The organism is Pseudomonas sp. SAR267, assembly GCF_052077595.1.
Classification (GTDB): Bacteria; Pseudomonadota; Gammaproteobacteria; order Pseudomonadales; family Pseudomonadaceae; genus Aquipseudomonas; species Aquipseudomonas vlassakiae.
This window is the reverse complement of sequence record NZ_JBQIHU010000001.1, coordinates 1,945,523-2,173,232: the sequence shown is the minus strand read 5'-3', so window position 1 is coordinate 2,173,232 and position 227,710 is coordinate 1,945,523. Positions and strand designations below refer to the sequence as shown.

The window sequence follows — 227,710 nt, the reverse complement described above, 5'->3', positions numbered from 1 at the left end:
ATCGCATTCAGCGGCAGTCAGCATTTCTTCCACCCCACGGTTTTGCCGAGCTTCTGTTTAAAGGTTTTGACCTCAAGAGTTCTCCAGCAACCCAGCTAAATCAAATTGACGAGTATGCCGCTCAGGTAGCTGCTTACGGCCTGGATGAGCAACTCTGCTGGATGGTGCCCTGGTTGCGCGGGTGTTGGCGCTGATGGAAAATTGACCCACCCTGCCGATTGAAATTTGACCCAGGGCGGATTGCTGATTTTGTTACCAGCAACTGTGGATAAGTCTACCAGCGCAGCTGCTTTTGAACCCACTCCCTCGCTGTCCCAGTTCAGCTGTTGAAGACCTGCCACACGCAGCCATGTAGCAGGCCGTCGTCGCCATGAAATCAGAACGGCTCATCGTCCTCCGGTTCTTGGCCGCCCTTACGCTTTCGCTCCCGTGATTTGATCTTGGCCTGGGCCGCCAAGCTACTGTGTTGCAGGCGATAGGACTCGTTACCGGTTTCGACGATGTGGCAGTGGTGGGTCAGCCGATCCAGCAGGGCGGTGGTCATCTTGGCGTCGCCGAACACGCTCGACCATTCGGCGAAGCTCAGGTTGGTGGTGATCACCACGCTGGTGTGTTCGTACAGCTTGGACAGCAGGTGAAACAGCAACGCACCGCCAGCCTGGCTGAACGGCAGATAACCCAGTTCGTCGAGGATGACCAGATCCATGCGCAGCAGTGCCTGGGCGATCCGCCCGGCTTTGCCGTCGTGTTTTTCGCGCTCCAGCAGATTGACCAGATCGACCGTGGAGTAGAAGCGCACGCGCTTGCCATGCCGGGTGATGCCGGACACGGCCAGCGCGGTGGCTAGGTGGGTTTTACCGGTGCCTGGCCCACCGATCAGCACCACGTTCTGCGCGGTGTCGGTAAAGGCCAGGCTGGCCAGCTCGCTGATCAGGCGTGCGTCGGCGCTAGAGGTGTTGAAATCGAAGCTGGCCAGATCGCGGTGCATCGGCAGCTTGGCCATGTTCATCTGGTGGCTCACCGAGCGCATGGCGCGATCTGTGTGCTCTTGTTCCAGCAGGTGTTCGAGCAGCCACTTGGACGAGGCTGTGTTCGACTCACCCTGTGCAGTTAACTCCGCCCAGGCCGTGGCCATGCCGTGCAGGCGCAGCTCCTTGAGTTCCGCCATCAAATCACGCATGACCGACCTCCTCGGCCTGGCCACGCAGGCGGTCGTAGCGCGCCGTGTTAGCGACGGGGGCTTCCTTGAGCGACAAGTGGGTTTCGACGCTGGGTGGTGGTTCGGTCGCGGCCAGCCGTGCCACGACATTGAGGATGTGTTCGGCGCTCAGGCTGCCGCTCTCCAGTACCAGCTCAACGGCTACCAGCACGGCATCGAGTCCGGCGACCGGTACGGCAGCCAGGACTTGCGCCATGATCCGGTCACCGCCGGCATGACGCCCCAGACCGTGCTTAAGCTGACGCAGCGGCGCTGGCAGATCAGCAAAGGGCGCTCCGTTGCGCAGCGCACCGGGCTTGCGTTCGATCAGCGGGAGGTAGTGCTGCCAGTCATAGCTGACCTGGTCGCGATCCAGCAAGCGGACATGGCTGGCAATCAGCGCATCATCGGCCACCACCTCGATTCGCGTCGGATACAAACGGCTGCTGACCCACTTACCCGCGTACTCACATGGCACCGAGTAGCGGTTGCGCCCGACGCTGACCAGGCAGGTGCTGGAGACCCGCGCAGGCCGCTCGACGTAACCGTCGAATGGCGCTGGCACAGGCATCAGTTCAGCGCGCTCCAACTCCAGCACTTCGGCTACACTCAGCCCGCTGTATTGAGGGTGCGTCAGCTCGTTCCAAAGCGCGCGGCAGCGCTGGCCCAGCCAGGCATTGAGTTCCTCGAAGGAGTGAAAATGACAGTCCTGGGCGTCTAGCCAGATGCGCCTACGGCTGTCTTGCACGTTCTTTTCAACGATGCCCTTTTCCCAACCAGCGGCGACGTTGCAGAAGTCCGGATCGAACAGGTAATGCGCGCACATCACCGCAAAGCGCGCATTCACCGCCCGGCCTTTGCCCTTATTGACCTTGTCGACGGCGGTCTTCATGTTGTCGTAGATGCCCCGGCGCGGCACGCCGCCCAAGGCGCCGAACGAGCGTGTATGGGCGTCAAATAACATCTCATGGCCCTGGCTCGGATACGCCACAAGCCAGAACGCACGGCTGGCACACAGCTTCAGATGTGCCACCTGCATACGCCGGTAAATGCCGCCGACCAGCAAGCCTTCCTCGCTCCAGTCAAACTGAAACGCCTCGCCAAGAGCAAAGGTCAGCGGCACAAAGGCCTGCGACGCCTTGCCCTGTCCCCCTCGCCAGGCACGGATAAACGCGGTGAGCTGGCTGTAGCCACCGTCATAGCCTTCGGCTTTGATTTGCGCCAACAGCGCCTTGGCACTGCGCCGCTGTTGCTTGGGCCGCAGCGAATCGGCTTTTAGCGCCTGCTCCAGCGTGGCGTGAAAAGGGCTGAGTTTGTTGAAGATCGCGCGGCGTTGGTACACCGGCTGCTTGGCCTCAGGTGCTCTGACCCACTTGCGAATCGTGTTGCGCGCCAACCCGGTGCGCTTGGCTATCTCATGCAGCGACAGCTTGTCGCGGAAATACATCCGGCGGATTTTGCCCATCATTTCCATACTGATCACCCTGTGTTCTCCTGCTCAAAAATTGAGCAGGAGCAGTTGAACACCTGGGTCAGTTTTCAGTCGGCAGAACAGCCTCTACTGGGTCAGTTTTCGGTCAGCGGCAACAGCGCGGGGTCTATCACTATCGTCGAGAGGAGTTCGAGGCTGCCATGCCACACTTCCAGGCGGCCTTTGAAAATGCCAAGTACCGGGCAGGCAAAAACCAATACAAGCTGGTTAATCAGTACGTCGAGGTTGCGGCAAAAAATGATGACCGCCGTGGCTTCAAGAAGGGCATTGAGTGGGCGCAGTACCTAGACATTAAGGTGCGCTGGCTGCGTGATGATGAGCCGACCGAAGAGAAGCTGGACTACGTCTGTTACATGCTGAAAATCGCCCGGTACGACCACCAAATGTAGCGAGGTGATGAGCTGATCATCCCTATCGTCGCGGGTACTACAAGTACTGGCCGATGTGGGTGAAAAGCCGCATTTCCGGGCTCCTGCTGCTCCGGTGGCGGGTGCGGCAATTGTATCGGTCGGTCGGCTTGGATCTTTTTCACATGCCAATGCTCGTTCCTTTATCATCCATGCACTTTGCATGGATGGTGGGCCTAAAGGCCCCCTTTGCCGCCTTGGCAGCAGTGATCGGAACAGCCCTATATGAACGCCGTAGAAATCGAACAAGCCATCACCGACCTGGCCAGCCAGCCGTTTGACCGGGTCGAGTTCCCTTATGCCTTCCTGCAGGCCTTCGGTAATAAGGAAACCACTCTCAAGCGCCTGCGTTCGGGCTCAACCAACAAGTCCGATCTGGGCGGCGTGCTACAGACCAGCAATATCCACCTGGCTGTGTGTGAGCCAGGCAAGGTCACCGAGACCCTGGCGGCACTCAAGGCCAGCCCTGCCACGGCGCGCGCCAAGGCCAAGTATGTGCTCGCCACCGATGGCCAGATGCTGGAGGCAGAAGAGCTGGAAAGCGGCGAAGTCATCGCCTGCAGCTACTCGCAGTTTCCTGACCACTTTGGCTTTTTCCTGCCGTTGGCGGGTATCTCCACGGTCAAGCAGATTCGCGAGAACTCCTTTGATATCCGCGCGACCAGCCGACTGAACCGGCTTTATGTGGAGCTGCTCAAGGACAACCCGACCTGGGGCACCGCCGAACGCCGCCATGAGATGAACCATTTCATGGCGCGGCTGATCTTCTGCTTCTTCGCTGAAGATACCGACATTTTCAACGGCACCGGCCTGTTTACCGACACCCTCGCGCAGATGAGCGACCGCGATGCAAGCAATCTGCATGAGGTGATGGGCGAGATCTTCCGCGCCATGAACACGCCGATTGCTCAGCGAGCTTCGGCAAATCTGCCGCGCTGGGCGGATGCTTTTCCCTATGTCAACGGTGGGCTGTTCTCCGGCGAGCCGGATGTGCCGCGTTTTTCTCGCATTGCACGGAGCTATCTGCTGCATATCGGCGCGCTGGACTGGAAGCAGATCAACCCCGATATCTTCGGCTCCATGATTCAGGCCGTGGCCGACGACGAAGAGCGCGGCGCTCTGGGCATGCACTACACCAGCGTGCCCAATATCCTCAAGGTGTTGAACCCGCTGTTTCTCGATGAGCTGCGTGCCAAGCTGGATGAGGCTGGTGATAACCCGCGCATCTTGCTCAACCTGCGCAAACGCCTGGCACGTATTCGGGTATTCGACCCGGCCTGCGGCTCGGGCAACTTCCTGGTTATCGCCTACAAGCAGCTGCGTGAGATTGAAAACACGCTCAATGAGCGTCGTGGTGAGCCTGGGCGCAAGAGCGATATCCCACTGACCAATTTCCGAGGTATCGAACTGCGGGATTTTTCTGCAGAAATCGCTCGCCTGGCCCTTATCATCGCGGAGTATCAATGCGATGTTCTTTACCGAGGGCAAAAGGAGGCGCTGCTAGAGTTTCTTCCGCTGAGCAATCAGAACTGGATTACTTGTGGTAATGCTCTGATTCTGGATTGGCTCGATGTTTGTCCCCCTACTGGCACAGGAGTGAGCCTCAGAACTAATGATCTTTTTCAACTCCCGCTAGATCAAGTAACGATCGACTTCGAAAACGAAGGGGGTGAGACCTATATCTGTGGCAATCCGCCCTACTTGGGCTCCAAATGGCTTTCGGGCGAGCAGAAAGCCGAGTTAGGGGCGATTTTTGAGGGGCGTGTAAAAAGCTGGAAATCTTTAGACTATGTAAGCGGCTGGTTTATGAAAGCTGCGGACTACTGCGCGCACACCACAGGCGCAGCGGCCTTTGTATCCACCAACTCAATTTGTCAGGGCCAACAGGTACCTATTCTCTGGCCTGCGATTTTTAAGTCGGGCTGCCAAATTATTTTTGCTCACACTTCATTCAGGTGGGCCAACCTCGCTAGCCACAACGCTGGTGTCACTGTTGTTATCGTAGGTGTTTCCCGTAATCCAAGCATCCCTCGACATCTGTTCTCTATCAATGATGATGGCGAGACCGTGCTGCGCGAGACCGACAATATTAATGCCTACTTAGTTGCCGCACCCAATATCGAGGTTCACGCCCAATCGATGCCCCTGTCGGGATTAGCCACCATGCAGTTCGGTAACCATCCTTATTATGGTGGGGCGTTGATTTTTCCAATGAGCGAAGCGCGCGAACTGACTGTCGAAATGCCCGAGATTGCTCGTTATGTTCGCCCCTTATATGGAGCACAGGAGTTCATCAACGCAGCACCGCGTGCTTGCCTGTGGATTGAGGAGCAAGACGCAGAAAAAGCTATGCAGTTTGCCTCCATTGCTGCGAAGGCTGCCGAGGTGGAGCTCTCCCGAAAAGCTGCAAAGCAGGACAAGGCAGCGCAGAAGCTGGCAGAAACTCCTTACCGATTCCGAGATCAGGTCACGGCAGTTAACCACTTGCTTGTCATGCCACGTGTCAGCTCGGAAACACGTCCCTATTTGCCTGTTGGGTTATTGGGAGCGAAATCCATCGTTCAAGACCAAGCCCTAGCACTTTACGACGCACCACTGTGGAATTTGGCCCTGATCGCCTCACGCCTGCACTTGGTCTGGATAGCGAATGTCTGCGGCAAGATGAAAACTGATTTCCGCTATTCCAATACATTGGGCTGGAACACCTTCCCAGTCCCGGCCCTGACCGAAAAAAACAAGGCTGACCTTACCCGCTGCGCCGAGGATATCCTGTTGGCCCGTGAAGCCCACTTCCCTGCCGCAATTGCAGAGCTATACGCACCGGAAAAAATGCCGGCCAACCTGCGTGCCGCCCATGAGCGCAATGACGAAGTGCTGGAGCGCATCTATATCGGGCGCCGTTTCAAAAACGACACCGAGCGCCTGGAGAAGCTGTTCGAGCTTTACACCGAGATGACGGCCAAGCAGAAACCAGGGAAGGCGAAGCGATGACTGATTTGATTCTGTACAGCTCGGAGGATGGCCAGACGCGGCTGCATCTGCGCGTCGAGGGCCAAAGCGTGTGGCTGAGCCAGTTGGAAATTGCCGAGCTGTTCCAGACCACCAAGCAGAACGTGTCCCTGCATGCCAAGAACATTTTCGAGGACGGCGAGCTGAGCACCGAGGCAACTGTCAAGGAATCCTTGACAGTTCAAGTCGAGGGCCAGCGCCAGGTCAAGCGCAAGCTGACTCATTACAACCTCGACCTGATCCTGGCCATCGGCTACCGGGTGCGTTCGCCGCGAGGCGTGCAGTTCCGCCAGTGGGCCAGCAGCCACCTCAAGGAGTTTCTGCTCAAGGGCTTCGTGCTGGATGACCAGCGCCTGAAGAACCCCGGTGGCTGGGATCACTTCGACGAGTTACTGGCGCGCATCCGCGAGATTCGTGCCTCGGAGAAGCGCTTCTACCAAAAGGTACGCGAGCTGTTTGCCCTGAGCTCTGATTACCGCATTCGTGAGCAGGAAACCGCGCTGTTCTTCGCCGAGGTACAGAATAAGCTGCTTTACGCCACCACCGGCCATACAGCTGCCGAACTAGTGGTCAAGCGTGCCGATCCCAACCAGCCCAATATGGCTCTGAACACCTGGAGCGGCTCACGGGTGCGTAAGCAGGACGTGATCGTCGCCAAGAACTATCTGACGGCTGACGAGATCGACACACTCAACCGCTTGGTGGTGATATTCCTGGAGCAGGCTGAGCTGCGCGTCAAACAGCAGAAGGCGCTGACCCTGGACTTCTGGCGTAGCAACGTAGACAAGATGCTGGCCTTTAACGACCAGCCCATCCTGCAGGGCGCTGGCTCCGTCAGCCGCGATAGGATGGAGCAGCTTGCCCATGAGCGTTACGAAGCATTCGATCAGAAGCGCCGCGAGGCTGAGCGAATCCAGGCCGATGCGGATGACCTCAAGGAAATCGAGCAGCTCGAACACACCCTTAAAGACACGGGCAAGAAGCCCTGAATGGATGCATAGCCATGACCCAAACCGTTCCTTCCGTTTCCGTCTCCTATGCCCAGAACGGACGCTCCACCAAGGCCAACGAGCTTGGCATGCGCCCGATGCAGGAGCGCGTCTTCGAGCGACGTGGTGAGCAGTACCTGCTGATCAAGTCACCGCCTGCTTCAGGTAAAAGTCGGGCCTTGATGTTCATCGCTCTGGACAAGCTGGCGCACCAGGGCATCAAGCAGGCCATCATTGTGGTGCCGGAAAAATCCATTGGTTCGAGCTTTCACGATGAGCCGCTTAGCCGACACGGTTTCTGGGCCGACTGGCATGTGGAGCCGCGTTGGAACCTGTGCGATGCCCCCGGCACCGACGATGGCGGTAAGGTCAATGCAGTGGGAACGTTCCTGGAAAGCAGCGACCAGGTGCTGGTTTGTACCCATGCCACCTTCCGTTTTGCGGTGGAAAAATTCGGGGTGGCGGCGTTCGATGATCGCTTGATCGCCGTGGACGAGTTCCACCACGTTTCCGCTAACCCCGAAAACAGGCTGGGCACGTACCTGGGCCAGCTGATCGCCCGTGACAAGGTGCACATCGTGGCGATGACCGGCTCCTACTTCCGTGGAGATGCCGAGGCTGTGCTTTCACCCGCTGACGAAGCCCGCTTCGATACCGTGACCTACACCTACTACGAGCAGCTCAACGGTTACGAGCACCTGAAGAAGCTGGATATTGGTTACTACTTCTACTCAGGGGCTTACTCCGACGACATCCTCAAGGTCCTCGATCCGAACGAAAAGACCATCCTCCACATCCCCAACGTGAACTCCCGCGAGAGCACCAAGGACAAGATTCGCGAGGTGGAGCACATCATTGAAGAGCTAGGCGAGTGGCAGGGCACCGACCCGGTTACGGGCTTCCAGCTGGTGAAGACCGCCGATGGGCGTGTACTGCGTATTGCTGACCTGGTGGATGACGACCCGGCCAAGCGCGATAAGGTTTCGGCCGCCTTGAAAGACCCGGCCCAGAAGAACAACCGCGATCATGTGGACATCATCATTGCCCTGGGCATGGCCAAAGAGGGCTTCGACTGGATTTGGTGCGAGCATGCCCTTACGGTCGGTTACCGTTCCAGCCTGACCGAGATCGTGCAGATCATTGGGCGTGCGACACGCGATGCCCCTGGCAAAGCACGGGCACGCTTCACCAACCTCATCGCCGAGCCAGATGCCAGCGAGAAGGTGGTGACCGAGGCGGTGAACGATACGCTCAAGGCAATTGCTGCCAGCCTACTGATGGAGCAGGTTTTGGCCCCGCGTTTTGAGTTCAAGCCGAAGACTCCTACCTCTGGGCCGCAGGAAGGCTTTGACTATGGCGATGCGGGCTATCAGCCCGACAAGTGCAACGTGGGTTTCAACCATGAAACCGGGCAGCTGCAGATCGAGATCAAAGGTCTGGCCGAACCCAAGAGCCCTGAGGCCAGCCGTATCTGTCAGGAAGACCTGAACGAGGTGATTGCCAGCTTCGTTCAGGACAAGACCAACATTGAGCGCGGTCTGTTCGATGAGGAACTGGTTCCCGAAGAGCTGACCCAGCTGCGCATGGGTAAGATCATCCGCGACAAGTACCCCGAACTAGATGCCGAGGATCAGGAGGCCGTTCGCCAGCACGCCATTGCGGCACTGAACTTGACTCAGCAAGCCAAGCAACTGGTGCTGGGTGATGACCTGCAAGGCACCGTCACTGGGGCAAACAGCGCTCCGAGCACTGCCCTGATTGATGGCGTGCGCAAGTTCGCGATGGATGTGCGTGAGCTGGATATCGACCTGATCGACCGGATCAACCCGTTCAGCGAGGCCTACGCCATCCTCGCAAAGACCATGAGTGAGGAAAGTCTCAAGCAGGTTGCGGCAGTGATTGGTGCCAAACGCACTCGCCTGACGCCTGAAGAGGCCAAAGACCTCGCCGTGCGGGCGGTAAAATTCAAGAAGGATCATGGCCGGGTGCCTTCCCTGACTGCTCAAGACCCATGGGAGCGGAGCATGGCGGAAGGCGCTGCGGCCTTTATGCGTTTCAAGAAAGAGGGTCGTTATGGCTAACGAATTTGATCTGGATGAGCTGGAAGCGGAGCTTTCCGATTTCGCCACTTCAGACAAGAAGACCGGCCGCACTCCTCGCGAGGAGCGCATCATTGCCGGCTTCGAAGACATTCAGCGCTTTGTTGAGGAGCACGGCCATGCACCGCGCCACGGCGATGATAAAGACATCTTCGAGCGCCTGTATGCCGTGCGCCTTGATCGCCTGCGCGATCAGGAAGAATGTCGCACCCTGCTCATGCCTCTCGATCATCAGGGCCTACTGAATGCGTTTGAGGTGCGGGAGCCACAAGGCGACTACACCATGACGGACGACGAACTGTTGGCGGAACTGGCCGGCGACGACGAGGGTTCGGATATTCAGAACCTCCGTCACGTTCGCAGCAATGCCGAAAAGCGTGAGGCCGAGGAGATTGCGCAGCGCGAGCGTTGCGAGGACTTTGAGCGGTTCCAGCCGCTGTTTGAGCAAGTGCAGCGCGAGCTGCAGTCGGGCGTTCGAGTTACCCGCACTTTCATCCGTGATGCGAGCATCGAGGAGGGCCAGTTCTTCATTCTCGGTGGGCAGACGGTATATGTCGCTGATGTTGGCGAGACCTTCAAAGCTCCGAATGGTGAAAGCGATGCCCGGCTGAGGGTGATTTACTCCAACGGCACCGAGAGCAATCTACTGCGAAGATCCTTGCAGCGTGCGCTCTACAAGGACGATGCCGGCCGTCGTATTACCGATGCGGATGCCGGCCCGTTGTTTGGCGAAACACTGGAGCCCGACGACATCGAGAGTGGCACCATTTACGTCCTGCGCAGCCACTCAACGCATCCCTTCGTGGCCGAGCATCGCGAGCTGATCCACAAGATCGGCGTCACTGGCGGCAAGGTTGAAACACGTATCGCCGGGGCTGACAAGGACGCCACCTACCTGCTGGCGGATGTTGAGGTGGTCGCCACCTACAAGCTGCACAACATCAATCGCACGCGAATGGAAAACGTGTTCCACCGCCTGTTCAGCCCTGCCCAGATTGAGCTGACGATCCCTGATCGCTTCGGTAATCCGGTCAAACCCAGGGAGTGGTTTCTGGTACCGCTGCACGTTATCAACGAGGCTGTGGAGCGTATTCGCGACGGCTCGATCGCTGGAGTCATTTACGATCCAAAGTCGGCATCGTTGCGAAGTGCTGGTTGAGACGAACATTTGTCCCGTGAACATTTGTTCCCTGCAAGCATGCTGGATGCAACGCCGGGAGCCTCACTCGCATCGGCTGCTAATTGACCGGTCCTTGGGGAAGATTTGGTAGAGTCACTTCTTCAACTGAAGGAGTGCTTTACATGGGATTTTATATCGAGTGCTACCGTGGGGCTGAGATTGAGCATGCTGGGAAGACCAGCACGATCAGCCCCGGAGAGATTCAGCAGGTCGTTGAGGATACGACTCAGGTGTCAGCGCCTGTGTCAAAAGGTGCTGACGAAGTGCGTCGAGCTACGTTCGCTGCGACTACAGCCCAAGGGAAATTCACTTGGCACGTATTCTTCAGTACCGGTGACGCCGATGACTGCGTGGATGACGTTGCGCTTGTCAGTGCGCCGTCGGATGTAGTTGTCCAGGTGAACCCTGAGTTTAAGATCAGGGACGCGGATAGCTGAGTCCCTCTGGGATTTGGCTGATTAGCAAGCGCGCTTCGGGCCTTATCAGCGAGACACAAAAAATAAAGGATGTCCCACCCTCAGCGGAGCGGGACATCCGTTACTGCTGACGTCAGTCACTTGCTTGATGGCGCTGCCTGCAGTCGACAGAGAATCCAGCACGCCAGTACCACCGCTATCAGCAGTGGTGGAAAGCGCACCATCACAATCACCAGCAGCAACATTGCCAGACAGCCAGCTAGGATGCCGGCAAAGACAAATACAGCTGCGAAGGTGCGTAGTAGTAGCGTATCCGCTCCATGAAGCCCACATTCCAAGCGACTACCTGAAGCCCGATGCTGCGCTCCCGATTTCTTTCTGGAGCCAGTCCGCCATGATGCGTCCCGACAGCAAAGTCGAAAAGGTGTACCTCTATCCCAAGCCTGTGGATTTTCGAAAATCCATCGACGGCCTCACCGCCCTGGTCGAGCTGGACATCAAAGTCGCCGTGTTCGACCCCGTACTTTTCGTCTTCCTCAATAAAGCCCGTAACCGCATCAAGGTGTTGTACTGGGAGCGCAACGGCTTCTGCCTTTGGCTCAAGCGCCTCGAAGCCGAACGTTTCAAAACTTCCCCCGACGCCACCGACGAAGCCATCGTCCTGACCGTCCAGGAACTTAACTGGTTACTCGACGGCTTAGACCTCTGGCGCAACCGTCCGCATCAGGTTCTGACGCCCCGTTTCGTCGCCTGACCCGGTATAATCCGGGCCATGATTTCAGTGCCCGACAACCTCCCGGATGACCCTGTTCTGCTTAAGCAAATGCTGCTTGAGAGTTACGCTGCTCGTGCGTGTGAGCAATCGGCTGCCCGTGTGCGCGAGCAGGAGGTCAAGGAGGCTTATACGACACACATCGACGACCTGAAAGAGCAGATCAAGTTATGGCGTGACCGTTTCTTTGGCCGTAAGTCCGAGCAAACTGTCGATCCCAACACGCCGCAACTGGCGATGTTCAACGAACCCGAAAGCGACCCGCTACTGGCGGTGGTTGACGATGCCGACGAAGAAGTCGTTGCGCCTGCCAAACGTCGCGGCAAACGCAAACCACTGTCGGCCGATCTGCCTCGGGTCGAAGTCATCCACGACCTGCCCGAGCACGAACTGACCTGCGCCTGTGGTTGCCGCAAGCATGTCATTGGCGAGGAAACCAGCGAGCAGCTCGACATCGTGCCGATGCAGATCCGCGTACTCAAACACGTGCGCAAGATTTACGGGTGCCGGGGCTGCGAAACCGCGCCGGTTACCGCTGACAAGCCAGCCCAATTGATCGAAAAGAGCATGGCCAGCCCCAGCGTGCTGGCCATGCTGCTGACGACCAAGTACGTCGATGGCTTGCCGCTGCACCGTTTTGAAAGCGTACTGTCCCGACACGGCATCCACATTCCACGACAAACTCTGGCGCGTTGGGTGATCCAGTGCAGCGAACACTTCCAGCCACTGTTAAACCTGATGCGTGACCGGCTGCTGGAAAGTCCGGTGATTCACTGCGACGAAACGCGCGTACAGGTCTTGAAAGAGCCAGACCGCGACCCGACCAGCCAATCTTGGATGTGGGTGCAGGCCAGCGGCCCGCCTGATCGACAAGTTGTGCTATTTGACTACACCACCAGCCGTGCGCAGGAAGTACCGTTACGCCTGCTGGAAGGGTATCGCGGCTATGTGATGACCGATGATTACGCCGGTTACAACGCGTTGGCGTTGCAGCCCGATATCGAGCGGCTGGCGTGCATGGTTCATGCTCGACGCAAGTTCGTCGATGCGCAGAAAGTGCAGCCCAAGGGTAAGACGGGCCGCGCCGATGTAGCGCTGGCGATGATCAACAAGCTGTACGGCATCGAGCGCGACCTCAAGGAAGTCAGCGACGAACAGCGGTTCATCGGTCGCCAAGAAAGAAGCCTACCGATCCTCGGCCAATTGAAAAGCTGGCTGGACAAGACGTACTCCCAGGTCACACCGCAAAGTGTGCTGGGCAAGGCCGTGCACTATCTGGCCAACAACTGGAGTCGGTTGGAACGCTATGTCGAGGCCGGCCATTTGCCGATCGACAACAACCTTGCGGAGCGTGCGATCAAGCCATTTGTCATCGGGCGCAAGGCTTGGCTGTTCAGCGACACCGTGAACGGCGCCAGTGCCAGCGCAAAGATCTACAGCTTGGTTGAGACCGCCAAGGTCAACGGCCAGGAGCCCTATACGTGGCTGCGCCACGTACTTGAGCGCCTGCCGTATGCATCCTCGGTGGCCGACTACGAAGCTCTTCTGCCGTGGAACTGCTCGCCAGAGATGCCACGGTAACCTGCTGCCCCATCATGTGATAGGTGGGGTTCATGGATCGCACTCGTAGTAGCTTCATCGTGTCTCCTTACAGACAGCCCTGCTCAGCCAGTGATGTACAACCTTCATGCCCTACCACGATGTGGTCGAGCGTTCTGACCCCGACCAGGCTCAGTGCGTCCTTCAGCTTGCTGGTCAAGATACGGTCGGCCTGGCTGGGCTCGGGATCACCTGAGGGGTGGTTGTGCACCAGGATCATTGCGGCGGCGTTGTGCTCCAGTGCGATCTTCACGATCTCCCTGGGGTAGACACTGGCTGCGTCCAGGGTGCCGCGAAACACTTCCTCAAACGCAATCACTCGGTGTTGGCTATCGAGCATGAGCAGGGCGAACACCTCATGCTCGTATCCGGCCAACAATGCCTGCAGGTGGCTGAACACTTCCTTTGGTGAGGTCAGTGCTCGCCCCCGGCGCAGCCGCAGATTCGCCAACTGCCGTGCCATCAGCATGATGTCGTTTTCCGTAACCGGTGACTCGACCAGATAGGTGCCGGTCGTGTCACTGGCTTTCAGCTTGTGCAGGCGCATGACGGCCTCCTTGGTCTTGATCAGTTGGCGAGTTTTGACGCGCAGCTTGTGCCTCAAGCTTTTCAGCCAGGCTGGGTTTGGTGGGATTGGGTGGAGAGGTCGTTGCTGCAGCCGGTGCTTCACCCTCGGTGTAGAACTCTTCCACGATGGCGCTGGCATCCTCCTCGCTGTCTTCGAAGGCTCCGTTGCAAAAGCCACGTCGTGCTGCCTCATCCAACGCTGCCTGATTGAAGCCGGCTGCCTGACGCCGTGAATCGAGTTCATTGGCGGTCACCAGTGCTTCAGCCATGTCCATGCCGCCGCGTACCGTCAGATCGGCGTAGAAGATCGGCGTGCCATGGCTCTGGCGTGTCGACTTGCCACGTAGACGCAGTTCCAGTGGCAGGCAGGCCAGGCGGTTGCCCGAAATGGCCTGGAAGTAGTGCAAGCGAGCCGCCAAGGTGCGGATGCTGTTGAAGCCGGTGGTGCGGAAGACGAAGCTGCCTAGTGGATCCTCATCGCCAATGACCACGTTCAGTCGGCCGTAGGGCTTGCAGGAACCGCCTTTTGCCAGGGGACAAGCATCAGGTGACGGACAAGGCAACGACTGCATGCCGTCCTGAGTGACCCGCTTGCAGGTTTCACCATTGCCCACGCAGATTGGGCGTCCGGACTGTCGGTCGAACAGCGTGTAGTCAGCTCGGAAATTCAGCTCCGGTTCGTTGAACAGAAGCCGTACCGGAATGCTGCGCAGCTTGTCGTCCTTGCCCTGGCGCAGCTCGTCATTGAGCGGGTGCAGCAGCCAGCCGTCCTTACCCTGCACCTGGGAGGTGATGGTGAACTGGTCATCCTTCTCCGGCAGTCGCTTGCCGTTCTTCTCGATGACCTTGCCGATGGAAATCCGCCCGAGCACCGGCGGGGTGATAGCCAGACCTTTGAGCATGGTGATTCTCCTGGAAATGAAAAAAGGCCAGCCACGCAGCGCTAACTGCATGGGCTGACCAAGGGGGGAGATGGAGTTAGTTGGGTTTCAGCCCACCAGGAAGCGCCGTGCACCCGGTTTCAGCAGCGGGTACTTGGCCTGCAGGTAGGGCTTGTCCTTGAGCAGTTGAGCGACATCGAGTCCGATGCTGTCCTTGGCTTTGCGCCAACTGACGTAGCCATTGGCAAACTCCGCCCGACTGGCATCGCCCATGGCTTGCTGCAGCATCTGTTTGAGCTCGGCCTCACGCTTTTCCTGGTCGGCAATCGACTGGCGAACGGCCTTCAGTTCAATGAAGGCTGCGGCCAGTCCGGCATGTCCGCTGAAGTCGACGACCTGGCCGTTATCCTCCGGGTAGAGGCAGCGCAGCGCCAACTCAGCGGAAGCGGTGCCATCAGCTGGTGGTGGCGTGTCGGTTTCCACGTAGTGCCAGAACTGGCGCTCCAGCTCGATCAGACGGGCGATCATCTGCTCATCCCGCTCGATGCGGTGGATCTCCAGCGTCTGACCACCCAGCAGCACCGCCACATCCGCCGCCTTCTTGCCGGTGACGGCGAGCTGGTGCATCACCTGCAGCTGCACATACTCGGGAACGCCCTCTTTCCAGAGGCGTGCCCCGTTTATGCCGGCTGTTTTGCATTCGAGGATCTGCACATCGTCGGCCCCGATCACCTCTCGGTCGATGTTGGCCAGCATCCACGACAGCTCCGGGTCCGGATGCTGCAGTACGGCGTTGATGCGCCGTACCTTGTTCTTCGTGCGCTTGCTGTAATGCCAGGCCACGATCGGCTCTAGCACGTTGCCCCAATACATCGGGCTTTCCTCATCCTGAGGATCAGCCTTGGGGAGGCCGACATCGCGGCCGGTCTTCTCCATCCACAGCTCCAGCTGCGATTTGTACGGATTGAGTCCTACCGCAGCAGCGGCATCCGAACTGCCGATGCCCTGCTTGCGGATCTGCAGCCAGTCCTCGCGTGGCAGCGCCTTGGTGCTGACCAGGCGCAGAGCCGGACGGGTTTTGCTGGTGCTGCGATTCAATGAAGTGGCTTTCATAGCGTTCACCTTGCAGAAATAGAAACGCCCGACCTGCAGCGAAGCGGGTCGGGCGTTATGGGCGGAGTGGATAAAAGGTCAGGCGACCAATTGCAGGGCTGTATCCAAGGCGCGTTGCTTGATCTGGGCACCCTGGCCGAACCAGGCTGAGTCGAGGCGATACTCCGTGCTGCGTGCCCGTCGCTCGTGATCGACGTACTCGGTCACGGCATTGAGCAAGCCCCAGGCTGTACCGCGTGCCGAGTCCAGTTGGCTGCCACGGCCACGACCTTCGTACAGCTCCTGCACTTTGCGCAGAGCGCGCTCGTTAGGCAGTTGCTCCGGTAGTGCGCCGGTTGGGCTGGTGTCGCACATCACGTTCATAAAGAAACCCAGCGCCTCATGCCACTGCACCTTGCGTTCAGCCAGGTGGCGCATGCGGTACATGAAGTCGTCCCATTGCGAGACGGCGATGCCGAGCTGCTTCTTCACCAGATCGCCATCGAAGCGGGTGCTGTGCGGCACTTTGATCGCACGGCTGGTGCCGTCCAGGGCGATGGTCAGCGTGTTGTTGCAGACCACACGGATAGTCGTGGGTGTTGCGGTAGTGGCCAGAGTGCCGTCACAGGAAGTGGCCAACAGCAGGTAGCCATTCACCTGGTCGTTGCCCTTGAGCGCAGCGTTCTGCCCGGTACGTGCCAGCGCCCAGAACTTGCGGCCGCCCTTGAGCACGCCAGCGGTTTCCAGCTCGTAGCCGGAGACCTCGGTCAGATCGCGGTAGAACTCCAGCACCTCACGAGGCTGGACGGTGTGGTAGCGCTGCGAGACCACCGACAGCGGTGCCTTGGTGTCCGAGCGATAGAGCACCTTCTGTTCAGGGAACGAATGAATCGCGCCCAGGTGGCCTATGGCGTCCGACTTGAAGTGCACTGGGCTTTCCAGGATCTGCCAATCCATGCCGGCTTCGCGTTGCCAGACCTCGATGGGCTGTTTCTGCGGCAGGTTGTTGCCCAAGCCGTGCCACGGAGTAGCGCCAACGTAGGCCATTTGTTCGATTTGATGAGCCATGACGAATTTCCTTTGGGTGCAGGCCGGCATAAAAGCGCCGCGCATGGCGCAGCACCGGCAATCAGAGATGGGTAAGGAAGAAGAGAGCTGTGGCCGGATCAGGCCGGCAGGTTGAAGCGATGACCGCAGAGCAGGCAGAGGTTGTGAGCCAGGACGTGACGGTCGAGCGACTCGCCGAGCTGCGCACCAAGTGCACAGCCACCCACCCCGCCGGCCAGGCCGCCGAGGATGGCGCCAGACACGGAGCCGAGGGTGATACCGACTGGGCCGGCGATTACGCCGAGCGCTGCGCCGGCCTTGCCGCCTGCCAGAGCAGCGCTGACGCCGCGTGCGAGGCCACCGACCGTGCCGATAGCAGCGCCGGCTTTCATGGCGTGATGGAAAGAAGCGACTTTGGGGGAGTGGCAGCGAGGGCACTGCAATGACATGGTGAGATCCTCCTTGGGGGCTATGTCATGGCAGTTATGTGTGGTTGAGATTCTTTTGAATCGAAATGGTGGGTTTGGTCGATGAGTAACATTTTCTATCGACCGATCAGATCAACTTGGCGCCGCACAGTATTTCAGCCCAAGGCCGTGATGGCTTTCAGTGCGGTAAGATCATGGCTCGCGCGGAGCGCCAACTCGAGTTCTAGGGGGAGTGAATGTCAGAGTTCATCAAAAAACGGGTCATTCGGGATTTGATCGATGAGCTCGCTGATATCGATCCCATCTCACTTGAGATTATCGGCCACAAAGTCATCGAAACCCTTGAGTCCAAGAAGCTGGTACACCATGGCATCAACAAGGACTATAAGCCGGTGGGTTACACGGTCGATACGTTTTCCCAGGACTTTATGGTCGTTGGCGAGTACAGCACCGAGGAGAAGTACTTCGAGGACTCCTCTGGCGGGAAGGGGGAGAATCGATTCGACAAGATTGCTAAGGACATTAAGGAATCTCCGAACAAGCCTTCAGTTATGCGAGAATCCCCGCAACACCTGATCCGAGCCGCCCATGAGCCAGATGAGCTTTTCCGACTTTGAGTACGCCGGCAAGCGCAAGCAAACCCGCCGAGAGCGCTTCCTCGCCGAAATGGATCAGGTGGTGCCCTGGGCAGGCCTGCTGGAGCTGATCGAACCGTTCTACCCCAAGGCCGGCGGCGGTAGAAAACCCTATCCTCTGGAAACCATGCTGCGCATCCATCTGTTGCAGAACTGGTTCTCCCTGAGCGACCCGGCCATGGAAGAAGCGCTCTACGAAATCACGCCCATGCGCCAGTTCGCACGCCTGACGCTGAGCGCGCCAATCCCCGAAGACACCACGATCATGAACTTCCGGCACTTGCTGGAGAAGCATCAGCTCGCACCGGCAATCCTTGCGGTCATCAATGGTTATCTGCAGGAAAAAGGCCTGTCGCTGCGCCAAGGCACCATCGTCGATGCCACCATTATTCATGCCCCCAGCTCGACCAAAAATAAAGAAGGCAAGCGTGATCCCGAGATGCACCAGACCAAGAAAGGCGGTCAGTATTTCTTCGGGATGAAGGCGCACATCGGTGCCGATGTCGAGTCCGGCCTGGTGCATCACGTCCATGGCACCGCTGCCAATGTGGCCGATGTCACGCAGGTGGCTGAACTGCTGCATGGCGAAGAAAACGCCGTGTATGCAGATGCCGGTTACACCGGTGTCGAAAGGCGCGAAGAGCATGAAAATCGGGGGGTGATCTGGCAGATTGCAGCGCGTCGCAGCACCTATTCCAAGCTGAACCAGCGCAGCGTACTGTACAAAGCCAAGCGCAAGATCGAGTTCTGCAAGGCTCAGACACGGGCCAAGGTCGAGCATCCGTTTCGCGTGATCAAGCGGCAGTTTGGTTACGTGAAAGTACGTTTTCGTGGGCTGATGAAAAACACGGCTCAGTTGACCACGCTGTTCGCCCTGGCAAACCTGTGGAGGGTTCGAAAACAGCTCATGGGTATGGGTGAGGTTCGCGTTTAACACGGAGAACCGGTCGAAAAAGCTCTCCGTACATGATTTTTCGGTCACTTTTCGTCCAATGACGCTGTAGGTGCCTGGAAAATTGCAACTTGCCGCGGCTGCACGACAAGTTGATCGGAGCATCCTTAAGCATGCCTTGGTGAAGAGCGGAGACACGCCACCAGCGAGGATCTATTTGGTTTCGCGCGATGAAGAGCCGCCATCATTCAGGGGGAAATTCAACAAAACTGACCTCGCTAGAGAGCACGGAAATCGAGTGCATTTCCTAGATGCACGCGAGCTGGCGAAAATCATTTTTCAGTCGTCACAGGACAGTTCGCAAGCCGCTGACTTCTATCGCGATTACCTACCCGATTTTGCTCAGAACCTAGACAATTACGAGTACTACGGACGGATTCCGCCGGCCTGTGTGAACCATCAGTCCGAACCGCTGTTTCTAGACGCTATCCGGTATCACTTTGGTAGAGGCGCTGAGATTTGCGTACTACATGGACTTAGCGGATCCGGCAAGACGCAGGCAGCTATCGAATACGCACGCGCTACGCTCCCCGAGTTCGGAAACTACCTTTGGATCTCTGGCGAGGATTGGAAGGATGGGGTACCGCTCACTGCGATCAAGCGGTCGCGTGGTGGTGTTGCGATCAACGTGGCCGGGGTATTCAACTCCACAAAAACACTCCTAGTTGTAGATGACCTGTCGCGACCTCTAACGGTCGAGGCCTTCGCCGAGCTGGCGCCAGGGTTCGCGCTTGGTGGGCGGGTGCTAGTTACTTCCCAGCTGGGCGAACTAAACAGCGCTATTCACCTAGAGGTGCCGCGCCTGTCACTCGCAACCGCCTACCGGATCTTGGGGGAGGACGAGGCCAAGGCAAGTGACATTATTCGGCAATTCGTCGAAGCCTGCCGGTTCTGCCCGCTGATCCTCGCCGTAACGCGAGAGCTAGCCAAGCTGGACGACATCGATAAGGACGATCTTTTTCGTGAAGTGCTCATGGTTCCAAATGTTGCGCATGGGAGTGATGGCTCCCCCATCATGGCGCGGATCCTTGGTCGACTGAGCGATCTAAATCGGCAGGCTCTGGTCAAAATCGCCAACAGCGGATGCACTACCTACGACTCTCGTTTTCTGACGACCTACATCGGGGCCAATGCTCGTGCTTCGTTGCAGCGGCTGGCGATACTCAATCGCACTGCCACATCATCAACGTTGTCGGTGCATGACTTAATTTGCAGCGCCGTGCGCACGAATGCGCAAGTTGGATATGAGCTAGCTGATGCGGTCGAGCGGTATGTCGAGCGTCATGGGGGCGAGATGGTGCCCAGCGTTCTCAGGCAGATCCATTTGTCCGCAGATCAGTTGCTTGCCGCACACAAGGCACGTGGTAATCGTCGCCCCGACTGGCTGACGTATTCGCTGCTCCAGATGGATCGCGGCGCTAGGGAGGGACTGATCGAGCAGGTGCATGAAGAGCCGCTTCGTGCAGACATGCCGATAGCCGAATTGCTATGTATCGTCGACAGTAAAGAGGCGCATTCCTACTCTCTGTCCAAAAGCGAGCGCTCTGCTTACTACCTAGCTTGCGCAGACGAGTATGGGAGGATTGCAGAGGAGACCGAGGATCCCGATATTCGGGCCGAGATGTTGCATCATCGTGGTAAGTCCCTTCGTCGTTGTGGCCAGCTCGAAGTCGCCCAGGAGTGTTTTCAGCTTCTGCTGACAGAGAGGCCTGGTTGGCATGCGACCTATGGGCAGATTGCGCATATGGGAACCCAGTCGGACGCTACTGACGAGGTAAAGTCGGAAGGCGAAAAGGCGATGCGCTATCTTCTTGATGACATCCAAAAAGACCTTTACGCCGTGCCGCTTCGTGTGTCTTTGGCGGCTCTGAGTCGTCTTCGCTCCTATCCTGACGTAAGCGGCGAGATCGTCTCAGATCCGGCAACTGTCAAGCAGCTGGCTGAGGTTGTTGCACTGTCTGCGTTGGAGGGCTTCGATCAATTCTACGAGGCGTTCCTTGCCCTTACGTCCCTGTTTGGTTACCGCCATGGGAAGGTATGTCTGGTGGTGGCTGAAGTCTTCCCTGACATGCTGGCCATTTTTCCCAACGCTGTGGAGGAGCGCCAATGGGTCAATGCGTGTGAGGCATTAACCAATGTCGCTACCGTCGCATTGGAACAAGGAAAATACGACCTTGCGGGCAAGTTGAATAGTACCGCGAGCGCATTTGCCCAAGAGCTTGGTCGTACGTCGGGCAACAAGTCATATGTCGCCCGTGTGGTCGCCAAAACGTTCTTGTCGGCCGGGAATGCCAAGGAGGCGTTGGCAGCGGTAAGCCGAATCCCCGAGCAGTCCAAAGACCATTGGCTGCTTTATCAGCAAGCAAAGGCGGAATTGGCGCTAAAGCACCATGATGACGCACTGGCGACTGCGGAGCGGGCTCTTGACTTGTCGTCGAGGGATTCCAAGGCCCAGAGTCGGCTGTCCATCTATCACGATCAGGTGAGTCGGTGCCTAGAGGCTATGGGCAGGATGCCAGAAGCGATCACGAGCGCAACCACAGCTCTTAGTTTGGTGCGTGATGAAAAGTACGGTGAGCGTCTGAGAGCACGACTCGAAGAGTTGATGCGACAACAGGGCTGAACCTGACGCACTTGCCATCGTTGTGAATCCTCTCTGAGGTATCACTTAGCTTCAAGGGGGCGAAAGCTTTTGGCTGCCAGTAACACTCGCTCAGCGTATCGAAACGACCTTTCTGTCCCGGTTTTCCTTGATAGCTGATATCGAAAGGTTGCCGGTAGCTGCTTCCTGAATGTGCTCGCTCCACCAAGCCATCATCGGGCGTCTGCGCTCGATGTAGTCCGCCCGGTTGTAAGCGCTGCGAACCTCGTCCTTGTCGACGTGGGCAAGCGCTACTTCGATCAACTCAGGATCCCAGCCTTGTTCGTTGAGGATGGTGCTGGCCATTGAGCGCATGCCATGGCTTACCAGGCGCCCTTCAAAACCCATGCGCTTCAGCGCCATGTTGGCGGTCTGGCTGTTGCAATGGGTGCGAGGGTTCCGGTCTGCGGGGAAAACGTATTCACGGTGGCCGCTGTAGGGCTTGATTGCTTCCAGTAACGCGAGAGCCTGCTCTGTTAGCGGAATGATGTGCGTGCGGCGTTTCTTCATCCGCTCAGCTGGGATCGTCCAGATTTTCTTTTCGAAGTCGATGTCTGCCCAGCGAGTGGTTGCTGCCTCCGCTGGCCGTGTCATGGTGTGGAGTTGCCATTCGATAAGGCAGCGGGTCGTCCTTTTGATACTGGCATTGGCGATCGCCACCATGAGCTCCTTCAGCTCATCGGGGGGCAGTGCAGCCATGTTTTTCTTTTTTGGTTTCTTGAAGACAGAGCGGATGCCGCTGAGCGGGTTGGCATGGATCAGTCCCGAGTTGACCCCGTAGGTCATGATCTCGTTGAGCCGTTGCGTCAGCCGTTTAACGGTCTCAAGGCTGCCCTTGGTTTCGAGTGGCCGAAGCAGGTTGATGACCTGTGGTGCATTGATGGCTGAGATCGGGGTTGTGCCTAAGTCCGGAAAAACGTGCAGCGTCAGTGAGCGCCAGATGTCCTCGGCGTAGGCCTGTGTCACGGAGTCTTTTTTCAGCTCATACCAGGCGATAGCTACGTTCTGAAACGTGTGTTCGGTTGCGGCCCTCTTGGCTTGCTTAAGATTGTCCCGCTCTTCTTTGGGGTCGATGCCGGTGGCAAGAAGCTCCCTTGCTTCAACGGTCATTTTCCTTGCTTGGGCAAGTGACAATTCAGGGTATGCACCAAGCCCCATGTTGATGCGCTTCTTGGTTACTGGATGGTAATAGTTGAAATTCCATAGCCTAGAGCCATTGCTTCTCACTCGCATTTGCAATCCATCACCATCGACCAAGATGTAATCCTTTTCCTTGGGCTTGGCAGCTTTGAGCTTGAGTTCAGAAAGGCGAGAGGCTTGAGCGCACATTGGTATTCCATGAGAGGTTTTGGTATTCCAAAAATTACCACCTGAATGCTTGGAATACCATTTGGAATACCGGGTTTCGCGGATTCAGTCGGACGCTATCGGATCGTGATAACGCTGAAAGCCCCGTATTTACTGGATTTCAGGCACAAAAAAAGACGTCCGTGGACGTCTTTAGATGTTGTAATGGTGGAGCCGGGGGGATTTGAACCCCCGTCCGCCAGTACTCCGCTGTCGGTACTACATGCTTAGCCGTGTCTACTGATTTAATCCGCAGCCGCCCGACGGGCAGGGTGCTTTGGATGAGTTGGGTAAGTTTTAGTCGCTTTGCCCCCAACGTGCTACACGACGATCCTGTTCTGTATGACAATCATTTCGGGTTTACAGGCATCCCCTGATGATTGCTGGAGCCGAAGCTACCAGGAGAGCGGGCTCAGCTGCTTACGCAGCGAGAGCGTAGCCCTCGTAGTTTTCGTCATTGGCAACTATAGAAAGTTGCAACAGTGGATTTACGAGTTCTGTTACCAACTCGGCATGCACCTAGAGTTTCGCTACCGGCGTCGAATCCTGATCGGCCCCACACTAGCTCTTGGCTAACGCACCTTACGGCACGTAAGGCGGAGTATACGTCATTGCGCGGGCGACGTCGACAGCCGGTCCTGTCGCCCACGCTGCGACGGCTCAAGCACCGCCGCTACCGCCGGCCGAACCGCTGCCTTTCTCGGTTTTTTCCAGGCGCTCAAGCACTTTGCTGGTGATGGCGATGCAGCCTTTGGTGTCACCGGAAGCCTGGGCGGCCTTGGCTTTGTCGACCTGCTCGGTCACGGCTTTGTCCAGGCCATCGGAGGTAGCACCGGCGGTGGCCATGCTGTCGTCGATCTTCTGCAGGTTGGCGGTGCACAGGTCCTCGGCGGCGAAGGCCGGGGATGCCAGGAGGGTAGCGGCCGCGAAGAGGGCCGAAAGCGCGGTACCTTTCATGGGTGTCTCCTTTTATGGCCGCGGGAGGTGGGCCTGTAAGGGTGGACTGTCGGGATTTGGCGGGGGTTCAATCGGGGTGATGGCTTGGCGGCAGGGTGGTTTGTGGCGGGATGTTGCAGTCGACCGGGCAATGCGGTTCGGTGTGGGAGCGGCCTTGTGTCGCGAAAGGGCCGCGGAGCGGCCCCGGCGATTAAAGCGGCGAAGCTGAAATCGTGGGGCTGCTACGCAGCCCTTTCGCGACACAAGGCCGCTCCCACAGGGAATTGCGGCGGTTTTGAGGTCTGTGCAAGCGCTTGGATATCTCAGATTGCGCGTGGGCGGGTGACGCGGTCTACCAGGTAGACCAGGCCGTGATAGTCGATGCCGCTGTGGCTGGACAGGCCGATTTCGCAGGTGCGGCTGGTGGAGATGCCTTCGCTGCAATACTGCACCGCATCTTTCAGGCTGCGCAGCGAGTGGGCATTTAGTTCGGGGGTAGTGAAGCCTTTGTCGCCGGCGAAGCCGCAGCAGTGGATGCCTTCCGGGATTACCACCTGCTTGCTGCATCGGCGTGCCAGGTCGATCAGCGCCTGGCTTTCGCCCAGGTGCTGGGTGCTGCAGGTCACGTGCACGGCTACTGGCTCGTCCTGGGGGGTGAACTCCAGTTTGTCGACCAGGTGGGTGCGGATGAAGCGCACCGGGTCATACAGGTCCAGCCGGGTTTCGCCCAGGTCCTGCACCAGGCGCAGGGTGCACGGGCTGGTGTCGCAGTAGATCGGGTCGAGGCCGCCGCGGCTGGCGTGGAGCAGGGCGTTGAGCAGTTCCTGGCGCTTGTGTTCGGCTTGCTCGGGGTAGCCCTTGGAGGCGAACGGCTGGCCGCAGCAGAGGCTGTCGGCGTTGTCCGGGAACACCACTTGGTACCCGGCCTTTTCCAGCAGGGCGCGGGTCTTTTCGAGCAGCGAGCTTTGCTCGCGGTCGGCATAGGCGGGGCCCATCACGCGTGAAACACAGGCGGCAAGGTAGACCACGCGGGGCCGGGCGTCGTTGCTCGCCGGGCCGAAGTCCAGTGTGCGCAGCGGTTGGGGCAGGGCCGGGGTCCACTGTGGCAGGCGGCCTTTGCTGGCCTTGCTCAGGGCTGCACTGAGGCGCCCGAGGCGTGGTGCGCCGAGCAGCTTGCGGGCGCTGTTGGCGGCGGTGAGGGTGAAGCGGGCGCCGCCCAGCGCTGTGTGGAAATGTTCGGCCAACCAGTCTGCGGTCTTGGCATGGTCGGCGGCCTGGCTGCGCAGTTTCTTTATCAGCTCGCCGGTGTTGATGCCGACCGGGCAGCGCTGGGCGCACAGGCCGGTGGCGGCGCAGGTGTCGATGCCTTGGTACTGGTAGCTTTGCAGCAGCTCGCGGGTGTCGATGCCGGCGCGTTTCTTCGCCTGGATGTCGCGCCACATGACGATGCGCTGGCGCGGACTGAGGGTCAGGCCCTTGGAGGGGCAGACCGGTTCGCAGAAGCCGCACTCGATGCACTTGTCGACGATCTCGTCAGCGGCGGGCAGCGGTTTGAGATTTTTGAGGTGTATGTCCGGATCTTCGCTCAGCACCACATCGGGGTTGAGGATGCCGTTGGGGTCGAGCAGGCGCTTGAGTTTCCACATCAGCTGGTAGGCATCAGCGCCCCATTCCAGCGCCACGAACGGCGCCATGTTGCGTCCGGTGCCGTGCTCGGCCTTGAGCGAGCCGCCGAACTCGACGGCCACCAGCTGCGCCACGTCGTCCATGAAGGCCTGGTAACGTGCGACTTCCTCGGCGCTGTTGAAGCCCTGGGTGAAGACGAAGTGCAGGTTACCCTCCAGCGCGTGGCCGAAGATGATCGCCTCGTCATACTGGTGCTTGTCGAACAGCTGGATCAGCCGGTTGACGCCTTCGGCCAGTTGCTCGACGGGGAAGGTGACGTCCTCGATGATCACCGTGGTGCCGGTCTGGCGCACGGCACCGACGGCGGGGAAGGTGTCTTTGCGGATTTTCCACAGCTGGTTGTACACGGCCGGGTCTTCGCTGAAGTCGACCTTTTGCTCCAGCGGGTAGTCGGCGATCGAGGCCATCACCCGCTGCAGTTGTTCGTGCAGCAGGCTCTGGCTGGCGGCGCGGGACTCGATCAGCAGGGCGCAGGCGTTGGCTGACAGGGCTTTGACCCACAGCGGCATGCCCGGCATGTTCTGCACCGAACGCAGGCTGCGGCGGTCGAGCAGTTCGACGGCGGACACCGGCTGGCGCTTGAGCACGGTGACGGCGCGGCAGCAGCTTTCCACGCTGGGGAACACCAGCAGGGCGCTGGCCTTGTGCGGATGGTCGGGCACGGTGTTGTAGGTAACGGCGCTGATGAAGCCCAGGGTGCCTTCGGAACCGACCAGCAGGTGCTGCAGGATATCCAGCGGTTGGTCGTAGTCCACCAGTGCGTTGAGTGACAGGCCGGTAGTATTCTTCAGCCGGTATTTGTGCCGGATGCGGTCGGCCAGTTCGGTATTGGCGCGGGTTTCGCGGCCCAGGCGCGCCAGCGCTTCGAGCAGTTCGGCGTGGCTGCTTTCGAAGGCGGCGACACTGGCGGGGTCTTCGCTGTCCAGGCGGGTGCCATCAGCCAGCACCAGGCGCAGGCCGGCGAGGGTGTGGTAGGTGTTCTGCGCGGTACCGCAGCACATGCCGCTGGCGTTGTTGGCGACAATGCCGCCGATCTTGCAGGCGTTGATCGAAGCCGGGTCGGGGCCGATCTTGCGCCCGTAGGGGGCCAGCCAGGCGTTGGCCTGGGCGCCGATGACGCCGGTTGCAGGCGGATCTGCTCGCCCTGGCCGCGGATCTCCTTGCCTCCCCAGTTGTCGCCCAGCACGATCAGTACCGAGTCGCTGATGGCCTGGCCGGACAAGCTGGTGCCCGCCGCGCGGAAGGTCACCGGCACGCGATCACGCTGAGCCAGTTGAATCAGCCCGACCACTTCGTCCTCGGACTCGACGCGCACCACCAGCTTGGGGATCAGCCGATAGAAGCTGGCGTCGGTGCCGAAGGCCAGGGTAGAGGTCGGGTCGTCGAACCGGCGTTCGGCCGGGATAAGGCGCTCGGCATCGCGCAGGAACGCAGCGGGCAGGCTCATGCAATCTCCTCGCGGGGCCGCAGCGTCTGCTGCGCAGCGTGCCCCGGTCATTCAGGCGGTACGGTTTGCAGGCGCTCAGGCGCCCAGTTCGCGGACCAGCGAGTCGCGGGTGATCTCGCTGATCGACTTGGCGCCAGTCAGCACCATGGCCACGCGCATTTCCTTCTCGAACAGTTCGAGCAGGTTCTTCACCCCGGCCTGGCCGTGCACGGCCAGGGCCCACAGGAAGGCGCGGCCAATCAGCACGGTGTCGGCGCCAAGGGCGATCATGCGCACCACATCGAGGCCGCTGCGGATGCCGGAGTCGGCGAGGATCTTCAGGTCGCCTTTGACTGCATCGGCAATTGCCGGCAGGGCGCGGGCGCTCGACAGCACGCCGTCGAGCTGGCGGCCGCCGTGGTTGGAGACAACGATGCCGTCGGCGCCGAACTTGACCGCGTCACGGGCGTCATCGGCGTCGAGGATGCCCTTGATGATCATCGGGCCATCCCAGAATTCGCGGATCCACTCCAGGTCCTTCCACGAGATCGACGGATCGAAGTTGTTGCCGAGCCAGCCGATGTAGTCGGCCAGGCCCGTGGGGTTGCCACGGTACTTGGAGATGTTGCCCAGGTCGTGCGGGCGGCCCATCACGCCAACGTCCCACGCCCATTCGGGGTGGGTCATGGCCTGCAGCACGCGGCGCATCGGGCCGTTCGCACCGCTCATGCCGGAGTGGGCATCGCGGTAGCGGGCACCGGGCACGGGCATGTCGACGGTGAACACCAGGGTCTTCACGCCAGCGGCCTTGGCCCGTTCCAGGGCGTTGCGCATGAAGCCGCGGTCTTTGAGCACATACAGCTGGAACCACATCGGCCGGTCAATGGCGGGCGCCACTTCTTCGATCGGGCACACCGACACCGTCGACATGGTAAACGGAATGCCGTGGGCCGCTGCTGCACGCGCCGCCTGCACTTCACCACGGCGGGCGTACATGCCGGTGAGGCCGACCGGGGCCAAGGCCACGGGCATGCTCAGGGTCTCGTCGAACAGCTTGGTTTCCAGGCTCAGCTCGGACATGTTCTTCAGCACGCGCTGGCGCAGGGCGATGCTGGCCAGGTCCGAGACGTTGTGGCGCAGGGTGTGCTCGGCGTAGGCCCCGCCGTCGGCATAGTGGAAGAGGAAAGGAGGCAGCTTGCGTTGGGCCGCGGCGCGATAGTCGGTGGAGGCGGAAATGATCATGGATTCTCGCAGCGTGGGTTGAAGGAGATGCCGGGCGCGCAACGGCGCCCGGCCCCTTTCACTTTAGTGATGAACCAGCATGCCGGTCAGCCAGTAGGCCTGGATCAGGGTGATCAGGCCGACGATGGTGGCAAAGAACAGGCTGTGCTTGACGGTGAAGCGGAACAGGTCGGATTCCTTGCCGACCAGCCCGGTGGCAGCGCAGGCCACGGCGATCGACTGTGGCGAGATCATCTTGCCGGTCACGCCGCCGCTGGTATTGGCCGCCACCAGCAGGGTGTCGTTGACCCCGATCTGGTGGGCGGTGGTGGCCTGCAGCGAGCTGAACAGGGCGTTGGACGAGGTGTCGGAACCGGTCAGGAACACGCCCAGCCAGCCGAGGAACGGCGAGAAGAACGGGAACGCAGCACCGGTGCCGGCCAGGACCAGGGCCATGGTCGAGGACATGCCCGAATAGTTGGTGACGAAGGCGAAGGCCAGCACCATGCCGATCGACAGGATCGGCCAGCGCAGTTCCCAGAGGGTCTCTTTGAAAGTGGTCAGACCAGTTTTGAAGTTGATCTTCAACACCCACATGGACACCAGTGCGGAGAGGAAGATCGCGGTGCCGGTGGCGGAAATCGGATCGAGCTTGAACACCGCTGGCATGGCGGTTGGCGCGGTGACGATTGGCGCAGTCTTGATCACCAGCTGGTCAAGGTGCGGGATGGCGAAGTTGAACACGAAGTTGTACATCGCGCCGCCGGGGGCGAAGGCCGCTTTGAATGGCTTCAGGGTCCAGAGGGTGACCAGCACGGTGAGAATCAGGAACGGCGACCAGGCCTTGAAGATCTCGCCGAAGCTGTACGGGGTCGGCTGGCTACCGCTTGGCTGCACCACGGCGGCGCCGACGCTGCCTTTGGCTTCGGCGAACGAGCGCTTGGGCTGCCAGACTTTCAGGAACAGGGTCAGGCAAATCAGGCTGGCCAGGGCCGAGGTGATGTCCGGCAGCTCCGGGCCAATGAAGTTCGAGGTGAAGTACTGGGTCACGGCGAAGCTCAGGCCGGCGACCAGGGCGGCAGGCCAGGTTTCCTTCACGCCGCGCAGGCCGTCCATCATGAATACCAGCCAGAACGGTACGAACAGCGACAGCAGTGGCAGCTGGCGCCCCGTCATGGCGCCGATGTGGAAGGCATCGATACCGGTGACCTGGCCGGCCACGATGATCGGGATGCCCAGGGCACCGAAGGCTACCGGTGCGGTGTTGGCAATCAGGCACAGGCCGGCGGCGTACAGCGGATTGAAGCCCAGGCCCACCAGCAATGCGGCGGTAATGGCTACCGGTGCGCCGAAGCCGGCCGCGCCTTCGAGGAAGGCACCGAAGCAGAAGCCGATCAGCAGCACTTGCAGGCGCTGGTCATCGGTAATCGACAGCACCGAGCTGCGGATCACTTCGAACTGGCCGCTCTTGACCGTGAGTTTGTACAGGAACACCGCGGCAACGATGATCCAGGCAATCGGCCAGAGGCCGTAGAGGAAGCCATACCCTGCGGCAGCGAGGGCCATGTCGACAGGCATCTGGAAGGCAAAGATCGCCACCAGGAGCGACAGGGCCAGGGTGATGCTGCCGGCCACGTGGCCTTTGAGGCGGAACACGGCCAGGGCCAGGAAGAAGAACACGATGGGGATGACCGCCGCCAGTGCGGACAGGCCGAGACTACCAAGCGGGGTATAGAGTTGTTGCCAGGTTTGCATATGGGGTGGCCCCTAATTGTTGTTGGTCAGGCACTGGCATTGGATAATTGGTAAGACCAATTTACAATGACTGGTCGCTAGGTTAAAAGCGCTGTCGTGGGTGTGTCAATTTGTCCTGTGCAAAACTTTGGTCGCGGGTCGATGAACGGGCAGCTGCTCACTGGCGAAAACCGTCGCCTGATGCGTGCTGGCGCAGCGCGGATCGGCGAGAATAGGCGCTCGGCGATAATTGGCCGGGGTTTGTGGAGAGCATGTGATGGTTTTTGATCAGGTCCGCCAACGGCGCCTGTCCGACGACATCGTCGATCGGCTGGAAGGGATGATTCTGGAAGGCACGCTGACCTCTGGGCAGCGGCTGCCAGCCGAGCGCGTCCTGGCCGAGCAGTTCGGTGTGTCGCGCCCGTCACTGCGTGAGGCGATCCAGAAGCTGGTGGCCAAGGGTCTGCTGGTGAGCCGCCAGGGTGGCGGCAATTACGTAGCCGAATCGCTCGGCTCGACCTTCAGCGACCCACTGCTGCAGTTGCTCGAGCATAGCGCCGAAGCGCAGCGCGACCTGCTTGAGTTTCGCCATACGCTGGAGGCGTCATGCGCTTACTACGCAGCCCTGCGTGCCACCGAACCTGATCGTGCGCGGTTGAAAGCGGCGTTCGATGCTCTGCAGGACTGCTATGCGCGGGCTGACGAGGTGACGCGGGCGGAGGAGGGCGCGGCTGATGCGCGCTTCCACCTTGCGATTGCCGAGGCCAGCCATAACGCGGTGTTGCTGCATACGATCCGTGGCTTGTTCGACCTGCTCAAGCGCAATGTGGTGACCAACATTGGTGGCATGTACCAGCAGCGCACGGAAACACGCGACATGCTGATCAGTCAGCACCGCGAGTTGTACCTGGCGATTGTCGAAGGCCGGGCGGAGGAGGCGCGGGAGGTGTCGAGCCGGCACATCCTGTATGTGCAGGAGGTGCTGGAAGAGGCGCAGGACGAGGCCCAGCGGGTAGCGCGGGCAGAGCGGCGCAACGGGCGTTGAGATCGGTGCTGGATTCTTCGCGGGTAAACCCGCTCCCACAGGTACAGCGCAGGTTTCAAACCCTGTGCAACCCCTGTGAGAGCCCAGGTACTGCACAGGTTTCAAGCCCTGTGCAGCACCTGTGAGAGCCCAGATACTGCGCAGGTTTCAGGCCCTTTGCAGTCCCTGTGGGAGCGGGTTTACCCGCGAAGAGGCCGGAACAGGCTAAAGGAGATTTACTCTTCCTTGCCCTTGTTCCGCACCGCACGCTGCAGCTCGCGGTTGGAGTCGCGTTCGCGCATGGTGTCGCGCTTGTCGAACTCCTTCTTGCCCTTGCCAAGCGCGATCTCGCACTTGATCAGGTGCTTGCTCCAGTACAGCGCCAAGGCCACACAGGTGTAGCCTTTTTGTGCCACGGCGGCTTCCACGCGCTCGAGCTCGCGCTTGTTCAGCAGCAGCTTGCGGGTGCGCGTGGGGTCGGCGATGACGTGGGTGCTGGCGGTGGTCAGCGGGGTGATGTGGCTGCCGAACAGCCAGGCTTCGCCATCCTTGAGCAGCACGTAGCTGTCGGTCAGGTGCGCCTTGCCGGCCCGCAGGCTCTTTACTTCCCAGCCGGACAGGACCAGCCCGGCCTCGAACTTGTGTTCGATGAAGTAATCGTGTCGCGCCTTTTTGTTCTGCGCGATGGTCCCGGTCGGATGTTTCTTTTGTTTAGCCATAGGGGCGGCATTATAGGCAAGACATCACGTGGTCGGCTATGGGATTTCGGTGTGCTTGAGCCACCGCAATGAATACCGGACAATACAAGGCCTGTTCTCTGCACAGAACCTGTTTTCGGCACGCTGCGAAGCGCCGCCAACCAGCCTTGGAAGTGACGCCTGGATGACTACCCATATTCAACGCTCCGCCCTGCTGCCGTACCCTGCCCAGGCGCTCTACGATCTGGTCAACGACGTGGCCAGCTACCCTGAATTCCTGCCCTGGTGCTCGGCCTCGACGGTGATCGAGGCCAGCGACACGCACATGCGGGCGAAGCTGGAAGTGGCCAAGGGCGGCATGAGCCAGCAGTTCGTCACCCGCAATATTCTGGTGCCGGGGCAGTCCATCGAAATGAACCTGGAAGAGGGGCCATTCACGCAGCTGCATGGCCTGTGGGTGTTCAAGCCACTCGGCGAAAAGGCCTGCAAGATCAGCCTCGACCTGACCTTCGACTACGCCGGCGCGATCGTGCGCGCCACGCTCGGGCCGCTGTTCAACCAGGCGGCCAATACTCTGGTGGATGCGTTCTGCCAACGTGCCAAGCAGCTCAATGGTTAAGCTCGAAGTGGCCTACGCCACGGCCGAGCGCCAGTGGTTGTTGGCCTTTGAAGTGCCAGACGGGGTGAGTGTGCGTGAAGCGTTGCGCCTGTCCGGGATCGCCGGGCAAGTGATTGGGCTGGATATCGCGCACTGTCCGGTGGGCATTTTCGGCAAGGTGGTGGCAGATGCGCACGCGCATGTAGTCGAGGAGGGGGACCGCCTGGAAATCTACCGGCCTCTGCTGCTCGACCCTGTCGAGGCGCGCAAGCAGCGCGCTGCGAAGGCCAAGGCCAAGCGCTAGCTGAGCTGGCAGTAATAAAAAGCCCGGGCCATGGTCCGGGCTTTTTCATCTGGCCGGCATTTACTGCGGCGAGGTTTCCAGCGGTGCCGGTGTCGGCACTGGGGTGGTCTCGATGGTGTCGATCTCACGCTGGATGGACTCTTCCGTCGAGCCTGGCTTGGCCGGTTTCTCTTCCGGCTGCGGCTTGGCCTGCTCTGGCTGGGTGGCCGGGCTGACCGTGGTGGTGTTGCTGCCGCCGAGGATTTCCTGGTCGCGGCTCACGCCTGGCATGAAGTCGCCGGACAGGCTGACCAGCTGGTCGCTGTCGTTGAAGAAGATGCTCATGCGCTCCTGCTGACGTGTGCCGCCACCAGGTTGCAGGCTGTACAGATAGTCCCAACGATTGGTGTTGAAAGTGTCCTGCAGCAGCGGGTTGCCCATGATAAACCTTACTTGCCGACGGGTCATTCCGGGGCGTAATTGGTCTATCATGTCTTGCGTGACGACATTGCCCTGCTGGATGTCGATTTTGTAAACCCCGGGAAACGAGCAACCGGCGAGTGCGAGCAGTCCCGCGAGGGCGAGGCTGTTTAGCAAGAGCTTGGTGTTTTGCATCGGTGGGCGACTTCCACTATCTTGGCTGGACAACGTAAACCCCGATCATACCCGTATTAAGAGAAGCTGCGAAGCAGCATCGGCGAGAAAGCTGACCATGGTTGAAAATAGCGAATTGCGCAAAGCCGGTCTCAAGGTGACACTGCCTCGAGTCAAGATCCTTCAGATGCTCGACTCGACCGAGCAACGTCACATGAGCGCCGAGGATGTCTACAAGGCGCTGATGGAGGCTGGCGAGGACGTCGGTCTGGCAACCGTCTATCGCGTACTGACCCAGTTCGAAGCGGCGGGTCTGGTGGTGCGCCACAACTTCGACGGTGGCCACGCGGTGTTCGAGCTGGCTGACGGCGGTCACCACGACCATATGGTCAACGTGGATACCAGTGAAGTTATCGAGTTCATGGATGCCGAGATCGAACGCCGCCAGAAAGAGATCGTGGCCGAGCATGGCTACGAGCTCGTGGACCACAACCTGGTCCTTTATGTGCGTAAGAAAAAGTAACGATTTAGCTCGTTATGAATGACAAAGGCGACCTTCGGGTCGCCTTTGTGCTTTGTAGGGTGCTGAATGCGTGTTGGCCTTGCTGGCCCTTTCGCGGTGGTTCGACGCTTCGATAAACCCGCTTCCACAGGGTCTGCACAGACCTTGAGCCTTGCGAAATCCTGTGGGAGGGGTTTACCCGCGAAGAGGCTGAAGGTGCCCTCAAGCCTTGCCGGAAACCACCATCTTGCGCGCATGGGCCAGGGATTCCTTGGTCAGGTCGATGCCGCCCAGCATCCGCGCCACTTCTTCGACCCGCTCGCGTTTGCCCAGGCTGGCGACTGCGGTGTGGGTGGTATCGCTGTTGCGCACTTTGTGCACGAACAGATGATGGTGCCCTTGCGCGGCCACTTGCGGCAGGTGAGTCACGGTCAGTACCTGGCCACGCTCGCCCAGGCGGCGCAGCAACTGGCCGACGATTTCGGCCGTAGGGCCACCGATGCCGACGTCCACTTCGTCGAATACCAGGGTCGGAATGCGCGAGGTCTGAGCTGTGATCACCTGGATCGCCAGGCTGATACGGGAGAGCTCGCCCCCGGACGCCACCTTGGCCAGGCCCTTGAGTGGCTGCCCGGGGTTGGCGCTGACCAGCAATTCGATCTGTTCCAGGCCGTGGGGTGACAGGTCATTGCCTTCGTTGGGGGTAAGTTCGATGCAGAACCGCCCACCCGGCATACCCAGGCGCTGGATTTCCTGCTCCACGGCGACGGCCAGCTGTTTGGCTGCCTGCTGGCGCAGTGCGCTGAGCTCCTGTGCCTTCTGTTTATAGTGCTGGGCATAGGCGCCAAGTTCCTCGGCCAGGCGTTCGATCGACTCGTCGCTGGCGTTCAGGCCTTCGAGTTCATCCATCAGCTGTTGCTGCAAGTGTGGCAGCTCAGTGGGGTGCACGCGGTGCTTGCGCGCCAGGGTGTAAATCGTGTCGAGGCGCTCTTCCAGGGCTTGCAGGCGCATGGGGTCGGCGTCGAAGTTGTCGAGGAAGCGATTGAGTTCGCCCACCGCTTCTTCAACCTGAATCTGTGCGCTGGCGATCATGTTGGCGGCTTCGCCCAGCGCGCGCGGGGCGTTCGTTGCAGCGCCGAGGCGGTTGAGGCTGGCGGTGAGCGCGCTGAGCACATTGCCAGAATCGCTTTCGCTGCACTGGTCGATGACCTGGCGGCAGATGCCGAACAGGGCCTCTGCGTTGGTCAGGTTCTTGTGTTCCTGCTCCAGTTGTTCCAGTTCGTTTTCGCCCAGGCCGAGATTGTCCAGCTCTTCCAGCTGGTAGCTGAGCAGTTGGTGGCGGGCGCGTTGCTCGTCGCCGGAATTGCTCAGCCGCTCGAGTTCCAGGCGGGTCTGGTTCCAGCGTTTGGCGGCAAGCTGCACCTGGCGGGAGAGGTCGATGGCGCCGGCGTATTCGTCCACCAAACGGCGGTGGGTGTCGGTCTTCAGCAGTGACTGGTGTTCATGCTGGCTGTGGATGTCGATCAGCAGCTCGCCCAGCGCCTTGAGGTCGCCGAGCGGGCAGGGGGTGCCGTTGATGTAGCCGCGGCTGCGCCCTTCGGCGGTGATGACGCGGCGCAGAATGCACAACCCGTCGTTGTCCAGATCGCGCTCGGCCAGCCAGGCATGGGCTTCGGGGATGTCCACCAGGTCGAACGTGGCAAGGATGTCTGCCTTGTCGGTGCCGGGACGCACCACGCCGCTGTCGGCACGGTCGCCCAGGGCCAGGCCGAGGGCGTCGAGCATGATCGATTTGCCCGCACCGGTCTCGCCGGTGATCACCGACATGCCACGGGCGATTTCAAGGTCGAGGTGCTCGACGATGGCGTAGTTGTGAATGGACAGGTGCACCAGCATGGGGGCGGCTCCCGAAGTTCAGGTCTGGTTATTTATACAGTACTTTTTTCTGCCCTGCCAATGCCCTCTGGCGGATTCTGTTGCGACCGGCAAAACCCACGTGCCCCTTGAAGCTGGTTTTTCCGGCCCCATATAGCCGGCAGACACGGCGAGCTTTGCTCGTACAACCGAAATTGCGGAGGAGAGACCCATGGCTGACGAACAGCTGAATGAACAAGACCTTAATGCTGAAGAGGCAGGTGCAGTGGATAACGGCGCCCGCGTTCAGGAGCTCGAGGAGCAGCTGGCCGCCGCCAAGGATCAGTCCCTGCGTGCCGCTGCCGAAGCGCAGAACAGCATTCGTCGCGCCGAGCAGGAAGTCGACAAGGCCCGCAAGTTCGCGCTCGAGAAGTTTGCTGGCGACCTGCTGCCGGTGATCGACAGCCTGGAAATGGCCCTGGCGCACCTCAAGCCCGACGACGAACAGGTCAAGAGCACGCGTGAAGGCGTCGAGCTGACCCTGAAGATGTTCCAGGACACCCTCAAGCGCTACAACCTCGAAGCCATCGACCCGCACGGGCAGCCGTTCAACCCTGAGCACCATCAGGCCATGGCCATGCAGGAAAACGCCGAGGTCGAGCCTAACAGCGTGCTCAACGTGTTCCAGAAGGGCTACCTGCTCAACGGTCGCCTGCTGCGCCCTGCCATGGTGGTGGTCAGCAAGGCGCCAGCGGCACCGCAACCTTCTATCGATGAGAAGGCTTGAAATCCTCCGGGGCATCCCCATCTAGGTGTCAAGCGTTCAAGTATTACCGCAGTTGGCCACGACCGTAGCCGCTGCCGCCAAATTCAAGTTTCGGGAGAGTAAACATGGGCAAAATCATCGGTATCGACCTGGGGACCACCAACTCGTGCGTCTCCATTCTGGAAAACGGTAACGTCAAGGTCATCGAAAACGCCGAAGGCGCGCGCACTACCCCTTCGATCGTGGCCTACGCCAACGACGGTGAAATCCTGGTTGGCCAGTCGGCCAAGCGCCAGGCCGTCACCAACCCGCACAACACCCTGTTCGCAGTGAAGCGCCTGATCGGTCGTCGCTTCGAAGAAGATGTCGTGCAAAAAGACATCAAGCTGGTGCCCTACAAGATCGTCAAGGCCAATAACGGCGACGCCTGGGTCGAAGCCAGCGGCAAGGAAATGGCGCCTCCGCAGATCAGCGCCGAAGTACTGAAGAAAATGAAGAAGACCGCCGAAGACTACCTCGGCGAGTCCGTGACCGAAGCGGTAATCACCGTTCCGGCGTACTTCAACGACAGTCAGCGTCAGGCCACCAAGGATGCCGGCCGCATCGCTGGCCTGGACGTAAAACGTATCATCAACGAGCCGACCGCCGCTGCACTGGCTTACGGCATGGACAAGGCCAAGGGCGACCACACCGTCATCGTTTATGACCTGGGTGGTGGTACCTTCGACGTTTCGGTCATCGAAATCGCCGAAGTCGACGGTGAGCACCAGTTCGAAGTACTGGCCACCAACGGCGACACCTTCCTGGGTGGCGAAGACTTCGACATGCGCCTGATCGACTACCTCGTCGACGAGTTCAAGAAAGAGTCCGGCATGGACCTGAAGAACGATCCGCTGGCCCTGCAGCGTCTGAAAGAAGCTGCTGAAAAGGCCAAGATCGAGCTGTCCTCGGCGCAGTCGACCGATGTCAACCTGCCGTACATCACTGCAGACGCCACCGGTCCTAAGCACCTGAACGTGAAGATTTCCCGCGCCAAGCTGGAGTCGCTGGTCGAAGACCTGGTCAAGCGCACCATCGAGCCTTGCCGCATCGCCCTGAAAGACGCGGGCATCGACGCCAGCAAGATCGACGACGTGATCCTGGTCGGCGGCCAGACCCGTATGCCGATGGTGCAGAAGGCGGTTGCCGACTTCTTCGGTAAAGAAGCGCGCAAGGACGTCAACCCGGACGAAGCCGTGGCCATGGGTGCTGCCATTCAGGGCGCCGTGCTGGCCGGTGACGTGAAGGACGTGCTGCTGCTGGACGTCAGCCCGCTGACCCTGGGTATCGAAACCATGGGCGGCGTGATGACCGCGCTGATCGAGAAGAACACCACCATTCCGACCAAGAAGTCGCAGGTGTTCTCGACCGCCGACGACAACCAGAGCGCCGTGACCATTCACGTGCTGCAAGGCGAGCGCAAGCAGGCGGCGCAGAACAAGTCGCTGGGCAAGTTCGACCTGGCCGAGATTCCGCCAGCGCCTCGCGGCGTACCGCAAATCGAAGTGACCTTCGACATCGACGCCAACGGCATCCTGCATGTGGGCGCCAAGGACAAGGCCACCGGCAAGACCCAGTCGATCGTGATCAAGGCCAACTCCGGCCTGTCTGACGAAGAAATCGAGCGCATGGTGCGTGACGCCGAGGCCAACGCCGAGGAAGACCGCAAGTTCGAAGAGCTGGCCACTGCCCGTAACCAGGGTGATGCGCTGGTGCACTCGACCCGCAAGATGGTTGCGGACGCCGGTGACAAGGTTACTGCTGAAGAGAAGGCCGCGATCGAAGCTGCCGTGGTTGCCCTGGAAGCCGCTGTCAAAGGCGACGACAAGGCCGCCATCGACGCCAAGGTCGAAGAACTGTCCAAGGTATCGGCTCCGGTTGCTCAGAAGATGTACGCCGAGCAGCAGGCCGAACAGCCTCAGGGTGGCGCACAGCAAGCCGAGCCGGAAGCCAAGCACGATGACGTGGTTGACGCCGAGTTCGAAGAAGTGAAAGGCGACGACAAGAAGTAATCGTTGCCTGCTGTCGACCCGTTCACTGGTTGCTGCCGGTGAGCTGGTAGGATGTCGCCGCGCGGGGGCTTGCTCCCGCGTTGGCGTATCTGGAATTCGAGATTTTTTACAGCATTTGTCGGGGCCATTCGTGGTGTGCAGGCAGGTGCTGATGGCGCGGCGCAGATGCCTGACGCCCAACAAGGTGCAAATGACCTATGTCCAAGCGTGATTATTATGAGGTCCTGGGTGTCGAGCGCGGCGCCAGCGAAGCTGACCTCAAGAAGGCTTACCGCCGACTGGCGATGAAGTACCACCCGGACCGCAATCCGGGCGATAAAGAGTCGGAAGACAAGTTCAAGGAGGCCAACGAGGCCTACGAAGTACTGTCAGATGCGAACAAGCGTGCGGCGTTCGACCAGTACGGTCATGCCGGCGTCGACCCGAGCATGGGTGGCGGTGGTGCCGGCTTCGGCGGCGCCAACTTCTCCGACATTTTTGGCGACGTTTTCAGTGACTTCTTCGGCGGCGGTCGCGGTGGTGGACGTGGCGGTGCCCAGCGCGGCAGCGACCTGCGCTACACCCTGGAGCTGAACCTGGAAGAAGCGGTGCGCGGCACCACGGTCAGTATCCGCGTGCCGACTCTGGTCAACTGCAAACCGTGCGACGGCTCCGGCGCCAAGAAGGGGTCGACCCCGTCGACTTGCCCGACCTGCGGTGGCATCGGCCAGGTGCGCATGCAGCAAGGCTTCTTCTCGGTGCAGCAGACCTGCCCACGCTGCCACGGCCAGGGCAAGATCATCACCGACCCATGCACCTCGTGCCATGGCGAGGGCCGTGTCGAGGAATACAAGACCCTGTCGGTCAAAGTGCCGGCGGGCGTCGATACCGGCGACCGCATCCGTCTGTCCGGCGAGGGCGAGGCGGGCACCCATGGTGGTCCGACTGGCGATCTGTATGTGGTGATCAATGTGCGCGAGCACGAGATCTTCCAGCGTGACGGCAAGCACCTCTATTGCGAAGTGCCGATCAGCTACACCGATGCCGCACTCGGTGGCGAGCTGGAAGTGCCGACCCTCGATGGTCGCGTGAAGCTCAAGATTCCGGAAGGTACCCAGACCGGCAAGCAGTTCCGCTTGCGTGGCAAGGGTGTCGCCCCGGTTCGCGGTGGTGGTGCCGGTGACCTGCTGTGCCGCGTAGCGGTTGAGACACCGGTCAACCTGACCCGTCGCCAGCGCGAATTGCTCGAAGAGCTGCGCAGCTCGCTGGAAGGTGACAACTCGCCCAAGGCCAGCGGCTGGTTCGATGGCGTTAAGCGCTTCTTCGGCGATCTCTGACAAGGAAAATGGCTATGCGACGTATTGCAGTGATGGGCGCGGCGGGGCGGATGGGCAAGACCCTCATCGAAGCCGTTCAGCAAACCCCGGGCGCGGGGCTGACGGCGGCGATCGATCGTCCGGACAGCTCGCTGGTCGGGGCGGATGCCGGCGAGCTGGCAGCGCTCGGTCGTATCGGCGTACTGCTGTCGGACGACCTGGCCAAGGTTGTCGACGAATTCGACGTGCTGATCGACTTCACTCACCCGTCGGTGACGCTGAAGAACCTGGCGTTCTGCCGCAAGCACGGCAAGGCGATGATCATCGGTACCACCGGTTTTACCGCCGAGGAGAAGCAACTGCTTGCCGAGGCGGGCAAAGACATCCCGATCGTGTTTGCCGCCAACTTCAGCGTTGGTGTCAATCTCAGCCTCAAGCTGTTGGACATGGCTGCGCGGGTATTGGGTGACGATGTCGACATCGAGATCATCGAGGCGCACCACCGGCACAAGGTCGATGCCCCGTCGGGGACCGCGCTGCGCATGGGTGAAGTGGTTGCCAATGCGCTGGGGCGCGATCTGCAGGAAGTGGCGGTGTATGGCCGTGAAGGCCAGACCGGCGCGCGTGATCGCCAGACCATCGGCTTTGCCACCGTGCGTGCCGGCGATGTGGTCGGTGATCACACCGTGCTGTTTGCTGCTGAGGGCGAGCGCCTGGAAATCACCCACAAGGCCTCCAGCCGTATGACCTTCGCCAAGGGCGCGGTGCGAGCGGCGCTGTGGCTCGATGGGCGCAAGCCGGGCCTGTACGACATGCAGGATGTGCTCGACCTGCGCTAAGCCGTTCGAGCGGTGCTGGCGTCTTCGCGGGGCGCGCCCGCTCCCACAGGATTTGTGCAAGGCTCAGGCTCTGTGCGGTCGTTGTGGGAGCGGGCATGCCCGCGAAGCAGGCGCCGCAAATGTCAGTCTGTCGCAATCATGTGTTTTAGAGGCACATATGCGGTAGACCGAAAACGCACTTTTCTGTAAGCTACAGCTTTAGTGTGTCCACTAAAAGCGCGCAGCGAATTGAATTCAGCACATGAAAGCGGGGTGACGTGTCCATACGTCACTCCGCTTTTTTGCAACCTGCGATCGCCCTTTCATGCTTGACTTACGGGAGGTCTTCTTGACAAAGCCAGCCATACTCGCCCTTGCCGACGGCAGTATTTTCCGCGGTGAAGCCATCGGTGCCGACGGTCAGACCGTTGGTGAGGTGGTATTCAACACCGCTATGACCGGCTACCAGGAAATCCTTACAGACCCTTCCTACGCGCAGCAAATCGTCACCCTGACCTACCCGCACATCGGCAACACCGGTACTACGCCGGAAGATGCCGAGTCGAACCGTGTCTGGTCCGCTGGCCTGGTTATCCGCGACCTGCCGCTGCTGGCCAGCAACTGGCGTAATACCCAGTCGCTGCCTGAGTACCTCAAGGCCAACAACGTCGTCGCCATCGCCGGTATCGACACCCGTCGCCTGACCCGTATCCTGCGCGAAAAAGGCGCTCAGAACGGCTGCATCCTGGCGGGTGACGACATCAGCGAAGAAGCCGCCATCGCAGCCGCCCGTGGCTTCCCTGGCCTGAAGGGCATGGACCTGGCCAAGGTCGTTTCCACCAAGGAACGCTACGAGTGGCGCTCCAGCGTTTGGGAGCTGAAGACCGATAGCCACCCGACCATCGACGCTGCCGACCTGCCGTACCACGTGGTCGCCTTCGACTACGGCGTCAAGCTGAACATCCTGCGCATGCTGGTCGCCCGCGGCTGCCGCGTGACCGTGGTGCCTGCCCAGACCCCGGCCAGCGAAGTGCTGGCACTGAATCCGGATGGTGTGTTCCTGTCCAACGGCCCTGGTGATCCGGAGCCATGCGACTATGCGATCCAGGCGATCAAGGAAATCCTCGAAACCGAGATTCCGGTATTCGGCATCTGCCTCGGCCACCAGCTGCTGGCCCTGGCCTCCGGCGCCAAGACCGTGAAGATGGGCCATGGCCACCACGGTGCCAACCACCCGGTCCAGGACCTGGACACCGGCGTGGTCATGATCACCAGCCAGAACCACGGTTTCGCCGTTGACGAAGCCACCCTGCCGGGCAATGTCCGCGCCATCCACAAGTCGCTGTTCGACGGCACCCTGCAGGGTATCGAGCGCACCGACAAGAGCGCGTTCAGCTTCCAGGGCCACCCTGAAGCGAGCCCAGGCCCGACCGACGTCGCGCCACTGTTCGATCGTTTCACCGATGCCATGGCCAAGCGCCGCTGAGCATCCTGCATCAAGGCCCCGGGCCGGCTCACGCCGCGCCCGGAAGCGCCTGACCCAGATTGTTCAAGACGGCTTGCCGACTGACCCGCGGATTTGAGTGACAACCATGCCAAAACGTACAGACATCAAAAGCATCCTGATTCTCGGCGCTGGCCCGATCGTGATCGGCCAGGCCTGCGAATTCGACTATTCCGGCGCCCAGGCCTGTAAAGCCCTGCGCGAGGAAGGTTTCCGCGTCATCCTGGTGAACTCCAACCCGGCCACCATCATGACCGACCCGGCCATGGCCGACGCCACCTACATCGAGCCGATCAAGTGGCAATCGGTGGCCAAGATCATCGAAAAAGAGCGCCCGGACGCGGTACTGCCGACCATGGGTGGTCAGACTGCATTGAACTGCGCCCTGGACCTGGAGCGCCACGGCGTGCTGGAAAAGTTCGGCGTAGAGATGATCGGCGCCAACGCCGATACCATCGACAAGGCCGAAGACCGTTCGCGCTTCGACAAGGCCATGAAGGACATCGGCCTGGAGTGCCCGCGCTCCGGTATCGCCCACAGCATGGAAGAGGCCAATGCAGTGCTCGAGAAGCTCGGCTTCCCGTGCATCATCCGCCCATCGTTCACCATGGGCGGCACTGGCGGCGGTATCGCCTACAACCGCGAAGAATTCGAAGAAATCTGCACCCGTGGCCTGGACCTGTCGCCGACCAAAGAGCTGCTGATCGACGAATCGCTGATCGGCTGGAAGGAATACGAGATGGAGGTGGTCCGCGACAAGAAGGACAACTGCATCATCGTTTGTTCCATCGAGAACTTCGACCCGATGGGCGTGCACACCGGTGACTCGATCACCGTGGCGCCGGCGCAGACCCTGACCGACAAGGAATACCAGATCATGCGCAACGCCTCGCTGGCGGTGCTGCGTGAAATTGGTGTGGAAACCGGCGGCTCCAACGTGCAGTTCGGTATCTGCCCGAACACTGGCCGCATGGTCGTGATCGAGATGAACCCGCGTGTTTCGCGTTCGTCCGCCCTGGCTTCCAAGGCCACCGGCTTCCCGATCGCCAAGATCGCCGCCAAGCTGGCCATTGGTTACACCCTCGACGAGCTGCAGAACGACATCACCGGTGGCCGCACCCCGGCGTCCTTCGAGCCGTCGATCGACTACGTCGTGACCAAGCTGCCACGCTTCGCCTTCGAGAAATTCCCGAAAGCCGACGCCCGCCTGACCACCCAGATGAAATCGGTGGGTGAAGTCATGGCCATCGGCCGCACCTTCCAGGAGTCCCTGCAGAAAGCCCTGCGCGGTCTGGAAGTCGGCGCCTGCGGCCTCGACCCTAAAGTCGACCTGGCCAGCCCGGAAGCCGCCGGCATCCTCAAGCGCGAACTGACCGTGCCGGGCGCCGAGCGCATCTGGTACGTGGCTGACGCCATGCGTTCGGGGATGACCTGTGAAGAGATCTTCGCACTGACCGGCATCGACATGTGGTTCCTGGTGCAGATGGAAGACCTGATCAAGGAAGAAGAGAAGGTCAAGACCCTGGCGCTGTCGTCGATCGACAAAGACTACATGCTGCGCCTCAAGCGCAAGGGCTTCTCGGACCAGCGTCTGGCCAAGCTGCTCGGCATCACCGACAAGAACCTGCGTCGTCACCGCCACAAGCTGGAAGTGTTCCCGGTGTACAAGCGCGTCGACACCTGCGCCGCCGAGTTTGCCACCGATACCGCCTACCTGTACTCGACCTATGAGGAAGAGTGCGAGGCCAACCCGTCGACCCGCGACAAGATCATGATCCTGGGTGGCGGCCCGAACCGTATCGGCCAAGGTATCGAGTTCGACTACTGCTGCGTACACGCTGCACTGGCGCTGCGTGAAGACGGTTACGAGACCATCATGGTCAACTGCAACCCGGAGACCGTCTCCACCGACTACGACACCTCCGACCGCCTGTACTTCGAGCCGCTGACCCTGGAAGACGTGCTGGAAGTCTGCCGCGTCGAGAAGCCGAAGGGCGTCATCGTTCACTACGGCGGCCAGACCCCGCTGAAACTGGCTCGCGCCCTGGAAGAAGCCGGCGTGCCGATCATCGGTACCAGCCCTGACGCCATTGACCGTGCCGAAGACCGTGAGCGCTTCCAGCAGATGGTTCAGCGCCTGAGCCTGCTGCAGCCGCCAAACGCCACCGTGCGCAGTGAAGAGGAAGCCATTAGCGCTGCGGGTGGCATCGGTTACCCACTGGTCGTGCGCCCATCCTATGTACTGGGCGGTCGCGCCATGGAGATCGTCTACGAGCTGGACGAGCTCAAGCGCTACCTGCGTGAAGCCGTACAGGTTTCCAACGACAGTCCAGTGCTGCTCGATCACTTCCTCAACTGCGCCATCGAGATGGACGTGGATGCGGTCTGCGACGGCACCGACGTGGTGATCGGCGCGATCATGCAGCACATCGAGCAGGCCGGCGTTCACTCCGGTGACTCGGCGTGCTCGCTGCCACCTTACTCGCTGAGCAAGGAAGTGCAGGACGAAGTCCGCGTACAGGTCAAGAAAATGGCCCTGGAACTGGGTGTTGTCGGCCTGATGAACGTGCAGCTGGCCCTGCAGGGCGACAAGATCTACGTGATCGAAGTCAACCCGCGTGCGTCGCGTACCGTACCGTTCGTGTCCAAGTGCATCGGCACCTCCCTGGCCATGATCGCTGCCCGCGTGATGGCTGGCAAAACCCTGAAAGAGCTGGGCTTCACCCAGGAAATCATCCCGAACTTCTACAGCGTCAAGGAAGCCGTCTTCCCGTTCGCCAAGTTCCCAGGGGTTGACCCGATCCTCGGCCCTGAGATGAAATCGACCGGTGAAGTCATGGGCGTCGGCGACAGCTTCGGTGAAGCGTTCGCCAAGGCTCAGATGGGTGCCAGTGAAGTGCTGCCGACCGGCGGTACCGCGTTCATCAGCGTGCGTGACGACGACAAGCCGCAAGTGGCTGGCGTTGCCCGCGATCTGATCGCCCTGGGCTTCGAAGTGGTTGCAACTGCAGGCACCGCCAAGGTCATCGAAGCGGCAGGCCTGAAAGTGCGCCGTGTGAACAAGGTGACCGAAGGTCGTCCGCACGTGGTCGACATGATCAAGAACGATGAAGTGTCGTTGATCATCAACACCACCGAAGGTCGCCAGTCGATCGCCGATTCCTACTCGATTCGTCGCAATGCGCTGCAGCACAAGATCTACTGCACCACTACCATTGCGGCTGGTGAAGCCATCTGCGAGGCGCTGAAATTCGGTCCCGAGAAGACTGTTCGTCGCCTGCAGGATCTGCATGCAGGACTCAAAGCATGAGCATTACCAAGTACCCGATGACCGTCCAGGGCGCCCGCGCCCTGGAAGAGGAGCTGGCCTTCCTGAGCAAGACCGAGCGCCCACGCCTGAGCCAGGCCATTGGCGAAGCGCGTGAGCTGGGCGACCTCAAGGAAAACGCTGAATACCATGCTGCCCGTGAAGAGCAGGGCATGGTCGAAGCGCGCATCCGCGATATCGAAGGCCGTCTGCAGAACTCGGTGGTGATCGATGTCACCACCATCGCCCACACCGGCAAAGTGATTTTCGGCACCACCGTGGTGCTGGCCAACACCGAGACCGATGACGAAGTGACCTACCAGATCGTTGGCGAAGATGAAGCTGACGTGAAAATAGGCAAGCTTTCGAGCAGTGCACCGATTGCCCGTGCCATCATTGGCAAGGAAGAAGGTGACACCGTGGTGGTGAAGACGCCAAGCGGTACGGTCGAGTACGAGATTGTCGAAGTCAAACACATCTGACCGGCGCCTGCGGGCGCCATCCCTAGAGGGGATTCTCTGGCAACTGGCCCAGGTTTTCTGGGTCGGTGGCTTATGGGTGTTCCATGTAGGGCTGGTGCCGGCGCTGAAAGTCAGTGGCCTGGCACCTTTGCTGGTGCAGGACGTCGCCGGGCAGATCGACCGCTGGTTGATCGGTGTGGCGTTGCTTGGCTTGTTGACCCAGCTGGCGGTGCTGGCGAGGGTGGACGGCCTGGTGGCCTGGTGGCGGCAGTTTCGCGGTCAGATGCTGCTGTTGGGCTTCGCAGCCTGTGTAGGGTATTACACCTTGCGCTACGGCATCTCGGTCGGCGAGCGCTGGCAGATGTTCTGTTTTCTCGTGTTGGGCTTCTCCGGCATCGTGCTGGTGGCCCAACCGGTCCCGGTCAGGGCGCGCCGCTAGCCAGTACGGAGCCTTGTGGGAGCGGCCTTGTGTCGCGAAAGGGGCGCAAAGCGACCCCAGGATGTCAGCTTTATCGCAAATACCGCTGGGGCTGCTTTGCAGCCCTTTCGCGACGCAAGGCCGCTCCCACACCCGTCACTTGTAACGGTGGATGTTGGACAGCTGCTTGTTCGGCTGCGGATTCTTGCGATAGATCAGTGCCTTCTTGCCGATGGTCTGTACCAGTTCGGCGCGGCCGGCCTTGCACAGTTCGGCAATGACGACGGCGCGCTCTTCGCGATCTTCCGAGCGGATTTCGACCTTGATCAGTTCGTGATCGACCAGCGCGCGCTCCAGTTCGGCGATAACGCCTTCGTTCAAGCCGTTGCCAGCGACGATCAGGACCGGCTTCAGGTCATGACCAATGGACTTGTATTGCTTCTTCTGCTCGTTATTGAGCGGCATAATCTGACCCTTTCCGTCTGATTCTGTAAAATTGACCGGCATTTTACCCGAGGGCCACCGGCTCCGCCCAGTCAATCACGACGCATATCATCGAGGTGCCCCGTGGTACAACGTTCCAAAAGCAGCGCAAACTGGCTGCGAGAGCATTTCAACGATCCTTTTGTGAAGCAAGCGCAGAAGGATGGCTACCGTTCGCGTGCGAGCTACAAACTGCTGGAGATTCAGGAGAAAGACCGCCTGATCCGGCCTGGCATGAGTGTGATCGACCTCGGCGCGGCCCCCGGAGGCTGGTCGCAGGTGACCAGTCGTCTGATTGGTGGTCAGGGTCGCTTGATCGCCTCCGATATCCTGGAGATGGACTCGATCCCCGACGTGACCTTCATTCAGGGCGACTTCACGCAGGATGAAGTGCTGCAGCAGATCCTGCAGGCGGTCGGTGATTCGCACGTAGACCTTGTGATTTCCGACATGGCCCCCAATATGAGTGGTACGCCTGCGGTGGATATGCCGCGAGCCATGTTTCTCTGCGAGCTGGCCCTGGACCTGGCGACCCGCGTGCTCAAGCCGGGCGGGGACTTCCTGATCAAGATCTTCCAGGGTGAAGGTTTCGACATGTACCTCAAGGACGTGCGCAGCAAATTCGACAAGGTGCAGATGCGCAAGCCGTCGTCTTCGCGGGACCGCTCCCGCGAACAGTACCTGCTGGGCAGGGGTTTCAAGGGAGCATGAGGCGTATTGCGGGGTGGCTGATAGTTAATTCCAATCGGCTGCCCCGTCTGGATTGTCCGAACTTCGTGTAGTCTAGGTTTCACAAAGGGTTACAGACGGTGCCTGCGGATGCGTAGGTAATGTAGTAAGTTAGGGCGATGAATATCATGCGAGGCACGGCTGCGTCGTGCGCCGGCCTCAGAGGGTAGCGAATTGAACGACATGGCAAAGAATCTGATCCTGTGGTTGATCATCGCAGCTGTCCTGGTGACGGTGATGAACAACTTCTCCAGCCCTAACGAGCCGCAGACCCTCAACTATTCCGACTTCATCCAGCAGGTCAAGGATGGCAAGGTCGAGCGTGTGACCGTCGATGGCTACATCATTACCGGCAAGCGCGCCGACGGTGACAACTTCAAGACCGTGCGCCCGGCCATTACCGACAATGGCCTGATCGGCGACCTGGTCGACAACCATGTAGTCATCGAAGGCAAGCAGCCGGAACAGCAGAGCATCTGGACTCAGCTGTTGGTGGCAAGCTTCCCGATCCTCGTGATCATCGCCGTGTTCATGTTCTTCATGCGCCAGATGCAAGGTGGTGCGGGGGGCAAGGGCGGGCCGATGAGCTTCGGCAAGAGCAAGGCGCGCCTGCTTTCCGAAGACCAGGTCAAGACCACCCTGGCTGACGTCGCCGGTTGCGACGAGGCCAAGGAAGAGGTCGGCGAACTGGTCGAATTCCTGCGCGACCCGGGCAAGTTCCAGCGCCTGGGTGGTCGTATCCCGCGCGGCGTGCTGATGGTCGGCCCGCCTGGTACCGGTAAGACCCTGCTGGCCAAAGCCATTGCCGGTGAAGCCAAGGTCCCATTCTTCACCATCTCCGGTTCCGACTTCGTCGAGATGTTCGTCGGTGTAGGTGCAAGCCGGGTGCGTGACATGTTCGAGCAGGCCAAGAAGCATGCTCCGTGCATCATCTTCATTGATGAGATCGACGCTGTTGGTCGCCACCGTGGCGCCGGCATGGGCGGTGGTCACGACGAGCGCGAGCAGACCCTCAACCAGTTGCTGGTTGAAATGGACGGCTTCGAAATGAACGATGGGATCATCGTCATTGCTGCCACCAACCGCCCGGACGTGCTCGACCCTGCGCTGCTGCGCCCTGGTCGCTTCGACCGTCAGGTCGTCGTCGGTCTGCCGGATATTCGTGGCCGTGAGCAAATTCTCAAGGTGCACATGCGCAAGGTGCCGATCGGCGAAAACGTCAATCCGGCCGTCATTGCCCGTGGTACCCCAGGCTTCTCCGGTGCCGACCTGGCCAACCTGGTCAACGAGGCTTCGCTGTTTGCCGCTCGCGCCAACAAGCGCCTTGTCGAAATGAAAGAGTTCGAACTGGCCAAGGACAAGATCATGATGGGTGCCGAGCGCAAGACCATGGTCATGTCCGAGAAGGAGAAGAAGAACACCGCCTATCACGAGGCCGGTCACGCCATTGTCGGTCGCCTGGTGCCTGAGCACGATCCGGTCTACAAGGTTTCGATCATCCCCCGTGGTCGTGCCTTGGGTGTCACCATGTTCCTGCCGGAAGAAGACCGCTACAGCCTGTCCAAGCGTGCGCTGATCAGCCAGATCTGCTCGCTGTACGGCGGTCGGATCGCCGAGGAGATGACCTTGGGCTTCGATGGCGTTACCACGGGTGCGTCCAACGACATCATGCGAGCCAGCCAGATCGCTCGCAACATGGTTACCAAGTGGGGTCTGTCGGAAAAACTCGGTCCGCTGATGTACGCCGAAGAGGAGGGCGAGGTATTCCTCGGTCGCAGTGCCGCCAGCCAGCACGCCAGCGTTTCTGGCGAGACGGCCAAGCTGATCGACTCTGAAGTGCGTAGCATCATCGACCAGTGCTATGCCACGGCCAAGCAGTTGCTGATCGACAACCGCGACAAGCTGGAGGCGATGACCGAAGCCTTGATGAAGTACGAGACCATTGATGCCGATCAGATCGATGACATCATGGCAGGTCGTACGCCGCGTGAGCCCCGTGACTGGGATGATGACAAGGATTCGGGCGCGCCGACCGCCCAGAATGATCGCCCGGAATCGCCGATCGGCGGCCCCGCAGCTCAACACTAAGGGCATCTATGAGCTCAGTGCAGTACCCGACCCGGTTGCCTTGTGGCAACCGGGTTCTTGATCTTTCCCGTACCCATGTCATGGGTATCCTCAATGTCACTCCCGACTCCTTCTCCGATGGCGGGCGCTTCAGTCAGCGCGACGAAGCGTTGCGCCATGCCGAGGCGATGATCGCGGCAGGGGCCACGCTGATCGACATTGGTGGAGAATCGACCCGCCCCGGTGCGCGTGCGGTTTCGGTCACCGAAGAGATCGAGCGCGTGGCGCCGATGGTCGAGGCCATCAACAGTCGCTTCGACGTGGTCATTTCGGTCGATACTTCAACGCCTGCGGTCATTCGCGAGTCGGCGCGGTTGGGTGCCGGCCTGATCAACGACGTGCGTGCGCTGGAGCGCGATGGCGCTCTGGATGCGGCGGCGGACACCGGCTTGCCGGTTTGCCTGATGCACATGCGCGGCGAGCCCGGGAACATGCAGGACGATCCGCATTACGACGATGTGACTGCCGATGTAACGCGCTATCTTGAACAGCGGATGGCCGCTTGCGCGGCGGTGGGTATCCCTGCCGAACGCATCATTCTTGACCCAGGCTTCGGTTTCGCCAAGACACTCGCGCACAACCTCAGCTTGTTCAAACACATGGAAGCGCTCTATCGCCTGGGGCGCCCGCTGCTGGTGGGCGTTTCGCGCAAGAGCATGATCGGCCTGACGCTGAATCGTCCGGTCGGTGAGCGACTGTATGGCAGCCTCGCGCTGGCGGCTCTGGCCATGACCAAGGGGGCCAGCATCCTGCGCGTCCATGACGTGGCCGAGACCGTCGACGTGGTGCGCATGATTGCCGCAGTACAGAACGCCGAATAAGAACATTGGAGTCCCTATGAGCAGAAAATATTTTGGTACCGACGGTATTCGTGGCCGCGTCGGCGAGTATCCGATCACGCCGGATTTCATGCTGAAGCTGGGCTGGGCGGCTGGCATGGCCTTTCGCAAGCAAGGCAATTGCCGAGTACTGGTGGGCAAGGACACGCGTATTTCCGGTTATATGTTTGAATCCGCGCTCGAGGCCGGCTTGTCTGCAGCCGGTGCTGACGTCATGCTGCTCGGGCCTATGCCGACGCCGGCCATCGCTTACCTGACCCGCACTTTCCATGCTGAAGCGGGCATTGTCATCAGTGCCTCGCACAACCCGCATGACGACAACGGCATCAAGTTCTTCTCCGGGCAGGGCACCAAGCTGCCCGACGAAGTCGAACTGATGATCGAAGAGTTGCTCGATCAGCCAATGACCGTGGTCGAATCGAGCAAGCTGGGCAAGGTTTCCCGTATCAACGACGCGGCCGGCCGCTATATCGAATTCTGCAAGAGCAGCGTGCCGAGCAGCACCAGCTTCGAAGGCCTCAAGCTGGTGGTCGACTGCGCTCACGGTGCCACCTACAAGGTTGCCCCGAGCGTGTTCCGTGAATTGGGTGCCGACGTGACCGTGCTGCATGCGCAGCCGGACGGCCTGAACATCAACGAGGGCTGCGGCTCGACCCACATCGAGTCGCTGCAGGCTGCCGTACTGGTAGGGCATGCCGACCTGGGCATTGCCTTCGACGGCGATGGCGACCGGGTACTGATGGTCGACCACACCGGCGCCATCGTCGACGGCGATGAGTTGCTGTTCATCATCGCTCGTGACTTGCAGGAGCGTGGCAAGCTGCAAGGCGGCGTGGTCGGCACACTGATGAGCAACCTGGGCCTTGAGCTTGCCCTCAAGGATCTGGATATTCCTTTCGTGCGGGCCAAGGTCGGCGATCGCTACGTAATGGCAGAACTGCTCGAGCGCGATTGGCTGCTCGGGGGCGAAAACTCCGGGCACGTGGTGTGCTGCAACCACACCACCACCGGTGACGCGATCATTGCTGCCCTGCAGGTGCTGATGGCGCTCAAGCGCCGCGGCGAAACCCTGGCGCAGGCGCGTCAAGCCCTGCGCAAATGCCCGCAGGTCCTGATCAATGTGCGTTTCGGGGCGAGCAAGGTCGACCCGCTGGAGCATCCGGCGGTCAAGGAAGCCAGCGCCAAGGTCACCGAAGCCATGGCGGGGCGTGGGCGTGTGCTGCTGCGCAAATCCGGCACCGAGCCCTTGGTGCGGGTAATGGTCGAAGGCGACGACGAAAACCAGGTGCGTGGGCATGCCGAAGCCCTGGCCAAGCTGGTCGCAGAAGTTTGTGCCTGAAAGAGGCTTGCCAGCGCAGATCGGGTTGGGTAAGATCTGCGCCCACTTTGACCGACGAGGTAAAGCATGCGTCGCCCCATGGTAGCTGGTAACTGGAAGATGCACGGTACCCGCGCCAGCGTCGCTGAGCTGATCCTGGGCCTGGGCAATATGTCCGTGCCAAGCGGTGTTGAAGTCGCGGTGTTTCCGCCGACGCTGTTCATCAATCAAGTGGTTGATGGTCTGCAGGGTAGCGTGATCGCTGTCGGAGCACAGAATTCTGCGATAAAGCCCGAGCAGGGCGCGCTGACCGGTGAAGTTGCACCGAGTCAGTTGGTTGAAGCAGGTTGCAAGTTGGTCTTGATTGGTCACTCGGAGCGTCGCCAGATCATTGGCGAAAGTGAAGAAGTACTGAAAGAGAAGTTTGCAGCCGCTCAACTTAGTGGTTTAATGCCGGTGCTCTGCGTAGGGGAAACTCTTGAAGAGCGCGAGGCAGGCAAGACACTCGAAGTTGTCGGGCGTCAACTAAGCAGTATCATCGACGCGTTCGGTGTTAAGGCTTTTGCCAAGGCTGTAATTGCCTACGAGCCGGTTTGGGCTATTGGCACAGGTTTGACGGCTTCGCCTCAACAGGCTCAGGATGTGCATGCAGCCATCCGTGCCCAGTTGGCGGCCGAAGACGCCGAAGTTGCCGCAAGCGTGCAGCTTCTCTACGGCGGCAGCGTGAAGGCGGCCAATGCGGCCGAACTGTTCGGCATGCCGGATATCGATGGGGGGCTCATTGGTGGAGCGTCCCTGAACGCAGACGAATTCGGTGCAATTTGTCGCGCCGCAGGAAACTGAACAAATGCTGGAAACAGTTATCGTTGTTTTTCATCTGTTGGCAGCGCTGTCGCTTGTAGTGCTGGTTTTGCTGCAACAGGGTAAGGGTGCGGAAGCAGGTGCATCTTTCGGCGCAGGTGCCTCAAACACTGTGTTCGGAAGCCAAGGTTCTGCTACCTTCCTGAGTAAATTGACTGCTATACTCGCTGCCACTTTCTTTTTGACAGCACTTGGGTTAGGATACTTCGCGAAGCAACAAGCTCACCAGCTTAGCCAAGCAGGTCTTCCAGATCCAGCGGTGCTAGAAGTGAAAGAGCCGCAGAAACCGGCAGTTAATGATGATGTACCGGTGCTCCAGGAACAGAAGAGTGACACCACCACTAAAGGTGATGTGCCTCCTCCGGCCGAAGAGCAGAAGTAACGGGTTTCAAGTTGTAGTATTGCCGAGGTGGTGGAATTGGTAGACACGCAACCTTGAGGTGGTTGTGCCCATAGGGTGTAGGGGTTCGAGTCCCCTTCTCGGTACCAATTAAAGCTTGAGAGCCCGCTTTAGCGGGCTTTCTTGCAGGTGAAGGTTTGGGTTTGACCCATAAGCAGGTTAAGACTTATACTTTCGCCCCAGCTTTGTCGCGGGGTGGAGCAGCTTGGTAGCTCGTCGGGCTCATAACCCGAAGGTCGTTGGTTCAAATCCAGCCCCCGCAACCAGCTTCAGCGGAGCCCCTTTTCAGGGGCTTTTTGCTAGCTGAACGAAATTTACGGCGTCGTTGTCCTACGGCGCTTTCAGGGATGGGCGCTTCGCCCATTTTTTATTTGCACAGCATGCACGAGGGGGTTCAGGTGTCGAGCAAGCTAGAACAGTTGCAGGCCTTGTTGGCCCCGGTGGTCGAGGGTCTGGGCTATCAGTGCTGGGGGATCGAATTCGTATCCCAGGGTAAGCATTCGGTACTGCGCATCTATATCGACAAGGAAGACGGCATCCTGGTGGACGACTGCGAAGCGGTCAGCCGTCAGGCCAGCGCGATCCTCGATGTGGAAGATCCGATCAGCAGCGAATATACCCTTGAGGTCTCCTCTCCAGGCATGGATCGCCCACTGTTCACTCTGGAACAGTTTGCCTCGCATGCCGGCGAACAAGTGAAGATCAAGCTGCGTTCACCCTTCGAGGGGCGTCGTAACTTCCAGGGCCTTCTCCGCGGTGTGGAGGATCAGGACGTGGTGGTCCAGGTGGACAACCAGGAGTTCCTGCTGCCGATCGACTCGATCGACAAGGCCAATATTATTCCCAGTTTTGACTGAGACGTGCCGGGCCCGGCGGACTATCCGGGCCTAATGGCTTGCGCAAGGCGAGGCGTACGATGAGCAAAGAAGTACTGCTGGTTGTTGAATCGGTATCCAACGAAAAAGGTGTACCGCCCGGCGTCATTTTCGAAGCGCTGGAAGTGGCCCTGGCTACTGCAACCAAAAAACGTTTTGAGGACGAAGTCGATCTGCGTGTGGAAATCAACCGCCACACCGGTAGCTATGAGACGTTCCGTCGCTGGACCGTGGTCGACGAGAACGACCTGGACGATCCGGCGATCGAAACCTGGCTCGACAAGATCAAGGACACTCACCCTGAAGCGAAAGTCGGTGACGTGATCGAAGAAAAGATCGAGTCCATCGAATTCGGCCGTATCGCCGCGCAGACCGCCAAGCAGGTCATCGTGCAGAAGGTTCGTGAAGCCGAGCGCGCCCAGGTGGTTGACGCCTACCGCGAGCGGGTCAACGAGATCATCTCCGGCACCGTCAAGAAAGTCACCCGTGACAACGTCATCGTTGATCTGGGTAACAACGCCGAGGCCCTGCTGGCCCGCGAAGACATCATTCCACGTGAGACCTTCCGTGTTGGCGTGCGCCTGCGTGCGCTGCTCAAGGAAATCCGCACCGAGAACCGCGGTCCTCAGCTGATCCTGTCGCGCACCGCGCCGCAGATGCTGATCGAGCTGTTCCGCATCGAAGTGCCCGAAATCGCCGAAGGCCTCATCGAAGTCATGGCTGCATCCCGTGATCCGGGGTCGCGTGCCAAGATCGCCGTCCGCTCCAAGGACAAGCGCATCGACCCGCAAGGTGCCTGTATCGGCATGCGCGGTTCGCGCGTCCAGGCCGTATCCGGCGAGCTGGGTGGTGAGCGCGTGGATATCGTCCTGTGGGACGAGAACCCGGCGCAATTCGTCATCAACGCCATGTCGCCGGCTGAAGTCGCGGCGATCATCGTTGATGAAGATGCCCATGCAATGGACATCGCCGTTGCCGAAGACAACCTGGCACAAGCCATTGGCCGTGGTGGTCAGAACGTTCGCCTGGCCAGTCAGCTGACTGGCTGGACCCTGAATGTGATGACCGAAAAGGACATCCAGGCCAAGCAACAGGCTGAAACCGGCGACATCCTGCGTAATTTCATCGAAGAGCTGGAAGTCGACGAGGAGCTGGCCCAAGTGCTGGTCGACGAAGGCTTCACCAGCCTCGAAGAGATTGCCTACGTACCGTTGGAAGAAATGCTCAACATCGATGGCTTTGACGAAGAAATCGTCAATGAGCTGCGCGCTCGTGCCAAGGACCGTTTGTTGACCAAGGCCATCGCTACCGAAGAAAAACTGGCAGACGCCCATCCGTCCGACGACTTGCTCTCCCTTGAGGGCATGGACAAGGACCTGGCAGCGGAACTGGCGGTGCGCGGCGTGGTTAACCGCGAAGACCTGGCCGAGCAGTCGATTGACGACCTGCTCGACATCGACGGCATCGACGAAGAGCGTGCCGGCAAGTTGATCATGGCCGCCCGAGCCCACTGGTTCGAGTAATTAGGCGCGGCCTGAGGAGAGAAGTGCATGACGCAAGTCACGGTGAAAGAACTGGCCCAAGAGGTCGAGGCACCGGTAGAGCGCCTGCTGCAGCAGATGCGTGAGGCAGGTCTGCCGCACACCGACGCCGGTCAGGTAGTGACCGACAATGAAAAGCAGACTCTGCTGACCCATTTGAAGAGCAGCCACAAGAGCAAGGCGGAAGAGCCGCGCAAGATTACCTTGCAGCGCAAGACCACCAGCACCCTGCGTGTCGCCGGTAGCAAGAGCATCAGCGTAGAAGTACGCAAGAAGAAAGTTTTCGTTCAGCGCAGCCCGGAAGAAATCCAGGCCGAGCAGAAGCGTGAGCTGGATGAGCGCCGCGCGGCTGAAAATGCCGCTCGCGAAAAGGTCGAGGCCGAAGTTCGCCAGCGCAACGAAGAGCAGGCTCGCCGTCAGGCGGCCGATGCTGCTGCTGCAGCGTCAGCTCCGGCGCCTGTGGCAAAGGCCGAACCAGCACCTGCTCCGGCCCCGGTAGTCGCCGACGCCCCAGCGTCCGAAGACGCCGCCGCCCGTGCTGCCGAGCGCAAGAAGGACGAAGCCCGTCGCAACGAAGGCCGCACCCGTGACGAAGACCGTCGTGGTGGCGAGCGTCGTGGCGAAGCGCCGCGCGTGTCGATCAAGGTCAAGGTCAAGGAGAAGGAAAAGGCTCCGACTCCTCGTGCCGCACCGCGCACCACAGACGAAGAGAGCGATGGCGCTCGTCGTGGCCGTGGTGGCAAGAGCAAGCTGAAGAAACGTAACCAGCACGGCTTCCAGAACCCGACCGGCCCCGTCATTCGTGACGTGACCATCGGCGAGACCATCACCGTCTCCGAGCTGGCCAACCAGATGTCCGTCAAGGGCGCCGAAGTGGTCAAGTTCATGTTCAAGCTGGGTACCCCGGTTACCATCAACCAGGTGCTCGACCAGGAAACCGCTCAGCTGGTCGCAGAAGAGCTGGGTCACAAGGTCACCCTGATCAGCGATACCGCTCTGGAAGATTCCCTGGCCGAATCGCTGAAGTTCGAAGGGCAGACCGAGTCGCGTGCGCCGGTAGTTACCGTCATGGGTCACGTCGACCACGGTAAGACCTCGCTGCTCGACTACATCCGTCGTGCCAAGGTTGCTGCTGGCGAAGCCGGTGGTATTACCCAGCACATCGGTGCCTACCACGTGGAAACCGACCGCGGCATGGTCACCTTCCTCGATACCCCGGGCCACGCTGCGTTTACCGCCATGCGTGCCCGTGGTGCCAAGGCCACCGACATCGTCATCCTGGTGGTGGCGGCGGACGACGGCGTGATGCCGCAAACCCGCGAAGCCGTTCAGCATGCCAAGGCTGCTGGCGTTCCGCTGGTGGTTGCAGTGAACAAGATCGACAAGCCGGGTGCCGACCTCGATCGCATCCGCAACGAACTGGCCGTCGAAGGCGTGACCTCCGAGGACTGGGGTGGTGACACGCCGTTCGTCAAGGTTTCGGCGAAGATGGGTACCGGTGTCGACGAATTGCTCGAAGCCGTTCTGCTGCAGGCCGAGATCCTCGAGCTGACCGCCACCCCGACCGCTCCAGGTCGTGGCGTCGTGGTCGAATCGCGCCTGGACAAGGGCCGTGGCCCGGTGGCGACCATCCTGGTTCAGGACGGTACCCTGCGTCAGGGCGACATGGTCCTGTGCGGCTCCAACTATGGCCGCGTGCGTGCCATGCTCGACGAGAACGGCAAGCCTGTGAAGGAAGCCGGCCCGTCGATCCCGGTCGAGATCCTCGGCCTGGACGGTACCCCGGAAGCCGGTGACGAGCTGTCCGTGGTTGCCGACGAGAAGAAGGCCCGTGAAGTTGCCCTGTTCCGTCAAGGCAAATACCGCGAGGTCAAGCTCGCCCGTGCTCACGCCGGCAAGCTGGAAAACATCTTCGAGACCATGGGTCAGGAAGAGAAGAAGACCCTCAACATCGTCCTCAAGACCGACGTGCGGGGCTCCCTGGAAGCACTGCAGGGCTCGCTGTCTGGTCTGGGCAACGACGAAGTTCAGGTGCGCGTGATTGGTGGCGGCGTCGGTGGTATCACCGAAAGCGACGCCAACCTGGCGCTGGCTTCGAATGCAGTACTGTTCGGCTTCAACGTGCGTGCCGATGCCGGCGCGCGCAAGATCGTCGAGCAGGAAGGTCTGGATATGCGTTACTACAACGTGATCTACGACATCATCGAAGACGTCAAGAAAGCCCTGACCGGCATGCTCGGCAGCGATGTTCGCGAGAACATCCTGGGCGTCGCTGAAGTCCGTGACGTGTTCCGTTCGCCGAAGTTCGGCGCCATCGCTGGCTGTATGGTCATCGAAGGTACCGTGTACCGCAACCGTCCGATCCGCGTACTGCGCGAAGACGTTGTGATCTTCGAAGGTGAACTGGAATCGCTGCGTCGCTTCAAGGACGACGCTTCCGAAGTGCGTTCGGGCATGGAGTGCGGTATTGGCGTCAAGAGCTACAACGACGTCAAGGTCGGCGACAAGATCGAAGTCTTCGAGAAAGTCCAGGTTGCTCGTACCCTTTAAGGGTGAGCAGGGCGCCAGCCCCCGCCGCAGGGCGGTGGGCAGCGCCTCAGTAGGTAGCGCCCGGTCAGGCTTAAGCCTCACCGGGCGTTTGCCGCTTTAAGTTACAGGTAGCAAGAATGGCCAAAGAATACAGCCGTACCCAACGTATCGGTGATCAGATGCAGCGTGAGCTGGCCGAGCTGATCCGCCGTGAAGTCAAGGACCCACGCGTCGGTCTGGTGACCATCACCGCTGTGGATGTCAGCCGCGACCTGGGCCATGCCAAGGTCTTCATCACCGTCATGGGCGAAGAAGCGCCAGACGCCGTCCAGCAGTCGCTCAAGGCCCTGAACAGCGCCGCAAGCTTCCTGCGCCTGCACCTGGGCCGCTCGATGCAGCTGCGCAGCGTGCCGCAGTTGCACTTCCACTTCGATGAAAGTGTCAGCCGTGGTGTCCACCTCTCGGCGCTGATCGAGCGTGCAGTGGCCGAAGACCGCCTGCACAAGGATGCCGACGAGTCGGACGCCAAGGAGTAAGCGGTGGCCCAGGTCAAACGTATCCGCCGCAACGTCAGCGGCATCATCCTGCTGGACAAGCCGCTTGGTTTCACCTCCAACGCCGCGCTGCAGAAGGTCCGTTGGTTGCTCAATGCCGAGAAGGCCGGCCACACCGGCAGCCTCGACCCGCTGGCCACCGGCGTGCTGCCGCTGTGCTTTGGTGAGGCGACCAAGTTTTCGCAGTACCTGCTCGATTCCGACAAGGGCTACGAAACGGTCATGCAGCTGGGGCAGACTACCAGCACCGCAGACGCTGAAGGTGAAGTCCTGCAGACCCGCGAGGTGACCGTTGGTCGCGCCGATATCGAAGCGGTGATCCCGCGTTTTCGCGGTGAAATCCTTCAGGTACCGCCGATGTACTCGGCGCTCAAGCGTGACGGCCAGCCGCTGTATAAACTGGCGCGTGCAGGAGAGGTAGTGGAGCGCGAGGCGCGTTCTGTTACTATTGGCCGCTTGGAGTTGCTCGAGTGCGAAGGCGCCCGTGCACGGTTGTCGGTTGGCTGCAGCAAAGGCACCTATATCCGCACCCTGGTGGAGGATATCGGCGAGGCCCTTGGCTGTGGCGCCTATGTCGCCGAGTTGCGCCGGACCCAGGCCGGGCCTTTTGCCCTGGCCCAGACGGTGACCCTCGAGGAACTCGAGCAGGCCCATGCCGAAGGCGGCAACGAAGCGCTCGATCGCTTCCTGATGCCGTCCGACAGCGGGCTGCAGGACTGGCCACTGGTGTGCCTGTCCGAGCACAGCGCGTTTTACTGGCTGCATGGCCAGGCAGTGCGTGCGCCGGATGCACCGCAGTTTGGCATGGTCCGCGTACAGGATCACAATGGCCGCTTCATCGGTATCGGTGAAGTGAGCGAAGACGGGCGCATTGCGCCGCGTCGATTGATTCGGTCGGAATGACCGAAACCACAGGTCGAGGCTTTGGCTGAAACCGGTGGAACGAGGGTGGCTGTCAGTAGGCACGGTCACAGCTCATTTTATTAATACAGGGTTTTGTCCCTGGCCTATTGGAACCCGCTTGCGGGATCCGTTTGATTTGGAGAAGCCTCATGGCCCTCAGCGTTGAAGAAAAAGCTCAGATCGTTGCCGAATACCAGCAAGCCGCCGGCGATACCGGTAGCCCGGAAGTGCAGGTTGCTCTGCTGACCGCCAACATCAACAAGCTGCAAGGCCACTTCAAGGCCAACGATAAAGACCACCACTCCCGTCGTGGTCTGATCCGTATGGTCAACCAGCGTCGTAAGCTGCTGGACTACCTGAAGGGCAAAGACACCACTCGTTACAGCGCCCTGATCGGTCGCCTGGGCCTGCGTCGCTAATAGCGGCCTGGTCAGTGGTGTGCATGGCGTGTCGCAAGCTTCGGCTATGCTGCTTTGCAGCATCGTCGTCGGGCACGCCACGCGTATCTCCGAGGTTGGCAGCCTGGTTTTGCTGAGCGGTTTACCGCGCAGCAGCCAGGCTCCCAACCTCGTGTTGTATCTGGACGGTCAACGGGGCCGATTCCCCGTTCTGCCCAAGAATTCGCAAGAAACCAGTTCCCCCAGAGCCACTGAAAAAAGGTAGGAAACCGTGAACCCGGTAATCAAGAAATTCCAGTTCGGTCAATCGACCGTTACTCTCGAAACGGGCCGTATCGCCCGTCAGGCAACCGGCGCCGTGCTGGTGACCGTCGACAACGACGTCACCGTGCTGGTAACCGTGGTCGGTGCCAAGCAGGCCGACCCAGGCAAGGGGTTCTTCCCGCTGTCGGTCCACTACCAGGAAAAGACCTACGCCGCCGGCAAGATCCCGGGTGGCTTCTTCAAGCGTGAAGGCCGTCCTTCCGAGAAAGAGACGTTGACCTCGCGCCTGATCGACCGTCCGATCCGCCCGCTGTTCCCAGAAGGGTTCATGAACGAAGTGCAGGTTGTCTGCACCGTGGTTTCCACCAGCAAGAAGACCGATCCGGACATCGCTGCGATGATCGGTACCTCGGCTGCCCTGGCCATCTCCGGCATTCCGTTCGAAGGCCCGATTGGCGCTGCCCGTGTTGCCTTCCACGAAAGCACCGGCTACCTGCTGAACCCGACCTACGAGCAGCTGGCTGCTTCGAGCCTTGACATGGTCGTTGCCGGTACCTCCGACGCCGTTCTGATGGTTGAGTCGGAAGCTCAAGAGCTGACCGAAGACCAGATGCTGGGCGCCGTGCTGTTCGCCCACGACGAGTTCCAGGCTGTCATCCAGGCTGTCAAAGAGCTGGCCGCCGAAGCGGGCAAGCCGACCTGGGACTGGAAACCTGCCGTTGCCAATACCGAACTGTTCAACGCCATCCGTGCAGAGTTCGGCGAAGCCATTTCCCAGGGCTACACCATCACCGTCAAGGCCGACCGCTACGCGCGCCTGGGCGAGCTGCGCGATCAGGCGGTTGCCAAGTTCTCTGGTGAAGAAGGCCAACCTTCGGCTGCTGAAGTCAAAGAAATCTTCGGCGAAATCGAATACCGCACCGTTCGCGAAAACATCGTCAATGGCAAGCCACGTATCGATGGTCGCGACACCAAGACCGTACGTCCGCTGAACATCGAAGTCGGTGTGCTGCCCAAGACCCACGGCTCGGCCCTGTTCACCCGTGGCGAAACCCAGGCCCTGGTCGTCGCGACCCTCGGTACTGCGCGTGATGCCCAGCTGCTGGACACCCTCGAAGGCGAGAAGAAAGACCCGTTCATGCTGCACTACAACTTCCCGCCGTTCTCGGTGGGCGAGTGTGGTCGCATGGGGGGTGCCGGTCGCCGCGAAATCGGCCACGGCCGTCTGGCCCGTCGTTCGGTTCAGGCCATGCTGCCAGCCGCTGACGTGTTCCCGTACACCATCCGTGTGGTTTCGGAAATCACCGAATCCAACGGTTCCAGCTCGATGGCTTCGGTCTGCGGTGCTTCCCTGGCACTGATGGACGCTGGCGTACCGATGAAGGCGCCCGTTGCCGGTATCGCCATGGGCCTGGTCAAGGAAGGCGAGAAATTCGCAGTCCTGACCGACATCCTCGGTGACGAAGACCACCTCGGCGACATGGACTTCAAGGTTGCGGGTACCGCCAAAGGTGTTACCGCGCTGCAGATGGACATCAAGATCAACGGCATCACCGAAGAGATCATGGAAATCGCCCTGGGCCAGGCCCTGGAAGCGCGCCTGAACATCCTCGGCCAGATGAACCAGATCATTGGCGAGTCGCGTACCGAGCTGTCGGCCAACGCCCCGACCATGATCGCGATGAAGATCGACACCGACAAGATCCGTGATGTCATCGGCAAAGGCGGCGCTACCATTCGCGCCATCTGCGAAGAAACCAAGGCTTCGATCGACATCGAAGACGACGGCTCGATCAAGATCTTCGGCGAAACCAAGGACGCGGCAGACGCAGCCAAGCAGCGCATCCTGGGCATCACTGCCGAAGCCGAGATCGGCAAGATCTACGTCGGCAAGGTCGAGCGAATCGTCGACTTCGGCGCCTTCGTCAACATTCTGCCTGGCAAGGACGGCCTGGTTCACATCTCGATGCTGAGCGACGCTCGCGTAGAGAAGGTGACCGACGTACTGAAAGAAGGTCAGGAAGTCGAAGTGCTGGTACTGGACGTGGACAACCGCGGCCGTATCAAGCTGTCGATCAAAGACGTTGCCGCTGCCAAGGCTTCGGGCGTCTAAGCGACTGAAATGCGACAGGAAAAAGGGCCCCTCCGGGGCCTTTTTTTTATGGGTTGGGGAACCTTTTACGGACTTGCATCTTGCATGCAGGTTTTTCGCACTGATTGCAAAATGCACGAATGTCGGTTGCTGCCTTGTTCTTTAAGTTGTTGATTTATAAGGAAACAAGCGAAGCGGAAAAACTGGCACAGCGCATGCAACTACAGTGTTACCTGCCGCCAGGACATACGGCGCAGACCTTTCGACAAACAGGAGTGACCCAAATGAAGAAGTTCGCCATTGCTGCCGCTACTGCTACCGCTCTGACCCTGACCATGGCCAACGGTGCCTTCGCTGCCCAGCCAACTCAGGCTCCGGTCATGTTGGCTGCCAATACCGTGGACAACGCCAAGCAGGAAGGCTCTGACACCTGGATCACCACCAAGGTCAAAGCTGACCTGATGACCGAGAAAGGCGTACCGGGTAGCGATATCAAGGTGGAAACCAGCCACGGTGTTGTTTCGCTGTCGTCTGACGTGAAGGTGACTGAATCGCAGAAGGCTGAAGCTGTTCGCATCACCAAAAATATCAAAGGCGTGAAAAGCGTGATGGCTGATGGCTTGAAAGCCGAATAAGGAATGTCCCGTCGGCCAAACGGATTTGGCCACCTCTATCAAAGCCCCGGCTACTGCCGGGGCTTTTTCATGTTGGCCTCAGTGCACAGGGTTACGAGCGATCACATTACTTTCAAAGCACTCCTGCTCTACGATCAGCGGTTCGACCAGCGGGCGACTATCGCGAAAGTGGGCGGTCTGGGTATGTGCCTCGTACGCATTATCGTCGCGGTAGATCTCGTACAAGTAGATCACGTCTGGATCCATGCGGTCCTGGGATACATCGAACACCAGGCAGCCGGGCTCGGTAGCGACAGAGGCAGCGGCATTGACCTTGATGGCAGCGAGAAATGCTTCGGCGCAGCCGGCTTTGACGCGGGTCTTGATGAACAGGCTATACACAGGGCGTTCCTTTTGTTTTAAATTCAGCTATGAATTGTATACAAAAATGGAGTTACACCAATGTCCGAATTGCCTGCCCGTCCTGGCCGCCTGAATGGTCTGCGCCATATCGCCTTGCTGGTGCCCAACCTCGAAGAGTGTGAACGTTTCTATGTCGATGTGATGGGCATGGAGGTGCTGAACCGGGCTAATGAGGACCTGGTTTATCTGACCTGTGGTAATGACAACCTGTCGCTGGGGCGTGGGGCAGGGGCGGCCAATGGCCTGCAGACCCTCGACCATTACGGGTTCATCGTAGATAGCGTGGAGGAGCTGGAGGCCTGGTACCAGTACTTCAAGGCGCGGGGCGTGACCTTGCTCGATAAACCGTTCAACCATGGGGATGGTGCGCGCAGCTTCCACCTCCTGGACCCGGCCGGGAACAAGGTGCAGCCGCTGTATCACCCATCGGTATCAGGGCAGCGGCTGGTGTAGGAGCGGCCTTGTGTCGCGAAAGGGCCGCAACGCGACCCCTCGATCTCCGCACCAACATTGAATACCAGGGGCCGCTGTGCGGCCCTTTCGCGACACAAGGCCGCTCCTACAGGGCGCACGCAGGTTTGTTGACTACTCGGCATCCAGGTGCATCGGCGTAATCACCCGCCCATCGCTCTCGGCCTGCCCAAGGTTGGTATCGATGAAGTACACCCGGTCATCCTCGAGCTTGCCCTTGTCGACCAGGTAGTCCTTGATGCTGCTGGCCCGCTCCTGGCCAAGGGTACGCAGCAATGCAGTGCTTTCAGCCCAGGACTTGATCACCGCCTCGCGCAGCTTGGCGGTGCGCTCGTCACGGCTCAACTGCTCCCACTCGGCGGGAGGTTGTTGCTTCAGGCGGGTCCGGTAGATGCCTTCGAGCATCGCCGGCTTGTCGCGCTCATCGACCTGCAGCATCGAGGCATTGGCCGGTACCTTGTCGCCACGGCGTTGCAGGATCTTGTACCAGTTCGCCTGGTATTCACGTTCCAGACGTTGCTGGGCGATCAATGGGCCGTCGCTGCTCTGGGCACTGGTGCCTTCGATCTCCAGGCGCAGCTCCGGGCGTTCCTTGAGGGCGGATGCGAGCTTGTCCAGTGTCGACTGCGCATCGCCACTAAGTTCACTTGAGCCTGGGGCGAACGCCACGGTACCGAGGTCTTCCGAGCCACCACCGGAAATCAACCCACCGATGAACTTGAACGGCGCCTGCGCCGCACGCAGTACCAGGTTGCGCAGGGTCTGCCAGACGATCGGCATGACGCTGAACTGCGGGTTGTTCAGGTCACCGGAAACTGGCAGTTCGATGGAGATCCGCCCCTCAGTGTCTTTCAGCAGCGCGATCGCCAGGCGGATCGGCAGGTCCACGGCATCCGGGCTGTCGACCTTCTCAGCCAGTTGCAGCTGCTCGACCACCACCTTGTTCTCGGCCTTGAGCTGACCGTTGGTGATCAGGTAATGCAGGTCAAGGTTCAGCCGCCCCTTGCGGATGCGGAAGCCGGCGAACTTGCCGGAGTAGGGCGTCAAGGTGGTCAGTTCGACGCGCTTGAAGCTGGTGGCGATATCCAGGCTGGCCAGCGGGTTGAACGGGTTGAGTGCGCCCTTGATGGTGACCGGGGCATAACGGTCGACCTTGCCTTTGACGTCGACCTTGGCCGGGGTCGGCTTGCGGTTGTCGATGGTGCCTATCTGGCCGTTGAGCTGCTGGATGGCGGTGGCAAAGTTCGGGGTGAGGGTCAGGTCGGCGAAGTTGGCCGAGCCATCGTTGATGTCGATCTGGCCGATGCGGATGCCCAGTGGCTTGCCGGCAGTGGCACTGGCCGGCTTGGCCGGGCTGCTGGCAGGCGCGCCGGCCGGTTGCGGGATCAGCAGGTCGTCGACGCTGGTGGTGCGGTCTTCGTTGATGATGAAGCGTGCGTAGGGCTGCAGCAGGGTCACCTTGTCGATCGATAGGGCATCACCGTGCACGTATGACAGGCCATCTACGTTCACTTGCTGCCATTTGACGAAGTCACGGCCCTTGATGGTGTCCAGGGTGTGCAGCTGGTTGACCTGAGCCTTGCCTGCAACGCTGAAGGCCAATGGCTCGGTGCTCGTGAGGTTGACCTTGAGGTCGCTGGCGAGCATGCCACTGCGCAGCTCAAGGCGAATGAACGGGCTGATGTAGGCTTGGGCGACGCGCAGGTCGATGTCACGGGTGCTGACATCGAGCTTGGCCGTGACCGGCGCCAGATTCACTTCACCTGCCGCCTGCAGCTTGCCTTGCTTGCCAATGCCGGTGTCGAGCTTGAGGGTGAAAGGCGACTGGTTGAGGCTGTCGAAACCTTGCATATCGAGGTTCAGCGGGCCCACGTCCAGCGCCACCGGCTCCTTCTGGCTGCGGTCGGCGAGGTGAGCCTGATAGTTGCGCAGCTGCACGTCCTTGAGCAGTACCTGCCAGGGCTTGCTCGGCGCTTTCGCGGCCTTTTCATCTGCGCTGGGCTCGGCAGTCGCCGGCTCGGCTTTTTCTTTCGGGGTGGGCTTGGCCGGCTGGCTGGCGAACAGCTTCTGCCAGTCGAGCTGGCCGTCCTTTTCCAGGGCTGCCCAGGTTTCCAGTTTTTCGCTGCGGACTTTGCCGACGGTGACCAGCTGCCTGGCCAGGTCGATGGACGTCTCACTCACCTCCAGGTTGGCCAGGCGCACCAATGGCCGGCCATCGGGTGCCTTGATGGCGAACGGCGCGACTTTGACCGAGGTGTTGTCCAGCAACAGCTCGGTTTCCTTGGACAGGTTGAGCGTGTAGTGGGTATCGAGGTTGACCACGCCGTCTTCGAGAACAAGGGGCAGGGCATCGCGGACATAGGGCCAGAACAGCTTCATCTTGCCGTCGGTGACTTTCAGCGTGCCTTTCGAGGCGATCGGCGCCAGGCTGAGGGTGCCGTTCCAGTCGACGCGGCCACCATTGGGACCGAGCGCCACCAAGGTCATGTCGGCGTTGTCGTCGGGCAGGGTACTGAGATTCTTCAGCTCCAGGTTCATGTCGTCGTAGAGGAACTCGATCGGTTCGCTCGGGCGCACGTCCTCGAAATGCAGGTAGCCGCCGCTGATCCTGATGCTGTCGATACGCAGCGGGAAGGGATCGCCGGCGGGAGTGTCCGGTCTGGGCTCGCTGGCTGGCAACTTGAACAGTTGGGTCAGGTTGAGCGTGCCGTCCTTGGCGAACAGCACCTCGTTGCGGGGCTTGTCGAGTTCGATCGCCTGCAGGTGCAGTGCACGTTTCCACAGGCTGTCGAGTGCCAGGTTCGCGTATAGCCGTTCGAAGCCGACCTGCTCCTTGCCGGGCTCGCCGAGTTGCAGTCCCCACAAGGTCAGCTCGAGGCTGAAGGGGTTGAGTTCGATGCGTTGCAGATGCGCGGGCACGGTAGCGTATTGCGCCAGCTGCTGGTTGGCGATCCGCAGGGCGACACCAGGGAGGATGAGGAAGCCGAGCAGGCTGTAGAGGGCCACGAGAGCCAACAGGGCGCCGAGGGCGCGAGTCAATCCTTTGTACATGTGTCGCTTCGTCTGTCTAAGCAGGAGTGCTTGGAGTATGGCACGTTAAATCGGTTCCGCTGAGGCGACCAGTTTCCCCTCACTCGATACCCATGCGCCGCCTGGCCCGGTGCGCCGAACCGTCACGCATGGCCCAGCGCAGGATCGGTGCCGTGCGCTGCAGGCCAAGGCGGATCATGTGTCGTTGCAGCGGCCCCTGTTGAAGGCCGAGCAGGGCCTGGGCCCAATCCGGCAGCAGGTCGATACCCGCCTGCAGCATCAACTTGCCCACTGGCTCGGCAAGGCGACTGGGTGCGGGGGCTTCGAGCAGGATCCCGACCACTTCCAGGCTACGGGCGCTGCATTGCAGCTGTGGGCGCATCTGCTGCAGATAGTCCTCGACCTGTTGGCAGGAGCGTGGCACCCCACGGGCACCGAGGCGTTCGGCAATCAGGGCGATCTCGGCGTAGTAAGCGTCCTGACCGGCGCGTGACAGTTGCGGATCACGGTAGCGCAGGTGGGCAGCAAGGAAGCTGCTGACTTCGGCCACATGCACCCAAGTCAGCAGGTCGGGGTCGCTTGCAGCGTAGGGACGGCCGTCCGGTGCAGTCCCGGTCACCTGCACGTGGATGGTCCGCACCTTGTCGATCAACCACTCGGCATCCCGGGTGGAGCCGAACGTGGTGCCGGAGATGAACTGGCTGGTGCGACGCAGGCGACCGAGCAGGTCTTCGCGAAAATTGGAATGGTCCCACACTCCGGCCAGGGCCAGCGGGTGCAACAGTTGCAGCATCAGGGCGCTGATCCCGCCAACCAGCATGCTCGGAAAGTCGCCATGCACCCGCCAGCTGATGCTGTGGGGGCCGAACAGGCCGGGGTCACCCTTGGGGGATTCAAGGTCGAGCTGGCCGAGGGCCAGCCCGGTGAGGCTCATGAGCTGGGTTTCGATGCGTCGGCGTAGGGCTTCCATGGCGTCCTGTGGGTCAGGACGGCCAGGGAAAGTGGCCGCCCGCTATTGATTGAGGCGTTTGTCGATCAGTCCCTGGACTACGCTCGGGTCGGCCAGGGTCGAGGTGTCGCCGAGATTGTCCAGTTCGTTGCAGGCGATCTTGCGCAGTATACGCCGCATGATCTTGCCCGAGCGGGTCTTGGGCAAGGCCGGGGCCCACTGAATCAGCTCTGGCTTGGCGAAACTGCCGATCTCCTTGCTGACCAGCGCCAGCAACTCGGCCTTGAGCGTATCGTCCGGGGTAATGCCATTCATGGGCGTAACGAAGGCATACACGCCCTGGCCCTTGAGGTCATGGGGATAGCCGACCACGGCAGCCTCGGCGACGCTGTCGTGCAGCACCAGCGCGCTTTCCACCTCGGCGGTGCCGATGCGGTGCCCGGAGACGTTGATGACATCATCGATGCGGCCGGTGATCCAGTAGTCACCGTCGGCATCGCGGCGGGCGCCGTCACCGGTGAAATAGTAGCCGGGCATGGGTTTGAAGTAGGTGTCGACCATGCGCTGGTGGTCGCCGTAGACGCTGCGTATCTGCCCTGGCCAACTGGCCTTGATCACCAGCAGCCCGGCGCCGGGCCCTTCGACCAGTTTGCCTTGTTCATCCAGCAGCGCAGGTTGCACGCCGAACATCGGCTGGGTGGCGCAGCCGGGCTTGAGCCGTTGTGCCCCGGGCAGCGGCGTGAGCATGATGCCGCCGGTCTCGGTCTGCCACCAGGTGTCGACGATGGGGCAACGCTTTTGTCCGACCTCTTCGAAATACCACTCCCAGGCTTCCGGATTGATCGGCTCGCCTACGCTGCCGAGCAGGCGCAGGCTTTTGCGCGAGGTTCCCTGCAGCGGCGCCGAGCCTTCGCGCATCAACGCGCGCAGCGCAGTGGGCGCGGTGTAGAAGATGTTCACCTGATGCTTGTCCACCACCTGCCAGAAGCGCGAGGTGTCTGGGTAGTTGGGGACGCCTTCGAACATCAGCGAAATCGCGCCGTTGGCCAGCGGCCCGTAGACGATGTAACTGTGACCGGTGACCCATCCAACGTCTGCCGTGCACCAGAACACCTCGCCGTCGCGGTAATCGAACACCACCTTGAAGGTCATCGCCGCCTGCAACAGGTAGCCAGCGGTGCCATGCAGCACCCCTTTGGGTTTTCCGGTACTGCCGGAGGTATACAGGATGAACAATGGGGCTTCGGCGTCCATCGGTTCGGGCTGGCAGTCGTCGCCGGCCTTTTCGGTCACTTCGTGATACCAGAGGTCGCGGCCTTCGCTCCAGGCGACATCGCCACCGGTACGACGTACCACGAACACGCTGCTGACCGCAGGGCAACTGCTCAGGGCCTTGTCGACGTTCTGCTTGAGCGGGATGCGTTTGCCGCCGCGTACGCCTTCGTCGGCGGTGATCACGGTGCGGCAGTCGGCATCGAGAATGCGGTCGCGCAGGGCATCCGGCGAGAAGCCGCCGAACACCACCGAGTGGATGGCACCGATGCGTGTGCAAGCGAGCATGGCATACGCGGCTTCTGGAATCATCGGCATGTAGATGCACACCCGGTCGCCCTTGTGCACACCTCTTGCCTTCAGCGCATTGGCCAGGCGGCAGACCTGGCGGTGCAGCTCACGGTAGCTGATGGCCTTGGAGTCCTTGGGGTCGTCACCCTCCCACAGCAGGGCGGTTTGCTCGCCGCGCTGGGCCAGGTGACGATCAATGCAGTTAAAGCTGACGTTGAGCTGGGCACCGTCGAACCAGCGGGCGCTGCCGGTCTTCAGGTCGCATTGCTGCACGCTCGACCAGGGTTTGATCCAGTCCAGGCGTTTGGCCTGTTCGGCCCAGAAGGTGTCGGGATCATCGACCGACTGGCGGTAGAGGCGCTGGTAGTCGTCGGGGGAAAGGCTGGCGGACTGGCTGACGGCCAGGGCCTGGGGATACTGCTTGATATCGAACATGGCGGGTGGTCCTGCTCTTGTCGGAGGGACGGCAACGGCTATTCGATGGACAGTGTAGCTGGGGAGAGTGTTCAACCTGCCCCGGCCTCTTCGCGGGTAAACCCGTTCCCACAGGTTTTGCACACATTTCAAGTATTGTGCAGTACCTGTGGGAGCGGGTTTACCCGCGAAGAGGCCGGGGCAGGTTAAAGGTCAACCGCGGTGACGGCCGCGGAAGTAGTTGATCAGGCCTTGGGTGGAGCCATCTTCGGCGCTGTCTTCGAGGCTTCCCACAAGACGCTGGTAAACACCTTTGCCCAGCTCCTTGCCCAGTTCCACGCCCCACTGGTCGAAGGCGTTGATGCCCCAGATCACGCTTTGCACGAACACCTTGTGTTCGTACATCGCCACCAGAGCGCCCAGGCGGCGCGGGCTGATGCGTTCGACTACCAGGGTGTTGCTCGGGCGGTTGCCCGGAATCACCTTGTGCGGCGCGAGCTTTTCGATGTCCGCGTCGTTCAGGCCCTTCTGTCGCAGTTCGGCTTCGGCTTCTTCACGGGTCTTGCCGAGCATCAGCGCCTGGCTCTGCGACAGGCAGTTGGCGTACAGCCACTGATGGTGGTCCGCCACCGGGTTGAAGCTGACCACTGGCACGATGAAGTCGGCCGGAATCAGCTGGGTGCCCTGGTGCAGCAACTGGTGGTAGGCATGCTGGCCGTTGCAGCCGACGCCGCCCCAGATCACCGGACCGGTATCGGTCTTCACCGGGGTGCCGTCCTGCAGCACGCTCTTGCCGTTGGACTCCATGTCCAGCTGCTGCAGGTGCTTGGTGATGTTGCGCAGGTAATGGTCGTACGGCAGGATCGCGTGGCTGCTGGCGCCCCAGAAGTTGCCATACCAGATGCCCAGCAGGGCCAGCAGCACGGGCATGTTCTTGTCGAACGGCGCGGTCTGGAAGTGCTGGTCCATGGTGTAGGCACCGGACAGCAGTTCCTTGAAGTTGGCGGTCCCGATGGCCAAGGCGATCGGCAGGCCGATAGCGGACCACAGCGAGTAGCGCCCGCCTACCCAGTCCCACATCGGGAAGATGTTCTCTTCACGCATGCCGAAGGCCACGGCAGCGGCCTTGTTGCTGGAAACCGCGATGAAGTGGCGGTACAGCTCGGCTTCCGAGCCGCCTTGAGCAAGGTACCAGGTGCGCGCGGCCGTCGCATTCTTCAGGGTCTCGAGGGTGTTGAACGACTTCGACGAGACGATGAACAGCGTGGTTTCGGCGCGCAGGTTGGCCGATAGCTCATGGAACTCGCTGCCGTCGATATTGGCCAGGTAATGGCAACGCACGCCGCGCTGGGCGTAAGGCAGCAAGGCTTCAGAGACCAGCTCGGGGCCTAGGAATGAGCCACCGATGCCGATGTTGACCACATCAGTGATCGGCTTTTCGCTGTAGCCACGCCACAGGCCGTCATGGATTCGGCCGACCAGCTCGGTAATCTGGTTGAGTACCTTGTGGACTTCCGGCATCACGTTGACACCGTTGACGTTGAGCTTGTCGCCTACCGGACGGCGCAGTGCAGTGTGCAGCACCGGACGGCCTTCCGAGGCGTTGATGATCTCGCCGCTGAACATCGACTTGATTGCATCCTGCAGGCCAACCTGTTCGGCCAGGCTGACCAGAAGTCCACGGGTTTCGTCGGTGATCAGGTTTTTCGAATAGTCGAGGAACAGCCCGCAGCTGCTCAGGGAGAACTGGTCGAAGCGCTTGGCGTCGGCAGCAAAGGCTTCGCGCATGCTGAAGCCTTGCATGGCGTCGCGGTGTGTTTGCAGGGCCTGCCAGGCAGGCAGGGCCGTAACATCGTGGGGTGTACGGTAATACGCCATTGCGCGGAATTCCTTGATGCGAGATGTGCCTTGGACAGGGCAGTCATTGCCGGGTTCAGGCTGGCCATCATTATAGGCAAAGGCCGCGCGCAGGGAATGGGTATGCAGGGGGAATTTGGGGCTGCGAAGCAGCCCCGGAAGGTTATGCGGTCTTCTCGTCCAGATGCAGATACAGGTTGTCGATCAACCGGGTATTACCCAAGTAAGCAGCAACCAGAATCACCAGGTCCCGGTCACCGAACGCTGCCGGGCGCAGGTTCACAGCATGGCGCACTTCCAGATAATCCGGGCGCAGGCCGGCAGCGCTCAGCTGTGCCTTGCCTTGCTCGATCAATGCTGCGAAATCCACCTGGCCGCGGCCGAGCGCCTCACCGATCTGCTGCAGGGTGCGATACACCACTGGCGCCGTGGCGCGTTGCTCAGGGGTCAGGTAACCGTTGCGTGAAGACAGCGCCAGGCCATCTTCGGCGCGCACGGTCGGCTCACCGATGATCTGGATCGGCATGTTCAGGTCGCGCACCATGGCGCGGATTACCGCCAGTTGCTGGTAGTCCTTTTCGCCAAACACGGCCAGGTCTGGCTGGACCATGTTGAACAGCTTGCTGACCACGGTCGCCACGCCTTCGAAATGCCCAGGGCGGCTGGCACCGCACAGGCCTTCGGACAGGTTGGGCACGCTGACTCGTGTCTGCACGCTCATGCCGTCCGGGTACATCTCTTCCACGGTGGGTGCGAACAGCAGATTGCAACCGGCCTGCAGCAGGCGCTCCTGGTCGGCGGCGAGGGTGCGCGGGTATTTGTCGAGGTCTTCGTTGGCACCGAACTGCAAGGGGTTGACGAAGATGCTGGCGACCACGAAATCGGCACGTTGGGCAGCCTTGGTCACCAGCGCGGCATGGCCGCTGTGCAGGTTGCCCATGGTCGGCACGAAGCCGATGCGCTTGCCTTCGCCGCGTGCACGAGCGACGGCGGCACGCAGTTCGCGGACGGTCTTGACTGTGTTCATGCGCTGAATCCGTGTTCGGCAGCGGGGAAGGCAACGTCTTTGACGGCCTTGACGTAGGCGGTGAGCGCGCTCTGGATATCGGGCTGGCCTTGCATGAAATTCTTCACGAACTTCGGCACCCGGCCACTCAGCGACAGGCCGAGCATGTCGTGCAGGACCAATACCTGGCCATCGGTAGCGCTACCGGCACCGATGCCGATCACCGGAATGCTCACTGCCTGGGTGATTTCTGCGGCCAGTTCGCTCGGTACGCATTCGAGCAACAGCATCGCCGCGCCGGCTTGCTCCAGCGCAATGGCGTCGGCGCGCATCTGCCGGGCTTGCGCTTCCTGACGGCCTTGGACCTTGTATCCGCCGAGGACGTTGACGGTCTGCGGCGTCAGGCCCATGTGCGCGCACACTGGCACGCCGCGTTCGGCCAGCAGGCGAATGGTTTCGGCCAGCCAGGCGGCGCCTTCGAGCTTGATCATGTGGGCGCCGGCCTGCATCAGCGTGGCGCAGTTGGCAAACGCCTGCTCGGGAGTGGCATGGGCCATGAACGGCAGGTCCGCCAGGATCAGCGCGCCATCATTGCCGCGTTTGACGCAGGCGGTGTGGTAGGCCATCTCTGCAGTGGTGACGGGCAGTGTGCTGTCATGGCCCTGCAGGACCATGCCCAGGGAGTCGCCCACCAGCAACACGTCGACGCCAGCCTGGCTGCAGGCCTTGGCGAAGGTTGCATCGTAGCAGGTCAGCATGGTGATCTTTTCACCCTTGGCCTTGAGGCCATGCAGGGTGGTCAGGGTTACTTCAGGCATGTAGGAAAATCCTCGTTCAGGCGCTGTGAAAAACGACTGCATACAACGCGTGTAGTCATCTTCCGGAGCGGCACATCATCGCGCGTGATGTTCGGGCACAGGTCCGTCCGGGCCTAAATACGGGTATGCGGCACCTTGGTGCCACACGGGACGCCTATAGTCGTGAGCGAGGTGGGGGAAGTCAATCACCCTGTTACCGCATTGTTACTAACAGGGTGTTACTTGCGTTACCGTGCCTGAGTGACTATCTCAAACGCCCGGTTTACAGGCGTTCCAGGCCGACGAATGGGCAGGCTTGGAGCAGTTCGGCGAGGGCGCGGCCATCGGCCAGACAGAAGTCGTCTGCCACCAGCTCGGCCAAGGGGTACAGCACGAAGGGGCGCGCATGCATGTGGTAGTGCGGCACCTGCAGGCGTGGCAGATCGATGACCTGGTCGCCGAACAGCAGGATATCCAGGTCGAGGGTGCGCGGGCCCCAGCGTTCCTTGCGCACGCGGCCCTGGTCGTTCTCGATGGCTTGCAGGGCGTCGAGCAGTTGCAGTGGTGCCAGGGTGGTGTCGAGGGCGGCTACCGCGTTGGTGTAACGCGGCTGGCCGGGCAGCAGCGAGTCGCTGGTGTACAGCGCCGAAGCGCCCGCCAGGCGGCTGTCGGCAATCTGGTCGAGCGCCTGCAGGGCGCTGCGCAGTTGTTCTGCGGGGGCGTCCAGATTGCTGCCGAGGCCGATGAAGGCGCGCGTGGTCACTCGAACGCCTCGTCACCACCGCTGCGCTTGCGCTTGCCGCCACTGCGCTTGCGTTTGCGCGGGCCGGCAGCAGCGCCTTCGTCACGGCTGCCAAGCTCACGGATCATCTCGCGGCGCTCGCTGTCATTGGCATCCTGATAGTCGGTCCACCACTGGCCCAGATCGTCGGTTTCTTCGCCGGCGCTTTCGCGCAGCAGCAGGAAGTCGTAACCGGCACGGAAGCGCGGGTTGTCGAGCAGCAGGTCGGCGCGCTTGCCACTGCGGCGCGGCAGGCGTTCCTGCATGTCCCAGATCTCGCGGATGGGCAGGGTGAAGCGTTTCGGAATGGCGATGCGTGCGCACTGCTCGGCGATCAGGTCGTGGGCTGCGCCGTTCATGGCCGGAATCGGCGGCACGCCTTGGCTCTGCAGGTGCAGTACACGGCTTGGCAGGGCTGGCCAGAGCAGGGCGGCGAACAGGAAGGCCGGGGTTACCGGCTTGCCCTGCTTGACGCGCAGGTCGGTGTTGTTCAGCGCCTGGCTGATCAGGGTATGGGTGTAGGTCGGACGCTCTTCCAGGGCATGGGCACTGGCCGGGAACAGCGGTTCGAACAGCTCCAGGTCGACCAGCATCTCGAATGCGATGGCCCCTTGGCCGGAGAGGAACAGCTTGAGGCATTCCTCGAACAGGCGTGCGGGCGGGATCTCGCGCAGCAGCGGGGCCAGTTTGCGGATCGGCTGGAAAGTGTGCTTCTCGATACCGAAGTCCAGCTTGGCGGCAAAGCGCACTGCGCGCAGCATGCGCACCGGGTCTTCCTGGTAGCGGTGGGTCGGGTCGCCGATCAGACGCAACAGACGGTTGCGGATGTCGTGCACGCCATTGGCGTAGTCGAGAATGCGCTCGCTGACCGGATCGTAGTACAGGGCGTTGATCGTGAAATCGCGGCGCTGCGCGTCTTCTTCCAAAGTGCCGTATACGTTGTCACGCAGGATGCGACCGCTGGCGTTGTGGGACGAACGGTGGCTGTCACCCTGGTCGTCTTCGGAGTGGGGCGCACGGAAGGTGGCGACTTCGATGATCTCACGGCCGAAATGCACGTGGACCAGCTTGAAGCGCCGACCAATGATGCGCGCGTTGCGGAACTCGGCACGCACCTGCTCGGGCGTGGCGCTGGTGGCGACGTCGAAGTCCTTGGGCGTGATGCCCAGCATCAGGTCGCGGACGCAGCCACCGACCAGATATGCCTGGTAGCCCGCGCTCTGCAGGCGCTCGACGATGTTCACCGCGTGGCGGCTGAACTGGTGGCGCTGCAACGAGTGTTGGCTCTTGTTGATCACATCAGGCGTGGTGCGCCTGTGGTGCTGGCCCGGTACGGGAGGGCGGAACGACTGGAACAGCTTCTTCAGCATGGGATGCACTGTTTGAAGGAATGTTCGGCCAAGAATAGGAGAATGGCCGCATGATGGGCGGGGATTCTAGCATTTACTCGGGGAATGGTGTAGGCGGTAGCAGGAGGCCCTGCCGAGGGGGAGAAACGACAAGGGGAGCCTAAGCTCCCCAAGAAGTCGTTGCGTGCTCTTATTGTTTTTTTACTGGGCTTCTTGTTTTTGTTGAGTGCCCTGTCCACAAATCTCGAAGCTTGTGGACGACCCCCAATCCAGGGGTAAAGAGCAAACGGATTGCTTTGGTCGCTGACGTCATGTTGATCGTTCGATCCAACCAGTTCAGGCGCTGCTTTGAAGTGCAGTTTTTGTTGTTCTCTGCCTGGTCGTGGGGCAAGCCCCAAACACGCATCCTCTCCAAAAGAATCAGTTAGCTGCGCCTCCGCCGTCTTGTTCTTATTGTGCGTGAGCCGTTTCGTCTTGTTCTTATTCTGAGTTGCTGTGCTTGTTATTGTTCTTGTACCAGACATATAGCAGGTGCCGTGCCAACTTTTCAAAACCCAGTGAAATCAAGGGCTTGGCGAAATTTTGCGTTTGGCGGCGGGCTGGAAATGTGGATTTTTCGTTACCGTACGCCTCGTGAACTGTTACGGCGGAAAGGTTGGGTAACAGATTTGTGCGGGAACTGAGGTGTTACCCGGTGTGTGCATTGGCTTTGCCGGCCCATTCGCGGGCAAGCCCGCTTCCACAGGATCACGCAGTGTCAGAGACTGTGTAAATCCTGTGGGAGCGGGCTTGCCCGCGAAGAGGCCGGTAAGGCCAACGGAGATCTGAATCAGTTGTCGCTGGTCGCGTTGCTCTTGCGCCGTGGGATGCCCAGGCGCTGGCGCCGTTCCCACAGGCACTTGCGGCTGACCCCGAGCTTGCGTGCCAGCTCGGTCTCGGTCATGTGGTCCTGGTGCTCGAGTACGAAGTGCTGGAAGTAGTCCTCCAGCGACAGGTCCTCGGTCGGTTCATGGCTGGCACTGCTGGCGCTGGCCGCGACCAGAGCATTGTCGAGGATGTCATCCTCCTCGAGGTCGCTCAGCTCGATGTCGATGCCCAGCATGTCGGCGGAAATTTCCGCACTCTCGCTAAGGATCACCGCACGCTCCACGGCGTTTTCCAGTTCGCGCACGTTGCCCGGCCAGCTGTAATGACGAATGGCTTGCTCGGCCTCGGCCGAGAAGTGCAGGTCGTCACGACCGATGCGCGCGCTCTGGCGGGCGAGGAAGGCATTGGCGATCTCGTTGACGTCACTGCCGCGCTCGCGCAGGGCCGGCAACTTCAGGGCGATCACGTGGAGGCGGTAATACAGGTCTTCGCGGAACTGCCCGGCCTTGGCCAGGTTCTTCAGGTCGCGGTGGGTCGCGGCGATCAGGCGCACGTCGACTTTTTGCGACTGTACCGAACCGACCCGGCGAATCTCGCCTTCCTGCAGCACGCGCAGCAGGCGTGCCTGGGCTTCGAGCGGGAGTTCACCGATTTCGTCGAGGAACAATGTGCCACCGTCGGCGGCTTCTACCAGGCCAGCACGGCCGGCACTGGCGCCGGTGAATGCCCCTTTTTCATGGCCGAACAGTTCCGATTCGATGAGGGTCTCCGGAATGGCCGCACAGTTCACCGAAATCATCGGCGCCTTGGCGCGCCGTGACAGGTTGTGCAGGGCGCGGGCGACCAGTTCTTTGCCGGTGCCCGACTCACCCTGGATCAGCACGTTGGAGTCGGTCGGTGCCACCTTGCGGATCTTGCTGTACATGTCCTGCATGGGCGGGCACGAACCGATGATGCCGATCTCGCCATTGGCGGCGGCACCTTTGTCAGCTGGCGCGGCCTTGCCGTTGGCCCGCGGTTCGGCGGCCGGGGCCGGCGCGGCTGCCGGCGCGTTCTGGCGGTCACGCAAGATGCGCGCCACGGCCTGAAGCATTTCATCGTGATCGAAGGGTTTGGCGATGTAGTCCACCGCGCCCATCTTCATCGAGTCCACCGCCGATCGCAGGCTGGCGTAGCTGGTCATGATCAGCACCGGCGTGCCCTGGCCAAGCTTGATCAGCTCGGTGCCCGGGGCACCCGGCAGGCGCAGGTCGCTGACGATCAGGTCGAAGGTGGCAATGCTGAAGCGTTCCTGGGCTTCCTGTACCGAGCCGGCTTCGCTGACCTGGTACTGATTGCGTTCGAGCAGCCGACGCAGGGCCGAGCGGATGATGGTTTCGTCTTCGACGATCAGAATGTGCGGCATTGATTCAATTCTCTCGACGGTCTCGAATTTCAGGGGACGTCGCTACGACATGCCGGGGCAGGGTCACGCGGATCCGGGTGCCACGTTGCCGTTCGATATCGGCCGGGCTGTCGATGGTGATTTGCCCATAATGCTCTTCCACGATGGAATAGACCAGAGCGAGCCCCAGTCCGGTTCCTTCGCCCGGGTCCTTGGTGGTGAAGAACGGTTCGAACAGGCGGTCCATGATGTTCTTCGGGATCCCGCTGCCTTCGTCCTCGACGATAAGGTCGACGGTGTGCTCGCTGACTTCGCTGCGCACCCGCACGGCGCTGCCAGGCGGCGAGGCGTCGCGGGCATTGGACAGCAGGTTGATCAACACCTGGGCGAGGCGCTGCGGATCACCCTCGGCCCAATGGTCCGGGTCGCAGAGATTGAAGAACTGTACTTCGAAGTTGCGCCGGTTCAACGCCAGCAGACCGATGGCGTCTTGTGCCACCTCGGCCAGGCATACCGGCTCTTCACTGTTCTGATGGCTGCCGCCGGCGTGGGCGAAGCTCATCAGCGACTGGACGATGCGCGACACGCGCTTGGTCTGCTCGAGGATCTGGCTGGACAGCTCGATGATTTCCCCATCGCCTTCACGCTCCTCGCGCAGGTTCTGCGCCAGGCAGGCAATGCCGGTAATCGGGTTGCCGATTTCGTGGGCCACGCCAGCGGCCAGGCGGCCGATGCTGGCCAGGCGCTCGGAATGCACCAGTTTGTCTTCCAGGGCCTGGGTTTCGGTGAGGTCCTCGACCAGCAGCACCAGGCCGCTGTTGCCGGGCGCCAGGGGCTCGTCGATGGCCGCCTTGTGCAGGTTCAGCCAGCGCGGTTGACCGTCCAGCGCCAGGCGCTGCTTGTGCAAATGTTCGTCGGGCACGTTGATGAAGCCCTGCAGCAGGCCGCGCCAGGGTTCGCTGATGGTCACCAGGCGCGAGCCGACCACATGCTTGGCGGCAATGCCGGTCAGCTCTTCCATGGCCTTGTTCCACATCAGGATTTCCTGGTCCTTGGCCAGCGAGCAGACGCCCATGGGCAGCTCTTGCAGGGTCTGGCGGTGGTAGCGGCGCAGGGCGTCGAGTTCGGCGGCAAGGCCGGTAAGGCGCGAGTGGTAGTCTTCCAGGCGGCTCTCGATGAAATGGATGTCCTCGGTGACGTAGTTCTCGTTACCGGACTTGTACGGCAGGAAGGTCTCGACCATGTCCTGCGCCACGCTTGGCCCCATCAGGCCCGAGAGGTTGGCCTCGATACGGTCGCGCAGGCGGCGCAAGGCATAGGGGCGGCGCTCATCGAACGGCAGATAAAGGTCTCGCAGGGCCTGTTCGACCTCCTTCTGCGCCGCCTTGGCGCCAAGTGGTTTGGCCAGTTGGGTGGCGAATTCCTGTGGCGATGCGGCGTGCAGCTCGCGGCGCTGCGGCCGGCGCACGTTGTCCACGGCGCAGGCCTCGGCGGCGCTGACTTCCTCAGTGCTGGCGTTGGTGAACAACGAAATCAGCGTGAACAGCAGCACGTTGGCCGCCAGCGAGGCAATGGCCGCCATGTGCCAGCTGGTGTCGTCTAGCACATAGATCATGTCCAGCAGCGGGATATAGAAGCCCTGCAGGTTGCCCAGCAGCGGCAGCAGCATGGTCACCAGCCACACCACGGTCCCGGCCAGCAGACCGGCGATGAAGCCGCGGCGGTTGGCGGTCGGCCAGTACAGCACCGACAGCACGCCTGGCAGGAACTGCAGGGTGGCGACGAAGGCTACGATGCCCAGGTTGGCCAGGCTCTGGTGGTTGTTCTGGGTCAGGTAGAAGACGAAGCCGGCAGTGATGATGGCGACGATCAGCGCCCGGCGGGTCCACTTCAGCCAGCGGTAGATATTGCCTTCGGCAGGCGGCTGGTAAAGCGGCAGCACCAAGTGGTTGAGGGCCATGCCCGACAACGCCAGCGTGGTGACGATGATCAGCCCGCTGGCGGACGCGAGCCCGCCAACGTAGGCCAGCAAAGCCAGCGCCTGGTTGTTGGCGGCGATCCCCAGGCCCAGGGTGAAGTACTCGGGGTTGGTGCTGGCGCCCAGGCGCAGGCCGGCCCACAGCACCAGCGGCACGGCCAGGCTCATCAGCAGCAGGAACAGCGGCAGGCCCCAGCTGGCGCTGACCAGCGAGCGCGGGTTGAGGTTTTCGGTGAAGGCCATGTGGTACATGTGCGGCATGACGATGGCCGAGGCGAAGAACACCAGCAGCAGGGTGCGCCATGGGCCTTCCTGCAAGGGGGTGTGCAAGGCTGCCAGGGCCGTCTGGTTCTGCAGCAGCCACACTTCCAGTTGGTGCGGCCCGCCAAACACACCATACAGCGCATACAGGCCGATGCCGCCCAGGGCCAGCAGCTTGATCACCGACTCGAAGGCGATGGCGAACACCAGGCCTTCGTGTTTCTCACGGGTGGCGATATGGCGCGAGCCGAAGAAGATGGTGAACAGGATGATCAGCGCACAGAAGGCAAAGGCCACCCGGGCCTTGACCGGTTCGCCGGTAAGGATGCTGATCGAGTCGGCCACTGCCTGGATCTGCAGGGCAAGCAGGGGCAGCACGCCGATCAGCATGATGAGGGTGGTCAGCGCGCCGGCCCAGGTGCTGCGAAAACGGAACGCCAGCAGGTCGGCCAGTGACGATAACTGGTAGGTGCGGGTAATCTTGAGGATCGGGTAGAGCAGCACCGGCGCCAGCAGGAATGCACCGGATACCCCCAGGTAACAGGCGAGGAAGCCGTAGCCATACTGATAGGCCAGGCCTACCGAACCATAAAAGGCCCAGGCACTGGCGTAGACGCCCAGCGACAAGGTGTAGGTCAGCGGGTGGCGAATGATGGAGCGCGGGATCAGCCCTCGCTCGCTGATCCAGGCCACGCCGAACAGCACCATCAGGTACGCGGCGCTGATCAGGATCATCTGGGTCAGGCTAAAGCTCATCGGCATCTCGTTGGCTCTGCAGGATGAAGGTGACGACGATCAGGATCAGCCAGAGCAGGTAGGGGCGGTACCAGGCACCGGTCGGTTCGATCCACCAGTCCATGATGGCCGGGGAGAACAGGTAGATCCCCACGACCAGAAGCAGGACCAAACGATAGATGTACATGCTGGCCTCGAATGGTTGGGCGCTGCGGGCTTGGACTTATTATTGGCGCAATTGACTGTGGCGATGCTAGCGGTAATCCATAGGGTTCGCCAAGAGTCTGAATTTATTACGCTTTTGAATTTGAGCGGTATTTACCTGTGCCGTCCTCTTCGCGGGTGAACCCGCCCCCACAGGTACTGCACAGGTCCCGGGCATTGCACCGCTCCTGTGGGCGCGGGTTTACCCACGAACAGGCCATGCCTGCTTCAGTGCAAATCAGCCTCTGGCACCGTCAACTGCCGGGCAATGGCTTCTGGTCGCCACTGCTCGCGTGCTACCGCCAGCACTTCGGCGGGTGTTGCCAGCAGCAGTTCGGCATCGGTTTCCTGCCCCAGCGCCCGCAACGCGCGCAGCAGCAAAGGCGTCGCCTGCTGCGCCTGCAACGGCGGCGAACGATAGGACTTGCCCAGCTTGTGCCCGTCAGGCTGGACGATCAGTGGAATGTGCAGATAGCGCGGTTGCGAAAAGCCCAGCAACTCCTGCAGGTACAGTTGGCGCGGCGTGTTGTCGAGCAGGTCGGCCCCGCGCACGATATCGGTGATGCCTTGCCAGGCATCGTCCAGCACCACCGCCAGTTGATAGGCATAGAGCCCATCGCGTCGCTGGATGATGAAGTCGCCCACTTCGCGCCCAAGATGCTGCTGGAACTCGCCTTGCACCCGGTCGCTGAAGCGGTAGATCAGTTCGGGTACCCGCAGGCGGATCGCCGCGCCTTCCCGGGCATGCCCCGCGTTACGGCAATAGCCTGGGTAGATGCCATTGTGCCCCTCCAGCTGCTTGCGCGAGCAGGTACAGGCGTAGGCCAGGCCCATGCTGAACAGGCGGTCGACCACGGCGGCATAGGCTTCGTGGCGCTGGCTTTGATAAACCACTTCGCCATCCCACTCCAGGCCGTAGCGCTCGAGGGTCTGCAGTATCGCGTCGCGGGCCCCTGGCATTTCCCTGGGTGGGTCGGTGTCTTCCATGCGCAACAGCCAGCGGCCGTCCACGGCGCGGGCATCGAGCCAGGAGGCCAGGGCGGCAACCAGCGAGCCGAAGTGCAGGAAGCCGCTTGGGGTGGGGGCGAAGCGTCCGATATAACGGGAGTCTTTCATGGCATTGCCGGGCATATAAATGAAACGGGGCGCATGATGCGCCCCGTTCGGATGGAAGACGTGTCAGCCTTTGCCGACGGTCTTTTCCTTTTTCTCCGCGATTTCCTTGCAGTCGAAGCACAGGTCGGCGGTAGGACGGGCTTCAAGGCGGCGCAGGCCGATCTCGATGCCGCACGATTCGCACCAGCCGTATTCTTCGTCCTGGATCTTCTGCAAGGTCTTGTCGATCTTCTTGATCAGCTTGCGCTCGCGGTCGCGGTTACGAAGCTCCAGGGCAAATTCTTCTTCCTGGCTGGCGCGGTCGGCCGGATCGGGGAAGTTCGCAGCTTCATCCTTCATGTGGTCTACGGTGCGGTCGACACTCTGCATGAGCTCGCTTTTCCAAGCATTGAGCAGCTTGGTGAAGTGATCCCTCATGCGGTCGTCCATGTAATCTTCGCCCGTGCCCTCTTGATAGGGCGCGACACCGTACATGGTCTGACCGGTTTTTTGCTTTTCTACGGTGGACATGAATAGACCGCCTCTCACTCATCTGATCCAATGCGCAGGCTGCTCCATCTCCGGCACCCGCCGGCCCTGCGACTGCGAGCCGCCGAACTTACCAGATAGATCGGGGGTTGCGCTAGCCCGCCCGATCCTAGGTGTTGACCGCAGCGCGCGGCGCACGTTCGGTGCGCTGCAAAGGTAGAATCAACAGTTTAGACCCAATTGAGAGAAGGTCATGGCCCACCCCTACAGCGCGCGCAGCCGCGCCATCGAACCCTTCCACGTCATGGCGTTGCTGGCGCGGGCCAACGAGCTGCAAGCAGCCGGCTATGACGTGATCCACCTTGAAATCGGCGAGCCGGACTTCACCACCGCCGCACCGATCGTCGCTGCCGGCCAGGCCGCGTTGGCCGCCGGGCATACCCGCTATACCGCCGCCCGTGGCCTGCCAGCGCTGCGCGAGGCCATCGCCGGTTTCTATGGCCAGCGTTATGGCCTGCAGATCGACCCTGAGCGGATTCTCGTCACGCCGGGCGGCTCCGGGGCGTTGCTGCTGGCCAGCAGCTTGTTGGTCGACCCCGGCAAGCACTGGCTGCTGGCTGACCCGGGTTACCCGTGCAACCGCCACTTCCTGCGCCTGGTCGAAGGCGGCGCGCAGCTGGTCCCAGTCGGGCCAGAGGTCAACTACCAGCTCACCGCCGACCTGGTCGAGCGTTACTGGGACAAGGACAGCGTCGGCGCCCTGGTCGCCTCGCCAGCCAACCCGACGGGCACCGTGCTGGGCCGCGAGGAGCTGGCCAGCCTGTCCAAGGCCACCCGTGAACGCCATGGTCACCTGGTCGTGGACGAGATCTACCACGGCCTGACCTACGGCATGGATGCGCCGAGCGTGCTGGAAGTGGATGACTCGGCGTTTGTCCTCAATAGTTTTTCCAAGTATTTCGGCATGACCGGCTGGCGGCTCGGCTGGCTGGTGGCCCCGCCCAATGCCGTGGCCGATCTGGAGAAGCTGGCGCAGAACCTCTACATCAGTGCACCGAGCATGGCCCAGCATGCGGCGTTGGCCTGCTTCCAGCCGGAAACGCTGGCGATTTTCGAAGCGCGTCGCGCCGAATTCGCCCGTCGCCGCGACTATCTGTTGCCGGCCCTGCGTGAATTGGGCTTCCGCATTGCCGTCGAGCCGCAGGGCGCGTTCTACCTGTATGCCGATATCAGCGCGTTCGGTGGCGATGCCTTTGCTTTCTGCCAGCATTTCCTTGAAACCGAGCACCTGGCCTTTACCCCAGGCCTGGACTTCGGCCGCCATTTGGCCGGCCACCATGTACGGTTTGCCTATACCCAGGGCCTGCCGCGCCTGGAGCAGGCGGTCGAGCGCATCGCCCGTGGGTTGCGGAGCTGGCAAGGCTGAATGGTGTTCTTTCCTCCACTTGAACAAGGGCGCCTGCTGCGTCGCTACAAGCGCTTCCTGGCCGATATCGAATCGGCCAGTGGCGAGCAACTGACCATCCACTGCCCGAACACCGGATCCATGCTTAATTGCATGCGCGAAGGCGGGCAGGTGTGGTTCAGCCGCTCCAACGACCCCAAGCGCAAATTGCCAGGCACCTGGGAAATCAGCGAAACGCCCCAGGGCCGCCTGGCTTGCATCAACACCGGGCGCGCCAATGCGCTGGTTGAGGAGGCGTTGCGTGCCGGAGTGATCCACGAGCTGGCCGGGTTTACCGCGCTGAAACGTGAGGTGGCTTACGGCGAAGAACGCAGCCGGGTGGATTTTCGCCTGGAGTTTGCAGCCGGGCCAGCCTATATCGAGGTCAAGAGCGTGACCCTGGGTTACCCGGATACTGCCGTGGCGGCGTTCCCGGATGCCGTGACCCAGCGCGGTGCCAAGCACTTGCGCGAGCTGGCGGCTTTGGCCCGCCAGGGCATTCGTGCGGTGCAGCTGTACTGCGTGAACCTGACCGGCATCGAGGCGGTACGCCCAGCCGATGAAATCGACCTTGCCTATGCCAATGCCCTGCGCGCAGCGGTGGCCGACGGGGTCGAGGTGTTGGCCTACGGGGTACGCCTGGATGACGAGCAGATCATCATCGACCGCCGGCTACCGGTGTTGCTCAACCCCTGAGCCAGATGCCCTGGCTGTCCTCATGGCAGTCCAGGGCCTGCAGCATTTCGCCTTCGCAGGGACCGGCCACGCATTCACCACTCTCGATCAGAAACAGCGCGCCATGATGGGCACAGTGGATCAGGCTGGCACTGTCGTCGAGAAAGGCATCTTGCGCCCAGTTCAGCGGGATGCCGCGGTGAGGGCAGCGGTTGCGGTACAGGTACACCTGGCCCTGACGGCGCACGCCGAACAGGTCGATGCCGTCTACGCTGAAGGCGCGGCTATGGCCCTCGGCCAGGGCCGTGGAAGGACAAAGAAAATGCATTGCAGGGAAGGCTCGTGAAACAAAGTGATGGCTTGACGCGTCAATGCGAATAATTATCAAATTGCCCGCATTTGCTGCGCCGGCTGCCTATGGTGCGCAGTTCCGCTGCCCGCCACAAGGCGTGCGGCCCGCCTTCAGAAGGAATCCGATGATGCGCCGTCCCGCTGGCTTGCTCGCCCTGTGCGTAGTTTTCGTTGCTTCCACTCAGGCCTTGGCCGCCGAATTGCCGCAGCGCTGGGTCAGCGCCGGCGGGGCGCTGAGCGAGTGGATCAGTGAACTGGGTGGCGAGCCACGCCTGGTGGGCGTCGATACCACCAGCCAGCACCCCGCGTCGCTGAAGGCCTTGCCGAGTGTTGGTTATCAGCGGCAGTTGTCGGCCGAGGGCATTCTCAGCCTGCATCCGGATGTGCTGGTGGGTACCGAGGAGATGGGGCCGCCGCCGGTGCTGGCGCAGGTGCGCAAAGCAGGCGTGCCGGTCGAGTTGTTTTCCAGTCAGGCCGATCTGGCTGCCGTTGACCAGAATCTCAAGCACTTGGGCACCTTGCTCGGTGCCGAGGACAAAGCCGCACAGTTGGCGGCGGGCTATCATCAGCAACTCGAAGCGCTGCAATCGCAGGTCAGGCAGGCTCAGCAGCATCATCAGGCGCCAGGTGTGCTGCTGCTGGTTGGGCATGCCGGCGCCCGGCCGCTGATTGCCGGGCAGGGCACTGCAGGTGACTGGGTGCTCCGCCAGGCGGGGGGGCGCAACCTTGCCGAACACCAGGGCTACAGGAATTTCTCCACTGAGGCGCTGGCAGCGCTCGACCCGGATGTCGTAGTGTTTTCCGATCGTGCGTTGAGCGGTGAGCAGGCCTTGCAGGCGTTGCTCAAAGAGAACCCTGCGTTGGCCGCTTCCCGAGCAGTGCGCGACAAGCGCCTGGTATCGCTCGACCCGACTTTGCTGGTGGGAGGTCTCGGCCCCCGCCTGCCAACCGCCATGCAGGAGCTGGCGACAGCGTTCTACCCGGCAAGCGCTGCCAAATGAAACAGCGTATCCCGCCGCGAACGCTTTTTGTTTGCCTGGCTTTGCTGTGCCTGCTGGCCATCTGGCTGTCGCTGGCCCTTGGGCCGGTCAGCCTGCCGCCAGGGGATACCTTGCGCGCCGGCCTGCGTTTGCTCGGGCTGCCAATTGCCGCTGACGGCCTGGAACAGGCAGACATGATCCTTGGCCAGATCCGCATGCCCCGTACGCTGCTGGGGCTGGCCGTGGGCGCTGTGCTGGCGCTTTCCGGAGTGGCCATGCAGGGCCTGTTCCGCAACCCGTTGGCCGACCCCGGCCTGGTCGGTGTCGCCAGTGGTGCGGCGCTGGGGGCGGCGGTGGCGATTGTCGGCGGCAGCTGGCTAGGGGGTGTCCCGGAAGGGCTTGCCCCGTACCTGCTGTCGGCCTGCGCTTTCATCGGCGGGCTGGGCGTCACGGCGCTGGTGTACCGATTGGGACGGCGTGAGGGGCAGACCAACGTCGCCACGATGCTGCTGGCCGGCATTGCGCTGACAGCGCTCGGCGGCTCGGCGGTGGGGCTGTTTACCTACCTGGCCGATGACGCCACGCTGCGCACGCTGACCTTCTGGAATCTGGGCAGCCTCAATGGAGCCAGTTACGAGCGGCTCTGGCCTTTGTTGCTGATCACTGCGGGGGTGGCGCTCTGGCTGCCGCGCCGGGCTCAGGCGCTCAATGCGTTATTGCTCGGTGAATCGGAAGCGCGGCATCTGGGCATCGAAGTGGAGCGGCTCAAGCGCGAGCTGGTGTGCTGCACGGCTTTAGGGGTTGGCGCTGCAGTCGCCGCAGCGGGGCTGATCGGCTTCGTTGGCCTGGTGGTGCCACATCTGGTGCGGTTGCTGGCTGGCCCCGACCATAGGGTATTGTTGCCAGCCTCGCTGTTGGCCGGTGGGGCCTTGCTGTTGTTTGCCGACCTGGTGGCGCGCTTGGCGTTGGCCCCGGCTGAATTGCCCATTGGTATCGTGACCGCATTCATCGGTGCCCCGTTCTTCCTGTTTTTGCTGGTTCGAGGGCGTAATTGATGCTTGAGGTCCAAAACCTGCATCTGCGCCGAGGCAGCAATGAAGTGCTGCATGACATCAATCTGCAGCTGGAGCCTGGGCAGGTGCTGGGCGTGCTGGGGCCTAATGGCGCGGGTAAGAGCAGCCTGCTGGGGGCATTGTGCGGCGAGCTCACGCCAAGCCACGGGCAGGTGACCCTGCAGGGTAGAGCCCTGGCTCAATGGCCGGGCCAGGCTCGGGCACAGCGCCTGGCGGTGCTGCCACAGGTATCCAGCCTGGGCTTCGCCTTCCGTGTCGAGGAGGTAGTCGGCATGGGGCGGCTGCCCCACGGCAGTGGTCGGCAGCGTGACCGGGAGATCGTCGAGGCAGCGTTGCGTGCCGCGGATGCCTGGCACCTGGTTGAGCGCAGTTACCTGGCGCTGTCCGGTGGTGAGCGCCAACGTGTGCACCTGGCACGGGTTCTGGCCCAGCTCTGGCCGGGGGAAAAGGGGACCACGCTGTTGCTCGACGAACCGACTTCCATGCTCGATCCTTTGCATCAGCATACGACGCTGGAAACCGTACGCAGCTTCGCCGACCGTGGTGCAGCAGTGCTGGTGATCCTGCATGACCTCAACCTGGCTGCACGCTACTGCGATCGTGTCCTGCTTCTCGAAAGCGGCCGCTGCCATGCCCTGGCCAGTCCCCGGGAGGTGCTGACACCTGTGTCACTCAAGGCCGTGTTCGGCATCGACGTGCTGGTGCAGGCGCACCCGGAACGTGGCCACCCGCTGATCATTACCCGCTAGGAGGCACTGCCCATGGGTCATCCTTTGCTGTGCGGTTCATTGCTGTGCCTGGCGCTGGCGCTGGGTGGCTGTCAGGCCAACCTGCCGCCGTTGCCGGCCTGGCAAAGCAGCGAGGGGCGGGATAACGCCGAACTGGGGCAGATTCACGATCTGGCCAGTGGACAGGTGATCAGCCCCGAACAGCTGGTCGAGCGCCTGGCCCATGCGCCACGGGTGTTGATCGGCGAGAAGCATGACAACCCGGATCATCACGCCTTGCAGCTGTGGTTGATGCGTGCGCTGCAGCTGCGCCGGGCGCAGGGCAGCCTGTTGCTGGAAATGCTGCAGCCCGAGCAGCAGGCCGGCGTCGATGCGCTCGCCGGGCGAGCGCAACTGCCACAGGACCTGCCCAAGGCCCTGGCCTGGGACGACGGCTGGGACTGGCAATTGTACGGCCCTATTGTGCGAGAAGCCTTGCAACACCATGTGCCGCTGTTGGCGGCCAACCTGTCACCCACCGAGATGCGCCAGGCCTATCGGCACCCTGCGGTTATGTCGGGAACCCATTCCAATGCGCCAGCGGTACGGGCGGCACTGCTCGAACAGGTGAAGCAGGGGCATTGTGGCCTGTTACCGGAAAGCCAGCTGCCAGCGATGCTGGCTGTGCAGCAACAGCGGGATCGGCGTATCGCCGAACGGCTGCTGGCGGCGCCGCAGCCAGCGTTGCTGTTGGCCGGGTCGTTCCATGTGCGCAAGGACTTGGGGGTGCCTTTGCACCTTGCCGATCTTGGCGCGACGGGCGAGAGCAAAGTGGTGCTGCTGGCCGAAGCGGGTGAGCAGGTCAAAAGCGGGATGGCCGACTTTGTCTGGTACACGGCGGCGATGCCCGAGCAGGACTACTGCGCGCAGTTGCGCCAATAGCAAAGACGCCTCTGGGCGGGGTGAACCTGCGGGCAAAAAAAGACCCGGCAAAATGCCGGGTCAATAACCGTGATTAGCCTGATGAGGAGATAATCTGAGAGTCCGAACCAGGGGCTCTTAGTTTATCCAACCAGTCTCGCGACCAGTTGTGATAATCATAACGATTCTCATTTAATCGTCAACACCCTTCTCGCGTTTATTTCAGTTTTTTTTGGCGATAGGGCATTTCGCATCCAGTTGTTGATTGAGCGCTTCCTTGCGTTCGGCTGGCAAATCGTTCCAGTGCATGTCCAGCAATGCACCTTCAATGGCGTACAACAGCACCTTCGACGCCCTGAACCCTCGCGTTTTTACGGCCTGATAGGCGCCCACCGCGCCGAGCCGGCGCAAGTCCGACGCGCTGTGGATACCCGCCGCATGCAACCACTGCGCAGAGGTCTTGCCAAGATTCTTCAGGTGCTGCAATTCATCGTTCATCGAGCCTCCTTGCGATGGCTGAACGGGTCTAGGGGATAAATCGCGAGCAGGTCAGAGAGGAGTGTAGCGGGGGTTGGAAAATGCGCGGCCTTTTGCCATCGGGGACGACGAGCTGACAGGGGCAGCCTGTGCCGGCCTCTTCGCGGGTGAACCCGCGAAGGGGCCAGTACGGAAAAGCGGAGGACTTACAGGCCTGGCAGACGCTGGCGAATCTGGTCGATCACCTGGTCCATGCCGCTGGCTTCCTGGGTATCGATGCGGGTGCTGTTTGCCAGCTCCTGGGCATCCAGTGGCTCACGGCTGGCCTGCTGGGCCTTGACCACTTCAAGCGTGGCATCCGACGGGTCGCTGTTCTCGGCCTGGCGCTGTTCCAGCCAGCTGGCGATCACCGCTTCCGGTGCATGGCAGTCGAGGATCAGGAATGGCACCCCAGTCTCGTTGGCCACTGCTGCTGCGGCCTGGCGCTGTTCAGCCTTGAGGTAGGTGGCATCGAGCACCACCGGGAAGCCGGCACGCAAGATCGTCGCCGCCAGCGCGTGCAGGCGCTGGTAGGTGGCCACGCTGGCGTCCTGGTCATAGATCCCGGCCGCGAGTTGGCCGGCGTTCTGCGCCTGCTGTTCGCCGAACAGGCGCTTGCGCTCCACATCCGAACGCAGGCGAACCGCGCCCAGCGCCTCGACTAGGCGCATGGCCACGTGGCTCTTGCCCACTGCCGACACGCCATGGGTGATAGCAAGCAGGCGGGAAGGAATGGCGCTGTAGCTTTCCGCCAGGTTGGCGTAGTTGCGGTAGGTGCGCAGGGTCGTGGCGCGCTGCACGGCGTCGGCATCGGCCGACAGGCTGAACAGGGCGACCTTGGCCCGTACCAGTGCGCGGTAGGCCTTGTAGAAGTTCAGCAGTTCCAGGCCGGCGTAGTCGCCGGTCAGCTCCAGGTACTGGCTGATGAAGCGGCGGGCCAGGCACTTGAGGCCACGGTCTTCCAGGTCCATGGCCAGGAAACCGATGTCGGCGTAGACGTCAGTCAGGCGGAACGGCTCGTTGAACTCGATGCAGTCGAAGATCACCACCTTGCCATCGATCAGGGTGGCGTTGCCCAGGTGGATGTCACCGTGGCACTCGCGGATGAAACCATTGGCCTTGCGCGCCTGGAGCAGGCCATGCAGGCGCTCGAAGCTGCTGCGCGCCCAGGCCTGGAGGTTGTCCAGTTGCTGCAGGTCGGCTTTGTCGCTGAGGAACGGGCGGATCTGCTCGAAGTTCTGCTCGACCGGAGCCATCACGCTTTCCGGGGTGCCCAGCGGATGCTCCGGCGACACTTTCGGTGCCTGCAGGTGGAATTCGGCAATCTGCCGGGCCATCTGGTCGATGTGGCTGGTATTCAGCTCGCCATTGGCCTGCAGGGTGTTGAGCATCTGGCCTTGGGGGAACTGGCGCATCTTCAGTACATATTCGATCGCTTCACCTTCACCACCGATCTGTGGCGCTTCGGCGCTGCCGGTGATTGGCAGGACTTCAAGGTACAGGCCGTCGGTCAGGCGCTGGTTCAGACGCAGCTCTTCGTTACAGAAATGCTGGCGCTGGCCCAGGCTGGTGAAGTCGAGGAAGCCGAAGTTCATCGGCTTCTTGATCTTGTAGGCGTACTCGCCGGTGAGCAGGACCCAGGAGATGTGCGTCTCGATGAGCTGGAACCCGTCCACGGGATGAGGGTACAGGGCAGGGTTCTGCAACGCGTTGATCAAGGCTTGGCTCACGGGAAATCCTTCCGGGGACAGGGAATTCGAAAGCGCCATTATGGTCAATGGTGCCGTCCCTGCCTACCGCCAGAGGGCGCCTGCCTACCCTTCATAAAGTGCGTATAATCCGCCGCCATGACTCGAACCCGAAATCCTCGTACCCCTCAGAAACGCCCGACCGGCCGCTCGCGCGCCTGGCTGGGCTGGGCCTTGAAGCTCAGCCTGGTCGGCCTGGTGATCGTCGCCGGCTTCGCGGTTTACCTTGATGCCATCGTTCAGGAGAAGTTCTCCGGCAAGCGCTGGACCATCCCGGCCAAGGTGTATGCCCGGCCGCTGGAGCTGTTCAGCGGCCAGAAACTGAGCAAGAACGACTTCCTCACCGAACTCGACGCCCTCGGTTACCGGCGTGAAAGCGCGGCCAACGGCCCGGGCGCGGCGGCGGTCAACGGCAATACCGTCGACCTCAATACACGTGGCTTCCAGTTCTACGAGGGTATGGAGCCTGCGCAGTTCGTGCGTGTGCGCTTCTCCGGCGACTATGTGGCAGACCTCGCCGGTGCCAACGGCAAGAAACTCGACGTGGTACGCCTTGAGCCGCTGATGATCGGCGGCATCTACCCGAAGAACCTCGAAGATCGCATCCTGATCAAGATCGACCAGGTGCCGCCATACCTGCTCGAAACCCTGGTAGCCACCGAGGACCGGGACTTCTACAGCCACTTCGGCGTGTCGCCCAAGTCCATCGCCCGGGCCATGTGGGTCAACACTTCGGCCGGTTCGATGCGCCAGGGCGGCAGTACCCTGACCCAGCAGCTGGTGAAAAACTTCTACCTGACCAGCGAGCGTAGCCTCACCCGTAAGCTGACTGAAGCGATGATGGCCGTGCTGCTGGAAATGCATTACGACAAGCGCGAGATCCTCGAGGCCTACCTCAACGAAGTATTCGTCGGCCAGGATGGCCAGCGCGCCGTGCATGGCTTCGGCCTGGCCAGCCAGTTCTTCTTCAGCCAGCCGCTGTCGGAGCTGAAACTGCACCAGATCGCCTTGCTGGTTGGCATGGTCAAGGGGCCGTCTTATTACAACCCGCGGCGTTACCCTGACCGTGCGCTGGCGCGGCGTAACCTGGTCCTCGACCTGGTCGCCGAGCAAGGCGTGGCCAGCCAGGCGGAGGTCGATGCGGCGAAGAAGATGCCGTTGGGCGTAACCAAGCGCGGCAGCCTGGCCGACAGTTCGTTCCCGGCATTCCTTGACCTGGTCAAGCGCCAGTTGCGCCAGGACTACCGTGACGAAGACTTGACCGAGGAAGGCCTGCGCATCTTCACCAGCTTCGACCCGATCCTGCAGATGAAGGCTGAAACCTCCATGGCCGAAACCTTCAAGCGCCTGGCCGGGCGTAAAGGTGCCGACGAGGTGGAATCGGCGATGGTCGTGACCAACCCGGAAACCGGCGAGGTGCAGGCATTGATCGGCAGCCGCCAGTCCGGGTTTGCGGGCTTCAACCGTGCCATCGACGCCGTGCGGCCGATCGGCTCGCTGGTCAAGCCGGCGGTGTACCTGACCGCGCTGGAGCAGCCAAGCAAGTACACCCTGACCTCCTGGGTGCAGGACGAACCGTTCTCGGTAAAAGGAGCCGATGGCCAGGTATGGCGCCCGCAAAACTATGACCGGCGTTCGCACGGTACGATCTACCTGTACCAGGGCCTGGCCAACTCACTGAACCTGTCGACTGCCAAGCTCGGCCTGGAAGTCGGTGTGCCGAATGTGATCAAGACCATTGGCCGCCTCGGCGTCAACGTCGATTGGCCAGCCTTCCCGGCAATGCTGCTGGGTGCTGGCGGCATGTCGCCCATGCAAGTCGCGACGATGTACCAGACCATCGCCAACGGTGGCTTCAACACGCCGATGCGCGGCATCCGCAGCGTGCTCACGGCCGAGGGCGAGCCGCTCAAGCGCTACCCGTTCCAGATCCAGCAGACCTTCGACCCAGGTGCTATCTACCTGGTACAGAACGCCATGCAACGGGTGATGCGTGAAGGTACCGGTCGCTCGGTCTACAACGTGCTGCCAAGCTCGCTGACCCTGGCGGGCAAGACCGGCACCAGTAACGATTCGCGCGACAGCTGGTTCTCTGGCTTCAGTCAGGACCTGCTGGCAGTGGTGTGGATGGGCCGAGACGACAACGGCAAGACGCCATTTACTGGTGCCACCGGCGCCCTGCAGGTGTGGACCAGCTTCATGAAGAAGGCCGACCCGCTGCCATTGGACATGCCACAGCCAGACAATGTGGTGCAGGCCTGGATCGATCCGTACAGCGGCCATGGTTCTGACAGAAGCTGTCCGGGCGCCGTGCAGATGCCGTATATTCGCGGCAGTGAACCGCCCGCCGGAGCGACCTGCGGCGGTGAGCAGAATCCCGTAGAGTCGGTCATGGACTGGGTCAAGGGCTGGATGAACTGAGCCCAACGCAGCATTGATGAGGTGTGAATTGAAAAAGTGGCTGTTTCCTGCCGTGACGGCGCTGGTAGTGCTCCAGGGTTGCTCCAGCGTGCCGCGAGGCAACATTCCGGTGGTGGACTCGAGCACCCGGGTGTCCAATAGTGAGCGCGTCCAGGCCCACCGTTCGGCGGGCATGAGCAACGGCACCGCGCAGGCACAGTCGCTGCCAGAGGACTCGGGCGTGACCGTGATGATTCCGCAAGGCGCGGGGGCCGCAGGCATCCAGACCTTCCCGGCGGGCAGTAGCGCGGCGCCAATCAGCACCGGCCCTATCACGCCAGGCCCTGTGACTTCGGCGCCGATCACGACAAACCCTAACCCGATCGCTGACGAACCCTTCGATATCGCATCGATGAACAGCGCGCCGGCCGCATCCAGCGCGCCGACCGGCATCCCGCGCAGCAGTGCCGCTTCCGGTGGTCTCTCGGCCGATGAACAGCTTGATGGCCCGGTACTGGCGCTGCTGACCACCGCTCAGTCGCAGCAGGGCAGCGGTGACTTCAACGGTGCCGCCTCGAGCCTGGAGCGCGCCCAGCGCATTGCCCCGCGCGAGCCTCAGGTGCTGTTCCGCCTGGCCCAGGTGCGCCTGTCGCAGGGCGACGCGCCACAGGCCGAGCAACTGGCCCGCCGTGCGTTGACCTACGCCAATGGCCGCCCCGACCTGCAGGCCGAGCTGTGGAACACCATCGCCCAGGCCCGCGATAAGCAGGGTGACAGCGCCGGTGCCGCCTTGGCGCGGCAGAAAGCGCGGGTCAGCTCGTGATGATCGAGCAACGCGTTCTCGATATCGCCGACCACCTGCTGCTCATCGAGCGTGAGCTGCAGGTGCAAGGCTGGTGGGATGATGAGCCGCCGAGCGACGACGCGCTGGCCAGTACCGTTCCTTTCGCGGTCGACACGCTGAGCTTCGAGCAGTGGTTGCAGTGGATTTTCCTGCCACGCATGAAGATCATCATCGAACTCGGCCACCCCCTGCCCAATGCCTCGAGCATCCTGGTGATGGCGGAAACCGTGTTCACCGATCGTCCGGAAGAAAGTCGCGAGCTGCGCCGCCTGTTGGCAGCATTCGATCAATTGATCGCTCCTTCCGCCTGATTTCTTCAGTTTTTCCTTCAAGGGCCGCAGATTGTGGCCCTTTTTTATTAAATTCTTATTTTTTCTGCTGCTGACTCGGTTTTTAGTGGTGGCAGGAATTCATCTTCGGGAAAAATTGGCAATAATTTTTCTTGACTTGTAGGCGCCAAATCACAAGAATCCAGATTCCGCTGTAGAGGGACTGCCAGAAGCAGACCCGCTAGGCAGATCATGAGGCGCACACCCGCGCCGCCTGTTACACCCCGCAACGCGTTACCTCGCGCTGGGTGGGAAACCCCCGCAACATCTGGGGAGCTCCCAATACTTGCTCAGTCAGTGCTGACGTTCGCTCATGCTCTGCTTGGCAGTAAACCTATTAAGACCCGTCCACTAGGGACGGTATTCTGGCGTTTTAGAGGTGAACAACGTGGAGCTTTTATCTGGCGCTGAGATGGTCGTCCGCTTCTTGCGTGACGAAGGCGTTAAGCACATCTACGGGTACCCTGGTGGTGCTCTCCTTCATGTTTATGACGCGCTGTTCAAAGAGCCGGAAGTGGAACACATCCTGGTTCGTCACGAGCAGGCGGCAACCCATATGGCGGACGGCTACGCCCGCGCCACCGGCAAGGCCGGCGTGGTGCTGGTAACCTCCGGTCCGGGCGCGACCAATGCCATTACCGGCATTGCCACCGCCTACATGGATTCGATTCCGATGGTCATCCTGTCCGGCCAGGTGCCTAGCACCATGGTAGGTACCGATGCCTTCCAGGAAACCGACATGATCGGTATCTCGCGGCCGATCGTGAAGCACAGCTTCATGATCAAGAACCCGACCGAGATCCCTGAAGTACTCAAGAAAGCCTTCTACCTGGCGCAATCCGGTCGCCCGGGCCCGGTCGTGGTCGACATTCCAAAAGATATGACCAACCCGGCCGAGAAGTTCGAGTACGTCTATCCGAAGAAGGTCAAGCTGCGCTCTTACAGCCCGGCTGTGCGCGGTCATTCCGGCCAGATCCGCAAGGCTGCCGAAATGCTCCTGGCGGCCAAGCGCCCGATCGTCTATGCCGGTGGCGGCGTGATCCTCGGCGGTGGCTCCGAAGCCCTGACCGAAATCGCCAAGTCACTGAATCTGCCGGTCACCAACACCCTGATGGGGTTGGGTGGCTTCCCGGGGACCGACCGTCAGTTCCTCGGCATGCTCGGCATGCACGGCAGCTTCACTGCCAACATGGCCATGCACAATGCCGACGTGATCTTTGCTGTCGGCGCGCGTTTCGACGACCGCGTGGTCAATGGCCCGGCCAAGTTCTGCCCGAATGCCAAGATCATCCATGTCGACATCGACCCGGCGTCGATTTCCAAGATGATCAAAGCCGACGTGCCGATCGTTGGCCCGGTCGACAGCGTGCTCGGCGAAATGCTTGGCATCCTCAAGGAAATCGGCGAGCAGCCTGACAAGGTGGCGCTGGATGCCTGGTGGAAGCAGATCGACGAATGGCGTGGCAATGGCGAGCTGTTCCCTTATGACAAGGGCGACGGCAACGTCATCAAACCGCAAAAAGTCATCGAGACCCTGTGCGAAGTGACCCATGGCGATGCTTTCATCACCTCGGACGTTGGCCAGCACCAGATGTTCGCGGCGCAGTACTACCGCTTCAACAAGCCGAACCGCTGGATCAACTCCGGTGGCCTGGGCACCATGGGCTTCGGCTTCCCGGCAGCGATGGGCGTCAAGCTCAACTTCCCGGATCAGGACGTTGCCTGCGTGACTGGTGAAGGCAGCATCCAGATGAACATCCAGGAGCTGTCCACCTGCATGCAGTACGGCTTGCCGGTGAAGATCGTCAACCTTAACAACGGTGTATTGGGCATGGTCCGCCAATGGCAGGACATGGCCTACAACGGTCGTCATTCGCACTCGTACGTCGAGTCGCTGCCTGACTTCATCAAGCTGGCCGAGGCCTACGGCCATGTGGGTATCCGCATCACCAGCCTGAAAGATCTCAAGCCGAAGCTGGAAGAAGCGTTTGCGATGAAGGACCGCCTGGTGTTCATCGACATCGCGGTCGACCGCAGCGAGCACGTCTATCCGATGCAGATCAAGGATGGCTCGATGCGTGACATGTGGCTGAGCAAGACGGAGCGTACCTGATATGCGGCACATCATTTCCCTGCTGCTGGAAAACGAACCCGGTGCTCTGTCCCGTGTGGTCGGCCTGTTCTCCCAGCGCAACTACAACATTGAAAGCCTGACCGTGGCGCCGACCGAAGACCCGACCCTGTCGCGTCTGACGCTGACCACCGTTGGCCATGACGAAGTGATTGAACAGATCACCAAGAACCTGAACAAGCTGGTCGAAGTGGTAAAACTGGTCGACCTGTCGGAAAGCGCCCACATCGAGCGTGAACTGATGCTGGTCAAGGTCAAGGCCACCGGTGCCCAGCGCGCCGAGATCAAGCGCACCACGGATATCTTCCGTGGCCAGATCGTCGATGTGACCGCCAGCGTGTACACCGTGCAGCTGAGCGGCACCAGCGACAAGCTGGACAGCTTCATCCAGGCGATCGGCACCGCATCGATTCTCGAAACCGTGCGCAGTGGCGTTACCGGCATCGCCCGTGGCGACAAAGTGCTCAGCATCTAAATTCAAAAATTAGCGATGGCTCCGCAGGGGCCGAGATATAACCAGGGGTATTTTCATGAAAGTTTTCTACGATAAAGACTGCGACCTTTCCATCATCCAGGGTAAGAAAGTCGCCATCATCGGTTACGGTTCTCAGGGCCACGCTCAGGCGTGCAACCTGAAGGACTCCGGTGTAGATGTCACCATCGGTCTGCGTAAAGGTTCGGCCACCGTTGCCAAGGCTGAAGCCCATGGCCTGAAAGTGACCGACGTTGCCTCCGCTGTCGCTGCCGCCGACCTGGTCATGATCCTGACCCCGGACGAGTTCCAGGGCCAGCTGTACAAGCAGGAAATCGAGCCGAACATCAAGAAGGGCGCTACCCTGGCCTTCTCCCACGGCTTCGCCATCCACTACAATCAGGTTGTTCCACGTGCCGACCTCGACGTGATCATGATCGCGCCAAAAGCACCGGGCCACACCGTGCGTTCCGAGTTCGTCAAAGGTGGCGGTATCCCTGACCTGATCGCTATTTACCAGGACGCCTCCGGCAATGCCAAGAACGTCGCCCTGTCGTACGCTTCGGGCGTAGGCGGCGGCCGTACCGGTATCATCGAAACCACCTTCAAGGACGAGACCGAAACCGACCTGTTCGGTGAGCAGGCTGTTCTGTGTGGTGGTACCGTCGAGCTGGTCAAAGCCGGCTTCGAAACCCTGGTTGAAGCAGGCTACGCGCCAGAAATGGCCTACTTCGAGTGCTTGCACGAGCTGAAGCTGATCGTTGACCTCATGTACGAAGGCGGCATCGCCAACATGAACTACTCGATCTCCAACAACGCCGAGTACGGTGAGTACGTCACCGGTCCGGAAGTCATCAACGAAGAATCCCGCAAGGCCATGCGTAACGCTCTGAAGCGCATCCAGGACGGTGAGTACGCGAAGATGTTCATCTCCGAAGGTGCTACCAACTACCCATCGATGACCGCCAAGCGCCGCAACAACGCCGCTCACGGCATCGAGATCATCGGCGAGCAGCTGCGTTCGATGATGCCTTGGATCTCGGCTAACAAAATCGTCGACAAGACCAAGAACTAAGTCTTATCGAAAGATGAAAAACGCGGCTTCGGCCGCGTTTTTTCGTTCTGGCAGTCAGCTTCTGGTATAAAGCAGACCAGTGGCTCGCCGTCAGAACCAGTTTTGCGGGCCCGTGTCGAACATTTTCCATCCTGTTGCAAGGTACCCTCCATGAGCGAACGTCCCGAAGAGCCGAACAAGCCCTCCGACGCCGAAAGCCTGCTACCTGTCGATGAGCACGTTGAAGAAGGGCATGACGCCGAAGGGCGCAAGGTGCGCCATCGCGGCATCTATCTGCTGCCCAACCTTTTCACCACCGCCAACCTGTTCGCCGGTTTCTATTCCATCATCAGTTCGATGAGTGCGCAGAGCGCTGGCGATCCACGCGAGGCGAGCAAGTATTTCGCCTTTGCCGCCATTGCGATCTTCGTGGCCATGGTGCTCGACGGCCTCGATGGACGTGTGGCGCGCATGACCAATACCCAGAGCGCCTTCGGTGCCGAGTACGACTCGCTATCGGACATGGTCGCCTTCGGTGTGGCCCCGGCCCTGCTGGCCTTCGGCTGGGCGCTGGGTGACATGGGCAAGGTCGGCTGGATGGTCGCCTTCATCTATGTAGCGGGTGCGGCGTTGCGTCTGGCGCGTTTCAATACCCAGGTTGGCACTGCCGACAAGCGCTACTTCATCGGCCTGGCCAGTCCGGCCGCCGCCGGTGTGGTCGCCGGTACCGTCTGGGCATTCAGCGACTATGGCATTCAGGGCTCCAAGCTGTCGTTCCTGGTGGCACTGCTGGTTGCCGCTGCGGGCATGCTGATGGTCAGCAACATCAAGTACAACAGCTTCAAGGAGCTGGACCTCAAGGGGCGCGTGCCGTTCGTGGCGATCCTCGCGGTGGTGCTGGTGTTTGCCGTGGTGTTCAGCGACCCGCCGCGCATCCTGCTGCTGATCTTCCTCGCCTATGCGGCATCGGGGCCGATCCAGTTCCTGCTGCGCGGGCGTCGGCGCAAAGCGTGATAATTCCTTAACGCTGGAATAACCCTCCGGCTCCATAGTCTTACTGGTACATCCGTTATCCAGTGCTGTGGAGCCGACCATGCTCATCAAGCTTCCCAGGTCTTCCGACTGCAAGGCAGCGGAGATCACTCCTGAAGGTATCTACCTTTCCCGTCGTACTCTGCTCGGTGGCTCGCTGGCCGGTCTGGCCTTGGGCGCATTGCCCGGCGGGGCGAGCGCAGCTGATGTGTCGCGCTATGCCGATGTGGCGCCCGGCGCCGCGCCACGCTGGTTTACCGACAAGCTCGCTGCCGCACGTTGGCAGGCCGTGACGGTCAAGGATGAGGCGATCACGCCATACAAGGACGCCACCCATTACAACAACTTCTATGAGTTCGGCCCGGACAAGGGCGACCCGGCCGCCAATGGCGACAGCCTGAAGACCGAGCCCTGGTCGGTGGTGGTGGATGGTGAGGTGGGCAAGCCGGGGCGCTATGCGCTGGAAGACTTCGTCAAACCCTACCAGCTGGAAGAGCGCATTTATCGGTTGCGTTGCGTCGAGGCGTGGTCGATGGTCATTCCGTGGCTGGGGTTCCCCTTGGCACAGGTGCTCAAGCAGGTCGAGCCTACGTCGAAGGCGCGCTATGTCCGTTTCGAGACATTGAAGGATCCCGAGCACATGGCGGGGCAGCGTTCGGGGTTTGCCTTGATCGACTGGCCATACAGAGAAGGTTTGCGTCTGGATGAGGCGATGCATCCTTTGGCGATTCTGGCGGTAGGCATGTATGGCCGGGAGCTACCCAATCAGAACGGTGCGCCGTTACGCCTGGTAGTACCTTGGAAGTACGGCTTCAAAAGTATCAAGTCGATCGTGCGCATCAGCCTGGTGGCCGAGCAGCCAGGAACAACCTGGCAGGGGTTGGCGCCGGATGAGTATGGCTTCTATGCCAATGTGAATCCGACCGTTGATCATCCGCGCTGGACTCAGGCGCGGGAGCGCCGTTTGCCCAGTGGGCTGTTCAGTCCGAATGTGCGGCAGACACAGATGTTCAATGGTTACGCCGATGAAGTGGCGTCACTGTATAGCGGGCTCGATCTGCGGAAGAACTATTGATGCGCTATCCCTGGTTGCGACTGGGTATCTTTGTCGTGGGGTGCCTGTTTCCCGTGTGGTGGTTGTACGAGGCCGCGATGGGCCTGCTTGGCCCGGACCCTGGGAAAATCTTCATGGACCGCCTTGGGCTTGGAGCGCTGACCTTCCTGCTGGTGACTTTGAGCATGACGCCGCTGCAGAAGCTTTCGGGCTGGTCGGGCTGGATAGTGGTGCGGCGGCAGCTGGGGTTATGGGTATTTGCCTATATCGTGCTGCACATCCTGGCCTATCTGTTCTTTATTCTTGGACTGGATTGGGGGCAGTTGGCGGTCGAGCTACGTAAGCGGCCTTACATTATTGTCGGGGCGCTCGGCTTTCTTGGCCTGCTGGTGCTGGCGATTACCTCGAATCGGTATAGCCAGCGGCGACTGGGGGCGCGTTGGAAGAAGCTGCACAAGCTGGTGTACGGGGTGCTTGGACTGGGGTTGTTGCACTTCCTGTGGATCGTTCGGTCGGATCTGAGGGAGTGGGCTATTTATGCAGGCATTGGTGCTGTACTCATGTTCATGCGGGTTCCTGCTGTTGCGCGGATCCTTACGAGGATTTTCCGTAGGCAGGGGAGGGTGCTCTGAGATGTTTTTGAAAGAAAAGGTTGACGGGGTTTCGAATCTCCTTATAATGCGCCCCAATTCCAGCGACATCGGAACGACAAACTCCTTGAAATTCAACGAGTTAAGTAGTTAAGGTGAGGTTGGAGGCGCTTCGGTCGAATGATCGATGGCGGTTGAGATGAAGGTTGACAGCGGTTTTAAACGCTGTATTATTCGCCTCCCGCTACGAGAGATCGCAGCGAGCCAAGTGTTTGAAGCTAAACGAGTTTATCGCAAAAAACTTCAAAATAAACGCTTGACAGGCTCTGGGGAAAGCGTAGAATGCGCGCCTCGGTTGAGACGAAACGCTCTTGACCAAACGCTCTTTAACAAATCGAATCAAGCAATTCGTGTGGGTGCTTGTGAGTACGGACTGATAGTCACAAAGATTATCAGCATCACAAGTGGCCATGCGAGAAATCACATAGTCATTTGAGATTGCTGAGCCAAGTTTAGGGTTTCTTAAAAACCCAAGCAGTATTGAACTGAAGAGTTTGATCATGGCTCAGATTGAACGCTGGCGGCAGGCCTAACACATGCAAGTCGAGCGGATGACGGGAGCTTGCTCCTTGATTCAGCGGCGGACGGGTGAGTAATGCCTAGGAATCTGCCTGGTAGTGGGGGACAACGTTTCGAAAGGAACGCTAATACCGCATACGTCCTACGGGAGAAAGCAGGGGACCTTCGGGCCTTGCGCTATCAGATGAGCCTAGGTCGGATTAGCTAGTTGGTGGGGTAATGGCTCACCAAGGCGACGATCCGTAACTGGTCTGAGAGGATGATCAGTCACACTGGAACTGAGACACGGTCCAGACTCCTACGGGAGGCAGCAGTGGGGAATATTGGACAATGGGCGAAAGCCTGATCCAGCCATGCCGCGTGTGTGAAGAAGGTCTTCGGATTGTAAAGCACTTTAAGTTGGGAGGAAGGGCAGTAAGTTAATACCTTGCTGTTTTGACGTTACCGACAGAATAAGCACCGGCTAACTCTGTGCCAGCAGCCGCGGTAATACAGAGGGTGCAAGCGTTAATCGGAATTACTGGGCGTAAAGCGCGCGTAGGTGGTTTGTTAAGTTGGATGTGAAAGCCCCGGGCTCAACCTGGGAACTGCATCCAAAACTGGCAGGCTAGAGTACGGTAGAGGGTGGTGGAATTTCCTGTGTAGCGGTGAAATGCGTAGATATAGGAAGGAACACCAGTGGCGAAGGCGACCACCTGGACTGATACTGACACTGAGGTGCGAAAGCGTGGGGAGCAAACAGGATTAGATACCCTGGTAGTCCACGCCGTAAACGATGTCAACTAGCCGTTGGAATCCTTGAGATTTTAGTGGCGCAGCTAACGCATTAAGTTGACCGCCTGGGGAGTACGGCCGCAAGGTTAAAACTCAAATGAATTGACGGGGGCCCGCACAAGCGGTGGAGCATGTGGTTTAATTCGAAGCAACGCGAAGAACCTTACCAGGCCTTGACATGCAGAGAACTTTCCAGAGATGGATTGGTGCCTTCGGGAACTCTGACACAGGTGCTGCATGGCTGTCGTCAGCTCGTGTCGTGAGATGTTGGGTTAAGTCCCGTAACGAGCGCAACCCTTGTCCTTAGTTACCAGCACGTTATGGTGGGCACTCTAAGGAGACTGCCGGTGACAAACCGGAGGAAGGTGGGGATGACGTCAAGTCATCATGGCCCTTACGGCCTGGGCTACACACGTGCTACAATGGTCGGTACAGAGGGTTGCCAAGCCGCGAGGTGGAGCTAATCTCACAAAACCGATCGTAGTCCGGATCGCAGTCTGCAACTCGACTGCGTGAAGTCGGAATCGCTAGTAATCGCGAATCAGAATGTCGCGGTGAATACGTTCCCGGGCCTTGTACACACCGCCCGTCACACCATGGGAGTGGGTTGCACCAGAAGTAGCTAGTCTAACCTTCGGGAGGACGGTTACCACGGTGTGATTCATGACTGGGGTGAAGTCGTAACAAGGTAGCCGTAGGGGAACCTGCGGCTGGATCACCTCCTTAATCGACGACATCAGCCTGCTGATGAGCTCCCACACGAATTGCTTGATTCATTGTAAAAGACGATGTTGCAAAGTGACCCTGTTATAGGTCTGTAGCTCAGTTGGTTAGAGCGCACCCCTGATAAGGGTGAGGTCGGCAGTTCAAATCTGCCCAGACCTACCATTACAGAGTTAAGCCGTACACGGGGCCATAGCTCAGCTGGGAGAGCGCCTGCCTTGCACGCAGGAGGTCAGCGGTTCGATCCCGCTTGGCTCCACCACTTACACCTTACTTGCTTGATCAAATTCAGAAATGAGCATTCGCATCGAATGTTGATTTCTGGCTTTTGTCAGATCGTTCTTTAAAAATTCGGATATGTGATAGATATAGACTGAACACCAGTTTCACTGCTGGTGGATCAGGCTAAGGTAAAATTTGTGAGTTCTGCGCGAAAGCGCAACATGCGAATTTTCGGCGAGTGTCGTCTTCACAGTATAACCAGATTGCTTGGGGTTATATGGTCAAGTGAAGAAGCGCATACGGTGGATGCCTTGGCAGTCAGAGGCGATGAAAGACGTGGTAGCCTGCGATAAGCTTTGGGGAGTCGGCAAACAGACTGTGATCCAGAGATCTCTGAATGGGGGAACCCACTCAGCACAAGCTGAGTATCTTGTACTGAATACATAGGTACAAGAGGCGAACCAGGGGAACTGAAACATCTAAGTACCCTGAGGAAAAGAAATCAACCGAGATTCCCTTAGTAGTGGCGAGCGAACGGGGACCAGCCCTTAAGTTGATTTGAGATTAGTGGAACGCTCTGGAAAGTGCGGCCATAGTGGGTGATAGCCCCGTACACGAAAATCTCTTGTCAATGAAATCGAGTAGGACGGAGCACGAGAAACTTTGTCTGAACATGGGGGGACCATCCTCCAAGGCTAAATACTACTGACTGACCGATAGTGAACCAGTACCGTGAGGGAAAGGCGAAAAGAACCCCGGAGAGGGGAGTGAAATAGAACCTGAAACCGTATGCGTACAAGCAGTGGGAGCCTACTTTGTTAGGTGACTGCGTACCTTTTGTATAATGGGTCAGCGACTTATATTCAGTGGCGAGCTTAACCGAATAGGGGAGGCGTAGCGAAAGCGAGTCTTAATAGGGCGTTTAGTCGCTGGGTATAGACCCGAAACCGGGCGATCTATCCATGGGCAGGTTGAAGGTTAGGTAACACTGACTGGAGGACCGAACCGACTACCGTTGAAAAGTTAGCGGATGACCTGTGGATCGGAGTGAAAGGCTAATCAAGCTCGGAGATAGCTGGTTCTCCTCGAAAGCTATTTAGGTAGCGCCTCATGTATCACTGTAGGGGGTAGAGCACTGTTTCGGCTAGGGGGTCATCCCGACTTACCAAACCGATGCAAACTCCGAATACCTACAAGTGCCGAGCATGGGAGACACACGGCGGGTGCTAACGTCCGTCGTGAAAAGGGAAACAACCCAGACCGTCAGCTAAGGTCCCAAAGTCATGGTTAAGTGGGAAACGATGTGGGAAGGCTTAGACAGCTAGGAGGTTGGCTTAGAAGCAGCCACCCTTTAAAGAAAGCGTAATAGCTCACTAGTCGAGTCGGCCTGCGCGGAAGATGTAACGGGGCTCAAACCATGCACCGAAGCTACGGGTATCACCTTCTGGTGATGCGGTAGAGGAGCGTTCTGTAAGCCTGTGAAGGTGAGTTGAGAAGCTTGCTGGAGGTATCAGAAGTGCGAATGCTGACATGAGTAACGACAATGCGAGTGAAAAACTCGCACGCCGAAAGACCAAGGTTTCCTGCGCAACGTTAATCGACGCAGGGTTAGTCGGTCCCTAAGGCGAGGCTGAAAAGCGTAGTCGATGGAAAACAGGTTAATATTCCTGTACTTCCAGTTATTGCGATGGAGGGACGGAGAAGGCTAGGCCAGCTTGGCGTTGGTTGTCCAAGTTTAAGGTGGTAGGCTGAGATCTTAGGCAAATCCGGGATCTCAAGGCCGAGAGCTGATGACGAGTGCTCTTTAGAGCGCGAAGTGGTTGATGCCATGCTTCCAAGAAAAGCTCCTAAGCTTCAGATAACTGGGAACCGTACCCCAAACCGACACAGGTGGTTAGGTAGAGAATACCAAGGCGCTTGAGAGAACTCGGGTGAAGGAACTAGGCAAAATGGCACCGTAACTTCGGGAGAAGGTGCGCCGGCGAGGGTGAAGGACTTGCTCCGTAAGCCCATGCCGGTCGAAGATACCAGGCCGCTGCGACTGTTTATTAAAAACACAGCACTCTGCAAACACGAAAGTGGACGTATAGGGTGTGACGCCTGCCCGGTGCCGGAAGGTTAATTGATGGGGTTAGCGCAAGCGAAGCTCTTGATCGAAGCCCCGGTAAACGGCGGCCGTAACTATAACGGTCCTAAGGTAGCGAAATTCCTTGTCGGGTAAGTTCCGACCTGCACGAATGGCGTAACGATGGCGGCGCTGTCTCCACCCGAGACTCAGTGAAATTGAAATCGCTGTGAAGATGCAGTGTATCCGCGGCTAGACGGAAAGACCCCGTGAACCTTTACTATAGCTTTGCACTGGACTTTGAATTTGCTTGTGTAGGATAGGTGGGAGGCTTTGAAGTGGGGACGCCAGTTCTCATGGAGCCATCCTTGAAATACCACCCTGGCAACTTTGAGGTTCTAACTCAGGTCCGTTATCCGGATCGAGGACAGTGTATGGTGGGTAGTTTGACTGGGGCGGTCTCCTCCCAAAGAGTAACGGAGGAGTACGAAGGTGCGCTCAGACCGGTCGGAAATCGGTCGTAGAGTATAAAGGCAAAAGCGCGCTTGACTGCGAGACAAACACGTCGAGCAGGTACGAAAGTAGGTCTTAGTGATCCGGTGGTTCTGTATGGAAGGGCCATCGCTCAACGGATAAAAGGTACTCCGGGGATAACAGGCTGATACCGCCCAAGAGTTCATATCGACGGCGGTGTTTGGCACCTCGATGTCGGCTCATCACATCCTGGGGCTGAAGCCGGTCCCAAGGGTATGGCTGTTCGCCATTTAAAGTGGTACGCGAGCTGGGTTTAGAACGTCGTGAGACAGTTCGGTCCCTATCTGCCGTGGACGTTTGAGATTTGAGAGGGGCTGCTCCTAGTACGAGAGGACCGGAGTGGACGAACCTCTGGTGTTCCGGTTGTCACGCCAGTGGCATTGCCGGGTAGCTATGTTCGGAAGAGATAACCGCTGAAAGCATCTAAGCGGGAAACTTGCCTCAAGATGAGATCTCACTGGAACCTTGAGTTCCCTGAAGGGCCGTCGAAGACTACGACGTTGATAGGTTGGGTGTGTAAGCGCTGTGAGGCGTTGAGCTAACCAATACTAATTGCCCGTGAGGCTTGACCATATAACACCCAAGCAATTTGCTAGCGCAGATTGCGGTGGTGAAGATGATACGAACCGAAAGTTCGCAAGACCACAAATTCACATATCCGAATTAGCCAAGAGTGTTCAAAAGACATTCTGGCAACAGAATTTCTTGACGACCATAGAGCATTGGAACCACCTGATCCCATCCCGAACTCAGTAGTGAAACGATGCATCGCCGATGGTAGTGTGGGGTTTCCCCATGTGAGAGTAGGTCATCGTCAAGATTCATTTCGCAAAACCCCTATCTGCGCACGCAGGTAGGGGTTTTGTCTTTTCTGGCTTTTACCTGGCCCAGCATTGGCAGCCAGCCGTGATATCGTTCCCCATTATTCTCCCAGGGACTTTTCCATGCCCAGCACTACCTCACTGCAACCAGGTTTCATGATCGTCCACGGCAACCGCCTGGACGACCTGCGCAGCCTGGTCGTGAGTTGGATGCGCCGCTATCCGCTGGCACCGCTGGAAAACGAAATCGCCCTGGTACAAAGCAATGGCATCGCCCAATGGCTCAAGCTCGCCCTTGCCGAGGACCCACAGGACGATGACATGGGTGGTTGCGGGATTGCTGCCGCCATCGATGTGCAACTGCCCGGTAGCTTCATGTGGCAGTTGTACCGCAAAGTGCTCGGGCGCGACGAGATCCCAGAAGTTTCACTGCTCGACAAAGCACCGCTGACCTGGCGCCTGATGCGCCTGTTGCCTGCACTGATCGAGCGCCCGCATTTCGAACCGCTGCGTCGCTTTCTTACCGATGACAATGACCTGCGCAAGCGCTATCAGTTGGCCGAGCGCCTGGCCGACCTGTTCGACCAATACCAGGTCTATCGTGCCGACTGGCTGAAGGACTGGGCAGCCGGCGAGCACATCCTCAATACCGCCCGTGGCGAGCGCAAGCCCCTCGCCCCAGGCAACCGCTGGCAGGCCGAACTGTGGCGAGCATTGCTTGAAGATGTCGGTGAACAGGGCATGGCGCAGAGCCGGGCAGGGGTACACCAGCGCTTCATCGAACGCATCAACAGCCTGCAAAGCGCACCTCACGGACTTCCGTCGCGGGTCATCGTGTTCGGTATTTCTTCTTTGCCTGCCCAGGCATTGGAAGCGCTCGCCGGTTTGTCCCGTTTCAGCCAGGTATTGCTCTGTGTACACAACCCTTGCCGTCACCACTGGGCAGACATCGTTGCCGACAAGGACCTGCTGCGTCACCAGTACAAGCGTCAACAGCGCAAGCCAGGCATGCCCGTGCAACTGGACGACGAATCGCTGCATCAGCATGCCCACCCATTGCTCGCAGCCTGGGGCAAGCAAGGCCGTGATTACATCAACCTGCTGGACAGCTACGACGACCCGGGCAGTTACCAGGGCGTATTCAGCGATGGCCGTATCGACCTGTTCAGCGAAGGCCAGCCCACCACGCTGCTGAACCAGCTTCAGGACGACATTCTTGAACTGCGCCCACTTGCTGAAAGCCGCGAGCTGTGGCCCGAGGTCAACCTGGCCAAGGACCGTTCGGTGCGTTTCCACGTGGCACACAGCGCGCAGCGTGAGGTGGAAATCCTCCACGATCAGCTACTGGCCCGCTTCAGCGCCGATCCTGCGCTACGCCCGCGTGACGTCATCGTCATGCTCCCGGCAATCGACACTTACGCGCCGCATATCCGCGCGGTGTTCGGGCAATTGCAGCGCAACGACCCGCGCTACATCCCGTTTACCCTGACCGACCAAGGCCAGCGTGGCCGTGATCCGCTGCTGATCGCGCTTGAGCACCTGCTCAAGCTCCCCGACAGCCGCTTCGCCGTCAGCGAGGTGCTTGACCTGCTCGACGTTCCGGCGGTCCGCGCGCGTTTCGGCATCCGCGAAAGCGACCTGCCCACCCTGCACCGCTGGATCGAAGGCGCGGGTATTCGCTGGGGGTTGAACGCCGACCAGCGCGCCACCCTCGGGTTGCCTCAGGGCCTTGAGCAGAACAGTTGGCGCTTCGGCCTGCGGCGCATGCTGCTGGGCTACGCGGTTGGCGTGGGAGAGGGGTGCGATGGCATCGAACCTTACGATGAAATCGGCGGCCTGGATGCCGCCTTGATCGGCCCGCTGGTCGCACTGCTCGATGCCCTCGATGTGGCCAACCAGGCCTTGTCTCAACCTGCCACTGCCAGTGAATGGGGGGATCGCCTCAACGCGTTGCTGCAAGTGTTCTTCCTTGCCGAGGAGGAGCACGACGAATACCTGCTGATGCAACTGCAGGAATTGCGTGATAGCTGGCTGGAAGTCTGCGAAACCGTAGGCCTGCAAGACCAGCTGCCACTCACGGTGATCCGCGAGGCCTGGCTGTCGGGCCTCGACGAAGGCAAGCTGTCCCAGCGGTTTCTCGCAGGTTCGGTGAACTTCTGCACCTTGATGCCAATGCGGGCCATTCCGTTCCGCGTCGTCTGTTTGCTGGGTATGAATGATGGCGACTACCCCCGCGCCCAGCCGCCGCTGGACTTCGACCTGATGGCCAGCGACTACCGCCCCGGTGATCGTTCGCGTCGCGAGGACGACCGCTATCTGCTGCTCGAAGCGCTGTTGTCGGCACGTGACCAGCTCTATATCAGCTGGGTGGGTCGTAGCATCCGTGATAACAGCGAGCGGCCCGCCTCGGTGTTGATCGGCCAGCTACGCGATCACCTGGCTGCCGGTTGGCGCCTCAAGGGTGATGCTGACGGTGAGCACCTGCTCCACGCATTGACTCAGGAGCACCCGCTGCAGCCTTTCAGTGCGCGCTATTTCCAGAAGGGCAGTGCGCTGTTCAGCTATGCCCACGAGTGGCAATTGCTGCACCAGCACACCACTGACGACGAGCAGCCAGACCTTGACCTGCCTCCTTACGTCAGCGATGAAGCGCTGACGCTTACTCAGTTGCAGGACTTCTTGCGTCACCCGGTAAGGCATTTCTTCAGCCAGCGGCTGAAAGTGTTCTTCGAAGCCTTGGAAGCGCCCACGCCAGATGAAGAGCCATTTGTTCTGGACGCATTGCAACGCTACAGTGCCAGCGAGAGCCTGCTGGGCGCCGCCCTGAGCGACCCGGATAACGCCGAGCACGCATTACAGGCCCAGGCCCGGCGGCTGCAAGCCTGCGGCATGCTGCCTCTGGCAGGGTTTGGTGAACTGCTGCAGGCCGAACTGATCCAGCCGTTGCCCGATCTGCTGCAACGTCATCGCCAACTGTTGCAGCGCTGGCCAACGGTGGTCGACGGTGCGCTGCCGATCCACTTCGAACATGCGGACCATCGTCTTGAGGGTTGGCTGGGCCGGGTCTACAAGGCCGACGATCAAAGCCTGTTGAGCATCACCACGGTGCCCAACACAATCAGCGCCGGGCGCAACACCTTCAAGTGGCACCGCCTGATTGCCAGCTGGGTGATGCACTTGGCAGCTTGCGCTGCGGGTTATCCCCTGCACAGCGCGCTGCTGGCCAGCGACATCACCCTGCTGCTCGGCCCCTTGCCGCAGGCTCAGGCTGCCGAACAACTGGGTCACCTGCTACTCGCGCGCCAGGCTGGGATGAATGCACCGTTGCCTGTGGCCGCCAAGACCGCTTTCGCCTGGCTGGCCCAGGACGATCCTGACAAGGCCATGGCCGCCGCCATCCGTGCCTACGAGGGGGATGGCCGCACCAGTTTTGGCGAGCGCAGCGAAAGTGTTGCCCTGGCGCGGCAGTTCCGCGATTTCGCCGCGCTCAGCGCCGACGAAACTTTCGAAGGCTGGTGTGAAGCCTTGTACCGCCCCCTGTTCAGCGCCGACTGGCAGGCCCAAGGCAATCCGGAGAGTCAAGCATGACCAAGGCCCGCCCCCTGGCATTGAGTTTTCCCCTGCAGGGTAGCCAGCTGATCGAAGCCAGCGCCGGTACGGGCAAGACCTTCACCATTTCTGCACTGTACCTGCGCCTGATCCTCGGCCACGGCGACGAGCAAGGCTTTGGCCGCGAACTGTTACCGCCACAGATTCTCGTGGTGACCTTCACCGATGCCGCCACCAAGGAGCTGCGCGAGCGTATCCGTGCTCGTCTGGCCGAGGCTGCGCGCTTCTTCCGCGGCGAACTGGAAGGCGGCGATCCGCTGCTGCTGCAGCTGCGCGACGACTACGCCGAAGCACACTGGCCACGCTGCGCCAATCGCCTGGAAGTTGCCGTGCAGTGGATGGATGAAGCGGCCGTGTCGACCATCCACGGCTGGTGCCAGCGCATGCTCCGAGAGCACGCCTTCGACAGCGGCAGCCTGTTCACCCAAAGCCTGGAAACCGACCACAGCGACCTGCTTGGCCAAGTCATGCGCGACTACTGGCGGCGCTTCTGTTATGGCATGCACGGCGAAGCGCTGAACTGGGTGCGTAGCCAATGGGGCAGTCCCGATGCCCTGCTGCCGCGCATCCGGCCGCTGTTCGGTCGTGTGCGTGCACAGCAGGACGAAGCGGAACCGCAAGCGCTGATCGATGCCGCGCTGAAACAGCGCGTCGAGCAGTTGCGCCAACTCAAGGCGCCGTGGGCGCAATGGGCGGATGAACTGCTGCAGATCTGCCAGGACGCCGTGGCAGCGAAACAGGCCGATGGCCGCAAACTGCAGGCGCGTTACTTCGAGCCCTGGTTCGAGAAGCTGCGTAAATGGGCTTGTGATGAACAAGCGGTGGAGCTCGACTTGGGCACCGGCTTTACCCGCCTGACCCCGGCCGGGATGGCTGAAGCCTGGAAAACCGATCCGCCCGACCATCCGGCCCTGCATGCCATGCAGAACCTGCAGCAACAACTGCAGGCCCTGGCCAGCCCGGATGCCCGCTTGCTTGAACATGCCGCCGCTTGGGTTGCGGCGCGCTTCGAAGTGGAAAAACGCCGCCGCGCCGAGATGGGCTTCGACGATATGTTGCTACGTCTGCAGCAGGCGTTGGGCACGGAGTCGGGAGAACGCCTGGCTGCGCTGATCCGTGAGCAGTTCCCGGTGGCGTTGATCGACGAATTCCAGGACACCGACCCGGTCCAGTACGGCATTTTCGAAAGCATCTATCGCATCAGCGAGAACAACCCGGACACCGGCCTGTTCATGATCGGCGACCCCAAGCAGGCGATCTACGCCTTCCGTGGCGCCGATATCTACACCTACCTGTCGGCCCGCCGCGCCACCGCCGGTCGACTGCACAGCCTGGACACCAACTACCGCTCCAGCCAGGCGATGGTTGCAGCGGTCAACCGAGTCTTCATGCAGGCCGAAGGCCGCGAGCAGGGCAAGGGTGCGTTCCTGTTCCGCGAAGCCGACGACAACCCGTTGCCGTTCGTCGAGGTTCGCGCCAAGGGCCGCAGTGAACGCCTGTTGATCGACGGCAAGGCGTGTGCGGCGTTGCACTGCTGGCAGCTGGAAAGCGAAGAGCCGGTATCCAGCACGCTCTACCGTCAGCAGCTGGCAGCCAGCTGCGCCAGCCATATCGTTTGCGTATTGAATGGCGGCCAGCGCGGGGTGACCGGCTTCAGCGATGACCAGGGCGAACTGCGCCCATGCCAGCCTTCGGACATTGCCATCCTGGTGCGTGATGGCCATGAAGCGCAGTTGGTGCGCAACGAGCTTGCCGCCCGCGATGTGCGCAGCGTGTACCTGTCCGACAAGGATTCGGTATTCGCCGCCCAGGAGGCCCATGACTTGCTGGCCTGGCTAAAGGCCTGTGCCGAGCCGGACTCCGAACGCCTGCTCAAGGCCGCCCTGGCCAGCATGACCCTGGAGCTGTCGCTGGCTGAACTTGACCAGCTGAACCAGGACGAGCGGGTCTGGGAGGGCTGGGTCATGCGTTTTCGCCGCTATCGAGAGATCTGGCAGCGCCAGGGTGTGCTGCCCATGTTGCGGCACCTGCTGCACGACTTTGAATTGCCGCGCACGCTGATCGGCCGCACGGAGGGTGAGCGCGTGCTGACCAACCTGCTGCACCTGGCCGAACTGCTGCAGCAGGCGGCCACTGAGCTGGACGGCGAACAGGCGCTGATCCGCCACCTCGCCGAGCACCTGGCCAATTCCGGTCAAGCGGGAGAGGAGCAGATTCTGCGCCTGGAAAGCGACGAGCAGCTGGTCAAGGTAGTGACTATCCACAAGTCCAAAGGCCTGGAATACCCGCTGGTCTATTTGCCTTTCATCTGCACCAGCAAGCCGGTGGATGGCAGCCGCCTGCCCCTGGCCTGGCACGACAGCTTGGGCAACGCACAACTGACGTTGACCCCTGACGCAGCGCAGGTCGCCCTGGCCGACGAGGAGCGCCTGGCCGAAGACCTGCGCCTGCTCTACGTCGCGCTGACGCGTGCCCAGCACGCCTGCTGGCTGGGTGTCGCCGACCTCAAGCGCGGCAACCAGAAGAGTTCGCAACTGCACCGCTCGGCGCTCGGCTACCTGCTAGGTGGTGGCCTGCCACTGCCCAGCTCGGAGCACCTCAAGCAGTGGCTGCAGAGCTTGCTGGCCGGCTGTGAGCACATTGCCTGCCCGGCCCTGCCGCAGGCCAGTGATGAGCGCTACCGTGCGTCCCAGGCCGAACACGAGCTGATACCCGCACGCAAGCCACAACGGGCCGCCGCCGAACATTGGTGGATCGCCTCCTACAGTGCCTTGCGCGTGGGTGAACAGACCCTCGGTGCCGACAGCTCACAGGCCCAGCAGCTGCTCGATGACGAAGTTGCCGATACCCAACCGATCCGTGAAGTACCCGGCGACGGCGGCGACATCCATCGCTTTCCCCGTGGCCCCAACCCGGGCACCTTCCTCCATGGGCTGCTGGAGTGGGCCGGACGTGAAGGCTTTGCCGAGGTCGCCGGCAACCCCAAGCTCATCGAACGTACGGTTGGCCAACGTTGCAACCGCCGCGGCTGGACCGGCTGGATTCCGACACTCAGCCAGTGGCTGCAGCGCCTGCTCAACGAGCCGCTGCCGGCCGGCCCTTCGCAGCTGACGCTGGCGCAACTCCAGCATTACCAGATCGAGATGGAGTTCTGGTTCGCCAGCCACAACGTCGACGCCGAGCAACTCGACCGCCTGGTGGCCCGGCATACCTACCCCGGCACGGCTCGCCCGGCTGCGCAGCCAACCTTGCTCAATGGCATGTTCAAAGGTTTCATCGACTTGGCATACGAGCTCGACGGGCGCTATTACGTGGCGGACTACAAGTCCAATTGGCTCGGCCCGGACATCCAGGCCTACGACACCCAGGCCATGGAAAAAGCCATCCTTGAACACCGTTACGACCTGCAGTACGTGCTCTACCTGTTGGCCCTGCATCGCCAGTTGCGCGCACGGCTGCCGGATTACGATTACGACCGCCATGTCGGCGGTGCCCTGTTCATCTTCCTGCGTGGCGCCAGCAGCAGTGGCCACGGCGTGTACTTTGCCAGGCCGCCGCGCGAGCTGATCGAGGCCCTTGACGCGCTGTTCCGGGGCGCGCACCAGCCCGAGCAGCAGGACCTGTTTGCCGGAGCCCTGACATGAGCCGCACCCTCGACGATCTCTTGCCTGCGCCACTGCAAGCTGAACATCTGCTGGCCCTGGCTCCCCAGCACAACAGTGCGGACCTGCTGCAGTTGCTCGATCGCTGGGTCGAGCGAGGCTGGCTGCGTGCGCTCGACCGGGCGTTCGTCAGCTTTCTTGAAGAGCGAGCCCCTGGCAGTGACCCGTTGCTGTTGCTGGCGGCAGCACTGGCCAGCCACCAGCTGGGCCACGGGCATGTCTGCCTCGACCTGCAACAAACCCTCGCCGAGCCGGATTTCGCCCTGTCCCTGCCACCCGAAGGCGATGCCCTGACCGGCCCGTTGCTGTTGCCCTCGCAGCTGCTGGCCAACCTCGGCCTGCCCACCTGGCTGCAGCGCATTGCCGCAAGCCCCCTGGTGGCCGCCGGCAATACGCCGGGCCAGCACACGCGCCCGCTGGTGCTCAGCGGCCAGCGCCTGTACCTGCGCCGCTACTGGAGCTACGAGCGGCAGATCGACCAGACCCTGCGCCAGCGCCTGAGCGAGGAGGAAGCAACCCCGGCCGACCTGCCTGCGCGCCTGGCGCAGCTGTTCGACGGAGGCGCCCTGGCCGGGCAGGTGGACTGGCAGAAACTCGCCTGCGCCCTGGCTACCCGTGCAGGCTTCAGCATCATCACTGGCGGCCCTGGCACCGGCAAAACCACCACGGTGGTGCGGCTGTTGGCGCTGCTACAGGCACCTGCGGTGGAGCAGGGCAGGCCGCTGCGTATTCGCCTGGCCGCGCCGACCGGCAAGGCCGCCGCACGCCTGACCGAATCCATTGGCCAGCAGGTTGAACGGTTGCAGGTCAGCGCCGAGGTGCGCAGGCAGATCCCCACCGACGTCAGCACCGTGCATCGCCTGCTCGGCAGCCGCCCTGGCTCGCGGCACTTCCGGCACCACGCCGGTAATCTGCTGCCGCTGGATGTGCTGGTGGTCGACGAGGCGTCGATGATCGACCTGGAGATGATGGCCAACTTGCTGGAGGCATTGCCGCCCAAGGCGCGGCTGATTCTGCTCGGGGACAAGGACCAGCTGGCTTCAGTCGAGGCTGGCGCCGTACTCGGTGACCTGTGCCGGGATGCCGAGGAGGGCTGCTATTCGCCCGCGACCCAGGCCTGGCTGGAACGGATCGGTGGCCACTCGCTGGCCGCCAGTGGCCTGAAAACCGGCGATGCGCAACGCAATCCCCTAGCCCAGCAAGTGGTGATGCTGCGCTTCTCGCGACGTTTTGGTGAAGGCAGTGGCATCGGCCAGCTGGCGCGCCTGGTCAACCGCCAGGAGGCCCAGGCGGCACGCGACCTGCTGAGCATGCCGCCAGCGGACGTGTTCGGCCTGGCGCTGCGCGGTGAGCAGGACCGGGCTTTCGACCGCCTGATTCTCGACGGCCTCGACCGCGGTAACGAAGGGCCTCAAGGCTATCGCAGCTACCTGCGTGCCATTGGCCGCCATCGCCCCGCACCGGGAAGCGCTTTCGACGATCCGCGCTGGGAACAGTGGGCTGGCAGGGTGCTGCGCAGTTTCGAAGACTTCCAGCTGCTGTGCGCCGTGCGCAAGGGGCCCTGGGGTGTCGAAGGCCTCAACGAACGTGTGGCGCGGGTGCTGCACAATGCCGGGCTGATCGACAACCAGCAACCGTGGTATGAAGGTCGCCCGGTGCTGGTGACGCGCAACGACTACGGCTTGGGCTTGATGAACGGCGACATTGGTATCGCCCTGCGCTTGCCGGACGAGCACGGTGAAGCGCTGCTGCGTGTGGCTTTCCCGCGTAACGACGGCAGTGGTGGGGTGCGCTTCGTGCTGCCCAGCCGCCTCAACGAGGTGGAGACCGTTTACGCCATGACGGTGCATAAGTCCCAGGGCTCCGAGTTCAGCCACACCGCGCTGGTGCTGCCGGATGCACTCAACCCGGTGCTGACCAAGGAACTGGTGTACACCGGCATTACCCGGGCCAAGCATTGCTTCAGCTTGATCGAGCCGCGCCAAGGCATTTTCGAGGAAGCGGTGCTGCGCAAGGTACGGCGTATTTCCGGCCTGATGCTTGAACAAGTCTGACCAGGCCTGTGACTGACCCTGTGGCAGCGGGCTTGCCCGCGAACACCGGCGTAGCCGGTGCCATACACCGAGTTGCCTGATTCGCGGGCACGCCCGCTCCTCCCGATAGCCAGCGTTGTGCTATCGTTGCGCCGACTCAGACAGGTTTTTGAGAGAACTCTCACATGACAGGCGCCAGGGAGCGGTTGACAGGCTGTGCGCTTTTGCTGGTTCTCGTCGCCCTGTCGCTGTTGGCCAGCCCCGTCCAGGCGGGCGGTTCCGCGACCTCCGCTCAGGCCCAGCAGCGTGCCAAGGCGGTAACCCAAGTGGTCCAGGGCATCTTCAGCTATGCCCGCTGGCCTACCGAACCTGTGCCTTTGCGCTTGTGCATGGTCGGCCCCACCGAATATGCCGACGACCTGATCAAGGGCAACGTGCAGAACTCTGGCCAACCCTTGCAGGTGCGCCGCCTGCTGGCCGACGACCGGAACGTTGCCCAAGCCTGCGACGCGGTGTACATCGGCAAGCTCGACGATGCCCAGCGCGATCACCTGTTCCAGGCCATCAATGGCCATCCGGTACTGAGCATCAGCGAAGCCGACGACCCGTGCACGGTGGGTAGCCTGTTCTGCCTGCGCGTCGGTGACCAGCAGGTCGCGTTCGAGGTCAATCTCGACTCCGTGGCACGTTCCGGCGTGCGTATCCATCCCAGCGTGTTGCAGCTGTCACGGCGACGCGGAGCTGTGCCATGAAGCGTTCAGCCTGGAAGGCCGGCGTGCGTCCCACCTTGCGTTCGGTACTCGGCCGCGGCCACCTCAGCGTTGCCCTGATGGCAGTGGGCCTGGCCGGTATCTCGCTGACCCTGCTCGGTGTGCTGGCCCTGCGCGTGTACGCCCACCACAACCTGCACCTGATTGCCCGTTCGATCAACTACACCGTCGAAGCCGCGGTGGTGTTCGACGACAGCGCGGCGGCCCATGAGGCGCTGGAACTGATCGCCAAAACCGAAGAAGTGGCGGACGCCAAGGTATTCAACAACGATGGGGAGCAGCTGGCGCACTGGCAGCGTCGTGAAGAAGGCGTGCTCGGGCACCTTGAGGCGCAGGTGGCATCGGCCTTGCTGAATGGGCCGATCAACCTGCCGATCATGCACCAGCAACAGCAAGTCGGGCATATCGAGCTGGTCGGCCAGGGCCGCAGCTTGCTGCTGTTCCTGCTCAGCGGCCTTGGCGGCATTCTGTTCTGCACGATCCTCAGTGCCTTCGTTGCCTTGTATCTGTCGCGGCGGCTGCTTGGCGACATCGTGCGCCCCCTGCGCAGCCTGGCCAGTGTCGCCCACGCCGCACGTCGCGAACGCAGTTTCGACCGCCGTGTGCCGGAAGCGCCCATTGCCGAGCTGAACGAGTTGGGTAACGATTTCAATGCCTTGCTCGATGAACTGGAGGTCTGGCACGGCCACCTGCAAAACGAGAACGCCACCCTGGCTCACCAGGCCAGCCACGATAGCCTTACCGGCCTGCCCAACCGCGCGTTCTTCGAGGGGCGCCTCAGCCGCAGCCTGCGCAATGCGGCACGGCAGCAAGACCATTTAGCGCTGTTGTTCCTCGACAGTGACCACTTCAAACAGATCAACGACAGCCTCGGCCATGCCGTGGGCGACGAAGTGCTGATCAACGTGGCCGACCGTGTGCGTGCGCAACTGCGCGAGCACGATCTGGTGGCCCGCCTGGGGGGCGACGAGTTTGCCGTGCTGCTGACCCCGCTGCACTCGCGTGAGGACGCAGAGCGCATCGCCGAGAAGATCATCGCCAGCATGCAGCTGCCGATGCTGCTCGATGGCGGCGCCAGCCTCACCACGTCGCTCAGTGTCGGCATCGCCTATTACCCGGAGGATGGCAAAGACCCTGCCAGCCTCCTCAATGCCGCAGATGCGGCAATGTACCAGGCCAAGCGCAAGCGTCGTGGCCAGTGGCAAGCGGCGCAGACGGAACGGTCCGCTGCCGATTCCAGCAACAGGAGTTGAACCGTGATACAGCGTTTGCGTTTTTCATTCGTCGTGATGTTGCTGGCCTTGCTGGCGTTGGCAGGGTGCCAGAGCGCGCCACCCAAAGGGCTGAGCGCCGAACAGATCGCCGTACTCAAGCGTGAAGGTTTCGCCCCTACCGAGGAAGGCTGGGCATTCGACCTGTCGGGCAAGGTGCTGTTCGGCAGCGACCTGGACAGCCTCAATGCCCCGAGCCAGGCGATCGTCGAGCGGATCGGCAAGGCTTTGCTGGGCGTGGGTATCCAAAGCGTGCGTGTTGATGGCCACGCCGATGCTTCGGGCAAGGCCGCCTACAACCAGCAGTTGTCCGAGCGACGCGCGCAGAGTGTGGCCAAGGCGTTGATCGATGTTGGCATGCAGGCGCAGAACATTCATACCCGTGGGCTGGGCAGCACGCAGCCGGTGGCGGACAACCGCACCAGCGCCGGGCGGACCGAGAACCGACGAGTGTCGATTGTGGTGGCGTCTTACTGATAGTTCCGGTCTAGCGCACTGTTTGTGATAGCGGACTTGCTCTGGCAAGAAGTTGTGGTGGGGCTTACAGGTGCCAGCCTTGAGTTCTGTGGCGCCTGTGATATCGAGCGCCGCCCGCGCGGCGCATCGCGGGCAAGCCCCACATGGATCCGCGATCCCCTGTGGGAGCGGGCGTGCCCGCGAAGAGGCCAGACCAGCTAGCACATCACTTGAGCCTCAGTGCAAAAGTCCGAGGCCCAGTAGGCATCCGGACCTGGATCAACGCCGATTCGAGCAACGCCCGCAGCGTTTCCAGCTCATGCATCGAGGTCATCATCAGGATCGACGCCGGTGACTTGGGCTGCAGCAGCAACGCCTGGGTGATGGGTGGCGGGCCGCTAGAGGCCCCGTCAATCCTGAGCAAAGCGCATGTCGCGCGTCTCACCCATCAACAACGGCGCATTCGCCTCGGTCACCCCGCGGATGTAATCCCACAACAAGGTAATCCGCTTCAACTTCCTCAAATCTTCCCGGCAATACATCCAGAATTGCCGCGTCACCTCGATCTCCTCCGGCAACACCGTCACCAGCCGCGCATCCTGCGCCGCCAGGAAGCACGGCAAGATCGCCAACCCACGCCCCTGCAGCGCCGCCGTGTACTGGGCTATGACGCTGGTGCTGCGCAAATGCGCATTGGCGTTGGGAATCAGGTTGGCCAGGTACAGCAGCTCCGAACTGAACGCCAGATCGTCGACGTAACTGATGAACGGGTGGCTCCCCAGGTCGCTGACCTGGCGGATCGGTGCATGGCTGTCCAGGTAGTCCTGGGTCGCATAAAGCCGCAATCGGTAGTCACACAGCTTGCAGCATACATAGGGCCCATGCTCCGGCCGCTCCAGGGCGATGACGATATCTGCCTCGCGCTTGGACAGGCTGATGAAGTGCGGCAGCGGCAGGATATCTACCGAGATCGCCGGGTAGGCATCGACGAAATGGCTCAACTGCGGGGTGACGAAAAAACTGCCAAAGCCTTCGGTGCACCCCATGCGCACATGCCCCGAGAGCGCCACGCCGGAGCCGGAAACCTGTTCGCAGGCCATGTGCAAGGTGCTCTCGATCGACTCCGCGTAGCCCAGCAGGCGTTGCCCCTCGGCGGTCAGGACAAAGCCGTTGGTGCGTGACTTTTCGAACAGCAGCGTGCCCATCGCCCCCTCCAGCGAGCTGATGCGCCGCGATACCGTGGTGTAGTCGACGGCCAGGCGTTTGGCCGCGCTGCTGGCTTTGCGCGTGCGCGCCACTTCAATGAAGAACTTCAGATCGTCCCAGTTCAGCGCACTGAGGGAGGTCAGGTCTTTTTGCATGTTGATCCGGTTTTTTTATGCGTTCTTGTTGGATGTTTGCACATCTATACTCGAAAAAAGCCCCAAGGCGCCACCTCGCGTTTGCCCGGCGCTGGCGATCTCGTCCTGACAATAATTCCAAGGAGAACGCAGATGAACGCACCACAGTCCCCTGACAAGACCAAGGTCGAGCAGGTCAAGCTGCTGATCGACGGCCAGTGGGTCGAGTCGAAAACCAGCGAATGGCGCGACATCGTCAACCCGGCCACCCAAGAAGTGCTGGCGCGGGTACCGTTCGCCACCGTCGAAGAAGTGGATGCCGCCGTGGCTGCCGGCCAGCGCGCCTTCAAGACCTGGCGTGACACCCCGATCGGTGCACGCATGCGCATCATGCTCAAGCTGCAGGCGCTGATCCGCGAACACACCAAACGCATCGCCCAGGTGCTCAGCGCCGAGCAGGGCAAGACCCTTGCCGACGCCGAAGGCGATATCTTCCGCGGCCTGGAAGTGGTCGAGCACGCGGCTTCCATCGGTACTCTGCAGATGGGCGAATTCGCCGAGAACGTCGCCAGTGGCGTGGATACCTACACCCTGCGCCAGCCGATCGGTGTGTGCGCTGGCATCACCCCGTTCAACTTCCCGGCGATGATCCCGCTGTGGATGTTCCCGATGGCCATCGTCTGCGGCAACACCTTCGTCCTCAAGCCTTCCGAGCAGGACCCGCTGTCGACCATGCTGCTGGTCGAGCTGGCGCTGGAGGCCGGTGTACCGGCGGGCGTACTCAACGTGGTGCACGGCGGCAAGCAAGTGGTAGATGCGATCTGCACCCACCAGGACATCAAGGCGATTTCCTTCGTCGGCTCGACCGAAGTCGGCACCCACGTGTACAACCTGGCCAGCCAGCACGGCAAGCGTGTGCAGTCGATGATGGGCGCGAAGAATCACGCCGTGGTGCTGCCAGACGCCAACCGCACGCAAACCGTCAACGCCCTGGTCGGTGCCGCCTTCGGCGCAGCAGGCCAGCGCTGCATGGCTACCTCGGTGGCGGTGCTGGTGGGCAAGGCGCGTGAGTGGCTGCCGGACATCAAGGACGCGGCGAGCAAGCTCAAGGTGAACGCCGGTTGCGAGCCGGGCACGGATGTAGGCCCGGTGGTTTCCAAGCGCGCCAAGGAGCGGGTGCTGGGCCTGATCGAAAGCGGCATCCAGGAAGGCGCCAAGCTCGAACTCGATGGCCGTGGAGTCAAGGTGCCAGGCTATGAACAAGGCAACTTCGTCGGCCCGACCCTGTTCTCCGGGGTGAAGACCGACATGCAGGTGTACACCCAGGAAATCTTCGGCCCGGTGCTGGTGACCCTGGAAGTCGACACTCTCGACGAAGCCATTGCCCTGGTCAACGCCAACCCATTCGGCAACGGTACCGGCCTGTTCACCCAGAGCGGCGCGGCGGCGCGCAAGTTCCAGAGCGAGATCGACATCGGCCAGGTCGGTATCAACATCCCGATCCCGGTACCGGTACCGTTCTTCAGCTTCACCGGCTCGCGCGGTTCCAAGCTCGGCGACCTGGGCCCGTACGGCAAGCAAGTGGTGCAGTTCTACACTCAGACCAAGACCGTCACCGCCCGCTGGTTCGATGACGACAGCGTCAACGACGGTGTGAATACCACCATCAGCCTGCGCTAAGGAGCACGCCATGCGTATCGCATTCATCGGCCTGGGCAACATGGGCGCGCCCATGGCCCGCAACCTGATCAAGGCCGGGCACCAGTTGAACCTGTTTGACCTGAACAAGACCGTGCTGGCCGAGCTCGCTGAGCTGGGCGGGCAGGTCAGCGCCTCGCCGAAGGACGCGGCGGCCAGCAGCGAGCTGGTGATCACCATGCTGCCGGCGGCCGCACATGTGCGCGCCGTGTACCTCAACGAAGACGACGGCGTGCTGGCGGGCATCCGCCCAGGCACGCCGACCCTGGATTGCAGCACCATCGACCCGCAGACCGCGCGTGAGGTGTCCAAGGCGGCCGCCGCCAAAGGTGTGGACATGGGCGATGCGCCGGTGTCTGGTGGCACGGGTGGCGCCGCGGCGGGCACGCTGACCTTCATGGTCGGCGCCAGCGCAGAACTGTTCGCCACGCTCAAGCCGGTGCTGGAGCAGATGGGCCGTAACATCGTGCACTGCGGTGAGGTCGGTACCGGGCAGATCGCCAAGATCTGCAACAACCTGCTGCTGGGCATCTCGATGATCGGCGTATCCGAGGCCATGGCCCTGGGCAATGCACTGGGCATCGACACCAAGGTGCTGGCGGGGATCATCAACAGCTCGACCGGGCGTTGCTGGAGTTCCGATACCTACAACCCGTGGCCGGGCATCATCGAAACTGCACCTGCCTCGCGTGGGTATACCGGTGGGTTTGGTGCCGAACTGATGCTCAAGGACCTGGGGCTGGCCACCGAGGCTGCGCGCCAGGCACACCAGCCGGTGATCCTCGGTGCCGTCGCCCAGCAGCTGTACCAGGCCATGAGCCTGCGCGGGGAAGGCGGCAAGGACTTTTCGGCGATCGTCGAGGGGTACCGCAAGAAGGATTGATTGTGGGAGCGGGCGTGCCCGCGAAGCAGACGACTCGTTGCCCGCCACCGGCTACGCCGGTGTTCGCGGGCATGCCCGCTCCCACAGAGATTGGTGTCGCTTGATGGATCAGGCGAAGACGAAGTACTTGCGCACGGTCTCGACCACTTCCCAGGTGCCTTTCATCCCCGGTTCGATCACGAACACATCACCCGCCTTCAGGTGCTTCGGCTCTTCGCCTTCCGGGGTGATGATGCAGTAGCCATCGAGGAAGTGGCAGAACTCCCACTTCTCGTAGTTGACCTCGAACTTGCCCGGGGTGCAGATCCAGGTGCCCATGATCTTGCTGCCGTCGGCCGACAGGTAGGCGTTGAGGTTGACGGTGTGCGGATCGCCGCCGATGCGCTTCCACTTGGTGGCGTCCACGACCGGCGTCGGGCAGGTTTCGCGCAGGACGGTGATGAAATCGGACATGGCACAACTCCTGGTGACTGGCTGGATGACTTGTCACCATAGGGCCATCCGCCGAGCCGCAGTTGCCTGGGCTCGACGTCCAGCTGCCTGCCCGCGCTATGCCAGGGTGTTGACCTCGACGGTGATGTGGGCCAGTTCCTCATGCACGCCCAGCGCCTGGCGCACGCTGTCGGCGCTCAATGCGGCCTGGGTGGCCAGGCTGAGGATGCACGCGTACTGGTCCTTGCCCACGCGCCACACGTGCAGGTCGGTGATGGTGGCGGGCACCGGCAGTTCGGCGACCACTTCGCGAATCTCCTCGACCACCGGCGCATCCATCTCGGCATCCAGCAATACCCGGCCGGTATCGCGCAGCAGGCCGCGAGCCCAGAGCGCCACCAGCACCGCACCGACCAGGCCCATCACCGGGTCGAGCCAGCTGGCGCCCCAGAACTTGCCGGCCAGCAGGGCGACGATCGCCAGTACCGAGGTGGCGGCGTCGGCAATCACATGCAGGTAGGCCGAGCGCAGGTTCAGGTCGTGATGATGGTGATGACCGTGGTCATGATGATGGTCATGGCCATGACCGTGGTGGTGATGATCGTGGTCGTCACGCAGCAGCCAGGCGCAGATCAGGTTCACGGCCAGGCCGATCACGGCGATGAAGATCGCCTCGTCATAATGGATCGGCCCCGGCGTCAGCAGTCGCTCGGCCGACTGGAAGGCCATCAGCCCGGCCACGCCGAGCAGCAGCAGGGCGCTGGAGTAGCCGCCGAGGATCTCGATCTTCCAGGTGCCAAAAGCGAAGCGTTGGTCCTTGGCATAACGACGCGCGGCAGCGTAGGCCAGCAGCGACAGGCCCAGGGCCAGGGCATGCGAGCTCATGTGCCAGCCGTCGGCGAGCAGGGCCATGGAGTTGAAGAACCAGCCCCCGGCGATTTCCGCCACCATCATGATCGCCGTCAGCCACACGGCCAGGCGTGTCTTGCGCTCGGCACCGAGGTTGCTGGTGTGGAACTGGTGGCTGTGCTGCCAGCGGCCTGAGGTTTGTGTCGACATGGTTTATCATGCTCCCGGAACGTCGAGAAATATACTATACCCCAGTATACCTATAAGGGTGTGAAAGCCTATGGCACATACGATCAAGAGCAAGAAGCAACTGCTGACCCGCGTGCGCAAGATCAAAGGCCAGGCCGCTGCCCTGGAGACCGCGCTGGAGCAGGACAAGGACTGCCTGGCGATCCTTCAGCAGATCGCAGCCGTGCGCGGCGCGGTGAACGGGCTGATGGCCGAGGTGATGGAAGGGCACATCCGCGAACACCTGGTGGCGGAAGGGCTGAGCGCCGAGGAACGGCAGGAAGAGGCGGACAAGGTGGCGGCGTTGTTGCGGTCTTATCTGAAGTGATACCCCCTGGGGGTATACGGTAGGAATGTAGGTTCCTACAGAGCTATAAGTTGAAGCCTACTGGGTGATCTGAACCATCCGCTGGTCGCCGAAAGTGTGCATAGTGTGTACTGCGCTTCGTTTTGGTCAATTCGGTGTGTATCATACACATCGGCTGCCGAAGGAAGGGTGAATGCGCAGTCGTGAAGTGATCCAGCTCATTGAGGCGGATGGGTGGTATGAAGTCGAGGTGAAGGGCAGCCATCACCAGTTCAGGCATCCGTTCAAGAAGGGGAGGGTGACAGTTCCTCATCCCAAGAGCGATCTGCCTAAAGGCACTGTGCACAGCATCTTGAAACAAGCTGGCTTGAAGCAGTCCAGTGGCTTCGTCAGCGCGAACATCAGTGGAGACGCGCAATGAAATTTCCGGTCGTATTGCACAAGGACGCCGATTCGGACTACGGCGTGACCGTTCCCGATGTTCCTGGCTGCTTCTCTGCCGGAGGGACTGTCGCTCAAGCACTGGAGAACGTTCAGGAGGCGCTGGCGCTTCATTTTGAGGGCTTGGTTGCCGATAACGAGGCGCTACCGCAAGCACAGGAAGTCGATGTACATGTGGCGAATCCTGATTTTGCCGGTGGGGTCTGGGCTGTCGTTGATTTCGATATAACGCCATATCTGGGGAAGGCCGTGCGGTTCAATGCAACACTGCCGGAAAACCTGCTGCAGCGGATCGACGAAAAAGTGAAGCGTGATCATCGGTATGCCTCCCGTTCCGGATTTCTCGCCTCGGCTGCACTGCGAGAGCTGGCGCTCATGCACTGAACTACGAGTCGGCTTTGGAATTCATCACTTGTGGAGGTGGTGAATCGGGGCGCCGAAACCGCCGCAAATACGTCAGCCCAGGCGACGTTGAACGTTCACGCTGGCATCAATCGCTCGACCAACCCCGCCGCATAGCCCGGTAACCTGGCAAAATCCCGGGCACATAACAGCAACCGCCGGTTCGCCCAATCCTCTCGCAGCGCCACCCAGTGCATCGGCAACACCCCGTTCCAGCGCTGCACCGATGCCAGGGGCACCACGCCGACACCGGCACCACCGGCGACCATGCGAATCACCCCGTCAAACCCTTCGGCCCGCACCCGCACCTGCATGCGGTGGCCTTCGCGCAGGGCCTGTTCCTCCAGATACAGCGCCAGGGCGCTGTTCGCCCCCAGCCCGACATGGCCGTGGGCAAGGCAATCGACGAAGCTCGGGGCGGGCGCTGCGGCGAGGGGATGATCCAGCGGAGTCACCAGCACCAGCGGATCATCGCGAAAGGGCAGGGTCTGCAGATGCGCGCTGGGCGCGGCGGTGGAAATGATGCCCAGATCAGCCATGCCTTGGGTGATCGATTGCACGATGCGCAGGCTCGGTAGTTCCTGCACATCGATGCTGATCCCGGGGTTATCGGCAAGGTAGCTGGCCAGCAACTCCGGCAGGTACTCGGTCAGCGCCGCCGTGTTGCACAACAGCCGCACCTGGCCTTGCTGGCCGCACGCATAATGGGCCAGGTCGAACTGCAGGCGTTCGACCTGCTGGCCGATCAGTCGCGCATGCTGCAGCAGCGCCTGCCCGGCGGGTGTCGGCTGCACGCCACGGCGATTGCGCTCGAGCAAAGGTGTGCCAAGCGAGGCCTCCATCGCGCGGATACGTGCGCTGGCCGCTGGCAGCGACAGATGGCTGCGGCGGGCGCCGGCGGTGATGTTGCCGCATTCGGCGGTGTGCTGGAAAAGCCGGAGGTCGATCAGGTCGAAATGCATCTGCCTCTGTCCTGGCAAGAGTCTGGCTGAGTATATGGCAGATTTTCAGCCCAACTGCGGCAAGCCATCATCGCACCCATGAATACCTTGACCGCTTTCTACTACACCATTGGCCCGGCACTGACGTTGCTGGTGATCATCACCTTCCTGCTGGCCGGTGCCGTCAAAGGCGTGATCGGCCTCGGCCTGCCGACCATCGCCATGGGCTTGCTGGGGCTGGCTATGTCTCCGACGCAGGCTGCTGCGTTGTTGATCGTGCCTTCGACGCTTACCAACCTATGGCAACTTGCGGCTGGCGGGCATCTGCTCGCGCTGCTGCGAAGGCTCGGGCCAATGCTGGCGATGATATTCCTCGGTACGTTGCTTGGCAGTGCCTGGCTGGGCATCAACAACGGGCCATGGGCAGTGCAGGCGTTGGGGGCGGCGTTGGTGATCTACGCGCTGTACGGTCTGGCAGGCCCGGCCTTGCGGGTAGCGCCGGAGCGGGAAGGGTGGCTGGGGCCGGTCTGTGGACTGGTGACCGGTGTGGTCACTGCGGCTACTGGCGTGTTCGTGATGCCCGCGGTGCCTTACCTGCAAAGCCTGGGCTTGAGCCGCGACGAAATGGTGCAGGCGCTGGGCCTGTCGTTCACGGTCTCGACCCTGGCGCTGGCCCTTGGCCTGGCCGGGCAGGATGCCTTGGGTGGGCAAGCGCTGGGGGCTTCGCTGCTGATGCTGGCGCCGGCCCTTTTGGGCATGTTCGCCGGGAAGTGGCTGCGCCAGCGTATCAGCGCAGCGCTGTTCAAGCGCTGCTTCTTCATCGGCCTGGCCGCGTTGGGCGGCCACCTGCTGATCAACGGTTAGCGGACGAGGCGCTGAGCATGACGATGGGCTGGATGTCGAAATCGCGCTCCAGGTAATCCATGCGCTTTTCGAAGAACTCGACCATGTGCGGCAGTGCCGAGTGCACGTCCAGCGCTGCCTTGTCGGCCCACACTTCATAGAACACGAACAGGGTTGGGTCCTGCTGGTCGCGCAGCATGTGGTATTCGATGCAGCCTGGTTCCTGGCGGCTGGGCTCGACGTAGGCACGGAACAGGGTCTCGAATGCTTCGGCCATTTCCGGACGGGTCTTGGCCTTAAGGATGAATGCGTGCTGCTCGCTCATGGATCGTACTCACAGATAATTGGAGAATCGATTCTACGGCAATAATTAAGTTGTGATTCGTGACTTCAGGTCAATTGTATTTTGACTGCCAACTGCTGTATCCCGCGCCCGTCAGCCATTACTGTGCCGGTCATCCATCAAATGACTCGAGGCCCAGCATGAAAAAGATCCTTCTGCTCAATGGCGGCAAACAATTCGCCCACTCTGACGGTCGCCTCAACCAGACCCTGCACGATGCCGCGCTGGCGCATCTGGACCGTGCCGGTTTCGATGTGCAGCACACCTTCATCGACGGTGGCTACGACGCTCAGGTCGAAGTCGAGAAATTCCTCTGGGCCGATGTGATCATCTATCAGATGCCAGGCTGGTGGATGGGCGCACCGTGGACCGTGAAGAAGTACATCGACGATGTCTTCACCGCTGGCCACGGCAGCCTCTACGCCAATGATGGGCGTACCCGCTCCGACCACTCGCAGAAGTACGGCAGCGGTGGCCTGGTGCACGGCAAGCAATACATGCTGTCGTTGACCTGGAATGCACCACAGCAAGCGTTCGATGACCCGAGCGACTTCTTCGAGGGCAAGGGTGTCGATGCGGTGTATTTCCCGTTCCACAAAGCCAACCAGTTCCTGGGTATGACCGGGCTGCCAACCTTCCTTGCGGTGGATGTGATGAAGCGCCCGGATGTGGCGGCAGCCTTGGCGGCCTACGAGGCTCATCTGGACAAGGTCTTCGGCAAGGCTATCTAATCCCTGCACGGACCCGACACAGGCGCTCAAGTGAAAACCCGCTCCGAAGAACTCCAGATATTCGTCGCCGTCATCGACTGCGGCTCAATCTCCGCCGCTGCCGAGCAGATGGGCCAGACCCCGTCGGCGGTCAGCCGCACCCTGTCGCGCCTGGAGGCCAAGCTCGGCACCACCTTGGTCAACCGCACCACCCGGCGCATGGACCTCACCGAGGAGGGCCGCTTCTTCCTCGAACGCTCGCGCCTGGTGCTGCAGCAGATGGACGAGATGGAGGAGCGCCTGTCGATGAATCGCCAGACGCCGTCCGGGCGCCTGCGCATCAACGCCGCGGCGCCGTTCATGCTGCACGCCATCCTGCCGTGGATCGGCGAGTTCCGCCGCCAGTACCCCGGCATCGAGCTGGAGCTCAACACCGACGACCTGATCATCGACCTGCTGGAACAGAGCACCGACGTGGCCATCCGCATCGGTGACCTTGCCGACTCCAGCCTGCATGCCCGCTCGCTCGGTTGCAGCCCGATACAGGTGCTGGCAAGCCCGGAATACCTGGAGCGACACGGTACGCCGAAAAACGTCGAAGACCTGAACGGTCACTGCCTGCTCGGCTTTAGCCAGCCTGAATCGTTGAACCAGTGGCCGTTGCGCCACGCCCAGGGTGACCGCTGGGGCATCCGCCCGGCACTGATCGCCTCCAGCGGCGAGACCCTGCGCCAACTGGCGCTGGCCGGGGAGGGCATCGTCGCCCTGTCGCATTTCATGACCCACGAAGACATCCGCGCCGGCCGCCTCAAGGTACTGCTGAGCGAGGCCAACAATGGCTACCGCCAGCCGATCCACGCGGTGTACTACCGCAACACCCAGCTGGCCCTGCGGATTCAATGCTTCCTTGATTTCATCCAGCGCAAGTTGGCCATGTACGCCTGCTGAGTTGCCTGATCGCGACAGGTCCTGTCCACAGGCGGCGAAACTTCCTGCGTTTGATTGCACAGTCACAGCGCTTCGGCCTTACTGACTGCTCAACAAAAACAACACCAAGGAAGTGTCATGCGTATTGTCCCGTTCCAGTACCTGGCTCTGGCAGCCGCGATCCTGAGCTGTTCCTCGACTTACGCCGCCACGTTGGAAGGCGGCGCTGTAGCCGCCCCCGATCAATATGGTGCACAGGTTGCAGCCGACATCCTCAAGAAGGGCGGCAATGCGGTGGACGCGGCCGTGGCCACGGCCTTCACCCTGGCGGTGACCTACCCCGAGGCGGGTAACATCGGTGGCGGTGGCTTCATGACCCTGTTCGTCGACGGCAAGCCGTACTTCCTCGACTACCGCGAAGTGGCGCCCAAGGCTGCCTCACGCAACATGTACCTGGACGACAAGGGCGAAGTCATCGAGAACCTGAGCCTGGTCGGCGTGCGCGCCGCAGGCGTGCCTGGCACGGTGATGGGCCTGTGGGAAGCCCACCAGAAGTTCGGCAAGCTGCCCTGGAGCGAGCTGCTGACCCCGGCCATCGGCTATGCCAAAAACGGCTTCAAGGTCGCCGAGAAGCAGTACCAGTACCGCAACGATGCCCAGGGCATGTTCAAGACCGCGACCAACTTCAACGACTATTTCGGCAACATGAAGGTCGGTGAACTGTTCAAGCAGCCGGAAATGGCCAAGACCCTCGAGCGCATTGCCGACAAGGGCGTGAGCGAGTTCTACCAAGGCAAGACTGCCGACCTGCTGGTGGCGCAGATGCAGGCCGACAAGGGCTTGATCACCAAGGAAGACCTGAAGGACTACAAAGCCGTGTGGCGCGAACCGATCGCCATCAGCTGGCGCGGCAATGTGGTCTACACCGCGCCACCACCAAGCTCCGGCGGCGTGGCCCTGGCCCAGCTGCTGGGCATCAAGGAAGACCGCGTGGCGGACTTCAAGGGTGTTGCGCACAACTCGGCGCAGTACATCCATCTGCTATCGGAGATTGAAAAACGTGTGTTCGCCGACCGTGCCGACTACCTCGGCGACCCGGCGTTCACCAAAGTGCCGGTCGACCAGTTGGTGGCCAAGGACTACCTGGCCAAGCGCGCCGCCCAGGTCAACCCGAAGGCCATTTCCGAAACCGACAAGGTCAAGCCAGGCCTGGAGCCACACCAGACCACGCACTTCTCGATCGTCGACAAGCAGGGCAATGCGGTCAGCAATACCTACACCCTCAACCTCGATTACGGCAGCGGCGTGGTGGTCAAGGGCGCAGGCTTCCTGCTCAACGACGAGATGGACGATTTCAGCGCCAAGCCTGGCGCCGCGAATGCCTTTGGGGTGGTTGGCGGTGACGCCAACGCCATCGAACCGGGCAAGCGCATGCTGTCGTCGATGAGCCCGAGCCTGATGACCCGCGATGGCAAGGTCGAGCTGGTGATCGGTACGCCGGGCGGTTCGCGGATCTTTACCTCCATCTTCCAGGTGATGAACAACCTGTACGACTACGGCATGCCGCTGGAGAAGGCCGTGGCGGCGCAGCGTGTGCACCATCAGTTGCTGCCCAAGGACACCATCTACTTCGACAGCTACGCGCCGCTGACCGGGCCGGTGGCTGAAGAGCTGAAGAAGATGGGCTATGTGCTGGAGGATCAGGGCTGGGAGATGGGCGATATCCAGGCGATCCGGGTCAACGGCGCGCAGCTTGAGACCGCTTCGGATCCGCGTGGGCGCGGGGTGGGGATGATCGTCAAGTAACTCTGCATAGGCAGTGCGGGCCTCTTCGCGGGCACGCCCGCTCCCACAGGTACAGCGCAGGTTTCGAATCTTGCGCCGTACCTGTGGGAGCGGGCGTGCCCGCGAATGGTCTCCAGTCAGACGCGGAACTGGCTGACCAGCATCTGCAGGTGACCACCCAGGCGCGCCAGCTCGACGCTGGACGCTGCGGTCTCATCACTGGCTGCCGCGGTCTGTTCCGACACATCGCGCACATTCAGGATGCTGCGGCTGATCTCTTCTGCCACCGCGCTCTGCTGCTCGGCCGCCGCTGCGATCTGCTGGTTCATCGACTGGATGCTCGACACCGTGCCGGTGATGTTCTCCAGCGACGCACCTGCCTTTCGCGCCAGCTCGACACTGCTGTCGGTCAGGGTGCGGCTGCCCTGCATGGCATTGGCCACCTGCTGGGTGCCGTGCTGCAGGCTGGCCACCAACTCCTCGATCTCTTCGGTGGACTTCTGCGTGCGCTGGGCCAGGCCACGCACTTCGTCGGCGACCACGGCGAAACCACGGCCGGCTTCACCGGCTCGGGCCGCTTCGATCGCGGCGTTGAGCGCCAGCAGGTTGGTCTGCTCGGCAACCGACTTGATCACGTCCATCACGCTGCCGATCTTCTGGCTTTCCTGTTGCAGCAGGTTCATGGCCTCGGTGGAGCGGTGCACTTCTTCGGCCAGGCGTTCGATCTGGCTGATCGCCTCGCCGACCACGCGGTCACCGGCACGCGCTTCGTCATCGGCGCCAGTCGCGGCATGAGAAGCCTGCTCGGCGTTGCGCGCCACTTCCTGAACGGTGGCGGCCATTTCGTGCATGGCGGTGGCGACCTGGTCGGTCTCGACCTTCTGGCTGTTGGCACCGGCGCTGGTCTGCTCGGTCACCGCCGACAACTCTTCGGCGGCGCTGGCAATCTGAGTGACGCCGTCACGGATGCCGCTGATCAGTTCGCGCAGGGTCGTCCCCATGCGCGCAATGCCTTGTTGCAGCACGCCGATTTCATCGCGACGGGTAACGCGCAGGTCGTGGGTCAGGTCGCCACTGGCAATGCGTTCCACGGCTTGCAGGGTATCGCGCAGCGGGCGGGTGATCTGGTGAGTGATGACCACTGCAGCAATGACGCCAGCCAGCAGCGCCAGCAGCGTGGCGATGGTCTGCAGGCTGCGGGCCTGGGTGCTTTCTGCGTCGCGACGCTCCAGCTGGATGTTGTACAGCGCGTCGCTGCGCTTGACGATATCGGCGCCTTGCACGGTCATCTCGGCGCGGGCAACGGTGATGTCGGCAACCGCATCGCGGAACTGGCGCACGGCATCGCGGTAGGCCTGCACCGATTGCTCGAACTGCTGGACACGGGCGGCTTCAGCTGGCAACTGGCGCTTGAGGTTGTCGATATCGGCCAGGGCGCCTTCCAGCTGGCGCAGGGCGGTCTGCTCGTTGGCGGCACTGTTGTCGGCAATGTAACCGCGCACGTCGATACGCACCTGCAGCAGTTGCTGGCGCGCCTTGCTGATCAGTTGGTACTGGGCCAGGCGCACACTGTCTGGCTCGGGGCGGGACATGACGTCCTGGCTGAGGACTTCCATGGCCTCATCGGCCCTTGCCGCCGACACGTTCATTGCATCACGGGCGGCCAGCGAACTCTTGTAGCCGGCGCGCATCTTGTTCAGCGATACCTTGTACTCGCTGATGGTCTGCCCCAGCTCCTTGAGCAGCACGACGTTGGCCGGGCTGGTGAAGGTGGTGACCAGGTATTGCTGCTGCTTGCTGAAGGCGTCGAGCTTGGCCTGGGTGTTGGCAGCGGCGGCGTCATCGCCATTGGCGATCATGTACTGCAGACGCGCGATGCGCAGGTCGGTCAGATCCTTGTTGAGCTGACCGATGTCACCCATCCAGTTGCTGCGGTCAATCAGCCTGCCCAGGCTGGTCCAGCCGGTCAGGGCCAGCAGGCCGGTTAGACCCAGCACCAGGCCGAAGCCCAGGCCGAGTTTGAGGTTGACGCTGATGTTGGCAAACCAGCTGTTCATGCACGCTCTCCAGAAAATTCATTCGCTCACTTGATCATCAATCGCAGGGCGTTGTTGTTCTGGGGCCCGCTGATTCGTGCAGGTGTTATCGGCACGGCACAGCGAAAGCTGAATCGCTTTTTCAGCTGATTTGCAATATCGAGAAAACGTTTGCCTTTTGGAGATCGCTGAGGGCCGCAAAGCGGCCCCCCAGGCTCTCAAAGGCTACGCGCGCCGAAAGTATCGCAGCTGTTCACATTCCCTTGGGCAAACCCGGCCTTGAACCAGCGCACCCGCTGCGCCGAGGTGCCATGGGTGAAGGAGTCGGGCACCACGCGCCCCTGACCTTGCTGTTGCAGCCGGTCATCACCAATGGCATTGGCGGCATTCAGCGCCTCTTCAACATCACCCGGCTCCAGCCAGTTCAGCCGCTTCTGCGCCTGATACGCCCAAACGCCGGCCAGGCAGTCGGCCTGCAGTTCCTGGCGCACCAGCAGGCCATTGTCGCCTTCCAGGCGCTGGCCACTGCGCCGCGCGGCATCGACCTTGGCCGACACCCCGAGCAGGGTCTGCACGTGGTGGCCGATCTCGTGGGCGATCACGTAGGCCTGGGCGAAGTCGCCGGCCGCCGCGAAGCGGGTTTCCATTTCACGGAAGAACGACATGTCCAGGTAGACCCGCTGATCCGCCGGGCAGTAGAACGGCCCGACTGCCGCAGACGCAAAACCGCAGGCCGAATTGACCTGGCCGCTGAACAACACCAGCTTGGGATCACGGTACTGCTTGCCCGCTTGGGCGAACAGGGCCTTCCAGGTGTCTTCCGTATCGCCCAGGATCGAGGCGACGAACTGCGCCTGTTCGTCATTGGCCGGCGGTGCCTTGCCGCCAGCGCCACTGGGGGCTGCCTGCTGTTGCTGTTGTTCCATCTGCCCGGCGAGCTGGCCAAGAATCTGCAGCGGGTCCTGGCCGGTCAGCCAGCCGATGCCGACAATCAGCAGCACAGCGCCAAGCCCCAGCCCCTTGCCTCCGCCAAAGCGCATGCCGCCGCCGCCACCTTCGCCGCGAGCATCGACCACGTTGTCGCTGCGCCGGCCTTTTCGCCATTCCATGAAGAGCTCTCCAGAGCGTGAAACATGGGGATAAAGATTAGATCACCACAGCCAAAGCCACTAATACATAACCGTTTGGTTATGTAATTGGCGGGTGATTTCATTATCCATCCCTCGCTACCTGCCTGAAACTGCAAGTCCGCCTGCCGTGTACAGGCGTTTTCATAATTCCAAGAGAGGAATCCGGCATGCCTGCCCAGGACAACAGCCGCTTCGTGATCCGTGATCGCAACTGGCACCCCAAGGCCCTGACGCCCGACTACAAGACTTCCGTTGCCCGCTCGCCGCGCCAGGCACTGGTCAGCATCCCACAGTCGATCAGCGAAACCACCGGCCCGGACTTTTCCCACCTGGGCTTCGGTGCCCACGACCATGACCTGCTGCTGAACTTCAACAACGGTGGCTTGCCGATCGGCGAGCGCATCATCGTTGCCGGCCGCGTCGTCGACCAGTACGGCAAGCCTGTGCCGAACACCCTGGTGGAGATGTGGCAAGCCAACGCCGGTGGCCGCTATCGCCACAAGAACGACCGTTACCTGGCGCCGCTGGACCCGAATTTCGGTGGCGTCGGCCGTTGCCTGACCGACCGCGACGGCTACTACAGCTTCCGCACCATCAAGCCGGGCCCGTACCCTTGGCGCAACGGGCCGAATGACTGGCGCCCGGCGCACATCCATTTCGGCATCAGCGGCCCGTCGATCGCCACCAAGCTGATCACCCAGCTGTATTTCGAAGGTGATCCGCTGATCCCGATGTGCCCGATCGTCAAGTCGATCGCCAACCCTGAAGCCGTCCAGCAGTTGATCGCCAAGCTCGACATGAGCAACGCCAACCCGATGGACTGCCTGGCGTACCGCTTCGATATCGTGCTGCGTGGCCAGCGCAAGACCCACTTCGAAAACTGCTGAGGAACCCGCCATGCCAATCGAACTGCTGCCGGAAACCCCATCGCAGACTGCCGGCCCCTACGTGCACATCGGCCTGGCCCTGGAAGCGGCCGGCAACCCGACCCGCGACCAGGAAATCTGGAACCGCCTGGCCAAGCCGGACGCTCCGGGCGAGCACATCGTGCTGATCGGTCATGTGTATGACGGCAACGGCCACCTGGTGCGTGATTCGTTCCTGGAACTGTGGCAGGCCGACGCCAACGGTCAGTATCAGGATGCCTATAACCTGGAAAACGCCTTCAACAGCTTCGGCCGCACCGCCACCACCTTCGATGCCGGTGAGTGGACCGTGCATACGGTCAAGCCGGGTGTGGTGAACAATGCTGCAGGCGTGCCAATGGCGCCGCATATCAACATCAGCCTGTTCGCCCGGGGGATCAACATCCATCTGCACACGCGGCTGTACTTCGACGACGAGGCCGAGGCCAATGCCAAGTGCCCGGTGCTCAACCTGATCGAGCAGCCGCAACGTCGTGAGACCTTGATTGCCAAGCGTTGCGAGGTGGACGGGAAAACGGCGTATCGCTTCGATATCCGCATTCAGGGAGAAGGGGAGACGGTGTTCTTCGACTTCTGAGTCAAAGTTCGGGGCCGCTGTGCGGCCCTTCGCGGGCAAGCCCGCTCCCACAGGTGTCGCGCAAGCATCAAGGTTGATGCTATCCATGTGGGAGCGGGCTTGCCCGCGAACGCTCTAGCGCCGAACCAGCAGGACGCCACTCCCACAGGTGTCGCGCAAGCATCAAGGTTGATGCTATCCATGTGGGAGCGGGCTTGCCCGCGAACGCTCTAGCGCCGAACCAGCAGGACGCCACTCCCACAGGTGTCGCGCAAGCATCAAGGTTGATGCTATCCATGTGGGAGCGGGCTTGCCCGCGAATGCTCTAGCGCCGAACCAGCAGGACGCCACTTTCCATGTGGTGCGTATACGGGAACTGGTCGAACAACGCACAACGCTCGATGCGGTGCGTGTCGTGCAACTGGGCAATGTTCGCCGCCAGGGTCTCGGGGTTGCACGAGATGTACAGGATTCGCTCGAAACGCCGGGTCAGCTCGCAAGTGTCCGGGTCCATCCCAGCACGGGGCGGGTCGACGAACACGGTGCCGAACTCATAGCTCTTCAGGTCGATCCCTTCCAGCCGGCGGAACGGCCGTACTTCGTTCAGTGCCTGGGTCAGCTCTTCCGCCGACAGGCGCACCAGCCGCACGTTATCCACAGCGTTTTCAGCGAGGTTGCTCAGCGCGGCATTGACTGAAGTCTTGCTGATCTCTGTGGCCAGCACCTGGCGCACGCGGGTGGCCAGCGGCAGGGTAAAGTTGCCGTTGCCGCAATACAGCTCCAGCAAGTCGTCTTCACGTTGGCCGATGGCCTCGAACGCCCAGCTCAGCATCTTCTGGTTCACCGCGCCGTTGGGCTGGGTGAACGCGCCTTCCGGCTGGCGGTAGCTGAAAACGCGACCGGCAACATCAAGTTTTTCCACCGCATAGTCGCGGCCAATCACCAGGCGTTTGCCCTTCGAACGGCCGATCACGCTCACGCCGAGGTCTTCGGCCAACTGCCGGGCAGCCACTTCCCAGGCCTCGTCCAGCGGGCGGTGGTAGCACAGCGTGACCATGGCATCGCCGGCCAGCGTGGTGAGGAACTCTACCTGGAACAAGCGATTGCCCAGTGCCTCGCTGGCCTGCCAGGCGGCCTTCAGGCGCGGCATCAGCTCATTGATGCGCTGGCTGGCGATGGGGAAGTCGTCGATCAGGATCGCCTTGTGCTTGTCGCCAGGGGCGAACATCGCATAGTGGCGCTGGCCATCTTCGCGCCACAGGCGGAACTCGGCGCGCAGGCGGTAGTGCTCGCGCGGCGAGTCGAAAACGGCCGGTTCCGGCGCGCCGAAGGGCGCCAGCAGCTCGCGCAGGCGGGCGACTTTGCCCTCGAGCTGGGTGGCGTAGGCGGAGGGGTCGAAGACAGCACTCATGCGTTGAACCAGCCCAGCTTGATGACGAACAGGATGGAAAGGATCACCAGGGCCGGGTTCAGGTCGCGGTGGCGGCCGGAGATCAGCTTGACGGCGGTCCAGGAAATGAAACCGAAGGCGATGCCGTTGGCGATCGAGTAGGTCAGTGGCATGGCCAGGGCGGTCACGACCACGGGGGCGGCCTCGGTGATGTCGTCCCAATTGATTTCTGCCAGGCCCGAAGCCATCAGCACGGCGACGAACAACAGCGCCGGTGCCGTGGCGAAGGCCGGTACGCTACCGGCCAGCGGCGCGAAGAACAGCGCCAGCAGGAACAGGATGGCGACGACGATGGCAGTCAGGCCGGTGCGGCCTCCGGCGCTCACGCCAGCGGCGGATTCGATGTAGCTGGTGGTGGTCGAGGTGCCCAGCAGGGAACCTGCCATGGCGGCGGTGCTGTCGGCGATCAGGGCACGGCCCATCTTTGGCATGTGGCCGTCCTTGCCCATCAGGCCGGCGCGCTTGGCCACGCCGATCAGCGTGCCCGAGTTGTCGAACAGGTCGACGAACAGGAAGGCGAAGATCACGCTGACCAGGCCCACGTCGAGGGCGCCTTTGATGTCCAGCTGGAGGAAGGTCGGCGCCAGCGATGGCGGCATCGAGACCACGCCACCGAACGGTGTCACACCCATCAGGATCGAAGCGATGCTCACGGCCAGGATGCCGATCAGCACTGCGCCACGAACCTTCAGCGACTCGAGGCCGACGATCAGGAAGAAGCCCAGGGTAGCGAGGATAGGCGCTGGCTGCTTGAGGTCACCCAGGCCAACCAGGGTCGCTGGGTTATCAACGACGATGCCGGCATTGTGCAGGGCGATGAACGCCAGGAACAGGCCGATACCGGCAGCAATCGCAGAACGCAACGGCAGTGGAATGCTGTTCACGATCCATTCGCGGATACGGAAGATCGATAGCAGGAAGAACATCACCGCCGAGAGGAACACCGCGCCGAGTGCCACCTGCCAGGTGTGGCCCATGTGCAGGACCACCGTGTAGGTGAAGAACGCGTTCAGGCCCATGCCCGGCGCCAGGGCGATCGGGTAGTTGGCAATCAGGCCCATGGTGGTCGAGCCGATGGCGGCCGCCAGGCAGGTGGCGACGAAGATTGCGCCCTTGTCCATGCCGGTCTCACCGAGGATGCTCGGGTTGACGAACAGGATGTAGGCCATGGCCAGGAAGGTAGTGACGCCCGCAAGAATCTCGGTGCGCACATTGGTGTCGTGTGCTTTTAGTTGAAACAGCCTTTCCAGCATGCCCGCTCCCCAGGGCGCCCTCGCGCCGTGAATGTATCGACCCCATCAGCAAAGCACAGACCGAAGCCGATGCCGTGGTTTTGTGTGGGGAGGAAAAAAGCCGCGCATCATACCAGCATGCTCGGCGGGGGCCTATGGCCGTTGGGGAATGGGTAATACTTAGCCTGTGCCGGCCTCTTCGTGGGTAAACCCGCTCCCACAGGTACGGCGCTGCTCTCGAAACCCCTGTGGGAGCGGGTTTACCCGCGAAGAGGCCGGCACAGGCGAAAGATCAACCGTTGTGCAAACGGTCCCGCTTGGCCAGTGTGGGGAACAGTTTTATCCACACCCCGGTCACCACCAGCGTGCCCACGCCGCCCAGCACCACCGCCGGCACCGTGCCGAACCAGTGCGCCGTCACCCCGGACTCGAACTCGCCGAGCTGGTTCGAGGCACCGATGAACAAGCCGTTCACCGCGCTCACCCGCCCGCGCATCTCGTCCGGCGTCTCCAGCTGCACGAAGGCGCCGCGGATCACCATGCTGATCATGTCCGCCGCGCCCAGCACCACCAGCACCGCCAGCGAGAACCAGAACGAGGTCGAGAGGCCAAAGGCGATGGTTGCCACACCGAACAGCCCGACTGCGGTGAACATGGTGCGGCCGACTTTGCGCTCGACCGGGAACCGCGCCAGCCACAGCGACATCAACAGAGCCCCGACTGCAGGTGCGGAACGCAGCAGGCCCAGGCCCCACGGGCCGGTGAGCAGGATGTCCTTGGCAAATACCGGCAGCAGCGCGGTGGCGCCACCCAGCAGCACGGCGAACAGGTCCAGCGAAATGGCCCCGAGAATGTCCGGCCGGCTGCGGATGAAGCGGATCCCGGCCATCAGCGATTCAATACTGGCGCGGCCGCGCTGGGGCACTTGCTGGCGCGAGTCGAGGCTGAGCATGAGCAGGCAGGCGACGGCATACAGGGCAACGGTCGGGCCGTACACCCAGATGCTGCCGAACGCGTACAGGAAGCCGCCCACGGCAGGAGCGACGATGGTAGCCGCCTGGGTTGCCGAGGCGGAGGCGGCTACCGCTCGCGTGAACAGCCCTGGCGGCACGACGTTGGGGAGCAGCGCCTGGGTCGCCGGCATCTCGAATGAGCGGGTGGCACCGAGCAGGAAGGCCAGGGCGAAGATCAGTTCGCGGCTGACATTGTCGGTGGCACTGCCCACGGCCAGCGCCAGGGCGATAAGCCCCTGCAAGGTCTGGCACAGCGCCGCCACCTTGCGCCGGTCATAGCGGTCGGCAACATGCCCGGTATGCAGCATGAACAGCACCCGGGGCGCGAATTCGACCAGGCCGACCAGGCCCAGGTCGAGCACATTGCCGGTCAGCTGGTAGAGGTGCCAGCCAATGGCCACGGTGAGCATCTGGAAGCCACTGGCGGTGAACACCCGGGCCAGCCAGAAAGCGATGAAAGGGCGGTGATGACGCAACAACTGCGGTGCGGAATCGGACATCGGGAACCTGTTGGTCTCGGCGCAGTAGAGGGGCTCGCAGCGTATCATCTGTTTGTAACAACCGGTTACTGTTTGCCGTGATCGGCACTTTTTCATGCCTCGCGAAAGGGGGTGGGGCAACCGGTCACGCGGCAAACAACCGCACGGCCCAGCGGGCCATTCGGGACTATGCTTTTTAACAGTCGTTGATCTGGATCAATCGTTGCTTTTGCAACAGATGGGCAACGAACGGGCAACGAATTGGCCTTCGGGCCGGAATCCCTGCGATCGAACAGAACAATTCCAAGATGCCGCACTCGACTACCGTGGGGGCAGTGGGCGACGGGGCCACAAGCCCAGACGCCGGATTATCTGAAGAGGAAGCACCATGTTCGGAATAGAGGCCTTAGAGCTCGCCCGAATGCAGTTTGCCTTTACCGTGTCGTTCCACATCCTGTTCCCGGCCATCACCATTGGCCTGGCGAGCTACCTGGCGGTTCTCGAAGGCCTCTGGCTGCGGACCGACAAGCAGGTCTACCGTGATCTCTATCACTTCTGGTCGAAGATCTTCGCCGTCAACTTCGGCATGGGCGTGGTCTCCGGGTTGGTCATGGCCTACCAGTTCGGCACCAACTGGAGCCGCTTCTCGGAATTCGCAGGTTCAGTCACCGGCCCCTTGTTGACGTATGAAGTGCTGACGGCATTCTTCCTCGAGGCGGGCTTCCTCGGCGTCATGCTGTTCGGCTGGAACCGGGTCGGGCGCGGCTTGCATTTCTTTTCCACGTGCATGGTGGCGCTGGGCACGCTGGTGTCGACCTTCTGGATCCTTGCCTCGAACAGCTGGATGCACACCCCGCAGGGCCACGCGATCGTTGATGGCAGGGTGGTGCCGATGGACTGGTTCGCGATTGTATTCAACCCATCATTCCCCTTCCGCCTGATGCACATGGCCACTGCTGCTTTCGTCGCCACGGCCTTTTTCGTCGGCGCCTCGGCGGCCTGGCACCTGCTGCGCGGGCGGGACAACCCTGCCGTGCGCAAGATGCTGTCGATGGCCATGTGGATGGCCCTGATCGTCGCGCCGGTGCAGGCGGTGATCGGCGACTTCCATGGTCTGAACACGCTGAAGCATCAGCCGGTCAAGATTGCAGCCATCGAGGGCCACTGGGAAAACCAACCGGGTGAGCCGACCCCGCTGATCCTGTTCGGCATTCCCGACATGAAAGCCGAAACCACCCATTTCAAGATCGAGATCCCGGTGCTCGGCAGTCTGATTCTCACCCATAGCCTGGACAAGCAAGTCCCTGCCATGAAGGAATTCCCTGCCGAGGACAGGCCCAATTCGACCATCATCTTCTGGTCGTTCAGGGTCATGGTCGCCATGGGTCTGTTGATGATTGCCGCAGGGCTTTGGAGCCTGCTGTTGCGCAGGGGGGGCAAGCTCTACAGCTCACGCCCGTTCCTGCATTTCGTGATGTGGATGGGGCCCTCCGGACTGCTGGCCATCCTGGCAGGCTGGATCACCACTGAGGTCGGGCGCCAGCCGTGGGTGGTCTACGGCCTGATGCGCACTGCCGACGGTGTCTCCAACCACAGCTACGCCCAGCTCGGGTTTACCTTGATCGCGTTCGTGGTGGTGTATTTCGCGCTGTTCGGTACAGGCTTCGCCTACATGATGCGTTTGGTCCGCAAAGGTCCTCATACCGGCGAAGGCGATGATCAGCGGCCGGGTGGCCCAGGCCAGAAACGTACCCCGGCACGGCCATTGTCGGCCGCCGACGAGGGCAGCGATGCCGTCTCCGCCAACCTGAGCAAGGGGAACTGAGCCATGGGTATCGACCTTTCGCTGATCTGGGCTGTGATCATCATCTTTGGCGTCATGATGTACGTGGTGATGGACGGCTTCGATCTGGGGATCGGCATGCTTTTTCCCTTCGTCAAGGGCGAGCGTGACCGTGATGTGATGATGAATACCGTTGCCCCCGTGTGGGACGGCAACGAAACCTGGCTGGTGTTGGGCGGTGCCGGTTTGTTCGGGGCGTTCCCGATGGCCTATGCAGTGGTGCTCGAGGCGCTGTACTTGCCACTGATCCTGATGCTGATCGGCTTGATCTTCCGCGGTGTGGCGTTCGAGTTTCGCTTCAAGGCGACGGCCGAGAAGCGTCATATCTGGGACAAGGCGTTCATCGGCGGCTCGCTGGTCGCGACGTTCTTCCAGGGCGTGGCCTTGGGGGCTTTCCTCGAAGGCTTCAAGGTGGTCGACCGGCATTTCGCCGGTGGCACCCTCGACTGGCTGACACCGTTCAGCCTGTTCTGCGGCCTTGGCCTGATCGTCGCCTACACCCTGCTGGGCTGTACCTGGCTGATCATGAAGACCGAGGGCGCCCTGCAAACGCGAATGCACGACCTCGCACGGCCTTTGGCGCTGGTGCTGCTGGCGGTGATCGGCATCGTCAGCCTGTGGACCCCGATCGCGTATCCACAGATTGCCGACCGCTGGTTCAGCATGCCCAACCTGTTCTGGTTCATGCCGGTGCCGTTGCTGGTGCTGGTGACCTTCTACGGCCTGCTCAAGGCGGTGGCGCGCGATGCTCACTACACGCCATTCCTGCTGACCCTGGTGTTGATCTTCCTGGGTTACAGCGGGCTGGGCATCAGCCTGTGGCCGAACATCATCCCGCCGTCGATCTCGATCTGGGACGCCGCCGCGCCACCGCAGAGCCAAGGTTTCATGCTGGTGGGCACGCTGTTCATCCTGCCGTTCATCCTCATGTATACCTTCTGGAGCTACTACGTGTTCCGCGGCAAGGTAACCCATGAAGACGGCTATCACTAAGAGGGTTCCATGATGAACGGTAAACATGGCCTGGAAGACAAGAAGCCGCTGTGGCAGCGGCTTGGCTGGCTGCTGCTGATCTGGGCGATGAGCGTGGCTGCGCTGGGCGTGGCCGCCTGGGTGATGCGGCTGTTCATGGGGGCCGCAGGCCTGACCACCCATTGAGTGCAGGGGGGCGCGACAGGCGCCCCCTGCTTTTATTTACGCGCCTTGAGGACCACGAACTTCGGTGTTGCAGCGACTTGCTCGACGCCGCGGAACAGCCGCGCCAGCTTGCTGTGATAGCCCAGATGGCGGTTGCCGACGATGTACAGCGCGCCCCCGACCACCAGCGCCTCGCGCGCCTGCTGGAACATGCGCCAGGCGAGGAAGTCACCGACCACCTGCTGCTGGTGGAAGGGTGGGTTGCACAGCACGACATCCAGCGATTGTTTTTCAACGCCCGCCAGGCCGTCCCCCGGCATGACCGTGACTGGCCGTTCACCCAAAGCGGCCTGCCAGTTCTCCAGCGCCGACTGCACTGCCATGTACGACTCATCGACCAGGGTGTACTGCGCATCAGGGTTTGCCAGCGCGCTGGCAATCGCCAGCACGCCGTTACCGCAGCCCAGGTCGGCTACGCGGGCGTTGCCCAGGCCACGGGGCAGGTGGGGCAGGAAGGCGCGGGTGCCGATGTCCAGGCCCTCGCGGCAGAACACATTGGCATGGTTGAGCAGTTCCAGTGCTGGTTTGTCGAGCGTGTAGCGGGTCGGGTAGGGCGACCTCGCGGCCGGACGCTCGGCGACCGTGGCGGTCAACAGGCGCGCCTTTTTCTGTGCCAGCGAAGCCTGTACCGGGCCGATGTACTTTTCCAACAGGTCACCGGCCGCCCGCGGCAGGTGCTTGATCATGGCTCCGGCAATCACCTGGGCGCCGGGTGCCAGGTGGCCTTGCAGGCGGATCAGTTGTTCTTCAAGCAGTGCGAGGGTTTTCGGCACGCGCACCAGTACGCGGTCGAACGGGCCTTGCCAGTGCTCGCTGGCCGGCACGAAGGGCACGCTGTCGAACGCCTTGCCATTGCGCGCCAGGTTTTTCTCCAAGGCCATGTGCGCCAGGTGCGAGTCGCCGCTGCTGATCACCTGCAGATGGTCGACCAGGCTGGCCGCCAGGGCGCCGAAGCTGTCGTTGAGCACCAGTACCCGGCTGCCAGCGTCCAGGCCTTGGGCATGCAACTGCTCGAGCAGGTATTCATCAGCGGCATCGAAGGCCTGCAACGGGTCGTTAGCCTGGTCCGGCTGGCGGATCAGGTCGAGTTCGGCGAAGGGGGTGGTCAACAGGGGCATGGCATCTGGCTCGGGTACGGATCTGCCGATGGCGGTTCGCCACGGGCTTTGGCACGCGATTCTACAGGGCTTTGTCCGAGGCCGCAGGCCCGGCTACTGGTCGATCAGGCCGCGCATCATGGCGATGGCGATGGCACCGGACTTGTTGGCAGCGTTGGTCTTGGTGATGATGCTACGAATATGGAAGTTCACCGTGCTCTGCGACAGTGACAGGATGCAGGCCACGTCGGCTGCTGTCTTGCCAGCGGCTGACCATTTGAGCACTTCGATTTCCCGGTCGCTCATTTTGAGCGGGGTGCTGAGCCGGGCCAGGTGATATTCACTGACGATCGCGTGCAGGGTGTGACACAGCCACTGCACTTTGCCGGCTTTGTCATAAAGCTCGGTGATGGCTACAGCATTGCTCGGCCTGCACACGCTGACCTGGCTCTCATTGTGCTGCAGGTCATGCAGGGACTGCGTCCAGCCATGGCGCAGGCCGTGCGCACAGGCCTGTTCACGGTATTCGGGTACTTCCTTGTACAGCTCATCGGTCCACAATACCGGCATGGTCGAGCTATGGCTTCGGGTTGCCGCAGCGTCCTGTTTGTAGAATTCATCACGCTGGTAGCGCTCTATCCACGCCTCTGGATAGTTGCTGTACAGGTACAGCCTTGGCGATTGGGCAGCCAGTTGAATGCGCACTTTCAACCCTAGAAACGCCATATCCAAGTCTTGCGCCAGGTGCACTGCGAGGTCGAACACTTTTTGTGGCGTGCTCTCGCTGATCAGTCGATGAAGATGCTCATGATTCCATTGAGGCATCTGTCTCACTCCCTCGGCGGTTACCGTTCAAACCGTTCCATAACGGGATGATTGTAGGAAAAGGCCGACTGTTATGTTGGGTTTTTTTGTTATAGAGGCCGCTTTTTTCATGTAGCGACGCGGTCGTCTTGTTGTGCCCCTACTTTCCGGCGGTTTTTATCCAGGCCGCTTTGCGCGACACTGGGCGCACGCCTTACACGGAGCCCGTCATGACCGCCAGTGCCGAGAAATTTACCCGCCAGACCCTGCTCGATGTCCAGCCGCTGACGCCGAACCTGTTCAGCCTGCGGGTGACGCGCGATCCAGGGTTTCGCTTCCGGGCTGGCCAGTTTGCCCGGCTGGGCGTAGCCAAGGCCGATGGCAGCGTGGTCTGGCGTGCCTATTCGATGGTCAGTGCCCCCCATGACGAATACCTCGACTTCTTTTCAATCGTGGTGCCGGGTGGCGAATTCACCAGTGAACTGAGCCGCCTGGGCCAGGGCGATACCTTGTTGATCGACCGTCAGGCGTTCGGTTTCCTGACCCTGGATCGCTTCGTCGGTGGCCGAGACCTGTGGCTGCTGGCGACCGGCACCGGCATCGCACCCTTCATGTCGATCCTGCAGGACTTTGAAGCCTGGGAGCGTTTCGACAACATCAAGCTGGTGTACTCGGTGCGCGAGGCGAGAGAGCTGGCTTATGTAGATGCCATCGCCGGTTTGGAGCAGCGCGATTACCTGGCCGAATACGCTGGCAAGCTGCAGTTCATTCCGGTGGTGACCCGTGAGCTGCATCCCGGGGCTTTGAATGCGCGCATCACCACGCTGATCGAGAATGGCGAGCTGGAGAAGGCGGCGGGGCTGGAATTGTCGCCCGAGCATTCGCGGATCATGCTGTGTGGCAACCCGGAAATGATCGACGAGACACGCAAGGTGCTCAAGGCGCGTGACCTGCAACTGAGCCTGAGCAAGCGGCCGGGGCAGGTGGCGGTGGAAAACTACTGGTGATGCAAAGGGGCCGCAATGCGGCCCCAGCCATTTCAGGGCAACCGATTCTGGTTCTGTGCCTTGAGCAGGTCACGAATCTCGGTCAGCAGGGTTTCCTGCGGGGTGGGTACTGGCGGCGCGGTCGGTGCCACGGCCTCTTCGCGTTTGAGGCGGTTGATCGCCTTCACACCCATGAAGATGGCGAAGGCGACGATGAGGAAGTCGATCACCGTCTGGATGAACTTGCCGTAGGCCAGCACCACCGCCGGTACATCACCTTCGGCAGCTTTCAGGGTGATGGCCAGGTCGCTGAAGTCGACGCCCCCGATCAACAGTCCCAGTGGCGGCATGACCACATCACCGACGAAGGACGAGACGATCTTGCCGAAGGCCGCGCCGATGATGATACCGACCGCCATGTCGACGACATTGCCTTTGACCGCGAAGGCCTTGAACTCACTGATCATGCCCATGTTTGGTTCCTTGTAACAAATGGTGAGGTTAACGCAGTGTAAGCCACTAAAACGCTTCATGCGTTGGCTTCAGGGGTAGTGACTGCGGTTAGAACGTTTAGTTTTGTCGCATCTCGAACGGTTCGAGACACGTCGGCCTCGGCTATCATGGCGGTTTTTTCCAGGAGACCCTGCCCATGGCCAAGGCCAAGCGCTTGTATGGCTGCACCGAGTGCGGCGCGACCTTCCCCAAATGGGCCGGCCAGTGCGCCGACTGCGGGGCCTGGAACACCCTGGTCGAAACCATGATCGAAAGCGGCGGCGCGGCGGCCCCCAGCGGGCGCGCTGGCTGGACCGGGCAGCAGGCACAGATCAAGACCCTGGCCGAAGTCAGCGTCGAAGAGATCCCACGCTTCACCACCAGCAGCACCGAACTCGATCGCGTGCTCGGCGGTGGCCTGGTCGATGGTTCGGTGGTGCTGATTGGCGGTGACCCCGGGATAGGCAAGTCGACCATCCTGCTGCAGACGTTATGCAACATCGCCGTTGGCATGCCCGCGTTGTACGTCACCGGTGAAGAGTCGCAGCAACAGGTGGCCATGCGCTCGCGGCGCCTGGGCCTGCCCCAGGACCAGCTCAAGGTGATGACCGAAACCTGCATCGAAACCATCATCGCCACCGCCCGGGTGGAAAAACCCCGGGTCATGGTGATCGACTCGATCCAGACCATCTTCACCGAGCAGTTGCAGTCCGCCCCCGGCGGCGTGGCCCAGGTGCGCGAGAGCACGGCATTGCTGGTGCGCTATGCCAAGCAGAGCGGTACGGCGATCTTCCTGGTGGGCCATGTCACCAAGGAAGGCTCGCTGGCCGGGCCTCGGGTGTTGGAGCACATGGTCGATACCGTGCTGTATTTCGAGGGTGAGTCCGACGGCCGTCTGCGCCTGTTGCGGGCCGTGAAGAACCGCTTCGGCGCGGTCAACGAACTGGGCGTGTTCGGCATGACCGACCGTGGCCTGAAAGAAGTGTCCAACCCGTCGGCAATCTTCCTCAACCGTACCCAGGAAGAAGTGCCCGGCAGCGTGGTGATGGCTACCTGGGAAGGTACCCGGCCAATGCTGGTCGAGGTGCAGGCGCTGGTCGATGACAGCCACCTGGCCAACCCACGGCGGGTCACCCTGGGCCTGGATCAGAACCGCCTGGCCATGCTGCTGGCTGTACTGCATCGGCATGGGGGTATTCCCACCCACGACCAGGACGTGTTCCTCAACGTGGTCGGTGGGGTGAAAGTGCTGGAAACGGCTTCCGACCTGGCGTTACTGGCAGCGGTGATGTCCAGCCTGCGCAACCGGCCGTTGGCCCATGGGCTGCTGGTGTTTGGCGAGATCGGTTTGTCGGGCGAGGTGCGGCCAGTGCCCAGTGGCCAGGAGCGCTTGAAAGAAGCGGCCAAGCATGGCTTCAAGCGTGCCATCGTGCCCAAGGGCAATGCGCCGAAGGAGCCGCCTGCGGGGTTGCAGGTGATTGCCGTGACCCGCCTGGAGCAGGCCCTGGATGCCTTGTTCGAGTAATCTTTAACCTGTACCGGCCTCTTCGCGGGCACGCCCGCTCCCACAAGAAACCGCGTATCCCTGTGGGCGGGCGTGCCCGCGAAGAGGCCGGTACAGGAAAATGAAAAAGGGGAGCCGACGATGCGCATCGGCTCCCCCCACGGCACCACTCAGTCAGTGGTCAATGTTCGGCAACCGCACTGCGCCGGGGCGCCTGGTTACCGTGCTCGTCCAGCTCCATCACCGGCACTTCGTTGCCCTCGGCATCGAACAGCTTGCCATCCTTGAAGTAGTCACCGTCACGCAGGCATGAGATGTCCGAGTACTGGATGGTGCGCTCGTAGGCTGCGGCGAATACCGACTGGTTCTCCGAGTTGCCCGTCTGGAAGTGGTTGAACAGCAGGTTCAGCAGGATGGCCATGATTGCCGCCGAGCTGATGCCCGAGTGGAAGATGGTCTCGAACCAGTTCGGGAAGTTGTGGTAGAAGGTCGGCGCAGCGATCGGGATCATGCCGAAGCCCAGCGAGGCCGCGACGATGATCAGGTTGACGTTGTTCTTGTAGTTGACCTTCGACAGCGTGCGGATGCCGCTGGCGGCCACGGTGCCGAACAGCACGATGCCCGCGCCACCCAGCACCGGTGTCGGTACGGCGGCAATCACCCGGCCCATCACCGGCAGCAGGCCGAGCACCACCAGGATCACGCCACCGGTGGCAACCACGTAGCGGCTCTTGACCCCGGTCACGGCCACCAGGCCGACGTTCTGGGCAAACGCGCTTTGGGTGAAGGAGCCAAAGATCGGCGCCAGGATGCTCGATGCCATGTCGGCGCGCAGGCCGTTGCCCAGGCGCTTGGAGTCGACCTTGGTGTCGATGATTTCACCCACGGCGAGGATGTCGGCCGAGGTTTCCACCAGGGTCACCATGATCACGATGCACATCGACAGGATCGCGGCGATGTGGAATTCCGGCATGCCGAAGTGGAACGGGGTGGGGAAGGCGAACATCGGGCCTTCGCTGACCTTGCTGAAGTCGGTCATGCCCAGCGCCCAGGCGATCAGCGTGCCAACCACCATGGCCAGCAGGATCGACAGCCGCGAAATGGTTGCGCTGCCGAGTTTGCTCAATACCAGGACAATGGCGAAGGTCAATGCCGCCAGGCTGATGTTGGCGACGCTGCCGAACTCTGGCGATGCACTGTTACCTCCCATCACCCAGCGCGCGGCAACCGGCATCAAGGTCAGGCCAATGGTGGTGATGACGATGCCGGTCACCAGCGGCGGGAAGAACTTGGTGATGCGTGAGAACACCGGGGTGATCAGGAAACCGATCACCGAAGCCGCCATGACCGCGCCGAGCACACCCGGCAGGCCACCACCGCCCTCACTGCTGAGGATGGCGCCCATGGTCGCCACGCCGGCGAATGAAACGCCCTGTACCAGCGGCAGCTGGCAACCGAAGAATGGGATACCTAGCGTTTGCAGCAGGGTCGCCAGGCCACCGGCAAACAGCGAAGCGGCGATCAGCATGCCGATTTCGGCACCGTTGAGGCCGGCTGCCTGACCCAGGATCAGGGGTACCGCGACGATCCCGCCATACATGGTCAACACATGCTGCAGACCATAAGCCAGGTTGGCACCCAGCCCGAGGTTTTCGTCCTCGGGGCGCTGGGCGGGAGACGTGCTAGGGGACGTAGTCATGGAGCAGGCTCTCTGTTTATTGTTGTGCCGCTACTGTAGACATTTCCTACAAAGTATTGCTACATGAATTGTATACAATATTTTGATCGGAGCGCGAACAGCGGGCCTTGCAATGTGTGCAAAACCTCAATGCAGAAGGCGTACCAAGTTCTTCAATGCGGTGCTAGAGGGGTGTGTACAAAGCACTGCTACCCAGGCAGAAAGCTGTCTGGGTAGACAAGAAACGGAAGATGGGAAGGCTGTTAGTCAGCTAACAGATTCTATTCTTCGATCAGTTCGCGCAGCTCACGCATCATTTCGGTGCCGTCGGCGAGGTTCAATTCCACAAGACGGTGCAGATGGCTCATCGACTCGACGTCGATGTACAGGCAGACGAAGCCCAGACGGGTGGCTTCTTCGTGACGCAGTTCGACTTGCATCTGCACACGGACATCGCGATCGAGGTGGATGATGGCATCGAAATCCTGGGTCAGGTCAGCGTCCCAGGGCAAGGGGCGTTCGATCAGCAGGCCCTTGAGCGACAGGTCCAGCAGCTTCACCGGCCAGCGGCGGTCGCCCTGGCGCAGTTCGGTGGGGGCGTCGAAGTCGATGCGCTGGAAACGGCGACGGTCGTCGGCAGAAGTGGTCATGGCAGGCCCCTCGTCAGATGCACTGACTATAGACCAGCCATGGCCACTCCTGTCGATCTGACCTGCCGGGGATCACGAGCCGAAGAAGTTCAGGTCGACCACTTGGTAGAAGGCCTTGTCAGTCTCGGCAATTTCCCATACCCCGAGCAGTACATGATATCCCTGGCGCTCAGGCAACTGCAGGGTATGAATGGTAGGTTGTGCGGGCCACATTTCTTCGTCGGGGAAGCTCCAGTATGGCTTCCGTTCATTGAGGAATGTGGCAAGCGGCTCAGGCTCGAACTGGGCGCGCGCAAGCGGCGCCTTGGGGTCCCAGCCCTCTTTGGTGATGAAATAGTTGAAGCGGCGATACTTGTGGCGTGCACTGAAACTCCAGACAAAATCGAAGGCCTTGCCGCTGGTCACATCATGCTTGTCCCAGTCGACATCTGTCCGGTCCAGGTAAGTGGCGGCCGGCCTCTCGCCACTGGCGATCTTGCCATCGACGGGGGGTGGGATATTGCGGACATCATCCGGGGCGTAGGGGTCGGCCAGTTTTCCGTCCGTCTCCGGGAAGAACTTGCCACTTTCGATCCCATATTGGAGGTTACCTTCGATAAGGCCTCGCTCTTCTGCGAAGCACGCCCGTGACTTTGGCTTTGTAATCGCACCGTGGAGGGGGGTGATTGGGCCAGAGTTCTGGTTACCGCCTGATTTATCCGATGGCATGGTGGTCATTCTCCGTTCACGAAGGGTGAGGACGCAAAGTTTCAGCACCCGTCGATTCGAAACCGTGTGTCCATTCAGAGCCAATCCGAGTGCCTGGTTATTAGATGCGCACGTAATGTGCTCAACAACTGGCAAAAATGTCAGGTTGGTTCAGTTGACGGTTATCGGCTGAACGTGGCCGCGTGGGGAAAGGTACCGGGGCTCTAGCGCGGGCGGTTGCTTGTAGCAGCAAGCTCAATTCGGGATGGTAAACACTCCAAGCAAGCCCTAGACTCAAAGGGCTGTCTATTCCAACCACTTAGCTGGAAGCATGCCATGAACAACAATAACAGCCTGCTACGCCACATCCCGTGGCTGGCGCTGGCGGTCATAGGGGCCTGCGCGCTGGGTGTCGTCGCCCTGCGTCGCGGCGAGGCGATCAATGCCTTGTGGATCGTGGTCGCCGCGGTGGCCATCTACCTGGTCGCCTACCGTTACTACAGCCTGTTCATCGCCACCAAGGTGATGCAACTCGACCCTCGACGAGCCACCCCCGCGGTGCTCAACAACGACGGTCTGGACTACGTTCCGACCAACAAACACATCCTCTTCGGTCACCACTTCGCTGCCATCGCTGGTGCCGGCCCGCTGGTTGGCCCGGTACTCGCCGCGCAGATGGGCTACCTGCCCGGCACGCTGTGGCTGATCGCCGGCGTGGTGCTGGCCGGTGCAGTGCAGGACTTCATGGTCCTGTTCCTCTCCACTCGCCGCAACGGTCGCTCGCTGGGCGACATGGTGCGCGAGGAGATGGGCCGCATCCCGGGTACCATCGCCCTGTTCGGCTGCTTCCTGATCATGATCATCATCCTCGCGGTGCTGGCGCTGATCGTGGTCAAGGCCCTGGCCGAGAGCCCATGGGGCATGTTCACGGTGATGGCAACCATCCCGATCGCGATGTTCATGGGCGTGTACATGCGCTACATCCGCCCGGGCCGCATCGGCGAGATCTCGGTGGTTGGCGTGGTGCTGCTGCTGGCGTCGATCTGGCTGGGGGGCCAGATTGCTGCCGATCCAGTCTGGGGCCCGGCGTTCACCTTCACTGGCGTGCAGATCACCTGGATGCTGGTTGGCTACGGCTTCGTTGCCGCTGTGCTGCCGGTATGGCTGGTACTGGCGCCGCGTGACTATCTGTCGACCTTCCTCAAGATCGGTACCATCATTGCCCTGGCGATCGGTATCCTGGTGACCATGCCCGAGCTGAAAATGCCGGCGCTGACCCAGTTCACCGACGGCACCGGCCCGGTGTGGAAGGGCACCCTGTTCCCGTTCCTGTTCATCACCATTGCCTGCGGTGCGGTGTCTGGCTTCCACGCGCTGATTTCCTCGGGGACCACGCCGAAGCTGCTGGACAACGAAGCCAACGCCCGTTACATCGGCTACGGCGGCATGCTGATGGAATCGTTCGTCGCCATCATGGCCATGGTTGCCGCCTCGGTGATCGAGCCGGGCGTGTACTTCGCCATGAACAGCCCGGCCGCGGTGGTTGGCGCCGACGCAGTTTCGGTGGCGCAAACGGTCAGCAGCTGGGGCTTCCTGATTACCCCTGAGCAGCTCGAAGCGGTAGCCCGCGACATCGGCGAGCACACCGTACTGGCCCGTGCCGGTGGTGCACCGACCCTGGCGGTGGGCATCGCGCAGATCCTGCACCAGGTGTTGCCGGGTGAAAACACCATGGCCTTCTGGTACCACTTCGCGATCCTGTTCGAGGCGCTGTTCATCCTTACCGCGGTGGACGCGGGTACCCGTGCCGGTCGCTTCATGCTGCAAGACCTGCTGGGCAGCTTCGTGCCGGCCCTCAAGCGCACCGAGTCGTGGACTGCCAACCTGATCGGCACCGCCGGCTGCGTGGCGCTGTGGGGTTACCTGCTGTATCAGGGCGTGATCGACCCACTGGGCGGCATCAACACCCTTTGGCCGCTGTTCGGTATTTCCAACCAGATGCTGGCCGGGATCGCCTTGATGCTTGGCACCGTGGTGCTGATCAAGATGAAGCGCGAACGCTATATCTGGGTCACTCTGGTGCCGGCTGCCTGGCTGCTGATCTGCACCACTGCGGCGGGCCTGATCAAGCTGTTCGACCCGAACCCGGCGGTCGGCTTCCTGGCCCTGGCCAAGAAGTACAGCACGGCGCTGGACGCTGGCCAGGTATTGGCTCCCGCCAAGAACATCGACCAGATGCAGCACGTGATCTTCAACGCCTATACCAACGCCGGCCTGACCATTCTGTTCCTGCTGGTGGTGTTCAGCGTGCTGTTCTTCGCCCTCAAGGTCGGCTACGCCGCCCTCGGCCGCAAAGAACGCACCGACAAGGAAACCCCGTTCCAGGCCCTGCCTGACGCTTGAGAGGACCGCAGTGATGTTCAACGACTTGGGTCGACTGGGTAAGTACCTGGGGCAGGCAGCCCGCCTGATGGTCGGCATGCCCGACTACGACAACTACGTCGAGCACATGCGCAACAAGCACCCGGACAAACCGGTGATGACCTACGAGGCGTTCTTCCGCGAACGCCAGGAAGCACGTTACGGTGGCAAGTCCGGGCCCAAGTGCTGTTGAGTCCAAGGCCGGCGCAGTCCTTGTAGGAGCGGCCTTGTGTCGCGAAAGGGCTGCGAAGCGGCCCCGGCAATATCTGCTGTGAAGCTGAAAACTTGGGGCCGCTCTGCGGCCCTTTCGCGACACAAGGCCGCTCCTACAGGATTGCGGCCTTTCTTTTTCTACTGTGCAGGAGATTTTTGCGTGCACACGCCCATTCCCGTAACGGTCCTCACCGGTTTCCTCGGTGCCGGCAAGACCACGTTGCTCAAGCACATGCTCAAGGCCGAGCACGGGCTGAAGATCGCCGTGATCGAGAACGAGTTCAGCGAGGCTGGCATCGACAGCCAGTTGCTTGGTGACGAGCCGGTACAGGTCATGACCCTGGCCAACGGCTGCGTATGCTGCAGCATCCATGGCGACCTGACCCGCGCCCTGTACCTGCTGCTCGAACGCCTGGACACTGGCGAGATCGCCTTCGACCGCCTGGTGATCGAATGCACCGGCCTGGCCGACCCGGCACCCGTGGCACAGACCTTTTTCATCGATGAAGAACTGCGCGATCGCTACATCCTCGACGGCATCATCACCCTGGTCGATGCTGCCCATGCCGAGGTGCACCTGACCCAGACCATCGCCCAGGCCCAGGTCGGTTTTGCCGATCGTCTGCTGCTGAGCAAGACCGACCTGGTCGAACCGGCTGCAGTGGAGGCCCTGCGCGAGCGCCTGGCGCGGATCAATGGCCGGGCGGCCATCCGTGTAGTCGAGCATGGCCGCATCGACCTCGCCGAGCTGCTTGATGTGCGCGGCTTCAACCTTAACCCGGACCTGGGTGCCAACCTGAAGCCAAGCCTGCGCCCGGTGCTCAAACCGGCCACGCCAGACCGGATTTCCACCCTGGTGTTGCGTACCGAGACCGCCCTGGACATCGACCGCCTCAGCGAATTCATGAACCAATTGCTGGAAGAGCACGGCAAGCAGCTGCTGCGCTACAAAGGCGTGCTGAACATCGCCGGCGAGGAGCGTCGCCTGGTGTTCCAGGGCGTGCTCAAGCTCTACGGCTTCGACTGGGATGCCGAATGGGCGGCAGACGAGCAGCGCGAGAGCGTGATGGTGTTCATCGCCGATGAACTGCCCGAAGCTAAGATTCGGGCTGGGTTCGAGGCGCTGGCTGCGGGCTGAGCTGGCGCGGGGGCTGAGCCTCGAACCACTGCGGCCAGGAGCTGCGGTGGCGTGTCTCGACCTCGATGCACGGGATCAGTCGCTCAGTGAGCACGGCGGTTTGCCGCACGGCCTTGGCGGTGCGGTACTTGACGCTGTGGATGCACTCACGGTCGCCAAACTCGCAGCGGTTCAGCGCCGTGCCACCGCAAGGGCCGTTGGCCAGGCCCTTGGGGCAGGTTTCCGGGCAGGTGTAGAGGGTGTCTTCCAGGCGGCAGCGGCCGCAGGTGTCGCAGCCAATCAACGGGCGTTTGACCGCCCGTTCCAGCCCGTGCAACACCCGGGCCCCACGCTTGGTTGCCCACAGTGGCTGGCGCACGGCCCAGCCGAACGCCTTGCTGAGCCAGTGGCTGCGGCTGAACAGCAGCGAATGGGCACTGTGCAACAGGTGATAACGGACTTTCTCCTTGCCTGAGGCGCTGACGGTCGATTCACCTTGGCGCCAGTTGCCCTGTGGCGGATGGAACGCCACGATGGGCAGGCCTGGCATCTGCCAGCTGTCGGCCCAGGCGGGCGCCCAGTGCTCCAGCGAATGGATCTGCGCTTGCCAGTGTTCCAGGCGCTCTTCCAGTGCCAGCAGCTGTTTGAGTTCGTGAATCCCCGACAGGTGCACGCCTGCATACCCCATCAGCTTCACACCGATAATCTGCAAGGCAAGGCGGTCGACGCTGCGCGCCTGGGCGAAAGCCTTGGACACCTTGCTTTCGGCTTCAAGCAGGTCGCGCATCGAAGGCGAGACGGTTACCCCCGCCACATGCTCGAGCATCGTCGCGCGGCCGTGGGTCAGGCTCATCAGGCAGGCCAGCATCGGTTTGGGCGAGGCCTGGCGCTGCATCCAGTGGATGGCTTCCTGGTGCTTGCTGGCATCGAAGCCCAGTTGCAGGGTGAGGAAGTCGGCGCCGGCGGCGAGCTTTTTCTCCGCCTTGAAGTACTGTGCGCCGCCTTCTTCCTCGTGGTACTTGAACGGGTTCAGTGCCGCCCCGAGCAGCCAGTTCGGGCACGCCTGGCGCGCAATCAGCAGGGCCGCGACCGACTCCAGGTAGCGCACCGGGCGTTCACCGGGTTGGTGCCCGGGCAGGCGGTCGCCCGTGAGTAACAGCAACTGATCGAGGCCAGCGGCGTCCATGCGCTGCAGCTGAGCCAACAGATGATGGCGCTCGCGGTCCTTGCCCGAAAAGTGCGGCAAGGCGGGGAGCGGGGTGTTGAAGGAGGCGAGGGCGTCCAGCGGTGACATGTCCAGCGGGCTGCCCACGCGGTCGCCGATGGCGACGGTCATCGGCCAGCCACACAACTGCCCGCGGGCCATAATCGCCTCCATCGCGGCGAAGCGTTCCGCCGAGGGCTTGGGCACGAATTCCATTACGCAGACGAAGTGTTTTTCGCGCAGCGCGGCTTTCAGCAGGCTCATGGCTTGAGGGCACCTGGAGTTTTCAGGTTGGCATTGTGCGGCAGTTTGTCGGTCGGGCCATGTCTGAATACGTAGGCTGCTGCTCTGAACAAGACATTCAGGTTGGTCGGTATCATGAGTATTTCTTGAGTTCATCTCAAATTTTATGAGTTTGTCTCAGGCGTGTGCTGACTGGAAAATTCCCTTATTCATTTAGGCACTCTTTTTCGAACTCTGAGGGACAAGACATGGCACTGGCGCACAACCTGGGCTTTCCACGCTTTGGCAGTGACCGCGAGTTGCGTGCCCGCCACTGGCAAGTGCAGAAAGACGCCGGCATCGAGCTGCTGCCAGTCGGCGACTTCGCCTGGTGCGATCAGCCGTTTGCCCAAGGCTGGGAGCAACTGTTCGACGAAGTGACAGAAGCCAAGGCTTTGGGCCATGCAGTCAAACCGGTGGTCATCGGCCCGTTGACCTACCTGTGGCAGGCCAGCCAGGACAGCGCCATCCTCGACGAGCTGGAACACCTGCTGCCGCTGTATGACCAGGGCCTGAACCGCCTGGCTGCCCTGGGGGCGGAATGGGTGCAGATCGATGAGCCGATCCTTTCGCAGGAGCTGCCGCAGGATTGGAAGAACGCTTTTGAACGCGTTTACAACATCCTTCAGCGTGCGCCGCTGAAGAAGCTGATCGCCACTTACTTTGGTGGGCTGGAAGGCAACCTTGGCCTGGCCGTCAACCTGCCGGTCGATGGCCTGCACATCGACCTGGTGCAGGCCCCCGACCAGTACCAGACCCTTCTTGACCGGCTTCCGGCCTACAAGGTGCTGTCACTCGGCCTGGTCGACGCCGGCAACGTCTCGCCTTGCGACCAGGAGAAGACCTTGGACCTGCTGCGCGATGCCCACGACCGCCTGGGTGAGCGGCTGTGGGTGGCGACAGACTGTTCGTTGCTGCACAGCCCGGTGGACCAGGCCGTGCAGAAGTGTCAGGAAGTTGCGCTGCTGGCCAGGGCTATCAATGAGGCGGCTGCCACCGAGTTGCGCGCTTCTGCCTGATCAACGTTCGATCGCCAGTGCGACACCCTGGCCACCACCAATGCACAGGGTGGCCAGCCCCTTCTTGGCATCACGCTTGATCATTTCGTGCAGCAAGGTCACCAGCACCCGACACCCCGACGCACCGATCGGATGGCCCAGGGCAATCGCCCCGCCGTTGACGTTGACCTTGCTCGCATCCCACTCCAGCGCCTTGCCCACCGCCAGCGCCTGCGCGGCAAAGGCTTCGTTGGCTTCGATCAGGTCAAGGTCGGCCAGCTGCCAGCCTGCCTTGTCCAGGCAGCGCTGGGTCGCCGACACCGGGCCTATGCCCATGATCGCCGGGTCCACGCCCGCGCTGGCATAACTGGCAATCGTCGCCAGTACCGGCAGCCCCAGGGCCTGGGCCTTGCTGGCGCTCATCATCAGCACCGCGGCGGCGCCGTCGTTGAGGCTGGACGCGTTGCCAGCGGTGACGCTGCCGTCCTTCTTGAAGGCCGGGCGCAGCTTGGCCAGCGAATCGGCAGTGGTGTCCGGACGGGGTTGTTCGTCACGGTCGAAGACTTTCGGCTCGCCTTTTTTCTGCGGCATCACGATCGGCGTGATCTCGTCCTTGAAGCGGCCTGCTTCGATCGCCGCCACGGCCTTGCGTTGCGACTCGGCGGCGAAGGCGTCCTGCTGCTCACGGCTCAGGCCATATTTTTCCACCAGGTTCTCGGCGGTGATGCCCATGTGGTAGTCATTGAAGGCATCCCACAGGCCGTCGCTGATCATGCTGTCGATCAACTGGCCATGGCCCATGCGCTGGCCGGTGCGTGCCGATGGCATTACGTACGGGGCCAGGCTCATGTTCTCCTGGCCGCCGGCAATCACCACCTCGGCGTCACCGCAACGGATTGCCTGAGCGGCCAGGTGCAGTGCCTTGAGGCCCGAGCCGCAGACCTTGTTCAGAGTCAGCGCCGGCACGCTGTAGGGCAGGCCGGCCTTGATCGCGGCCTGGCGCGCCGGGTTCTGCCCGGCACCGGCGGTAAGCACCTGGCCGAGGATCACTTCATCGACCTGGGCCGGGTCCAGCCGGGTCTGCTCCAGCAGCTGCTTGATCACTGCTGCACCGAGGTCGACGGCCGGCACATTGGCCAGGGCACCCTGGAAGCTGCCGATGGCGGTACGGGTTGCGGCGACGATGACCACGTCGTTCATGTTGTTGTTCTCCGGGCAATGGGCGTAGTGCTGCCAGCATCTGCCGCTTTGGTTGATTTGTTAAGTTTGTTTTTCTTTGTGATTGATGTGAAAAGCCAATCAATGAGGGTGCAGACGATCCGCGGTTTTGCATCCCCCTGATCAGCCCGTAATATGTGTCGGATAACCTGCGGGGGTAGTCTCACCCTCTGATCAAACGGAATCGCCCCTATGGCGATTCCCCGGCATACACTGACGAGGTACAGACATTGGCCATCATTCATCCTAAGGTTCGCGGTTTCATCTGCACCACGACTCACCCGAAGGGCTGCGAGCTCAACGTCCGTGACCAGATCGAAGCCACCCGCAAGCTGGGCGTGCGCGAGGATGGCCCGAAGAAGGTCCTGGTCATCGGTGCTTCCAGCGGCTACGGCCTGGCAGCCCGCATCACCGCGGCCTTCGGTTTCAAGGCCGACACCCTGGGCGTGTTCTTCGAAAAGCCAGGTACCGAGACCAAGGCCGGTACCGCCGGCTGGTACAACGCCGCCGCCTTCGACAAGTTCGCCAAGGCCGAGGGCCTGTACAGCAAGTCGATCAATGGCGACGCCTTCTCCGATGAAGCCCGTGCCAAAGTCATCGAGCTGATCAAGAACGAAATGGGTGGCAAGGTCGACCTGGTCATCTATTCGCTGGCTTCGCCCGTGCGCAAGCTGCCGCACACCGGCGAACTGGTGCGTTCGGCATTGAAGCCGATCGGCCAGCCGTACAAGTCGACTGCCATCGACACCAACAAGGACACCATCATCGAGGCCAGCATCGAGCCGGCCACCGAGCAGGAAATCGCCGACACCGTGACCGTCATGGGCGGCCAGGACTGGCAACTGTGGATCGACGCCCTGGCCGGCGCTGACGTGCTGGCCGAAGGCGCGCGCACTGTGGCCTTCAGCTACATCGGCACCGAAATCACCTGGCCGATCTACTGGCACGGCGCCTTGGGCCAGGCCAAGCAGGACCTGGACGAAACCGCACTGCGCCTGGACAGGAAGCTGGCCGCTGAAGTGAAGGGCGGCGCCAATGTGGCCGTGCTGAAGTCGGTGGTCACCCAGGCCAGCTCGGCCATCCCGGTGATGCCGCTGTACCTGTCGATGGTGTTCAAGATCATGCAGGAAAAGGGCGTGCATGAAGGCACCCAGGACCAACTGGACCGCATGTTCCGTGATCGCATGTACCGCGCCGATGGCGCCCCGGCCGAGGTCGACGAGAAAGCCCGCCTGCGCCTGGACGACTGGGAACTGCGCGACGACGTACAGGACGCCTGCAAGGCCATGTGGCCACAGGTCACCACCGAGAACCTGTTCGAACTGACCGACTACGCCGGTTACAAGAAGCAGTTCCTCAACCTGTTCGGCTTCGAGCGCGCTGACGTCAACTACGACGAAGACGTGGCGACCGATGTGAAGTTCGACTGCATCGAGCTGTAAACGCTGCAGGCCTGTACCGGCCTCTTCGCGGGCAAGCCCGCTCCCACAGGTTCTCCACTAGCCTCAGGCATGGCGATACTTCTGTGGGAGCGGGCTTGCCCGCGAAAGGGCCAGTACAGCCCAGAAAATTTTTGCTAGTTTTGGCGCACAACAACAGGAAGTGCGCCATGAGCAGCCTCACCCAACCCGCCACCGCCTTTCGCCAGGCCACGGCCGACGGCTATAGCCTCGGCGGCTTCTGCTGGCGTCACGCCCACCCCGACGCCACGCGCCCGCTGGTGATCATCAACGCGGCCACTTCGGTACGCTGCCGCTATTACTCGCGTTTTGCCGACTACCTGTTCGCCCAAGGCTGCGATGTACTGACCTACGACTATCGTGGGATCGGCGAATCACGCCCGCATACCCTGCGCGGCTTCCAGGCATCGTGGAGCGATTGGGGCCGGCTGGATTTCGAAGCCATGCTGGCGCATGCCGCCACGCATTTTCCCGGGCAGCCGGTGGACGTGGTGGGCCACAGTTTTGGTGGTTGCGCCGTCGGCCTGGCGCCGTCGGCCGGGCAGGTACGGCGGGTGGTGATGGTCGGTGCGCAGTTCGCCTACTGGCGCGATTACGCTGCCAATCAGCGCTGGCGGCTGTTTGGGAAATGGCATGTGGTGATGCCGTTGCTGACCCGTGCCTTTGGCTATTTTCCCGGCAAACGCCTGGGTTGGCTTGAGGATACGCCCGCCGGCGTGGTGCATGACTGGACCACTCGCACACCGCGCTACGAACAGCGCCCGAGCGGGCTCGGTCTGGCAGCGTTGCCCTTCGCTCAAGTAAAGGCCGCGACCTTGGCCATCAGCCTGACCGACGATCCGTTTGGCACGGTGGCGGCGACCGAGCGTTTGCTGGGGTATCTGCCTGCGTCGCAGCGGCGGCATTTGCGGATTGCGCCTGTGGATATCTCGGTCGATGAGATTGGCCACTTCGCATTCTTCCATGATCGGTTTCGCGAGAGCCTGTGGCCGATTGCGCTGCATTGGTTGCAGAAGGGCGGGCTGGCAGATGAAGTGCCAGGGATAATGATCAGTTGAAATTCTGGGGCCGCCTTGCGGCCCTCTCGCGACACAAGGCCGCTCCCACAGAAGAATTGCATATCCTTGTGGGAGCGGCCTTGTGTCGCGAAAGGGCTGCGAAGCGGCCCCGGCATTTTCAAGCGTTGCGCGAGAGAGGCAGCTCGGCGAACTTCACGCCGGCCAGCCCATGCTTGATCAGTGCACGGATATTGCCATGGTCACTGCCCTCAGGCGTGGCCAGCACGTCACGGTAGTGCTCGCCGAAGGCCAACAGCGCTTCCTGGTCGCTCAAGCCTTCCAGCAGGGCCAGGCCGAGGGTCTTGCACGAGCCTTCGTTCTGCCCGGCAGCATTTTCCACGCCACCGTTGTTGAATGCCTGAGGCTGGTAGCTGTAGTTGCCAGCAATGAAGGCCAAGGTATCGGCGAAGGCGTGTTGGCCGCTGGCCAGGCTGGTGCGCAGGGTGTTCAGATCAGTCACGAGGTTTTCCTTGTTCAAACGCCGCTTGCTGCTCGGCGCTGGCTTCTTTCTGATATTGGGCTTTCCACTCGGCGTAGGGCATGCCGTACACCGCTTCCCGGGCATCATCCAGGCTGATGTCGACCTGGCGCTCGTCAGCGGCGGCCTTGTACCACTTTGACAGGCAGTTGCGGCAGAAGCCGGAAAGGTTCATCAGGTCGATGTTCTGTACGTCGGTGCGTTTTTGCAGGTGTTCGACCAGGCGCCGGAACGCGGCGGCTTCGAGTTCGAGCTGTTGTTGCTCAGTCATGTCAGTCTCTCAGATCATGCGGTTCTTCAGGTGGCGGCCACCGTTGATGACCACTTGGCTGCCGGTGCTGTACTGGCTGGCGAGCAAGTATTTCACTGTCTCGATCAGTGGTCCGGCGCCGGGTTCGAATTCCAGCAGGGCCTTTTTCAGGGTCTGCTGGCGGTAGGCCTCGTCTCCGCCTTCCTTGAGGATCAGCAGGCCCGGCAAGATACCGTTGACGTGCACCTTGGGCGCGTATTTTTCGGCAAACGACAACACCATGTTCTGCAGCGCGGCCTTGGTCGCGGCGTAGCCGATGTGGCCTTTGCTGCCGCGTGAGGAGGTTTCGTCGCAGATGTGGATGATATCGGCCTTGTCGACCTTGTTCAGCAACTCGCCGAGCGCCAGGTTGAGGTGATACGGCGCTTCGACGTGCAGATGGAACATGGTCTCGAGGTTGTCGAGGCCATCGTCGAGCCACAGCGAGGCGTTGTGAATGATTGCACGCAGGCCGTCATAGTTGCGCTGCAGGTGGTCGATCAACGCTTCACGGTCGGCTCTGAGGCAGAGGTCGGCCTGGAACTGCACGATGTTCGGGTGCGCGGACTGCGCCTGGAGGCTGCGGCTGGCACTGACCACCGTATGGCCGGCTTGAGCCAGCTCAAGGGCCAGGGCCAGCCCGACGCGCTGGCTGGCGCCGGTGACGAGAATAGGGCTGTTCATGTGCGGGCGGTCAACTTGTCTGTCCTGTCGTTGCCGCCCAGCATACCCGAACTGTCACCTCTTGTATGACCTCTGCTCAGCGGCTGCGCAGCGCCGGGCTGGCGGTTGGCGTGGCGTGCAGCCAGTTGGCCAGCAGGCGGGTGGACAACGGGATGAAGAAATAGACCATGACGGGTGTCAGCGCCAGCGTGCTGAGCATCACCCGGGGTACCAGCTCGAACGTAGCGAGCCAATGCCCGAACAGGGCATTGAACAGCAGCGAGACCGGGAAAAAGGCCAGCCAGATGGCCACGGCCTGCTTCCAGCGAGGTGGTTTTTGCACCATATTGGTGCCAAACCAGTCGTCAATGCCGCTGACGCGCCTCTCTTTGGGGCGCTCGAACAGGCCGTTGCCCCGGGCGAGCCAGGCCCGGCGCGAGGCGGAATGCTCCCAGGCGTGCAGGGTGGGCTCGTCGCTGAAGCGGAAAATGATCTGGAATTCGTCGCTGTGGCGGGGCGGCGCGAGGATGCCCGAGCCGAGGTAGCCGGGGAAGTCGGTGGCCAGCTGCTCGCCTTCGTGCAGCCAGGCCAGCAGGTCCTGGTAGCGGCCATGGGCGGCGCGGCGCGATACCATCAGGGTGACGGGTGGGGTAGACATCGTGTATCTCCTGGCGACGGGGCTGGCGGGTAGCCGGCTCCTGACTGCGTGGCCCGGGGTGGTGGGCAACGTCAATCTCCATGCAATAATCGGGCACGCGGCGGCATCGTGGTGACAGGCTGCCTTTGTCGACTGATCGCAAACGATTGCTGGTTTGCAGCACATGATGTCGTAGTACAATTGCCGCCCAACTTCCGCACACAGGTCACTCCAGTGCAGATGAACAAACAGGGACGTAGCTCGGCTATCGAGGCAGGCCTGCAACACCAGGACCTGTTCCCCATTCGTGAGGTTTCCCGCCTGACCGGCGTCAACACCGTGACCCTGCGTGCCTGGGAGCGCCGTTATGGGCTGATCCAGCCGACACGCACCGACAGCGGTCACCGGCTGTATTCCCAGGCAGATATCGAACAGGTCCGGAGCATCCTGGGTTGGCTCGAACGTGGCGTGGCGGTCAGCAAGGTCGGCGGCATTCTCGCGCGCGGCCAGGCCGTCGCCCAGGCCGTGGTATCGCCTGACAGCAGGGCTCAGTGGCAGGCTCAGATACGCCAGGCGGTGAATCGCTTCGACGCGTCAGGCCTGGATACGCTGTTCGATCAGGTGTTCGCGGCAATCGCTCAGGACCAAGTGTTCAGCGAGGTGTTCTTGCCGGTCTGGCATGATCTTGGCGCAGGGCAAGGGGCGTTCGGCCAGGCCAGCGAGTGGCTGTTCCTCGACCAGTTCCTGCGTGGCCGGGTGTTCTCCCGTTTGCAGCTCTCCCGTCGGCGGCGTGCGCGCCATGTGCTGCTGGCTCCCCTTCCCGGGCTGTGCCACGAACTGGAACTGCTGGTGACCGGCTTGCTGCTGGGCTGCGAGGACATCGGCGTGAGCCTGCTCATGCCCGGCCAGGCGCTGGAAGAACTACCGCTGGTCTGTGAGCGCCTGCGGCCGGATGCGCTGGTGCTGTTCGCCAACCACGCGCCGACCGTCGAATTGAACAAGCGCCTGCGGCGTCTGGCAGCAGGCCTGGAATGCCCATTGCTGCTTGCCGGTGAGGTGTCCGAGAGTGCTCAGGACAGCCTGGCGGGCAGCCCGGTTGCATGCCTCGGTGCGCAAAGTGAGCTGATGCGGCGTCGCTTGCAACAGTATCTGGCTGGTCAGCTCGATACCTGATCGTGCAGTTCTGGATGGGCCTGGCGATGGGCCTGCAAGATGTACTCACGCAGTCGGTCGATTTCTTCAGCCGGGCTGCGGCTGAGGTCGTAGGCGGCCAGGTCCGGGCCGATGCTTCGGCGCAGCCTGCCATGCAGGCTGATCGGGCTGATGCCAGCCGGGGCGAAATGCAGATCGAAACGCGATGGGGCTTTGGCCGGGCCACGCAACTCGAGCAACGCACCCTTGAACGAAATGTCCCTGACCAGCAGACCACTGGCCTTGCCCTGGGCATCCAGCAGGGCGCTGGGCTGATCCATCGTCAGGCGCCAGGGGCGCAGCGTGGGGCCGTCGTCTTCGTAGATTTCCGGTGAGCCGATCTGCAAGTGAACGGCATGGAACTCGTCTTCCACCAGTTGCAGCGGGAAGCTGATCTGCTGGTTGTTGAACTGCGCCTGCAGGGTCACCTGCTCATTGGCCACCAAGCGGGCGAGCAGTGACTGGATGTGGCGGTCACCATTGACCAGCAGGCTCGACATCGAGTCGGCCAGGTTCAATTGCGGGAAATGCTGCATGTCCTGGATAAAGTCCAGTTCGTCCTGGGTCAGGAGCGCTTCTGCTTGCATGATCGAACTCGATGATGACGATTTCTTCAACGGCAATTGACCGTGTTCACAGCGCTTGGTTCAGGCGCGTTCGTCGGCATTCCGACGAGCGTGCATTTCGGCCAGTTCGCGCTCGAGTTCGACTTGCCGGCTGACGTCCTTCTGGATACCGATGAAATAGGTGCGCTGGTCGCCAGCGTGCCTCACTGGGGTGATCGACAACTCGTTCCAGAATGCACTGCCATCCTTGCGGTAGTTGCGCAGTATTTCACGGCAGGGACGGCCTTCGGCCAAGGCCTTGCGGATGCGTGCGCGGCCCAGTTGATCGCGATCATCGGCCTGCAGGAAGCGGCAATCCTGATAGAGGATTTCATCCCGGCTGTAGCCGGTCAGGCGTTCGAAGGCCGCATTCACGTAGATCAGGATGGTGTCGTCGCCTTCCTGTTCGGCGACCACGATCCCGTCGTTGGATGCGTCGACCATCGATTGCAGCAGCTGCGCGTTGATCATGTCCGGACCATTGGGGCAATGAAGGGGACTGGGGTGGAGGCGGCCTTTTGCTGGCGCCGAATGCTAGTATCCTACGTTTTAACTCAGTTTCGGAATCCTCTTCCTGATGAAAGTCGCCATTATTTCCGGTTCGGTGTACGGCACCGCCGAAGAAGTCGCCCGCCATGCCGAGTCGTTGCTCAAGGCTGCTGGCCTTGACGCCTGGCATGCTGCCCGTGCTACCCAGCAGGATCTTGAGGGCTTTGGCCCTCAAGCGTTGCTCGCGGTGACTTCGACCACCGGCATGGGAGAACTGCCAGATAACCTGATGCCGCTTTTCAGCAGCATTCGCGACACCCTGCCTGCGGCCTGGCGTGGGCTGCCGGGCGCGGTGATTGCCCTGGGCGATTCGAGCTATGGCGATACCTATTGCGGCGGTGGCGAGCAGATGCGTGAGCTATTTGCCGAACTGGGGGTAAGGGAAGTGCTGCCGATGCTGAAGCTCGATGCCAGCGAGACCGTGACCCCAGAGACTGATGCCGAGCCTTGGCTGGCAGCGCTTGTTCAAGCGCTGAAAGCCTGAGGCGTTTCCTCCCGCAACAATGTGAGCCAGGCCTGTGCTGCACGCGACAGGTAGGCTCCACGCCGCCAGATGAAGGCGATATCCCAGCGTAGATCGGTCGGCGCCTCGAGCGGCACGCGCACCACCCCGGGGCGCTCCAGCGCTTTTGCCACCACACGGGGCAGCAGCACCACGCCCTGGCCGGCCGCGACCAGCGCCACGAGGAAATCCGCCTGGCCGCTGCGGCCACCTTCCTTCGGGGTGAAGCCTTGCTGCTGACAAGCCTTGAGCAAGCGGTCGTTGAGCACGAAGCTGCGTTGGTACAGCAGAAACGGCGTATCCGCCAACTGCTTCAAGCTCAACGGGCCCAGCCCGGCAAGCCCATGCCCGGCCGGCAACAGGACATCCAACGGTTCATTGCAGAACGGCTGGTATCCGAACGCCGGGTCGCTCGGGGTGAGGCTGCCGCCCAGCTCCAGTTCGCCACTCTTGACTGCCTGTTCGACGCTACGGCTGCCGCCCTCAAGTAGCTGAATGGCGATGTTCGGATGGCGCCTGCGGTATTCGGCGAACAACCCGGCGAACAAGGTATCGCTGCCCAGCATCGGCAAGCCCAGGCGCAACTCGCCGCGCGCCATGTGGCTGAGGTCGTCCAGCTCACTGAGCAGCTCCTGACGCTGGCGCAACAGCGCTTCGCCGCGCTCTAGCACGATGCGCCCGGCTGCCGTCAGATGCAGTTGCGAGGCTTGGCGCTCAAGCAGCGGCTGGCCCACATCTTGCTCCAGCTGGGCGACTTGCTTGCTCACGGCTGACTGGCTGATGTGCAAGGTCTGCGCGGCTTGGGTAAAGCCGCCGCGATGGATGACTTCGATGAAGCTGCGTAGCTGTTTGAATTCCATGATCGCGATTCCATTGTGGAATGGCTGCCAGTCTAACAATTCGCTTTTGGCCTAGGCAGACGAATCTTAAAATGAGGGCCTGTCGAGGAACGTTCACCCATGAAACCCGCATTACTGAAGAAAACGCTGCGCCTGCTCGCCGAGCTGGCGGTGCTGCTTGCCCTGTTCCTGTTCGGTGGCCAACTGGCCGCCTGGCTGAGTTGGCCGATTCCGGGCGGAGTAATGGGCCTTGGCCTGCTGTTGCTGCTGTTTGCCTTTGGTGTGCTCAAGCCGGCCACCTTGCAAATGGGCGCTGGCTGGCTGATGGCGGAAATGCTGCTGTTTTTCATCCCGGCACTCATGAGCCTGCTCGATTACGGCAGCCTGGTGCAAAGCGAAGGCTGGCGTATTTTGCTGGTCATCGCCGTGAGCACCCTGATGGTCATGGTGGTGACCGCCGTCACCGTGGAAGCGGTCTGCCGCTGGAGGCTGCGCCGTGAGCCTTGAACCCATGCCGCTGTTCTGGCTGGTGCTGACCTTGGTCGCCTACCTGGCCAGCCGCTGGCTTTATCGGCGCACCGGACGCTACCTGATGTCGCCCCTGATTCTGGTCCCGGCATTGCTGTTGGCGGTGGCTGTGCCACTGCACACGGCCTACGCCGAGTATTCGCGCAACACCCATTGGCTGATGAGCGTGCTGGGCCCGGTGACCGTGGCCTTTGCCGTGCCGATCTGGCAACAGCGGGCGATGCTGGCGCGTCATTGGCCTGCGCTGTTGATGGGTATGGTGGCCGGCAGCGCGGCGTCGATCGCCAGTTCCTGGAGCCTGGCGCACTTGCTGGCGCTGGATGATGCGATCAGCCTGTCGTTGGTGCCGCGTTCAATCACCACGCCATTTGCCATGCCGCTGGCCCATGACCTGGGTGGCGTGCCAGAACTGACGGCGGTATTCGTGATGTTCACCGGGGTGCTGGGTGCGATGTTCGGCGGCCTGCTGCTGCGCTGGCTGCCATTGCGTACGCCTCTGGCGCGTGGCGCGCTGTTCGGTGTGGGCGCGCATGGTGCGGGGGTCAGCCGGGCTCGCGAAGTGGGCTGTGAAGAGGGTTCGGTGGCCGGCCTGGTCATGGTCCTCACCGGCCTGCTCAACCTGTTCGCCGCGCCATTGCTGGCGATGCTGCTATGACCGTACGTGCCACTGACTCGCTCGGTCATCAAGCTGGCTGTTAACGCAATTTTCACATGATGGACCGGTGATTACACTCGGCCTCGATATAGAGAGCACATGAAAGTGCCGAGGTGAATGCAATGACCGCAGCCTTGCCCTATCCCGTCATCACCCCTCCACCGGGACAATTCTGATGCCTATGGCCGAGATTCCATTGCGCGTCTGGCGTACCCGGGGGCAGGATTTTTCGTTCCGGGGCCAGAGCATCCGCTACTGGACCGCAGGGCAAGGAGAGCCCCTGCTTCTTTTGCACGGATTTCCCACCGCAAGTTGGGATTGGCATTACCTATGGGCGCCGCTGACCCAGCGCTTCCGGGTGATTGCCTGCGACATGCTCGGCTTCGGCGATTCTGCCAAGCCGCTCAACCACCGCTACAGCCTGATCGAGCAAGCAGACCTGCAGCAGGCGTTGCTGAGCCATCTGGATATTCACCAGCCGATTCATCTGCTGGCGCATGACTACGGTGGCAGCGTCGCTCAGGAACTGCTGTCGCGCCACCACGAACAGCGTGCCGATATCGCCAGTTGCGTGTTCCTCAACAGTGGGTTGTTCCCGGAAAGCTGTCAGATCCCAAGAATCCAGAAGCTGCTGCTCAGTCGCCTGGGCTGGCTGGTGGGGCGTTCGTTCGGGCGCGACGATCTGGTGCGCAACGTCATCCAGATCTACGGCCCGTGCACCCACCCAAGTGAAAGCGCGCTGGACGATTGCTGGAGCCTGATCGCCAGCCGCAACGGTACGCGCATCCTGCACAAGCTGGTGGGTTACCAGCCTGAGCGAAGGCAGCACCGCGAGCGCTGGGTCGGGGCTTTGCAGCGCAGTGGTGTGCCGTTGCGGTTCATAAACGGCATTGCCGACCCTTTGTCCGGTGCGCAGATGGTCGAGCGCTATCGGCAGCTGGTGCCGCACCCCGATATCGTGCAACTGCAAGGCATCGGCCACTACCCGCACACCGAAGCGCCGGCGCAGGTGCTGCGCCATTACCTGGCCTTTCGCGAACAGCTGCTGAGCTATTTACCGCAGAAAGTCGCCTGGTCCTGAGCCGCGATCATCGCCTGCCGTTATCGCCCGGCATTCAGCCAGGGTGAGCTTGATTGTTCGCTTGCCTGGGCGGGCGGACAATCGATGCATTCAACCTGACCTGGAGCCTTGAGCATGAGCGAGCCGGTACGTCTGCAAGACCGTGTAGTGATCGTCACCGGAGCCGGTGGCGGCCTGGGCCGTGCCCATGCCTTGCTGTTTGCCGCACGTGGCGCCAGGGTCGTGGTCAATGACCTGGGCGGCTCGACCCATGGAGAAGGTGCCAATGCGTCGGCCGCCGACAAGGTCGTGGCCGAAATCCGCGCTGCCGGGGGCACTGCGGTGGCCAACCACGATTCGGTGGGCGACGGTGCGCGCATCGTCGAACAAGCGCTGGACAGTTTCGGCAGGGTCGATGTGCTGGTGAACAACGCCGGCATCCTGCGCGACAAGGCCTTCCACAAAATGGACGACAGCGATTGGGATCTGGTCTACAAGGTCCACGTCGAAGGCGCCTACAAGGTCACCCGGGCTGCCTGGCCACACCTGCGTGAGCAGAACTGGGGGCGGGTAATCTTCACTGCTTCAACCTCGGGCATCTACGGCAACTTCGGCCAGGCCAACTACGGCATGGCCAAACTGGGGCTGTATGGTTTGACCCGCACCCTGGCCATCGAAGGGCGCAAGCATGGCGTGCTGGTCAACGCCATCGCCCCTACCGGTGGCACGCGCATGACCGAAGGGCTGATACCCCCACGGGTGTTCGAGCGGCTCAGGCCGGAGTTGATCAGCCCTTTGGTGGTCTACCTGAGCAGCGAGCAGTGCCAGGACAGCGGCGAATTGTTCGAGGTGGGCGGTGGCTGGGTGGGCAAGGTGCGCTGGGAGCGTAGCCTCGGGGTCGGTTTCAATCCCGAGCAGGGGATCACCCCGGAGCAGGTCGCGGAACACTGGGCGCAGATTGGTGATTTCGAAGGGGCAGTGCACCCGCAGGACAACCTGCAGGCGTTGCAACAGATGATGGCCAACCTGCAGAAATAAAAAAGGCCGCTGCAAGACGCAGCGGCCAATCGAGACGTTAGATCAAGGAGCTTCAAAATCAACGTCGGTGAACCTCGCGGGCCTGAAAGGCGGGGGGTAGAGCCCTTCATGCCGGCCAGTGAGGCAAGAATAAGCGCTTGATCCAGTGGGAAAAATAGCCGCTTGTGACATTCACCTTTACGTTTCGGGCAACAGTGCCGGCGGGCACTTCACGCCGCTGGCGAATAGCCCATGCGCCAGCTGGTATTCCGCGCCGCTGCCAGCAGGCGCTGTGCAGCTGGTCCGTGTTCATCAGCGTGAAAGATCGAGGTCGGGCCGACCACGGTCATCACCGCCGCGATCTGCCCCATGGCATTGAATACCGGGGCAGATAACGCATCCACACCTGGCATCAAAAGGCCGTGCACATGGTGCAGGCCTTGTTGGCGGATGCCTGCCAGCAAGCCTTCGTAGTCGCTGGCGCGCTGCTGCAGCACGGCCAGCTCGCGGTCACGCAGCTCGACGGTTTCACGCTCGGGCAGATGGGCTGCAAACACCAGGCCGGTGGAGGAACTGAGCAGCGGCAGCACCGAACCGATCTGGGTCACCACCGTGACTGCGCGCACGGCGGGCTCGATGCTGACCACGGTGGCGCCCTGATTGCCCCACACGGCGAGGAAGCAACTCTCGTTCAGCTCATCGCGCAATTGCGACAGTGGCAGTGCTGCCACTTTCAGTACATCAATGCTGCCCAGCGCCGCCAGCCCCACGCGCAATGCCTCGCGCCCCAAGCCATAGTGGTTGGTGGCGGCATCCTGCTCGGCGAAACCACTGGCGATCAGCGCCTGCAGGTAGCGGTGCACCTTGCTCGCCGGCATCTGCACATGTTCGGCCAGGCGCGACAGCGAGGTAGACGGCGACAGTTCAGCGAGGGCCTTGAGAATGTCGGTGCCGACTTCCGCCGAGCGGACTTTCTGCTTGCCGTGGTCGGCGGGGGGGCTGGCTTTGGCCATGGGTAGGAGGCTTCCGGATTTTTCGCGTCGCGCCTTTATAGCTTGACGCCTGACGGGGAGCAAATTACGTTATTCGTAATCTGATTACGACAAAAACAATATCCGGAGGCTTCGATGAACCGCGACACGTCCCCCGATCTTCAATACCTGAGCGGTTTCGGCAACGAATTCGCCAGCGAAGCCCTGCCAGGCGCCCTGCCGGTGGGGCAAAACTCGCCACAGAAGGCCCCCTACGGTTTGTACGCCGAACTGCTGTCGGGCACGGCGTTCACCATGGCCCGCAGCGAGCTGCGCCGTACCTGGTTGTATCGCATCCGCCCGTCGGCCTTGCATCCGCGCTTCGAGCGCCTGCAGCGCCAGCCATTGAGCGGCCCGCTGGGCGCGGTCACGCCCAACCGCCTGCGCTGGAATCCGCAGCCCATCCCCAGCGAGCCAACCGATTTCATCGAAGGCTGGCTGCCGATGGTGGCCAATTCGGCCGCCGAGAAGCCGGCAGGGGTCAGCATCTACATCTATCGCGCCAACCGTTCCATGGAACGGGTGTTTTTCGATGCCGACGGCGAACTGCTGCTGGTGCCGGAACAGGGCCGCCTGCGCATCGCTACCGAACTGGGCGTCATGGATGTCGAGCCTCAGGAAATCGCCGTGATCCCGCGGGGCATGAAGTTCCGTGTCGAATTGCCCGATGGCCAGGCCCGGGGCTACATCGCCGAAAACCACGGCGCGCCGCTGCGCCTGCCTGACCTGGGCCCTATCGGTAGCAACGGCCTGGCCAACCCGCGTGATTTCCTCACCCCGGTGGCGCACTACGAAGAACTCAATGGCCCGGTGCAACTGGTGCAGAAGTTCCTCGGTGAGCATTGGGCCTGCCAACTGCAGCACTCGCCGCTGGACGTGGTCGCCTGGCATGGCAGCAACGTGCCCTACAAGTATGACCTGCGCCGATTCAACACCCTTGGCACGGTCAGCTTCGATCATCCGGATCCGTCGATCTTCACCGTGCTGACTTCGCCGACCAGCGTGCACGGCATGGCAAACATGGATTTCGTGATCTTCCCGCCGCGCTGGATGGTAGCCGAGAACACCTTCCGTCCACCGTGGTTCCACCGCAACCTGATGAATGAGTTCATGGGCCTGATCAACGGTGCCTACGACGCCAAGGCCGAAGGTTTCCTGCCGGGCGGTGCCTCGTTGCATGGGGTGATGAGCGCCCACGGCCCGGATGCCGAAACCTGCGAAAAGGCCATCGCTGCCGAGCTGGCTCCGCACAAGATCGACAACACCATGGCTTTCATGTTCGAGACCAGTCAAGTGCTGCGCCCGAGCCTGCAGGCCCTCGACAGCCCGCAATTGCAGGCCGACTACGATAGTTGCTGGGCCACCTTGCCGAGCACCTTCAACCCGAACCGGAGATAACCCATGAACCAGACCGCCATTGCCCGTAGCTGGGTCGAGCACGCCAACGGGCACAGCGACTTCCCGCTGCAGAACCTGCCGCTGGGCGTCTTCAGCCGCCCGGGTGAAGCACTGCGCTGTGGCGTCGCCATCGGCGATGCCATCCTTGACCTGGAGGCCGCGTTGGCCGCGGGCCTGTTCACTGGCCAGGCCAAGGCAGCGGTGGAAGCCACCCGCGGTGGTGCGCTGAACGCGTTCTTCGCCCTGGGGCGTGCTGCCCGGGTGGCGCTGCGTGAGCGTCTGCTGGTGCTGCTGGGCGAACACAGCGAACACCAGGCTGAACTCAAGGCTGCGCTGTATCCAGCCAGTGAGTGCCAGTTGCACCTGCCGGCCAAGGTCGGTGACTACACCGATTTCTACGTCGGCATCCAGCACGCCACCAATGTCGGCAAGCTGTTCCGCCCCGACAATCCGCTGCTGCCCAACTACAAATACGTACCGATCGGCTACCACGGCCGCGCCTCGACCTTGCGTCCCTCGGGGGCCGAGGTCCGTCGCCCGAAAGGCCAGACCCTGCCGCCCGGCCACACCGAACCGAGCTTCGGCCCCTGCGCGCGGCTGGACTACGAACTGGAGTTGGGCATCTGGATCGGCCAAGGCAACGACATCGGCCAGGCCATCCCGATTGCCGAAGCTGACCAGCACCTTGCCGGCCTGTGCTTGCTCAATGATTGGTCGGCGCGGGATATCCAGGCCTGGGAATATCAGCCACTGGGCCCGTTCCTGTCGAAGAGCTTCATCACTACGCTTTCGCCTTGGGTAGTCACTGCCGAGGCCCTGGAGCCGTTCCGCTGTGCCCAGCCGGCCCGGCCGAAGGGGGACCCGCAGCCGCTGCCTTACCTGCTCGACGAGCGTGACCAGGCCAATGGCGCCTTCGATATCGAGCTGGAAGTGCTGCTGCTCACCGAGCGCATGCGCGAGCAGGGTATGCCGGCCCAGCGTCTGGCCTTGAGCAACACCCTGAACATGTACTGGACCGTTGCCCAGCTGATCACCCACCACAGCGTCAACGGCTGCCAGTTGCAGCCTGGCGACTTGTTTGGTTCCGGCACGCTGTCCGGTGCCTCACCCGATTCGTACGGCAGCCTGCTGGAGACCACCGTAGGCGGCAAGCAGCCGGTGGAGCTGGCCAGCGGCGAAATCCGCAAGTTCCTCGAAGACGGTGACGAGATCATCCTGCGCGCCCGCTGCAAGCGTGAGGGCGTGGCCAGCATCGGCTTCGGCGAATGCCGCGGCAAGGTCATCGCAGCCAACTGAGGGAGCAGGCCATGGAGCTGTATACCTATTACCGTTCCACCTCTTCCTATCGGGTGCGCATTGCCCTGGCGCTGAAGGGCCTGGACTACCAGGCCCTGCCGGTCAACCTGCTCAAGGGCGACCAGCGCGGTGATGCCTACGTCGCGGTGAACCCGCAAGGCCGGGTGCCGGCCTTACGAACCGACGGCGGTGAATTGCTGGTGCAGTCGCCAGCGATCATCGAGTACCTGGAAGAGGTTTATCCACAGCCCGCGTTGCTGCCGGCTGGCGCTGCGCTGCGGGCCAAGGTGCGTGGCGTGGCGGCAATCATCGGTTGCGATGTGCACCCGCTGCACAATGTCAGCGTGCTCAACCAACTGCGCCAGCTGGGCCACGACGAGGCGCAGGTCAATCAGTGGATCGCACACTGGATCGGCCAGGGGCTGGCCACCGTTGAGCAGTTGATTGGCGATCACGGTTATTGCTTTGGCGACGAGCCGGGGCTGGCGGATGTCTACCTGATTCCGCAGCTGTATGCGGCCGAGCGCTTCAACATCGACCTCAGCGGCTACCCCCGCATAGCCCGGGTCGCTGCACTGGCCAAGGCGCATCCGGCGTTCGCCAGGGCGCACCCGTCCTGTCAGGTGGACACGCCGACTCAGTGAATCGAACGGTTCACTGCCGGTAGCTTGCCGATACGTTCGGACAGCTTAAGGCGCTGAACCGGGTCGTCGGTCAGCAGCAGGGCGTGTTCCAGGTCGAAACGTTCGGCCTGCGGGCAGTCCAGGTGTTGATACAGCGTTGCGCGGGTCATGTAGTCACTGACTTGGGCCGGGCCCAGTTGCATGACCCGTTCGGCGTCGATCAGTGCAGCCAAGTGGTTGTCGTTGCTCATATGCAACTGGCGCAGGTTGCGCGAAAGGCGCTGCAGTATCTGTGTGGCACTGGCGCTGCGCAGGTGTTCGGCAGTCAGCGGCACATGCGGGCCAAACTGGCGCGCCAGCAGCTCGCGGCAGTCCTTGGGGTACAGGCGCCGGCCCCCACAAGGGTCGAGCAGGTGGTCGGCACCGGGTACGCGCAGCAGGAAGTGCCCAGGGAATGCCACGCCTTCCAGGGGTATGGACAGGCGCCGGGCGAGTTCCAGAGCAACGATCGCCAATGCCAGGGGCTGGCCGCGTCGGCGCTGCAGTACCTTGTCCAGCAACGCCGCATGCGGCCGCAGCGGATGGAGTTCGTCCTGCTGGAAACCCAGTGCATTGAGCTGTCGCAGCAGCGGCTGGGCCAGTTCGGATAATGGCAGCATGGGCAGGCAGGCACTGATCTGCCCTTGCAGGTTTTGCAACGTGGCAAGGCTGGCCGCAGGCTCGACCTTTCGATCATGCTCGGCGGCAATCCACAACGCAGCTTCCAGCAGGGCGACCGGCTCGCGCTCCAGGCAGGCCAGGCAGGCTTGACGTGGCTTCATCAGGGCTCTCCACACACGCTTGAGTATTAGCCGTGGGGCGTGGATTCGTCCAGTGGTCCGCCGACGGCGCCGTACCTTGGCGCATGCCTATACTGGTAGGAGCACCTCGTTGGGGAGCCTGTCGATGTTCGCTCTGATGCAAAGCACCCGTACCCAGTCGCTGCACCTGTTCATTGACCCGCCCACTGGCCTCAAGGCCGTAGTGGCGATTCACAGCGAAAAATTGGGCCCTGCAGTGGGGGGGTGTCGCTACCTGCCCTATGCCGATGACGAGAGCGCCATGACCGATGCCATCCGCCTGGCCCAAGGCATGAGTTACAAGGCAGCACTGGCGGGCCTGCCGTTGGGTGGCGGCAAGGCGGTGATCATGCGCAACCCGCATGTGGAAAACCGTGCGGCACTGTTCGAGGCGTTCGGCCGCTTCATCGATACCTTGCAAGGGCGTTTCATCATTGCCGTCGACAGTGGTACCTCGACCCTGGACATGGACTGCATTGCCCAGAGCACACCGCATGTGACCAGCACCACGGCCTCTGGCGACCCGTCACCGCATGCTGCCATGGGCGTGTTCGCCGGCATACGCGCCACCTCGCAGGCACGCCTGGGCAGCAGCAACCTCGAAGGCTTGCGCGTCGCTGTGCAGGGGCTGGGCAATGTCGGTTATGCCTTGGCCGAGCAACTGCATGCGGCAGGGGCGGAGTTGCTGGTCAGCGACCTGGACCCTGGCCGCGTACGCTTGGCGGTAGAGCAGTTCAATGCTCACCCGGTGACCAATGACGCCCTGATCAGCACCCCTTGCGATATTTTCGCGCCCTGTGGCGTGGGCCCGGTGCTCAATGGCCAGACGGTGATGCAGCTGCGTTGCGCGGCGGTGGCGGGGGCGGCCAACAATCAGCTGACCACCTTGCAGGTGGCGGATCAGCTGGAGTCGCGCGGCATTCTGTATGCCCCTGACTACGTGATCAATGCCGGTGGCCTGATCTACGTAGCGCTGAAGCATCACGGAGGCGACCTGGGTACCATCACTGCGCATCTGGCGCGGATACCGACGCGGTTGACCGAGGTGTTCGGCCATGCCCAGGCGGAAAAGCGCTCCCCGGCCAGAGTGGCGCAGATGCTGGCCGAGCGCATGTTGTACGGTTGAGGGCCTGGCGCAACTGCCTCAATCATGCATGAGCCAGGGCCTCAGTTGCTTGAGGTTGGAGACCACTACCTGTTGCGCTTCAGGGCTGGTCGCCACGTTGCGCGGGTCGATCTGATGGCGCTGCAGCACATACTTGACCAGAGCCCTGCGGCTCGGCACCACCAGTCGCCCGTCAATCATGCCGAAGTCGGCTTCGATGATTGCCTTCTGCGCCTCGTTCAAACGCTCGTCGGGCTTGAAGATCACCGCAATTTCGGTATTCCAGTCTTCATCCTGTGCCCGGGGGTTGGGCGACTCGTCCAGCAGGCCCGGCTGCCCGCGCAAACGGCTGAGTACGAAGTCGCGGTACTGACGGTTCTTTTCACAGTACGCCCGCACATGCCAGCGCATGCCGGTGTAGACCAGCGTGTGCGGGGCGATGAGGCGTATTTCGACGTTCGGCGTGTTGAGTGAAACGTACTCGGTTTCCAGGCGCAGGCCTTCACGGCAGGCCTTGAGCAGGGGGCGCAGAACTTCTGGCCGAATGGGCCGGTCCGGTACTTCGAGCACCTTGGTGTGGGCGTAGGCCAGTGCCAGGCCGTCAATGTGCGGAGCGCGTTCACCGTTCTGATACAGCAGTTGCAGGTAGGCGCTTGCGCTGTCCTCGATGAACTTGGGTATGAACTGATTGCTGGGTACATAACCCTTGAGCTGTTTGTCGTACACCAGGTTCTTCGGCGCATGCTCGGTGATGTAGGTATTGATGTCCTTGGATGCCTGCTGCCGGCTGATTCCGAAGCTCTGCATCAGGTGGCCGGTGGTCAGGCGGCCTTCCCACCAGGCGACGGTCTCGATCAGCTTGTAGCGCAGTGCCAGGTCCCAGCGCACCTGCTCGACGGTTTGCCTGCGTTTCATGATCTCTCCTGGGAAGGCATGCCTGGGAGGTGCCTTGCAGGCGGTGACCCCGACTCGGAGGTGCGGCCTACTCGCTGGCTTTTTCCGCTGTATCCAGCTCAGCCAAAGCCGCCGCATTGCTCTTGAACGCCGCTGCAAACACAGCCCTGTTCTTGGCCATGAAGATGCTGGCCTCTTCGGCGATGTTTTCATCCAGCCCAGGTACGTGTTTAACCAGAACCTGAGTAAGCACCTCGGCCAGTTCCAGCATCTGGTCATGGGCATCTGCGAGTTTGCGGTCCAAGAACGTGGTCTCCAAATCGCGCGTGCTGCGGTAAAGAATCTCAACAGCCATACGAGGCCTCTCGGTCAGTGGGGCAGGGGCGCTGTGGTGCGCCTGCTGCTGTGCGGTTCAGTTGCTATCCAGGCAGTCGGGCAGAATGCCGTCACCGAATACTGTATCTATATACAGTAATGACAAGGCAGTCATTTCGCAACCGGAAATTGTAGCTGTACCGAATTCGCTCGCTGCCCGTGCCTTGCGGCAATCGGTCGCCTTCCAAGGCAGGGGCCTGGCCCTTTAACTGCATGGCACAAGCGTCACAGGCGTGACGCATCATCCTTCATGTCGTATCGGGGAATCGCACATCGTGGATATCAAATGGGCTGAAAAACTGCGCAAGGGCCTGCACGGCTCGGCCGACGCGCTGGGCAACCTGTGCGTGGAAGCGTTCCACTACCTGGCGCTGTTCGGCATTGGCGCGATTACCGCCTACGCGGCGGTGGTAACGTTCCTGGACATGCTCGGCAAGGGCGGGGTCAGCGTCGACGACATCCTGCTGCTGTTCATCTACCTGGAGCTGGGGGCGATGGTCGGTATCTACTTCAAGACCAACCACATGCCCATTCGCTTCCTGCTGTATGTGGCGATCACCGCGCTGACGCGCCTGCTGATTGGCGACGTGTCGCACCACAAGGCGCCGGACGAGGGGCTGTTGTACGTGTGCGGTGGTATCTTGCTGCTGGCGTTCTCGATCCTGGTGGTGCGCTACGCCTCTTACCGCTACCCCTCGACCAAGGTGCTGGACGCCAGCGGCAAGGAAGTGGAGGAGGGTAAGTGAGGGGCTAACCGGCTACCGCTGGCAATGGGCTCAGGCATCGTTGAATCCTGGCTGGCGCCTGGCAGAGCGTCGTGACAGCGGGTCGCGCACGGTGGCGCCGACAGGAGAATAAATTGAGCAGAAATACCGAAGCTGTACATGCCCACCTGAAGCAGGTGCTTGCGCCGTTGGGGCTCGACCCGAATGGGGTGTATGTCACCGAAGTCGCCGATGTCGTCGAATTGAAAGTGGTCGGCAGCCGTTCCCTGGTGGAGGAGTCGTTGTACTGGCTCAAGCGAGGCCAGGAGCCCACTTACGACCAGGGCCTGGTCGGTCTGTTCCACCGCTCCAATAGCTTTGATGCCGCGCACCGCGTAGGTAACTGGCGCCTGACGGAGTTGGAGAAAGCAATCGGCGAGATGCTGACGCTGGCCTGATCCTCAGTTGGCCACGCTCACTGCTGCGAACGGGCGGGCGTCAGGGCGCGTATCGCGGGTCAGGGCGGCCAACACCTGCAACGGGTTCTGCCCCAGTTCGATCGCAAGGCCCAGGCGGATGCTGTCGATGACCCGTTGCAGGCGCACAGGGTCGTTGCGCTGGGCCTGGCTGATGAGGCGCTTGGCAACCACGCCGGCGTCATCGGAAAGGGTCAGCATGATGCTGCCGTCCAGCCGTTCGATACTCAGGTTGATCCGGTATTCGGAGGCGAAGGCGGCGCTGATCTGTTCAAATGGATTGTTCATGGTCTGGGTCCGCAATGGATGACTGCAGAAGTTGACCGGGTAACCTGCACGATGGTTCATCCCCATTGATCGGTGCAAACCAAAACGCCCGGCGCGAGCCGGGCGTTGTTGTTCAGGGAGCCTGTCAGGCGTCGGGGTCGGTCAGTTCCAGTACCCCGCGCTTGCTGCGCAGTTTGCCGTAGAAGTGTTCCAGCGCATTGTTCAGCTTGCTGGCGGCACCGTCGACCGCCTGGTCCAGTGAGGTGGCAGTGTGGGTCACGGAAATCGGCTGATGGCCTTTCGGGCGAGCCTCCAACTGGCAGCGTTTGTCATGCGGGCCGGGCTTGGCGCCGTTCTCGTCACGCAGATGCACCTCGATGCGGGTGAGGTCGTCGTCATAGCGTTCGAGGGTGGCTTCCAGCGTACTGCGGACCCACTCGTTGAGACGGATGTTGCCTTCGATATGGTTGCTGCTGTTGACCTGGATTTGCATGATTCCAATCCTTATTCAGCTTGCTCGCATGGAGGCGTGCCTAGGCCATTGAGGGCCTTGGTATTTCTGCGCCTCTTGACTCTAAGGTCAGGCAACGGCGAAACGAATACAACCCCTTTTTGAAAATAAATTTTCTGTAGCAAATTCATTGGAGGGGGCCGCCAACATGGATTCGCCGCGAGCCTTGCAGCGCCTGTGCGATCGAGCGCCGCGCGGGCGACGCTCGGTCTCATAGGCGCTGAATATCTGACGGCGAACACCCGATAGCCTCCATAGAGATTTTGCTTATGAGAATTAAACTCATTACTATTGCATCCCCATTCCCCGGACCCTCGCCATGAAGCGCTCCGCCGCCGGACTCCCTCTCAGCTATCGCCTGGCCGTGGTTTCACGCAGCCTGGCGGCATTGCTGGGCGGCTATCTGCTGGCGTCGTCGGTCAGTGTCTGCCTGGCCCTGCTGTTGCCGTTGCCCCAGGTCGACGCCACGCTGTCCGGCCTGATGCTCTCGTTTGTGTTCTACCTGCTGGCCTTCATCTGGTGCTTCGCCTGCCGCAGCGCCTTGCGTGCCTGGCTTGGCGTGTTGTTGCCGAGCCTGGTGCTGGGCCTGCTCGGCGGGTTCGCCTACTGGATGAAGAACCCATGAAGGAAGGCTTCCGCCAGGCCATGGCCTGGCTGCACACCTGGACTGGCCTGATATTCGGCTGGCTGCTGTTTGCCATCTTCCTGACCGGCACCCTGTCGTACTTCAAGGAAGAGGTCAGCCACTGGGCGCAGCCGGAAGTGCGCCGCCATACGCTCGACCCGGTGACCAGCCTGGGCTTGGCCCAGCGCTATCTGGAGCGCAACGCCGCGCACTCGGACAGCTGGATGATCCGCCTGCCAAGCGAGCGCGACGCCGCCTTGAACGTCGGCTGGCGCGACCCCGAGGGTGGGCCTCGGGGCTTTGTCAGGAAGAACCTGGATGCACAGAGCGGGCAGCCGGTCGATGCGCGCGAAAGCCGTGGCGGCGAGTTCTTCTACCGCTTCCATTTTGAACTGCAGATGCCCTATCCATGGGGCCGCTGGCTGTCGACGCTGTGTGCCTTCATCATGCTGCTGGGGTTGGTCACCGGGATCATTACCCACAAGAAGATCTTCAAGGAGTTCTTCACTTTCCGCCCTGGCAAGGGCCAGCGCTCATGGCTGGATGGCCACAATGCCATTGGCGTGCTGGTGCTGCCGTTCCACCTGATGATCAGCTACAGCAGCCTGGTGCTGTTCATGTACATGGTCATGCCGGCCAGCATCATGGCCAGTTACGGCAATACCAACGGGTACTTCAATGACCTGTTCGGCCGCGACCAGGCACCCAAGCCAGCCCATGTCGCCGCGCCTCTGGTGCCGCTGGCGAGCCTCCATGCCAAGGTGCAGGCGCTGGTGCCGGGCGCACGCATCGGGCTTATCCAGGTGCAGAACGCGGGCGATCGCAATGCCCGTGTCGTCTTCACCCAGTCATCGGCGGATAACGTCCCCTACAAGCGCAGTGCCAACTGGACCTTCGATGGGGCCTCTGGCGAACTGCTGAAACAGGGCGCGCCGGAAAGCGCCGCGATGATGACCTCGTTCAGTTTCGCCGGCCTGCACATGGGCAACTACGCCGGGCCTTGGCTGCGTTGGTTGTACTTCGCCTTCGGGCTTGCCGGCACGGCGGTGATCGGCACCGGCCTGGTGATGTGGCTGGGCAAACGCCAGCTCAAGCATGCCAGGAGCGAACGTCTGCCGGGCGAGTTGCGCCTGGTCGAAGTGCTCAACATCGCCAGCATGAGTGGCCTGGTGCTGGCCGTGGCCGGTTTCTTCTGGGCCAACCGGTTGCTGCCGGTGGCACTGCATGGGCGTGCTGACTGGGAGGTGAACACGTTCTTCCTGGTCTGGCTGGCGTCACTGCTGCATGCCGTGCTGCGCCCGGGGCGCAGGGCCTGGGGCGAGCAGCTGGCAATGGGGGCACTGGCTTTTGCCCTGTTGCCGTTGCTCAACGCCTTGAGCACCGGCCAGGGGTTGAACGTCTCTGTGCCTGAGGGTGACTGGGCCATGGCCGGTTTCGACCTTACCGCCCTGGCGTGTGGGCTGTTCCTGGCCTGGGCCGCGAGCAAGATGCTGCGCCCACCGAAGCCCGTCGCAAAACGTGCGGCGAAGGCGGCCAAGGTCTCGCCCAAAATGGTCGAGGTGCAGTGATGCTGAGCATTGCCCTTATCGGTTTCGCCGGTTTCGCCGCGCTGTGCCTGGCGATGGAAAAGCATTACAACGAGCTGCTCAAGCACAAGCCCCGCCCGGCCCAGTTGCGTGCACTGCGCGCTGGCGGTTGGCTGCTGCTCATATTGTCCCTGGTGCTATCCGTTCACTGTCGTGGCTGGGCCCACGGGCTGGTGGAGTGGGCCGCGCTGTTGATGGCCGGCGTTACCCTGTGGGTGTTCGGTCTGCCTTACATGCCGCGGGCGTTGCTGGGCCTGGCTGCCGCCAGCCTGGTACTGGGCCCGCTGTTGGCCGTGGTTGCGGGGTGATGCCTTGAGCGAAACCGAGAGCGACAGCACCCGCGCGCGTTTCCTCGAGGTTTTCCTCGCCCAGCGTGCGCGCATGGAGGCGTTGGTCAGCCGTCGGGTAGGCTGCCGCGCTACTGCGTCCGACCTGGTGCAAGAGCTGTTCCTGCGCTTCTGGCGTCGCCCCGAGGTCAAGGTCGAAGCGCTCGATACCTACCTGCTGCGCTGTGCCGGCAACCTTGCCATCGATCATCTGCGCAGTGCAGGCAGTCGCGAACGCCTTGCCGAAGCCTCGCTGCAGCGTGATGAAGCGGCTCTGGCCCAGGCGCCAGAGCAGGCCGTCGAGGTCGATCATGACCTGCAGCGCATTGAAGCCGCCCTGCGAGCGCTGCCTGAGCGTACCCGGCAGATTTTTCTGCTCAACCGCGTCCACGGCTGCAAGTACGGCGAGATCGCCAAGGCCATGCAGCTTTCCCAGAGCAGTGTGGAAAAGCATATGATGCGCGCCCTCGAAGCGTGCAAGGCCAGTGTTGCCGAGCCCGCGACCTTCACTCGCAGGCCTGGGAGCGCCCGCCGATGAGCCACCCAGACCCGGTTACCGCTGCCCAGTCCGAGGCTGCCTTGCAGTGGCTGATCCGCATCAACGAGCAGCCTGAAGCGGCAAGCAGTGCGCCGTTCAAGCGCTGGTTGCTGGCCGATCCCAAGCATCGCCAAGCCTATGCCGAAGCCCAGTTGCTGATGCAGCTCAGCGAAACACCGGCAGCGCGTCTGGCGCAAGAACAGCATGCAGACCTGCAGCCTTACTTGCTGGCCATGGCCAAGCCACCCGGCAAAAGCCACTGGCGACGCGCTGGCATGGCGTTGGCAGCGGCGTGCCTGGTGCTGGCGGTCAGCGTGGCGGGTGGCTGGCGGCCGGGTGACTGGTTACTGGACCTGCAGGCCGATTTCAGCAGCAGTGATGCGATTCGCCAGGTAACCCTGGCGGACCAGTCGCAGGTGACCCTGGATGCGGGCAGCGCCATCGCCGTCGATTTCCGGCAAGGTGAACGCCGTGTACGCCTGCTGCATGGCGCAGCGTTCTTCGAGGTTACCCATACCGGGCAGCCATTCGTGGTGGAAGCGGCTGGCGGCGAGGTTCGGGTGCTGGGTACGCAGTTCGAAGTGCGTGACCAAGGGCAGGGTGCACAGGTCATCGTCCGCAGTGGGCGTGTGGCCGTCATCCCGGCCGCGGGGCAGGCCGGCCAGATACTGACGGCCAACCAGCAACTGGCCTATGCCGATGGGCACGCAGGCGAGCTGGCGAGTGTCGACGGCGACAGCCGCCTGGCCTGGCGCCAAGGCTGGCTGAACTATTACCAGGTGCCGCTGGCGCAGGTAGTGGCAGACCTGGGTCGGTACTACCCCGGCCGTATCGTGTTGTTGGATGGAGTATTGGGGCAGCGCAAGGTGAGCGGCAGTTTCCCGGTGGATGAGCCTTTGGCTGCACTGGATTCGCTAGGCAAGGTGCTGGGTTTCTCGCGGCAAACCTTGCTGGGGCGGCTGACCGTGATCCGCTGAAAAAAAATTGCAAAAGCGGATGAGGTAACCAGACGCTGCATCCGTGTAATGAGTGGAAGTGCGATTCATTCGCAGTAATAACCCTCTCACAGGTCAGCGTCCATGAAGTTCACCTCGCGTTGCGTCTCCCTCTGGTTTGGCCTTGCAGTGTGCCCGGCCATCACCGCTGCCCCTGGCCTCATGGCCGCCGAGCAACTGCAACTGCACGCTTTCGACCAGCCCGGCCAACCGCTGGCCCAGGCCCTGAGCGCCTTCAGCCGTGCCACTGGCCAGAGTGTCGTCTACAGCCTCGAACTGCCTGCTGTGCAGGCCCCGGCCCTCAATGGCTCGTTCAGCGCCGAGCAGGCCCTGCAACGGCTGCTGGGTAGCAGTGGGCTGAACTGGCGCCGCCTTGATGCACGCACCCTGACGCTCGAACCTGTAGATACCTCTGGCGCCCTCAACCTGCAGGCCACCACGGTGACCTCGCAAATGGACAGCTACAGCTATCAGCCACCCGCCAGTGCCTCGATCATGCGCGGCCAGGGCCCCGCCCAGGACATCCCGCAGGCGATCAACGTGGTACCGGCCCAGGTCATCCGCGATCAGGCCCCACGCAACCTTGACGACGCGTTGGCCAATGTCAGTGGCATTACCCAGGGCAACAACTTCGGTGGCACGTCCGACACGGTGATGAAACGCGGCTTCGGTGACAACCGCGACGGCTCGATCATGCGTGACGGCATGCCGGTGGTGCAGGGCCGCAGCCTCAATGCCACTACCGAGCGGGTCGAAGTGCTCAAGGGCCCGGCCTCGCTGCTGTACGGCATCCAGGACCCGGGCGGGGTGATCAACGTGGTCAGCAAGCGCCCGCAACTGCTGCAGTACAACGCCCTGACCGTGCGCGGTTCCACTTACGGCAGCGGCAAGAATGGCAGCGGCGGCGGCTTCGACAGCACCGGCGCGTTGGGCGACAGCAACTTCGCCTACCGCCTGACCGTCGATCACGAGGACGAGGATTACTGGCGCAACTTCGGCGTGCACCGCGAATCGCTGGTGGCGCCATCGTTGGCCTGGCTCGGCGAAGACACCCAGGTAGTGCTGGCCTACGAGCACCGCGAATTCCTCTATCCGTTCGACCGCGGCACGGCATTCGGCAGCAACGGCCACCCGCTGGACATTCCGGCCACCCGCCGCCTGGACGAGCCGTTCAACGACATGGAGGGGCGCTCCGACCTGTACCGCCTGGAGGTCGACCACCAACTGGCCGACGACTGGAAGCTGCACTTCGGCTACAGCTTCAACCGCGAAACCTACGATGCCAGCCAGGTTCGCGTTACCGGCGTGAACGAGGCCAAGGGCACGCTGACGCGCAGCATCGACGGCACCCACAACGCCATGAGCCGCGACCAGTTCGCCACCTTGAGCCTCAATGGCAATGTCGAGTTGGCCGGTATGCAGAACGACCTGCTGTTCGGTATCGACCACGAAGACCGCAAGATCTTTCGTGGCGACCTGATCCGTCAGACCTCTCGATCGGCCTTCAGCTACCTGAATCCAGTGTACGGCCAGGAGGTGGAGGGCAGCACGGTGCGTGCGAGCGACAGCGACCAGACCGACAAGCTGCGCACCGACGCCTTGTTCGTGCAGGACGCGCTGCACCTGGACGAGCACTGGATTCTGGTAGCGGGCGCGCGTTACCAGCAGTATGACCAGTACGCCGGCCGTGGTCGCCCGTTCAAGGCCAATACCGACAGCAACGGCCAGGCCTGGGTGCCGCATGCGGGCATCGTCTACAAGGTCGATGACCAGCTGTCGTTCTATGGCAGCTACAGCGAGTCGTTCAAGCCCAACTCCAGCATCGCCCCGCTGACCGGGGGCGTGGTGCTGGATTCCTCGGTGGCGCCGGAGGAGGGCAAGTCCTGGGAGCTGGGCGCCAAGCTCGACATGCCGGGCAGCCTCACCGGTACCTTGGCGCTGTTCGATATCACCAAGCGCAACGTGCTGGTTTCCAACTTCGACAGTGGCACTGGCGAGACGGTCTACAGCAACGCCGGGGAAGTCAGCTCACGCGGCGTGGAGCTCGACCTGACCGGGCAGCTCAGCGAGCGCTGGAGCCTGATCGGCAGTTACGCCTTCACCGATGCCAAGGTGACCAAGGACCCCGACCTTGAAGGCAACCGCCTGCAGAACGTGGCCCGGCATACCGGTTCGCTGTCGGCGGTGTATGACTTCGGCAGCCTGCTGGGTGGCGATCGCCTGCGTTTCGGCGCCGGGGCGCGCTATGTGGGTGAGCGGTCGGGGAACGCGACCAACACGTTCGACCTGCCGAGCTATACCGTGGCTGATGCATTCGCCACCTATGAGACCAAGCTTGACGAGCACAATGTGCGCTTGCAGCTGAACGTGAAGAACCTGTTCGACAAGGTCTACTACAGCTCGGCGGTCAACCAGTATTTCGTGGCGATTGGCGATGCGCGGCAGGTGAGCCTGTCGAGTACCTTCGAGTTCTGAGCCTTGTACCGCCTGTGCCGGCCTTTTCGCGGCTAAAGCCGCTGCAACAGGGATATCACAGGTTTTGAAAACTGTGCAGTACTTGTGGGCTTTAGCCGCGAAGGGCCAGACGGTAATCGCCAGGGGTTGCACCGAGTGCCTGGCGGAAGCGGTTGCTGAAATGGCTGGCACTGGCAAACCCGCACAATAGTGCCACCTGGCCCAACGGCAATTCGCCCAGGCGCAAGAGCTGGCAGGCCCGATGTAGCCTGCGCGCCAGCAGGTACTGATGCGGCGGCAGGCCAAAGCTGGTGCGGAACATCCGCGCAAAGTGGTACTCGGACAGGTTGCAGCGCAGTGCCAGTTCTCCCAGGGTGATCGGCTGGTCGAGATGCGCCTCGATGTACTCCACCAGCTGTCGGCGCAGGCTCGGCGCCAACCCGCCCTTCAGGCGCAACCCTTGGCGCAGGCCAACCTGGTTGAGCACGGCATGGTCGACGATCTCATGCGCCAGGCTGCTGGCCAGCAGACGCTCGGCGGGCTCATCCCAGTCCAGCGTGATCAACTGGCGAAAGCGCACGGATTGTTGCGGGTCATCGAGGAAGGTCGCTTCCTGCAGTTGCAGTTCGCGTGGCTCGCGATCGAGCAGGCGCACACAACCCAAGGCGAACTGCGCTTCGCTGATGTACAGGTGGGCCAGGCGAATTGCACCGTTCACCACCCAGTTCGACTCGTGCCCTGCCGGCATGATGCACAGCTTGTTTGGCGCGCCCTTGTCGGCCGGGCGCTGGCGACGAAAGGTGCCGGTGCCGTCGGCGATATAGCACGACAGCGTGTGATGGCTCGGCGCCTGGTAGTCGCGCGCATCGTCGCGGTTGCGCCACAACGCCGCCGCCAAGCCGTCGCCCAGGTGCGCGCTCAGCTCCAGCCGGGCGTTGGGCGAGGCGTGCATGGCGTTGAACACTTGCAGTTGGGTGAGTGGGGGCATGGGCAATTCCTCTGGCCTCATCCTACTGCGCCCGCGTTGCGCTGACAGCCACCCAGGGGCGAAAAGCGCAAGTTTGTGCAAGCGCGTGGCGGCGGGCAGGGAGAACACTGACGGCGTTGAAACTTGATAGGCCCAAGGAACCGCCGCCATGAACCTCGCTCTGTACCTGCTAACCGTCCTGATCTGGGGCACCACCTGGATCGCCTTGAAACTGCAACTGGGCGTAGTCGCCATCCCGGTGTCGATCGTCTACCGCTTCGCCCTGGCCGGCCTGATCCTGTTCGCCATGCTTCTGCTCAGCCGCCGCCTGCAGCCGATGAATCGGCGTGGCCACCTGATCTGCCTCGCGCAGGGCTTGTGCCTGTTCTGTGTCAACTTCATGTGCTTCCTCACCGCGAGCCAGTGGGTTGCCAGCGGCCTGATCGCCGTGGTGTTCTCCACAGCCACCTTGTGGAATGCCCTCACTGCCCGGATCTTCTTCGGCCAGAAGATCGCCAGCAATGTCCTTGCGGGCGGTGCGCTTGGCTTGCTCGGCCTGGGCTTGCTGTTCTGGCCCGAGCTGTCGCACCACGCGGCCAGCCGCGAAACCCTCTACGGCCTTGGCCTGGCACTGCTTGGCACGCTGTGTTTCTCGGCTGGCAACATGCTCTCCAGCATGCAGCAGAAGGCCGGGCTCAAGCCCATGACCACCAATGCCTGGGGCATGCTCTATGGCGCGGCGATGCTGGCGGTGTATTGCCTGGTCAGCGGCATCCCTTTCGCCATGGAATGGAACACCCGCTACATCGGTTCGCTGATGTATCTGGTCATCCCAGGCTCGGTGATCGGTTTCACCGCCTACCTGACCCTGGTCGGGCGCATGGGGCCGGAGCGGGCTGCCTACTGCACCGTGCTGTTCCCGCTGGTGGCGCTGAATGTGTCGGCATTCGCCGAAGGCTACCAGTGGACGACACCGGCGCTGCTGGGCCTGGTGGCGGTGATGGCGGGCAATGTGCTGGTGTTCCGCAAACCACGGCCCAAGCCGGCTGCGGCCTTAGCATGAGGCGGTCAGACAGCGGGGCTGTTGTCTGTCGGCTGGCCGCGAGAGATGCGGGGCAGCTGCTGCTGGATGGTGAACTCAACGCGCGCCGGTTTGATGCCGCTGAATGGGCAGTGGCTGGCCTCTTCGCGGGCACGCCCGCTCCCACTGGATCACCACAGGCTTGAGCCTTGTGCGGTACCTGTGGGAGCGGGCGCGCCCGCGAAGAGGCCGGTACAGGCGCTAGAGCATTATCAACCTTTCCAAACCTGTGGATTCACCAGATCCCGTGGCCGCTCACCGAGCAACGCTGCCCGCAGGTTCTCCATCGCCCGGTTGGCCATGGCCTCTCGGGTTTCGGCAGTCGCCGAACCAATGTGCGGCAAGGTCAGCGCATTGGGCAGCTGGAACAGCGGCGACTCGCTCAGCGGCTCCTTCTCATACACATCCAGGCCGGCGCCGCGAATAGTGCCGTTCTGCAGCGCCTCGATCAGCGCCGCCTCGTCGACCACCGGTCCGCGGGCGATGTTGATCAGGAACGCGCTCGGTTTCATCAGCTTCAGTTCACGGGCGCCGATCAGCTTGCGCGTGGCGTCCGACAGCGGCACCACCAGGCAGACGAAGTCGGCCTCGGCCAGCAGCTGCTCCAGGCTGCGGTACTGGGCGCCCAGCTCCTGCTCAAGGGCAGCCTTGCGGCTGTTGCCAGCGTACAGGATCGACATGTTGAAGCCGAAGCGGCCACGGCGGGCGACGGCGGCGCCGATGTTGCCCAGGCCGACGATGCCCAGCGTCTTGCCATGCACATCGCTACCGAAGTGCGAAGGGGCCACCGTGGCCTGCCAGTTGCCGGCCTTGGTCCAGGCGTCGAGTTCGGCGGTGCGGCGGGCGCAGCCCATGATCAGCGAGAAACCCAGGTCGGCGGTGCTTTCGGTGAGCACGTCCGGAGTGTTGGTCAGGGCGATGCCGCGCTCGTTGAAATAGTCGACGTCATAGTTGTCGTAGCCGACCGAGACGCTGGACACCACTTCGAGCTTGCCTGCACCTTCGAGCTGCGCGCGGCCTAGCTTGCGGCCAGCGCCGATCAGGCCGTGGGCCTCGGGCAGGGCTTCGTTGAACTGGGCACTGATGTCGCCGAGCTTGGGGTTCGGCACGATCACGTTGAAGTCTTGCTGCAGGCGCTCGGCCATGGCGGGGGTGATGCGGCTGAAGGCCAGGACGGTCTTTTTCATCGGCAACTTCTCGGGGCGGTGGGTCGGGTTGATTGGTTAGCAACCTACCATTGTCCACCGCCGCCGTGCAGCAGCTTTTTCAGTTGGCGATCAGCAATTCGTGGGTTTTCAGGTCGGCTTCATGGGCCGCCAGAATTTCCGGCAGCGAGTTGCGCAGGTACTCGACCCAGGTCTTGATCTTGGCATCCAGGTATTGGCGCGAAGGGTAGATGGCATACAGGTTGAGCTCCTGCAGCCGGTACTCCGGCATCACCCGCACCAGGCTGCCGTCGCGCAAACCATCGATCACCGAGTAGATCGGCAACACCCCCATGCCCATGCCACTGCGGATCGCGGTTTTCATCGCATCCGCCGAGTTGACCTGGAACGGTGAGCTGGTGATGTTGACCAGCTCCTGGCCCTCCGGGCCGTCGAACAGCCATTTTTCCAGTGGAATCACCGGGCTGACCATGCGCAGGCAGGCATGCTTGAGCAGATCGACCGGTTTATGTGCAAAACCGTGCTTGGCCACGTACTCGGGCGATGCGCAGACAATGCTGTAGGTGATGCCCAGGCGTTGCGAGACGAAGCCCGAGTCCGGCAGCTCGGTGGCCAGCACGATGGACACGTCGTAACCCTCGTCGAGCAGGTCGGGCACGCGGTTGGCCATGGTCAGGTCGAAGGTCACGTCCGGGTGCGATTCGCGGTAGCGGGCGATGGCGTCTACCACGAAGTGCTGACCGACCCCGGTCATCGAATGCACCTTCAATTGGCCGGCAGGCCGGGCATGGGCATCGCTGGCTTCGGCTTCGGCTTCTTCGACATAGGTAAGGATCTGTTCACAGCGCATCAGGTAACGCTTGCCGGCCTCGGTCAGGGCGATGCGCCGGGTGGTGCGGTTGAGCAGCCGGGTTTGCAGATGGGCTTCCAGGTTGGAGACCGCCCGCGACACGTTCGCGGTAGTCGTATCCAGTTGCGCCGCGGCAGCGGTAAAGCTGCCTAGCTGGGCTACGCAACTGAAAGCACGCATGTTTTGCAGGGTGTCCATGGGTCACTCTCAAGGTAGAGGACAAAATTGTGTCACGAAGTAACGCGAATGTGCGTTCGACCAAAGCCGGATTATCGCCGTTTCGGTAACAAAGATTCGCAAGAATATACGCTTATCGCCAGTGCGGCGGCCCCCTAGAATTGCGCGGCCCCTCCACCTCTTCCTCGGGAAATCGCAGCTGTGCCGCGTCGCATCATCAGAACGCTTCAAGTGTTCAGTGCCTGTGCCCTTTGTCTCACCTTGAGCGGCTGTATCGGAACCTGGGGTATCGCCCCGCAAAGCAAGACCCTGCAAGCCAACACCTTGATCACCGACGCGGCCATTCGCGAAGCGGCCAGCGACGCGCACTGGCCTGACCAGCGCTGGTGGCAGGCCTATGGCGACCCACAACTCGACCGCTGGATCGACCTCGCCGTAGCCGGTAGCCCAAGCCTGGCCATGGCCGCTGCGCGTGTGCGTGAAGCCAAGGCCATGGCCGGTGTGGTCGAGTCGGCGGAAAAGCTCCAGGTCAAAGGTGACGCCACGCTCAAGCGGCACAACTGGCCCGAGGACCAGTTCTACGGCCCTGGTGCGCTGTCGGGCGCCAACACCTGGGACAACAACGCCGCCATCGGCTTCAGCTACGCGCTGGACCTGTGGGGCCGCGAACGCAATGCCAGCGAGCAGTCGGTCGACCAGGCGCACATGAGCGTGGCCGAGGCCCGCCAGGCGCAGCTGGAACTGCAGAACAATGTGGTACGTGCCTACATTCAGCTGAGCCTGCAGTTCGCCCAGCGCGATATCGTCAAGGCCGAGCTGGAACAGCAGGAGCAGATCCTGGCCCTGGCCAAGCGCCGCCTGGATGGCGGCATCGGCACCCATTTCGAGGTCAGCCAGGCCGAGGCACCGCTGCCCGAAACCCATCGCCAGCTCGACAGCCTCGACGAGGAAATCGCCCTGACCCGTAACCAGTTGGCGGCGCTGGCCGGTAAAGGGCCGGGGGAGGGCGCGCAATTGCAACGGCCGAGCCTGGCCCTCGCGGCCCCGCTGAAGCTGCCGTCGAACCTGCCTGCCGAACTGGTCGGCCAGCGCCCGGACGTGGTCGCCAGCCGCTGGCAGGTCGCCGCCCAGGCCCGTGGCATCGATGTCGCCCATGCCGGCTTCTTCCCCAACGTCGACCTGGTCGGCAGCCTCGGCTTCATGGCCACTGGCGGTGGTCCGCTGGAATTCCTGACAGGGCGCAAGTTCAACTACAACGTCGGCCCGGCGATCAGCCTGCCGATCTTCGACGGTGGCCGCCTGCGCTCGCAGCTGGGCGTAGCCTCGGCGAGTTATGACGTAGCGGTGGCGCGCTACAACCAGACCGTGGTCGGCGCTCTGAAGAACATTTCCGATCAACTGATCCGCCGTGAATCGATGAAGGAACAGTCGCACTTCGCTGCCCAATCGGTGGCCGCTGCGCAGAAGACCTACGACATCGCCATGGTGGCCTTCCAGCGCGGCCTGACCGACTACCTCAATGTGCTCAATGCGCAGACCTTGCTGTTTCGCCAACAGCAGGTGCAGCAGCAGGTGCAGGCTGCCCGCCTGATCGCCCATGCCGAACTGGTCACCGCCCTGGGTGGCGGCCTGCAGGCTGGCCGGGACGTGCCGCAGGAAGAACGCCAGGCCGCGCCGAAAACCCCGGCCACCCTGGCCATTTTCGACAAGAAGGCGGATGACGCCGAATGAGCACTTCCAGTTTGCCCGTGCGCTGGCTGCAGAGCCTGGAATGGCGCCGGGGCTTCTTCGCCTGGGCGCGCACCGACGGCGTGACCTGGGTGTACATCTTCAAGGTGCTTGCGGCCGCGTTCATTACCCTGTGGCTGGCCATGCGCCTGGAGCTGCCGCAACCGCGCACGGCGATGATCACCGTGTTCATCGTCATGCAGCCGCAAAGCGGCCATGTGTTCGCCAAGAGCTTCTACCGGGTGCTCGGTACCCTGGCCGGTTCGGCGATGATGGTCGCGCTGATCGCCATCTTCCCGCAGAACACCGAGCTGTTCCTGCCCAGCCTGGCGGTGTGGGTCGGCCTGTGCTCGGCCGGCGCCATGCGCTACCGCACTTTCCGCGCCTATGGCTTCGTCCTCGCTGGCTACACCGCGGCGATGATCGGCCTGCCCGTGCTGCAGCACCCGGACCAGGCATTCATGGCGGCCGTATGGCGGGTGCTGGAGATCGCCCTGGGCATCCTGGTGTCGACCTTCGTCAGCGCCGCGGTCCTGCCGCAGTCGGCCAGTGCCGCCATGCGCAACGCCCTGTATCAGCGTTTCGGCGTGTTCGCCGGGGTCGTCGTGGAAGCCTTGCGCGGCGATAGCCAGCGCGACCGCTTCGAGGCCAGCAACGTGCGCTTCGTCGCCGAAGCGGTGGGGCTGGAGAGCCTGCGCAACGTTACCGCCTTCGAAGACCCGCACATGCGTCGCCGCTCTGGCCGATTGGTGCGCATGAACAGCGAGTTCATGGCCATTACCACGCGCTTCAACGCTTTGCACCGCCTGCTTGAGCGCCTGCGCGCGCGCGGCCCGCTACAGATCGTCGGCGCCATCGAGCCTGGCCTGAACACCTTGGTGGAGCTGTTGCAGCCCTATGTGGGCCGGGCCCTGACCGACGCCGATGCGCTGCGCCTGACGCTGGAGCTGGCGGCCTACAAGGAAGGCCTGCAGGCGCAGGTGCGTAGCTTGCGCGCCGACTATCTGGCCACCCAGCCCAGCGAAGCCGACCTGCTGGACTTTCACACCGCGTTCGAACTGCTCTACCGCTTCGTCGACGAGATGTACAGCTACGCCGAAACCCACGCTTCGCTGGCCGCGCACAAACACCAGCGCGAGCAATGGGACGAGCCCTACGTGGCGCAGACCAGCTGGCTGGTGTCGCTGGCCGCCGGTGTGCGCGCTTCGGCGGTGCTGTTGCTGCTGGGCAGCTACTGGCTGATGAGCGACTGGCCCAGCGGCGCCATGATGACCCTGATCGCCACCGTCACCGTGGGCCTCTCGGCCGCTTCGCCGAACCCCAAGCGCATGTCGTTCCAGATGGCCTGTGGTACGGCGATCGGGGCCTTCATCGGCTTCTTCGAAACCTTCTTCGTGTTCCCCTGGATCGACGGCTTCGCGCTGCTGTGCATGGTCCTGGCGCCGGTGTTCGTGCTCGGTGCGTTCCTCTCGTCGCGACCGGCGTACGCCGGTTACGGCATCGGCCTGCTGGTGTTCTTCGCCATCGGCTCGGTGCCGAACAACCTGACGGTCTATGACCCGTACAGCTTCATCAACGACTACATCGGCATGGTCATCGGCATGTTCGTCTGCGCCGCAGCCGGCGCGATCATCCTGCCGCCGAACAGCCGCTGGCTATGGAGTCGCCTGGAGCAGGAGCTGCGCGGGCAGGTGCTGTTCGCCATCAGCGGCCGCCTGCGAGGGCTCGGTTCGGCCTTCGAAAGCCGCACCCGCGACCTGTTGCACCAGGCCTATGGCCTGGCTGCCGGCAAGCCGCAGGTACAGAGCCAGCTGATGGGCTGGATGTTCACCGTGCTGGAGATCGGCCACGCCATCATCGAACTGCGCAAGGAGCAGGCCCGGGCTCCGATTCACCCGGCCTACGCCGAGTCACAACCGTGGCGCCAGGCCATTCGTGTCATGGGCCGCGCCCTGGCCCGCCTGTTCCTGCAGCCCAGCGCCAGCAACCACGAACGTGCCCTGGTCGCGGTGGACCACGCCATCGCTCGCGTGCAGGCCACCGACGAACCCTTCGCCCGGCACTTCGACACCTCGGTGCTGCGCCGGGTGCAGAGCTACCTGCACTTCATCCGTTCTTCACTGCTGGACCCACAGTCGCCGCTGGCACCGGCGAAAGGACTGAATCATGCCCCGTGAAATCGCCTTCCATGGCGTATACATGCCCACCATGACCCTGATGTTCCTGTTCGCCCTGGGCCTGGCCTGGGGCCTGGACCGGTTCATCGCCAGCCATGATGGCTACCGCTTCTTCTGGCACCCGGCGCTGCTGCGCCTGAGCCTGTTCGTCTGCCTGTTCGGCGCCCTGGCGCTGTCGCTCTACTGGTGAGAATCCTTCGATGAAAAAGTTCTTCAGCCTGATCGCCACCCTGCTGGTGCTGGCCGCTGCCGTGGTGATCGGACGCCAGTTGTGGCTGCACTACATGACCACGCCGTGGACCCGCGACGGCCGCGTGCGTGCCGACATCATCAACGTCGCCGCCGACGTGCCGGGCTATGTGGTGGACGTCCCGGTCAAGGATAACCAGCGGGTGAAGAAGGGCGACCTGCTGATCCAGATCGACCCTGAGCATTACCAACTGGCGGTCGATCAGGCCAAGGCTCTGGTCGCCTCGCGCAAGGCCACCTGGGAAATGCGCAAGGTCAACGCCAAGCGCCGTGCCGACATGGACAACCTGGTGATCTCCAAGGAAAACCGCGACGACGCCAGCAACATCGCCAGCTCCGCCCTGGCCGACTACCAGCAGGCCCAGGCTGAACTGGCAGCGGCCGAGCTGAACCTCAAACGCACCCATATCGTCGCCACGGTGGACGGTTACGTGACCAACCTGAACATCCACAAGGGCGACTATGCGCGTACCGGTGAAGCGGTGATGGCGGTGGTCGACGAGAACTCGTTCTGGGTGTACGGCTTCTTCGAGGAGACCAAGCTGCCGCATGTGAAGATTGGCGACCAGGCCGAGCTGCAAATGATGAGCGGCGAGCGCATCAAGGGGCATGTGGAGAGCATCGCCCGCGGCATCTACGACCGCGACAACCCACAAAGCCGAGAACTGATCGCCGATGTGAACCCGACCTTCAACTGGGTGCGCCTGGCGCAGCGGGTGCCGGTGCGCATTCACATCGATGAAGTGCCGGACGGGTTCCTGCTGGCGGCGGGGACGACCTGTACGGTGGTGGTGAAGCCGAGCGAGGGATAATCGAACGTCAAGCAGCTCAAGGTTGGGGAGCCAAGGTCAGAGGGCGGCTGGCTCATGACCTGAAAACCGCCTTTCCCGCGATGAAGGGGTTCTCTCGGGCCAATCTGATGTACATGCGTGCGTTTGCTGAAGCTTGGCCAGATGAGGCAATTGTCCAACAGGCTGTTGGACAATTGCCTTGGGGCCATAATCTGGTGCTGCTGACGAAGCTTAAGAAACCGGACGAGAGGCTTCCAGTTCGCACCATTCATCTTCTGCCAACAGAGGTTGATCCAGGTTGACCTCTGCATCACCCACGAGCTTGTCGAGGCGAGCGATGAGCTCAGCATCGACAACCTGCAGCCGTTGAGGATTGGTTGCGATGTCGTGAGCCATAAACTTCAGGAACTGGCCTAGCACGTGATCGTCCTCGGTTGCCTCTGCGTGGGTTAGCCCATCAGGCTAATGCGATTGCATTATCTGGTCAATTCAATCGCATTACCTGACTGAGCAGCGGTTCAAGCGGCCCCCACCAACACCGGCACCTCAACCCGGTCAATCACCTTCGCGCTGATCGACGGGTCCAGCAATCGCCCCAACCGCGACAGGTGGCGGTGGCCCATGATGATCAGCTCGCAATTGAGTTGTTGTGCCTTGGTGACAATCGCCTCGACCGGCTGCCCGGCGACCATGCAGCCCTGGCTGCTGAAGCCGGCCTGTTGCAGTAACTGAACGGCTTCACCCACGGCGCGATCGCCCAGGCGTTGCTCCTCGCAGGCGGCAGGGTATTCCTCCAGTTCCTCGGCGGTGTAGGGCGCGGGCTTGTCGTGCACGGCGAAGGTTGAGTCGATGGCCAGCAGTACGTGCAGTTCATGTTCATCGGGGCGGCAGTAGCGGCGGGCGAGGGTGAGCAGGGCGGTGGAGGCGGGGGAGGCATCGATGGCGATCAGGACGGGGCTGGGCATGCGGAATCCTAAGTTGAGGCTTGCTGATGTGCTTGCAGGCTCGGCCCTTTCCCGGGCAAGCCCGCTCCCACAGGAACTGCACACCACTTGAGCATTGTGGGATTGCTGTAGGAGCGGGCTTGCCCCGCGAAAGGGCCAGGCCTGCCAATGCTTCATTTATGGCCGAACACCGCCATTGAATAAATGCCCCACCACGCACGAGCGCATTGCGTCTGGTGCAATCCAGCAACCTGCTACCATCGCCTTTCCCCACAGCTGTCACGGAAAACGGCCATGCAACTCCCGGACATGAACCTGCTCGTCGCCCTCGATGCCTTGCTCGACGAAGGCAGCGTGGTCGGCGCCGCGCAGCGCATGAACCTGAGCCCGGCGGCGATGAGCCGCACGCTGGGGCGTATTCGCGATGCCCTGGGCGACCCGATCCTGGTGCGCGCCGGCCGTGGCCTGGTGCCGACCCCGCGGGCGCTGGCCTTGCGCGAGCAGGTGGCAGCACTGGTGGAGCAGGCTGGCGAGGTGTTCCGCAGCGCCGATGCAGTCGACCTGCCCAGGCTTGATCGCGCCTTCAACATTCGCACCAATGACCTGTTCATCGCCTTGTATGGCGCCCAGCTGCTGCGGCGCATGCATGAACAGGCGCCGCGCACGGTGCTGCGCTTCGTGCCGGAAAGCCCCGGTGGCGACGACGACAGTGTGCTGCGCGATGGGCGCACGGACCTGATCATCAGCTCCACCGTTGACCTGGGACCGGAAATCAAGGTGCAGAGCCTGTTCCAGACTTTCTACGTGGGCCTGGCACGGCGTGACCACCCGATCTTCGACCAGCCGATCACCCCGGCCAGCTTCGCCAGTTATCCACAGATCAGCGTGTCCCGCCGTGGCCGCGCCAACGGGCCGATCGATGTCGAACTGGCCAACTTCAAGGTGCAGCGGCGGGTGGCGCTGATCACCCCCAGTTTCCACTCGGCGCTGTTCTCGCTGCCGGATTCGGACCTGATCCTGCCCATGCCGGCCAATATCCTCAACAGCGTGCACAAGCTCGGGCTGCCGTTGCGTTCCTTCGAGATCCCGGTGCCGCTGGAGCGGGTGACCGTGCTGCAGGCGTGGCACCCACGCTTTCACAATGACCCGGCGCATCGCTGGCTGCGGCAGACCTTGAAGGCCTGTTGCAGCGTCGACCCTTGAGACCAGGTTGGATTCTTCGCGGGCATGCCCGCTCCCACAGGTACACCGCAACCCTCAATAACTGTGAATATCGCTGTGGGAGCGGGCGCGCCCGCGAAGCAGGCGACTCGGTTCAGGAGCGGATTGCGTCTGGCGCAACATAAACCTGCCGAGAAGTCAGTTTTCGTCAGCATTCGACCTTCTTAGACTGGCTCCAGTCGCAAATTTGTTGCTGGAGATGTCTGCCCATGAGTTCCCTGTCCGCCCCTTCTGCCGCGATTGCCGCCGCCCCCGCGCCGGCCACGCCTGCGCAGACGGCGTTCGGCCTGCGGGTGGTGGTCGGGCTGTTCGGTGTATTGCTGGCCGTACTGTGTGCCGGCCTCAACGAGTCGGTCACCAAGATTTCTCTCGCCGACATCCGCGGTGCCATGGGCATCGGTGCCGACGAAGGCGCCTGGTTGCTGGCGGTCTACAGCGCAGCGTCGGTATCGGCCATGGCCTTCGCACCTTGGTTGGCCACCACTTTCTCCCTGCGCCGCTTCACCATGAGTGCGGTCGGCCTGTTTGCCGTGCTCGGGTTGCTGCAACCATTCGCCCCCAATCTGCACAGCCTGATGCTGCTGCGCGTGCTTCAGGGCTTCGCCTCGGGCGCCTTGCCGCCGATGCTGATGAGCGTGGCGCTGCGCTTCCTGCCCCCTGGCATCAAGGTCTATGGCCTGGCCTGCTACGCCCTGACTGCCACCTTCGGGCCCAACCTCGGTACGCCGCTGGCTGGCCTGTGGACCGAGTACGTCGGCTGGCAGTGGGCGTTCTGGCAGATCATCCTGCCCTCGGCACTGGCCATGTTCTGCGTCGGCTGGGGCCTGCCGCAGGATCCGCTGCGCCTGGAGCGCTTCAAGCAGTTCGATTGGCGCGGCGTGTTGCTCGGCCTGCCGGCCATCAGTTGCATCGTCCTCGGCCTGTCACTGGGTGATCGCTGGGGCTGGTTCGATTCGCCGCTGATCTGCTGGTTGCTCGGTGGTGGCGTGCTGCTGCTGGTGCTGTTCATGTACAACGAATGGTCCGAGCCGCTGCCGTTCTTCCAGCTGCGCATGCTGCAGCGGCGCAACCTCAGCTTCGCCCTGGTGACCCTGGCCGGCGTGCTGATCGTGTTGTCCGGCGTGGGCAGCATTCCATCGGCGTACCTGGCGCAGATCCAGGGCTACCGCCCGGCGCAGACCAGCCCGCTGTTGATGCTGGTGGCCATGCCGCAGCTGATCGCGCTGCCACTGACTGCAGCGCTGTGCAACATTCGTGCGGTGGACTGCCGCTGGGTGCTGGCCATCGGCTTGGCCATGCTGGCGGTGTCGTGCGTGGGCAGCAGCTTGCTGACCAGCGAGTGGATCCGTGGCGATTTCTACCCGTTCTACCTGCTGCAGGTCTTCGGCCAGCCAATGGCCGTGCTGCCGCTGCTGATGCTCTCCACCAACGGCATGAGCCCGCAGGAAGGGCCGTTCGCCTCCAGCTGGTTCAACACCGTCAAAGGCCTGGCCGCCGTGATTGCCGGTGGCCTGCTGGATGCCTTGGGCACCCTGCGCCGGCACTTTCATTCCAACCACCTGGTGGACAGCCTGGGCAATGCCCCGCTGATCGACGACAACGCTGCCGGCCTTGCCAAGCGCATTCACGACCAGGCGCAGGTGCTGACGTCCGCCGACCTTTACCTGGTCATGGCCTGCATCGCCGTGGCCCTGATCTGCCTGATCCCTTTCGTGCCTACCCGGGTCTATCCGCCGCGCGCGGTGGCCTGAACCCTGGATGAATCCGAGACACTCAACATGACCAACCACCGCAAGACCTTTCTCATCGGCTCGGTACTCGCCGTGGCCGTGCTGGCCGGCATCGTCGGCCCCTGGCTGTTCGGCAGCGACCACCGGCAGCGTACCAATGATGCCTACGTGATCGCCGATTACACCGTGGTCGCCCCCAAGGTTGCCGGCTTCATCAAGGAAGTGCTGGTCGAGGACAACCAGCAGGTGCAGGCCGGCCAGTTGCTGGCGACCATCGATGCCCGCGATTACCAGGCTGCGCTGGATGCGGCCCAGGCACAGCTACTGGTGGCCAAGGCGCAGAGCGCCGATGCCCGCGCCACCCTGGAGCGCCAGGCCGCGCTGATTGCCCAGGCCCAGGCGGCGGTGACGGCAGCCCAGGCCGAAGCAGCGTTCGCCGACCATGAGGTCAACCGCTACAGCCGCCTGGCCGAGCAGGGCGCCGGCACCGTGCAGAACGCCCAGCAGGCGCGCAGCCGTGTCGACCAGGCCCGCGCACGCTTGGCCAACGCCCAGGCGGCGCTGGTGGCGACACGCAAGCAGGTGGACATCCTCACGGCCCAGGTGGCCAGTGCCGATGGCCAGTTGAAGCGTGCCGAAGCCGGCCTGGAGAAGGCCCGGCTGGACCTGTCCTACACCCGCATCACTGCGCCGGTCGACGGCATGGTCGGCGAGCGTGCGCTGCGCGTCGGCGCCTTCGTCAATCCCGGTGCGCACCTGCTTTCGGTGGTGCCGTTGCAGCATGCCTATGTGGTCGGCAACTTCCAGGAAACCCAGCTGACCCATGTACAGCCAGGCCAGCCGGTCAGCATCAGTGTCGACACCTTTTCCGGTGAAACCCTCACAGGCCATGTCGAGAGTATCGCCCCGGCGACTGGCGTGACCTTCGCTGCGGTAAAACCGGACAACGCCACCGGCAACTTCACCAAGGTGGTGCAACGCATTCCGGTGAAGATCGTCTTCGATGACGGGCAGCCGCTGCTCGCACGCCTGCGCGTGGGCATGTCGGTAGAAGCGACCATCGACACCCACGGTGACCAACTGACCGGCAAAGAGGTGAGCGCCCGATGAAACCTGCCGTACGCTTGAGCCCGCTGTTGCTGGCCGTGCTGATGGCCGGCTGCACGCTGGGGCCGGACTTCCAGCGCCCGGACAGCCAGGCGCCACAGCAATGGGCGGCGCTGCAAGGCGAGGCGGCTGCCAGCCAGCCTCAAGCCGAACCGCTGGAACTGCGCTGGTGGGAAACCTTTCATGATGCCCGCCTGAGCGCACTGATCCAGCGGGTGGCCGAAAACAACCTCGACCTGCAGATGGCCAGTGCCCGCCTGCTGCAAAGCCGCGCCCTGCGCAGCACGGTGGCGGCCGATGAATCACCGTCGGTGGACGTCAACGCTGGCTACAGCCGCGCTCGCAACAGTGCCGTAGGCCTGAACGACCCGTCCGGCAAGGCGGGCAAAGAGGCTTTCAACCTTTGGCAGGGCGATTTGGTGGCGGGTTGGGAGCTGGACTTGTGGGGCCGTGTGCGCCGCCAGGTCGAGGCTGCTGATGCCACCGTGGAAGTGGCCGAGAACGACCGCCGCGGCGTGTTGCTGGCGCTGCTCTCGGAAACGGCCGGCAACTACATCCAGCTGCGTGCCGTGCAGCACACCCTGGAGGTGACCCGCGACAACCTGAAGGTCGCCGAGCACAGCCTGAAGCTTTCCCAGGATCGTCAGGCCGAAGGTGTCGCCACCCGGCTCGACGTGGCCCAGGCCAGCGCCCAGGTGGCGTCCATCGAGGCGCGCCTGCCAAGCCTTGAGGCCCGGCGCGACGACCTGATCAATGCCCTCAGCCTGCTTGCCGCCGAACCGCCGCGCAGCCTGCAGGCCGAGTTGCTGCCAGCCGGAGAGCTGCCGGCGCCGCAGCAGAAGTTCGCCATCGGCTTGCCCTCCGAGCTGGCCGAACGGCGCCCAGACATCCGCCAGGCCGAGGCACGCCTGCATGCTGCCACTGCGAGCATTGGTGTCGCCAAAGCCGACTTCTATCCCAGTATCCGCCTGTCTGGCAGCGTCGGTTTCCAGGCCATGCAACTGGCCGATCTCGGCGGTTGGGATTCGCGTCGCTTCGCCTTCGGCCCACAGTTGTCACTGCCGATCTTCGAAGGTGGCCGGCTCAAAGGCACCCTGCAACTGCGCGAGGCGCAGCAGCAGGAAGCAGCGCTCAACTACCGCAAGGTGGTGCTCGGTGCCTGGCACGAAATCGACGATGTGCTACGCCTGTACAACGCCAGCCAGTTGCGTCGCGACCACCTGGCCGAGGCGGTGCGGCAGAACCGCATCGCCCTGGAAACCGCCCAGCGCCAGTATGTGGAGGGCGCGGTGGACTTTCTCAACGTGCTGACGGTGCAGGGTGCCTTGCTGGCCAGCGAAGAGCAGTGGATCGACAGTTCTGCCGCGGTGTCGCAGGCGCTGGTGGGGCTGTACAAGGCCTTGGGCGGTGGCTGGCAGGCATTCGATCTGAAAGCATAAATGGCCGGGGCCGCTTTGCGGCCCTTTCGCGACACAAGGCCGCTCCTACAGGCGATCGCTATCCCTTGTAGGAGCGGCCTTGTGTCGCGAAAGGGCTGCAAAGCAGCCCCGGCTATCCCCAGACAGATGAGGAGGCACAGATGCACATTTCCTTGAACGGCAAGCGCGCCATCGTCAGCGGCTCTACCGCTGGCATCGGCCTTGCTATCGCCATCGGCCTGGCCGAGGCGGGCGCCGAAGTGGTACTCAACGGCCGTACCCAGGCCCGTGTCGATGAAGCACTCAAAATGGTGCGCGAGCGCCTGCCACAAGCGCGCATCATCGGCATCGCCGCTGACCTGGGCACGACAGAGGGGGCGCAAAAGCTGTTCGACCAGGTGCCGCACACCGATATCCTGGTCAACAACCTCGGCATCTTCGAGCCCAAGCCGTTCTTCGAAATCGATGATGCCGACTGGCAGCGCTTCTTCGATGTCAACGTGCTCAGCGCCGTGCGCCTGTCGCGCCACTACGCCCAGGGCATGGCACAGCGCAAGTGGGGGCGGGTGATCTTCCTGTCCAGCGAGTCGGCGTTGCAGATCCCGACCGAGATGATTCACTACGGCATGACCAAGACGGCGCTGCTGGCGGTGTCCCGTGGCCTGGCCGAGACCTTGGCGGGTACTGGGGTGACGGTGAACTCGGTGCTGCCGGGGCCGACCCGCTCGGAGGGGGTGGGTGACTTCTTTGCCAAGCTGGCACAGGAACAGGGGGTATCCAGCGAAGAGCTGGAGGCCAACTTCCTGGCCGAGCACCGGCCAACTTCGCTGATCAAGCGGTTGGCGACGGTGGAGGAGGTGGCCAACATGGTGGTGTACCTGGCGTCGATGCAGGCCAGTGCCACGACTGGAGCGGCATTGCGGGTGGATGGCGGGGTGCTGCGTTCCATCGCCTGATGTGTCGTCGCCTGTACCGGCCTCTTCGCGGGCTCGCCCGCTTGCCACAGGTACAGCGCTATCCCTGTGGGAGCGGGCGAGCCCGCGAAGAAGCCGGTACAGCCAACCCATGACTCAAAGCGGGCGCAGTAGCCCGAAGCGTTTGCGCAGGGCCCAGTCCAGCAACCGCCGTGGCAGCAGGCGGGCCATCAGTGGCAGCGCCGTGCTGCCATTGCCCAACCGCACCACACCCGGCACCGGAGACTTGCCAACTGCCGCCAATACCCCCTGGGCAAATTCCGCCGCCGACGTCGGCTTGTCCTGCGATGCCCGCGCCCGCGCCTGCACATGCTCGCGCAGCGGCCACCACGGCGAATCCGCCGCCAGCACCTGATCGGCCTGGCGCTGGGCATTGCTGGCGAACTGCGAGGCAATCGCCCCCGGCTGCACTTCCATCACCTGAATGCCAAACGGCGCCAGCTCCAGGCGCAGTGCGTCGCTCAGGGCATGCACGGCGGCCTTGGACGCGCAGTAGGCGCCGGCGAACGGCGTTACCAGCACCCCCGAGACGCTGCCGATATTAACCACCAGCCCGCGTGCACGGCGCAGCAACGGGAACAGTGCGCGGGTCACCCCGACAACGGCGAAGACATTGGTCTCGAACTGCTGGCGCAGGGCATCGACGCCGCCGTCGAGCAGCGGCCCCATGGCGCCGTAGCCGGCGTTGTTGATCAGGATGTCGAGGGTTTCAAGCTCCTCGGCCAGACGGGCCAGGGCCTCGCTGTCGTTCACATCCAGTTGCCGGGCGCTGAAGCCGGCGGCGTTCAGGCGCTCGACATCCTCAGCTTTGCGGGCGGTAGCCCAGACGTGGTGGCCGGCATCGCGGAAGGCGTCGGCCAGGGCGCGGCCGATGCCGCTGGAACAACCGGTGATCAGAACGGTGGGCATGTTTGAGGCCTGTTTTGCAGGTGGGGTTTGTTTAACCTGTGCCGGCCTGTTCGCGGGCAAACCCGCTCCCACAGGGATGTCGCCGAGCCTGAGGGCAGCGCTGTACCTGTGGGAGCGGGCTTACCCGCGAAAGGGCCGGAACAGGTGCTGGACTAGTTGGCAAATGTACCTTGCAGATGCTCTGCACGGAATTCCAATGTCTGTGGGCGGTATCCCGAGCGCAGCGGGGGCAAAGGCAAGCAGTCCTGCCACTCGGCCCCTGGCTGCAGTTCACCCGGGCCACGGTAGCGCGGTGCGTTGTAGGTGTTTTCCGCCAGGTTCACGGTATCGCCCGGTGCATACGCCGCTACGCGCCAGCGCAGTTCGGTCAATGGCACTTCGTTACCGTTCTTCATGCGCACCTGCAGCGCACGGTCGGCAGGGCAGTGTTCGGGGGCATAGCTCAGGCGCAATTCCAGGCGTGCCAGTTGCGAGGCTTCGCGGTTGTCCTGCCAGAAGACCAACAATGCCACCAGGCCAAGGCCACAGATTGCGGCCAGGCTAATCGGCAGGGCCTTGGCCGGGTAGCGCAACAACAGCACCAGCCAGGTGAGGATGAGAAAGGCACCGATGATCATGGGGCAGGCAGACCTTGGTTGCGCAGGTCTGACCATCGTAGCGCCAAAACGGGCTGGCCTCAAAAGGAAGGGGCCGCTTTGGCGGCCCCTTGGGTGTTGCTTTACTGCGCGATGGTTTTCACCGAAACGCCACGCTCGATCGGCGTCGAAGTCCGCCCATAGACATCCTCGAAGCGCTCGATGTCGTCCTCGCCCAGGTAGCTGCCAGACTGCACCTCGATGATCTCCAGCGGGATCTTGCCGGGGTTGCGCAGGCGGTGGATCGAGGCGATCGGGATGTAGGTCGACTGGTTCTCGGTGAGCAGGAACACGTTCTCGTCACAAGTCACCTCGGCAGTGCCGGACACCACGATCCAGTGCTCGGCGCGGTGGTGGTGCATCTGCAGCGAGAGGCTGGCGCCTGGCTTGACGGTGATGTGTTTGACCTGGAAGCGGCCGCCCATGTCCACCGAGTCGTACGAGCCCCACGGGCGATACACTTCCAGGTGGTTCTGGGTTTCGCTGCGGCCCTGCTCGTCGAGGGTCTTGACCATCTGCTTGACGCCCTGGACCTTGTCCTTGTGGGCAATCATCATCGCGTCCTTGGTCTCGACCACGACGATGTTCTCCAGGCCGATCACCGACACCAGCTTGCCGTTGCCGTGGATCATGCAGTTGCGGCTGTCCTGCACCACCACGTCGCCCTTGGTGACGTTGCCGTCGGCGTCCTTGTCGTGCACTTCCCACAGCGACGACCAGCAGCCGACATCGCTCCAGCCGGCCGACATCGGCACCACGCAGGCACGCTGGGTCTTTTCCATCACCGCGTAGTCGATGGAGTTGTCCGGGCAGCAGGCGAAGGTGGCTTCGTCGATGCTCAGTACATCGCCGTCTTCCTGGCTGCGCTCAAGGGCCAGCAGGCAGGTATCGTAAATGTCGGAGTCGTGCTTTTTCAGCTCTTCAAGGAAGCGGCTGGCGCGGAACAGGAACATGCCGCTGTTCCAGAAGTAGCCACCAGCGGCGACGAACTCGGCGGCGCGCTTCTCGTCGGGCTTCTCGACGAACTGGGCAACCCGGGCCACGCCTTCGGGCAGCAGCGCGTCCTGGCTGGAACGGATGTAACCGTAGCCGGTTTCCGGCTTGGTGGCCGGCACACCGAACAGCACCATCTCGCCGCGCTCGGCAGCCACGGTGGCCAGGGCCAGGGCACGTTGCAGGGCCTTCTGGTCGTCGATCACGTGGTCGGCGGGCAGCACCAGCATCAGGTCGTCACGGCCTTCGTTGACCAGCTTCATGGCGGTCATCGCCACGGCTGGCGCGGTGTTGCGCCCGAACGGCTCCATCAGGATGCCTTGGGTTTCCAGTTTCAGGGCCGCGAGCTGCTCCTGGACGATGAACTTGTGGTCCTTGTTGCAGACCACGATCGGCGCGTCCATGCCTTCGAAGCGCAGGCGCTCGATGGTCTGCTGGAACAGGGTGTGTTCACCGGTCAGCGCCAGGAACTGCTTGGGGAACTGCTTGCGCGACAGAGGCCACAGACGGGAACCGCTACCACCAGAAAGAATTACCGGGATCATCATGTTTCTCCAATAGTCGTTATGAGGCAGGGGGATCAGTTGCTAGCCACGGGGCGAGTTACCCACACCGGCGACAAGTTGCCGCCGGAACCCGTTACGTACAGCACGGCCGCTTCGCCACGCTCCAGGGCGACCGGTTTCAGGTCGCTGACTTTCTTGTTGCCTTCGAACAAGGCCAGGTTGACCTTGACCGGATTGATTTCACGCTCGCCGCGACCCTTGGTGGCCACCGACGGCACCACTTCAGTCTTGCCGTCGGCGGTTTTCAGGGTCACCGCCTGGTCGCTGAGGTTCTGCACGCGAACCAAGGCTTTCTGCTTGTTCTTGAACGGTGGTTCTTCGATCAGCTGTGGGGTGCCGCTGGCGCTGTTGACCAGGGTGTAGTACTTGTCCGCCGCCAGCTTCACCGGCACGCTCTTGCCGCCGACCTGGGCGGTGTAGTCACCACCGGGCAGGAAGCTGAAGTCGCTGCTGGCCTGGGCGCCGACCTGCTTGATCTGGGTGTTGCCGACGCTGGCCGCAGCCGGGGCGCTGGAGGCGTTGTACAGGCGCACGAAGGTCGAGCCTTTCGGCGCGCTCGGGCCGTACAGCGCGGCGTCGGCACCGGCGAAGGCCTGCATGGAAGCAAGGGAAAGGCCGGCCGCGAGGGTGAGGGCTTTGGCAATGGAAGTTTTGGTAGTCATGTGCATTTCCTCTCTATCGATCAGTGATTCGTCCGGGTGGACGACAAGGCCAGGTTTTCTTCGGATTTACGTGAGTTCTTCAGCTGTGCGATCCACTGCGGATCGAAGCTGCTGAGGTCATTGGTCATTGGCAGATAACGCTCGGGGAATTCCCACACCACCACTTGTGGCGCGGCGTTCTTGAAGGCATCGCTCTGCAGATACTTGAGCATCGGCAGCAGCGGGCCGTGGCCGTCTTCGGCGTAGTTGGCGACGTCGCTGTGCAGCGCCTGCTGCAACGCGCCGAGGAAGTTCCAGTGCGGGTTGGCGCTGTAGCTGGTGCCCACCAGGGCGACCGGGATCTGGTTATCGGCGAACAGGGCGTCGCCGCCTTCGCCTGCGGTTTCGGCAGGGCGGGTCGTGCGCTGCTGCAGGTTGTCCGGGGTCGGCAGCAGGTTGCTGAACAGGGGGTCCAGGGGCAGGAAGTTGGTCAGGTCACCCTTGTACGGGGTGGAGCTGCCGGCTTCGGTGATAAAGGTCTGCGGGGCGCCGTTGAGCAGGTTCTGGCGGCTGACGGCCTCGGCCAGCGCCTGCGCCGCCACTTCGGCACCCATCGGCGTCCAGTGGGTGTCGGTACGCAGGAATACCTGACCGCGGCCCTTGGCCTGTTCCAGGGCTGCCATCAGGTCAGGGGCGAACACGTTGGCCTGGCGTGCCTGGGCATGGAACCGGTTGTACAGGTCGTCGTGCAGGCTGGCCGGTTGCTGCTTGCCGATGTACTCGGAATACACCCGTGCCTTGGCCGGAATGATCGCCAGCACCAGCTGGCTGCCATGCTTCTGCAAGGTGTCGCGCACCCCGCGGATCAGTGCCAGGTTGTCTTGCATCTGTTGCTCGGCACCGGCGCTGGGCTTGAACTCTTCGTCGCTGAACAGCCACTGGTCGCGGCCCAGCACCACGCCTGGGCGGCCTTCGTTGAACAGCTTGAAGTCCAGTGCGGCCCAGAGGTTGGTACCGAGGCGCTTGATCGGGAACTGGTCGTCGTAGTGGGTCTCGGCGGCCTTGGCCAGCTTGCCGTTGAGCAGGGTCATCTGCTCGGTGCGGTGGAAGCTCTGGAAGCCGCCGGTGGACCAGATGCCCATGCCCACCAGCAGGCCGAGAAACGACAGGGAATAGGTGACGCGTAATGTCCGGGTCATGTCATCCACCTCAGAACTGGAAGTACAGGAACGGCGAGTAGCTCTGCGCCGAAAGCTTGAGGATCGAGGCCACGAACAGCAGCAGGATCAGGGCGCGGGTCATCACCCGGGTCCAGTCCAGGCCGATCGAGCCATCGGCGTTGACCTGGGCCGGGGTGCGCACGGCTGCTGCCGGCGTGGCGTTGCGGTAGAAGTCGCGCAGGCCGAAGAACGCCAGGGTGAGGTAGGCGATCACCAGCGTCGCCACCTGCAGGCCGGTGAGCTGGGCGCGGTTGAGCTCCGACAGCTGCCAGTCGCCGAAGCTGAACATGGCGCCGTACATGCGGGCGGCGACGTGCAGGTTCTCAGCACGGAAGATCACCCAGCCGACCACTACCAGCAGGAAGGTGAAGGCCCATTTGACCGGGTTGAAGCGCTGCGGGTTGGTGTCGATGCCCAGCGCCCGCTCGATCGCCAGCCACATGCCGTGCCAGGCACCCCAGATGATGTAGGTGAAGTTTGCGCCGTGCCACAGGCCGCCCAGCAGCATGGTCAGGAACAGGTTGCGGTAGGTGTTGAAGGTGCCTTTGCGGTTACCGCCCAGGGTGATGTACAGGTAGTCGCGCAGCCAGGTCGACAGGCTGATGTGCCAGCGCCGCCAGAACTCGGTGATCGACTGGCTGATGTACGGCTGCTTGAAGTTCTCCATGAAGCGGAAGCCCATCATCAGCCCCAGGCCGATGGCCATGTCGCTGTAGCCGCTGAAGTCGAAGTACAGCTGCGCGGTGTAGGCCAGAGCGCCGAGCCAGGCGTCGCCAGTGGTCGGGTTCTGCAGCGCGAAGCAATGGTCGGCCACCACCGCCAGGGTATCGGCGATGAACACCTTCTTGATGAAGCCCTGCATGAAGCGGGTGCAGCCTTCGGAGAACTTGTCCAGGGTGTGGGTGCGGTTGTTGAACTGGTCGACCAGGTCCTTGAAGCGCAGCACGGGGCCGGCGATCAGGTGCGGGAAGATGGCCACGAACGCGGCGAAGTCGATCAGGTTGCGGGTGGCCGGGGTGTCGCCGCGGTACACGTCGATGATGTAGCTGATCGACTCGAAGATGTAGAACGAGATACCGATCGGCAGCAGCACGTGGGTGAGGATGAACGGTTCGAGGCCGAACGAGGTGATGATCGCATTGAGGCTTTCGACGCCGAAGTTGGCGTACTTGAAGTAGCCGAGGATCGCCAGGTCCACGCCCACGCCCAGCAGCAGCCAGCGTTGGGCCGGCTTGGTACGCACGCCGGCGGCGCCGACTTTCAGGCCGATCCAGTAGTTCCACAGGGTCACGCCGGCGAACAGGGCGAGGAAGTCGACCCGCCACCAGGCATAAAAGATGTAGCTGGCGACCAGCAGCAGCAGGTTGCGATAGCGTTGCCCGCTCAAGTAGTACAGGCCGAGGAAAACCGGCAAGAACAGGAACAGGAACACGTTGGACGAGAAGACCATCCCGGTTCTCCTTTTTTGTTCACAGCATCCGGGGCACAGCGCCCCCCAAACCCCCCGGTAAAAAAACCGGAGGAAACCGTTGTTACTTCAATACTGCTGGCGAGGGCTTCGCCCTCGTATCGCGACGCAAGGCCGCTCCCACAGGTACCGCGCATCCCTTGTGGGAGCGGCCTTGTGTCGCGATGGGGCGCGAAGCGGCCCCAATCCAGGCGACACCTACTTCTTCGATTCCGCGCTCGGGTCATAGACCCGGGTCATGTCGCCGCCGAGCCTGAAACTGTTGAACGGCTGCATGTGCTGCTTGCGCTGCAGGGTGTCGCCGACGCAGTGGTACAGCGCGCACCAGGGCTCGAGCCAGGAGTACTTGCTGTCCAGCTTGAGGTCGGTCAGGTCCTGTTTCTCGCCGGCCCGCTCCTTGAAGTGGCTTGGATCGCGGGCACCCGCCAGCACGCCTTCGCCCAGGCGTTGCAGGGCGAAGTTGTTCTCGGCGCGCAAGTCCACGCCGTTGGCCTGGGCGAAGCTGGCGATCATCGCCAGCGGCGGCAGGGCATAGTTGTGATAAGCCAAGGCACGCTGCTTGCGCTTGACCTCGTTGGGCAGGAAGCCCTGTTCGTCGACCTGGTTGGCGCCGATCTTGTATTCCTTCACGGCCCAGTCGAACAAATCACGGCGGTCGGTGGCGACGGCGGTGGCCATCACCGACCAAGCCGCCCAGTAGCTGTGGTTGTTGATCTTCTCCAGCGGCAGGTCACTCCAGTCGCGCACGGTCTGCTCGGCGAGGCGGGCGAACCACTTCTCGATCAGCTCGGCCTCGGCCTGGTGCGCGGCCAGCGGCTGCGAGTTGGAAAACTTCAGGCGCAGCCACGAACCGCTCATGCTGCCTAGCGCCCATTTGCGCATGGACTTGCCGGTGTGGTTGTAGTCGGTGGACAGCAGCGCATTGGCGCGTGCCCAGGTACCGAGCCAGGCCAGGGTGCAGTCGAGCTGCGCCGGGCGACCGTCGCGCATGTACTGGCCGACCATCTTGCTCACACCCTTCTCGAGCGTGGTGATGTCTTCGGTGGACTTGCGGAAGGCTTTTTCCGAGGCAACGTTGAGTGTCGCCCGGGCCTTGTCCGAGCCTTCGTACTTGCTGCGAAACTGCAGCGCGCCGGTATACGGCTTGGGGGCTGGCTCGCAGCGGAAGTTGCCGTCACTGGTCTTCAACTTTTCGATGCCCTCGTAGTAACCCTGCGGGGGCACCAGTGCGGCCTGTGCGGCGCTGCCAAACAGGGCGAGGGTAAGCAGGGCGGGGCTGAAAATTCGCTTGAGCATGGTCATGGTCGTCTCACTGGCCAGCCTGCGCAGTCTGCGCGGGCACGGCAAAGTTGTTGCGTTTGCAGAGCTTGGCTTCGACTTTCTGCGTGCCTTGTTCCGGGCCCTGGACTTCGAAAGCCAGCAGGCTCTGACCGGCCCAGTCTTCGTCTTCGCGCATCTGGAAGACGAAGCGGCCGTCGGTGTCCGAGGTCTCCGGTTTTTCCAGCTTGATGTCTTCGTGACGGCCATTGAGGTACCAGAGCGTGGCCTGCAGCACCTTGACCGACGGATCTTCGAACTTGACGTCCATCTGCATGTTGCGGTTGATCAGGTCCTTGATCACGCCGCCCTTGCCATTGACCATCAGCTCGTTCTTGCCGGGCTTGAGGGTGGCGCTGGCGCTCATCAGGGCTGGGCGATCGTCGCAGCCGTCGTCGAGCAGGGCGAGGATCTGCCGCCAGATGGTTTCCTGGTCCAGGCGGTACAGTGGCGAGAATTCCCAGATGAGGATCTTCGGTGGGTTCTTCTGGAATTCTTCACTGCCCAGGTACTGGATCATCGAGCCCTCCAGGCCGCCACCGGGGAAGGCGACGTTGAGCACGTCGGCGCCGATGTACTGCTCCAGGAAACCCGAGAAGTTGTAGTTCTTGCCACTGTGGCTGGTGCCGACCAGGGTGATCTGGGCGTTGCCGCTGTCACCGAACAGGTCGTCGCCGCCGCCGGTCGAGCCTTTCGGCTCGGTGGTGAACTGGTCCATGTACTGCACGGCGTAGCTGGTGCCGCAGAGCTGGCCGGCAACGTTGTGCAGGGTGCCGGTCTTGCCCATGCGCCCGGACTTGTGGGTTTCGAATTCCTTGCGCGGGATGCCTTCGAAGGCCGGCATCTTGTGCACGGTTTCGGCCACGATCTTCGCGGCGCGCTCGGCGCCGTAAGGCGTCCAGTGCTGGTCACCACGGAAGTAGAAGTCCTTGCCCTGGTCAGCGGCGGCCAGCTGCTCGTTGGTCAGCGGCGACAGGTCGGGGACGTTGTAACCCATGCTGGCGAAGCGCTTGAGCATGGCCTGGTAGTTGCCCAGTGCCTTCTGGTAATCGAAGGCGGCTTTCTCTTCTGGATTGAGCATGTTGCGGTTCACCAGGCCACGGGTCGGCTGGTAGACCACGACCAGTTCCACGCCGCGCTTCTTGAACGCATCGTGCACCTGCTGCAGGCGTTTGTAGCCGGCCGGGGTGGTATTGAACTCGGTGCGCAGGTCTTCGCGGGTACGGAACAGCCAGTCACCCTGGGCCTGTACCAGGGTGGTGAAGTTCTGCTGGTAGCGGGTGGTGTAGCGGCTCGCATCATGCGCCTCGGGGCACAGCTGGCAGCAGGGCTCGGCGGTGAAGGTCGGGGCCTTCACTTCGTCGGCGCGCACGCCCTGGCTGATGGCCAGGAGGGCGGCGGACAGGCCCAGCAGTTTCATCAGGTGTGGAGTCATGGTCTGGGCTTCCTTAATCGATCATTTCGGTCTGGCGTTCGACCGGGTCGATCAGCACGGCCTTCTGCTGGCGCACCAGCAGGTCGAGGATTTCGTCCTGGCGTTCGCCAAGCACGCCGTTGAGGCTGATGCCGCTGGCTTTGCGCGGGGCGAGCATGGACACCTTGTACAGCTCGACCGACAGCGGCGAGTCGATCGACAGCGGGCCGGAACCGTTGGCCGACAGCTCGCCGCCGACCACGATCAGCGACACCTTGGTGTCGAACGGGTCGAGAGCGATGTCGCGGTCGGTATCGGACAGGTCCTTGATGTGCCCGTACACGCCGACCAGGCCGTTGGCCATGGCGATGTTCTCGTACAGGCGAATGTTCACGCTGTTGCGCACGCGGATGCCGTGGCGACGGTTGTTGATCAGCTTGTTGCCCCAGATCAGGTTGTCGCCGCTCTCGTACAAGGTGATGCCGTCGGTGTGGTTGCGGTAGATCTCGTTGTAGGCCACCAGGTTGTTGACGCTGTTACGGTCGATCACCACGCCGGAAAGCTTGTTGTCGTAGCTCTTGTTGTTGATGATCCAGCTGTCGTTGACCTCACGCGAAACGATGATGCCGTGCTTCTTCTTGGTGCCGTACACGGTGTTGCCCGCGATGATCAGGCGGTGCGAGCGGTCGTGGGGGTCGATGCCGTAGACGATGTTGTCGTGGTAGGTGTTGTCCTTGACCACGAAGTCGGAGGTCTCGTAGCAGTAGAAGCCGTACCACATGTCACTGAATGTCGAACCGATGATCCAGCCGGTCGGTTCCGCGCGGCCCATGCGCTTGGACATGTTCGGTGTGTACTGCGAGATGCTCACGCCATACGACTTGGACTTGGCATAACCGAAGCTGGCCATCGTGGTATTGACGATGTAAGTCTCGGTTCCACCCCACGACAGCAGGAACGGGCGGAATTCCTTGGGCGAGCGGAAGGTCGCCGGACCGTTGTCCTTCTCGCGCCAGCCGATCACCTGGGTGTCGGTGACGAACAGCTTGCCGTCGTTGACCAGGAACGAACCGCCTTCCTGGGACAGGCGCAGTTGCTTGACCTTGCCGTCGATCTCGAGAATGCCCTTCTGCCCGACCACGATCGGCAGGCGCGCCAGGTAGACGCCCGGCTCGACTTCGCTGAGGTACTGCTTGGGCACCTTCTTGCTCAGCTCGACCAGGTCGACATGGCCGTCATCGATGAAGATCGCCTGAGGAATGCCGTGCTGGCGCTGCACCCACTCGGCGGCCTTGTTGTCGCCGCCGACGAATTCCTTGAGGGTGTCCTCCTGGAACATGCGGCGCAGGCTGACCTTGCCTTTGTGGCGGCGGTCGATCTTCTTCTGCACGGCCTGCGCGGTGTAGCCGGTGAGGTCGGGCAGTTTCGGCGGGTCCATCTGCAGCGGCTCGATCGGTGCGCTGGCCACAGTGTAGGTCTTGGCCTGCTGCAGCTCCTTGGCGATCACCTGGGGCTCTGCGGCGACGGCCAGGTGGCTTGCCAGCAGCAAAGCGCTGGCAAGGAGGCTGGGACGGATGTGCGGGTGAAGGTTCATCAGGGGTCTCCCGGCCTCAGAAGCGCCAGATCACGTCGACGAAGGCGCGGTGCATGTACGAGTCCGCTTCCTTGCCATAGGCATCGCCTGGCTTGAACACGCCGGCACGCAGGCGCACCAGGGCGGAAGGCTCGTCGATCGCCTGGCTCATCGAGGCCGGCAGCAGGCCTTGCTTGAAGTACTTGGTGACGACCACGTCCATTTCCTGGCCCAGGTCTTTTTCGCCATCGACCAGTTGGCGGTTCACGCCGTTGTCGTCGACCACTGCATTGATGCCGCTGGAACCGATGTTCTGGTTGCCGTCGACACGCCAGAACTTGTGATAGATGAGGCTGGCGTCGTAGTCGTCGCGCAGCTGCCAGGAGGCGAACAGGGTGGCCGCCTGGAGGTTGCCCAGCTCGCCGCGGAAGGCTTCGCCGAAGCGGTGCACGCGCGAGCGGGTGCCGGTGAAGTTGGAGCGGTTGCTCTCAAGGCCAGTCTGCTCGAAGTTGTTCGAACCGTCTTCACCGCCGCCACCGCTACCACGGGCGTAGGCCGCACCGACCTGCCATTGCGGGTCCAGGCGCAGGCGGATGCCGAGGTCGGTGGCCCAGGCATTGACATTGCCGCTCTGCTTGCCGGTGGCCACGGTCTGGTCGCCGACAGTCTGGCTGCTGAGGGTGTCGCGGTCACCGGTCAGCCAGGTGACGCTGCCCCAGTAGTTGACGGTGTGGTCGTTGCGCCAGTTGTAGGCGTCGCTGTTGGCTTCCAGGCCCAGCCAGGTGAGGTCGCCGGTGCGGGTCTTGTCCAGCGCGTCGACGGTTTCGCCCGGGTTTTTCAGGCTGCCGCTGTCATGGGTGTGGTGGGCGCGCAGGCCGACCCAGTGGCCAGGGGTCCACTGCGTGGCGACGTTGCCGTAGATGTGGGTGCGGTCCTTGTCTTCCGGGGCCAGCTCGGTGAGGTCGGTACGGTATTCGCTGAAGCGCTGGGCAACGCCCAGGTCTGCCTTGAGCAGGGTGGTGTCGAAGGTCCAGTTCAAGGCTTCGATGTTGGTGTCGCGCCACATGCCATCGTCGCTGCGCAGGCGCTGGCGGCCGAGGCGCAGTTGCTCGCCCGGGTAGGCAGTGAGGCCGCTGTAGCCGACCCAGAACTCGCGCATGGCCAGGTAGCTCTTGTCCTGCTTGCGGCCATCGGCGGCGGTGTCGGTGGTGGTGCCGTCGTCGTTCTGGCGCAGGGTATCGGTTTCGATGGTGTCGGTGGCGGTGACCGCCTGGCCCATGGCGTAGGCGCTCCAGTTGCCGCGCTCGCCGTACACCCAGGGGCGCAGGTCGAGGCCCAGGCCGTTGACGTCGCCGCCCGGACGGGTACCGAGGTCACGGTCGTCTTCCGATTGGCCGGTGATTTTCACATCAAGGCCGAAATTCTTCTGGGCGGTCATGTCCGCCAGGGTCGGGCAGGACCACAGCAGGGCGAAGCTCAGGCCAATGCCGGCTTTCACGAATGGATTGAGCGTCATAGCGAGTCCTCAGCTTCTACTTCTTTTTCGTCGTCTTGCAGCGCTTCGAGGGCCAAGGTGCTGGTGGCACCCTGGAGCATGCTGCCGCGCGCCTGCTTTTCCTGCGCCAGCAGGTTCTGCGCCTGGGTACGCTGGTCAGGCGTGAGTTGCTGGTCGAGCTGCTGCAGCAGTTCGCTGGACTGTGGTGTCGGGTTGACCTGGGACAGTTGGGCGAACACCCAGGCGTTGCCCGGCTGTCGACGGATGCCATGGCCTTCGCTGAACAGTTGGGCGAGGGCGTAGTCGGCGCTGTTCTGGCCGCCGCGGGCAGCAGCCAGCAGGTGGTCGACGGCCTTTTGCGGCTCGACATGGCCCAGGTAACCGCGGCGGTACAGCTGGCCGAGGTAGTAATGGGCGCTGATTTCGCCGGCGTCGGCGGCGGCCTGCAGGTGTTGCTCGGCCTTCTTGGCATCGGCTGGCAGGGTCTTGCCCTCGTAGTACAGGCGGCCCAGCAGCAGTTCGGCGCGTGGCTGTTCGGCCTCGCGGCCCTTGTCGATGTAGGCCATCAGCTGGTCGGTGTCGCCCAGTTCGGGGAAGTCGTACAGCAGCTGTGCCAGGCTGACCCAGGACGCCGGGTTGGCCGGGGCGACCTGTTCGAGCAAGTCCTTGGCGGTTTTCTCGTCGGTCTGGCCGAGGCTGCGGTCAGCCAGCACGCGGGCAACGCTGTCGACCCGGGTGGCCGGCACCGCGCCACGGCTGTAGGCGGATTTGAGCTGCCCAAGCAGGGCGGCCTGTTGATCGGCCTGGCCACGCTTCTGGTAAACGGTGGCCAGCTCGACGTAGCAGATGTCGGTAGCGTTCAGCGCGGCTTTGCAGATTTTCTCGACGTCGTCCAGGTGCTGGTCGTAGGTGCCCTGGGTGCGGTACAGCAGCACCTGGGCCAGGCCCGCTTCCGGGTTGCCGGCGGCGCGCCATTGGTCGATCTGCTGCTGCGCGTTGACCTTGGGGAAGCTCTGCGGGTAGGTCAGGTAGAGCATCGCCAGCGGGATCAGGGTATTGCCTTCACCTTGCCTGGCGGCGGCCTTGAGCAAGGTTTCCGCTTCTTCACGCTCGGCCTGCGTGCTGTCGGGCTTGGCTACCAGCAGGCGGCCAAGGCGTGCCTGGGCACGCGGCGAGGAAGGCGCGGCTGCGCGGTAGGTGGCTTCGGCCTCCTTGATTTTCGCCGGGTCGCGAGTGGCAACCTTGATGTCGGCCAAGCCCACTTGTGCGTCGCTGTAACCCAGGTCGGCCAGGGCCTTGTAGTTGCGCTCGGCCAATGCGGTGTCGCCGCGCTTGAGGGCTTCGTTGGCCAGACGCTGGTCGGGCAGGCCCGCACAGCCGGCCAGGGCGACCGCGGCCGCCAGGGCACAGAGGCCCAGGCTTGCGCTTTTCTTATGGGGAATCATCACGGGATCCTCTTACAGACCGCGGGCCACGGCTTTGTCGATCAGCCAGTTCAGCGAAGGGCCACGGTCGCTGTTGACCGAAGCCGGGCGGCCGGCGAGCTCGGCAGGCATGGCGCTGTCGGGCTTGATCTGCACGCGGATGTCGGAGGCCAGGTCATCGCTGTTGAGGCTGGCGCTGCTGACGATCTGGCCGGTACGGACTTCGTCCTCGCCGGCCACCTGGAAGTTGACCCGGGTGCCTGGCTTGACCTCGTCGAACTGGCGGTAGCTGAAGCGGGCCTCGACCATCGGGGTTGTGGTGCGTGGCACCAGCTGGAAGATCGGCTGGCCCTTGGCAGCGTACTGGCCGTCGTCCACCAGCTGGCGCGTGACCACGCAATCGCAAGGGCTGGTCAGGGTGCCGGAGAGCTGCTTGCCGAACAGTTCCTCGATCTTTGCCGGTTCCAGCTGCGAGTCGTCCAGGCTGCCCTTGAGCATGTCCAGCATGCTGGTGGTAAAGCTGGCCAGCGGCGCGCCCTTGACGATCTGCCCACCGGTTTCGGCCAGGCTGTTGACGGTACCGTCGCGCGGCATGGTGACGGTGGTGGTCGGCACGGCGACCACGCCGGCTTCGGCATGGCTGACGAAGTACATGCCGTACAGCGATTTGGCGACGAAACCAAAGGCGGCCACGCCGACCACGAACACGCCGAGGGTTACCGTCACGGCCTTCAGGCGGCCGAAGGCGGACAGGCCGGAGCCACTGTCCTTCTGCTTGCGGGCCTTGGTGAAGTTGTCGCGCTGCAGGGTGCTGAGCACGTCGCCGACGGTGATCAGCTCACCCGACAGGTGGGTGGTGATGATGTGGCGCAGGGTGGCGATGTCGCGCGGTTCGAGGTTCTGGAACTGCGCGCCGGTGCGGCCGCTTTTGCTGTCGTGGGCGCGCACCTGGAATTCGATGTCCATCGACAGGCCGAGGTTATCGACCGTGAACTGCAGGCGACCGCGCAGCACTTCACCGACCGACAGTGGCTGTTGGGTGTGGAAGCTCAGGCCACCGGCGGAGAGGTCGTCGACCTTCACATCGTGGGCCTGGCGTTCTTTGTCGAGGAAACGCAGCTTGGCCGGGATGCGTACCCGGGCGTGTTGGCGCTGGGCTTCGGACTCATGCACGACGTTGACGTTCACGGCGGTATTCATCTTGGTTTGTTCCTGTTAGTTCCGATCCGGGTTGGGCTCACACGACCATGAACAGCACAGCGACGAAGATGCTGGCAGCCGAGAAGGTCATGGTCCGCGAGGACCAGGTGTTGAACCATTGTTGAAAACTGGCGAGGTCACGCTTGAGGGCAGTCGGTTGGCGGGTCCAGGACTGCTTGTCGAGGCGGAAGAACACGTAGATCTTCATCAGCGCGCCGACGATCTGGTTGTAATAGAGAATCAGCGGATAGGCCGGGCCGACGTTGTGGCCGGAGCACAGCAGCATGATGGTGAGGATCAGGCGGGTGATGCCGATCCACAGCAGGTACACCAGTAGGTAGCCCATGCCGAACTTGAGGCTGGCGATCACCGCCACGGTCAGCCCGAGCAGGCTGGTCCACATCGACACGCGCTGGTCGAACAGCACGATGCTGGTGAACAGGCCCAGGCGGCGCAGGCCGAGGCCCAGTGCACGGGAGTTCTGACGCAGGTTGTTGCCGTACCAGCGGTACATCAGCTTGCGGCTGGCCTTGAGGAAGCTCTTCTCCGGAGGGTGCTCGACCGTGTTGATCGCGGCGTCTGGCACGTAGAAGGTGTCGTAGCCCAGGCGCATCAGGCTGAACCAGCTGGACTTGTCGTCACCGGTGAGGAACTTGAAGCGGCCCAGGCGCCAGTGCATCAGCGAGTCGCTTTCGACGTCGGCGATGAACTCAGGGTTGGTCACGACGCTGGCGCGGAACATCGACATGCGCCCGGTCATGGTCAGCACGCGCTTGGACAGGGCCATCGAGCACATGTTGATGTGGCGCTGGGCGAAACGCAGCTTGTGCCACTCGCTCATGATGTAGCCGCCGCGCACTTCGCAGAACTCGTTGGTGGTCAGGCCGCCGACGTTGGGGAACAGCTTGAACCACGGCACGGTCTTGCGCACCACACCTTCGCCGAGCACGGTGTCACCGTCGATCACGGCGACCACGGCGTTTTCGTCAGGCAGCATCCGCGAGATGGCGCGGAAGCCGTAGGCCAGGCCGTCGCGCTTGCCGGTACCGGCAATGCGCACGATGTCCAGTGTGACGTGTGCGGGCGGGTTGTAACGGGCCCACAGGCTCTTTACCAGCAGTTCATCGGACATCTCCACCAGCGAGCAGACCACGGTGGTGGGGTAGCCGCATTCGATCGCCTCGCGGATCACCGAGCTGTACACCTGGGCGGTGGTCAGCGCTTCGATACGGAAGCTGGTGACCATCAGGTACACGTGCGACGGCGCGGCGGCATCGCCCATCTTCTGCACCTTGCGGCGCAGGTACGGGTAGACGCCGTAGAGGAAGATCATGCCGCGGATGAAATGGGTGGCGCCCATGGAATAGCGCCAGATGCCGACTGCGCCGACCAGGAAGATGAAGTGCTTCGACTGCGAGTCGAAGATATCGGCTGGCAGGGCCAGGGCGATCAGCATGAGCAGGCTCATGTAGAGCAGCCACCCGGCGCACTGCAACAGCACTGTCTGGAGCCTTTGCATGTTCAGCATCCGTCGAGAATTCGGGAAAGGGTGGGCAGCGATGGTGGGGAGGCCACCGCTGCCCGGTCGGGCATTACCAGCAAATGCCTTCGGTACGGCTGGTGGTGCAGGTTGGCTTGCTCATGAAGCCGACCAGGTCGATCACCTGCTTGCCTTCCGGCGCTTGCTCGGCAAGGGCGCGGAACTGCTCGTCACGGTTGCCCAGGACGATGATGTCGGCGTTGTCGATGACCTTCTGGAAGTCGGCGTTGAGCAGCGACGAGACGTGCGGGATCTTCGACTCGATGTACTCTTTGTTCGCCCCGTGGACGCGGGCGTACTCGACGTTCTCGTCGTAGATATCCAACTGGTAGCCCTTGCCGATCAGGCGTTCGGCCAGTTCCACCAGCGGGCTTTCGCGCAGGTCGTCGGTGCCCGCCTTGAAGCTCAGGCCGAGCAGGGCGACCTTGCGCTTGTCGTGGGCTTCGATCAGCTCGAAGGCGTTCTGCACCTGCGATTCGTTGCTGCGCATCAGCGAGTCGAGCAACGGTGCACGCACGTCCAGGGAAGCGGCGCGATAGGTGAGGGCGCGCACGTCTTTCGGCAGGCACGAGCCACCGAAGGCGAAGCCAGGGCGCATGTAGTACTGCGACAGGTTCAGGACCTTGTCCTGGCAGACGACTTCCATCACATCACGGCCATCCACGCCGACCGCCTTGGCGATGTTGCCGATCTCGTTGGCGAAAGTGACCTTGGTGGCGTGCCACACGTTGCAGGTGTACTTGATCATCTCGGCCACTTCGATCGGCTTGCGGATGACCGGCGCGTCGAGCTCTTCGTACAGGGCTTGCAGCACATCGCCGCTGGCCTTGTCCAGTTCACCGATGACCGTCATCGGTGGGTGGTCGTAGTCCTTGATGGCGGTACTTTCACGCAGGAACTCCGGGTTCACGGCAACGCCGAAGTCGGCACCGGCCTTCTTGCCCGAGCAGTCTTCGAGAATCGGGATCACCACGTTCTTCACGGTGCCCGGCAGCACGGTGCTGCGGACCACGATGGTGTGGCGACGCTCGCTGTCGCGCAGCACGTAGCCGATTTCGCGGCACACCGACTCGATGTACTCAAGGCCCAGGTCGCCGTTCTTCTTGCTCGGGGTACCGACACAGATCATCGACACGTCGCTGGCGCGGATGGCCTCGGCGAAGTCGGTGGTGCCACGCAGGCGGCCGTTGGCGATGCCTTGTTGCAGCAGTGCTTCCAGGCCAGGTTCGACGATGGGCGACTTGCCCTGATTGATCAGGTCGATCTTGGTCTTGGACACGTCCACACCAATCACGTCATGACCTCGCGCCGTCAGGCAGCCTGCACAGACCGCACCCACATAACCCAAACCAAAGATGCTGATACGCATCGCTATCACCTCATGTGTTTATCACGCCAGCTCTTCCGGAAAGAGCCGGACTGGGTTGATTAACAACAGTTTTCAGGCGCACGGATCCATGGGCGAAAGCTCACTTCGCCGAGCGCAGGCATGAATAAATCCGTCGCGCACAAAGTTGTGCACTAAAAGTTGGCAGTATTAAGCCAGTACTTAAAAGGCGTGCCCTGTAATGCAGCCGTCTTTATTGCAAAGCGCTACTTGGCGCCATGCTGTGCTTGTTTTTTCAAGTGGAAAAATCCTTTGAAATCAACCACTAGGACGAGTTTGAAAGGGCGCGTTACTCCTCTTTGAGCAGCGCCTGCGGGGGTTCCCGTTGCGTCTGCCAGATTATCGAAGCGGGTAGTGATACCTGCCGGTTGTCATCTGTAAGTCATCTCTCACACCGCAGGGGCAGGAAATTCGTTACGGCACTATGAGCGATGGGTCGTGGGAGAAGTTCCGAGGTGGGTTCCGCTTCGATGAAAGATTTCTAAATAATTTTTAAGTGGCAAATACTTTCAAATTGATAGCACGTTGCAGTTTCACCCCCGCGTAGAAAGGACGAAACTGAGGCTTGGTAGTGTTGTGCCAGCATGGAAAAAATTTTTTCAAAATTCGTCAAAAAAGTACGAACGGTCTTATGGCGTTCGGCGATAGCACCCTGTGTGACGTGTTTTTGGCGCCTGAAGATTGACTTGATGGCTTTTTGCAGCTGCCCTGCAATGGGGCGCTGCTGGAAACATATCCGGTAACACACAAAGGCCATACTAAAGCTAAGGCTTTTCCGTCAGCTGCCGTTACTCCCTTTGGACGCTCTGAGGAGCTGTCCATGAACGAGGGAGCGTCCTGGGCAGCCTCTGGCCACTGGCCAACGAGGGCGTCTCATCCATCAATCACATGGAAGAGACGAGAGAAAGCTTATGAAGAAGACCACACAGGTTCTGATCGGCGGGGTATCGCTGCTGCTTGCTGGCATGGTGCAGGCAGGGCCCCCCGTGGAAGTGATCATCAAGAACCTTGGAACGCAAGCTGCGACGATGAAGCTGGTGACCTCCAATGAAACCAGCACCTACCAGATAGCCAATCCGCAACCCTCCAAGGCGATCCAAGCGAGCTCGTCGACTTCCATGCGCGTTCAGCGGGTTGTCAGCCCGGATGTGAATGCCGCCATGATCCGGTACACGATCGGCGGGAAGACCTGTGCTTTCGGTACGACATTCCAGATGCGAATGTTACCCGGAGGAGTCAAACAGCCCGAATGGACCAAAACGGCTACTCCGAGTGGAGGGGCGACCTGCAAGGCCACGATAACCAGTACGGCCGCAGATTACTCATGGAAAGTTGAGTTCACCATGAAGTAACCGTCACGTGAACAGTGCATTGCCTTGGTTTAAACAGGGCAGTGCACTGGCATTGTCGACTGTATCTGAATCATGTGCTTGGGAGAGATAAACAAATGGATGCCATCAACGGTCGTTCCGTAGCAAGTCGTGAGTCCGGTGCGCTGCAACGTATCAAGCCAATAGATAAAGTAGAGGTTCAAAATATCCAACCTCCCGTCGCAGCGTCGGGTAGATCCGATGAGCAGTTATCCAGTCTGGCCAAGAAACTGAGTGCTGCCGCCGAGTTGGCAGCGGAGCGCGACAGCCGTCTTTCGCGTAAGGAATTGGCCGATCTGGCGGCAAGGATCATGGATCGAATTGGAGGGCTAACCTATTCATTGGCAAAGGATTTTTACGATTCTCAGCTACCCGATACGCAAGATGAGGAGTGGCTTGAACGTGCACGGAAGGCGAATGATTTTGCTAGAGGAAAAGGGGAAAATCCGTTTAAAGGACTACCTCGCGAACAGCTCAGCCTGATTGTACATGATGAGAGCGGGGCTTTTACCGTGAATGAACGCCGTGCTGCATTGATGGAGAAAACAGATCAGCACAATCAGTGGGCTCACGCCATCATCGACAAGATGAATGCTGAATATAAGCTGACGGGGCGTACTGATCAGGGCTTGCGCGAAATTCTCGATTTTTATAGTTCATTGCCACCTATTGAAGTGGCCGAGTATGGGAACTACGAGGCCAACATCATGATGCAGTTATCCCAGCAGGAAGTGGAGTGGCCGGAGTTCAATACTTCATTGGTCGACCTGGTTGCCAAACAATGGAAGTCCGAAGAAAAGCCGATCGCCATGCATTATGACGCTGCCGCTGGCGGCCTCGGGGAGGAAGGTGAGAAAGGATGATTCCGATTATTGCCCTGCACGACATCACCCGCCGTCTGGGAGGCGAAGCCGTCCTGCAGGACGTATCGTTATCCCTCCCCGCAGGCCAGTCTTGCGCCATCATCGGTGGATCCGGATCTGGCAAAAGCACGCTGCTCAACCTGATCGGTCTCCTTGACCAGCCCTGTCACGGGCGTTTGGTCCTGGATGGGTGTGAACTGGCACACGCTGATGACGACCAGCGCGCCATCATCCGTAATCGCCTGCTTGGTTTCGTGTTCCAGAGTTTCAACCTGCTGCCAAGGCTGTCCGTGCTGGACAATGTTGCGCTGCCGTTGAGCTACCGTGGCATCTGTCTGGCTTCGGCTCGGCAGCTCGCCAAGGCCCAGCTGGAGAAAGTCGGCCTGGAGCATCGTGCGAAATATCGCCCGGCCCATCTCTCCGGTGGCCAACGCCAGCGAGTGGCAATAGCCAGGGCTTTGGTTACAGAACCAAGGATTCTGCTGGCCGATGAGCCCACAGGCAATTTGGATGGTGAGACGGCACGGGACATCATCGGGCTGCTGACGAAGCTGAATCGTGAGCAGTGCATGACGCTGCTGGTGGTGACACACGACCCGACCATTGCGCGGTGCATGGACCGCTGCCTGCTGGTTCGCAATGGCGGCGTATTCGATGCCTGAAGCCGCCTACGGCCCAGGCTGGCAGCAACGCTTCAGCGAGGCCTTGCTCAGCGTCTGGCAGTTGGGCCCCCGCGCCTGGCTTGCACTGTCAGGCATCGCAGTCGGCTGTGCCGCGCTGGTGGCCCTGATGAATATCGGCCACAGCGCGACCCAGTTTGCCCGGCAACTGTTCCAGGGCCTGGGAAGCGAGTTGCTGGTGGTGAACCTTCAGGCCACGGCCGAAGGCGGCATGCCCGTGCGTCTGGACCTTGTCGGATTGCCGCCAGGCATCCGAGCTGTCGCTCCGTTGGCAGCCGGTGTGTTCGCCGTCAAGTTCAACGGGGAGAGTATCGAGACGATGGTGGCAGGCAGCAGCGCACAGTTGTTCGAGGTCATCGACCTCGAGGTTGCCAGGGGCCGCTCGCTGTCTGCTTACGATGACCCGGCCGCGCATGTGCTGTTGGGGGCTTCGCTGGCGGCGCGGTTGCAGGCGAGGCCGGGTGACCGCGTGCAATTGGGTAGCTATCTGTTCGAGGTAGTCGGCGTGCTCGCGCCACGAGGGTACAACCCGATGTTGCCGATCAATTTCAACGACAGCGTGTTGATGCCGTTGCCAGGCATGCGTCGCTTGAGCCCGATACCCGAGGTGGCGACGCTGATCGCGAAGGGGGCCGATGCCTCGACCCTGGTCCAGGCGGCACGTTCGTTGGAGCGCTACCTGCGCGCCAGGCTCACGCAGCATGAGGTAGATGTCCAGTTACCACGGCAGATGCTCGAAGGCATGGCTGGTCAGTCGCGGGTGATGTCCGGGCTGCTGGCCGGCACCGCCGCCGTTGCCTTGCTGCTGGGCGGTGTGGGGGTGATGAATGTGATGGTGATGAACGTGGTGCAGCGTCGACGCGAAATCGGCGTGCGCATGGCCCTGGGCGCGCGCGCTCGGGATATCGCCTGGCAGTTCCTGCTTGAGGCGCTGGTGCTGTCCGTTGCCGGCGCGCTGCTGGGCGCGGTGCTGGGCCTTGTGGCCGCCTGGCTGTTTGCCCGCGGATCAGGGTGGGATTTTGCGCTCGATGCAAGGTCGCTTCCGGCGAGCATGGGCATGGCGCTGATCCTGGGGCTGTTCTTCGGTTTGCAGCCCGCACTGGCAGCGGCGCGTCTTCAACCTGTTGTCGCGTTGCGTGATGAGTAAGTGGCTGGCGATGGCCTGCATCTGGTCGTTACCTCTGTTGGCCATGGCCGACCGCGCGTTGCAACCGTCCCGGCCGACCTTGCGGCAGGCAGGCCCGGTGAGTGCCTTGTCGGCAATGCACGGCGAACCCGTGGAGATCGACCTGGCCGATGCCGTTGGCCTGGCCCTGCGCGACAACCGGGCGATCCGCAGTGCCTACCTTGAGCGTGTCGCGCAGAAGTTCGACCTGCGCGTGGCCCATGACCGGTTCGCCCCGCAGCTGTCGCTCAAGGCACGCTACCTGGGCAATCGCAATCATGCCGATCGCTACCGTGAGGCGCAGCTGGCCCCGAGCGCCAGCCTGCTGACCCCGTACGGAACGCGCCTGAGCCTGGACTGGGATTACGGGCATACCCGAGCCGATTCGGCGGGGCGGCGGTATCGGGATGGTGCCAGCCTGATGATCGTCCAGCCGTTGCTGCGCGGCGCCGGACGCGAGATAGCCAGCGCACCGTTGCGCCAGGCCACGCTGGCTGAACAGTCGAACCGCCTGGCGCTCGCCGACGACGTGGCGCAGGTCATTACCCGGACGCTGCTGTCGTACCGGGAGCTGCTGCGTGCCCAGGAGCAACTGCGTATCGCCGAAGATAGCCTGTTGCGTGCCCGTCAGCTGGTGGCAGTAAGCCACGCCTTGATCGCCGCCGGGCGCATGGCTGCCTTTGAAGTCGTGCAGGCAGAAGCCGAGGTTGCCAGTCAGGAACTGACCGTCGAAGGCAGCCGCAACCAGCTGCACCACAGCCGCGTAGCCCTTGCGCAATTGCTCGCCCTGGACCTTGCGACCCCGCTGCGGGCCGCGGAGCGGCTGCTGGCCGAGCGTTGGCAGGTGAGCACGGAGCAGGCCCTGGCCCGCGCCGAAGCGTTGCAGCCGACCTATCTGATGCAGCAGCTGGCGACCGAACAGGCGGCCATCGCGTTGCAGGTCGCAAGCAACGCGCAATGGTGGGACCTGTCGCTGGTCGGTGGGGCCAGCCAGATGCATCAACGGCCCGGCAATGAAGCGGCATGGGAGCACTACCTGGGGCTGGAGCTGGAGGTACCGATCGGTGACTTAAGTCGCCGCCAGGCGCAGGTACGGGCCCAGGTCGAGGTGGAAACCCAGCGCCTGGGCCTGGTCGAATCCCGTCAACAGCTTGAGCGTGATGTGAGTACCGCGATACGCGACCTGCAGGTGCGCTGGCGACAGCTGGAAATCGCCGGACGGGCGCTGGCACTGACCCGGCGCAAGCTGGACATCGAACAGCAAAAGCTCGCGGCAGGGCGCTCGAGCAATTTCCAGGTGCTCAGTTTCGAGAGTGATCTGCGTCAGGCGCAAAGCACGCAACTCGAAGCTACGATCGCGTACCTGGATGCGCAGGTCGTCCTCGACCAGGTCGTAGGGACCACGTTGCTCAAGTGGCAGGTGAGCCTCAATGATTAAGTGGGGCTGTTGGCTGGCGGTAGCGATGACCGGTGTTGTTCTGGCGATGTTGAACTGGCCCGGCGCCGTGCAGCCGCGCGAGCAGAGGTGGCTGCGGGTCGAACCGCAATTGCTGGAAAACCGTCTGGGGCTTGTCGGCAGACTTCAGGCGGCACGTCAGGTGACACTGAGTGCGCCGTTCGCTGGCGTGGTCGCGGCAATGCCGGTTGAGGAAGGGCAGCGCGTCGAGGCAGGCCAGCCGTTGATCAGCCTGGACACTGCTCAGCTGGACATCCAGCTGCGCCGTGCCCAGGCAGAGCGCCTCAAGGCCGAGGAACAGCTCATGCAGTTGCGTAGTTGGCAAAGCGGCCCGCAGGTGGCGCGAAGTTTGCGCGCTGTGGCAGCAGCTCGCGCCGCCATGGCGGCCACCCAGGCGAGCCTGGATGACACCCAGCGTCTTTTCGAGGGTGGCATTGTCGCCCGTATGGAAGTCGTCAGCCTCGAACAACTGCTTGGGGAGCAGCGTCAGGCGTTGCTGGATGCCGAGCAGGAACTGCGGCTGACGCGTGCCCGGGGGCAGGGTGATGCGTTGTTGATCGCTGAAATGGCGCTTGCCAACGCGCAAGCACAGTGCCGGGCCCTGATCAGGATGCGTGATCAGCAGGTGATCGAAGCGCCTTTCACTGGCGTGCTCTTGCCCGTGAGTACGGAGGCCGGCCACGGCGGCCGGCAGCTACACGTCGGGCAAGCGGTGAGCCAGGGGATGGCGTTGATGACGCTGGTCGACCTGGAGCGTCTGCAAGTGATGGCCAGGCTGGAAGAGCACGATCTGGTGAAGGTGCGCGAGGGCATGGAGGTTGAAGCCGTCATCGCCGGGCAGCGGCTTGCAGGCCGCATCGACCGTATTGCCATGCAAGCTCGCGACGATACGGCCCAGGGAGCCTGGTATGACGTGCGCGTCGATCTGGATTTGCCCGCCGCACCCCTGCAATTGGGCCTGCGCCTGGGCATGAGCGCCCAGTTGCAGTTGTTGCTGCATCGCCAGGAACGGGCGATGGTGGTACCTGCGCCCGCGTTGCAGGTGGACGAGGCCGGGCGCACCTATGTGCTGTTTCGGGCCGACGAAACCCAGGCGCCGCGCAAAGTACCGGTCACGGCTGGTCCGGCAGGGGTGCAGGGGGTCGAAGTTCAGGGCCTGGAAAGTGGTTACGTGCTGATTGCGCCGGAGCCGCCAGACGGCTCCGGTCTTGATCATTCGGCCGGGTGATCGCGCAGGAAAACCAGGTGATCCGGCTTGGACTGCTCGGCACTGTAGTAGTAACCCTGCACGTCGAACTGCTTGAGCTGCTCCGGGTCGTTGACCCGTTCCTGGATGACGAAGCGGCTCATCATGCCGCGGGCCTTCTTGGCATAGAAGCTGATGATCTTGTACTGGCCGTTCTTCAGGTCCTTGAAATCGACGTTGATTACCCGGGCCTTCAGTGCGCTGCGTTTCACGGCGCTGAAGTACTCGTTGCTGGCCAGGTTCAGCAGCAGGTCGTCGCCTTGGTCGGCCAGCGCCTGGTTCAGCCATTCGCTGATGCGCGTGCCCCAGAAGGCATACAGGTCCTTGCCGCGGGCATTGGCCAGCTTGGTACCCATTTCCAGTCGGTACGGCTGCATCAGGTCGAGCGGGCGCAGCAGGCCGTACAGGCCGGAGAGCATGCGCAGGTGGGCCTGGGCATAGCTGAAGTCATCCTCGCCGAGGGTTTCGGCATCCAGGCCGGTGTACACGTCCCCCTTGAATGCCAGCAGCGCCTGCTTGGCATTGGCCGGGGTAAAGTCCGGGGTCCAGCTGCCGAAGCGCGCGGCATTGAGGCCGGCTAGCTTGTCGGAGAGGTGCATCAACTCGCTGACCTGAGCGGGTGAAAGCTCGCGCAGCAGCAGGATCAGTTCCTGGGAGTCGTCCAGGTATTGTGGCAAGGTGAAACGGTCGGTCACCGGCGCGGTGTCATAGTCGAGAGTCTTGGCGGGGGAAATCACCGTCAGCATCGGGTCGGCTCCTGGAATCGTTGCAGCGGATTCTACGGATCGCGACCGGGAACGCCAAACTATGACGACAATAGTCACAGACCATCGCCAAAGCAGGCGTTATAGTGCGCGTTTTGGCTGTCACGGAGAGATTGATCGTGCGCATTGCCGGGGCCTTGCTGGCCACCTTGTTGAGCCTGGCCGCCCAGGCCGCCCCCGTGCCCCCGGCCAGCCTGGACCGCAGCCAGTGGCCCGAGCAACTGGATAGCCCGGTGCTGTTCGACGTCGCCTCGCGGGCAGAGATCCTGTCGTTTGCCCGAGTCCTGCATGAAAGCGAGCTGCTCGACGATGCCACACTGGCTGCACGGCTGGGATTGCGGCAGATCAACCTGCAAAAGATTCGCGCTGTGCGTGCGCAGATGTGGCAGCGTTTGTGGCAGGGTTACCAGCAGGCCCAGCGCAGTTGCGAGCAAGACGCCTCGTTCTGCTATCTGCTGGAGTCAATGGCAGATTTGCGCACCAAGGCGGCAACATTCGCTGCCGATGTCGGCACGTTCTATACCGGTTGGATCGAACCCAGTCATCAGTTCCATGTCCGTTACCTGGATGAACAGCTGCGCAAGGCAGCGTTGTTGCCGCAGACAAGCAGCGAGGTCGAACGCCTGTCCAGCCGCGAGCGCAATGGCGATGAGCTGAACGACCGCCTGTTCCTGCTGACCTTCGTCGGTGGCCCCGGGCCTGATGGCGCAAGTACCGATGAACTCACCGAGTACCTGCGCAAGCAGAAGCTGCAGGGCACCTTCTTTGTCCTGGGCAATCGCCTGCAGCAGCGGCGAGATGCAGGCGCGGCGAACGCATTGACCGATCTTTACGCCGGCCAATGCGTGGGCATCCAGGGCTGGGAATATCGCTCCCACGCCCAGTGGCAGGGCTGGCAGGATTCGATCAAACGCGCCCAGGCGCGGGTTCAGGCCGACCTG

General features: G+C 62.0%; 199 protein-coding genes, 4 tRNA genes, 3 rRNA genes, 1 other RNA gene and 3 pseudogenes (2 of these 210 cut by a window edge). 124 read left to right on the top strand and 86 right to left on the bottom strand.

Features of this window, described 5'->3' with window-relative positions:
• Positions 1-194, top strand: partial view of a hypothetical protein gene (locus tag ACTORR_RS10430; RefSeq protein WP_237047050.1) — the final stretch only. Its footprint begins 1,105 nt before the window's first position; the window shows 194 of its 1,299 coding nt (coding positions 1,106-1,299); its start codon lies off the left edge, out of view; the stop codon is at positions 192-194.
• A 182-nt stretch (positions 195-376) separates the two neighbouring features.
• Here the strand turns inward: ACTORR_RS10430 and istB are convergent, their stop codons facing one another.
• Both istB and istA read right to left on the bottom strand, forming a co-directional pair.
• Entirely contained in the window at positions 377-1,180 is an 804-nt protein-coding gene (gene istB / locus ACTORR_RS10425) for an IS21-like element ISPst3 family helper ATPase IstB (RefSeq protein WP_160468540.1), read from the bottom strand.
• A complete protein-coding gene (istA, locus tag ACTORR_RS10420) occupies positions 1,173-2,672 on the bottom strand; it encodes an IS21-like element ISPst3 family transposase (RefSeq protein WP_153575526.1) in 1,500 nt (499 codons plus the stop codon). The genes istB and istA overlap by 8 nt, the downstream gene beginning before the upstream one ends.
• A 158-nt stretch (positions 2,673-2,830) precedes the next feature.
• Here istA and ACTORR_RS10415 point away from each other — a divergent pair, with 158 nt between their 5' ends.
• From ACTORR_RS10415 to ACTORR_RS10395, 5 genes are all read left to right on the top strand, one after another.
• A complete protein-coding gene (locus ACTORR_RS10415; RefSeq protein ID WP_237047049.1) occupies positions 2,831-3,079 on the top strand; it encodes a hypothetical protein in 249 nt (82 codons plus the stop codon).
• A gap of 243 nt (positions 3,080-3,322) precedes the next feature.
• Positions 3,323-6,088: a class I SAM-dependent DNA methyltransferase gene (locus ACTORR_RS10410; protein WP_160468539.1), complete on the top strand. Its 2,766-nt coding sequence runs from the start codon at positions 3,323-3,325 to the stop codon at positions 6,086-6,088.
• Complete coding sequence (locus tag ACTORR_RS10405) at positions 6,085-7,095, top strand: virulence RhuM family protein (protein ID WP_160468538.1); 1,011 nt, start codon at positions 6,085-6,087, stop codon at positions 7,093-7,095. Before ACTORR_RS10410 ends, ACTORR_RS10405 begins: the two co-directional genes overlap by 4 nt.
• Positions 7,096-7,109: 14 nt before the next feature.
• Positions 7,110-9,176 (top strand): DEAD/DEAH box helicase, encoded by a 2,067-nt coding sequence (locus ACTORR_RS10400; protein ID WP_160468537.1) that lies wholly within the window; start codon positions 7,110-7,112, stop codon positions 9,174-9,176.
• Positions 9,169-10,353, top strand: coding sequence for a GIY-YIG nuclease family protein (locus ACTORR_RS10395; RefSeq protein WP_160468536.1), 1,185 nt, complete (start codon positions 9,169-9,171; stop codon positions 10,351-10,353). The genes ACTORR_RS10400 and ACTORR_RS10395 overlap by 8 nt, the downstream gene beginning before the upstream one ends.
• A gap of 574 nt (positions 10,354-10,927) precedes the next feature.
• On the opposite strand, the gene ACTORR_RS10390 is transcribed toward ACTORR_RS10395, so the two are convergent.
• A complete protein-coding gene (locus ACTORR_RS10390; RefSeq protein ID WP_441343628.1) occupies positions 10,928-11,128 on the bottom strand; it encodes a hypothetical protein in 201 nt (66 codons plus the stop codon).
• A 56-nt stretch (positions 11,129-11,184) separates the two neighbouring features.
• Here ACTORR_RS10390 and tnpB point away from each other — a divergent pair, with 56 nt between their 5' ends.
• Both tnpB and tnpC read left to right on the top strand, forming a co-directional pair.
• The gene (gene tnpB, locus ACTORR_RS10385) at positions 11,185-11,544 is read left to right on the top strand and encodes an IS66 family insertion sequence element accessory protein TnpB (RefSeq protein WP_060767566.1); all 360 of its coding nucleotides are present in this window, start codon (positions 11,185-11,187) and stop codon (positions 11,542-11,544) included.
• Between the two features lie 18 nt (positions 11,545-11,562).
• Positions 11,563-13,143, top strand: coding sequence for an IS66 family transposase (gene tnpC / locus ACTORR_RS10380; protein WP_060767565.1), 1,581 nt, complete (start codon positions 11,563-11,565; stop codon positions 13,141-13,143).
• 67 nt (positions 13,144-13,210) lie between these two features.
• Here the strand turns inward: tnpC and radC are convergent, their stop codons facing one another.
• From radC to ACTORR_RS10355, 5 genes are all read right to left on the bottom strand, one after another.
• On the bottom strand, positions 13,211-13,708 hold the full coding sequence (radC, locus tag ACTORR_RS10375; protein ID WP_160468535.1) for a RadC family protein: 498 nt from the start codon (positions 13,706-13,708) through the stop codon (positions 13,211-13,213).
• Positions 13,680-14,630: a recombination directionality factor gene (locus tag ACTORR_RS10370; RefSeq protein WP_160468534.1), complete on the bottom strand. Its 951-nt coding sequence runs from the start codon at positions 14,628-14,630 to the stop codon at positions 13,680-13,682. The genes radC and ACTORR_RS10370 overlap by 29 nt, the downstream gene beginning before the upstream one ends.
• Before the next feature lie 87 nt (positions 14,631-14,717).
• On the bottom strand, positions 14,718-15,722 hold the full coding sequence (locus ACTORR_RS10365; protein WP_160468533.1) for a YqaJ viral recombinase family nuclease: 1,005 nt from the start codon (positions 15,720-15,722) through the stop codon (positions 14,718-14,720).
• A gap of 78 nt (positions 15,723-15,800) precedes the next feature.
• Positions 15,801-16,769 carry a DUF932 domain-containing protein gene (locus tag ACTORR_RS10360; RefSeq protein ID WP_160468532.1) on the bottom strand — a complete coding sequence of 323 codons (969 nt, stop codon included), beginning with the start codon at positions 16,767-16,769 and terminating at the stop codon, positions 15,801-15,803.
• Positions 16,770-16,867: 98 nt separating this feature from the next.
• Positions 16,868-17,197, bottom strand: coding sequence for a hypothetical protein (locus ACTORR_RS10355; RefSeq protein WP_160468531.1), 330 nt, complete (start codon positions 17,195-17,197; stop codon positions 16,868-16,870).
• Positions 17,198-17,412: 215 nt separating this feature from the next.
• Here ACTORR_RS10355 and ACTORR_RS10350 point away from each other — a divergent pair, with 215 nt between their 5' ends.
• The 3 genes from ACTORR_RS10350 to ACTORR_RS10340 all read left to right on the top strand — a co-directional run bounded on the left by ACTORR_RS10350 (position 17,413) and on the right by ACTORR_RS10340 (position 21,386).
• Positions 17,413-17,793, top strand: coding sequence for a hypothetical protein (locus ACTORR_RS10350; protein WP_441343627.1), 381 nt, complete (start codon positions 17,413-17,415; stop codon positions 17,791-17,793).
• On the top strand, positions 17,765-18,745 hold the full coding sequence (locus tag ACTORR_RS10345) for an IS5-like element ISPa41 family transposase (RefSeq protein ID WP_014003920.1): 981 nt from the start codon (positions 17,765-17,767) through the stop codon (positions 18,743-18,745). Before ACTORR_RS10350 ends, ACTORR_RS10345 begins: the two co-directional genes overlap by 29 nt.
• 70 nt (positions 18,746-18,815) lie before the next feature.
• The gene (locus tag ACTORR_RS10340; RefSeq protein ID WP_441343626.1) at positions 18,816-21,386 is read left to right on the top strand and encodes a tetratricopeptide repeat protein; all 2,571 of its coding nucleotides are present in this window, start codon (positions 18,816-18,818) and stop codon (positions 21,384-21,386) included.
• Between the two features lie 90 nt (positions 21,387-21,476).
• Here the strand turns inward: ACTORR_RS10340 and ACTORR_RS10335 are convergent, their stop codons facing one another.
• From ACTORR_RS10335 to ACTORR_RS10310, 6 genes and pseudogenes are all read right to left on the bottom strand, one after another.
• Positions 21,477-22,733 (bottom strand): integrase domain-containing protein, encoded by a 1,257-nt coding sequence (locus tag ACTORR_RS10335; RefSeq protein ID WP_160468560.1) that lies wholly within the window; start codon positions 22,731-22,733, stop codon positions 21,477-21,479.
• Positions 22,734-22,917: 184 nt separating this feature from the next.
• Positions 22,918-23,309: a transfer-messenger RNA gene (ssrA, locus tag ACTORR_RS10330) on the bottom strand.
• A gap of 102 nt (positions 23,310-23,411) precedes the next feature.
• Complete coding sequence (locus tag ACTORR_RS10325; RefSeq protein ID WP_286934161.1) at positions 23,412-23,708, bottom strand: hypothetical protein; 297 nt, start codon at positions 23,706-23,708, stop codon at positions 23,412-23,414.
• A 302-nt stretch (positions 23,709-24,010) separates the two neighbouring features.
• Positions 24,011-26,820 (bottom strand): annotated as a pseudogene (locus tag ACTORR_RS10320) (FAD-binding and (Fe-S)-binding domain-containing protein).
• A gap of 75 nt (positions 26,821-26,895) precedes the next feature.
• On the bottom strand, positions 26,896-28,041 hold the full coding sequence (gene lldD / locus ACTORR_RS10315) for an FMN-dependent L-lactate dehydrogenase LldD (RefSeq protein WP_286934157.1): 1,146 nt from the start codon (positions 28,039-28,041) through the stop codon (positions 26,896-26,898).
• A gap of 63 nt (positions 28,042-28,104) precedes the next feature.
• On the bottom strand, positions 28,105-29,775 hold the full coding sequence (locus ACTORR_RS10310; protein WP_054885656.1) for a lactate permease LctP family transporter: 1,671 nt from the start codon (positions 29,773-29,775) through the stop codon (positions 28,105-28,107).
• A 256-nt stretch (positions 29,776-30,031) separates the two neighbouring features.
• Between ACTORR_RS10310 and ACTORR_RS10305 the strand changes: the two genes are divergently transcribed.
• On the top strand, positions 30,032-30,799 hold the full coding sequence (locus ACTORR_RS10305) for an FCD domain-containing protein (protein ID WP_176509708.1): 768 nt from the start codon (positions 30,032-30,034) through the stop codon (positions 30,797-30,799).
• Between the two features lie 215 nt (positions 30,800-31,014).
• On the opposite strand, the gene smpB is transcribed toward ACTORR_RS10305, so the two are convergent.
• Positions 31,015-31,497, bottom strand: coding sequence for an SsrA-binding protein SmpB (gene smpB, locus ACTORR_RS10300; protein WP_003249914.1), 483 nt, complete (start codon positions 31,495-31,497; stop codon positions 31,015-31,017).
• 163 nt (positions 31,498-31,660) lie between these two features.
• Between smpB and ACTORR_RS10295 the strand changes: the two genes are divergently transcribed.
• Positions 31,661-32,095 (top strand): type II toxin-antitoxin system RatA family toxin, encoded by a 435-nt coding sequence (locus tag ACTORR_RS10295; RefSeq protein ID WP_054885654.1) that lies wholly within the window; start codon positions 31,661-31,663, stop codon positions 32,093-32,095.
• Positions 32,088-32,378: an RnfH family protein gene (locus ACTORR_RS10290; protein ID WP_286934154.1), complete on the top strand. Its 291-nt coding sequence runs from the start codon at positions 32,088-32,090 to the stop codon at positions 32,376-32,378. Before ACTORR_RS10295 ends, ACTORR_RS10290 begins: the two co-directional genes overlap by 8 nt.
• A gap of 60 nt (positions 32,379-32,438) precedes the next feature.
• Here the strand turns inward: ACTORR_RS10290 and ACTORR_RS10285 are convergent, their stop codons facing one another.
• Complete coding sequence (locus tag ACTORR_RS10285; protein ID WP_054885652.1) at positions 32,439-32,972, bottom strand: outer membrane protein assembly factor BamE; 534 nt, start codon at positions 32,970-32,972, stop codon at positions 32,439-32,441.
• A gap of 97 nt (positions 32,973-33,069) precedes the next feature.
• On the opposite strand from ACTORR_RS10285, the gene fur reads away from it, so the two are divergent.
• Positions 33,070-33,474 (top strand): ferric iron uptake transcriptional regulator, encoded by a 405-nt coding sequence (gene fur / locus ACTORR_RS10280; RefSeq protein WP_046788147.1) that lies wholly within the window; start codon positions 33,070-33,072, stop codon positions 33,472-33,474.
• A gap of 201 nt (positions 33,475-33,675) precedes the next feature.
• Here fur and recN read toward each other — a convergent pair whose 3' ends face one another.
• The gene (gene recN, locus ACTORR_RS10275; protein WP_286934150.1) at positions 33,676-35,349 is read right to left on the bottom strand and encodes a DNA repair protein RecN; all 1,674 of its coding nucleotides are present in this window, start codon (positions 35,347-35,349) and stop codon (positions 33,676-33,678) included.
• Positions 35,350-35,521: 172 nt separating this feature from the next.
• On the opposite strand from recN, the gene grpE reads away from it, so the two are divergent.
• The 8 genes from grpE to ACTORR_RS10235 all read left to right on the top strand — a co-directional run bounded on the left by grpE (position 35,522) and on the right by ACTORR_RS10235 (position 45,948).
• A complete protein-coding gene (gene grpE / locus ACTORR_RS10270) occupies positions 35,522-36,094 on the top strand; it encodes a nucleotide exchange factor GrpE (protein ID WP_143524237.1) in 573 nt (190 codons plus the stop codon).
• A 104-nt stretch (positions 36,095-36,198) separates the two neighbouring features.
• Positions 36,199-38,124 (top strand): molecular chaperone DnaK, encoded by a 1,926-nt coding sequence (gene dnaK, locus ACTORR_RS10265; protein ID WP_054885649.1) that lies wholly within the window; start codon positions 36,199-36,201, stop codon positions 38,122-38,124.
• A 197-nt stretch (positions 38,125-38,321) separates the two neighbouring features.
• Complete coding sequence (gene dnaJ / locus ACTORR_RS10260; RefSeq protein ID WP_054885648.1) at positions 38,322-39,440, top strand: molecular chaperone DnaJ; 1,119 nt, start codon at positions 38,322-38,324, stop codon at positions 39,438-39,440.
• Positions 39,441-39,454: 14 nt separating this feature from the next.
• Positions 39,455-40,258: a 4-hydroxy-tetrahydrodipicolinate reductase gene (dapB, locus tag ACTORR_RS10255; RefSeq protein WP_286934145.1), complete on the top strand. Its 804-nt coding sequence runs from the start codon at positions 39,455-39,457 to the stop codon at positions 40,256-40,258.
• 328 nt (positions 40,259-40,586) lie between these two features.
• Entirely contained in the window at positions 40,587-41,723 is a 1,137-nt protein-coding gene (carA, locus tag ACTORR_RS10250) for a glutamine-hydrolyzing carbamoyl-phosphate synthase small subunit (RefSeq protein ID WP_286934144.1), read from the top strand.
• 106 nt (positions 41,724-41,829) lie between these two features.
• Complete coding sequence (gene carB / locus ACTORR_RS10245) at positions 41,830-45,051, top strand: carbamoyl-phosphate synthase large subunit (RefSeq protein ID WP_054885645.1); 3,222 nt, start codon at positions 41,830-41,832, stop codon at positions 45,049-45,051.
• Positions 45,048-45,530 (top strand): transcription elongation factor GreA, encoded by a 483-nt coding sequence (greA, locus tag ACTORR_RS10240; protein ID WP_082433603.1) that lies wholly within the window; start codon positions 45,048-45,050, stop codon positions 45,528-45,530. The genes carB and greA overlap by 4 nt, the downstream gene beginning before the upstream one ends.
• Positions 45,508-45,948, top strand: coding sequence for a hypothetical protein (locus ACTORR_RS10235; protein ID WP_054885644.1), 441 nt, complete (start codon positions 45,508-45,510; stop codon positions 45,946-45,948). Before greA ends, ACTORR_RS10235 begins: the two co-directional genes overlap by 23 nt.
• A gap of 135 nt (positions 45,949-46,083) precedes the next feature.
• On the opposite strand, the gene yhbY is transcribed toward ACTORR_RS10235, so the two are convergent.
• Complete coding sequence (yhbY, locus tag ACTORR_RS10230; protein WP_054885643.1) at positions 46,084-46,392, bottom strand: ribosome assembly RNA-binding protein YhbY; 309 nt, start codon at positions 46,390-46,392, stop codon at positions 46,084-46,086.
• A gap of 102 nt (positions 46,393-46,494) precedes the next feature.
• Here yhbY and rlmE point away from each other — a divergent pair, with 102 nt between their 5' ends.
• From rlmE to ACTORR_RS10150, 16 genes are all read left to right on the top strand, one after another.
• Positions 46,495-47,121 (top strand): 23S rRNA (uridine(2552)-2'-O)-methyltransferase RlmE, encoded by a 627-nt coding sequence (gene rlmE, locus ACTORR_RS10225; protein ID WP_054885642.1) that lies wholly within the window; start codon positions 46,495-46,497, stop codon positions 47,119-47,121.
• Between the two features lie 201 nt (positions 47,122-47,322).
• Positions 47,323-49,227: an ATP-dependent zinc metalloprotease FtsH gene (ftsH, locus tag ACTORR_RS10220; RefSeq protein ID WP_099815137.1), complete on the top strand. Its 1,905-nt coding sequence runs from the start codon at positions 47,323-47,325 to the stop codon at positions 49,225-49,227.
• Positions 49,228-49,235: 8 nt separating this feature from the next.
• Entirely contained in the window at positions 49,236-50,087 is an 852-nt protein-coding gene (gene folP / locus ACTORR_RS10215) for a dihydropteroate synthase (protein WP_054885640.1), read from the top strand.
• A gap of 16 nt (positions 50,088-50,103) precedes the next feature.
• Positions 50,104-51,444 carry a phosphoglucosamine mutase gene (glmM, locus tag ACTORR_RS10210; RefSeq protein WP_054885639.1) on the top strand — a complete coding sequence of 447 codons (1,341 nt, stop codon included), beginning with the start codon at positions 50,104-50,106 and terminating at the stop codon, positions 51,442-51,444.
• Positions 51,445-51,510: 66 nt separating this feature from the next.
• The gene (gene tpiA, locus ACTORR_RS10205; RefSeq protein WP_286934137.1) at positions 51,511-52,266 is read left to right on the top strand and encodes a triose-phosphate isomerase; all 756 of its coding nucleotides are present in this window, start codon (positions 51,511-51,513) and stop codon (positions 52,264-52,266) included.
• Between the two features lie 4 nt (positions 52,267-52,270).
• A complete protein-coding gene (gene secG, locus ACTORR_RS10200; protein ID WP_054885637.1) occupies positions 52,271-52,666 on the top strand; it encodes a preprotein translocase subunit SecG in 396 nt (131 codons plus the stop codon).
• A 21-nt stretch (positions 52,667-52,687) separates the two neighbouring features.
• Positions 52,688-52,773: transfer RNA gene (locus ACTORR_RS10195), tRNA-Leu, on the top strand.
• Positions 52,774-52,873: 100 nt separating this feature from the next.
• Positions 52,874-52,950: transfer RNA gene (locus ACTORR_RS10190), tRNA-Met, on the top strand.
• Between the two features lie 132 nt (positions 52,951-53,082).
• Entirely contained in the window at positions 53,083-53,541 is a 459-nt protein-coding gene (gene rimP / locus ACTORR_RS10185) for a ribosome maturation factor RimP (RefSeq protein ID WP_054885662.1), read from the top strand.
• Between the two features lie 59 nt (positions 53,542-53,600).
• Complete coding sequence (gene nusA / locus ACTORR_RS10180) at positions 53,601-55,082, top strand: transcription termination factor NusA (RefSeq protein WP_054885636.1); 1,482 nt, start codon at positions 53,601-53,603, stop codon at positions 55,080-55,082.
• Positions 55,083-55,109: 27 nt separating this feature from the next.
• Complete coding sequence (gene infB / locus ACTORR_RS10175; RefSeq protein ID WP_286934135.1) at positions 55,110-57,650, top strand: translation initiation factor IF-2; 2,541 nt, start codon at positions 55,110-55,112, stop codon at positions 57,648-57,650.
• 116 nt (positions 57,651-57,766) lie between these two features.
• On the top strand, positions 57,767-58,165 hold the full coding sequence (rbfA, locus tag ACTORR_RS10170) for a 30S ribosome-binding factor RbfA (protein WP_054885634.1): 399 nt from the start codon (positions 57,767-57,769) through the stop codon (positions 58,163-58,165).
• 3 nt (positions 58,166-58,168) lie between these two features.
• Positions 58,169-59,086, top strand: coding sequence for a tRNA pseudouridine(55) synthase TruB (gene truB, locus ACTORR_RS10165; protein ID WP_054885633.1), 918 nt, complete (start codon positions 58,169-58,171; stop codon positions 59,084-59,086).
• A 149-nt stretch (positions 59,087-59,235) separates the two neighbouring features.
• Entirely contained in the window at positions 59,236-59,505 is a 270-nt protein-coding gene (rpsO, locus tag ACTORR_RS10160) for a 30S ribosomal protein S15 (protein WP_003249971.1), read from the top strand.
• A gap of 250 nt (positions 59,506-59,755) precedes the next feature.
• Positions 59,756-61,861 (top strand): polyribonucleotide nucleotidyltransferase, encoded by a 2,106-nt coding sequence (pnp, locus tag ACTORR_RS10155; RefSeq protein ID WP_286934131.1) that lies wholly within the window; start codon positions 59,756-59,758, stop codon positions 61,859-61,861.
• Positions 61,862-62,124: 263 nt separating this feature from the next.
• Complete coding sequence (locus tag ACTORR_RS10150; protein WP_054885631.1) at positions 62,125-62,475, top strand: BON domain-containing protein; 351 nt, start codon at positions 62,125-62,127, stop codon at positions 62,473-62,475.
• A 78-nt stretch (positions 62,476-62,553) separates the two neighbouring features.
• Here the strand turns inward: ACTORR_RS10150 and ACTORR_RS10145 are convergent, their stop codons facing one another.
• Positions 62,554-62,856, bottom strand: a complete 303-nt coding sequence (locus ACTORR_RS10145) for a putative quinol monooxygenase (RefSeq protein WP_054885630.1) — start codon at positions 62,854-62,856, stop codon at positions 62,554-62,556.
• A 60-nt stretch (positions 62,857-62,916) separates the two neighbouring features.
• Between ACTORR_RS10145 and ACTORR_RS10140 the strand changes: the two genes are divergently transcribed.
• Positions 62,917-63,330 carry a VOC family protein gene (locus tag ACTORR_RS10140; protein WP_054885629.1) on the top strand — a complete coding sequence of 138 codons (414 nt, stop codon included), beginning with the start codon at positions 62,917-62,919 and terminating at the stop codon, positions 63,328-63,330.
• A gap of 132 nt (positions 63,331-63,462) precedes the next feature.
• Here the strand turns inward: ACTORR_RS10140 and ACTORR_RS10135 are convergent, their stop codons facing one another.
• The 13 genes from ACTORR_RS10135 to dksA form a co-directional block, all read right to left on the bottom strand.
• Positions 63,463-66,399 (bottom strand): DUF748 domain-containing protein, encoded by a 2,937-nt coding sequence (locus tag ACTORR_RS10135; protein ID WP_286934128.1) that lies wholly within the window; start codon positions 66,397-66,399, stop codon positions 63,463-63,465.
• Between the two features lie 79 nt (positions 66,400-66,478).
• Positions 66,479-67,348, bottom strand: a complete 870-nt coding sequence (locus ACTORR_RS10130; protein WP_054885627.1) for an oxygenase MpaB family protein — start codon at positions 67,346-67,348, stop codon at positions 66,479-66,481.
• A gap of 42 nt (positions 67,349-67,390) precedes the next feature.
• Positions 67,391-69,325, bottom strand: a complete 1,935-nt coding sequence (gene acs / locus ACTORR_RS10125) for an acetate--CoA ligase (RefSeq protein WP_262108859.1) — start codon at positions 69,323-69,325, stop codon at positions 67,391-67,393.
• A 192-nt stretch (positions 69,326-69,517) separates the two neighbouring features.
• Entirely contained in the window at positions 69,518-71,182 is a 1,665-nt protein-coding gene (pgi, locus tag ACTORR_RS10120) for a glucose-6-phosphate isomerase (RefSeq protein WP_054885626.1), read from the bottom strand.
• A 142-nt stretch (positions 71,183-71,324) separates the two neighbouring features.
• Entirely contained in the window at positions 71,325-72,188 is an 864-nt protein-coding gene (gene panC / locus ACTORR_RS10115; RefSeq protein ID WP_054885625.1) for a pantoate--beta-alanine ligase, read from the bottom strand.
• Positions 72,185-72,985, bottom strand: a complete 801-nt coding sequence (gene panB, locus ACTORR_RS10110; protein ID WP_054885624.1) for a 3-methyl-2-oxobutanoate hydroxymethyltransferase — start codon at positions 72,983-72,985, stop codon at positions 72,185-72,187. Before panB ends, panC begins: the two co-directional genes overlap by 4 nt.
• 262 nt (positions 72,986-73,247) lie before the next feature.
• Positions 73,248-73,727 carry a 2-amino-4-hydroxy-6-hydroxymethyldihydropteridine diphosphokinase gene (gene folK / locus ACTORR_RS10105; protein WP_054885623.1) on the bottom strand — a complete coding sequence of 160 codons (480 nt, stop codon included), beginning with the start codon at positions 73,725-73,727 and terminating at the stop codon, positions 73,248-73,250.
• Positions 73,724-75,115 (bottom strand): polynucleotide adenylyltransferase PcnB, encoded by a 1,392-nt coding sequence (locus ACTORR_RS10100; protein ID WP_313364698.1) that lies wholly within the window; start codon positions 75,113-75,115, stop codon positions 73,724-73,726. Before ACTORR_RS10100 ends, folK begins: the two co-directional genes overlap by 4 nt.
• Before the next feature lie 808 nt (positions 75,116-75,923).
• A complete protein-coding gene (locus ACTORR_RS10095) occupies positions 75,924-77,366 on the bottom strand; it encodes a sigma-54-dependent transcriptional regulator (RefSeq protein ID WP_054885621.1) in 1,443 nt (480 codons plus the stop codon).
• A gap of 4 nt (positions 77,367-77,370) precedes the next feature.
• A complete protein-coding gene (locus ACTORR_RS10090; RefSeq protein WP_176509684.1) occupies positions 77,371-80,346 on the bottom strand; it encodes a sensor histidine kinase in 2,976 nt (991 codons plus the stop codon).
• Entirely contained in the window at positions 80,330-80,506 is a 177-nt protein-coding gene (locus ACTORR_RS10085) for a hypothetical protein (RefSeq protein ID WP_003250005.1), read from the bottom strand. The genes ACTORR_RS10090 and ACTORR_RS10085 overlap by 17 nt, the downstream gene beginning before the upstream one ends.
• 245 nt (positions 80,507-80,751) lie before the next feature.
• The gene (gene gluQRS, locus ACTORR_RS10080; RefSeq protein WP_054885661.1) at positions 80,752-81,639 is read right to left on the bottom strand and encodes a tRNA glutamyl-Q(34) synthetase GluQRS; all 888 of its coding nucleotides are present in this window, start codon (positions 81,637-81,639) and stop codon (positions 80,752-80,754) included.
• A 63-nt stretch (positions 81,640-81,702) separates the two neighbouring features.
• On the bottom strand, positions 81,703-82,149 hold the full coding sequence (gene dksA / locus ACTORR_RS10075; protein WP_054885619.1) for an RNA polymerase-binding protein DksA: 447 nt from the start codon (positions 82,147-82,149) through the stop codon (positions 81,703-81,705).
• Between the two features lie 211 nt (positions 82,150-82,360).
• Between dksA and ACTORR_RS10070 the strand changes: the two genes are divergently transcribed.
• Together ACTORR_RS10070 and sfsA are read left to right on the top strand one after the other, a co-directional pair.
• Entirely contained in the window at positions 82,361-83,533 is a 1,173-nt protein-coding gene (locus ACTORR_RS10070; RefSeq protein ID WP_286934370.1) for a pyridoxal phosphate-dependent aminotransferase, read from the top strand.
• The gene (gene sfsA, locus ACTORR_RS10065; RefSeq protein WP_054885617.1) at positions 83,534-84,247 is read left to right on the top strand and encodes a DNA/RNA nuclease SfsA; all 714 of its coding nucleotides are present in this window, start codon (positions 83,534-83,536) and stop codon (positions 84,245-84,247) included.
• Here the strand turns inward: sfsA and ACTORR_RS10060 are convergent.
• Entirely contained in the window at positions 84,237-84,554 is a 318-nt protein-coding gene (locus ACTORR_RS10060; RefSeq protein ID WP_054885616.1) for a Rieske (2Fe-2S) protein, read from the bottom strand. The genes sfsA and ACTORR_RS10060 overlap by 11 nt on opposite strands.
• A 148-nt stretch (positions 84,555-84,702) precedes the next feature.
• Between ACTORR_RS10060 and ACTORR_RS10055 the strand changes: the two genes are divergently transcribed.
• From ACTORR_RS10055 to ACTORR_RS10040, 4 genes are read left to right on the top strand one after another with little or no spacing between them, the layout of a single operon-like run.
• Complete coding sequence (locus tag ACTORR_RS10055; protein ID WP_286934365.1) at positions 84,703-85,578, top strand: heme/hemin ABC transporter substrate-binding protein; 876 nt, start codon at positions 84,703-84,705, stop codon at positions 85,576-85,578.
• Positions 85,579-85,628: 50 nt separating this feature from the next.
• On the top strand, positions 85,629-86,612 hold the full coding sequence (locus tag ACTORR_RS10050) for a FecCD family ABC transporter permease (protein ID WP_178075580.1): 984 nt from the start codon (positions 85,629-85,631) through the stop codon (positions 86,610-86,612).
• The gene (locus ACTORR_RS10045; protein WP_054885613.1) at positions 86,612-87,379 is read left to right on the top strand and encodes a heme ABC transporter ATP-binding protein; all 768 of its coding nucleotides are present in this window, start codon (positions 86,612-86,614) and stop codon (positions 87,377-87,379) included. Before ACTORR_RS10050 ends, ACTORR_RS10045 begins: the two co-directional genes overlap by 1 nt.
• Before the next feature lie 12 nt (positions 87,380-87,391).
• Entirely contained in the window at positions 87,392-88,279 is an 888-nt protein-coding gene (locus tag ACTORR_RS10040) for a ChaN family lipoprotein (protein WP_286934363.1), read from the top strand.
• A 201-nt stretch (positions 88,280-88,480) separates the two neighbouring features.
• On the opposite strand, the gene ACTORR_RS10035 is transcribed toward ACTORR_RS10040, so the two are convergent.
• Entirely contained in the window at positions 88,481-88,756 is a 276-nt protein-coding gene (locus ACTORR_RS10035) for a TfoX/Sxy family protein (RefSeq protein ID WP_054885611.1), read from the bottom strand.
• A 185-nt stretch (positions 88,757-88,941) separates the two neighbouring features.
• Positions 88,942-90,504, bottom strand: coding sequence for a bifunctional aminoglycoside phosphotransferase/ATP-binding protein (locus tag ACTORR_RS10030; RefSeq protein WP_054885610.1), 1,563 nt, complete (start codon positions 90,502-90,504; stop codon positions 88,942-88,944).
• 117 nt (positions 90,505-90,621) lie between these two features.
• On the opposite strand from ACTORR_RS10030, the gene mrcB reads away from it, so the two are divergent.
• The 20 genes from mrcB (at position 90,622) to ACTORR_RS09930 (ending at position 117,968) form a co-directional block, all read left to right on the top strand.
• Positions 90,622-92,943 (top strand): penicillin-binding protein 1B, encoded by a 2,322-nt coding sequence (mrcB, locus tag ACTORR_RS10025; RefSeq protein ID WP_054885609.1) that lies wholly within the window; start codon positions 90,622-90,624, stop codon positions 92,941-92,943.
• Between the two features lie 16 nt (positions 92,944-92,959).
• Positions 92,960-93,745, top strand: coding sequence for a tetratricopeptide repeat protein (locus ACTORR_RS10020; RefSeq protein WP_054885608.1), 786 nt, complete (start codon positions 92,960-92,962; stop codon positions 93,743-93,745).
• Entirely contained in the window at positions 93,745-94,077 is a 333-nt protein-coding gene (locus ACTORR_RS10015; protein WP_054885607.1) for a YqcC family protein, read from the top strand. The genes ACTORR_RS10020 and ACTORR_RS10015 overlap by 1 nt, the downstream gene beginning before the upstream one ends.
• 406 nt (positions 94,078-94,483) lie before the next feature.
• The gene (locus tag ACTORR_RS10010; RefSeq protein WP_286934356.1) at positions 94,484-96,208 is read left to right on the top strand and encodes an acetolactate synthase 3 large subunit; all 1,725 of its coding nucleotides are present in this window, start codon (positions 94,484-94,486) and stop codon (positions 96,206-96,208) included.
• 1 nt (position 96,209) lies between these two features.
• On the top strand, positions 96,210-96,701 hold the full coding sequence (gene ilvN / locus ACTORR_RS10005) for an acetolactate synthase small subunit (RefSeq protein ID WP_003250040.1): 492 nt from the start codon (positions 96,210-96,212) through the stop codon (positions 96,699-96,701).
• 55 nt (positions 96,702-96,756) lie between these two features.
• Positions 96,757-97,773 (top strand): ketol-acid reductoisomerase, encoded by a 1,017-nt coding sequence (gene ilvC, locus ACTORR_RS10000; protein ID WP_054885606.1) that lies wholly within the window; start codon positions 96,757-96,759, stop codon positions 97,771-97,773.
• 150 nt (positions 97,774-97,923) lie between these two features.
• Positions 97,924-98,766: a CDP-diacylglycerol--serine O-phosphatidyltransferase gene (gene pssA / locus ACTORR_RS09995; protein WP_027917652.1), complete on the top strand. Its 843-nt coding sequence runs from the start codon at positions 97,924-97,926 to the stop codon at positions 98,764-98,766.
• Between the two features lie 79 nt (positions 98,767-98,845).
• Positions 98,846-99,859: a protein-methionine-sulfoxide reductase catalytic subunit MsrP gene (msrP, locus tag ACTORR_RS09990; protein WP_286934351.1), complete on the top strand. Its 1,014-nt coding sequence runs from the start codon at positions 98,846-98,848 to the stop codon at positions 99,857-99,859.
• On the top strand, positions 99,859-100,470 hold the full coding sequence (gene msrQ / locus ACTORR_RS09985) for a protein-methionine-sulfoxide reductase heme-binding subunit MsrQ (protein ID WP_286934348.1): 612 nt from the start codon (positions 99,859-99,861) through the stop codon (positions 100,468-100,470). The genes msrP and msrQ overlap by 1 nt, the downstream gene beginning before the upstream one ends.
• 500 nt (positions 100,471-100,970) lie before the next feature.
• A 16S ribosomal RNA gene (locus ACTORR_RS09980) occupies positions 100,971-102,507 on the top strand.
• Positions 102,508-102,592: 85 nt separating this feature from the next.
• Positions 102,593-102,669 (top strand) — tRNA-Ile (locus ACTORR_RS09975).
• Positions 102,670-102,690: 21 nt separating this feature from the next.
• A tRNA-Ala gene (locus ACTORR_RS09970) sits at positions 102,691-102,766 on the top strand.
• A 239-nt stretch (positions 102,767-103,005) separates the two neighbouring features.
• Positions 103,006-105,898 (top strand): 23S ribosomal RNA (locus ACTORR_RS09965).
• A 131-nt stretch (positions 105,899-106,029) separates the two neighbouring features.
• Positions 106,030-106,145, top strand: a 5S ribosomal RNA gene (gene rrf / locus ACTORR_RS09960).
• Together the 16S, 23S and 5S rRNA genes with 2 tRNA genes alongside form the textbook arrangement of a ribosomal RNA operon.
• 124 nt (positions 106,146-106,269) lie before the next feature.
• Positions 106,270-109,734: an exodeoxyribonuclease V subunit gamma gene (gene recC, locus ACTORR_RS09955; protein ID WP_286934256.1), complete on the top strand. Its 3,465-nt coding sequence runs from the start codon at positions 106,270-106,272 to the stop codon at positions 109,732-109,734.
• Positions 109,731-113,399, top strand: a complete 3,669-nt coding sequence (recB, locus tag ACTORR_RS09950; protein WP_286934254.1) for an exodeoxyribonuclease V subunit beta — start codon at positions 109,731-109,733, stop codon at positions 113,397-113,399. The genes recC and recB overlap by 4 nt, the downstream gene beginning before the upstream one ends.
• Positions 113,396-115,471: an exodeoxyribonuclease V subunit alpha gene (recD, locus tag ACTORR_RS09945; protein WP_054886899.1), complete on the top strand. Its 2,076-nt coding sequence runs from the start codon at positions 113,396-113,398 to the stop codon at positions 115,469-115,471. Before recB ends, recD begins: the two co-directional genes overlap by 4 nt.
• Before the next feature lie 164 nt (positions 115,472-115,635).
• Positions 115,636-116,202, top strand: coding sequence for a YfiR family protein (locus ACTORR_RS09940; protein ID WP_286934251.1), 567 nt, complete (start codon positions 115,636-115,638; stop codon positions 116,200-116,202).
• Positions 116,199-117,473, top strand: a complete 1,275-nt coding sequence (locus tag ACTORR_RS09935; RefSeq protein ID WP_286934249.1) for a diguanylate cyclase domain-containing protein — start codon at positions 116,199-116,201, stop codon at positions 117,471-117,473. Before ACTORR_RS09940 ends, ACTORR_RS09935 begins: the two co-directional genes overlap by 4 nt.
• Positions 117,474-117,476: 3 nt before the next feature.
• Complete coding sequence (locus tag ACTORR_RS09930) at positions 117,477-117,968, top strand: OmpA family protein (protein WP_054886896.1); 492 nt, start codon at positions 117,477-117,479, stop codon at positions 117,966-117,968.
• A gap of 389 nt (positions 117,969-118,357) precedes the next feature.
• Here the strand turns inward: ACTORR_RS09930 and ACTORR_RS09925 are convergent, their stop codons facing one another.
• Positions 118,358-119,308, bottom strand: a complete 951-nt coding sequence (locus tag ACTORR_RS09925) for a LysR family transcriptional regulator (RefSeq protein ID WP_099816016.1) — start codon at positions 119,306-119,308, stop codon at positions 118,358-118,360.
• Between the two features lie 132 nt (positions 119,309-119,440).
• On the opposite strand from ACTORR_RS09925, the gene ACTORR_RS09920 reads away from it, so the two are divergent.
• Both ACTORR_RS09920 and mmsB read left to right on the top strand, forming a co-directional pair.
• On the top strand, positions 119,441-120,967 hold the full coding sequence (locus tag ACTORR_RS09920; protein WP_313430796.1) for a CoA-acylating methylmalonate-semialdehyde dehydrogenase: 1,527 nt from the start codon (positions 119,441-119,443) through the stop codon (positions 120,965-120,967).
• Positions 120,968-120,977: 10 nt separating this feature from the next.
• Positions 120,978-121,868 (top strand): 3-hydroxyisobutyrate dehydrogenase, encoded by an 891-nt coding sequence (gene mmsB / locus ACTORR_RS09915; RefSeq protein WP_054886892.1) that lies wholly within the window; start codon positions 120,978-120,980, stop codon positions 121,866-121,868.
• A 108-nt stretch (positions 121,869-121,976) separates the two neighbouring features.
• On the opposite strand, the gene ACTORR_RS09910 is transcribed toward mmsB, so the two are convergent.
• Entirely contained in the window at positions 121,977-122,321 is a 345-nt protein-coding gene (locus ACTORR_RS09910; protein ID WP_003258412.1) for a cupin domain-containing protein, read from the bottom strand.
• A 96-nt stretch (positions 122,322-122,417) separates the two neighbouring features.
• Positions 122,418-123,359: a CDF family Co(II)/Ni(II) efflux transporter DmeF gene (dmeF, locus tag ACTORR_RS09905; RefSeq protein WP_313365607.1), complete on the bottom strand. Its 942-nt coding sequence runs from the start codon at positions 123,357-123,359 to the stop codon at positions 122,418-122,420.
• 70 nt (positions 123,360-123,429) lie between these two features.
• Here dmeF and ACTORR_RS09900 point away from each other — a divergent pair, with 70 nt between their 5' ends.
• From ACTORR_RS09900 to ACTORR_RS09890, 3 genes are all read left to right on the top strand, one after another.
• Entirely contained in the window at positions 123,430-123,705 is a 276-nt protein-coding gene (locus ACTORR_RS09900) for a metal/formaldehyde-sensitive transcriptional repressor (protein ID WP_054886890.1), read from the top strand.
• Between the two features lie 172 nt (positions 123,706-123,877).
• On the top strand, positions 123,878-124,105 hold the full coding sequence (locus tag ACTORR_RS09895) for a type II toxin-antitoxin system HicA family toxin (RefSeq protein ID WP_054886889.1): 228 nt from the start codon (positions 123,878-123,880) through the stop codon (positions 124,103-124,105).
• Positions 124,102-124,509, top strand: coding sequence for a type II toxin-antitoxin system HicB family antitoxin (locus ACTORR_RS09890; RefSeq protein ID WP_054886888.1), 408 nt, complete (start codon positions 124,102-124,104; stop codon positions 124,507-124,509). The genes ACTORR_RS09895 and ACTORR_RS09890 overlap by 4 nt, the downstream gene beginning before the upstream one ends.
• Positions 124,510-124,604: 95 nt before the next feature.
• On the opposite strand, the gene ACTORR_RS09885 is transcribed toward ACTORR_RS09890, so the two are convergent.
• The gene (locus ACTORR_RS09885) at positions 124,605-125,489 is read right to left on the bottom strand and encodes a LysR substrate-binding domain-containing protein (protein ID WP_099816019.1); all 885 of its coding nucleotides are present in this window, start codon (positions 125,487-125,489) and stop codon (positions 124,605-124,607) included.
• A gap of 78 nt (positions 125,490-125,567) precedes the next feature.
• Here ACTORR_RS09885 and ACTORR_RS09880 point away from each other — a divergent pair, with 78 nt between their 5' ends.
• The gene (locus ACTORR_RS09880; RefSeq protein WP_099816020.1) at positions 125,568-126,332 is read left to right on the top strand and encodes a sulfite exporter TauE/SafE family protein; all 765 of its coding nucleotides are present in this window, start codon (positions 125,568-125,570) and stop codon (positions 126,330-126,332) included.
• On the opposite strand, the gene ACTORR_RS09875 is transcribed toward ACTORR_RS09880, so the two are convergent.
• Positions 126,322-126,636, bottom strand: a complete 315-nt coding sequence (locus ACTORR_RS09875; RefSeq protein WP_176507677.1) for a putative quinol monooxygenase — start codon at positions 126,634-126,636, stop codon at positions 126,322-126,324. The two genes, ACTORR_RS09880 and ACTORR_RS09875, sit on opposite strands and share 11 nt — an antisense overlap.
• Positions 126,637-126,794: 158 nt before the next feature.
• On the opposite strand from ACTORR_RS09875, the gene ACTORR_RS09870 reads away from it, so the two are divergent.
• From ACTORR_RS09870 to ggt, 3 genes are all read left to right on the top strand, one after another.
• On the top strand, positions 126,795-127,385 hold the full coding sequence (locus tag ACTORR_RS09870) for an NAD(P)H-dependent oxidoreductase (protein WP_441343622.1): 591 nt from the start codon (positions 126,795-126,797) through the stop codon (positions 127,383-127,385).
• A gap of 30 nt (positions 127,386-127,415) precedes the next feature.
• Positions 127,416-128,312 carry a LysR family transcriptional regulator gene (locus tag ACTORR_RS09865; protein ID WP_054886883.1) on the top strand — a complete coding sequence of 299 codons (897 nt, stop codon included), beginning with the start codon at positions 127,416-127,418 and terminating at the stop codon, positions 128,310-128,312.
• Positions 128,313-128,429: 117 nt separating this feature from the next.
• Entirely contained in the window at positions 128,430-130,097 is a 1,668-nt protein-coding gene (ggt, locus tag ACTORR_RS09860; RefSeq protein ID WP_054886882.1) for a gamma-glutamyltransferase, read from the top strand.
• A 116-nt stretch (positions 130,098-130,213) separates the two neighbouring features.
• On the opposite strand, the gene ACTORR_RS09855 is transcribed toward ggt, so the two are convergent.
• A complete protein-coding gene (locus ACTORR_RS09855) occupies positions 130,214-132,133 on the bottom strand; it encodes a methyl-accepting chemotaxis protein (protein WP_313365701.1) in 1,920 nt (639 codons plus the stop codon).
• A gap of 197 nt (positions 132,134-132,330) precedes the next feature.
• Positions 132,331-133,221, bottom strand: coding sequence for a KPN_02809 family neutral zinc metallopeptidase (ypfJ, locus tag ACTORR_RS09850; protein ID WP_099815683.1), 891 nt, complete (start codon positions 133,219-133,221; stop codon positions 132,331-132,333).
• A gap of 188 nt (positions 133,222-133,409) precedes the next feature.
• Between ypfJ and pcaH the strand changes: the two genes are divergently transcribed.
• Positions 133,410-134,129, top strand: a complete 720-nt coding sequence (gene pcaH, locus ACTORR_RS09845) for a protocatechuate 3,4-dioxygenase subunit beta (RefSeq protein WP_054886879.1) — start codon at positions 133,410-133,412, stop codon at positions 134,127-134,129.
• Positions 134,130-134,139: 10 nt separating this feature from the next.
• A complete protein-coding gene (pcaG, locus tag ACTORR_RS09840; protein ID WP_099815682.1) occupies positions 134,140-134,745 on the top strand; it encodes a protocatechuate 3,4-dioxygenase subunit alpha in 606 nt (201 codons plus the stop codon).
• Between the two features lie 304 nt (positions 134,746-135,049).
• Here pcaG and trmA read toward each other — a convergent pair whose 3' ends face one another.
• The 3 genes from trmA to ACTORR_RS09825 all read right to left on the bottom strand — a co-directional run bounded on the left by trmA (position 135,050) and on the right by ACTORR_RS09825 (position 138,919).
• Positions 135,050-136,135 (bottom strand): tRNA (uridine(54)-C5)-methyltransferase TrmA, encoded by a 1,086-nt coding sequence (gene trmA / locus ACTORR_RS09835; RefSeq protein ID WP_099815681.1) that lies wholly within the window; start codon positions 136,133-136,135, stop codon positions 135,050-135,052.
• Complete coding sequence (locus tag ACTORR_RS09830; protein WP_313365700.1) at positions 136,132-137,427, bottom strand: NCS2 family permease; 1,296 nt, start codon at positions 137,425-137,427, stop codon at positions 136,132-136,134. The genes trmA and ACTORR_RS09830 overlap by 4 nt, the downstream gene beginning before the upstream one ends.
• 271 nt (positions 137,428-137,698) lie before the next feature.
• Positions 137,699-138,919, bottom strand: a complete 1,221-nt coding sequence (locus tag ACTORR_RS09825; RefSeq protein WP_286935566.1) for an MFS transporter — start codon at positions 138,917-138,919, stop codon at positions 137,699-137,701.
• A gap of 367 nt (positions 138,920-139,286) precedes the next feature.
• Here ACTORR_RS09825 and ACTORR_RS09820 point away from each other — a divergent pair, with 367 nt between their 5' ends.
• Genes ACTORR_RS09820 through ACTORR_RS09810 form a run of 3 tightly spaced genes read left to right on the top strand, consistent with a single transcriptional unit; the run spans position 139,287 to position 141,899 of the window.
• Positions 139,287-140,723, top strand: coding sequence for a cytochrome ubiquinol oxidase subunit I (locus ACTORR_RS09820; RefSeq protein ID WP_054887139.1), 1,437 nt, complete (start codon positions 139,287-139,289; stop codon positions 140,721-140,723).
• Positions 140,724-140,726: 3 nt separating this feature from the next.
• The gene (gene cydB, locus ACTORR_RS09815; protein ID WP_286935568.1) at positions 140,727-141,734 is read left to right on the top strand and encodes a cytochrome d ubiquinol oxidase subunit II; all 1,008 of its coding nucleotides are present in this window, start codon (positions 140,727-140,729) and stop codon (positions 141,732-141,734) included.
• A gap of 9 nt (positions 141,735-141,743) precedes the next feature.
• Positions 141,744-141,899, top strand: a complete 156-nt coding sequence (locus tag ACTORR_RS09810; RefSeq protein ID WP_054887137.1) for a DUF2474 domain-containing protein — start codon at positions 141,744-141,746, stop codon at positions 141,897-141,899.
• A gap of 32 nt (positions 141,900-141,931) precedes the next feature.
• Here ACTORR_RS09810 and ACTORR_RS09805 read toward each other — a convergent pair whose 3' ends face one another.
• Entirely contained in the window at positions 141,932-143,056 is a 1,125-nt protein-coding gene (locus ACTORR_RS09805; RefSeq protein WP_054887136.1) for a methyltransferase, read from the bottom strand.
• A gap of 93 nt (positions 143,057-143,149) precedes the next feature.
• On the bottom strand, positions 143,150-143,860 hold the full coding sequence (locus ACTORR_RS09800) for an autoinducer binding domain-containing protein (protein WP_054887135.1): 711 nt from the start codon (positions 143,858-143,860) through the stop codon (positions 143,150-143,152).
• A 209-nt stretch (positions 143,861-144,069) separates the two neighbouring features.
• Here ACTORR_RS09800 and ACTORR_RS09795 point away from each other — a divergent pair, with 209 nt between their 5' ends.
• Positions 144,070-144,846, top strand: a complete 777-nt coding sequence (locus ACTORR_RS09795; protein ID WP_054887134.1) for a ferredoxin--NADP reductase — start codon at positions 144,070-144,072, stop codon at positions 144,844-144,846.
• 32 nt (positions 144,847-144,878) lie between these two features.
• Here ACTORR_RS09795 and mscL read toward each other — a convergent pair whose 3' ends face one another.
• Positions 144,879-145,298, bottom strand: a complete 420-nt coding sequence (mscL, locus tag ACTORR_RS09790) for a large-conductance mechanosensitive channel protein MscL (protein WP_054887133.1) — start codon at positions 145,296-145,298, stop codon at positions 144,879-144,881.
• A gap of 176 nt (positions 145,299-145,474) precedes the next feature.
• Here mscL and radA point away from each other — a divergent pair, with 176 nt between their 5' ends.
• Complete coding sequence (gene radA / locus ACTORR_RS09785) at positions 145,475-146,842, top strand: DNA repair protein RadA (protein WP_054887132.1); 1,368 nt, start codon at positions 145,475-145,477, stop codon at positions 146,840-146,842.
• 160 nt (positions 146,843-147,002) lie between these two features.
• On the opposite strand, the gene ACTORR_RS09780 is transcribed toward radA, so the two are convergent.
• The 3 genes from ACTORR_RS09780 to ACTORR_RS09770 form a co-directional block, all read right to left on the bottom strand.
• The gene (locus tag ACTORR_RS09780) at positions 147,003-148,520 is read right to left on the bottom strand and encodes a nucleobase:cation symporter-2 family protein (RefSeq protein ID WP_054887131.1); all 1,518 of its coding nucleotides are present in this window, start codon (positions 148,518-148,520) and stop codon (positions 147,003-147,005) included.
• 260 nt (positions 148,521-148,780) lie between these two features.
• Positions 148,781-149,149: a PilZ domain-containing protein gene (locus ACTORR_RS09775; protein WP_054887130.1), complete on the bottom strand. Its 369-nt coding sequence runs from the start codon at positions 149,147-149,149 to the stop codon at positions 148,781-148,783.
• A 72-nt stretch (positions 149,150-149,221) separates the two neighbouring features.
• Positions 149,222-149,866 (bottom strand): lytic polysaccharide monooxygenase auxiliary activity family 9 protein, encoded by a 645-nt coding sequence (locus ACTORR_RS09770; protein ID WP_256218713.1) that lies wholly within the window; start codon positions 149,864-149,866, stop codon positions 149,222-149,224.
• Positions 149,867-150,172: 306 nt separating this feature from the next.
• Here ACTORR_RS09770 and ACTORR_RS09765 point away from each other — a divergent pair, with 306 nt between their 5' ends.
• The 3 genes from ACTORR_RS09765 to yjiA all read left to right on the top strand — a co-directional run bounded on the left by ACTORR_RS09765 (position 150,173) and on the right by yjiA (position 153,608).
• Positions 150,173-152,239 (top strand): carbon starvation CstA family protein, encoded by a 2,067-nt coding sequence (locus ACTORR_RS09765; RefSeq protein ID WP_054887129.1) that lies wholly within the window; start codon positions 150,173-150,175, stop codon positions 152,237-152,239.
• Between the two features lie 13 nt (positions 152,240-152,252).
• Entirely contained in the window at positions 152,253-152,450 is a 198-nt protein-coding gene (locus ACTORR_RS09760; RefSeq protein WP_054887128.1) for a YbdD/YjiX family protein, read from the top strand.
• 180 nt (positions 152,451-152,630) lie between these two features.
• Positions 152,631-153,608: a GTPase gene (gene yjiA, locus ACTORR_RS09755; protein WP_054887230.1), complete on the top strand. Its 978-nt coding sequence runs from the start codon at positions 152,631-152,633 to the stop codon at positions 153,606-153,608.
• Here yjiA and ACTORR_RS09750 read toward each other — a convergent pair.
• Complete coding sequence (locus tag ACTORR_RS09750) at positions 153,568-155,055, bottom strand: methylenetetrahydrofolate reductase C-terminal domain-containing protein (protein WP_054887229.1); 1,488 nt, start codon at positions 155,053-155,055, stop codon at positions 153,568-153,570. The two genes, yjiA and ACTORR_RS09750, sit on opposite strands and share 41 nt — an antisense overlap.
• Before the next feature lie 227 nt (positions 155,056-155,282).
• Between ACTORR_RS09750 and ACTORR_RS09745 the strand changes: the two genes are divergently transcribed.
• On the top strand, positions 155,283-156,092 hold the full coding sequence (locus ACTORR_RS09745) for a 5-methyltetrahydropteroyltriglutamate--homocysteine methyltransferase (protein ID WP_099815676.1): 810 nt from the start codon (positions 155,283-155,285) through the stop codon (positions 156,090-156,092).
• Here ACTORR_RS09745 and ACTORR_RS09740 read toward each other — a convergent pair whose 3' ends face one another.
• A complete protein-coding gene (locus ACTORR_RS09740; RefSeq protein WP_313365711.1) occupies positions 156,093-157,271 on the bottom strand; it encodes an acetyl-CoA C-acetyltransferase in 1,179 nt (392 codons plus the stop codon).
• Positions 157,272-157,519: 248 nt separating this feature from the next.
• Between ACTORR_RS09740 and fabV the strand changes: the two genes are divergently transcribed.
• Both fabV and ACTORR_RS09730 read left to right on the top strand, forming a co-directional pair.
• On the top strand, positions 157,520-158,731 hold the full coding sequence (fabV, locus tag ACTORR_RS09735) for an enoyl-ACP reductase FabV (protein ID WP_054887226.1): 1,212 nt from the start codon (positions 157,520-157,522) through the stop codon (positions 158,729-158,731).
• A gap of 167 nt (positions 158,732-158,898) precedes the next feature.
• Entirely contained in the window at positions 158,899-159,807 is a 909-nt protein-coding gene (locus ACTORR_RS09730) for an alpha/beta hydrolase family protein (RefSeq protein ID WP_313365710.1), read from the top strand.
• 118 nt (positions 159,808-159,925) lie between these two features.
• Here the strand turns inward: ACTORR_RS09730 and ACTORR_RS09725 are convergent, their stop codons facing one another.
• From ACTORR_RS09725 to ACTORR_RS09710, 4 genes are all read right to left on the bottom strand, one after another.
• On the bottom strand, positions 159,926-160,267 hold the full coding sequence (locus tag ACTORR_RS09725) for a HopJ type III effector protein (protein ID WP_178075589.1): 342 nt from the start codon (positions 160,265-160,267) through the stop codon (positions 159,926-159,928).
• Complete coding sequence (locus ACTORR_RS09720; protein WP_054884724.1) at positions 160,260-160,556, bottom strand: DUF1244 domain-containing protein; 297 nt, start codon at positions 160,554-160,556, stop codon at positions 160,260-160,262. The genes ACTORR_RS09725 and ACTORR_RS09720 overlap by 8 nt, the downstream gene beginning before the upstream one ends.
• A 9-nt stretch (positions 160,557-160,565) precedes the next feature.
• Positions 160,566-161,258 (bottom strand): dihydromonapterin reductase, encoded by a 693-nt coding sequence (folM, locus tag ACTORR_RS09715; RefSeq protein ID WP_054884723.1) that lies wholly within the window; start codon positions 161,256-161,258, stop codon positions 160,566-160,568.
• Positions 161,259-161,334: 76 nt separating this feature from the next.
• On the bottom strand, positions 161,335-161,895 hold the full coding sequence (locus ACTORR_RS09710; RefSeq protein ID WP_054884722.1) for a hypothetical protein: 561 nt from the start codon (positions 161,893-161,895) through the stop codon (positions 161,335-161,337).
• 219 nt (positions 161,896-162,114) lie between these two features.
• On the opposite strand from ACTORR_RS09710, the gene ACTORR_RS09705 reads away from it, so the two are divergent.
• On the top strand, positions 162,115-163,047 hold the full coding sequence (locus ACTORR_RS09705) for a MerR family transcriptional regulator (protein ID WP_262108674.1): 933 nt from the start codon (positions 162,115-162,117) through the stop codon (positions 163,045-163,047).
• On the opposite strand, the gene ACTORR_RS09700 is transcribed toward ACTORR_RS09705, so the two are convergent.
• On the bottom strand, positions 163,032-163,652 hold the full coding sequence (locus tag ACTORR_RS09700) for a hypothetical protein (protein WP_313365149.1): 621 nt from the start codon (positions 163,650-163,652) through the stop codon (positions 163,032-163,034). The two genes, ACTORR_RS09705 and ACTORR_RS09700, sit on opposite strands and share 16 nt — an antisense overlap.
• A 60-nt stretch (positions 163,653-163,712) precedes the next feature.
• Positions 163,713-164,141: a PAS domain S-box protein gene (locus tag ACTORR_RS09695; RefSeq protein WP_054884720.1), complete on the bottom strand. Its 429-nt coding sequence runs from the start codon at positions 164,139-164,141 to the stop codon at positions 163,713-163,715.
• Positions 164,142-164,247: 106 nt separating this feature from the next.
• Here ACTORR_RS09695 and ACTORR_RS09690 point away from each other — a divergent pair, with 106 nt between their 5' ends.
• Positions 164,248-164,703, top strand: coding sequence for a flavodoxin (locus ACTORR_RS09690; RefSeq protein ID WP_054884719.1), 456 nt, complete (start codon positions 164,248-164,250; stop codon positions 164,701-164,703).
• Here ACTORR_RS09690 and ACTORR_RS09685 read toward each other — a convergent pair.
• Positions 164,685-165,581, bottom strand: a complete 897-nt coding sequence (locus ACTORR_RS09685; RefSeq protein WP_054884718.1) for a LysR family transcriptional regulator — start codon at positions 165,579-165,581, stop codon at positions 164,685-164,687. The genes ACTORR_RS09690 and ACTORR_RS09685 overlap by 19 nt on opposite strands.
• Before the next feature lie 99 nt (positions 165,582-165,680).
• On the opposite strand from ACTORR_RS09685, the gene ACTORR_RS09680 reads away from it, so the two are divergent.
• The 4 genes from ACTORR_RS09680 (at position 165,681) to ACTORR_RS09665 (ending at position 168,841) form a co-directional block, all read left to right on the top strand.
• Positions 165,681-166,067, top strand: coding sequence for a CidA/LrgA family protein (locus ACTORR_RS09680; RefSeq protein ID WP_099815669.1), 387 nt, complete (start codon positions 165,681-165,683; stop codon positions 166,065-166,067).
• Positions 166,057-166,743, top strand: coding sequence for an LrgB family protein (locus tag ACTORR_RS09675; protein WP_054884716.1), 687 nt, complete (start codon positions 166,057-166,059; stop codon positions 166,741-166,743). Before ACTORR_RS09680 ends, ACTORR_RS09675 begins: the two co-directional genes overlap by 11 nt.
• Positions 166,744-166,918: 175 nt before the next feature.
• Positions 166,919-167,824 (top strand): alpha/beta fold hydrolase, encoded by a 906-nt coding sequence (locus ACTORR_RS09670; protein WP_054884715.1) that lies wholly within the window; start codon positions 166,919-166,921, stop codon positions 167,822-167,824.
• 114 nt (positions 167,825-167,938) lie between these two features.
• Positions 167,939-168,841, top strand: a complete 903-nt coding sequence (locus tag ACTORR_RS09665; RefSeq protein ID WP_313365148.1) for an SDR family oxidoreductase — start codon at positions 167,939-167,941, stop codon at positions 168,839-168,841.
• 209 nt (positions 168,842-169,050) lie between these two features.
• On the opposite strand, the gene ACTORR_RS09660 is transcribed toward ACTORR_RS09665, so the two are convergent.
• Positions 169,051-169,833 carry an IclR family transcriptional regulator gene (locus tag ACTORR_RS09660; RefSeq protein WP_313365147.1) on the bottom strand — a complete coding sequence of 261 codons (783 nt, stop codon included), beginning with the start codon at positions 169,831-169,833 and terminating at the stop codon, positions 169,051-169,053.
• A gap of 114 nt (positions 169,834-169,947) precedes the next feature.
• On the opposite strand from ACTORR_RS09660, the gene hmgA reads away from it, so the two are divergent.
• Genes hmgA through maiA form a run of 3 tightly spaced genes read left to right on the top strand, consistent with a single transcriptional unit; the run spans position 169,948 to position 173,189 of the window.
• Positions 169,948-171,249, top strand: coding sequence for a homogentisate 1,2-dioxygenase (hmgA, locus tag ACTORR_RS09655; RefSeq protein ID WP_262108676.1), 1,302 nt, complete (start codon positions 169,948-169,950; stop codon positions 171,247-171,249).
• A 3-nt stretch (positions 171,250-171,252) separates the two neighbouring features.
• A complete protein-coding gene (fahA, locus tag ACTORR_RS09650) occupies positions 171,253-172,545 on the top strand; it encodes a fumarylacetoacetase (RefSeq protein WP_313365146.1) in 1,293 nt (430 codons plus the stop codon).
• A gap of 11 nt (positions 172,546-172,556) precedes the next feature.
• Positions 172,557-173,189 carry a maleylacetoacetate isomerase gene (maiA, locus tag ACTORR_RS09645; protein ID WP_099815663.1) on the top strand — a complete coding sequence of 211 codons (633 nt, stop codon included), beginning with the start codon at positions 172,557-172,559 and terminating at the stop codon, positions 173,187-173,189.
• Here the strand turns inward: maiA and ACTORR_RS09640 are convergent.
• Complete coding sequence (locus tag ACTORR_RS09640; protein ID WP_099815662.1) at positions 173,183-173,989, bottom strand: SirB1 family protein; 807 nt, start codon at positions 173,987-173,989, stop codon at positions 173,183-173,185. The two genes, maiA and ACTORR_RS09640, sit on opposite strands and share 7 nt — an antisense overlap.
• A 124-nt stretch (positions 173,990-174,113) precedes the next feature.
• Here ACTORR_RS09640 and ACTORR_RS09635 point away from each other — a divergent pair, with 124 nt between their 5' ends.
• Positions 174,114-175,133, top strand: coding sequence for a Leu/Phe/Val dehydrogenase (locus ACTORR_RS09635; protein ID WP_054884708.1), 1,020 nt, complete (start codon positions 174,114-174,116; stop codon positions 175,131-175,133).
• Positions 175,134-175,151: 18 nt separating this feature from the next.
• Here the strand turns inward: ACTORR_RS09635 and ACTORR_RS09630 are convergent, their stop codons facing one another.
• Both ACTORR_RS09630 and ACTORR_RS09625 read right to left on the bottom strand, forming a co-directional pair.
• Complete coding sequence (locus tag ACTORR_RS09630; protein WP_099815660.1) at positions 175,152-176,027, bottom strand: WYL domain-containing protein; 876 nt, start codon at positions 176,025-176,027, stop codon at positions 175,152-175,154.
• A gap of 67 nt (positions 176,028-176,094) precedes the next feature.
• Positions 176,095-176,361, bottom strand: a complete 267-nt coding sequence (locus ACTORR_RS09625) for a YebG family protein (protein ID WP_054884706.1) — start codon at positions 176,359-176,361, stop codon at positions 176,095-176,097.
• Between the two features lie 295 nt (positions 176,362-176,656).
• Between ACTORR_RS09625 and ACTORR_RS09620 the strand changes: the two genes are divergently transcribed.
• Positions 176,657-177,127, top strand: a complete 471-nt coding sequence (locus tag ACTORR_RS09620; RefSeq protein WP_054884705.1) for a phosphate-starvation-inducible protein PsiE — start codon at positions 176,657-176,659, stop codon at positions 177,125-177,127.
• Positions 177,128-177,240: 113 nt separating this feature from the next.
• Entirely contained in the window at positions 177,241-177,543 is a 303-nt protein-coding gene (locus ACTORR_RS09615) for a hypothetical protein (RefSeq protein ID WP_099815659.1), read from the top strand.
• A gap of 3 nt (positions 177,544-177,546) precedes the next feature.
• On the opposite strand, the gene ACTORR_RS09610 is transcribed toward ACTORR_RS09615, so the two are convergent.
• Together ACTORR_RS09610 and ACTORR_RS09605 are read right to left on the bottom strand one after the other, a co-directional pair.
• The gene (locus ACTORR_RS09610) at positions 177,547-177,849 is read right to left on the bottom strand and encodes a DUF3509 domain-containing protein (RefSeq protein WP_054884732.1); all 303 of its coding nucleotides are present in this window, start codon (positions 177,847-177,849) and stop codon (positions 177,547-177,549) included.
• A gap of 124 nt (positions 177,850-177,973) precedes the next feature.
• Entirely contained in the window at positions 177,974-178,321 is a 348-nt protein-coding gene (locus ACTORR_RS09605) for an HPF/RaiA family ribosome-associated protein (protein ID WP_054884703.1), read from the bottom strand.
• A gap of 337 nt (positions 178,322-178,658) precedes the next feature.
• On the opposite strand from ACTORR_RS09605, the gene ACTORR_RS09600 reads away from it, so the two are divergent.
• The 6 genes from ACTORR_RS09600 to ACTORR_RS09575 all read left to right on the top strand — a co-directional run bounded on the left by ACTORR_RS09600 (position 178,659) and on the right by ACTORR_RS09575 (position 184,884).
• Complete coding sequence (locus tag ACTORR_RS09600; RefSeq protein ID WP_313364216.1) at positions 178,659-178,964, top strand: DUF3649 domain-containing protein; 306 nt, start codon at positions 178,659-178,661, stop codon at positions 178,962-178,964.
• Positions 178,961-180,532 carry a PepSY-associated TM helix domain-containing protein gene (locus tag ACTORR_RS09595; protein WP_054884701.1) on the top strand — a complete coding sequence of 524 codons (1,572 nt, stop codon included), beginning with the start codon at positions 178,961-178,963 and terminating at the stop codon, positions 180,530-180,532. The genes ACTORR_RS09600 and ACTORR_RS09595 overlap by 4 nt, the downstream gene beginning before the upstream one ends.
• Complete coding sequence (locus ACTORR_RS09590) at positions 180,532-180,858, top strand: DUF3325 domain-containing protein (protein ID WP_099815657.1); 327 nt, start codon at positions 180,532-180,534, stop codon at positions 180,856-180,858. The genes ACTORR_RS09595 and ACTORR_RS09590 overlap by 1 nt, the downstream gene beginning before the upstream one ends.
• Before the next feature lie 4 nt (positions 180,859-180,862).
• Entirely contained in the window at positions 180,863-181,414 is a 552-nt protein-coding gene (locus tag ACTORR_RS09585; RefSeq protein WP_249342020.1) for an RNA polymerase sigma factor, read from the top strand.
• Complete coding sequence (locus ACTORR_RS09580) at positions 181,411-182,391, top strand: FecR family protein (protein ID WP_099815655.1); 981 nt, start codon at positions 181,411-181,413, stop codon at positions 182,389-182,391. The genes ACTORR_RS09585 and ACTORR_RS09580 overlap by 4 nt, the downstream gene beginning before the upstream one ends.
• A gap of 102 nt (positions 182,392-182,493) precedes the next feature.
• A complete protein-coding gene (locus ACTORR_RS09575) occupies positions 182,494-184,884 on the top strand; it encodes a TonB-dependent siderophore receptor (protein ID WP_262108679.1) in 2,391 nt (796 codons plus the stop codon).
• 91 nt (positions 184,885-184,975) lie between these two features.
• Here the strand turns inward: ACTORR_RS09575 and ACTORR_RS09570 are convergent, their stop codons facing one another.
• Entirely contained in the window at positions 184,976-185,851 is an 876-nt protein-coding gene (locus ACTORR_RS09570; RefSeq protein ID WP_262108680.1) for a helix-turn-helix domain-containing protein, read from the bottom strand.
• A gap of 148 nt (positions 185,852-185,999) precedes the next feature.
• Here ACTORR_RS09570 and ACTORR_RS09565 point away from each other — a divergent pair, with 148 nt between their 5' ends.
• Positions 186,000-186,893, top strand: coding sequence for a DMT family transporter (locus tag ACTORR_RS09565; RefSeq protein ID WP_262108681.1), 894 nt, complete (start codon positions 186,000-186,002; stop codon positions 186,891-186,893).
• Between the two features lie 230 nt (positions 186,894-187,123).
• On the opposite strand, the gene ACTORR_RS09560 is transcribed toward ACTORR_RS09565, so the two are convergent.
• Together ACTORR_RS09560 and ACTORR_RS09555 are read right to left on the bottom strand one after the other, a co-directional pair.
• Positions 187,124-188,098: a 2-hydroxyacid dehydrogenase gene (locus tag ACTORR_RS09560; protein ID WP_262108683.1), complete on the bottom strand. Its 975-nt coding sequence runs from the start codon at positions 188,096-188,098 to the stop codon at positions 187,124-187,126.
• A 79-nt stretch (positions 188,099-188,177) separates the two neighbouring features.
• Positions 188,178-189,125 (bottom strand): LysR family transcriptional regulator, encoded by a 948-nt coding sequence (locus tag ACTORR_RS09555; RefSeq protein WP_027918463.1) that lies wholly within the window; start codon positions 189,123-189,125, stop codon positions 188,178-188,180.
• A gap of 180 nt (positions 189,126-189,305) precedes the next feature.
• Here ACTORR_RS09555 and ACTORR_RS09550 point away from each other — a divergent pair, with 180 nt between their 5' ends.
• The 5 genes and pseudogenes from ACTORR_RS09550 to ACTORR_RS09530 all read left to right on the top strand — a co-directional run.
• A complete protein-coding gene (locus ACTORR_RS09550) occupies positions 189,306-190,835 on the top strand; it encodes an efflux transporter outer membrane subunit (RefSeq protein ID WP_262108684.1) in 1,530 nt (509 codons plus the stop codon).
• Positions 190,832-193,009, top strand: coding sequence for an FUSC family protein (locus ACTORR_RS09545; RefSeq protein WP_262108685.1), 2,178 nt, complete (start codon positions 190,832-190,834; stop codon positions 193,007-193,009). The genes ACTORR_RS09550 and ACTORR_RS09545 overlap by 4 nt, the downstream gene beginning before the upstream one ends.
• The gene (locus ACTORR_RS09540) at positions 192,999-193,199 is read left to right on the top strand and encodes a DUF1656 domain-containing protein (RefSeq protein WP_008097766.1); all 201 of its coding nucleotides are present in this window, start codon (positions 192,999-193,001) and stop codon (positions 193,197-193,199) included. The genes ACTORR_RS09545 and ACTORR_RS09540 overlap by 11 nt, the downstream gene beginning before the upstream one ends.
• A gap of 10 nt (positions 193,200-193,209) precedes the next feature.
• On the top strand, positions 193,210-194,070 hold the full coding sequence (locus ACTORR_RS09535) for an efflux RND transporter periplasmic adaptor subunit (RefSeq protein ID WP_262108686.1): 861 nt from the start codon (positions 193,210-193,212) through the stop codon (positions 194,068-194,070).
• A pseudogene (locus ACTORR_RS09530) lies at positions 194,067-194,300 on the top strand (DUF1016 N-terminal domain-containing protein); the annotation flags it as partial. The gene ACTORR_RS09535 and the pseudogene ACTORR_RS09530, both read left to right, overlap by 4 nt.
• Here ACTORR_RS09530 and ACTORR_RS09525 read toward each other — a convergent pair.
• Positions 194,281-194,490 (bottom strand): annotated as a pseudogene (locus tag ACTORR_RS09525) (type II toxin-antitoxin system PrlF family antitoxin); the annotation flags it as partial. The pseudogenes ACTORR_RS09530 and ACTORR_RS09525 sit on opposite strands and share 20 nt — an antisense overlap.
• Before the next feature lie 77 nt (positions 194,491-194,567).
• Positions 194,568-195,014, bottom strand: a complete 447-nt coding sequence (locus tag ACTORR_RS09520; protein WP_054884690.1) for a universal stress protein — start codon at positions 195,012-195,014, stop codon at positions 194,568-194,570.
• Positions 195,015-195,287: 273 nt separating this feature from the next.
• On the opposite strand from ACTORR_RS09520, the gene ACTORR_RS09515 reads away from it, so the two are divergent.
• From ACTORR_RS09515 to ACTORR_RS09495, 5 genes are all read left to right on the top strand, one after another.
• Positions 195,288-196,196, top strand: coding sequence for a LysR family transcriptional regulator (locus ACTORR_RS09515; protein ID WP_054884689.1), 909 nt, complete (start codon positions 195,288-195,290; stop codon positions 196,194-196,196).
• A 227-nt stretch (positions 196,197-196,423) separates the two neighbouring features.
• Positions 196,424-197,965 (top strand): MFS transporter, encoded by a 1,542-nt coding sequence (locus tag ACTORR_RS09510; protein WP_054884688.1) that lies wholly within the window; start codon positions 196,424-196,426, stop codon positions 197,963-197,965.
• Positions 197,966-197,992: 27 nt separating this feature from the next.
• Positions 197,993-199,054 (top strand): HlyD family secretion protein, encoded by a 1,062-nt coding sequence (locus tag ACTORR_RS09505; RefSeq protein WP_262108687.1) that lies wholly within the window; start codon positions 197,993-197,995, stop codon positions 199,052-199,054.
• Positions 199,051-200,490 carry an efflux transporter outer membrane subunit gene (locus tag ACTORR_RS09500; RefSeq protein ID WP_262108688.1) on the top strand — a complete coding sequence of 480 codons (1,440 nt, stop codon included), beginning with the start codon at positions 199,051-199,053 and terminating at the stop codon, positions 200,488-200,490. The genes ACTORR_RS09505 and ACTORR_RS09500 overlap by 4 nt, the downstream gene beginning before the upstream one ends.
• A 140-nt stretch (positions 200,491-200,630) precedes the next feature.
• Positions 200,631-201,425 (top strand): SDR family NAD(P)-dependent oxidoreductase, encoded by a 795-nt coding sequence (locus ACTORR_RS09495; protein ID WP_262108689.1) that lies wholly within the window; start codon positions 200,631-200,633, stop codon positions 201,423-201,425.
• Positions 201,426-201,539: 114 nt separating this feature from the next.
• Here the strand turns inward: ACTORR_RS09495 and ACTORR_RS09490 are convergent, their stop codons facing one another.
• From ACTORR_RS09490 to ACTORR_RS09425, 14 genes are all read right to left on the bottom strand, one after another.
• Complete coding sequence (locus ACTORR_RS09490; protein ID WP_054884684.1) at positions 201,540-202,352, bottom strand: SDR family oxidoreductase; 813 nt, start codon at positions 202,350-202,352, stop codon at positions 201,540-201,542.
• Between the two features lie 152 nt (positions 202,353-202,504).
• Positions 202,505-202,969 carry a hypothetical protein gene (locus ACTORR_RS09485; protein ID WP_054884683.1) on the bottom strand — a complete coding sequence of 155 codons (465 nt, stop codon included), beginning with the start codon at positions 202,967-202,969 and terminating at the stop codon, positions 202,505-202,507.
• A gap of 101 nt (positions 202,970-203,070) precedes the next feature.
• The gene (locus ACTORR_RS09480; protein ID WP_054884682.1) at positions 203,071-204,525 is read right to left on the bottom strand and encodes a mannose-1-phosphate guanylyltransferase/mannose-6-phosphate isomerase; all 1,455 of its coding nucleotides are present in this window, start codon (positions 204,523-204,525) and stop codon (positions 203,071-203,073) included.
• Between the two features lie 35 nt (positions 204,526-204,560).
• Positions 204,561-205,208 (bottom strand): alginate O-acetyltransferase AlgF, encoded by a 648-nt coding sequence (locus tag ACTORR_RS09475; protein WP_054884681.1) that lies wholly within the window; start codon positions 205,206-205,208, stop codon positions 204,561-204,563.
• Between the two features lie 20 nt (positions 205,209-205,228).
• Complete coding sequence (locus tag ACTORR_RS09470) at positions 205,229-206,386, bottom strand: alginate O-acetyltransferase (RefSeq protein ID WP_262108690.1); 1,158 nt, start codon at positions 206,384-206,386, stop codon at positions 205,229-205,231.
• Positions 206,387-206,396: 10 nt separating this feature from the next.
• Positions 206,397-207,857, bottom strand: coding sequence for an MBOAT family O-acyltransferase (locus tag ACTORR_RS09465; protein WP_054884679.1), 1,461 nt, complete (start codon positions 207,855-207,857; stop codon positions 206,397-206,399).
• Between the two features lie 216 nt (positions 207,858-208,073).
• Positions 208,074-209,177 (bottom strand): mannuronate-specific alginate lyase, encoded by a 1,104-nt coding sequence (locus ACTORR_RS09460; protein WP_099815841.1) that lies wholly within the window; start codon positions 209,175-209,177, stop codon positions 208,074-208,076.
• Positions 209,178-209,184: 7 nt separating this feature from the next.
• Entirely contained in the window at positions 209,185-210,627 is a 1,443-nt protein-coding gene (locus tag ACTORR_RS09455; RefSeq protein WP_054884677.1) for an alginate O-acetyltransferase, read from the bottom strand.
• Between the two features lie 13 nt (positions 210,628-210,640).
• A complete protein-coding gene (gene algG, locus ACTORR_RS09450; protein WP_054884676.1) occupies positions 210,641-212,200 on the bottom strand; it encodes a mannuronan 5-epimerase AlgG in 1,560 nt (519 codons plus the stop codon).
• A 16-nt stretch (positions 212,201-212,216) separates the two neighbouring features.
• A complete protein-coding gene (locus ACTORR_RS09445) occupies positions 212,217-213,695 on the bottom strand; it encodes an alginate export family protein (protein ID WP_262108691.1) in 1,479 nt (492 codons plus the stop codon).
• The gene (algK, locus tag ACTORR_RS09440) at positions 213,692-215,119 is read right to left on the bottom strand and encodes an alginate biosynthesis TPR repeat lipoprotein AlgK (protein ID WP_262108692.1); all 1,428 of its coding nucleotides are present in this window, start codon (positions 215,117-215,119) and stop codon (positions 213,692-213,694) included. The genes ACTORR_RS09445 and algK overlap by 4 nt, the downstream gene beginning before the upstream one ends.
• A gap of 12 nt (positions 215,120-215,131) precedes the next feature.
• Positions 215,132-216,298: an alginate biosynthesis protein Alg44 gene (locus ACTORR_RS09435; RefSeq protein WP_054884673.1), complete on the bottom strand. Its 1,167-nt coding sequence runs from the start codon at positions 216,296-216,298 to the stop codon at positions 215,132-215,134.
• Positions 216,299-216,335: 37 nt separating this feature from the next.
• A complete protein-coding gene (locus ACTORR_RS09430; RefSeq protein ID WP_177332362.1) occupies positions 216,336-217,817 on the bottom strand; it encodes a glycosyltransferase family 2 protein in 1,482 nt (493 codons plus the stop codon).
• A gap of 73 nt (positions 217,818-217,890) precedes the next feature.
• On the bottom strand, positions 217,891-219,207 hold the full coding sequence (locus tag ACTORR_RS09425) for a nucleotide sugar dehydrogenase (RefSeq protein ID WP_054884671.1): 1,317 nt from the start codon (positions 219,205-219,207) through the stop codon (positions 217,891-217,893).
• 929 nt (positions 219,208-220,136) lie between these two features.
• Between ACTORR_RS09425 and ACTORR_RS09420 the strand changes: the two genes are divergently transcribed.
• The 6 genes from ACTORR_RS09420 (at position 220,137) to ACTORR_RS09395 (ending at position 225,987) form a co-directional block, all read left to right on the top strand.
• The gene (locus tag ACTORR_RS09420; protein WP_054884670.1) at positions 220,137-220,577 is read left to right on the top strand and encodes a hypothetical protein; all 441 of its coding nucleotides are present in this window, start codon (positions 220,137-220,139) and stop codon (positions 220,575-220,577) included.
• A gap of 95 nt (positions 220,578-220,672) precedes the next feature.
• Complete coding sequence (locus ACTORR_RS09415) at positions 220,673-221,458, top strand: hypothetical protein (RefSeq protein ID WP_054884669.1); 786 nt, start codon at positions 220,673-220,675, stop codon at positions 221,456-221,458.
• On the top strand, positions 221,455-222,120 hold the full coding sequence (locus ACTORR_RS09410) for an ABC transporter ATP-binding protein (protein WP_054884668.1): 666 nt from the start codon (positions 221,455-221,457) through the stop codon (positions 222,118-222,120). The genes ACTORR_RS09415 and ACTORR_RS09410 overlap by 4 nt, the downstream gene beginning before the upstream one ends.
• On the top strand, positions 222,113-223,285 hold the full coding sequence (locus tag ACTORR_RS09405) for an ABC transporter permease (RefSeq protein WP_054884667.1): 1,173 nt from the start codon (positions 222,113-222,115) through the stop codon (positions 223,283-223,285). The genes ACTORR_RS09410 and ACTORR_RS09405 overlap by 8 nt, the downstream gene beginning before the upstream one ends.
• A complete protein-coding gene (locus tag ACTORR_RS09400) occupies positions 223,278-224,741 on the top strand; it encodes a TolC family protein (protein WP_099815835.1) in 1,464 nt (487 codons plus the stop codon). Before ACTORR_RS09405 ends, ACTORR_RS09400 begins: the two co-directional genes overlap by 8 nt.
• Positions 224,734-225,987: an efflux RND transporter periplasmic adaptor subunit gene (locus ACTORR_RS09395; protein WP_313364218.1), complete on the top strand. Its 1,254-nt coding sequence runs from the start codon at positions 224,734-224,736 to the stop codon at positions 225,985-225,987. The genes ACTORR_RS09400 and ACTORR_RS09395 overlap by 8 nt, the downstream gene beginning before the upstream one ends.
• Here ACTORR_RS09395 and yaaA read toward each other — a convergent pair.
• Positions 225,972-226,751 (bottom strand): peroxide stress protein YaaA, encoded by a 780-nt coding sequence (yaaA, locus tag ACTORR_RS09390; RefSeq protein WP_262108696.1) that lies wholly within the window; start codon positions 226,749-226,751, stop codon positions 225,972-225,974. The two genes, ACTORR_RS09395 and yaaA, sit on opposite strands and share 16 nt — an antisense overlap.
• A 137-nt stretch (positions 226,752-226,888) precedes the next feature.
• Here yaaA and ACTORR_RS09385 point away from each other — a divergent pair, with 137 nt between their 5' ends.
• Positions 226,889-227,710, top strand: partial view of a polysaccharide deacetylase family protein gene (locus ACTORR_RS09385; RefSeq protein ID WP_313364219.1) — the 5' portion only. The gene runs 306 nt beyond the window's last position; the window shows 822 of its 1,128 coding nt (coding positions 1-822); its start codon is at positions 226,889-226,891; its stop codon lies off the right edge, out of view.

Coding starts and splice junctions, on each gene's coding strand:
- istB (WP_160468540.1), bottom strand. CDS start 1,180: ATGCGTGATTTGATGGCGGAACTCAAGGAGCTGCGCCTGCACGGCATG.
- istA (WP_153575526.1), bottom strand. CDS start 2,672: ATGGAAATGATGGGCAAAATCCGCCGGATGTATTTCCGCGACAAGCTG.
- ACTORR_RS10415 (WP_237047049.1), top strand. CDS start 2,831: ATGCCACACTTCCAGGCGGCCTTTGAAAATGCCAAGTACCGGGCAGGC.
- ACTORR_RS10410 (WP_160468539.1), top strand. CDS start 3,323: ATGAACGCCGTAGAAATCGAACAAGCCATCACCGACCTGGCCAGCCAG.
- ACTORR_RS10405 (WP_160468538.1), top strand. CDS start 6,085: ATGACTGATTTGATTCTGTACAGCTCGGAGGATGGCCAGACGCGGCTG.
- ACTORR_RS10400 (WP_160468537.1), top strand. CDS start 7,110: ATGACCCAAACCGTTCCTTCCGTTTCCGTCTCCTATGCCCAGAACGGA.
- ACTORR_RS10395 (WP_160468536.1), top strand. CDS start 9,169: ATGGCTAACGAATTTGATCTGGATGAGCTGGAAGCGGAGCTTTCCGAT.
- tnpB (WP_060767566.1), top strand. CDS start 11,185: ATGATGCGTCCCGACAGCAAAGTCGAAAAGGTGTACCTCTATCCCAAG.
- tnpC (WP_060767565.1), top strand. CDS start 11,563: ATGATTTCAGTGCCCGACAACCTCCCGGATGACCCTGTTCTGCTTAAG.
- radC (WP_160468535.1), bottom strand. CDS start 13,708: ATGCGCCTGCACAAGCTGAAAGCCAGTGACACGACCGGCACCTATCTG.
- ACTORR_RS10370 (WP_160468534.1), bottom strand. CDS start 14,630: ATGCTCAAAGGTCTGGCTATCACCCCGCCGGTGCTCGGGCGGATTTCC.
- ACTORR_RS10365 (WP_160468533.1), bottom strand. CDS start 15,722: ATGAAAGCCACTTCATTGAATCGCAGCACCAGCAAAACCCGTCCGGCT.
- ACTORR_RS10360 (WP_160468532.1), bottom strand. CDS start 16,769: ATGGCTCATCAAATCGAACAAATGGCCTACGTTGGCGCTACTCCGTGG.
- ACTORR_RS10355 (WP_160468531.1), bottom strand. CDS start 17,197: ATGTCATTGCAGTGCCCTCGCTGCCACTCCCCCAAAGTCGCTTCTTTC.
- ACTORR_RS10350 (WP_441343627.1), top strand. CDS start 17,413: ATGTCAGAGTTCATCAAAAAACGGGTCATTCGGGATTTGATCGATGAG.
- ACTORR_RS10345 (WP_014003920.1), top strand. CDS start 17,765: ATGAGCCAGATGAGCTTTTCCGACTTTGAGTACGCCGGCAAGCGCAAG.
- ACTORR_RS10335 (WP_160468560.1), bottom strand. CDS start 22,733: ATGTGCGCTCAAGCCTCTCGCCTTTCTGAACTCAAGCTCAAAGCTGCC.
- ACTORR_RS10325 (WP_286934161.1), bottom strand. CDS start 23,708: ATGAAAGGTACCGCGCTTTCGGCCCTCTTCGCGGCCGCTACCCTCCTG.
- lldD (WP_286934157.1), bottom strand. CDS start 28,041: ATGATCATTTCCGCCTCCACCGACTATCGCGCCGCGGCCCAACGCAAG.
- ACTORR_RS10310 (WP_054885656.1), bottom strand. CDS start 29,775: ATGCAAACCTGGCAACAACTCTATACCCCGCTTGGTAGTCTCGGCCTG.
- ACTORR_RS10305 (WP_176509708.1), top strand. CDS start 30,032: ATGGTTTTTGATCAGGTCCGCCAACGGCGCCTGTCCGACGACATCGTC.
- smpB (WP_003249914.1), bottom strand. CDS start 31,497: ATGGCTAAACAAAAGAAACATCCGACCGGGACCATCGCGCAGAACAAA.
- ACTORR_RS10295 (WP_054885654.1), top strand. CDS start 31,661: ATGACTACCCATATTCAACGCTCCGCCCTGCTGCCGTACCCTGCCCAG.
- ACTORR_RS10290 (WP_286934154.1), top strand. CDS start 32,088: ATGGTTAAGCTCGAAGTGGCCTACGCCACGGCCGAGCGCCAGTGGTTG.
- ACTORR_RS10285 (WP_054885652.1), bottom strand. CDS start 32,972: ATGCAAAACACCAAGCTCTTGCTAAACAGCCTCGCCCTCGCGGGACTG.
- fur (WP_046788147.1), top strand. CDS start 33,070: ATGGTTGAAAATAGCGAATTGCGCAAAGCCGGTCTCAAGGTGACACTG.
- recN (WP_286934150.1), bottom strand. CDS start 35,349: ATGCTGGTGCACCTGTCCATTCACAACTACGCCATCGTCGAGCACCTC.
- dnaK (WP_054885649.1), top strand. CDS start 36,199: ATGGGCAAAATCATCGGTATCGACCTGGGGACCACCAACTCGTGCGTC.
- dnaJ (WP_054885648.1), top strand. CDS start 38,322: ATGTCCAAGCGTGATTATTATGAGGTCCTGGGTGTCGAGCGCGGCGCC.
- dapB (WP_286934145.1), top strand. CDS start 39,455: ATGCGACGTATTGCAGTGATGGGCGCGGCGGGGCGGATGGGCAAGACC.
- carB (WP_054885645.1), top strand. CDS start 41,830: ATGCCAAAACGTACAGACATCAAAAGCATCCTGATTCTCGGCGCTGGC.
- greA (WP_082433603.1), top strand. CDS start 45,048: ATGAGCATTACCAAGTACCCGATGACCGTCCAGGGCGCCCGCGCCCTG.
- yhbY (WP_054885643.1), bottom strand. CDS start 46,392: ATGCCGCTCAATAACGAGCAGAAGAAGCAATACAAGTCCATTGGTCAT.
- ftsH (WP_099815137.1), top strand. CDS start 47,323: ATGGCAAAGAATCTGATCCTGTGGTTGATCATCGCAGCTGTCCTGGTG.
- folP (WP_054885640.1), top strand. CDS start 49,236: ATGAGCTCAGTGCAGTACCCGACCCGGTTGCCTTGTGGCAACCGGGTT.
- glmM (WP_054885639.1), top strand. CDS start 50,104: ATGAGCAGAAAATATTTTGGTACCGACGGTATTCGTGGCCGCGTCGGC.
- tpiA (WP_286934137.1), top strand. CDS start 51,511: ATGCGTCGCCCCATGGTAGCTGGTAACTGGAAGATGCACGGTACCCGC.
- secG (WP_054885637.1), top strand. CDS start 52,271: ATGCTGGAAACAGTTATCGTTGTTTTTCATCTGTTGGCAGCGCTGTCG.
- nusA (WP_054885636.1), top strand. CDS start 53,601: ATGAGCAAAGAAGTACTGCTGGTTGTTGAATCGGTATCCAACGAAAAA.
- infB (WP_286934135.1), top strand. CDS start 55,110: ATGACGCAAGTCACGGTGAAAGAACTGGCCCAAGAGGTCGAGGCACCG.
- rbfA (WP_054885634.1), top strand. CDS start 57,767: ATGGCCAAAGAATACAGCCGTACCCAACGTATCGGTGATCAGATGCAG.
- rpsO (WP_003249971.1), top strand. CDS start 59,236: ATGGCCCTCAGCGTTGAAGAAAAAGCTCAGATCGTTGCCGAATACCAG.
- ACTORR_RS10150 (WP_054885631.1), top strand. CDS start 62,125: ATGAAGAAGTTCGCCATTGCTGCCGCTACTGCTACCGCTCTGACCCTG.
- ACTORR_RS10140 (WP_054885629.1), top strand. CDS start 62,917: ATGTCCGAATTGCCTGCCCGTCCTGGCCGCCTGAATGGTCTGCGCCAT.
- ACTORR_RS10135 (WP_286934128.1), bottom strand. CDS start 66,399: ATGTACAAAGGATTGACTCGCGCCCTCGGCGCCCTGTTGGCTCTCGTG.
- ACTORR_RS10130 (WP_054885627.1), bottom strand. CDS start 67,348: ATGGAAGCCCTACGCCGACGCATCGAAACCCAGCTCATGAGCCTCACC.
- acs (WP_262108859.1), bottom strand. CDS start 69,325: ATGTTCGATATCAAGCAGTATCCCCAGGCCCTGGCCGTCAGCCAGTCC.
- pgi (WP_054885626.1), bottom strand. CDS start 71,182: ATGGCGTATTACCGTACACCCCACGATGTTACGGCCCTGCCTGCCTGG.
- panC (WP_054885625.1), bottom strand. CDS start 72,188: ATGAACACAGTCAAGACCGTCCGCGAACTGCGTGCCGCCGTCGCTCGT.
- panB (WP_054885624.1), bottom strand. CDS start 72,985: ATGCCTGAAGTAACCCTGACCACCCTGCATGGCCTCAAGGCCAAGGGT.
- ACTORR_RS10100 (WP_313364698.1), bottom strand. CDS start 75,115: ATGCTGAAGAAGCTGTTCCAGTCGTTCCGCCCTCCCGTACCGGGCCAG.
- ACTORR_RS10095 (WP_054885621.1), bottom strand. CDS start 77,366: ATGCCGCACATTCTGATCGTCGAAGACGAAACCATCATCCGCTCGGCC.
- ACTORR_RS10090 (WP_176509684.1), bottom strand. CDS start 80,346: ATGCCGATGAGCTTTAGCCTGACCCAGATGATCCTGATCAGCGCCGCG.
- ACTORR_RS10085 (WP_003250005.1), bottom strand. CDS start 80,506: ATGTACATCTATCGTTTGGTCCTGCTTCTGGTCGTGGGGATCTACCTG.
- gluQRS (WP_054885661.1), bottom strand. CDS start 81,639: ATGAAAGACTCCCGTTATATCGGACGCTTCGCCCCCACCCCAAGCGGC.
- dksA (WP_054885619.1), bottom strand. CDS start 82,149: ATGTCCACCGTAGAAAAGCAAAAAACCGGTCAGACCATGTACGGTGTC.
- ACTORR_RS10070 (WP_286934370.1), top strand. CDS start 82,361: ATGGCCCACCCCTACAGCGCGCGCAGCCGCGCCATCGAACCCTTCCAC.
- sfsA (WP_054885617.1), top strand. CDS start 83,534: ATGGTGTTCTTTCCTCCACTTGAACAAGGGCGCCTGCTGCGTCGCTAC.
- ACTORR_RS10060 (WP_054885616.1), bottom strand. CDS start 84,554: ATGCATTTTCTTTGTCCTTCCACGGCCCTGGCCGAGGGCCATAGCCGC.
- ACTORR_RS10055 (WP_286934365.1), top strand. CDS start 84,703: ATGATGCGCCGTCCCGCTGGCTTGCTCGCCCTGTGCGTAGTTTTCGTT.
- ACTORR_RS10045 (WP_054885613.1), top strand. CDS start 86,612: ATGCTTGAGGTCCAAAACCTGCATCTGCGCCGAGGCAGCAATGAAGTG.
- ACTORR_RS10040 (WP_286934363.1), top strand. CDS start 87,392: ATGGGTCATCCTTTGCTGTGCGGTTCATTGCTGTGCCTGGCGCTGGCG.
- ACTORR_RS10035 (WP_054885611.1), bottom strand. CDS start 88,756: ATGAACGATGAATTGCAGCACCTGAAGAATCTTGGCAAGACCTCTGCG.
- mrcB (WP_054885609.1), top strand. CDS start 90,622: ATGACTCGAACCCGAAATCCTCGTACCCCTCAGAAACGCCCGACCGGC.
- ACTORR_RS10020 (WP_054885608.1), top strand. CDS start 92,960: ATGAGGTGTGAATTGAAAAAGTGGCTGTTTCCTGCCGTGACGGCGCTG.
- ACTORR_RS10015 (WP_054885607.1), top strand. CDS start 93,745: ATGATCGAGCAACGCGTTCTCGATATCGCCGACCACCTGCTGCTCATC.
- ilvN (WP_003250040.1), top strand. CDS start 96,210: ATGCGGCACATCATTTCCCTGCTGCTGGAAAACGAACCCGGTGCTCTG.
- ilvC (WP_054885606.1), top strand. CDS start 96,757: ATGAAAGTTTTCTACGATAAAGACTGCGACCTTTCCATCATCCAGGGT.
- pssA (WP_027917652.1), top strand. CDS start 97,924: ATGAGCGAACGTCCCGAAGAGCCGAACAAGCCCTCCGACGCCGAAAGC.
- msrP (WP_286934351.1), top strand. CDS start 98,846: ATGCTCATCAAGCTTCCCAGGTCTTCCGACTGCAAGGCAGCGGAGATC.
- msrQ (WP_286934348.1), top strand. CDS start 99,859: ATGCGCTATCCCTGGTTGCGACTGGGTATCTTTGTCGTGGGGTGCCTG.
- recC (WP_286934256.1), top strand. CDS start 106,270: ATGCCCAGCACTACCTCACTGCAACCAGGTTTCATGATCGTCCACGGC.
- recB (WP_286934254.1), top strand. CDS start 109,731: ATGACCAAGGCCCGCCCCCTGGCATTGAGTTTTCCCCTGCAGGGTAGC.
- recD (WP_054886899.1), top strand. CDS start 113,396: ATGAGCCGCACCCTCGACGATCTCTTGCCTGCGCCACTGCAAGCTGAA.
- ACTORR_RS09940 (WP_286934251.1), top strand. CDS start 115,636: ATGACAGGCGCCAGGGAGCGGTTGACAGGCTGTGCGCTTTTGCTGGTT.
- ACTORR_RS09935 (WP_286934249.1), top strand. CDS start 116,199: ATGAAGCGTTCAGCCTGGAAGGCCGGCGTGCGTCCCACCTTGCGTTCG.
- ACTORR_RS09925 (WP_099816016.1), bottom strand. CDS start 119,308: ATGCAAAAAGACCTGACCTCCCTCAGTGCGCTGAACTGGGACGATCTG.
- ACTORR_RS09920 (WP_313430796.1), top strand. CDS start 119,441: ATGAACGCACCACAGTCCCCTGACAAGACCAAGGTCGAGCAGGTCAAG.
- mmsB (WP_054886892.1), top strand. CDS start 120,978: ATGCGTATCGCATTCATCGGCCTGGGCAACATGGGCGCGCCCATGGCC.
- ACTORR_RS09910 (WP_003258412.1), bottom strand. CDS start 122,321: ATGTCCGATTTCATCACCGTCCTGCGCGAAACCTGCCCGACGCCGGTC.
- dmeF (WP_313365607.1), bottom strand. CDS start 123,359: ATGTCGACACAAACCTCAGGCCGCTGGCAGCACAGCCACCAGTTCCAC.
- ACTORR_RS09900 (WP_054886890.1), top strand. CDS start 123,430: ATGGCACATACGATCAAGAGCAAGAAGCAACTGCTGACCCGCGTGCGC.
- ACTORR_RS09895 (WP_054886889.1), top strand. CDS start 123,878: ATGCGCAGTCGTGAAGTGATCCAGCTCATTGAGGCGGATGGGTGGTAT.
- ACTORR_RS09890 (WP_054886888.1), top strand. CDS start 124,102: ATGAAATTTCCGGTCGTATTGCACAAGGACGCCGATTCGGACTACGGC.
- ACTORR_RS09885 (WP_099816019.1), bottom strand. CDS start 125,489: ATGCATTTCGACCTGATCGACCTCCGGCTTTTCCAGCACACCGCCGAA.
- ACTORR_RS09880 (WP_099816020.1), top strand. CDS start 125,568: ATGAATACCTTGACCGCTTTCTACTACACCATTGGCCCGGCACTGACG.
- ACTORR_RS09875 (WP_176507677.1), bottom strand. CDS start 126,636: ATGAGCGAGCAGCACGCATTCATCCTTAAGGCCAAGACCCGTCCGGAA.
- ACTORR_RS09870 (WP_441343622.1), top strand. CDS start 126,795: ATGAAAAAGATCCTTCTGCTCAATGGCGGCAAACAATTCGCCCACTCT.
- ggt (WP_054886882.1), top strand. CDS start 128,430: ATGCGTATTGTCCCGTTCCAGTACCTGGCTCTGGCAGCCGCGATCCTG.
- ACTORR_RS09855 (WP_313365701.1), bottom strand. CDS start 132,133: ATGAACAGCTGGTTTGCCAACATCAGCGTCAACCTCAAACTCGGCCTG.
- ypfJ (WP_099815683.1), bottom strand. CDS start 133,221: ATGGAATGGCGAAAAGGCCGGCGCAGCGACAACGTGGTCGATGCTCGC.
- pcaH (WP_054886879.1), top strand. CDS start 133,410: ATGCCTGCCCAGGACAACAGCCGCTTCGTGATCCGTGATCGCAACTGG.
- pcaG (WP_099815682.1), top strand. CDS start 134,140: ATGCCAATCGAACTGCTGCCGGAAACCCCATCGCAGACTGCCGGCCCC.
- trmA (WP_099815681.1), bottom strand. CDS start 136,135: ATGAGTGCTGTCTTCGACCCCTCCGCCTACGCCACCCAGCTCGAGGGC.
- ACTORR_RS09830 (WP_313365700.1), bottom strand. CDS start 137,427: ATGCTGGAAAGGCTGTTTCAACTAAAAGCACACGACACCAATGTGCGC.
- ACTORR_RS09825 (WP_286935566.1), bottom strand. CDS start 138,919: ATGTCCGATTCCGCACCGCAGTTGTTGCGTCATCACCGCCCTTTCATC.
- ACTORR_RS09820 (WP_054887139.1), top strand. CDS start 139,287: ATGTTCGGAATAGAGGCCTTAGAGCTCGCCCGAATGCAGTTTGCCTTT.
- cydB (WP_286935568.1), top strand. CDS start 140,727: ATGGGTATCGACCTTTCGCTGATCTGGGCTGTGATCATCATCTTTGGC.
- ACTORR_RS09810 (WP_054887137.1), top strand. CDS start 141,744: ATGATGAACGGTAAACATGGCCTGGAAGACAAGAAGCCGCTGTGGCAG.
- ACTORR_RS09805 (WP_054887136.1), bottom strand. CDS start 143,056: ATGCCCCTGTTGACCACCCCCTTCGCCGAACTCGACCTGATCCGCCAG.
- ACTORR_RS09800 (WP_054887135.1), bottom strand. CDS start 143,860: ATGCCTCAATGGAATCATGAGCATCTTCATCGACTGATCAGCGAGAGC.
- ACTORR_RS09795 (WP_054887134.1), top strand. CDS start 144,070: ATGACCGCCAGTGCCGAGAAATTTACCCGCCAGACCCTGCTCGATGTC.
- mscL (WP_054887133.1), bottom strand. CDS start 145,298: ATGGGCATGATCAGTGAGTTCAAGGCCTTCGCGGTCAAAGGCAATGTC.
- radA (WP_054887132.1), top strand. CDS start 145,475: ATGGCCAAGGCCAAGCGCTTGTATGGCTGCACCGAGTGCGGCGCGACC.
- ACTORR_RS09780 (WP_054887131.1), bottom strand. CDS start 148,520: ATGACTACGTCCCCTAGCACGTCTCCCGCCCAGCGCCCCGAGGACGAA.
- ACTORR_RS09775 (WP_054887130.1), bottom strand. CDS start 149,149: ATGACCACTTCTGCCGACGACCGTCGCCGTTTCCAGCGCATCGACTTC.
- ACTORR_RS09770 (WP_256218713.1), bottom strand. CDS start 149,866: ATGACCACCATGCCATCGGATAAATCAGGCGGTAACCAGAACTCTGGC.
- ACTORR_RS09765 (WP_054887129.1), top strand. CDS start 150,173: ATGAACAACAATAACAGCCTGCTACGCCACATCCCGTGGCTGGCGCTG.
- ACTORR_RS09760 (WP_054887128.1), top strand. CDS start 152,253: ATGTTCAACGACTTGGGTCGACTGGGTAAGTACCTGGGGCAGGCAGCC.
- ACTORR_RS09750 (WP_054887229.1), bottom strand. CDS start 155,055: ATGAGCCTGCTGAAAGCCGCGCTGCGCGAAAAACACTTCGTCTGCGTA.
- ACTORR_RS09745 (WP_099815676.1), top strand. CDS start 155,283: ATGGCACTGGCGCACAACCTGGGCTTTCCACGCTTTGGCAGTGACCGC.
- ACTORR_RS09740 (WP_313365711.1), bottom strand. CDS start 157,271: ATGAACGACGTGGTCATCGTCGCCGCAACCCGTACCGCCATCGGCAGC.
- ACTORR_RS09730 (WP_313365710.1), top strand. CDS start 158,899: ATGAGCAGCCTCACCCAACCCGCCACCGCCTTTCGCCAGGCCACGGCC.
- ACTORR_RS09720 (WP_054884724.1), bottom strand. CDS start 160,556: ATGACTGAGCAACAACAGCTCGAACTCGAAGCCGCCGCGTTCCGGCGC.
- folM (WP_054884723.1), bottom strand. CDS start 161,258: ATGAACAGCCCTATTCTCGTCACCGGCGCCAGCCAGCGCGTCGGGCTG.
- ACTORR_RS09710 (WP_054884722.1), bottom strand. CDS start 161,895: ATGTCTACCCCACCCGTCACCCTGATGGTATCGCGCCGCGCCGCCCAT.
- ACTORR_RS09705 (WP_262108674.1), top strand. CDS start 162,115: ATGAACAAACAGGGACGTAGCTCGGCTATCGAGGCAGGCCTGCAACAC.
- ACTORR_RS09700 (WP_313365149.1), bottom strand. CDS start 163,652: ATGCAAGCAGAAGCGCTCCTGACCCAGGACGAACTGGACTTTATCCAG.
- ACTORR_RS09695 (WP_054884720.1), bottom strand. CDS start 164,141: ATGATCAACGCGCAGCTGCTGCAATCGATGGTCGACGCATCCAACGAC.
- ACTORR_RS09690 (WP_054884719.1), top strand. CDS start 164,248: ATGAAAGTCGCCATTATTTCCGGTTCGGTGTACGGCACCGCCGAAGAA.
- ACTORR_RS09685 (WP_054884718.1), bottom strand. CDS start 165,581: ATGGAATTCAAACAGCTACGCAGCTTCATCGAAGTCATCCATCGCGGC.
- ACTORR_RS09680 (WP_099815669.1), top strand. CDS start 165,681: ATGAAACCCGCATTACTGAAGAAAACGCTGCGCCTGCTCGCCGAGCTG.
- ACTORR_RS09670 (WP_054884715.1), top strand. CDS start 166,919: ATGCCTATGGCCGAGATTCCATTGCGCGTCTGGCGTACCCGGGGGCAG.
- ACTORR_RS09665 (WP_313365148.1), top strand. CDS start 167,939: ATGAGCGAGCCGGTACGTCTGCAAGACCGTGTAGTGATCGTCACCGGA.
- ACTORR_RS09660 (WP_313365147.1), bottom strand. CDS start 169,833: ATGGCCAAAGCCAGCCCCCCCGCCGACCACGGCAAGCAGAAAGTCCGC.
- hmgA (WP_262108676.1), top strand. CDS start 169,948: ATGAACCGCGACACGTCCCCCGATCTTCAATACCTGAGCGGTTTCGGC.
- fahA (WP_313365146.1), top strand. CDS start 171,253: ATGAACCAGACCGCCATTGCCCGTAGCTGGGTCGAGCACGCCAACGGG.
- maiA (WP_099815663.1), top strand. CDS start 172,557: ATGGAGCTGTATACCTATTACCGTTCCACCTCTTCCTATCGGGTGCGC.
- ACTORR_RS09640 (WP_099815662.1), bottom strand. CDS start 173,989: ATGAAGCCACGTCAAGCCTGCCTGGCCTGCCTGGAGCGCGAGCCGGTC.
- ACTORR_RS09635 (WP_054884708.1), top strand. CDS start 174,114: ATGTTCGCTCTGATGCAAAGCACCCGTACCCAGTCGCTGCACCTGTTC.
- ACTORR_RS09630 (WP_099815660.1), bottom strand. CDS start 176,027: ATGAAACGCAGGCAAACCGTCGAGCAGGTGCGCTGGGACCTGGCACTG.
- ACTORR_RS09625 (WP_054884706.1), bottom strand. CDS start 176,361: ATGGCTGTTGAGATTCTTTACCGCAGCACGCGCGATTTGGAGACCACG.
- ACTORR_RS09610 (WP_054884732.1), bottom strand. CDS start 177,849: ATGAACAATCCATTTGAACAGATCAGCGCCGCCTTCGCCTCCGAATAC.
- ACTORR_RS09605 (WP_054884703.1), bottom strand. CDS start 178,321: ATGCAAATCCAGGTCAACAGCAGCAACCATATCGAAGGCAACATCCGT.
- ACTORR_RS09600 (WP_313364216.1), top strand. CDS start 178,659: ATGAAGCGCTCCGCCGCCGGACTCCCTCTCAGCTATCGCCTGGCCGTG.
- ACTORR_RS09595 (WP_054884701.1), top strand. CDS start 178,961: ATGAAGGAAGGCTTCCGCCAGGCCATGGCCTGGCTGCACACCTGGACT.
- ACTORR_RS09590 (WP_099815657.1), top strand. CDS start 180,532: ATGCTGAGCATTGCCCTTATCGGTTTCGCCGGTTTCGCCGCGCTGTGC.
- ACTORR_RS09580 (WP_099815655.1), top strand. CDS start 181,411: ATGAGCCACCCAGACCCGGTTACCGCTGCCCAGTCCGAGGCTGCCTTG.
- ACTORR_RS09575 (WP_262108679.1), top strand. CDS start 182,494: ATGAAGTTCACCTCGCGTTGCGTCTCCCTCTGGTTTGGCCTTGCAGTG.
- ACTORR_RS09570 (WP_262108680.1), bottom strand. CDS start 185,851: ATGCCCCCACTCACCCAACTGCAAGTGTTCAACGCCATGCACGCCTCG.
- ACTORR_RS09565 (WP_262108681.1), top strand. CDS start 186,000: ATGAACCTCGCTCTGTACCTGCTAACCGTCCTGATCTGGGGCACCACC.
- ACTORR_RS09560 (WP_262108683.1), bottom strand. CDS start 188,098: ATGAAAAAGACCGTCCTGGCCTTCAGCCGCATCACCCCCGCCATGGCC.
- ACTORR_RS09555 (WP_027918463.1), bottom strand. CDS start 189,125: ATGGACACCCTGCAAAACATGCGTGCTTTCAGTTGCGTAGCCCAGCTA.
- ACTORR_RS09545 (WP_262108685.1), top strand. CDS start 190,832: ATGAGCACTTCCAGTTTGCCCGTGCGCTGGCTGCAGAGCCTGGAATGG.
- ACTORR_RS09540 (WP_008097766.1), top strand. CDS start 192,999: ATGCCCCGTGAAATCGCCTTCCATGGCGTATACATGCCCACCATGACC.
- ACTORR_RS09535 (WP_262108686.1), top strand. CDS start 193,210: ATGAAAAAGTTCTTCAGCCTGATCGCCACCCTGCTGGTGCTGGCCGCT.
- ACTORR_RS09520 (WP_054884690.1), bottom strand. CDS start 195,014: ATGCCCAGCCCCGTCCTGATCGCCATCGATGCCTCCCCCGCCTCCACC.
- ACTORR_RS09515 (WP_054884689.1), top strand. CDS start 195,288: ATGCAACTCCCGGACATGAACCTGCTCGTCGCCCTCGATGCCTTGCTC.
- ACTORR_RS09510 (WP_054884688.1), top strand. CDS start 196,424: ATGAGTTCCCTGTCCGCCCCTTCTGCCGCGATTGCCGCCGCCCCCGCG.
- ACTORR_RS09505 (WP_262108687.1), top strand. CDS start 197,993: ATGACCAACCACCGCAAGACCTTTCTCATCGGCTCGGTACTCGCCGTG.
- ACTORR_RS09500 (WP_262108688.1), top strand. CDS start 199,051: ATGAAACCTGCCGTACGCTTGAGCCCGCTGTTGCTGGCCGTGCTGATG.
- ACTORR_RS09495 (WP_262108689.1), top strand. CDS start 200,631: ATGCACATTTCCTTGAACGGCAAGCGCGCCATCGTCAGCGGCTCTACC.
- ACTORR_RS09490 (WP_054884684.1), bottom strand. CDS start 202,352: ATGCCCACCGTTCTGATCACCGGTTGTTCCAGCGGCATCGGCCGCGCC.
- ACTORR_RS09485 (WP_054884683.1), bottom strand. CDS start 202,969: ATGATCATCGGTGCCTTTCTCATCCTCACCTGGCTGGTGCTGTTGTTG.
- ACTORR_RS09480 (WP_054884682.1), bottom strand. CDS start 204,525: ATGATCCCGGTAATTCTTTCTGGTGGTAGCGGTTCCCGTCTGTGGCCT.
- ACTORR_RS09475 (WP_054884681.1), bottom strand. CDS start 205,208: ATGACTACCAAAACTTCCATTGCCAAAGCCCTCACCCTCGCGGCCGGC.
- ACTORR_RS09470 (WP_262108690.1), bottom strand. CDS start 206,386: ATGACCCGGACATTACGCGTCACCTATTCCCTGTCGTTTCTCGGCCTG.
- ACTORR_RS09465 (WP_054884679.1), bottom strand. CDS start 207,857: ATGGTCTTCTCGTCCAACGTGTTCCTGTTCCTGTTCTTGCCGGTTTTC.
- ACTORR_RS09460 (WP_099815841.1), bottom strand. CDS start 209,177: ATGACCATGCTCAAGCGAATTTTCAGCCCCGCCCTGCTTACCCTCGCC.
- ACTORR_RS09455 (WP_054884677.1), bottom strand. CDS start 210,627: ATGACTCCACACCTGATGAAACTGCTGGGCCTGTCCGCCGCCCTCCTG.
- algG (WP_054884676.1), bottom strand. CDS start 212,200: ATGAACCTTCACCCGCACATCCGTCCCAGCCTCCTTGCCAGCGCTTTG.
- ACTORR_RS09445 (WP_262108691.1), bottom strand. CDS start 213,695: ATGACGCTCAATCCATTCGTGAAAGCCGGCATTGGCCTGAGCTTCGCC.
- algK (WP_262108692.1), bottom strand. CDS start 215,119: ATGATTCCCCATAAGAAAAGCGCAAGCCTGGGCCTCTGTGCCCTGGCG.
- ACTORR_RS09435 (WP_054884673.1), bottom strand. CDS start 216,298: ATGAATACCGCCGTGAACGTCAACGTCGTGCATGAGTCCGAAGCCCAG.
- ACTORR_RS09430 (WP_177332362.1), bottom strand. CDS start 217,817: ATGCAAAGGCTCCAGACAGTGCTGTTGCAGTGCGCCGGGTGGCTGCTC.
- ACTORR_RS09425 (WP_054884671.1), bottom strand. CDS start 219,207: ATGCGTATCAGCATCTTTGGTTTGGGTTATGTGGGTGCGGTCTGTGCA.
- ACTORR_RS09420 (WP_054884670.1), top strand. CDS start 220,137: ATGAAGAAGACCACACAGGTTCTGATCGGCGGGGTATCGCTGCTGCTT.
- ACTORR_RS09415 (WP_054884669.1), top strand. CDS start 220,673: ATGGATGCCATCAACGGTCGTTCCGTAGCAAGTCGTGAGTCCGGTGCG.
- ACTORR_RS09410 (WP_054884668.1), top strand. CDS start 221,455: ATGATTCCGATTATTGCCCTGCACGACATCACCCGCCGTCTGGGAGGC.
- ACTORR_RS09405 (WP_054884667.1), top strand. CDS start 222,113: ATGCCTGAAGCCGCCTACGGCCCAGGCTGGCAGCAACGCTTCAGCGAG.
- ACTORR_RS09400 (WP_099815835.1), top strand. CDS start 223,278: ATGAGTAAGTGGCTGGCGATGGCCTGCATCTGGTCGTTACCTCTGTTG.
- ACTORR_RS09395 (WP_313364218.1), top strand. CDS start 224,734: ATGATTAAGTGGGGCTGTTGGCTGGCGGTAGCGATGACCGGTGTTGTT.
- yaaA (WP_262108696.1), bottom strand. CDS start 226,751: ATGCTGACGGTGATTTCCCCCGCCAAGACTCTCGACTATGACACCGCG.